Source organism: Micromonospora alfalfae (assembly GCF_022230925.1).
Lineage (GTDB): Bacteria > Actinomycetota > Actinomycetes > Mycobacteriales > Micromonosporaceae > Micromonospora > Micromonospora alfalfae.
On record NZ_JAKKFH010000012.1, the window covers coordinates 55,469 to 232,044 of the forward strand.

Sequence of the window (176,576 nt, forward strand, 5' to 3'; positions counted from 1 at the left end):
CGCTGGGGCTACCCGTCGCGCTGCTACTGCCCGTCGCGCTCGTGCTGGCCTTCGGCGTGGTCGTCGGAGACGCGCTGGTCGGCGCGTTGGTCGGTGCCGAGGGCGCTGTCGACGGAGTGTTGCTCGGGGTGTTCGACGGCTTCGGCGTCTTGCTGACGGATGGGGTGGGCGTCGGGGTGGTCGTCAGCGTCGGTGTGGGCGTGGGCGTCGGCTTGGTGGTCTTCGTGGGCGTCGGCGTGGGCGTCGGCTTGGTGGTCTTCGTGGGCGACGGGGTGGGCGTCGGCTTCGGGGTCGAGACCGGCGGGGTCGGGTTGGTCACGACCGGCGCCGGCACCGCGCCGATCACCCGGGTGGCGGCGTACAGCCGGGACCAGCGGACGACGGAGATCTTGACGACGTCGCCAGTGGTGGGTGCCTGCACCATCTTGCCGTTGCCGATGTACATGCCGACGTGGTGGATCGTCGTCCAGCTGCTGCCCGAGGCGAAGAAGAGCAGGTCGCCGGGGAGCAGCGCGCTCTGCGGAACGGTGCGCCCCCGGGTGGCGGCGTACTGGTCGCGGGAGACCCGGGGCAGGTCGAAGTAGTCGGCGCCGGGGGACCGGTACGCCGCCCACATCAGGCCGGAGCAGTCGAACTGGTTCGGCCCCTCCTCGGACCACTTGTACGGGTCGCCGAGCTGGGCGAGCGCGTACCGGACCGCTGCCAGTGCCCGGGGGTGCGCGGCCATGCCGCTGATGCTCTGGTTGGAAACGTAGCCGGCGCCGATCTGCTGCTCGGCGGCTTCCTGCTGACGTTCGATCTCGATCAGCGCGGCGGCGTTGTCCCGGCGCAGCTTGAGCAGGCTCGCCTCGGCGGTGCGGAGCGCCGTCTCACCGGTGGTGAACTCCGCCTCGGCGGCGACGAGCAGATTCTTGGCGTCGGCGTGCTTCTGGTACGCGGCCTGCTCGCCGGCGCGGGCCCGGGACAGCTCCCCGGCCACCCCTGTGGTGCCGCCGTCGACCTTCTCGCCCCGGGTGATCGCCTGGAGGCGGCTGAGCCCACGGATGTCCTGGGCGAGTTCGCCCGGCGGCAGCGCGGCGGCGGCCTTGACGGCCTCGGCGGCGGCGGTGTCGGCCGTCTGCTGGGCCCGGAGCAGGGTGTCCTGCGCGGTCGCCAGCGCCTTGCCGGCCGCGTCGAGCTGCGCCTGGGCGTCGACGCGTTTCTGCCGCCTCACCAGCAGCTCCTCGCCGAGCGCCCCGACCTGGGCCTCCCCGGCGGAGATCGCGGTGGCCAGCGGACCGTTGCCGATGTTGACCACCGGAGGAACGGTCACGCCGGCGACCGGCGCGCCGCCGGGCAGCTGAAGCGAGCCGGTGACCGCCGGGCGCGAACCGGTGTCCGGCACCGTGGTCGGCACGCCGGGCTCCGCGTACGCGGGGGTGGCCAGCACGGCCGCGGCGATCGCGCCGAGCAGGGCGGCCCAGAGCTTCGGACGCAGGACCGGCGAGATCACCGGGCTCCGTCGTCGCTGCCGTCGCCCGCGCCCGCTGTAGATCATGCCGCTCCCCGTCCAACCGCTCGTCGCCGCGCTCGGTGGGCGCGACCGCCGGGACGGTACCAGTGTGTGTGTTCCGCCCCACCTTGTTACTACCGCACCGCGCCACTCATGTCGATGCGTTGCCGGGTTACGGGAGGCTGAGAGTCTGGTGAAGTGGGTCGCTGCCGGCGACCGTGCCGCCGGGCCCGTCGGCACCGCGACGTACGCTCGATCCGGACCGCAGGTGGAAGGGACGTGCCATGGACGCCGGACTCAAGCGTGAGCTCGAAGCGAAGGTGTACGCCGGTGAGCGGCTGACCCGGGAGGACGGGGTCGCCCTCTACGAGAGCGACGACCTGACCTGGCTGGGACGGCTGGCGCACCACAAGCGCACCGAGCTGAACGGCGAGCGGGTGATGTTCAACGTCAACCGGCACCTCAACCTGACCAACGTCTGTTCGGCGTCCTGTGCGTACTGCTCGTTCCAGCGCAAGCCGGGCGAGAAGGACGCGTACACGATGCGCATCGACGAGGCGGTCCGCAAGGCCAAGGAGATGGAGGACGAGCAGCTCACCGAGTTGCACATCGTCAACGGCTTGCACCCCACGCTGCCCTGGCGTTACTACCCGAAGGTGCTGCGCGAGCTGAAGGCGGCGCTGCCGAACGTGAAGCTCAAGTGCTTCACGGCGACCGAGGTGCAGTGGTTCGAGAAGATCAGCGGCCTGAGCGCCGACGAGATCCTCGACGAGCTGATGGACGCCGGTCTGGAGTCGCTGACCGGTGGTGGCGCGGAGATCTTCGACTGGGAGGTCCGGCAGCACATCGTCGACCACGCCTGCCACTGGGAAGACTGGTCGCGCATCCACGCCCTGGCGCACAGCAAGGGCATGAAGACCCCGGCGACGATGCTGTACGGCCACATCGAGGAGCCCCGGCACCGCGTCGACCACGTGCTGCGGCTGCGCGAGTTGCAGGACGAGACCGGCGGCTTCGCTGTCTTCATTCCGCTGCGCTACCAGCACGACTTCGTCGACTCGGCGGACGGCAAGATCCGCAACCGGATCCAGGCGCGCACCACGATGGCCTCGCCGGCCGAGTCGCTGAAGACGTTCGCCGTCTCCCGGCTGCTCTTCGACAACGTGCCGCACCTGAAGAACTTCTGGGTGATGCACGGGCTGTCGGTGGCCCAGCTCTCGTTGAACTTCGGCGTGGACGACCTGGACGGCTCCGTCGTCGAATACAAGATCACCCACGACGCCGACTCGTACGGCACCCCGAACACGATGCACCGGGACGACCTGCTGCACCTGATCTGGGACGCCGGCTTCCAGCCCGTCGAGCGGGACACCCGCTACAACGTGGTCCGGGAGTACGACAAGGCCCCGTCGCTGGCCGAGCGGCGTGCCGAGCCGCAGCAGGTCTGGGCCTGAGTCACCACGTACCCTCGCAGTCGATGACCGAGCAACGAGGACCTGAGCAGCAGAGCGGGTTTCCCCGCCGGGACGCCGAGGGCCGCATCCGTACCCTGGGCGATCTGCTCGGGGTGTGCCTGGCCGGCCTGGTCATCGGCGTGCTCGCGTTGGTGTTGTTCGACTGGGCGTTCGCCTCGATCGGCGCCGGCGACTTCGGGCACACGAATGGTTGGCTGGCGGTGATCCTGCCCGCCTGGCTGTTCTGGGACGACTTCCGGGCCTGGGAGTTCGGCGCGGCCCGGGTGGTGGCGGCGGTGGTCGCCGCTGCCGTCGGGGTGTTCGCCGGGCTGCTGATCGCCGGTCTGGGCGCGGGGTTGCCGCCGTTGCTCTCCGGCGCGTTGGCGGCGGGGGCGTTCACAGTGGCGTACGCGGCCCTCTGGTTCCCGGGTGTCCGCTGGCTGGCCCGCCGGACCGGCTGACCACGACCGCCCGCCGGGCGGCTCGACCCTTCCGCCGGCAGTGGCGGGCGACGGAGAGAACGGAGTGGTGCAGGTGAGCGCCGCGCTCAAGTACACGCTGGGCCGGATCGGGCTGTTCGTCGCCGTGCTGGCCGGCCTCTGGCTGATCGACATGAACGTGTTCCTGAAGCTGATGCTGGCGCTGGTGTTCTCCGCTGCGCTCTCCTTCTTCCTGCTGCGTGGTTGGCGGGACGAGATGGCCGGGGAGATCGCCGAAGCGGCCGAGCGTCGCCGCACCGAGAAGGAACGCCTCCGCTCCGCCCTGGCCGGCGAAGACCAAACCCCCACCCCCACCCCTGACCCTCCCACCCAGGCCCCCGACTCCCCGCGTTGATCATGAAGTTATTGCCACGACACGCCGAGTAGTCGGGCAATAACTTCATGATCAACGGCGCTGGGCTGGTGGGCTACCAGTTGGTGGAGCCGGGGACCTTGGGCCAGGGCTTGGCGGTGGGCTTGATCAGGTACGCGATGCCGCCGGAGCCGCCGGAAACACCACCGCTGGCGTTGGTGCGCTTGGTGCGCAGCCAGATCTGCTCGAACTGCTCACGCTTGTAGACGTTGCGCACCACGTCGTTGCTGGACGAGGCCGGGTCGTTGACGATCACGTCGCCGTCGGCGGTGAAGCCGACCACCACGAAGAGGTGCCCGGAGGTGCCGTAGTTCGCCCCGTCCAGCTCACTGGCGAGGAAGGACTGGCTGGTCACGACGGGGATGCCGGCGGCGATGAAGCGCTCAACCTCGTCCAGTGAGTGCAGCCGGGTCACCCGACCCTCCAGCCCAGGGAAGCTGGCCGCGTACGCGGTGTTGAACGGCCAGTTGCCCGCGCCGTCGTACGCGTAGTCGTAGGTCATCCGGGCGGCGTGGTTGACGGTCGGGTCGGGGTAGGTCGGGTCCACCCAGGAGGTGTCGGCCGCCGACGGTTTGCGTCCCCAGTACTCGACCACCATCTCCGTCGAGGTGGGTGAGCACCATGCCTCGCCGCCGCCGTCGTACTCGGGGTAGTGCCCGGAGTGCACGTTCTGCGAGTAGCGCGGCACCGGCAGCTCCCGGCCCCAGGCGATGTGCCCGGCGCTCGGGGTCACTGTGAACCGGTCCGGCACCGTGGAGCTCATCGCGCCCAGCATCCGGACCACCGGGGCGGCGCTCTGCCCGGGTGCGCGGTAGAGGGTCAGCTTGAGCTGGTACGACCGCAGCAGCACCCCGGCGGTGGCGTCGTCGATGCTGAAGGTGTCGGTCCAGATCGTCGACCAGGGGTCGCCCTGCCGGTTGACGCTGGTCCGCTTGATGTCGGTGTCGCCGGACGCCCAGCGACCCAGGACGTACCACGGGGTCTGGTCGCCGCTGGTGTAGCTGCCCTGCATCTCCACCTGGATCCAGGTGCCGGCGGGGGTCTCCGCGTTCCAGGAGGCGATCAGCTCGGTGGCGTCGAACCCGATCCGGGTCACCGGCGAGGTCCAGGTGCCGTACTCCCAGGTGCGGGTGGCGCCGGTGTGCGGGTCCGCGTACTCGGTGGTGCCGGCCGGGCTTGCCAGTGTGATGCCCGCTCGGGCGCCGGGCACGACGCGGGTGCCGGCCCGGCTGCCCCGGTGCCAGTCGGCGGGCCCGGACCAGTCCTGGTAGGTGATCTGCTCGTCGTGGGCGGGGGCGGGCGGGTGGGCCGCCAGCGCGGGCGCGGCGCTGGTGAGCAGGGCGAGCGTGGTGACGCCGGCGAGGGCGGCCGCGCGCAGGCGGGATCTGGCCATGGGTGCTCCGCGGTGTCGAGGGGGCATCGTCGCTGGTCAGTTTTCCGCTTGGAGGGAAGTTTCGCCAGATGTTGACAGATGGAAAATCATTGCCGCCATGATGATCCGCCTGGGATGGCCAACGCAGCGATCAATATTGATATGACCATGTGACAGGTGGTGAAGTGTCCTTCACCGAGCGGGATCTCCCGCCCATCGAGGAGGTAGTCCATGGCCCTCCGCACGCCCACCCCCCTCCGCCGTGTCCTGGTGCTCGCTGTCGTCACCGGGCTGGGCATCGTCACCGTCGCCGCCGGCCCGGTCACCGCCGGCCCGACCGCCGCCCGACCGGCACCGGACCGCACCGCTGAGCAGGTCGCCGCCGGCTACCGGGTGCTCGGGCCCCGGACCCTCGCCGACCGCAACGCGGTGGCCCGCACCGGAGCCGCCATCGACTACTCCGAACACGGCGTGCTGCACATCTCGGCCACCGCCGCCGAGGCCGCCGCGATCGGCAAGCTCGGCTTCCGGCTGGAACCGCTCGCCCCGCCGCCCAACGCCGAGCGCGGCGCCGGCGACTTCGGCGCGCTGGCCTTCCCGCCGGCCGACTCGAACTACCACGACTACGCGGAACTGACAGCCGTCGTGAACCAGGTCGTCGCGGACCATCCGGCGATCGCCCGCAAGATCAGCATCGGTTCGTCGTACGAGGGCCGCGACCTGATGGCGGTGAAGATCTCCGACAACGTCGGCACCGACGAGAACGAGCCGGAGATCCTGTTCAACTCCCAGCAGCACGCCCGCGAGCACCTGACCGTCGAGATGGCGATCTACCTGCTGAACCTCTTCACCGACGGCTACGGCAGCGACTCCCGGATCACCAACATCGTCAACGGCCGGGAGCTCTGGATCGTGCCGACTGTCAACCCGGACGGCAGCGAGTACGACATCGCCACCGGGTCGTACCGGTCCTGGCGCAAGAACCGGCAACCCAACAGTGGCTCGTCCAACGTCGGCACCGACCTGAACCGCAACTGGTCCTACAACTGGGGATGCTGCGGCGGCTCGTCCGGCAGCACCTCGTCGGAGACCTACCGGGGGCCGTCGGCGTTCTCCGCGCCGGAGACGCAGGCGCTGCGCAACTTCGTCAACGGCCGGGTGGTCGGCGGTGTGCAGCAGATCAAGGCGAACATCGACTTCCACACGTACTCGCAGCTGGTGCTCTGGCCCTACGGCTACACCACGGCGAACACCGCGACCGGGATGAACGCGGACCAGTACAACACCTTCGCCACCATCGGTCAGCAGATGGCCGCAACCAACGGCTACACGCCGGAACAGTCCAGCGATCTCTACATCACCGACGGAGACAGCCTCGACTGGATGTGGGCCACCCACAACATCTGGGCGTACACGTTCGAGATGTACCCGGGCTCGTCCGGTGGCGGCGGCTTCTACCCGCCCGACGAGGTGATCCCGGCGCAGACCTCGCGTAACCGCGAGGCGGTGCTGATCCTCAGCGAGTACGCCGACTGCCCGTACCGGGCCATCGGCAAGCAGTCGCAGTACTGCGGCGGCGGTGGCGGCACCACTGTCTGGTCGGACACCTTCGAGACCGCCACCGGCTGGACCATCAACCCGGCCGGCACCGACACCGCCACGGTTGGCGCGTTCGAGCGGGGCGCCGCCCAGGCGACCACGTCCTCCGGGGCCAAGCAGCTCACCCCGTACGCCGGGTCCAACGACCTGGTCACCGGCCGGCTCGCCGGCTCGGCGGCCGGTGACTACGACCTGGACGGCGGCGTGACCAGCGCCCGGTCACCGGCGGTGACCCTGCCGTCCTCCGGCACGCTGACCCTCTCGCTCGCCTGGTACCTGGCGCACGGCTCGAACGCGTCGTCGGCGGACTACCTGCGGGTGAGCGTGGTGCACAACGGCGGCACCACAGCGCTGCTCACCCAGGCCGGCGCGGCCAGCAACCGCAACGGGAGTTGGGCGGTCGCCAACCTCAACCTCACCCCGTACGCCGGCCAGTCGGTCCGCGTGCTCGTCGAGGCGGCGGACGCGTCCGGAGCCAGCCTCGTGGAGGCGGCTGTGGACAACGTCACCATCACGTCCTCCTGATCGGGTGGGGCCCCGTCCCGCCCCGGCGGGGCCCCACCACCCGCTCGGAAACCTCTGGATCTCGGACATAAGCCTCCCCCGCCCGGTGTGGTGCGGGTGTCCGAGGCATCGACGGCCACCGACCGGCCCTTGATCGATCCGACATCTCCTGGCGGTGCGCTACCGTCTTACCGACCAGTCCGCAGCGAAGCCGGTGCTCATCCCGGCGCTGTCCCGCAACTGTGATGCCCCACCGCCAGGTGGGGACGAGCCAGGTCGCCTACGGATCGGTCGCGAAACGCGCTCTCGAGGAAGGGCGCCTCGTGGGCGGGCGTCGAAAGTCCCTGTCGGCGAAGCACCACACTCCTCGACCGACAGGAGGCCCCCATGAACAGACGTACCCCTCGGCTCTTCGCGGCGACACTCGCGGTCACCGCGCTCGCCCTCGGCGCCTGCGCCGACAAGGCCGACGACCAGCCGAACGCCGGCACCGCAGCCGCCGCCTACCCGGTCACCGTCGGCGCGCTCACCCTCGACAAGCGCCCTGAGAAGATCGTCGTGCTGTCGCCCTCCGCCACCGAGATGCTCTTCGCGATCGGTGCCGGTCCGCAGGTGACAGCCGTCGACGACCAGTCGAACTACCCGGCCGACGTGCCCAAGACCGACCTCTCCGCCTTCCAGCCGAACGCCGAGGCGATCGCCGGTAGGAACCCCGACCTCGTGGTGCTCTCCGACGACCGCAACAAGATCGTCGAGCAGCTCGGCAAGCTGAAGATCCCGGTGTACCAGACCCCGGCGGCGACCACGCTCGACGACTCGTACCGGCAGATCACCGAGCTGGGCACGCTGACCGGGCACGCCGACCAGGCCACCGACGTCGCCACCCGGATGAAGGACGACATCGCCAAGCTGGTCAAGGACCTGCCGCAGCGCACCGAGAAGCTCACCTACTTCCACGAGCTGGGCCCGGAGCTGTACAGCGCCACCAGCAAGACCTTCATCGGCTCGCTCTACAGCCAGGCCGGCCTGACGAACATCGCCGACCCGGCCGACGCGGACGGTAAGAACTTCGGCTACCCGCAGCTGTCCCAGGAGTTCATCGTCAAGGCCGACCCGGACTTCGTCTTCCTGGCCGATGCCAAGTGCTGTCAGCAGAGCGCCGACACGGTCAAGGCACGCAGCGGCTGGGCCGGCCTCACCGCCGTGAAGAACAACCAGGTCGTCGCCCTCAACGATGACATCGCCTCCCGCTGGGGCCCACGGGTCGTGGACCTGCTCCGGGTCATCATCGACGCGGTCGCCAAGGTGCCCGCATGACCGTCGTCAGTCAGTGACCGGGCCGCGACAGGTGTCCGATCCGGCACCAACCGGTCGATTGGCCGAGCCGCCGCCGACAGCCCCGCGGGCCGAGCCACGTTCCGGGGCCCGGCCCGCCGGGCTGCCGTCCGGGGCCCGGCCCGCCGGGCTGCGCATGCGGTGGTTGGTCGCGGGGTTGGTCGCGGTGCTCGTCGCGCTCGTCGTCGGGGTGTCGCTCGGCCCGGTGAGCCTGCCCCCGGGCAGCGTCGCCGCCGAGCTGCTCAACCTGTTTCCCGGGGTGCACCTCGACAGTGGGCTGACCGAGCGGGAGATCGCGATCGTCACCGAGCTGCGCCTGCCCCGGGTGGTGCTGGGCCTGCTCGTCGGCGGTCTGCTCGCCCTCGCCGGTGGTTGCTACCAGGGCGTGTTCCGCAACCCGCTGGCCGACCCGTACCTGCTCGGTGTGGCTGCCGGCGCCGGCCTCGCGGTCACCGCGGCGATCGCCCTCGGCGGCGCCGGCCAGCAGGGCACGCTCTCCGGGCTGCCGATGACCATCCCGCTGGCCGCGTTCGCCGGTTCGCTGCTCGCCGTCACGATGACCTACGTGCTCGGCGCGGCCGGGGGGCGACGCGGGTCACCGGCCATGCTGATCCTGGCCGGGGTGGCGGTCTCCGCGTTCCTCTCCGCCGGGCAGACGTACCTTCTGCAACGACACGCCGACACCATCCAGCCGGTCTACTCCTGGTTGCTCGGCCGGCTGGCCACCGCCGGTTGGCACGACGTGCTGCTGGTGCTGCCGTACGCCGTGCTCACCACAGTGGTGGTGCTGCTGCACCGCCGCGAACTGGACGTCCTCGCGGTCGGCGACGACGAGGCGAGAAGTCTGGGCCTGCACCCGCAGCGCACCCGATACCTGTTGATCGCCGCTGCCTCGCTGGGCACCGCGGCGGCGGTCTCCGCCACCGGCCTGATCGGTTTCGTCGGCATCATCGTGCCGCACACCGTCCGGCTGCTCGCCGGGTCCAGCTACCGGGTGATCCTGCCGATGTCACTGCTGTTCGGCGGCGCGTTCCTGGCGCTGACCGATGTGGTGGCCCGCACCGTCGCCGCACCGTCCGAGCTGCCGATCGGGGTGGTGACCGCCCTGCTGGGCGGCCCGTTCTTCGTCCTCGTGCTGCGGACCGCCCGGCGAGTGCTCACGTGAGCCGCGAACCCGCCGCCGGTGCGGCGGCCGTCGAGGTGCGCGGGCTGCACGTAGCCCTCGGTGGCACGCCGATCCTGACCGGCGTCGATCTCACCGTCGCGGCCGGCGAATGGGTCACCGTGATCGGCCCGAACGGCGCCGGCAAATCCACACTGTTGCGCGCCGTCGGCGGCCTGCTGCCCGCGCCGAGGGCGATCACCCTCTTCGGTACGCCGAGTGCCGCGCTGCGCCGTCGGGACCGCGCCCGAATAGTGGCCACTGTGGCACAGTCGCCGGTGGTGCCGCCCGGCATGTCGGTGCTGGACTACGTGCTGCTCGGCCGCACCCCGTACATCCCGACCCTGGGCCGGGAGTCCACCGCCGACGTCGACGCCGTGCACGAGGTGCTGGGGCGGTTGGACCTCGCCGGCTTCCACCGTCGCGAACTGGCCACCCTCTCCGGCGGCGAACGGCAGCGGGTGTTCCTCGCCCGCGCGCTCGCCCAGGGCGCGACGCTGCTGCTGCTCGACGAGCCGACCAGCGCGCTCGACATCGGCCACCAGCAGGACGTGCTCGAAGTCGTCGACCAGCTACGCCGGGAGCACGGCCTCACCGTCCTGGCCACCATGCACGACCTCTCCCTGGCCGGTGAGTACGCCGACCGGATGGTGATGCTCGCCGCCGGTCAGGTGGTGGCCGCCGGAACTCCGTCCGAGGTGTTGACCGAGGACCTGCTCGCCACCCACTACCGGGCCAGCGTCCGGGTGGTCCCCGGGGCCCACGGCCCGTTGGTGGTCCCCGTCCGCCCCGCCCGCCCCTGAGCCCCGCTGCTGACGTGGCCAGGGTCGGGGCGCGCGACGGGTTCGTCAGGGTCCCAGGTCGATGACGGAGAAGAGGGCGCCCTGGGGGTCGCGCAGGGCGGCGAAGCGGCCCGCCGGGATGTCGCGGGGCGGGACCAGGATCGTTCCGCCCAGCTCGGAGGCGCGGGCCGCGGCGGCGTCCGCGTCGGCCACCGCGAAGTACACCGTCCAGTACGCGGGCAGGTCGGCCGGGAAGTCGTCGGCCAGCGGCGGCATCATCCCGGCGACGATCTGCGTCCCGAGCCGCCACCCGGTGTACGTCATCGCGCCCACCGCCTGGTCGTCGGGCTGCCAGCCGAACACCAGCTCGTAGAAGACCTTCGCGCCCTCGGGGTCGGGGGTGACCAGCTCGTTCCAGCTCATCGCGCCCGGCACGTTGAACACCTCGGCACCGGCCATGGCCAGCGGCTGCCAGACGCTGAACGTGGCGCCGGCCGGGTCGGCGAAGACCGCCATCCAACCCCTGTCGAAGACCTCGAACGGGGGTACGACGACCTGCCCGCCGGCCCGTTCGACCCGGCCGGCGACCAGTTCGGCGTCGTCGGTGGCGAGGTACGTGGACCAGATCGGGACCTGGTCCGGGATCGCTGGCGGGCCGGCGCCGGCCACCGGCTTGCCGTCGAGCAGGAAGACCGTGTAGCCGCCCGCCTCGGGCTCCGGGGTGACCTGGCCGGTCCACCCGAACAGCTCCGGGTAGAAGCGCCGCGCGTCGGTCAGGTCCGGGGTGGCCAGGTCGGCCCAGCAGGGCGTACCCGGCGGGACGGTGCTCACGTCAAGACCCCTCTCGGCCCGGGCGGCCACGGCGGCCCCCTGCCGGAATCCTGGCACCGTCCCGCCGCGGCTCGGGGCGGAAACGGACGAATCGTCAGCTGAACCGGCGACCCTCGTCCCGCCGGTACGCCCAACCGGCGAGCGCGGCGAGCAGCACCACCCAGACACCGAGCATGATCATCGCCATCGGCTCCACGTCGTAGTCGGCCACCGCCGCCCACATCAGTTCGGCAGCGCCCCGGGTGGGCAGGTACGGCGCGATCGTCTCGATGAACCCGGGCGCGTCGCCCGGCGCGGAGAGTAGGCCGCCGCCGAACGCCAGCGGCAGGAAGATCAGCTGTGCCACCACGATCGCCGCCTTGCTCGGCAGCAGGTAGCCGATGGCGAGCCCCATCAGCGTGAACGGCACCGAGATGACTGCCACGGTGCAGAGAGCCAACAGGAACGCTGCCGGGGTGACCTGGGCCGCGGTCAGCGTCGCGCCGATCACCACGACCGGGATCAGCGAGAGGTAGGTCAGCGCCAGGCCGGCCAGCACCCGGCCGGCGAACCGCGGCGCCGGCCCGGTCGGCAGGGTCCGGGTGTACGGGTTCCAGGGCTGGTCGCGGTCCTCGGCGACACCGACGCCGTACTGGAAGATGTTGGCGCTCATCACCGAGAAGGTGACCATCGACGCGGTGGCGTAGGTGGCGCCGACCGGGTCGTCACCGGCGAACGGCACCACGAAGAAGATCATGGAGGCGGCCGGAAAGAAGGCGCTGCCGAAGACGGCCACCGGGATCCGGATGATCTCCAGGAGTTGGTAGCGGGCGTGGACCAGGGCGAGCTGCACTGTCGCCTCCTCAGACTGTGGTGGGTCGGCCGCCGGCAGCGGCGGTGGTGGGCCGGCCGGTGTCGGCTGGCACGTCTGCGCTGGTGATGGCGAGGAACGCCTCCTCCAGCGAGGTCGGCCGTACCTCCAGGTCGGTGAACGGGGTCCGGGCCGTGACCAGCGCTCGGACCAGCTCGTCGGCGTCGGTGGTGAGCAGGTGCAACCGACCGTCGACCCGTTCGGTGCGGACCACCCCCGGCAGGTCGGGCAGGTCGTCGGCGACCAGGCTGACCCGGCGTACGCCCACGATGCCGCGCACCGCGTCCACCGTGTCGTCGGCGAGCACCCGGCCCTGCCCGATGACCACCACCCGGTGGGCGAGCGCCTCCACCTCCTCCAGGTAGTGGCTGCTCAACAGCACTGTGCCGCCGTCGTCGTGGAACGCCCTGATCGCGTCCCACAGGGTGTGCCGGGCGGCCACGTCCAGGCCCGTGGTTGGTTCGTCGAGCAGCACCAGGCGGGGTCGGCCGACGAACGCCAACGCCACCGCCAACCGGCGGCGTTGGCCGCCGGAGAGCCCACCGGTCTGCCGTCGGGCCAGGTCGGCGAGGCCGAAGCGGTCGAGCAGCTCCGCCCGGGGCACCGGGTCGGGGTAGTGCGCGGAGACGAAGTCGACGACCTCGCCGACGCGCAGCGTGCTGGGTGGGCCGGTCTCCTGCATCGTGACCCCGATGTGTCGCCGGCTCGCCGCGTCGCGGGGGTCTCCGCCGAACAGCTCGACCCGCCCCGAGCTGGGGCGGCGTAGCCCCACCAGCAGTTTCATCAGGGTGCTCTTGCCGGCGCCGTTCGGCCCGAGCAGGCCGACCAGTTCACCGGCCCGGACCTCAAGGTCGACACGGTCGAGGGCGAGGACGTCGCCGTACCGGCGGCTGGCCTGTTCGGCGCGGGCGAGGGTCATGGCTGCTCCTTCGACTGGGCGGGGTCGAGCAGGGCGCGGATCGATTCGGTGTACTCCTCGAACGCCAGCCGACCTCGCCGGCTGAGCCCGACCAGGGTCGCCGGGGTGCGTCCACGATGGGTCTTGCTGATCTCCACATAGCCGGCGTCCTCGAGCTTGCGCAGGTGCACCGAGAGGTTGCCGGCGGTCATCGCGAGCAGCTCCTGCAAGCGGGGGAACGCGATCTTGTCGCCGACGTTGAGAGCGGAGAGGCTGGCCACCACCCGCAGCCGGGCCTGCGCGTGGATGACCGGATCCAGCTCGGTCACGGCTGCTGTCGCTGTCGCTGTCGCCGCCGGGCGAGCGCGCCGGCCACCAGTATTCCGCCGCCGCCGGCCACCGCCACGACGAGCGGGTGCCAACCCGGCCCGGCGATCGCCCCGATCACGTTGATCACGCTGATCCAGACGCCCAGCCGGAACAGGTCCTGGTCCAGCCAGACCGCCCCGCCCGCCATGTGCAGCGCGCCGGTCAGCCCGACGGCGGTCGCCGACCAGAGCAGCGCCGCCAGGTCGTGCGGCAGGTGCTCGGAGATCCGGCCCAGCCCCGCGTAGACGCTCACCGAGCCGAGGGCCCAGGCGTACCCGTACCAGCGTCCACGCTGGGCGGACTCGCCGGTCACCTGGCCGTAGGCCCGTACGCTGACCACCGCCTGGATCGCCCCGGCGCTGGCGAGCAGGACGAAGAGGACTGTCAGCGGCAGCCAGCTCGGCAGTGGGACCAGCGCCCGATCGCCGGGGGAGAACCGCAGGAAGAACAGCCCGAAACCGACCAGCCAGGCGACACCCCATGGCCAGTAGAGCAGGCGGGCGTCGGGGTCGAGCCGGCGTGCCGTCGCCGACCGTTGGTGCTGGATCAGCCGCAGCGCTGCCGCGGCGTCGGTGGGTGGTGAATCATCGTCGAGGTCCACGCAAACTACTTTACGATACAAAGTCGAGCTGGGTGGCCCCGCCAGCACCGGCCAGGACCCCCGATCTCGGCGAGCAGTGCCTATGGTGGGGAGTCGCGGCGACTGATCCGTCGCACAGCCCACAGGGGAGGGTCCGTGTCAAGCCCGAGCAATGAGCTGGAGGTCCAGCCGGAGGCCCTGACGGCGTTCGCCGCGGGGTCCAAGGATCGGGCGGCCCGCTTTCGCGAGCTGCACCGCGCCTTCGGCGACGGCCACGTGCCCCGGCACGCCTTCGGAGTGATGCCGGCGTCCTTCAGCCTCGCGGCGACGTACGCCGAGCAGTTCGAGGCGTGCCTTCAGGGGCTCGCCGACGGTGCCGAGATGATGGCGGACATCGCCGAAGGGCTCACCGACACCGCCGCCGCCTACACCGGCACCGACGCGGCGAACACCGACCTGTTCGTGCCCGGCCGCCCGCCCGCTCCCGACGTCATCGCGCCCGGCCCCTGGTCGGGTGGCGCCGCCACTCCGAGCGGGTCGGTGCCCGCGTGAGCACCGAGGCGTTGCAGCGAAACAAGACCTACTTCGAGCAGATCGTCTCGGGCACACCCGAACCCTTCAAGCCGCTCTCCAACGCGGTGCTCTGGCCGTTCGAGCAACTGCTGGAGCTGGTCGCTGGCGAACCGGACGACCTGATGCGGGCTGCGCAGCTCTGCCTGGACACCGGTGCGGCGGTGCGGGAGATCGCCGGTGACCAGATCGCCGACCGGGCCCGGTTGCGCGGCGCCTGGACCGGCGACGCCGCCGACAGCTTCCATGCCTCGATGGAATCGGTGGAGGCGGCGATCGAGGAGCTCGCCCAAGGGCTCGACGGCACCAAGGAGGTGCTGGTCGAGGCGGCGAACGCGGCGGTGGACGCGTTCAATCTGCTGGTCGAGCTGATCCTTGAGTTCCTGCTCTGGTTCCTCACCGAGGTGATCATCGCGGCGGTGGCCGCGGCGCTGAGCGCCGGCGTCTCGCTGGCCGCCACCGTGGTTCGGGTGCTGGCCCGGCTGGCCACCACTGTTGGTCGGATGGTCAAGATCGTCGCCCGGTTCGCCGAGGTGCTCACCCGCCTCGCCGCCCGGCTGGGCAAGGTCGCCGGGCAGCTCCGCAAGTACGCGGACACCGTCATGGAGCTCAAGCAGCGCAAGAAGCAGTACAAGCTGCTCAGCAAAGGCGGCTGGACAGCCGAGGGGCGCGCCTTCCAGGTCGAGAAGCTCAAGACCCTGTTTCCCGGCAAGTTCGTCATCAATCAGGTCTCGCCGGTCAACATCCCCGGCTTTGGCGGCGCTCTGCTGGACACCGGCGTGGGCCTGCACGACATCTCCGACGGTCACAAGGACCGCAACTACCTGGTGGACGGCACGTACAGCGAGGACCTGGGCCCGTACACAGCGGGTGTGCAGAATGTCTTCGACTCCATCGTGAACTGAGAGGCAGCCATGACCTTCCCCGCCCTGGACCGTATCGAGGCGCTGGCTCGCAACCTGGACGGATGGCAGCGGCAACTCGCCGACCGGATGGCGGAGTTGGAGCAGACCAGCGCCGAGGGTGTCAGCGACTCCGGCCTGGTGCGGGTCACCGCCGCCGCCGACGGCAAGATCGTCTCCACGGAGCTGAACGCACGGGCGATGCGACTGGATTCGTACAGCCTGGCCGAGGAGTTCACCGCAGCCGCCAACCGGGCGCAGGAGGCCGCTGCGGCCCAGGTCCGGGAGTTGGTCGGTGAGGTCATCGGCGCGCCGGGCGCCGGTCCGCGCCAGCCCGGCGACCACGAGGGGCGCTGATGACGGCCGACGAGAGCCAGGCACGGTACGTCGAGGGGATCGCCCGGCTGCTGGCCGCCGACGAGCGGGTGCGCGCGGTGGCCCAGGTCCGAGTGGGCGGCGGGCTGACCCCGGCACCGCCCTCCCAGCCGTCGGCCCCAACCGCCACTGGTGGGCCGGGCTTCCTGGGTGTCCTGCTCAACGTGCTGTCACCGAACATCACCTTCGGCCGGGCCGACAATGCCGTCGACTGGCTCTTCTTCGGTGTCGGCGGTCGAGGCGAACCGGACTCCCAGGCATCGGTCCTGCACCAGGCCCTGACCGTGGCGGCGAAGGGCCCCGGCCTCCGGAACCTCGTACTGGGGGTCACCGACCAGCGGCTGCTGCTCGGCGCGACAGCACCCGTCGGGCTGCTCTCCAGCTCGGCGGCAGACGAACAGGCGCAGGCCGACATCGAACTGCTCGGGTCCGTCCCGCGCGCCACCGTCGCCGCCAGAGTCGGCAGGTACCGGTTGAACTGGAAGCGGCTGCGGATCGACTTCGCCGACGGGTCGTGGCTGTCGTTCCACGTGCCGCTGGCCGACTCCAGCCGCCCGCTGCGGGAGGTCGCGGCGGCCCTGTCAGCCGGCTGACCCGCCGACCCTGTCAGCCGGCTGACCCGCCGACGAGCGGCGCGGGCAGCGGCGCAACGTGCAGAACCGCCAGCCGGGACACCGCCCGGGTGAGCACCACGTACAACCGGTGCAGCCCGCGCGGCTCGGCCGCGACGATCGCCGCCGGCTCGACCACCACCACATGGTCGTACTCAAGGCCCTTCACCAGTGTCGCCGGCACCACTGTGACCCGCTCCGCGGCCGCCACGTCGTCGGCGGTCGCGGTTTCCACACCGGCCGCGGCCAACGCCGCGCGCAGGCCGTCGACCGCGTCGTCAGCGGCGATCACACCGACCGAGCCGTCGTGCGCGAGCGCCGCGCGCACCTCGGCCACCGTCGCCGCGGTCAGGTCGGTCACCGTACGCACGTCCAGGCCGCCGTCATGCCGCAGCGACTCGGCCGGCGGTACGTCCACCGCGAGCGCCGGGAGCAGCAGGTTCGCGAACGCGACGACTGCGGCGGGCACCCGGAAACCGATCGTCAACGGCACCACCACCGCGTCCGGCTTGCCCAGGTGGGCGAGGGATTCCCTCCAGTCCGTCGCCGCCCACGGCGCGGTGCCCTGGGCCAGGTCACCGAGGAGCGTGACCGAGCCGTGCTCGCTGCGCCGGGCGATGGCCCGACACTGCATCGGGGAGAGGTCCTGCGCCTCGTCCACCACCACGTGCCCGAACCCGGAGAGCCGTTCCAACAGCCCGGTCGCCTCGTCGATCAGCACCGCGTCGGCAGCTGTCCAACGGGTCGCCTTCGGCGTACGGGGCGGCTTCGCCCAGATCAACTGCGCCTGCTCGGCGTCGCTGAGCAGCCCGTCCGCCGCTGCGGCGAGCCGGTCCGGATCGGAGAACAGGCTGTGCATCAGCCCTTCCGGGGTGAGCGCCGGCCAGACCGCGTCCAGGAAGTCGAGCACCGGCCGGCAGCGGCTCATCCGGCGCAGCCAGGCATCGCTGGGCGACTCCGCACGCCGCGCCTCGGCCTGCCGTTGCAGCAGACTCACCACCCGCGCCTGGACGCGTTCCCGACCCGTGCCGTACGGCAGCCCCTCCCGGCGGGTCTCCTCGACGATCCGGTGCAACGGCTCCACCCCGATCCGCCAGCGGAACGAACCGTCCGACACGGTGATCGACTCGGTAGGGGTGCCGATCTGCGCCTGCACCGCGTGCCGCAACACGCTCGCCATCCGTACGTCGTGTTTGAGCGCTGCCACCGCCGGCGCCTCAACCGCCCGGACCGACACCCGGGTGATCAACTCTTCCACAGTGGCCTGTTCGACCTCGACCTCACCGAGCGCCGGCAGCACCGCCGCGATGTACGACAGGAACGCCCGATTCGGCCCGACGATCAGCACACCCGCCCGCCGCAACCGCTCCCGATGCAGATAGAGCAGGTACGCCGCCCGGTGCAGACCCACCGCGGTCTTCCCCGTACCCGGCGCGCCCTGCACACAGATCGAGTCGGCGAGGTCAGCCCGGACCAGCTCGTCCTGCTCCGGCTGAATCGTCGCGACGATGTCCCGCATCGGCCCGACGCGTGGACGCTCGATCTCGGCGGTGAGGATCCGACTGGTCGTACCGAGCTCCTCGCCCCGATCCAACCGCTCATCCTCGAAGCTGGTCAGCACACCATTGCTGAACCCGAACCGCCGCCGAACCGCCACCCCCTGCGGATCCCGCACACTGGCCCGGTAGAACGAGCGGGAGACCGGTGCCCGCCAGTCCAGCACCAACGGCTCGCCACGCTCATCAGTGACATGCCGCCGCCCCACGTGATACCGCCGACCGTGATGATCGCCGCTGGTGTCGGGCGCGGTCGGGTCGCTGGCGGGCCCGCCCGCAGTGGTCCCGTCGCCCCTGATCCTGCTGTCGGTGGTCCTGCCCTCGACGGTGCTGTTGTCGGTGCTCCCGTTGTTGGTGGTCCCGTTGTCAGTGGTGCTGTTGTTCGGGGCGCCGCCGAAGTCGAGGCGGCCAAAGAAGAGCGGAGTGGTCGGGTCGTCGGCCAGCTCGGCGACCCGGCGGGCCAGGGTGCGGCCGAGCGTCTCGGCCGCGTACGCGTCGCCGGCCACCTGGTCACCGGTGGCGAAGAGCGACTCGGCCCGCTCCCGCATCCGAGCCAGCGCCGCCCGCGAGGTGGTGAGGTGTGCGCGTTCGGCGGCCAGGTCCGCGTCGAGGTCGGTTTCGGTGCTGAGCTGGGTGTCGAGGTCAAGTGCGGGCATGCTGACGTCCCATCGGTCACATCTGCTGCGCGCTCGCGTGTCCGGGGGCGGATGGCCGGCCGCCCGGCGCGAAGACGTCCGTTCCGGTGCAGCTCACCTCGGCCGTCAAGCGGGCTGCAACCCTACGCCCCCCAACCCGACGTATCCAGCGAATTACCGACGCGACCACCTGTCCGAGACGGCGTGTTGCCTGGCCGGCTTGGCTGGGCGATCACGCCCCGCCCGCCCCGCCCCGCCACGCCCCGCGCCGTGCCGTGAGGGCCGCGTCTCCGGTTGATCGACTCGGCTTTCAGGAAGTCGCGGTGTCTGGGCCGGCGAGACACCCCGGTTTCCAGGAAGTCGAGTCGATCACCGGGAGCTGCCCGCTCGCCGTGCCCCGCTTGCCCGTCCGCCGAGGCCGTCCGCCAAGCCCGCGCTGGCCGCGCGGTCGGGCCGCGCTGCGGGGGTGATGGCAGGTTGGGGTGGGCTGGCGGGATCATGGGCGTATGACCGAGGCCCGCTCCGAATCGCGCCGGATGACGATCAGCGACCCCCAGGTGATGCGGGCGATGGCCCATCCGGCCCGGATCGCGATCATGGAGTACCTGAACAGCCGTGAGAGCGGTGGGACTGCCACCGAGTGCGCCGAGATCGTCGGGCTGTCGCCGAGCGCAACCAGTTACCACCTGCGGGCGCTGGCGAAGTTCGGTCTGGTTGAGCAGGCGCCGAGTCGGGGGGACGCGCGCGAGCGGTTGTGGCGTGTGCCGAGTGTGAGTGTGCTGGTCGAGGCGGGTCGTGATGCCGGGCCTGAGGCGCGTGCGGCCGAGCAGGCGCTGGTGGAGGCGCATGCGGTCCGGGCCATGGAGCGGACCCGGGACTGGTTGCGCCGCGCCGGGGACGAGCCGGCCGAGTGGTACGACACGGCCCTGTTCAGCGACACGCTGCTGCTCCTCACCGCCGAGGAGTTGGTCGAGTTGAACGAGGCGGTGCTGGCGCTGCTCCGGCCGTATCACCCGCGGCGGCGGCAGGGTGAACCGCCGGCGGGGGCGCGCACTGTCGCTGTGCAGTACCGGACGGTGCCGCTGGCATAGCCAGGCTTGCATGAAGCAGTTGTGAAGGATTATTTTCGAAGTATGTCCTTCACAACTGACGAGTCGCGCTGGTCCGACGTGTGGCTCGCCGCCGCCGCTCGAGGCACCACGATCTGCGGCGACTTCCTCGCCGCGACCGCCCTGGCGCTGGCGCTACAGGGTGCCGGCGCCGGCGGGCTGGCCGTGTCGGGGCTGCTGCTGGCCGCCACCCTGCCCCTTGTGGTCCTCGCCCCACTCGCGGGCAGACTCGCCGACCGGACTGACAGCCGTACCCTGCTGGTGACCATCGGGTTCGGGCAGGCCGCAATCTGCGCGCTGCTCGCCGTTGTCGAGCATCCGGTCCTGGTGGTGGGGCTCGTCGCCCTGCTGGCCTGCGGGCTCGCGGTCACCCAACCCTGTCTCGCCGCGCTGCTGCCGGCGATGGTCCGTCCGGCCGACCTGCCGCGAGCCAGCGCGATCAGCCAGACCGCTGTCTCGCTCGGTGCGCTCGGAGGCCCGGTGCTGGCCGGCCTGCTGGTGGGACAGTTCGGCACGCGCGTACCGCTGCTCCTCGATGCCGCGACCTACCTGGCGCTCGTGGTCGCGGGCCTGCTGCTGCGGACCCGACGCGGCGGCCGGTCCCGCGCCGCCGTGAGCAGCGAGGCCGCCGCCAGCCCGGCCACGGCGGTGAGCGGCCCGGCCGTTTCGGGCGGCGTGGCAACCCCTGGGGGTACGGAGATCGGCTGGCGACTGCGCCGCGATCCGCTGATGCTCGTCATGGTGGTGAGTACCGCTGTGGTGATCGCGGCGATCGGCGGTATCAACGTGATCGAGGTCTTCTTCATCAGGGAGACGTTGGAGGGTTCGGCGACCACGTACGGCCTGGTCAGTGCCGCGTGGATGGCCGGCATGCTGCCGGGAACCTGGCTCGCCGTACGACTTGCCAGACGGCTTGACGACGACGGCGCGTTGGTACGGGGAGTGCTTGCCACTCTGGCCGTGTGCAGCCTGATGGTGTTGCTGGCGTCGATGGTTCCCGCGGCGGGTGTGCTGGTGCCGCTCTGGCTGGTGGGTGGTGCCGCCAACGGTGGCGAGAACGTCTTCGCCAACCTGCTCACCGCTCGGCGGGTACCGGAGGCGATGCGCGCCCGGGCGTACGCCAGCTACGGCGCGGCGGTGCAGGGCGGCTCGATGGCGGGCTTTCTGATCGGCGGGGCGTTGCTCGCTGTCGTTCCGCCTCGGCCGCTGATCGCCGGTGTCGGTGTGGTCGGGCTGCTGGTGGTGCTGGTCTTCGTGCCGTTCGTGACCGGGGCGGCACGACGGTCGTCAAGTGCGGGCTTGGCCACTCCGGGCCGACCCGCCGAGCCGGAGCCAGCCGCCGGGGATACGGTCGGGCCATGGCTGAGCGCATCGCACGCCCGCGGGTCGGGCACATCCAGTTCCTGAACTGCCTGCCGATCTACTGGGGTCTGATGCGCTCCGGTGCACTGCTCGACGTCGACCTGCACAAGGACTCGCCGGACCGGTTGAGCGCGGCGCTGGTCGCCGGCGACCTCGACATCGGCCCGATCACGCTGTTGGAGTATCTGAAGCACGCCGACGAGCTGCTGCTCCTGCCGGACCTGGCGGTGGGCAGCGACGGGCCGGTGCTCTCCGTCAACATGGTCTCCACCCGGCCGCTCGGCGAGCTGGACGGCGCGCGGGTGGCGCTCGGCTCCACCTCGCGGACCGGGGTCATGCTGGCTCAGCTGCTGCTCGCCGAGCAGTACAACGTGCGGCCCGAGTACTTCCGCTGCCCGCCGGATCTGACCCAGATGCTGTTGGAGGCCGACGCCGCCGTGCTGATCGGGGACGTGGCGCTGCGGGCGTACTACGAGGCGCCGCGGAAGGGCCTCACTGTCACCGACCTCGGGCAGGCGTGGCGGGAGTGGACGGGGCTGCCGATGGTCTTTGCCGTCTGGGCGGTCCGCCGCGACTTCGCCGCCGCCCATCCGGGCCTGGTGAAGGAGGTGCACGAGGCCTTCCTGCGCTCGCGGGATCTCTGCCTGGCGGAGTTGGACCAGGTCGCCGAGGCGGCTGCCCGCTGGGAGACCTTCGACGCGGAGACGCTTGCCACGTACTTCCGAACCCTCGACTTCTCCCTCGGCGACCGACAGGTCGCCGGGCTGCGCGAGTGGGCTCGGCGGGCCGCCGCCATCGGCGAGGCCCCGGCGCTGCCGGACGGCGGCCCGGAGTTCTTCGCCGGCTGACCGCTGCCAAGCGGGCCCGGCGAAGCGCCGAGCCGCCAGACCTCGGTTCGCAGCCCTCGGGTCGGTGCGGCCGGCGTCAGCCTGAGCGACTCAGGTGCCGGGGCGCAGGAGCGCCTCGGTGATCTTCTCGCAGTTCTTCATGCCGTAGTCGTAGCCCATGTTGATCGGGTACTTGACCATCACGCCCATCGTCCAGGTGTCGCCGATGGCCAGGCAGTTGATGTGCATCTCCTGCTCCCTGGTCCGGTCGATCCACCCGTTCTTGATGGCGATCTTCTTCTGCTCGGCAGCCGGGAAGGCTTTGCGGATGCCGAAGTCACCGGCACCGCGAACCAGTTTCATCTCGTTGAGCAGCCACTTGGTCCACTTCGGCCCGGCGGCGGTGCCGGTGACGATGCAGTTGCCCATCCGGGCGGTGTCCCGGGGGGAGAGCGCCGTCCGGCTCCAGCCGCCGTCGGGGGCGACACTGCTGTCGGTCAGTTTGCACATGGAGATGAGCCGCTTGATCGAGGCGTCCCGGTCGACCTGGTTGTAGAACTGTTCGGCCCGGGTGTTGTCGCTGTCCCGGATGATCCGCGTCGCGTCGGCGAGCTTCGCGTCGCTCGGCGTCTGGCCGGCATCGGCAGCGCGACGCAGGTAGTCGGCAACGATCCAGGCCTTGATCATCGAGGCGGTCGTGCTGGTCTCGCCCATGTTCTTCGAACCGATGATCTTTCCGGTTCGGCGGTCGAGGACGCTCCAGGAGTACCAGCCCTCGATGTCCAGATCGAGGTTCTTGGCCACGAAGGGCAGCGGCTCCAGCGACGGGCTGGGGCTCGGTGACGGCGAGGACGGCTGGCGGGCGCTGCGGTCGGTGCCGGCGCCGGTGGGGCGGTCGCTGGTGCCGGAGCCCGCGTCACCCCACTTGGCCGCTGCGGACGACTCGAACGGCGACCCGGGTAGTAGCCGCAACGACACCAGGACCAGCCCGACGAGGATGACCGCGACGGCGATCAGCCGAATCGGAGAGGTCTCGCCGCCGCCGCGATCGACCCGACGGTTGCCGGCCATCAGAGCTTCCCGACCGGCTGCTGCGGCACCTTGAGCGCGGCGCCCGGCTGCGGGGTGACCAGCTGGGTGGCCACACTGGCGCAGACCTTCGCGCCGTAGTCCAGACCGGTTCTGATCGGGTAGCGCAGCATCACCGCGAGGCTCCACTTGCTGGTGACGGCGAGGCAGTTGACGTGCCAGTTGCCGTCGCCATAGATCGGGGTCCAGCCGTTCTTGATGCTGACCGGACCCTGGGCGGTGATCGACTTCGGTAGACCGTCGATGATCCCCCAGCGGCCACCACCGTACGAGGCCTTCTGGTCCTTGGCCGCGGTGGTGCCCTTGACCTTGCTCATCTGCTCAAGCACCCACTTGGTCCACTTCGGGCCGGCAGCCTTACCGTCGGCGATGCAGTCGCCGACCCGGACCGCGTCCCGGGGAGACATGCGGGTATAGCTCCAGAAGCCGGTGTACGGCTGCGTGTTGCCGCGCTTGGTGTCGGTCAGCCCGCAGATCTTGATCGCCCGTTGGATCACCGCGTCCGGAACGCTGCTCGACGAGGGCTTGTAGGAGCCACCCGCAGCGGCGTGGACCTTGTTGGCGGCTTTGTCGTTGCTGTCGACGATGGCGAGTCGAGCCGCCTCCTTCATCGCTGCGGGCGGTTCCCTGTCGCCGAGCTGTCGCAGGTAGTCGGAGACGATCCACGCCTTGATCATCGATTCGGTGGAGCTGGTCGCGGTCATGTTCGACGACCCGGAGATCTTGCCCGTCTTGCGATCCATCAGGGCCCATGAGAAGAACTCACCCTTGAAGCTCACCGACACCGGGCCGGCCGCCAGGGTGGGCGGCGGTGGTGGGGTGGGCGCGGGCGCGGCGACGGTCGACGTACCTCCGCCGCCGCCTCCGCCGCTGTCGTCACTGGCGAGTCGGGCGTACGCGGTGGGGACCAGTAGGACGCCGCCGAGCACGACTGCCGTGATGGCGAGCACCAGGGTCACGCGAGATCGCATGAGTGGGTGAACTCCAGGTGTCAGGGCCGGGGGGACCGGCTTGTCGTCGGGACGAATCGGATGCGATCGCCGGGGCCGGGGGAGGTGGCCTCAGTAGATATGTCGATGTCGGCAGCCGATCGGTTGTCCGGCAGAAGTCTACGTCCGGACCGGCGGACCGCCAGGGTTCGACACTAGGCAACCTGCGATAAAGGCGGGCTATGGGGCCGGTATGAGGTTTTTGCAGGGATTCACCTTTGTTTCGTGGCCTAGGTCACGACGAGATGACGGTGTCCAAGTAGCGCAAAGCGCTCATGCGCTCACAGATGGGATGCGCGGATTCCTGTTACACCCCCTGGTGCAACGCGGCGCAAGCTGTAACACTTAGCCTCATGTATGGCAACGACTTCTCCGCCCCGAACGGCGCCACCGACGAGGCATCCGGCGGCCTGCTGGGCGAGGTCGAGGCCGCCGAGGCTGAGCTGCGGGCAGCGGCCGCGCGCGGGCGGCGTGGCGGGCCCGCGCCGGACGAGGACCTGGCGGCGTACTTCGCCGAGGTCGTCGACGCCGAGCAGAAGATCGAGCCCCGCGACTGGATGCCCGACGCGTACCGGCGGACGCTGATCCGGCAGATCGCCCAGCACGCCCACTCCGAGATCATCGGCATGCAGCCGGAGGGCAACTGGATCAGTCGGGCGCCGTCGCTCAAGCGCAAGGCGATCCTGCTGGCCAAGGTGCAGGACGAGGCGGGTCACGGCCTCTACCTCTACGCCGCCGCCGAGACCCTCGGCATCAGCCGCGACGAGCTGGTCCAACTGCTGCTCGACGGCCGCCAGAAGTACAGCTCGATCTTCAACTACCCCACCCTCAGCTGGGCCGACGTTGGCGCCATCGGGTGGTTGGTGGACGGTGCGGCGATCGTCAACCAGGTGCCGCTCTGCCGCTGCTCGTACGGCCCGTACGCCCGCGCGATGATCCGGGTCTGCAAGGAGGAGTCGTTCCACCAGCGGCAGGGCTACGAGATCCTGCACACCCTGGCGCACGGCACCCCCGCCCAGCAGGCGATGGCCCAGGACTCCGTGGACCGTTGGTGGTACCCGTCGCTGGCCATGTTCGGCCCGCCGGACGGCGACTCCACGCACTCCGCCCAGTCGATGGCCTGGAAGATCAAGCGCTTCTCGAACGACGATCTGCGCCAGCGCTTCGTCGACATGTGCGTCCAGCAGGCCGAGATCCTCGGGCTGCGCATCCCCGACGCCGACCTGCGCTGGAACGACGAGCGGCAGGCGTACGACTACACCCAGCCGGACTATGACGAGCTGATGCAGGTGATCTCCGGCGACGGGCCGTGCAACAGGGAGCGGATGGCCCACCGCCGGGCCGCGCACGCCGACGGCGCCTGGGTACGCGAGGCCGCCGCGGCATACGCCGCGAAGCGGGCGGGACAGAAGGAGACGGTGGCCGCGTGAGCGAGCGTAGCGAGCAAGCCAAGCAACCCGGCATGACGAGTCATTCGCCTCTGTGGGAGGTCTTCGTACGGGCCCGGCGTGGGCTGTCGCACACGCACGTCGGCAGCCTGCACGCCCCCGACGCCGAGCTTGCCCTGCGCAACGCCCGCGACCTCTACACCCGCCGCCAGGAGGGTGTGTCGATCTGGGTGGTGCCGGCCGGCGCGATCACCGCGTCCAGCCCGGACGAGAAGGACGCCTTCTTCGACCCGGCCGCCGACAAGGTCTACCGCCATCCCACCTTCTACGAGGTGCCGGACGGGGTGGCCCACCTGTGAACGGGCCCTTCGACTTCACCCTCTCCCTCGCCGACGACGCGTTGATCGCGGCCCAGCGGCTGGCCGAGTGGACCACCCGCGCGCCGGAGATGGAAGAGGACATCGCGCTGGCCAACATCGCCCTCGACCAGCTCGGCGCGGCGCGCCTGCTGCTGTCGTACGCGGGCGAGCTGGAGGGCGCCGGCCGCGACGAGGACGCGCTGGCGTACCTGCGCGACGACCGCGAGTTCCGCAACGTGCTCCTGGTCGAGCTGCCCAACGACGACTTCGCGGTGACGATGGCCAAGCTGTTCTTCCTGGCGGCGTACCAACTGCCGCTGTACACGGCGCTGGCCGGCTGTGCGGACGAGCGGTTGGCCGCGATCGGCGCGAAGGCGCGCAAGGAGTCGGCGTACCACCTGGACCATGGCGCGCTGTGGGTGAAGCGGCTCGGTGACGGCACCGAGGAGTCGCATCGTCGGATGCAGGCGGCCGTCGACCAGGTGTGGCCGTACACCCACGAGTTGTTCGTCGCGGACCCGGCGGCGCCGGTCGACCCGGCCACCCTGCGGCCGGCGTTCGACGAGGTCGTCGGCCCGGTGCTGGCCGAGGCGACGCTCACCCAGCCGGGTGGTGCCTGGGCCCCCGCCGGTGGGCGGGCCGGTGTGCACACCGAGCACCTGGCCTACCTGCTCGCCGAGATGCAGGTGCTGCACCGAGCCCACCCCGGAGCGAAGTGGTGAGCGCGAGGAGCGCGAGCCCCACCATCGCGAACGCCACCGGCAGGGCGAGCGCACGGCAGGCCGCCGCGAGCGTCGTGGACCCGGAGATCCGGGTCATCACCATCGACGAGCTGGGCATCCTGCGCGCGGTCGACGAGGATCCGGCCAGTGGGCGGGTCACCGTCACCATCACCCCGACCTACACCGGCTGCCCGGCGATGGACGTGATCCGGGCCGACATCCGCCGCGCGCTCGCCGCTGCCGGCCACCCGGACGCGGAGGTCCGGACCGTCTACAGCCCACCGTGGAGCACCGACTGGATCTCCGAGGGTGGGCGGGCCAAGCTCGCCGCCGCCGGGATCGCCCCGCCGGCCCCGGTGGGCACCGCCGGCGTCGTGTCGCTGACGCTCGCGGTCCGCTGCCCGCAGTGTGGCTCGCCGGAGACCGAGCAGGTCAGCCGGTTCGGCTCCACCGCCTGCAAGGCACTGTGGCGGTGCCGTTCCTGCTCCGAACCCTTCGACCACCTGAAGGCGCTGTGACTGTCACCATCACCCGCCCGGTTCGCCGCCGGCCGGTTTTCCACCCGTTGTCCGTAGCCGCCGTCGACCGGCTCACCGACGACTCCGTGGCGGTCACCTTCGCCGTACCCGAGGAACTGCGGGAAACCTTCGCGTTCCGCGCGGGCCAGCACCTCACAGTGCGGCGAGCCGCCGAGGACGGCGCCGACGTGCGCCGGTCGTACTCGATCTGCTCCACCCCCGACGACCTGGCCCGGCACGGCCGGTTGCGGATCGGGGTGCGGGAGATCCCCGGCGGCGCGTTCTCGGCGTTCGCCTGCGGGGCGCTGCGCGGCGGCGACACCGTCGAGGTGCTGCCGCCGCTGGGCACCTTCACCACGGCGTTCGCGCCGGACCGGGTGCGGCACTACGGCGCTGTCGTCGCCGGCTCCGGCATCACGCCGGTGCTCGGGCTGGTAGCGACCGCCCTGGCCGTCGAACCGGCCAGCACCTTCACACTGGTGTACGGCAACCGCACGGCGAACACTGTGATGTTCGCCGAGGAGTTGGCCGACCTGAAGGACAGCTACCCGACCCGGTTGCACCTGGTGCACGTCCTCTCCCGGGAACAGGGCGAGTCGCCGCTGCTCTCCGGTCGGATCGACGCCGAGCGGCTGGGCCGGTTGCTGGGCACCATCGTGCCGGGCGACCTGATCGAGGAGTGGTTCCTCTGCGGCCCGTACGGCATGGTGGTCGACGTCCGGGACGTGCTCACCGCACGCGGGCTGCCCGAGTCGGCGGTGCACACCGAGTTGTTCCACGTCGACACGCCGCCGGAGCCGGTCCGTCGACCCGTCGACCAGGCGGGCGCCGGGGCCGAGGTGACCATCGTGCTGGACGGCCGGTCGTCGAGCTTCACGATGGGTCGCGAGGAACGGGTGCTGGACGCCGCGCTCAAGGTGCGGGGCGAGCTGCCGTACGCCTGCAAGGGTGGCGTCTGCTCGACCTGCAAGGCGAAGGTCGTCGACGGCGCTGTCACGATGGCCCGCAACTACGCGTTGGAGCCCGACGAACTGGCCGCCGGCTACGTGCTGACCTGCCAGTCCAGCCCGACCACCGACAAGCTCACCGTCGACTACGACGCATGACGACGCCGAACGACAGGGAGTTCGTCGAGCGGTTCGCCGAGGTCGCCGGGGGACGGCGGCCGACCGGCTACGTGGAGGGGTGGGAGCAGTTCGTCGAGTTCTGCGAGGCGGGCTATCACGACAACCTCGACGAGTACTGGTTCGACCTCAGCGTCCGCGACGCCATCGAACGGGTGCTGACCGACGAACGGCTGTCCGGCTTTCCGCAGATGGGGTGGGTCCGGGAGCGGATCGAGGCGGCGGACGAGCGGTTCCGCGCGGTGCTCTCCGCGCGGCCGATGCCGGGGCGCTCCGAGCAGCCGTGGTGGCAGGCGTACATGCCGGCGTGGGCGGGGCCGGAGTTCGCGGCGGAGCTGCGCGGCACCTACGGCGTCCACGTCGAGGTACGCGAAGACTGACGGCTGTGGGACGTGCCGCACCCGGCGGGGTCCGGCGGTCGAGTCGGGTGGGCCGACGTAGGCTCGGGGTGTGACGGTGAGCCGGGAGATCGACGACATCCTGCAGCGTGGCGCTGACGGCGGGCGGATCACGCCCGAGGAGGCGCTGCTGCTCTACACCGAGGCGCCCTTCCACGCGTTGGGCGAGGCGGCGGACGCGGTGCGTCGGCGGCGCTACCCGGACAACGTCGTCACCTACCTGATCGACCGCAACATCAACTACACGAACGTCTGCGTGACGGCGTGCAAGTTCTGCGCGTTCTACCGGGCGCCCAAGCACACGGAAGGGTGGACCCACCCGACCGAGGAGATCCTGCGCCGCTGCGGCGAGGCGGTCGAGCTGGGCGCCACCCAGGTGATGCTCCAGGGCGGGCACCACCCGGACTACGGCGTGGAGTACTACGAGGAGCTGTTCTCCTCGGTCAAGCAGGCGTACCCGCAGTTGGTCATCCACTCGATCGGCCCCAGCGAGATCCTGCACATGGCCAAGGTCTCCGGGGTGAGCCTGGACGAGGCCATCGCCCGGATCAAGACCGCCGGGCTGGACTCGATCGCCGGCGCCGGCGCGGAGATGCTGCCCGAGCGGCCCCGCAAGGCGATCGCCCCGCTCAAGGAGTCGGGCGAGCGCTGGCTGGAGGTCATGGAGCTGGCCCACCGGCAGGGCATCGAGTCGACCGCCACCATGATGATGGGCACCGGCGAGACGCACGCCGAGCGGATCGAGCACCTGCGCATGATCCGTGACGTGCAGGACCGCACCCGCGGTTTCCGGTCCTTCATTCCGTGGACGTACCAGCCGGAGAACAACCACCTCAAGGGCCGCACCCAGGCGACCACCCTGGAATACCTGCGGCTGGTCGCGGTGGCCCGGCTCTTCTTCGAGACCGTGCCGCACCTGCAGGCGTCCTGGTTGACCACCGGCAAGGACGTCGGGCAGCTCGCGCTGCACATGGGCGTGGACGACCTCGGCTCGATCATGCTGGAGGAGAACGTCATCTCCTCCGCCGGTGCCCGGCACCGCTCCAACCTGCACGAGCTGATCGGCATGATCCGCTCGGCGGACCGGATCCCGGCGCAGCGCGACACCCTCTACAACCGGCTCGCCGTGCACCACACGCCGGCCGACGACCCGACCGATGAGCGGGTGGTCTCGCACTTCTCCTCGATCGCGCTGCCCGGCGGCGGCGCGGGTCGATCCCTGCCCCTGGTGGACGTCAGCTGACTGTCGGCACCCGGCCGTTCGGCTGATAGACGCTCATGCTCCCGCCGGATCACCCCGGCGGTACGGGTGGTCCCCGCCGCCGCAGCGTCAGCCTCTCCGGTGCGGGGCTGGTGGAGATGATCGTCGGCGGCTAGCGTCCCGGCTCATATCCGTCGCCACCATCGACGGAAGAGGCTGTCCTCCATCGGCCCGCTGCGGGTCGTTCATATAACGCACGGCAGTACGGGCGGGATGGGTGACCATCCCGCCCGTACTGTCTGCCCAGCTCGGACCGGACGGATGAAAACGGCTCCGCCTGCTGGCGTGGCAGATCGGCCTCCGATAACGTCCGCTCGTTCCGCAACCATTCTTTCTTCCCTACCCCCGGGGGACTGATGACAGCGTTCCACCGCTCGACGCTGGTACGCGCCAGTGTCGTGGCGCTGCTCGCGGCCGGCGGCATCGCCGCCGTGGCCGCTCCAGTGCTGGCGGCCGAGGAGGCCGACCTGGCCCTGGTGCCGCTCAGCTACAACCTGGCCAAGGGTGTGACGGAGGCCAAGAGCAAGCCGTTCAAGTTCTCGGTCGACAACACCCGGAGCAAGGAAGACGCCAAGGGTGTCAGTTACACAGTGGACACCAGCAAGCTGAAGACGAACAAGGTGCGGGTCGTGGTGCCCGACGGTTGCCGGGTGAACGGCAAGAAGTTCACCTGCCGCCTCGGCGACCTGGCCGCCGGCACCAGCGAGGACTTCGGTATCCCGATCTTCTCCACCGGTGGCAAGGGTGACGCCGGCACTCTGGTGGTCACCATCCGCTCGGCCACCGAGGACCCGAACGAGGACGACAACAAGGTCGAGCACGACATCACCGTCACCGAGCCCGGATACGACCTGACCAGTTGGGTGCAGGACGTCAACGCGAACGTCGTGGTGAACGGCGTCAACGGCGACGACCCCGACCTTCGGCCGGTGCGGCCGGGCGAGACGGTGCCGGTCGACTGGGCGGTCTACAACGACGGCAGCCGCAAGGCCACCGGCCTCGCCTACGTGTTGACCCTCCCGGCGGGCGTCACCTTCGATACCCTGCCGGACACGTGCACCACGCAGACCTTCGGCGTCGCTCAGGCGCTCTGCCAGGACGACGGCGCGGTGATCCGGCCCGGTGACTACTACACCGCGGACATCAAGGTGACAGTCGGCAAGGACGTCACCGAGCCCGTGCTGCGGGTCGGCGAGCTGGTGGCGCACGGCCTGGACGTGGCAGCCGGCAGGCCCGAGGAGCAGCCGCGGCGGGCCAACACCGCCCAGCGGAAGGCTTTCACCGAGATCGACGAGGGCGACAACCAGGCGATCTTCGACGTCTTCGTCGACCTGGCCGTCGACCCGACGCCGACGCCCACGCCCACTGTCACCCCGACCGAGTCGCCGACGCCGACGCCGACTGTCACCCCGACCGAGTCGCCGACGCCGACGCCGACTGTCACGCCGACGGAGTCGCCGACCCCGACGGAGACGCCGACGCCGACGCCGACTGTCACCCCGACCGAGACGCCGACCCCGACGCCGACTGTCACGCCGACGCCGACTGTCACGCCGACCGAGTCGCCGACGCCGACTGTCACCCCGACCGAGACGCCGACGGTCACGCCGACCGAGACGCCGACGGTCACGCCGACGCCGACGCCGACTGTCACGCCGACCGAGACGCCCACCGTCACCCCGACCCCGACCCCGACCCCGACGGAGAAGCCCACGCCGACGCCGACCGCGACGGAGACGCCGACGGCCACGCCGACGCCGATCCCCAGCGGTACGGCGACGCCGGGCACTACCGTCTCGCCGGGTGCCGGTGGTGGCTCCGCCGGTGGTGGCCCGGGCGGTGGCGGCCTGCCGGTGACCGGTGTGCAGGTCGGGCTGATCGGCGGCATCGGCGTGATCATCCTGCTGGTGGGTGGGGCGCTGCTGGTGCTCACCCGTCGCCGCAAGGTGGTCCTGGTCTCGCCGACCGACGAGAAGTCGACCGACTGACACCGGTGCCCTGACCAGCGGCGCGCAGACGAGGCGCGCCAGCGACGGGTGCGATGGCGAGAGGCGTCCTGACCGAGTTGTCACTGACGCGGGCACGACGCGAGGGCGGGGTGGGCGACCACCCCGCCCTTTCGCGTACCGGGTGTGTGCCGCCCACCCAGCGAACGAGGGTTGGCGGGCGGCTGGCAGAGTGAGGGGGTGAGCCGTACCCCGCAGGGCCAGCGCGCCAGTCTGGACAAGCAGCCGCACGAGGTCGCCGCGATGTTCGACGGCGTGGCAGAGCGTTACGACCTGACCAACACGGTGATCTCGCTGGGACAGGATCGTTCCTGGCGGCGGGCCACCCGGGCGGCGCTCGGGCTGCGGCCGGGTGAGCGGGTCCTGGACGTGGGGGCGGGCACCGGCGTTTCGACGCGCGAGCTGGCCCAGTCCGGGGCGTACGCGGTCGGGGTCGACCTGTCGCTGGGCATGCTGCACACCGGTAAGCGGGCCCGGCCCGAGGTGCCGCTGCTGGCGGGGGACGCGCTGCGGCTGCCGTTCGCCGACGCCAGCTTCGACGCGGTGACCATCTCGTTTGCGCTGCGCAACGTCAACGACACCGACGCGGCGCTGCGTGAGTTGGCCCGGGTGACCCGGCCGGGCGGCCGGCTGGTGGTTTGCGAGTTCAGCACCCCGGTCAATCCGGTCTTCCGGACGGTCTACCTGTCGTACCTGATGCGGTCGCTGCCGGCGGTGGCCCGCACTGTGTCGAGCAACCCCGAGGCGTACGTGTATCTCGCCGAGTCGGTAAGGGCCTGGCCGGCGCAGTCCGCGCTGGCCGGCCGGGTGGCGGCGGCCGGGTGGGGGCGCGTGGCGTGGCGCAACCTGACCGGTGGCGTGGTGGCCCTGCACCGGGGGATCCGCGAGTAGCGGGGTACCGCACCCGCCCGGTACGGACATTATTCAGGTTTCGTTAATATCGGTCTTTAGTCCACTTTGCCCGGTACGCTCGATCGCATGACCGGAGCAGACCCGGCGGACCCGGTGGCCGCCACCGACGACGACGCGGCCGAACTCATCTCCCAGTTGCGCGAGTTGGCCGGTGCCGACCCGGTGGAGGTCCGGCAGGTGGTCGCCGAGGTGTTGGCGGCTCTGGATCGGGCGGCGGGTGGGGCGCTCCGCGAGCATCTACCGGAGACAATTCGGGTCGATGCGGGCCTGGACGCCTCCAGCCCGGCGTGACACCTGACCGCTGTGGACGGTGGTGAGCTGTCACATCGGCGAGTTAGGTACCCCTGATCCTGCGCTGGTATGACGCCGGTCATACACTCGTCCCGTCTGGCTTGTGAAGCATTTCACGAGCGTGCGGGAGGAGGCGCGAAATGACCGCGGTGGAACACGATGCCGACGTCATTGTCGTGGGCGCCGGTCCCGGTGGGTCAGCGACCGCGTACCACCTGGCCCGGCACGGCGTACGGGTGCTGTTGTTGGAGAAGACCGAGTTCCCCCGGGAGAAGGTCTGCGGCGACGGGTTGACCCCTCGCGCGGTGCGCCAGCTCGTCCGGATGGGTGTGGACACCTCGCCCGAGGCAGGCTGGCTGCACAACCGCGGTCTGCGGGTCATCGGCGGCGGGGTGCGCCTCGAACTGGACTGGCCGGAGCTGGCCAGCTTCCCCAACTACGGTCTGGTGCGCACGCGCCTGGACTTCGACGACCTGCTCGCCCAGCGGGCGGTGGCCGCCGGCGCGAAACTGCGGACCAGCGTCAACGTGCTGGGCCCGGTGCTCGACGACGATGGCCGCGTCACCGGCGTCGAGGCGGAGGTCGGGCCGGGCAAGGAGCCCACCACCTTCCACGCCCCGCTGGTCGTCGCCGCGGACGGCGTCTCCGGCCGGTTCCCACTCGCGCTCGGGCTGGCCAAGCGGGAGGACCGGCCGATCGGTGTGGCCGTCCGCCGCTACTACCGTTCGCCGGCCAAGCACGAGGACAACTACCTGGAGTCCTGGCTGGAGCTGCGCAGCAAGGACAGCGGTGACAACCTGCTGCCCGGGTACGGCTGGATCTTCGGCCTCGGTGACGGGCGGGTCAACGTCGGGCTCGGCGTGCTCAACTCGTCCTCGGCGTTCGGCAAGACCAACTACCGCCGGCTGCTCACCGACTGGCTCGCCAACACCCCGGAAGACTGGGGGATGACCGACGAGACCAACGCCGACGGCCCGATCCTCGGTGCCGCGTTGCCGATGGGCTTCAACCGGGTGCCCCACTACACCCGGGGCGTGCTGCTGGTCGGTGACTCGGGCGGCATGGTCAACCCGTTCAACGGTGAGGGCATCGCGTACGCGATGGAGTCCGGCGAACTGGCCGCGGAGGTCATGGTCCAGGCCCTCGCCCGCCCGGCCGGCCCGGAACGCGAGCGCGCGCTGCTGGCGTACCCGAACGAGCTGAAGGCGCGGCTCGGCGGCTACTACCGGCTGGGCGGCATCTTCGTGAAACTGATCGGCCGCCCCGAGATCATGCGGATCGCCACCAAACACGGCATGCCGCACCCGACGCTGATGCGTTTCGTGCTCAAGCTGTTGGCCAATCTGACCGACCCGCGCGGCGGGGATGCGATGGATCGGGTCATCAACGCGATGACGAAGGCCGCCCCGGCCGTCTAGGTAGGACGGCATCGGCGCTGGTCACGGCGCCGATGCCGACAAAGATCGACCCCCGCCGACTGCCACTGCGAGGGACGTGAATAGTGTGATTTTCGTCAAGCACCGAGGGCAGGGAAGGACGAGCAGGAGAAAACGATGTCGCTCTCGCCTTACGCACCGATCATCGGGCTGTTCGCCCTCGCCGCGGCGTTCTCGCTGTTTTCCGTTGGCGCCGCCCGCTTCGCCGGTCCCCGTCGCTACAACAAGGCCAAACTCGAGGCTTACGAGTGCGGCATCGAGCCCAGCCCGCAGCCGGTCGGCGGCGGGCGGTTCCCGATCAAGTTCTACCTGACGGCGATGCTCTTCATCGTCTTCGACATCGAGATCATCTTCCTCTACCCCTGGGCGGTCTCGTTCGACGCTCTGCCGATCTTCGGCTTCGTGGAGATGGTCCTGTTCATCGTCGCGGTCTTCGTTGCGTACGCCTATGTGTGGCGGCGCGGCGGCCTGGACTGGGACTGAGGAAGGAACGTCAGATGGGCATCGAGGAGAAGCTTCCCGCCGGCGTCCTGCTCACCTCGGTGGAGAAGCTGGTCAACTGGTCTCGGAAGTCGTCCGTGTGGGGCGCGACCTTCGGCCTGGCCTGCTGCGCCATCGAGATGATGGCCGCCGGTGGTCCGCACTACGACATGGGCCGCTGGGGCATGGAGGTCTTCCGGGCGTCCCCCCGGCAGGCCGATTTGATGATCGTGGCCGGCCGGGTGAGTCAGAAGATGGCACCGGTGCTGCGCCAGATCTACGACCAGATGGCCGAGCCGCGCTGGGTGCTCTCGATGGGCGTCTGCGCCAGCAGCGGCGGCATGTTCAACAACTACGCGATCGTGCAGGGCGTCGACCACGTGGTGCCGGTCGACATGTACCTGCCCGGCTGCCCGCCCCGGCCGGAGATGCTCATCGACGCGATCCTCAAGCTCCGCGAGAAGATCATGTATGAGCCGCTGGGCCCGAACGGCCGCAAGATGCTCGCGGCCCGCCAGGAGCGCGGTGACGTTCCGATCGTGCCCTACGGCTCGATGCCCTCCTCGTACCGCAGCGACAAGTCCCGGCGCGCCGAGTGGACCCGGGCGGTCCGTGAGGGCCGCGAGGAGCAGCTGCGCATCGAGAACTGGATGAACGCTCAGAACCACCTCCACCCGCAGGTAGGCCCGAAATGACGTCACCCACGGACAAGCCAAACGACGGCGGAGTACCGCTGCCGGTGGTGCCGGCCGGCGCCACCAGTGGTGCCCCCGCCGAGTTCCCGCCGGCCAGCCCGGCCGGTCGCGGGATGTTCGGCAACCAGGGCACCGGCGACGTGTCCGGCTACGGCGGCCTGGTCCGCCAGCGCCAGCCCATCGAGGAGGCGTCCCGGCCGTACGGGGGCTACTTCGACGAGGTACGCGACGCGCTGGAGGAGGCGTACCCGGCCTTCAACGACGCGATCGAGAAGGTTGTCGTCGACCGGGGTGAGCTGACCCTGCACGTACGCCCGGAGCGGATCGCCGAGGTGTGCCAGGTGATGCGGGACGACCTGGCGCTGCGGTTCGAGTTGTGCTCCTCGGTGTCCGGTGCGGACTACCTGGGCGCCGACGAGCGCCGGTTGCACGTGGTCTACCTGCTCACCTCGATGACGTACCGGCGGCGGGTCCGGCTGGAGGCCGCGGTCTCCGTCGAGGCCCCGCACCTGCCCAGCGTGACCGCCATCTACCCGACGGCGGACTGGCAGGAGCGCGAGGCGTACGACATGTTCGGCATCGTCTTCGACGGCCACCCCAACCTGACCCGGATCCTCATGCCGGACGACTGGGAGGGCCACCCGCAGCGGAAGGACTACCCGCTCGGCGGCGTCCCCGTCGAGTACAAGGGCGCGGAGATCCAGCCGCCGAACGAGCGGAGGTCGTACCAGTGAGCGCGAGGAGTGCAGCGGAGCGGAGCCCCGCAGTCGGGATCGGAGGGCCGGCACTGTGACGACGTCGAACTACGCCAGCGAGCGCGAAACCGACGAGGGTCGGGTCTTCACCGTCACCGGTGGGGACTGGGACACGATCGTCTCGGGCACCGACCCGATCAACGACGAGCGGATCGTGGTCAACATGGGTCCGCAGCACCCGTCCACGCACGGGGTGCTGCGGCTGGTCCTGGAGCTGGAGGGCGAGACGGTCCGCGAGGCCCGTTCGGTCATCGGCTACCTGCACACCGGCATCGAGAAGAACCTCGAATACCGCAACTGGGTCCAGGGCTCGACGTTCGTGACCCGGATGGACTACCTCGCCCCGATCTTCAACGAGACGGCGTACGCCCTCGCTGTCGAGAAGCTGCTCGGCATCACCGACGACATCACCGAGCGGGCCACCACCATCCGCGTGCTGATGATGGAGCTCAACCGGATCTCGTCGCACCTGGTCTGGCTGGCCACCACCGGCATGGAGCTGGGCGCGATCTCGATCATGCTGTACGGCTTCCGCGAGCGGGAGTACATCCTCGACATCTTCGAGACCATCACCGGCCTGCGGATGAACCACGCGTACGTGCGGCCGGGCGGTGTGGCACAGGACGTGCCGGACGACGCGATCGTCAAGATCCGCGAGTTCCTGAAGATGATGCCGAAGAAGCTCAAGGAGTACGAGGACCTCCTCTCCGGCCAGCCGATCTGGACCGAGCGGACGAAGAACGTGGCGGTGCTTGACGTCACCGGTTGCGTGGCGCTCGGCATCACCGGCCCGGTGCTGCGCTCCGCCGGCCTCGCCTGGGACCTGCGCAAGACCATGCCGTACTGCGGCTACGAGACGTACGAGTTCGACGTGCCGACCCACCCCGACGGTGACGTGTGGGGTCGCTACCAGGTCCGGCTCGCCGAGATCCGGGAGTCGATGAAGCTGGTCGAGCAGGCACTGGACCGGCTTCGTCCGGGCCCGGTGATGGTCGCCGACCGCAAGATCGCCTGGCCGGCGCAGCTCGCCATCGGCGTGGACGGCATGGGCAACTCGCTGGAGCACGTCGCGAAGATCATGGGTCAGTCGATGGAGTCGCTGATCCACCACTTCAAGCTGGTGACCGAGGGCTTCCGGGTCCCGCCCGGCCAGGTGTACGTCGCCATCGAGGCGCCCCGCGGCGAGCTGGGCGTCCACGCGGTCTCCGACGGTGGCACCCGGCCCTACCGGGTGCACTACCGGGAGCCGAGCTTCGTCAACCTGCAGGCCCTCCCGGCGATGGCCGAGGGCGGTCTGATCGCCGACGTGATCGCCGGCGGCGCCTCGTTGGACCCGGTGATGGGCGGGTGTGACAGGTGAGCGCGAGGAGTGAGCTTGCGAGCCCCAGCCGCACGCGCGAGGAGCGAGCGAAGCGAGCCCCGCAGTCGCGGGCAGAGGGCAGCCCAGTCGCGAACGGAAGGCGGCTCTGATGACGACGACTTTCACTGACGAGACCCGGGAGCGGGCGCGCGACATCATCGCCCGTTACCCGGCGGACCGGTCCCGCTCGGCGTTGCTGCCGCTGCTGCACCTGGTCCAGGCCGAGGAGGGGTACGTCTCCCCGGCCGGGGTCGCGTTCTGCGCCGAGGTGCTGGGGCTGAACAAGGCCCAGGTCGGCGCGGTGGCCACCTTCTACACGATGTACAAGCGCAAGCCGACCGGTGACTTCCTGGTCAGCGTCTGCACCAACACGATGTGCAACGTGCTCGGTGGCCAGGAGGTCTACGACACCCTCGCCGAGCACCTGGGCGTCGGGCACGACGAGACCACGGCGGACGGCACGATCACGCTGGAGCACGCCGAGTGCCTGGCGGCCTGCGACTACGGCCCGGTGATGACCGTCAACTACGACTTCTTCGACGGTGTGGACGCCTCCACCGCTGTCGGTGTGGTCGACGAGTTGCGGGCCGGCGGTCGGCCGATGCCGACCCGGGGTGCCCGGCTCTGCACGCTCAAGGAGATGGCGGTGCAGCTCGCCGGTTTCGCCGACGAGCGCGACGGTGCGGTCGCCGACGGCGGGCCGGGTGAGCCCACCCTGCGCGGGCTGCGGTTGGCCCAGCAGCACGGCGTCTCGGTGCCGGGCTTCGACCCGAACACCCCGATCCGCAGCAAGGCCGAGGCCGACAAGGCCGCCGCCGAGGCGAAAGCGAAGGCGGAGGCCGCCAAGCCGGCGCCCGTCGAGGCCAGCGCGGCCCCGGTCAAGGGCAGCGACGGGGCGTCCGCCCCGACGGGGGCGGCCGCAGTCGCCGAGCCCGCGAAGCCGGCAGGAGCCACTGAGCCGGCGAAGCCGGCAGACGCCACCGGCAGCACCACGCGGGACGTCAAGGCACCGGACGACAAGTCGCCGCAGGTGCGTACCGCCGAGACCCGGCAGCCGGACGCGGGCACGGCAGCGCCGGACGCCAGTGGCACGAAGGTCCCGACGGACGCCACCGGCACCGCGCCCGAGGCTGGCGACGCACGGGCGGCCGAGGCCGCCGGCGTGGCGGCCAACCCGCCGGCCGGCGACGGCAAGCCCGCCGGCGACGAGGCCGGGGCGCAGGAGCGCAACCTCACCGAAGCGAAGGCTGGGACGGACGCCGACGGCGCCGGACCGGCGGACGCGAACGAAACGGGGGCCCAGAAGTGACCACTCCCCGCCCGGAGACGCTGGCCAAGCTGACGCCGGTGCTGACCAAGCGCTGGCTGTCGCCGGACGCCTGGCGCATCGGCACGTACGAGCAGTTGGACGGCTACGCCGCGCTGCGCAAGGCGCTCAAGGCCCACCCGGACGACCTGATCCAGCTGATCAAGGATTCCGGGCTGCGGGGCCGAGGCGGCGCCGGCTTCCCCACCGGCCTCAAGTGGGGCTTCATTCCGCAGGGCGACGGCAAGCCGCACTACCTGGTGGTCAACGCCGACGAGGGCGAGCCGGGCACCTGCAAGGACCTGCCGCTGATGACCCACGACCCGCACGCGCTGGTCGAGGGCGTCATCATCGCGTCGTACGCGATCCGGGCCGCCCGCGCCTACATCTACATCCGGGGCGAGGCGGTGCACGCCGCGCGTCGGCTGCGCAACGCGGTCCAGGAGGCGTACGACAAGGGTTACCTGGGCCGGAACATCCTGCGCAGCGGCTACGACCTGGAGCTGGTGGTGCACTCCGGCGCCGGGGCGTACATCTGCGGCGAGGAGACGGCGCTGCTTGACTCGCTGGAGGGGTTCCGGGGTCAGCCCCGGCTGCGCCCGCCGTTCCCGGCCACCCACGGCCTGTACGCGAGCCCGACTGTGGTGAACAACGTCGGCACCATCGCCAGCGTGCCGCCGATCGTGCTCGGTGGGGCCGACTGGTGGAAGAGCATGGGCACCGAGAAGTCCTCCGGGCCGATGATCTACTCGCTCTCCGGCCGGGTCGTCAACCCGGGCCAGTACGAGTGCTCGATGGGTGTCACGCTGCGCGAGCTGCTGGAGCTGGCCGGTGGCATGCAGCCCGGCCACAACCTGCGGTTCTGGACCCCGGGCGGCTCGTCCACCCCGCTGCTCGCCGCCGAGCACCTGGACGTGCCACTGGACTTCGAGGGGGTGGCGGCGGCCGGCTCGATCCTGGGCACCACTGCCACGCAGATCTTCTCCGACCAGGACTGCCCGGTCTACGCGACGTACCGGTGGTTGGAGTTCTACCACCACGAGTCGTGCGGCAAGTGCACCCCGTGCCGTGAGGGCAACTACTGGATGGTCCGGGTCTACCGGCGGATCCTCGCCGGTCAGGGCACCCACGAAGACCTGGACACCCTGCTGGACACCTGCGACAACATCCTCGGCCGCTCGTTCTGCGGCCTGGGTGACGGCGCGACCAGCTCGGTGACCTCCTCGCTGCAGTACTTCAAGCAGGACTACCTCGACTACATCGAGGGTCGGACCGCACCCAAGCTGTCGGAGAAGACCCTGGTAGGGGCGCACTGATGAGCGCGAGGAATGAGCTTGCGAGTCCCGCAGTCGCGAATGGAAGGCGACTCTGATGACCGACGTAGCCAAGCAGACCGAGACCGTCACCCTCACCATCGACGGCGTCGAGGTCACCGCCCCCAAGGGGACGCTGCTGATCCGGGTCGCCGAGCAGATGGGCACCGAGATCCCCCGGTTCTGCGACCACCCGCTGCTGGCCCCGGCCGGCGCGTGCCGGCAGTGCCTGGTCGAGGTGGAGGGGCAGCGCAAGCCGGTCGCCTCCTGCACCCAGACCGTCGCCGACGGCATGGTCGTGCGTACCCAGATCACCTCCCCGGTCGCCAAGAAGGCGCAGGAGGGGGTGATGGAGCTGCTGCTGCTCAACCACCCGCTGGACTGCCCGATGTGTGACAAGGGCGGCGAGTGCCCGCTCCAGAACCAGGCGATGTCCACCGGCCGCACCGACTCGCGCTTCCACGAGCACAAGCGGGAGTACGAGAAGCCGATGGCGATCAGCAGCCAGGTGCTGCTGGACCGCGAGCGTTGCGTGCTCTGCCAGCGGTGCACCCGGTTCTCCGAGGAGATCGCCGGCGACAAGTTCATCGACCTGATGGGCCGGTCGTCCGCCGAGGAGATCAACATCTACCGGGACGACGCGTACGGCGAAGAGGGTGACGCCGGCGACGTCCCGTTCAACTCCTACTTCTCCGGCAACACGGTGCAGATCTGCCCGGTGGGTGCGCTGACCGGTGCCCAGTACCGCTTCCGCGCCCGCCCGTTCGACCTGGTCTCCAGCCCGAGCGTCTGCGAGCACTGCTCGGCGGGCTGCGGGCAGCGCACCGACTGGCGGCGCGGCAAGGTGCTGCGCCGGCTGGCCGGCGACGAGCCGCAGGTCAACGAGGAGTGGAACTGCGACAAGGGTCGCTGGGGCTTCCAGTACACCCGGGCCGCCGACCGGCTGACCACTCCGCTGGTCCGCGACGAGCACACCGGTGAGCTGCGCGAGGCGTCCTGGAGCGAGGCGCTCACCGTCGCCGCCGAGGGGCTGCACATCGCTCGGGAGAGCGGGCAGGGCACTGCCGTGCTCACCGGCGGTCGGCTGACAGTCGAGGACGCGTACGCCTACGCCAAGTTCGCCCGGGTCGCGTTGAACACCAACGACATCGACTTCCGGGCCCGGCCGGTCTCCCGCGAGGAGGCCGACTTCCTGGCCAGCTCGGTCGCCGGGGTCACCGACGTCACCTACACCGACGTGGAGAACGCGCCAGCGGTGGTGCTGGTGGGCCTGGAGCCCGAGGAGGAGTGCCCGATCCTCTTCCTGCGGCTGCGCAAGGCGTACCTGAAGAAGACCCTTACGGTGTACGCGCTGGCGCCCTTCGCCACCCGCGGCCTGGAGAAGCTCGGTGCCAAGCTGGCCCGGGTGGTGCCGGGCGAGGAGGCCAGCGTGCTCGCCGAGCACGCCACCGTCAGCGAGGCGCTGAGCGCACCGGGCGCGATCCTGATCGTCGGCGAGCGGTTGGCCTCCGTGCCGGGTGGGCTCTCCGCCGCTGCCGACGTGGCCCGGCGTACCGGCGCGAAGCTGGCCTGGGTGCCGCGGCGCGCGGGTGACCGCGGCGCGGTGGACGCCGGCTGCCTGCCCAACCTGCTCCCCGGTGGACGCCTGGTGACCGAGCCGGCCGCCAGGGCCGAGCTGGGTGAGGCGTGGGACATCCCGGCCGGGGTGATCCCGAGCCAGGCCGGTCGGGACACCGACGGCATCCTGACCGCGGCCGCCAACGGGCAGCTCGGCGCACTGGTCGTCGGCGGTGTCGACCCGGCCGACCTGGCCGACCCGCGCCTGGCCGAGTCCGCCCTGGACGCGGTGCCGTTCCTGGTCAGCCTCGAACTGCGCGCCAGCGCGGTGACCCGGCGGGCGAACGTGGTCCTGCCGGTCGCCCCGGTGGCCGAGAAGGCCGGAAGCTTCCTGGACTGGGAGGGCCGGCTGCGCCCGTTCGAGGCGGTGCTGAACACCGCAGCGATGACCGACGGCCGGGTGCTCGACGCGCTGGCCGCCCTGCTCGACGTGCGCCTCGGCACGGCCGATGTGCTGAGCGTGCGTCGTGAGCTGGGCACGCTGCCGGCGACGCGGATGTCCCGCCCGTCCGCGCCGTCTGTCGCACCGGGCCGGGTGCCGCAGCCGAACGCCGGGGAGGCCGTGCTGGCCACCTGGCACCAGCTGGTGGACCTCGGCACCCTGACCGAGGGCGACGAGAACCTCGCCGGGACCGCCCGTCCGCCGGTGGTCCGGCTGGGTAAGGGCACCGCCGAGGCGCTCGGTGTGGTCGACGGTGACGCGGTCACTGTCGGCACCGACCGCGGGGCGCTGACCCTGCCGGCGGAACTCACCGAGATGCCGGACGGCGTGGTCTGGCTGCCGACCAACTCACCCGGCTCGACCGTGCGGCGCAGCCTCGGGGCGACGTCCGGCGCGGTCGTCCGGATCTCCGTTCCCGCACCGAGTACGGCCATCCCGGCCGGACGCGTGGCGGCCGACGAGACCGGTCTCCCGGGTCCGCTCCTCAACTCCGGGGGTAACCAGTGAGCGCGAGGAGTGAACGAGCGCAGCGAGTGAGCCCCGCAGTCGCGAACGAAAGGTGGGCACTGTGAGTCCCCTCCTCGCCCAGGATCCGACGCTGGCCGACTTCGGCCGGGATCCGTGGTGGTTGGTTCTCGGCAAGATTGTCTTCGCGTTCGCCTTCGGTCTGCTGGCCACCCTGCTCGGCGTCTGGTTCGAGCGGCGCGTGGTGGGTTACATGCAGGTGCGGCCCGGCCCCAACCAGGTCGGCCCGTTCGGCCTGCTGCAGACCCTCGCCGACGGCCTGAAGATGGCCTTCAAGGAGGACATCCTCCCGAAGGCGGCCGACAAGGTCGTCTACTTCTTCGCCCCGACCATCTCGGTGATCTGCGCGGTCACCGCCCTGTCGGTGGTGCCGTTCGGCCCGATGGTGAGCATCTTCGGTCACCACACGCCGTTGCAGGTCACCGATGTGCCGGTGGCGGTGCTGCTGCTGCTCGCCTGCTCCTCGATGGGTGTCTACGGCATCGTGCTGGGTGGCTGGGCCTCCGGCTCGACGTACCCGCTGCTGGGTGGTCTCCGGTCGAGCGCCCAGATGATCTCCTACGAGGTCGCCATGGGGCTCAGCATCGTGGCGGTCTTCATGACCGCCGGCACGATGAGCACCAGCGGGATCGTCGCCGCTCAGGGCGACGGCACCCAGCTGACCGTCTTCGGCCAGACCATCCCGGCGCCGGGCTGGTACGCGATCCTGCTGCTGCCGAGCTTCATCATCTTCTTCATCGCCACGGTGGGTGAGACCAACCGGGCGCCGTTCGACCTGCCCGAGGCTGAGTCCGAGCTGGTCGCCGGCTTCATGACCGAGTACAGCTCGCTGAAGTTCGCGCTCTTCATGCTCAGCGAGTACGTCGCGATGGTGACCATGTCCGCGGTCACCACCACGCTGTTCCTGGGCGGATGGCGAGCACCCTGGCCGATCACCATCTGGGAGGGCGCCAACTCCGGTTGGTGGCCGATGCTCTGGTTCTTCGGCAAGGTGATCGCGCTGGTCTTCGTCTTCGTGTGGTTGCGTGGCACGCTGCCCCGGCTGCGGTACGACCAGTTCATGCGGCTCGGCTGGAAGGTGCTGCTGCCGATCAACCTGGTCTGGATCCTGGTCCTGTCGGGCCTGCGCTCCATCGAGGACTGGGACACCCGCGGCAAGGTGATCGCCGTCGGCATCCCGGCCGGCATCCTGCTGATCGCCACGATCTTCTGGCCCAGCCGGCGCCCGAAGCCGAAGCCGACGACGCAGGAACAGGTCGACAACCGGCCGCACGGGAGCTTCCCGCTGCCACCGATGGATCTTCAGGTACCACCGAGCCCGCGCATCACGCGCGTGGTCGCCGAGCGGGAGCCGGCCAACATCGTTGCCGGCTCGGACTCCAGGGAGGTGTGACGTGGGCGCGATCACCGGAACGTTCAAGGGATTCGGTGTCACCTTCTCGCACATGTTCAGGAAGGTCGTCACGACCGACTACCCGTTCAAGCCGCCGGTGTCGGCGCCGCGCTACCACGGGCGGCACATCCTCAACCGGCACCCGGACGGCCTGGAGAAGTGCATCGGCTGCGAGCTGTGCGCCTGGGCCTGCCCGGCGGACGCGATCTACGTCGAGGGTGGCGACAACACCGACGAGCAGCGCTTCTCGCCGGGTGAGCGGTACGCCAGCATCTACCAGATCAACTACGCCCGCTGCATCTTCTGCGGGCTGTGCATCGAGGCCTGCCCGACCCGGTCGCTCACCATGAGCAACGAGTACGAGTTGGCGCGGGACAACCGGCAGGACCTGATCTTCACCAAGGAGCAGTTGCTCGCGCCGTTGCTGGAGGGCATGGAGCAGCCTCCGCACCCGATGCGGCTGGGTGACAGCGAGAAGGACTACTACGTCGGCGCGCTGGACAACCCGGGCACCTCAGCCGGTGCGGAGACGTCCCCGATGGGCCCCGGCCGCTACAAGGTCGAGGAGCACCCCGGCGTGACGTTCCCGGGCGCCGAGCAGGCCGCCCAGCGCGTGGCGGCCGGCAAGGGAGAGGAAGCATGACCACGTCTACGGTGCTCGCCGCCGCGGGTTCGGTCTCCACCGGCGAGGCGGTCACCTTCTGGATCCTCGCCCCGCTCGCGCTGATCGGCGGGATCGGGATGGTGGCCGCGCGCAACGCCGTGCACTCGGCGCTGTGGCTGGTGCTGACCATGCTCTGCCTGGGCGTGTTCTACGTCCTCCAAGCCGGTCCGTTCATCGGCATGGTGCAGATCATCGTCTACACCGGCGCGATCATGATGCTCTTCCTCTTCGTCCTGATGCTGGTCGGTCGGGACTCCACGGACTCGCTGATCGAGACGCTGCGCGGCCAGCGGGTCGCCGCGATCGTGCTCGGCCTGGGCTTCGCCGGCCTGGTCGGCACCGGGCTCTACCAGGCGCTGGACCGGACCAACACGGTCGGTCTGGAGCAGGTCAACGCCGAGGGGAACGTGCAGGGCATCGCCCGGCTGCTGTTCACCAAGTACGTCTTCGCGTTCGAGCTGACCTCGGCGCTGCTGATCACCGCGGCGGTCGGTGCCATGGTGCTGGCCCACGTCGAGCGGCGTAAGCAGGACAAGATCGACCAGGTGTCGACAATGAAGGCACGCTTCGCCCCGGGTAACTACCCCGGCCCGAAGCCGGGCCCCGGCGTCTTCGCGACCTCCTCCTCGGTGGCCACCCCGGCCCGGCTGCCCGACGGCCGCCTGACCGACCGCAGCACTCCGGCGATCCTTCCGCAGCGCGAGCTGACCGCCGAGGAGACCTCGCTGAAGGGGACGGACAAATAATGGAGACGTTCTTCTCGGTCGAGCCGACCTACTACCTCGTGCTCGCCGCGGTGCTGTTCACCATCGGCGCCGCCGGGGTGCTGGTCCGGCGCAACGCGCTCGTGCTGTTCATGTGCGTGGAGCTGATGCTCAACGCGGCCAACCTGACTCTGGTCACCTTCAGCCGGATCAACGGTGACCTCAACGGCCAGATCATGGCGTTCTTCGTGATGGTGGTGGCGGCGGCCGAGGTCGTGGTCGGGCTCGCGATCATCATGTCCATCTTCCGGACGCGACGCTCGGCGAGTGTCGACGACGCCAACCTGCTGAAGTACTGAGGGGTCCACCGGTGGAAGAGACTGTGGAATACGCCCAGGCCACGGGGCTACTCGGGGGCGTTTGGCTGCTGGTGGCGATCCCGCTGGTCAGCGCGGCCATCCTGCTGCTGCTCGGCCGCCGGGCCGACCGCTGGGGGCACTGGTTGGGCGTCGCCGCCATCGGCGCCGCGTTCGTGCTCGGCCTGAGCTTCTTCTTCCAGCTGCGTGGCCTGGAGAACAAGTCGGTCGAGCTGAGCCTCTGGGACTTCATCGCTGTCGGTGATCTGCGCGTCGACTTCGGCCTGCTCTTCGACCCGCTGGCCGCGGTCTTCGTCCTGCTGATCACCGGGGTGGGTTTCCTGATCCACCTGTACGCGGTGGAGTACATGTCGCACGACGCGGGCCGTCGTCGGTTCTTCGCGTACTTCAACCTGTTCGTCGCGGCGATGCTGCTGCTGGTGCTCGGCAACAACTACGTGATGCTGTACTTCGGCTGGGAGGGCGTCGGTCTGGCGTCGTACCTGCTGATCTCCTTCTGGACCGACCGGCCGAGCGCGGCCACCGCCGGCAAGAAGGCGTTCCTGATGAACCGCGTCGGCGACGCCGGCCTGGCCATCGGCATCTTCATCATGTTCGCCACAGTGGGCACCACCCAGTACGACGAGGTGTTCAACGGTGTCGGCGCGCTGACCGGCACCACGGTGCTGGTCCTCGGCCTGTTGCTGCTGCTCGGGGCGGCCGGCAAGTCCGGTCAGTTCCCGCTCCAGGCATGGTTGCCGGACGCGATGGAGGGCCCGACCCCGGTGTCGGCGCTCATCCACGCCGCCACGATGGTCACCGCTGGTGTCTACCTGATCGCCCGGTCCAACCCGATCTTCTCGGCCAACTCGACGCTGCAACTCGTGGTGGTCAGCGTCGGCGCGCTCACCCTGCTGATCGGCTGCATAATCGGCGCGGCCAAGGACGACATCAAGCGGGTGCTGGCCTGGTCGACGGTGAGCCAGATCGGTTACATGTTCCTCGGTGTCGGCCTCGGCGGCGCGGCCTACGCGCTGGCCATCGTGCACCTGCTGGCGCACGGTTTCTTCAAGGCCAACATGTTCCTCGGCGCCGGCTCGGTCATGCACGGAATGAAGGACCAGGTCGACATCCGCCGCTTCGGTGGACTGTCCAAGTACATGAAGATCACCTGGTTGACCTTCATGATGGGCTGGCTGGCCATCATCGGCATGTTCCCCTTCTCCGGCTTCTTCTCGAAGGAGCCGATCATCGTGGCCGCCTTCGAGCGGGAGGACTGGACCGCCTGGCTCTTCGGCGGTGCGGCACTGCTCGGCGCCGGGCTCACCGCGTTCTACATGACGCGGCTGTTCGTGCTCACGTTCCACGGGCCGCAGCGGTGGACCGAGGACATCGAGCACCCGCACGAGTCGCCGAAGCTGATGACCATCCCGCTGATCCTGCTGGCCGTCGGGTCGGTCGGCGCCGGCTTCCTGCTCGCCACGTCCGTTCCGGACTGGCTGACGGAGACCGCCGGGCTGGGCGGCGAGCACGCGGAGCACGCGGCGGTCCTCTCGCACACCGTGATCACCATCCTGTCGCTGCTGGTGACAGTGCTCGGTGCCGGGCTAGCCTGGTTCCTCTTCCGGGCCGGCACGGCCACCGTGCCGCAGCCGGCCGGGGTGCTGGTCACCGCCGCCCGGCGCAACCTCTACACCGACACGGTCAACGAGGCGGTCTTCGAGAAGCCGGGCATCTTCCTCACCCGGGCGCTGGTGTACCTCGACAACCGGGGCATCGACGGGCTCGTCAACGGGCTCGCCGCCGCGGTCGGCGGGGGCTCGGGCCGCCTCCGCCGGATGCAGACCGGCTTTGTCCGCTCGTACGCCACCTCGATCCTGGCCGGTGCGCTGCTGGTGATGGCGGCGTTCCTGGCGGTGCAGGCGGGGTGGTTGGCGTGATCGACCTCAATACGCCCGCCCCCGCCGGCGGACCACGCATCCACGACGGAGGTAAGGCCGCATAATGTCCAACTTCCCGTTCCTCTCGGTGCTCACCGTGGCGCCGCTGGTGGGCGCCCTGGTGGTGGCCTTCCTGCCGCGCCACCGCCCGGAGCTGGCAAAGCAGGTGGCGTTCGCCTGGTCGCTGCTCGTGCTGGTGCTCTCGGTGGTGATGTGGGTCAGCTTCAAGGCCGGCGGCCAGCGGTTCCAGTTCCACGAGTCGTACTCGTGGATTCCGAACTGGGGGGTCAGCTTCACCTTCGCGGCCGACGGCATCGCGCTGGTGATGCTGATGCTGATCGCGGTGCTGGTGCCGCTGGTGATCCTGGCGTCCTGGCACGACGCCGAGTCGTCGAAGCGGTCGGTGCCCGTCTACTTCGCGCTGCTGCTGGTCCTCGAGTGCACGATGATCGGCGTCTTCGCGGCCGCCGACGTGTTCCTGTTCTACGTGTTCTTCGAGGTCATGCTGGTGCCGATGTACTTCCTCATCGGCAGCTACGGCGGCCACCAGCGGCAGTACGCGGCGGTGAAGTTCTTCCTCTACTCGCTCGTCGGCGGTCTGTTCATGCTGGCCGCGGTGATCGGCCTGTGGGTGGTCGGCGGAAAGACCTTCGACTGGCAGGCGCTGTCGCAGGTCGACATCAGCACCGGCACCGAGCGGTGGCTGTTCCTCGGCTTCTTCCTCGCGTTCGCCATCAAGGCGCCGTTCTTCCCGTTCCACACCTGGTTGCCCGACGCCGGTGGCGCTGCCCCGGCGGGCGCGGCGGCGCTGCTGGTCGGCGTGCTGGACAAGGTCGGCACGTTTGGCATCCTGCGCTACTGCCTGCCGCTGTTCCCCGAGGCGTCGAAGTGGTTCGCGCCGTGGGCGCTGGCCCTGGGCGTGATCGGCATCGTCTACGCCGCGCTGCTGGCGGTCGGCCAGAACGACCTCAAGCGGCTGGTGTCGTACACCTCGATCGCGCACTTCGGCTTCATCGGCGTGGGCATCTTCGCCTTCACCACCCAGGCCGGCACCGGCGCGGTGCTCTACATGCTCAACCACGGGCTGGCCACCGGCCTGCTCTTCCTGGTGGTGGGCATGCTGATCTCCCGGCGGGGCTCGTCGCTGATCAGCGACTTCGGTGGCGCCGGCAAGCTGGTCCCGTTGCTCGCCGGGGTGCTCTTCTTCGCCGGTCTCGCCTCGCTAGCGCTGCCCGGCACGGCGCCGTTCATCTCCGAGTTCCTGGTGCTGATCGGCACCTTCACTGTGAACAAGCCGGTAGCGGTCATCGCCACGCTCGGCATCATCCTGGCCGCCGCGTACGTGCTGTGGATGGTGCAGCGCACCACCCAGGGCACCCTCAACCCGGCGCTGACCGAGGTCGACGGCATGCGCCGCGACCTCAACCTGCGCGAGAAGGTGGTCGTCGCCCCGCTGATCGCGCTGATCGTGCTGCTCGGCTTCTTCCCCAAGCCGGTCACTGACGTGATCAACCCCGCCGTCCAGGCGACAATGGACGACATCGGCAGAACCGACCCGGCGCCGTCCGTGGGCGGCACCGTCCAGGAGGCGGCTCGGTGAGCGCGAGGAGTGAGCTTGCGAGCCCCGCAGTCGCGAACGAAAGGTCGGCACCGTGACCGAGTTGAAGCTGCCGTCGATCGACTACGCGGCGATCTCTCCGATCCTGATCATGCTGGGTACGGCGTTGCTCGGCGTGCTGGTCGAGGCCCTGGTGCCTCGTCGCTGGCGGCACGTGGTGCAGTTGACGCTGGCGCTGCTCGCGGTGCTCGCGGCACTGACCATGGTGGTCCTCAGCGCCGATGAGCGGATCATCACCGCGGGCCAGGCGCTCGCGATCGACGGGCCGACGCTCTTCCTCCAGGGCGCGATCCTGGTGCTGGCCGCGATGGCGCTGCTGCTGATCGGTGACCGCTCGGTCGAGCGGGGCGGGGCGTTCGTCGCCCAGGCCGCGGTGACCGCGGAGTCGGCCGACGACCGGCGGCAGGCCGAGGGGCGCAACGGCCTCACCGAGGTCTACCCGCTGACCACGTTCGCTATCGGCGGCATGCTGATCTTCGTGGCGGCGAACGACCTGCTGACCATGTTCATCGCACTCGAGGTCTTCTCCCTGCCGCTCTACCTGCTCTGCGCGCTGGCCCGTCGTCGGCGTCTGCTGAGCCAGGAGGCGGCGATGAAGTACTTCCTGCTCGGCGCGTACGCCTCGGCGTTCTTCCTGTTCGGTGTGGCCCTGATCTACGGCTTCACCGCCGGCATCCCGGGTCGCCCGTCCGGCGTCGACTTCGCCACCATCCACGCGGCGGTGGGCGAGTCGCCGGCCAGCCCGGTGCTGCTCTTCGCCGGCATGGCGCTGCTCGCCATCGGTCTGCTCTTCAAGGCCGCGGCGGCCCCGTTCCACGTCTGGACCCCGGACGTCTACCAGGGCGCTCCGACCCCGGTCACCGGGTTCATGGCGGCCTGCACCAAGGTCGCCGCGTTCGGTGCCCTGCTGCGCGTCTTCCAGGTCGCGTTCGCCGACGCCAACTGGGACTTCACGCCGGTCCTGGGCGCGGTGGCGGTGCTGACCATGCTGGTGGGTGCGGTGCTCGCGGTCACCCAGACCGACATCAAGCGGCTGCTCGCGTACTCCTCGATCGCCAACGCCGGCTACCTGCTGGTCGGTGTGTTGGCGCCGAGCCGCGACGGGCTGGCCGGCACGATGTTCTACCTGGTCGCGTACGGCTTCTCGGTGCTCGCCGCGTTCGCCGTGGTGACGTTGGTACGCGACGACGACGGCGAGGCCACCCACCTGTCCCGCTGGGCCGGGCTGGGCCGTCGGTCGCCGTTCTTCGCCGCGCTGTTCACGTTCATCCTGCTCGCCTTCGCCGGTATTCCGCTGACCAGCGGCTTCACCAGCAAGTTCGCCATCTTCGGGCCGGCGCTGGAGGGTGGCCAGGCCTGGCTGGTGATCGCCGGTGTGCTGACCAGCATGATTCTCGCGTTCCCGTACCTGCGGGTCGTGGTGATGATGTGGCTCTCCGAGCCGGGCGAGTCGACCCCGACCGTCACGGTGCCCGGTGGGCTCACCTCCGCCGCGCTGATGATCGGTGTGCTGGCGACCCTGGTGTTGGGTGTCGCACCGGCGCCGCTGCTCGATCTGGCTGCCGGAGCCGCCGAATTTGTTCGATGACCGAAGGATCGATCACCGGGGGTCGGCGCGTGTTCACGTGCCGGCCCCCGGTGCGTATCCCCGGGCCGGAGCAGGTCGAACGGGTGTGGCATGGTTGATAGCGTGGTGAAACCGGCGGGCGAGCGTTCAGGTGCCTCCGGCTCCGGCGGTCGGCGGGGTCGGGCGAGCACGAGTCAGTTCGGCGCGCTTGGCCTCCATCTCGCCGATCCCCGTGTCGAGGCGTCAGTGCTGGGGCTTCTGGACACGGTCGAGGTCGAGTTGCGGGCCAGCGTGTCCAGTGCCGACCCGTTCGTCACCGAGGCCGCCCGGCACCTCGTCGAGGCCGGCGGTAAGCGGTTCCGGCCGTTGCTGGTGGCGCTCGGCGCCCAGTTCGGTGACCCGACCGGTGCGCAGGTGGTCCCGGCCGCAGTGGTGATGGAGCTCACTCACCTCGCGACCCTCTACCACGACGACGTGATGGACGAGGCCGCCGTCCGTCGGGGCGCGCCGAGCGCGAACTCCCGGTGGACCAACTCGGTCGCCATCCTGGTCGGCGACTACCTCTTCGCCCGCGCGGCGGACATCGCCGCCGACCTGGGCACCGAGGCGGTCCGGTTGCAGGCGCGCACCTTCGCCCGGCTGGTGCACGGCCAGATCGCGGAGACGGTCGGGCCGCGCGCCGACGACGACCCGGTGGCCCACTACCTGCACGTGATCGCCGAGAAGACCGGCTCGCTGATCGCCACGTCCGCCCGGTTCGGCGGCATGTTCGGTGGCGCCGCCCCGGAGTACGTGGAGGCCCTCGCTGGGTACGGCGAGACGATCGGTGTCGCCTTCCAGCTCTCCGACGACCTGCTGGACATCGCCTCCGAGTCGGTGCAGTCGGGCAAGACCCCCGGCACCGACCTGCGCGAGGGTGTCCCAACCCTGCCGGTGCTCTACGCCCGCGAGGCGGACGACTCCGACGCGTCGTCGGTGCGGTTGCGGGAGATCCTGGCGACCGGCCCGCTGACCGACGACGTGCTGCACGCCGAGGCGTTGGGGCTGCTGCGGGAGAGCCCGGCGCTCAAGCGGGCCCGGGAGACGGTGCGCAGCTACGCCGAGGAGGCCCGCGCGCAGCTCGCCCCGCTGCCGCACGGCCCGTCCCGCAGCGCACTTGAGTCGCTCTGCGACTACATCGCCGACCGCACCAGCTGATCCACGCCCCGGCCCGCCGCGGCGGCGGCGCGGGTCAACAGTCGGCTGCCGACGAGCATGAGTGCGGCGGCGAGCAGCATCGCCACGGCCGCGATGGCCCACATCGCCGGGTAGCCGAGGTGCGCGGCGAGTGGGCCCAGGCTCAGCGGGCCGAGACAGCCGCCCGCGTACACCCCGGTCTGCGTGATCGACGTGGCGGCGGCCGGTGACTGCGGGTGGAGCCGGACCACCGCGAAGTTCATCAGCCCGGGCCAGGCCCAGCCCAGACCGAAGCCGAGCACCACGCCGACCACCAACGGCACCGGGCCGGTCAACGCGAGCAGGCCCAACCCGACCGCGCCGACGAGCAGCATCGCGGCGATGACTGCGACGTGGCCGGTGTCGCGGCGGTCGGCCAACCAGCCGACGCCCACACGAGCCGCCACGCAGACCGCGCTGCCCAGGGTCAGGGTGAGGCCGGCGAGACCCGGCGACAGACCCCGGGCCGCTGCGGAGTCCACCAGGAAGGTGCCCAACGAGTTGGCCGCGCCCGAGGCCAACGTCGCCGCCGCGCCGACCACCACCAGCGCTGCCGTCGCCCGCCCGGCGCGCCCGGCTCCGGCCCGCCGAGCGGGATTGGGCAACTGCCGGGGTACGGCGGCCAGCGTCGTCAGCGCGGCCACGGCGGCGGCCACGAACGCCCAGCGCCACCCGGCGGTGAGCGCGATGGTGGGCACCGCAACCCCGGCCAGCAGGGTGGAGACCGGGATGGCGGCCTGCTTGACACCGAACGACAGTCCCTGCCGCCGGGCCGGAACGTGCTGGGCCAGCGCGGCGTTGCTGGCCAACTGGCCGAGCGCGTTCGCGGCGGCGCTGAGGGCCAGCAGGCCCACCAGCACCGGATACGACCGGGCGAAGGCGGCCACGGCGAGCATCGATCCAGCGGCCAGCAGAATGCCGCAGCGGGCCACCAGAGCCGGACCGTACCGCTCGACCAGCCGCCCGGAGGGCACCGAGGCCAGCGCGCTGACCCCGAAGTAGACGGAGACGGCCAGGCCCAGGCCGGCCGGCGAGAAGCCGAGGTCCGTGCCCATCTGCACGGCGAGACCGCCGAGCAGGAAGACGGGGAGTACGCAGGCCACCGTGGTGACGACTGCGCCGGCGCTGGCCCGGACCGGACGGGGTCGGGCAACGGCCGGATCGGGGGTGTTGGAGGTGTCGGTCATCGTTCGGCAAACCTACGCGAGCCCCGCTCACAGCACTCCTGGTGACCGGCGGGGCACAAGCTGTGGATGGTGATCTGGCATCCTCGACCCGAACAGGCATTTCGCACCGGGCCTGTTTTTCATATGGTGTAAGTCCCCGGCGGCGGAGGTGGTTGTGCGCGACCCCTTGGCAGAACCTTCGGACCTGATTCGCAGCGTGTCCCGAGCGCTACGGGTGCTGGAGTCGGTCGGTCGCGCCCCGAAGGGCCTGACCGTCAAGCAGATCGCCCGGCGCTGCGAGCTGACCGTGGCCACCACCTACCACCTGGTCCGCACCCTCGCCTACGAGGGCTACGTGATCCGTCGCGAGGACGGCACGTACATAGTGGGGTTGGAGGTGGCCGACCGGTACCGGGAGCTGGTGACGGCGTTCCGAGGCCCGCCGGCGGTCGGTGAGACGCTGCGGCGGGCCGCCGTGGACACCGGCTACAGCCACTACCTCGGCCGGTTCGTCGGCGGTCAGGTGGCCCTCACCGCTGTCGCCGAGGGGCACCGCTCGCCCTACCTGGAGGATCTGGTCCCCGGCTTCGACGAGGGGGCGCACGCCACAGCGCTCGGCAAGTCGTTGCTCGCCACCCTGACGACCGACCAGCGCTACCGCTACCTGCGCGAGTACGGCATGCGCCCGTTCACCTCCGCCACGCTGACCACCACCGAGAGTTTCGAGGCCGACCTGGCGGCCGGCGACCGGCGCGGCATGCAACTGGAGATGGGGCAGTTCCGCCAGGGGGTGGCCTGCGCCGCGGTGCTCGTCGCGCCGGACAAGGACATGGAACGCCGCGTCGTGCTGGCCTGCGCGTTGCCGGCCAGCGAGATGATGACCTCCGCCCGGGTGGTACGCGCCAAGCTGCTCACAGTGGCCCGCGGCGTGGCCGACGGCATCGCCACCGACAACTGACCGCCGAGAGGCCCTCTCCCGGGCTGGGAGAGGGCCTCTCGGGGCGGTCGAGCGCCGGACCGCCGGAGCAACGTCAGCGACCCACCGGGCGGCGTGTGCAACGTCAGCGGCCGTTTCGCCGCGGGTGCTGTGTCAGCTGCCCACCGGGCCGCCGTCGAGGCGCCAGGTGACCACCACGCCCGGCTTGGCGTAGTCACCGTCCGGCCAGTTCGAGGCCGGGTTCTCCACCGAGGCCCCGGTGATCTCGCCCGGGTGCTGCACGGCGACGAAGACCGAGCGGTTGTCTTCGGTGATGAACGGGCCGCAGGTCTCCGCGCCGAGCGGCACTGTGAGGAACTGCTTGAGGTGACCCCGCTCCGGACCCTCCACGGCGGTGGCGAACAGGCCGTCGTTGCTGCCCAGCGCATTGCCGTCGGTGGAGATCCAGAGGTTGCCGGTGGCGTCGAAGGCGACGTTGTCCGGGCAGGAGATCGGGGAGACCTTGGTCTTGTCGTACCCGGCGAAGAAGGTCGACGGGTCGGTCGGGTCGCCGCAGACGATCGGCAGCGACCAGGCGAAGGTCTCCGAGGTGTTGTCGTTGCGGTCCTCGACCAGCTCCAGGATCTGCCCGTGCTTGTTGGCGGTGCGGGGGTTGGCCTCGTCGGCCTTCGGGTTGCTGCCGACGCCCCGGTTGGTGTTGTTGGTCAGCGCCACGTACACCTTGCCGGTGAGCAGGCTCGGCTCGACGTCCTCGGGGCGGTCCATCTTGGTCGCGCCGACCTTGTCACCGGCGAGCCGGGTGAAGGTGAGCACGTCAGCGGCGGTCATCCCGTCGACGAACGACCGGTTGCCGCTGACCAGCCTGATCCAGCGACCCCGACCGTTGAACGCGCCGTCGGTGGGGAGCTTGCCGGTGCCGTCGATCTCGGCGGCGCTGCTCTGGTCGAGCTTCGCCACGTAGAGCGTGCCGGACTCCAGCAGGGTGAGGTTGTGCTTCCGGGCAGCCCAGGAGTTGCCAGCCATGAACTTCTTGTCCGAGACGAACTTGTAGAGGTAGTCGAACCGCTCGTCGTCGCCCATGTACGCGACCACGTGGCCGTCCTTCGCGACGATCACGTTGGCGCCTTCGTGCTTGAACCGGCCCATCGCGGTGTGCTTGCGCGGGCGGCTCTCCGGGTCGAACGGGTCGATCTCGACGACCCAGCCGAACCGGTGCGCCTCGTTGGGGTGCTTCGCCAGGTCGAAGCGCTCGTCCGCGCGCTCCCACCTGCGGCTGCCGCTGGGGTAGCGGCTTGCGGTGCTGATGCCGTAACGGTCCAGCTTCGGCTTCAGCTCGGCCGGGACGGCGTCGGCGCCGACGAAGTACTGGTTGAAGTTCTCCTCGCCGGAGAGCACAGTGCCCCACGGGGTCACGCCACCGGCGCAGTTGTTCAGAGTGCCGACGACGGTGCGGCCCCTGGGGTCGGCGGCGGTCTTCAGCCAGGCCGAGCCGGCGGCCGGGCCGGTCAGGTCGAACTTGGTGCTCAGGGCGGTGACCCGCCGGTTGTACGGCCGCGGGCCCTTGCCGACCGGCTTCCACTGCCCGGTGCCCGCGACCCGCTCAAGCTCCACCACCGACATGCCGTGCGCGGCCATGGCGGTGCGCAGCTGCTCCACCGAGAGCCCGTCCAGGCCGGGGAAGCCCGGGAACATCAGGTCCTCGTTCGTGTACTCGTGGTTGACCACGAGCAGCGCCCGCTTGCCCTGCTTGTCCAGCGGCAGCACGCCCACGAAGTCGTTGTTGTAACCGAACTGCTTCGACTGCGCGGCGGCGGTCTGGTGGTGCAGGTTGAACTCCGGCGCGCCCGGCAGCACCGGGTCGCCCCACTTGATCACCACGGCGTGGTCGTAGCCGTTCGGCACGACCAGGGTGTCCAGCTTGTTCGGTGGGATCGGCTTGAAGGTCAGCGCGCCGCTGCCGACCCCGGTGCCGGGACGACCGAACCCGAGGTTCTCCGGGACGTCCGGGGCGGTCGGGGTGGCCATGGCCGGGGCCGCCCCGGCGAGCGCGCCGGCTGCCGCGCCGCCGAAACCGAGCACCAGCGCGCCGACCGCGCCGGCCCGGACCACGCCACGCCGCGACACCTCGGCCTTCACCACGTCACCGAAGTACGCGTTGTCGGAGGTGTTCGGTACCGGGTGGTCACAGGCGTTTCCGCACCGGTACAGGCAGGTCATGGCATCACGGGTGCCATGGCGGGTGCCGTTCAACAGGGGGAGCAGCCGGGGGCGGTCGCTCATGGGGGAGGCCTCCAGAGAAGTCGGTGGAACGACAGGCGGCGTACCAGCCGGACGCTAGGAGGACGTGGTGAGCGCTCGTCGGCCGCGATGTGAACCAGGCGTGAACACCTTCGTCGATGGCAACCGACACGCAACCGGTCTGACCTCGGGCTGAACCGATCGGCGTGACAGCACGTATTCCCGAGCGGACGCACCGCCGGACGCGCGCCGGAAGCGAGGGAGACCGCCATCAGCGACCACGACGCCCAACTGCTGCGCGCGCTGCACGACGAGCACGCGGAGGCGCTGTACGCCCACGCCCTGCGGCTGGTCAACGGGGACCGGCAGCGGGCCGAGGACCTGGTGCAGGAGACGCTCCTGCGGGCCTGGCGACATCCGGAGTCACTAGACCCGAATCGCGGATCGGTGCGGTCCTGGCTGTTCACCACCGCCCGCAACCTTGCCATCGACGCCTGGCGGCGGCGATCCACCCGGGTCGGCGAGGTGTTCACCGACGACCTGCCCGAACCGCCCGACGTGATCGACGAGGCTGAACGGGCGGTGGAGGCGTGGACCGTCGCCGAGGCCCTGAACCGGCTCAGCCCGACCCACCGGGAGGTGCTGGTCGAGTGTTTCTACCAGGGGCGGTCGGTTGCCGAAGCGGCGTCCCGCCTGGGCGTACCGCCAGGGACCGTGAAATCCCGCACCCACTACGCGCTGCGGTCTCTACGGTTGGTCCTGGCCGAGATGGGGGTGACGGGATGACCCGGTGCGAGTTCGCGTACGACGACGGCGCGTACGTGCTGGGCGCCCTGGCCCCCGCCGAGCGGGCGGCCTACGAGCGGCACCTCGGCGGTTGCGCCTCGTGTCGGGAGGCGGTCGCCGAGATCGCCGTCCTACCCGGGTTGCTCGGGCGCCTCGACCCGGCGGGGTTGGAGCAGATCCTGCCGCCGCCGGCCCCGCCCCGGGTGCCCGCGTTACTCGACGAGGCCCGCCAGCGCCGTCGTCGGGAACGCGCCGCGGACCGGCGACGGTACGCACTGACCACACTGGCCGCCGCCGGACTGGCGCTGCTGGTCGGGGTGGGCACCGCCGTGGCGCTGCCTCGACCGGTCGGCCCGCCCGGCAACCCGGCCCCGCAGGTGTCGATGGTGGCCATGCGACCGGTGGCCGCCGCCGGGCCGGTGCACGCCGACCTCGGGCTGACCGGCACCAAGTGGGGCACCGAGGTGAAAATGCGGTGCGGGTACGACGCGCGGGCGAGCTACGGCAAGGCGTACCCGTTCCGGCTGGTGGCGCGCGGTCCGAACGGCGCCACCGAGCAGATCGGCTCCTGGCTGGCGGCACCCGGCGACGACCTCAGCTTCACCGGCGCGACGAGGTTCACCGACGCCGAACTGGTCAGCGTGGAGCTGCAAAAAGCCGACGGCACGCCCCTACTGACCTACGCCGTCCCCTAACCCCGGTGCGCCCCACCCGGTCCTCTGCGATCTTGCACTTTCTGCCCTGGCAAAAGGGGCATGGCAGGCGTATCGACGACCGAAACTGCAAGATCGCGGGGTCAGGGGGTGGGGAGAGGGGCGGGGACGTTGGTGGGTTGGTGGGACTGGCGGGTGCGGCGGGAGGTTCGGACGGCGTCGGCGGTGAAGACGATCAGGGCCAGCCAGACCAACGCGAAGCCGGCCAGCCGGGCCGGCGGCATCGGCTCGTGGAAGATCAGCACCCCGCAGCCGAGCTGAAGGATCGGCGCCAGGTACTGGACCATGCCGAGGCTGCTCAGGGGCAGCCGGTTGGCAGCCCCGGCGAACAACAGCAGCGGAATCGCCGTGGCAGCGCCGGCCAGCACCAGCAGCGCGGTGTGCCCGGCCGAGACGTGCCCGAAGGTCAGGTCGGCCTTCGCCGTCAGCCAGCCCAGGTAACCCAGCGCCGGCAACGCCAGCACCGCCGACTCGACGAACAGCCCCTCCGCCGCCGGCAGCCCGAGCCGCTTCTTCACCAGGCCGTAGCCGGCGAAGCTGAACGCCAGGGTCAACGCCAGCCAGGGCAGCCGGCCGTAGTCCACAGCGAGCACCGCCACCGCCGACGCGCCGATCCCCAGCGCCACCCACTGCGCCGGGCGTAGCCGCTCCCGCAGCACCGTCACCCCGAGCAGCACCACGACCAGCGGGTTGATGAAGTAGCCGAGCGCTGTCTCCACCACCCGGTCGGAGTTGACCCCGTAGATGTAGGTGCCCCAGTTGACAGCGATCAGCGCGGCGGCGGCGACGATCCCCGCCACCGCCCAGGGGCGGCGCAGTAGCGCCCGCAGGAAGCCGACGTTGCGCAGCGCCGCCAGCAGCAGGGCCACGAAGAGCACCGACCAGACGATCCGGTGGGCCAGGATCTCCAGCGGGCCGGCGGGTCGCAGCAGCTTCAGGTAGAGCGGAAAGAAACCCCAGAGCAGGTACGCGCCGAGGCCGTAGAGGTATCCCAGGCGGAGTGGCGTCACGCTTCCACCGTAAGGGGCGTAGTGCTGCTTTGTTCCTTTCCGGTGATCGGGGTCACCGGGGGTCGTCGGTCCAGCTGCATCCACCGCTGCGGCGCGTCCAGCGGGGTGAAGCCCACCCCCGCGTACACCTGGTGCGCGTCGTTGGTGCAGAGCAGGATCCGGCGTACGCCCAGCTCGGCCAGGTGGTCGCGGACCGCGCCGGCCAGCCATCCGCCCAGCCCGCGACCCCGGGCGGGCCGGTCGACGTACACATCGCAGAGCCAGGCGAAGGTGGCACCGTCCGTGACGACCCGGGCCACAGCGACCTGGCGGCCGTCCTCCGGCCGGTAGATGCCGAACGGAAGTGAGCCGGCGAACGACCGCTCGATGGTCTCCCGGTCTCGTCCGAGAGCCCAGTACGCGTCGGTGGACAACCAGTGGTGCACCAGATCCAGGTCGATCCGCGCCGGATCGGTGCTGAGCAGGTGGCCGTCGGGGCAGGTCAGCGAGAACATACAGCGACGCTAACCGCCGAGGTGGGCAGTCCGGCCGCCACATTCCCGAACTCTGGTCATCGGCCCGCCGGGGCCCCGACCGAGGTCGGAGCCCCGGACGGACCGGGTCGGTGCTGGCTGGTCGGCGGTCAGTCCCGGTCGAGGACCGCGCCGAGGATCCAGGTCACGATGCTCACGAAGAGCGCGCCGAGCACAGCCGCCGGCCAGAAACCGTCCACCGAGAACGGCAGCCCGGCCTGGTCGGCGATCCAGCTGGTGAGCAGGAAGAGCAGCCCGTTCACCACCAGGGCGATGAGACCCAGGGTCAGCAGGTAGAAGCCACAACCGACGGTCTTGATGATCGGCTGGAGAACCGCGTTGACCACGCCGAAGATCACCGCCACCAGGAGCAGCGTGGTCACCGTCTCGGTGGCCGAGTTCGAATCCAGGGAGATGCCCGGGATGAGGAGCGTGGCCAGCCAGAAAGCGAGAGCTGTGCTGGCCAGCCGAATCAGCAGACCCTTCAGAAAACCCATGGCGGGGATCGTGCCACGGACACCGCACCGACGTAACCCGCCGGCTGGCCGTCCCGGTGGATCAGCCGCGCGTCGGCGGCCCGATCAGTTGCGCCTCGATCGGAGTGGGGGAGAGCAGTGCCCAGCGCAGCGCCCGCCGGTTGACCACCGCCACCATGTCCTCCCGGATCCGGGTCAGCCACTCGGCCGAGCCGCCCAGCCCCAGCGCGGCTCCGGCCAGGGTGGCCTCGGCGGAGGACAGTGGCTGAAGCAACGCCAGGTCGGCGCGGCTCAACGCGTCCACATCGGCCGGGGTCAGCTCGTCGCGTACCACAAGCGTGGCCCGCCACGGCGGGCCCGGCGCGGCCTCGGCAGCCACCGGCCCGGCGTCGACGATCAGAAGCAACGGACGCAGCGCGGTGCCCACCCCGTCGGCGACCGCCCGACCGGGAGGGAGCAGCGGGATCGTGCCGCCCGGCGCGCCAACCCCTCGGATGAACGGTTCCCAGGCGCGTGGCCGGGCGGTCTGCACCACCACCAGGGCGCCGAGTGCCAGGGCGCGCAGGGCCACCAGCTGGGCCGCCCGTACCCCGCCGACCAGCAGGACGCGGGTGCTCTCCGGCCGGAACAGTCGCACGGTTACGGCGCGGCCGTGCCGGTTGGTGCCGACCATCATTCCCGCGTCGCCCACTGACAGCTCCCAGTCGTCCACGGCCGGGCCGGGTCGCGCCCCGGCCGCCGGTGGGCGGGGCTGCGCCCCGGGCGCCGCCAGCGCCAACGGCAGCGTGGCGGCCAGCCCGCTCAGGTGGGCGCCGTCGAGTCGTCGTAGCTTTCCGCCAAGGTCGGTCACCAGGCGGACCAGCGCCTCGCTGGCAGCCGCCAACTCGGCCGTCGTCCCGGCGGCCAGGCGTACGGTCAGCTCCGTCGGCACTCCGCCGGCCGCCGCCGGACCCGACGACGTCGACATCGTCGGCGACGGGCCTGAGCAGATCGACACCGTCGTGGCCGTCGCCGGCAGCGCGAGCAGGCGGGGCACCAGCCGACGTCCAGCCACAGCGCCCGCGTCGGGCCAGTGGAGCAGGCGGAAGGTGGCCTGGACGAGAGTGCCGGACCGGATCGCCGGCCAGGACTCCCGGACCGGCTCGCCCTCGTGGTGGGCCAGCTCACCCAGGACGCGCAGCGCCGCCGGCACCCCGAGCGGCCGCGCGGCCAACGGCCCGAGCCGGCGGACGATCCGGCGGACCGTGCCGGAGAGGACCCGGCGCAGGTCCTCCTCGGACCAACCGTTCATCCGCAGCACCCGGACCGCCACCACCGCCCGCTCGCGCCCGGCGAGCCGCCCGTCGGTGAGCTGCCGGTACGACGTGCCGACAGTGCCACCGGCGCTCGGCACCGGCGCCGGCGCACCGGCGAGCAGCAGTTGGACCAGCAGCGGGGGTTGGTCCGGACCGGTCGGGGGGAGCAACGCGGCCGGGGCGGGGATCGCCTGGGACACGTCGCCCAGCAGGTCGCCGGGGTCGCCGAGCTCCAGGAGCGCGACCATGCCGGTGGTGTCCTCCAGGACGGCCGCCGGCCCGCCGGTCAACTCGGTCGAGCGGACCACGGTGCCCGGGGCGACCAGGTCGAGCAGTTCGGCCGCGTCGGCCGGCCCGGTCAACCCCCGCCGACGGCTGAGGTGCCCGATGGCGATGCCCAGCCACTCGAACAGCCACCGCCCCCGCACCGGCACCCAGGCGGCGGCCACCAGCAGCACGGCCACCAGCACGGCCGCCGCGACGACCGGTGCGGGTCGGCCGAGGGCGACGAGCACGAGCGCCGCAGCGACCTGTGCGGTGACCAGTTGGCCGGCTCGCACTCCGGCAGCCGCACGACGGCTGAGGGCGACCCAGTGGGCCGTCGACGAACGGCGACGGGGGGTGCGCTGATCGGCAGGCCCCGGACTGCGGTCGGTGGATCGGCCGGGCCCGCCCAACAGTGGGAAGGCACCTGCCTCGGACCCGACCGGGGTCGGTGGGTGCGGCCCTCCGGTGGTGATCGCCGGCACCGTGCCTCCTCGACCAGTGGGGACCGGGTCGGGCGGCCGTCCGCCCTCCGGCGGCCCGTCACGCGCCGCGACGTGGCTGCGGCACATCGTAAGCGACCGATGGCCGCCTCGGTTGTCCACAGGGGAAGCCGGCGGGGTAGCAGAACCGCTACGAGGTCGCTACCGTCAGCCACGAAGTCCTTCGCTGACCCGGGTCTCAGTGCTCGACGACCGGGCCAAGCGACGACGCGTCGCCCCGGGGGGTGGGCGCGTCGACGGCCAGGTGCGATCCGAGAGACGAGGTGACGTCCGGATGTCCCAAACCAAGGCAGAAGCAGCTGTGATGCAGCAGACTGCCGCGAAGTTCGAGCAGGTGGACCAGTCGTTGCAGTCCATGCTGACCGGCCTGCTGGCCGAGCTGGAGGTGTTGCAGCAGGCCTGGCGTGGCGCTGGTGGCCGGTCGTTCGAGCAGGTCAAGCAGCAGTGGTCACAGGACCAGGCGGCGCTGCACCGCGCGCTGCGCGAGACCGCCGGTGCGATCCGCACCGCCGGTCGGCAGTACCACGCGTCCGACGACGAGGTGGCCAGCCGGGTGGCCGGCACCAACCGCGGCGGCATCCAGTTGCCGCTCTGATCCCGCTGGGGAGGGAATCCGATGGACCATGGTGTGCTGGTCGTCAACTTCGCCGCGCTGCAGCAGGCCGGCGCTGACATTCAGAAGGCGTTGAACACCCTCGACGCGCAACTCGGCCAACTCGAACGCGACGCCGCCCCGCTGGTGGCGAGCTGGACGGGCGACGCGCGGCAGGCCTACGAGCAGCGGCAGGCGCGGTGGCGTTCGGCCTCGCAGGACCTGCAGGGGATGTTGCGTGACATCAGGTTGGCGGTGAACGACTCCGCCACCGACTACCTGGACACCGAGAAGAAGAACACCGGGCTGTTCCAGTGAGCGATGTGGGCCGGGAGCGCTGACCGTGTCCGGGCCAGCGCCCCGCCCGCAGCCGGTCCACGGTCAGGGCTGCATGCGGGCGGGCTCAGGCCGCACGTCGGCGGCCTCAGGCCGTGCGCAGGTGGGCTCAGGCCGGGCCGGCCGGGCGCCAGCGTCGACGGGCGCCCCGGGGCGCCAGCAGGGCGAGCAGCGCCACTGTGACCGCTGTTATGCCGGCCACCGCGCTGATCAGCAGGGCTCGGTCCCGTGCGGCGGCCCGACGGGCCTGGCGGGCGAGCTGCGTCGGGTCGGCCCGATCGTCGGCGAGAGCGGCGACCGGCCGTGCGCCGGCCGCACGGCCGCCACTGGTCTCGGTGACCGCCCGGTAGGGGTTCAACACTCCGGCGCCGTACCCGCCGCCCCGGCCCGCGCCCGGAGCTGGATCGGCGGTGGCGATGATCCGCTCCGCCACCTGGGCGGCGGTCAGCTCCGGCCGGTATTCCCGCAGCAACGCGGCGGTGGCGGCCACGAAGGGCGCCGCGTAGCTGGTGCCTTCGACCCGATGGTGGCCGGCACCGGGCGCGGCGGTCAGCACCTCGCTGCCCGGAGCCACGAGGTCGACGTACGGGCCGGTCTGCGAGAACGTCGCCCGCCCGCCGTCCGCCCCGATCGCACCCACGCCGAGCACCCCGTCGTAGCCGGCGGGGAACGGTCGGGGGTCCCCGCTGTCGTGCAGGTTGCCGGCGGCGGCCACCAGCACCACGTCCCGGTCGACCGCGTACCGCACTGCCGAACGGACCTCAGGGTCGTCCGCGTACAGCACCACGGACAGGTTCACCACGTCGGCGTCATTGTCGACGGCCCACCGGATGGCCCGGGCGAACTCGTCGGCGCTGACCGTACGCCCCGACTCCCGCCCCTGCACCACCTGCTGCTCACTCACCCGCACCGGCAGGATTCGGGCACCCGGTGCCAGGCCGCGGAACGCGACGTCAGGGCGGGGTGCCGCGGCGATGATGCTCGCCACACCGGTGCCGTGCCCGGCGCAGTCCCGACCGCCGTCCCCGCCGGGGTCGAGCAGGTCGATGCCGGCCAGCACCCGCCCAGCCAGCTGCGGGTGCACCCGATCCACCCCGGAGTCGACCACCGCGACTGTCACCCCGGCACCGGTGGCCAGGGGCGCGAGCCGCGCCGGGTCGTACCGTTGCTGTGGCCAGGGCCTGGCCGCGACCGGCCGGACGGGGGCGAGTGCTGTCGCGCAGGCCGGCGCCGCCCGGAGCCCGGCGGTGGCGGCGACTGTCGGAAGGGCCGGTACGGTCAACAGGCCGACGGTCAGACCTGCGAGGACCGGGCGCGCGATCGATTGGGACATCGACACCCTCCGTATCGTATCGGCTCCGGAACGGGATGTTATCGCCTCCTCCGGTCCCCGGCTGGCCGCCGCCGGCCAGCCATTGTGATCTTGGTACCACCTTGTAGGTTGTACGCGATACCTGTGGCCTGTTCTCGGAAGGGGAGGTGGCCGTGACCGCATGGGAGCCGGCCACGGAGGCCGAGGTGGCGATGCGCGACGCGCTGCGCGCCAACGACCAGGAGCTCTACTTCCGGCTCCTGTCCCGCACCGATGTGCTGCTGCCGGTCTCCGCGCCGACGCAGCCCGGCCAGCCACCCGCCGGATGGGGCACCTGGACCACCGGCGGCCGGACCCACGTCCTGGCCTTCACCTCCGCCGCCGCCCTGCGAGCCTGCCTCGGCGATCACGCCGGCAGCAACCGACGCATCCCCTTCGCCGATCTCGCGGCCAGCTGGCCCAACCACGAGTGGTGGCTCGCCGTCAATCCGGGTCTGCCGGTCGAGGGTTACCTGCCGGCGTGGTTCGTGTCGCAGCTGTCCCGAGGCGACGTGCGACTGCCCGGCCGTGCCATGGGTGCCCGCGCCCGCCTGGAGCGGGCCGAGACGTTGGCGCGCACCCGGCCCGGCGCGCCACTGCGGGACGCCGCCCCAGCCGCCGGATCGCCCCCCGTGACGGGGGCGGCCCCGTCCGCGCCCGAGAGCGTTCCGCTCGCACCCCGAAGGCCCGCGCGTAGCCCAGGCCCTCGGGTGGGTGCCCCGCCGGTGCCGGGTCCGGCGCCCCGGCCACCCGCCTCCGCTGAGCCGCCGGTGTCGGGTTGGGCACCCCGGCCACCCGCTTCCGCTGAGCCGCCGCGCCGACCTGGCGAGGAGGACCTGCCCGCCGCCGGTCAGCGGCACCCGACCGAACCGCCCCGGCCCGCCCCGGGCAACGGAGCACTGCCCCGCACCGGCCGGCCGTCCCGGTTCACCCCGTTGGCGACCGCCGGCCCCACCGCCGACCAGGCCGTGCCGGGCGTGGGCTGGCCGACAGGGACCCGGCCGGGCGACGTCGACGGCCCCGCCCCGGGTAACGGCAACGGTGGCCCCCAGGCCGCCCCTCGGCGCTCCTTCTTCGACCCCAGCCCGGCCCGCGACCCGGCCGCGAGCGGAGGACGCCCCGGTGACCGGGCGGCCCCGCCGACCCGGTTCGGGCGAGGCAGCCAGCCCTTCCCTCGCCGCCGCCCAGCCGACGCGCCGGCCGACGAGACCGCGACGCGGGCCTTTCCGATGGCGGCGGACCCGGCCGCCACCCAACCGATACGACGGCCGGAGGGCGGCCTCGGCGCGTCCCGTGGGATGGACGCGCCGCCATCCGGCGAGGAGATCACCCAGCCGCTGCCGCCGCGCCGGCACAACCCGCTGGCCGAGGAGCCCACCCGCGCGTTCCGGGTGACCGGTGAGCCTCCCCTGACCGGTGCGCGTGGGCGGCCGTCGGCGGAGGAGACGCAGGCGATTCCTCAGGACCGGCCGGGCCGGTTCGAGCCGACGGAGGATCTGCCGGTGTCCGTCGCGGAACCGGTCTCCGGGCCGCCCGCGCCGCGCCGCGGCTTCACGCCCATCGTCATCGAGGGCACCATCATCGAGTCCCGCGACCTCACCGACCCGATCGAGAGCAGCGCGCCGGTCGACGCGCCCCGGCGGCCCAGCCCCGCCGAGGCCGCCCCGCCGTTCGGTTCGACGTCCCCCGGTCCGGGCCTGTTCGGCCCGTCGTCGCCCAGCCCCGCCGAGGCCGCCCCGCCACCGTACGGCTCGACGTCCTCCGACCCGGGCCTGTTCGGTCCGTCGTCCTTCGGTTCCAGCCCATCCGGGCCCGCGTCGTTCAGCCCCGGTCAGTCCGCCCCGGGCCCGTCCGCCCCGCATCCCGTGACTCCGACGGAGGTCGGCGCCGTCGGCGGTGGCCTGGGCGATCCGCGCATCGACGACAGTGGCGACGCCCCGCACCGTGACGACCGCGCCAACAGTGCTGTCTCGTCGACCGGACCGGCCGTTACGGACCAGGCCGGCGGCGCGAGCGTGATCGCTGACGACGGTCCGCACCCGCCGGCCGACGAGCCGCCGCCGGTCGAGTTCGAGCCGGCCAACACGGTCGAGGAGGACCTGCTCAGCGCCGCCGGGTCGGGCAGCACCGACACGTTCCTGTCCACCCTGCTGCTGGCCCGGGTGCTACTGCCGGCGGCACCGGACTCGGTGCGGGGGAGCCGCCCCGGGGATCCCGGCTTCGTCTGGCGTACCGGGCAGCTCGACGGCGAGACGTACGTGGTGGTCTACACGTCGTCGGAGCGCCTTGCCGACCATGTCGAGGGGGACGTCGACACGGTCCGGGTGAAGTTCGCCCAACTGATCCGGCGCTGGCCCGACGAGGACTGGTCGTTCGCCGTCAACCCGGGCACGCCGGTGGGTGCCAAGTTGCCGGGCGAGCAGATCGTCGCGTTGGCCAACTGGGCTGCCGAGGTGGGGCTCGGGGACGACCTGGAAGTGGACCAGGCGGAAGCGCCGGCCGTTGCCGAACCCGCCGCCCGTCCCCGGTACGCCCCCGCAGCGGTCGACCCGACCCGGCCGACGGTCATGCAGAAGGCGATCGCCCCCAGCCAGCTCGCGTACTACCTGGATCGTGGGTACGACCGGGTGTCCGGGTTCGTGCACCGGGCCGGTGAGCTGTCCCACCTGACCACACCGGCTCAGCTGCACGACGCGCTGGGCCTCAGCTACCCCGGCTCGCCGTTCGCACCGGACGCCGAGGAGATCTACGTGCTGCGCTGGCCGGCGCACCGGCCGAGCCTCTACCGCATCCCGTACGGCGGTCAGAACGAGCCGGCGATGCGGGCCATGGAGGGCTGGGTCATCGAACGCCCGCCGTTCCGGGGCAACGGCTTCGCCCCGGGTGAGAGCAGCGACGTGGTGGCGGAGTTCAAGGTGGACAGCGCGCGGCTGCCGCACGGCGCCCAACTCTGGCGCATCGGCGCGGACGGCAGCGAGCGGGTGGTCGCGGAGCTGGACACCGACTCGGTCACCTGGCGACGGGTCGGGGAGGCGTGATGCGCGACGGTTACGTGGCCCGTTGGCAGGGCCGGGAGTACCAGGCCAGCCCGGATGGCGACGACATCCGCCTCTACCAGCCCGAGCCGGGCGAGGGTTTCGAGGAGGTCCGCGCGGGCCGCTACGTCCGGGTGCTGCCGGCGAGCGAGATCGAGGACCTGGCGTACGTGCGGACCACCTGCACCTGGAAGGGGCAGCCGTTCATAGTGCTCGGCGAGCACGACGCCTGGCTGCGGGTGGAGTACACAGGTGGCCGGTGGCCGGTGGCCGAGGCGATGCGGCTGGAGGTCTTCGACTTCGGCGTCTACCAGGGCTGGGCGCCCGCTGCCGAGGTCACCGACCTGCGGGAGCAGCGGGTCTGACCGGTCAGGTCTTCGCCCACCGCAGGATTTCGCCGAGCACCAACTCCGGTGCCTCCAGGTGCGGGAAGTGCCCCACCCCGTCGAGCAGTCGCCACTCGTAGGGGGCGACGACGTACCGGCCGGAACCCAGGGCGGTGCGGGGCAGGGAGGCGGTGTCCAGGGCGCCGTGCAGTTGCAGCGTCGGGGTGGACAGTGGCTTCTGCATCAGACGGACGAACCGGTAGCCGTGCAGTCGCAGCAGCGAGCGGAACGCCCACCGGTAACCCTCCAGCGCGCAGAACGCGGCCTGCGGGATGCACATCGCCTCCCGGCACCGCTCGGCGTACGCCTCGAAGTCCGGCCCGGCCACCCACTGTGGGCCGCCCCAGCGGCGCACGATCTCGCCGACGGCCGCCGCGCCATCGCGGGTCAGGACGTGCTCGTAGCGGGGTAGCTGGAACTTCAACGCCGGAGTGGAGGCGGTGAACTGCCCGCGCGGGTCGGCGAAGATGGCGGCGCGCAGTCGCAGCGGGTGCGGTGCCCCCAGCACCACGAGTCGGCGGACCAGTGACGGGTGGAACGAGGCCACCGTCCAGGCCACCATGCCACCGAGGCCGCTGCCGACGATCGTCGCGGACCGTTCACCGAGCGCGCGGATCAGCCCGGCGATGTCGGCGGCGAGGGTGTAGCCGTCGTACCCCCGGGGTGGTTTGTCGCTGGCCCCGTAGCCGCGCAGGTCGACGGCGACCGCCCGGAAGCCGGCGTCGGCGACCGCCGGCAGCATCTGGTGCCAGGCCCACCAGTGCTCCGGGAAGCCGTGCAGGAACAGCACCATCGGCCCGGTGCCGCCCTCGACCACGTGGAACCGGCTGCCGTTGGCGCCGACGAAACGGTGCGTCCACGGCCCCTCGGTGAGGACACAGGACTCGTCGACGGCCCCGCCGCGCTGGTCGGTCATGGCAGACAGCCTAGGACCCGGTTGCCGCAGGCGACCCTGGCGGTCGCGTTGAACAGGGGAAAGCCCCGGGTTGCCCCGGACCGGGACCAGGGGAACCGGCTCGACCAACTCGGTCCGGGCCACCGGGGAGGTGGCGCAGAAAGGGCGACGCCCGGGCAGGTGACCTGCCCGGGCGTCGCTGGTTGGTGCGGGATCAGTGGTCAGCTGATCCGGATCTTCATCGAGGTGCCGTCCTGCTCCAGAACCTTGATCTTGACACCGGTCGCGGGGAGCTTGACGCCGTGGTTCGGCAGCTCCTCGTAGAAGTACTTCTTGGTGTCGTCGAACAGCGGCTCAGCGGCCTGGCCACGGATGTACTGCGGCTGGCTGTTGAGGTGCAGGGTGAACGAGTCGGCCTTGTTCAGGCTGAACGGCGCGTCGTACATCTGGACGCGGGCCCGCCACGGTGCCCCGGTCAGGTTGTAGATCGGGCGCGGGTGCGCGTCGATGTACAGGTTGCGACCCTCACCGGGGTGACCACCCGGGTTGGTCGGGGAGGCCGGGGCGGTGTTGTTGTCGGAGAACCGGGTGTTCCAGTACGAGATGAGCAGGCCCTCCTGGTACGCGTAGTGGTCCACCCAGTCCGGGCGGGTGTTCGCGTAGCCGAAGAAGTACGGGCCGGTTTTCAGGTACTTGTCGTACGAGACGTACGACCGGTTGCCGGCGATGTAGAAGTTGTCGAACAGTTGGGTGTAGGTCGCCCCGACCACCTCGAACTTCTCCAGGTTCCAGCCGGCGTCGGTCTCGGCGCCGTCGCTGAACACGGTCTGGCCGTCGGCGGTCACTGTGATCGCGTCACCGAAGAAGCCGCCCTCGGAGACGCCACCGTCGGTGACGTAGTGCAGGCGGACCTGCGCCGACTTGCCGGCGACCGAGGTCAGCGGGATGTTGATGTCCGCCCAGGCGCCGTTGCTGCTGCCGGCGAGGGCCGGGCGACCGGCACCGTCCACGCCGATCGGCTTGCCGTTGACAGTGCCGTCCAGGTCGGTCCAGGACTGACCGCCGTCTGTCGACGCCTCGAAGTAGAGGTAGTCGTAACCCGCTTCGATGCTGTACTTGCCCTTGAGCGACAGCGCCGCCGCGGACTTGCCGGTGAGGTCGAACGTCCTCGTCATCTTGCTGTCGAGGTTGTCGTCGTTACCGGAGAAGTACTGCTTGGAGCCTTCGAACGGCGGACCGTAGTTGAAGGTGTATTCCCTCTGGGGCAGCACGACCACGACGGCCTGTGCTTCCTTCGAGTTGTATTCCTGTGGGCCGAGCTTCAGCGTCTGCTTCTGCCCCGCCGCGACCACCTCGTAGTCGAGCCAACCGAGCTGGAACTTGTTCCACGCGCCGAGGTCGCCGCCACGGTCGCCGATGCCGGCGTCGTTCTTGGCGCCGAGCCGGCTCTGGGCCATCAGGGTCCAGTGCTCGTTGCTGTTGTCCGCGGGGCCGTAGTCGTCCGGCAGGCCCAGGTCGTGGCCGTACTCGTGGTAGAAGACGCTGCGGCCGCCGTTCTCCGGCTGGATCGTGTAGTCGCGGATCCAGATGCCGGTGTTGCCGATCTGGGTGCCGCCGATCGGGAAGTTCGGCGGGCCCACGGGCGAGCTGTTGAACGCCGACCAACGGTGGCTCCAGATCGCGTCCTCACCCTGCTGCGGGTCACCGTCGGCCTGGTCGCCGCCGGAGTGGACGATCTGGAAGTGGTCGATGTAGCCGTCCGACTCGTTGAAGTCGCCGTCACCGTCGTAGTCGAAACGGTCCCACTGGTCGAAGGACTTCATCTCGGCGGCGATCTGGGCGTCCGTCCGGCCCTTGGCCTTCTGGTCGGCGACCCACTGGTTGGCGGCGTCGCGGATCAGCGCCCAGGTGTTCGAGCAGACGTTGTCGGCGCAGACGGCGGGGTCGTTGGCCGGGTCGTCCGAGTCGTCCGCGATCGGGTCGTCGGAGCGCCCGTAGCGGGCCTCGTTGTACTTGACCTTGACCCAGTCGGTCACCTCACCGTCGACGGTGTAGCGACCCGAGGACTGTGCCTCGTAGTACTGCTTGAGCGACTCGTCGCCCGGGTTGGTGCCGAAGTAGAGCTGGCGGAAGTGCTCCGGGCTGAAGTCCGGCTGCCAGATGGTGGAGTTGTCCACGGCCCGGTTGGGCTCGGGGATCTTGTTGTGCAACGGACCGTCGAACGTCGCCGGTCCGGCGATGTCCGGGTTCATGTCCTTGTCCGGGAAGGACGGGTGCCGCTCGTCACCGAACTCGGCCAGAATCACGAAGATCTTGTCGGTCCGCTCACGCTTGAGCTCGACGTACTGATCCCTGGTCTCCTGGCCGCCGCCGGCGGCGGAGCGCGCCTTGGCGTTGGTGCCCGTCTTGCCGACCTGGCCGACCTTGACGACAGTGCTGCCGTTGCGCTCGATCGGCTTGCTGCGCCCGCTCAGCACGTCGGCGAGACCCTGCTCACGCAGCTCGCGGCGCTTGTCCTCGAGCTTGTCGGGGAGCTCATCCTTCAGTGCCTGTGGTTCGGCAGCGGCCGGTGCTGCTGCCGGCAGTTTGGGCTGAGGCGCCGCCGAGGCGGACGGGCCGAAAGCCAGGCCTGTCGCCGTCAGTGAGAGCCCGAGCAGACCCACTGCGACTTTGCGCACGTGGTACCTCCGGTGTGAGGGAACCGGCCCAACGGGGGTACGGGCCGGTGGGAGATCGATCCCACTAGTGGGACCATTGGTGAACATAGTTACTGGCGGGACGGGTGGGAAGACGAACGCGTCGATTTGTTGCAAGATTTTGTTGGGAACGCTTTTCACCGTCACACCCCGCCGGTTCATCAGTCACGCTGACCAGCGTGGACCCGGACGCGAACGTATACAACGACATTTTTCGATCAAGCTGATCGCACATACGACAGTGGGGCCGGCAGCGTCTCCGCCACCGGCCCCACAGTCAGTTGTCGATCCGCGAAACAGTTACTTCTTCGCCGGGGTCACGTAGATCATGGCCGACGAGTTGTCCCCGGCAGCCTTCTTGATCGTCAGCGAGACGCCGTAGTTCACGCCCTGGTCGCCGGGGTTACCGGTGCCCAGCACGATCGCGCCGCCGCCCAGGGTCACGCCGTAGAACTCCGGCGCGGGGCTGCCGTCCGGGTTGGTGACCCGGGTGGTGTACGGCGCGTTGTTGCGCGACGGCAGGACCACCGACGCGTCGTTGTCCCGGGCGTAGGCAGCGCCGTCGCGCATCTCGATGCCCGGGTAGTAGCCCTTGGCGTCGGTGAACGCCTTCACCGGCGGCAGTCCCTTGAACTTCGTGCAGTAGGCGCTGTACGGCTCGTCGGCCGCCTCCAGGCACTCGGTGAACGGGTACGTCCGCTGCAACGTGAAGGCCGCGTTCGACGACTGCGGGCGGCTCGGCAGGTTGTCCGTCACCGACGGGTCCTTCACTGCCGCCTCACCGGTGCGCCGCAACGGGTCGAAGTGCGAGTCGACGATGAGCAACCCGCCCTTCGCGCCGTAGCTGGGCAGCGCGGTCATCTGCCCGGTGACGTGGTTGACGTCGCCCAGCGCGGTGTCCCGGTACCAGACCAGCATGCCCGGCGCGTTGTAGGAGATCCGGTCGACCTTCCACGCCTCGTGCGAGTAGATGGTGTCGTAGGCGTACTTCAGGCCCTTGTCGAAGCCGTCGAAGTTGCGCCACTCCGCCAGGTAGAACTGGGCGTGCACCTCGGTGCCGCTGGAGACCTTCCAGCCCCCACCGGTGGTGTCGACGAAGGTGCCGCCGGTTGCCGTCCAGCCGTTGGCGCCGCCCTCGACGTCGTCACTCCAGGTGGTGGCGCCGCCGCCGGTGACCGAGAAGTCGTCGACGAACCAGTTGCGCTCCTCGAACGCCTCGTCGGTGGCCTGGCGCAGCCGCAGCTGGACCGTCGTACCGGCGTACGCCGACAGGTCGACGTAGTCGTGCCGCCAGCCGTCGGTGCTGCCGGTCAGGCCGTACTTCTTGCCGCCGAAGTCGTTCATGCGGCCGTTCGGGTCCGGGTAGCCGTCCGGCGTGGTGACCACCGTGCCGCCCTCGTCGTACACCTTCTGCTCGGTCCAGGTCGTACCGCCGTCGGTGGAGAGCTCGACGAACCCGTAGTCCCAGTCCTCCTCGATGATGTAGTTGTTCCACATCCAGAACTTCGAGTCGGCCGCCGCGGGCACGTCGACCGAGCGGCTCAGCTTGACGTCGGCCCACTCCTGGTCGTTGTTGCTGTGCCACATCTTGGTGCCGCTGTGCGGGGTGGCCAGCGTCGTCACCTTGTCCGGCAGGTCGACCTTGATGCCGTCCTCGGAGTCGATAGGGGTGCGCGACGTCTGGCCGAGCTTCACCTCGCGCGGGTTCGACCCGGGGCGGATGGTCAGCGGGTCGGCCCAACCGAGCACCCACTTGTCCCAGATGCCCATGTGCGTCGGCAGCGCCTGGAAGATCTCACCAGAGTGCGAGCCCGAGGCCATCAGGTCCCAGAAGTCCACGTCGGAGTCGGCGTTGCCGGACGTGTCGTAGAGGTCCGGCAAGCCCAGGTCGTGGCCGAACTCGTGGGCGAAGACGCCGACGCCGGCGTCCTCCGGCTGCACGATGTAGTTCGACGCCTTCAGGTTGGTGCCCGGGATGGTGTAACCACCGGCGACAGTGGAGGAGTGCGCCCACACGGCGTACACGCCCTCGGCGCCACCGCCACGGGACTTGCCCTGACCGGCGTGCACCAGCACCAGGTGGTCGATCACGCCGTCCGGCTCGAAGACGTTGCCGTCACCGTCACGGTCGGCCTGGTCCTCGATGTCGTAGTCGGCCCACGGGAAGTTCGGGTCCTTCGCGACGAGCGCGTCGATCGCGTCGGTCGCCAGGCGGCCCGCGCCGGCCGGGTTGTCCGGGTGGCCGTTCATCGACTGCTCACGGCCGGGAACCCACGCGCCGGTCTCGTCCTGGAAGCAGCGGTTGGCCGCGTACCAGCCCTCCGAGTGCGGCACCGTGATCCACGGGCTGGACTGCCCGTCCACCGTGTACGCGTTCTTGGACATCTCCAGGTACATGTTGTGCATGGTGCGGCCGGACAGGTCGATGCCCTTCTTGCCGTCCGGGCCCTTCAGGTCGGTGCGGACCCGCTCGGTGATGCCCTTCTTGCTGTAGAGCATCTTGTTGTAGTGCTGCGGCGAGAAGTCCGGCACCCACATCGAGTTGTTGTCCTCGTGGGGCAGGCGCGCCGGGTCTGGGATCTTGTTGTGCTTCGGGCCGTTCTGGACGGTGCCGGGGACGCAGGTGCGGTCCTCGAACACCGTCTTGGGGACCATCACGCCGGTGAAGTCGTCGTTGGCCTTGTCGTTGAACTCGACAAGCAGCGTCAGCAGCTTGGCCGTCTGGGTGGTCGGCGCCTTCTTGAACTTGCGGGGGTTCTGACCCGTCTTCAGCGACTTGGCCTCGTCCTTGGCCAGCTGCCGTGCGGTCACCGGGTTGCCCCGGGCGTGCTTGCGGTCGAACGCGCGCGCGGACTCCGCGGCAGGGGTGTAGATGCCACCCTTGCCCTTCACCTCACGGCCGGTGGTGTCCGGCTGCACCTCGGGCTCGGCGTAGTTGATGTAGTGCTCGTCGGCGCCGATCACCGCCTGGGGGGTGCCGGACGGCGACTGGGCCGCCGCGCTGCCACTCACGGTCAGTGACGTGGCCGCGAGGGCGATGGCGGGCAGCGCGACGAGTAGTCGTCGCCGCGCCCTGGACTGCGGTTTGTGGTTCATGCCGCTCCGTTTCTCGGGCATGGGGAGGAGGACGTTGGCGTGGCCGACCATCGAAGCGATGTGTGTCGAACTCTTCCAACCTGCGTGAACCTAAAGCACAACTGGCCGAAAGGACAGAGGTGATCTACGCCTGTGCCCGTTCAGCTTCTCCAGACTCCCCCGACCGACCGATGTGACAGCGGTGAGCCGGCGCGGACCGTGCCCGTAAGACATGACGGAGGGTGGCGGTCCGCACGGACCGCCACCCTCCAATGAGTACGCCTACCGTCAGTCCTCGTCGGACTTCGTACCGCTCATCCCCGAAGAGATCAGGTCCATCACCGAGGAGTCCTGCAACGTGGTCACGTCGCCCAGCGACCGGTTCTCCGCCACGTCCCGCAGCAGCCGGCGCATGATCTTGCCGGAGCGGGTCTTCGGCAGCTCCGGCACCAGCATGATCTGCCGCGGCTTGGCGATCGGGCCCAGCGTCTTCGACACGTGGTTGCGCAGGTCGGCGATGAGCTGCTCGCCCGCCTCGCCAGCGATGTCAGTGCTGCCGCGCGGAATGGCGAACGCGACGATCGCCTGACCGGTGGTCGGGTCGGTCGCGCCGACGACAGCCGCCTCGGCCACCGACGGATGCGACACCAACGCCGACTCCACCTCGGTGGTCGAGATGTTGTGCCCGGACACCAGCATCACGTCGTCCACCCGGCCGAGCAGCCAGATGTGCCCGTCGTCGTCCTTCTTCGCACCGTCGCCGGCGAAGTACATGCCCTGGAAACGTGACCAGTACGTGTCGATGAACCTGTCGTCGTCACCCCAGATGGTGCGCAGCATCGACGGCCACGGCTCGCGCAGCACCAGATAGCCGCCACCGCCGTTCGGCACCGACTGGCCCTGGTCGTCCACCACGTCGGCCACGATGCCCGGCAGCGGCGTCATCGCCGAACCCGGCTTGGCCGCGGTCACCCCCGGCAACGGCGAGATCATGATGGCGCCCGTCTCGGTCTGCCACCAGGTGTCCACCACCGGCAGCTCGCCCCGGCCGACGTGCTGCCGGTACCACATCCAGGCCTCCGGGTTGATCGGCTCGCCGACGCTGCCCAACAGGCGCAGCGACGACAGGTCGAAGCCCGCCGGGATGTCGTCGCCCCACTTCATCATCGTTCGGATCAGGGTGGGAGCGGTGTACAGGATGCTCACCCCGTACTTGTCGATGATCTCCCAGAACCGGCCCTTGTGCGGCGTGTCCGGGGTGCCCTCGTACATCACCTGCGTGGCGCCGTTGGAGAGCGGGCCGTACACGATGTAGGAGTGCCCGGTGACCCAGCCGATGTCGGCAGTGCACCAGTAGACGTCCGTCTCCGGCTTCAGGTCGAACACGGCATGCGTCGTGTACGAAGCCTGGGTGAGGTAGCCGCCGGTGGTGTGCAGGATGCCCTTCGGGCGGGCCGTGGTGCCGCTGGTGTACAGGATGAACAGCGGGTGCTCGGCGTCGAACGGCTGCGCGGTGTGCTCGGCCGACGCGGTCTCCACCGTCTCGTGCCACCAGTGGTCCTTCTCCGACCACGCCACGTCCTCGCCGGTGCGGCGCACCACGAGCACGTGCTCCACCGACGGGGAGTTCGCCACCGCCTCGTCCACAGTGGGCTTCAACGCCGACGGCTTGCCCCGCCGGTAACCACCATCAGCGGTGATCACCACCTTGGCGCTGGCGTCCTGGATCCGGTTGCTCAACGAGTCGGCGGAGAAGCCACCAAAGACCACACTGTGCGCGGCCCCGATCCGGGCGCACGCCAACATGGCCACCGCCGCCTCCGGGATCATCGGCAGGTAGATCGCCACCCGGTCGCCGGCGGTCACCCCCAGGTCGGTGAGCGCGTTCGCCGCCCGGCAGGTCAGCTCGTGCAGGTCCGCGTACGTGATGGTGCGGGTGTCGCCCGGCTCGCCCTCCCAGTGGATCGCGACCTTGTCGCCCCGGCCCGCCTCGACGTGCCGGTCCAGGCAGTTGTACGCGACGTTGAGCTGCCCACCCACGAACCACTTCGCGAACGGCGGGTTCGACCAGTCGAGCACCTCATCCCACTTCTTCGACCAGGCCAGCCGATCCGCCTGCTTCGCCCAGAAGGCCAGCCGGTCGGCCTCAGCCTCGGCGTACGCATCGATGGTGACGTTGGCGTGCGCGGCGAGTTCGGCCGGCGGGGGGAACTGGCGCGTCTCGTTCAGCAGATTGGCCAATGCCTCGCTCATGCCGTGACTCCTCATCCTCGGGGTGACCTGGGTCTCGATGGCACGAGGGTAGTCGCGGGGCATGCAACCGGCCACGGCTGCCCACTGCGTCGCGCCGAGTGGCCCCCGCCGCGCGCCCGGCGGCCCGTCCCTGCGCGGAGTGCCTCGATCGACACGAGCCGTGCCGGCGTGCGTGGGCCCGAGTGCCTTGATCGACACGGGTTCACGGAAATCGCGGTGTCCGCCTGACCTGGACACCGCGATTTCCATGAACCCGTGTCGATCTTGCCGAGACTGCCGCGCCGGGTCGGGAGGTGCCGTGCCGGTCGGGTGGTCCGGGTCGCGTTGCGGGCGGGTGCGGCCCGCCGCGCCGGACCGGGTCGTTAGCGTGGCGGGGTGACCACCGACCCGCTCGCGCCCCTGCTCGCGCTCGCCGACATCGCCGCCGCCGTCGAGCAGGCCCGCGCGCGGTTCGACCAGGCGCTCGGGCACCGGGCGCTGCGCCGGCACGGTGGACAGGTCGCCGCCGAGGTCAGCCTCCGTTCCGCGGTGGCCAGTGCGGCCCTTGAGGGGGCCGGGCACGAGCGTGAGGCGGTCCGGGCCGGCACCGTCACCGACCCGGTGCTCCAGGGGGCGCTGCGGGTCGCCGGAGCACTGCCGGGCCTGAGTGAGCTGTGGCCGAAGGCGCCCCGCCAGGCGCTCGCGAAACTGCACGTGCTCGCCGCACGGGACCTGGTGTCGGAAGCCGAGCTGGGCCGTCCGGTCGCGGACCCGGTGGTCGCCACCCGGCTGGACGGGCTGGCCGGCCTCGTCGCCGGCGGCACGAAGGTCTCCCCGTTGGTGCTCGCCGCTGTCGTACACGGGGAGTTGCTGAACCTGCGCCCCTTCGCCGGGCCGTCCGGCGTGGTGGCCCGCGGGGCGGCCCGGCTGGTGCTGCTCGCCAGCGGCCTCGACCCGCGTGGCCTGCTCCCCGTCGACGTGGGGCACCGCGAGCGGGAGCCCGAGTACGTCGGCGCGGCCGGTGCCTTCGCCACCGGCACCCCGGACGGGCTGCGCTCCTGGCTACGCCACTACATGGCCGCCGTCGAGGTCGGCACCGACCAGCTCACCGCCATCGGAGACGAGATCCTCGCCGCCGCCTGAGCGGCGATCGGTTCCGGCCCGTCCTCGCGGTGTCGATCATGGAGTTGTGGTGCCCCGCAAAAGGTGCCAATTGGCCGAAGGCGCCCACCACAAGCCCATGATCGACCTGGACGGGGTGGGGCCGGGTGGTCAGGCGGTGGTGGCTGCTCGGGTTCGGCGGTGGCGGCCGTACCAGGCGATGCCGATGGCCACGCCCACCCCGACCCCCAGGGCCGCGGCGGCCACCGGAACCGCAGGACGTTCCCGCAGCCGCCGGCCCAGCGGGATCGGGTGCCGGAACTCCAGCACCGGCCACGCGTTCTCCGACGCCAGCTTGCGCAGCTGCCGGTCCGGGTTGACCACACTCGGGTGGCCGACGCACTCCAGCAACGGGCGATCGCTGTACGAGTCGGAGTAGGCGTACGAATCAGCCAGGTCGTAGTCCCGGGCGGCGGCCAACTCGCTGACCGCCTCAACCTTGCTCGGGCCGGCCGCGTAGAACTCGACCTCGCCGCTGTACCGGCCGTCCCGCACCGTCATCCGGGTGGCGATCACGTCGGTCACCCCGAGCAGCTCGCCGATCGGCCGGACCATCTCCTCACCGGACGCCGACACCAGCACCACGTCCCGCCCGGCCGCCTGGTGCTCCTCGATCAGGGCGGCGGCCTCGGCGTACACGTAGGGGTTGATCAGCTCGTGCAGCGTCTCCGCGACGATCTGGCGGACCTGCTCCACCTGCCAGCCCTTGCAGAGCGCAGCCAGGTAGTCCCGTGTTCGGGCCATGGTCTGCTCGTCGGTGCCGCCCAGCCGGAACATCAGCTGCGCGTACGCCGACTTGACCACGTCACGCCGGGTGATCAGCCCATCCCGGTAGAACGGCCGACCGAACGCCAGGGCGCTCGACTTGGCGATGACGGTCTTGTCCAGATCGAAGAAAGCGGCACTTCGGCCCACGGCGCGAAAGTCTAGCCGGATGGTCTATCGTCGGCGGGTGCCCGGGGTCATGCCACCCCTCAGACCTGCGGGCTCTCCGCTCCGCGTGATCACGCTCACACTCTGCGAGGAGATTTTCGCAGTGAGTGGAGGCAGCACCACTCGACGTGACGGGCCCGCTCAGGCAGACTTGTCCGTACGACGAGCTTTCACATCCTCGAAACAGGCAGACCCTCAGCGGTTGCACCCCCCGTGACCGCTGAGTTGGTTCGGCTCGACCCCCCCGGAGCCGAACCTCCGACGACCCCCGTCTCCCCCCGACGGGGGTCGTCCCTTTCTGCTGGAAACGCTCCACCACAGCTCACAAGTCGTCCTCCGGCCCGTCCAGACCGTCCAGGGACAGCGTTTCTACGGCCAGAGGCAGCAAAGGGGCAGCAGAGCCATCGAACGCCTCCAGGACGCGGGCGGCGTAGTCGTCCGGGGTGTGGGTGTACCGGTTGAGCGTCGTGGATGCCTGCTCGTGGCCCATGACCCGCTGCACCAGGTTGATCGGGACGCCGTCGGTGACCAGCCAGGTGGCGTAGGCGTGCCGCAGATCGTGGAACCGCATCCCGCCAGCAGCCTTGGCCGCGACGCAGGCGACAGCCTCCCGTTCAGTGGTGAACTCGGCCGATCACTCGATGCCCTCCCGATCGGGCCACGAAGCGCGGAACCGGTGTGGGCCGGTGTTGGCGACCCGGCCGAGCAGCCCGGCGCGGACCAGCGAGGGCAGCCAGATCCGGCGGCGGAAGTTCGACCGGCGCAGCGGGCGCCCTACCCGGTCGTGGAAGACGAGCGTGCGCGGGTCCGGGTCGTCGGCGGCGTCCAAGCCGTCGCCAGCCCTTTCACAAGTCATCGTGAAGCAGTGCCTTTGCGAGCCTCACAGTGTCAACCAAGGCCGTACGGATCCCGAGCAGCTATCGCCTCAGCCTCCGACAACCCAAAGCGGCTGGCGACCCGACGCCGCATCCGGACTTGGGCGCGCGATCGTGGCCGGAACTTCGGCTCCCGCGAGCACCCGCAGGCCTCGAACCCCTCGTAGCGCAGTCCCGCCCCGAGGACTGCCGCAACCGCGGCCCACCCGGAGTCATTGCGCCGACGGGGGGCCGCGAAGTCGTGTCCAGCAAAGACCATCGGCTGTCGACACGACGTGCATGGGTGCTTCGCGCCGTCCCAGGCGTACTTGTGACTACGACGGCACGATACGCACACGTAGTGGACCTTGTAGGTGGTCTCGGCGTACCGGCACATGTCCGCATGTTAGCGGCTTGTCGGGGTGCGGCGGGGAAAGCTGTCGACAGCACCGGTGACAGCAACGGGCCGGGACGAGGGCAGCCAGTAGGCGCCGGACGCGGACAGTCGTCCGAGGTCCCGAACGCAGATGAATCCAGGCGGGCGGAGCGCACAGAGCCTGCAAGCGAGGCGTCAGGCAGCGAGGCAGCAAGAAGGCAGCGCGAGCCTCGATGCGGGTCGACCCGGAACGTGAACCGACGACGCTCGGCCCGTGCTCGTCGACGAGGGCCGCCATCAGTTGGCAGTGACCGGCAACTTGTGTCCGTTTCCCCCGACGGGGGTCGTCCCTTTCTGCTGGAAACGCTCCATCGCGGGAGCGCCCCCGCGAAGGCGGTGCTGCTCGGACGGGATCCCTCCACCTTGTCGCGGACCGTGCGATCGACGCGTGGCGTGTAATTTGCCAAGCGGGACGAGCTGGGGAGGGAACAGGTGGCTGCTGGCGGTTTCTCGTCGAAGCGCTTGGCTCGGCTGCAAGGGCTGCTTGAGCGCCACGTCGAGTCCGGCTTCGTCCCGGGCGTGGTGGTCGTCCTGGCCCGGCACGGCGAGGTGCACATCGAGGCGACGGGTCAGCTCGCGTTCGAGGGCCCAGGGGCGCAGACGCCGATGGCGGCCGACACGATCTGTCGCCTGGGCTCGATGTCGAAGCCGATCGTCGCCGCGTGTGCGATGACCCTCGTCGAGGACTGCACAGTCCGCCTCGATGACCCGGTCGACGATCTCCTGCCGGAGTTGGCGGACATGACGGTGCTCGCCGATCCGCACGGTCCGCTGGACGACACCGTCAGGGCGGAACGCCCGATAACGCTGCGGGACGTCCTGGACGGCACCCTTGGCACCGGCATGGTCCCCGCCGAGCCGGGAACCGTGCCGATCGCCGACGCGCTGGACGCACTCGAGTATCGGTCGCCGGACGAGTGGATCGGCCAGCTCGGTGCCCTTCCGCTCGTGCACCAGCCAGGTGAGCGCTGGATGTACGACACCGCCGCCAACGTGACAGGTGTGCTCATCGCCCGGGCCACCGGCATGTCCTTCGGCGACGCCATCCGTGAGCGGGTCTGCAAGCCACTGGGAATGGCCGACACCGCCTTCAACGTGGGTAGCGAGAGCATCGACCGGTTCGCGACGGCGTACGAGCAGGACAACGCCGCCACCGGCGAGCCGGTTGTCGAAGACGCCCCCGACGGGCGGTTCAGTCGACAGCGGATGTTCGAGTCCGGTGGCGGCGGTCTCGTCTCGACCGCCCAGGACTACCTCGCCTTCGCCTCGGCTCTGCTCGCTGGCGGCGCCCACGGCGGCGAGCGGGTGCTGTCGCGGCCGGCGGTGTCGTTGATGACGAGCGACCAGTTGACCCCGAGGCAGAAGGCCGTCTCCGGGTTCTGGCCCGGCTACTTCGACGCCATCGGCTGGGGTTTCGGAATGTCGGTCCGGACCCGCCGTACGCACCTCGGGCCCTCGGTCGGCAGTTACGGATGGCCCGGCTTCTACGGCACCGCCTGGTACAACGATCCCGCCGAGGACCTGACGACGATCGTGTTCATGCAGCGGGCGCACGCGGGCGACCAGCGGCTGCCGATGTGGCAGGACTTCTGGACCACCGTCTACCAGGCGATCGACGACTGACCGCAACGCTCGTTCTCCCGGTGGGCGGCACCCGCCCTCGGCCGCGCGGTAATCCTCTGGTCCTCAGCGACACAAGCCACTGTGAGAGTCGCCGAGGCAATGGGGGTTCGGGTGGGTCCACCGAATACGCGGGACGAGGGCTGGTTCACCAGTCTCTACGCCACCGAGTACGAGCACATAGTGCGATACGGCCTGCGCCGGCTCGCTGACCGGGATGCCTCGGCGGAACTTGCCCAGGAGGTCTTCGTCGTCGCCTGGCGTCGCCGCGCCGAGGTGCCGGAGCGCAGCCTTCCCTGGTTGTACGGGGTGGCCCGGCGCCTCCTCGCCAACCACTGGCGGTCGCGGCGGGCCGCACCGGACCTCCTCCCGATCACCGAAGTCGACCTCGAGCGACTGGCCGGATCGTCGGGTGCCGACACGGGCGTCGGGGTCGCCGACATCTGGACCGCCCTGGCCACCCTCAACGACCTCGACCAGGAAATCCTCCGGCTGGTCGGCTGGGAGGAGCTGACGGTGTCCGAGGCGGCCAAGGTTCTCGGTTGCACCGGGGCGACCGCCGCAGTGCGCCTGCATCGCGCCCGCCGTCGTCTTGCCGAAGCGATGTCGGCCCGGCTCGCGCAGACCCGACGTCGACCGGTGTTGGCGACCATTCGAGAGGATCTGTGATGTTCGGAGCAGTGCGCACCCGTACTCTTCTGGGCCCGGCCGACCCGGCCCGGAACGTCGCCGTCGAGCCGCCGCTGGTCTCGGCGCGCGAACTGATCGACCGCGCCGACGCTACCGAAACGGTCGCCGGGCGTCGTCGCGTACGTCCGACCAGGCGGCTGGTCCTGACGGCCGGGACGCTGGCGGTCGCGGCCGGTGCCGTGGCGGTGCTCCAGCCGTTCGGTGCGGCCACACCGGACACCCCGGGGTCGGCGACGGGCACGGTACTCGTGCCGGTCGCGTACCAGTTCGACGCGGATCCGCCGGCCGCCGGTCCGCAGCTACGCATGCTTGCCGACAAGATCAAAGATGCGGCGTACGACCACCAGCGCGGACGCTACATGTACCACCACACGAAGGTGTGGGGCGATCCGGTGATGACCTCCGCCGACGGTCGCCACCTCGTCGCCTTCGTCGGCGAGACGAAGGTCTGGCAGGCCGCCGACGGGACCGGTAGCCAGGTCAACACCCAACTCGAGCCGCAGTACCCCGATCAGGAGTCACGGACCTACTGGCAGCGCAGACTCGATTCGCAGCCAGCGGCCGGCAGCACCCCCGCTCCCAACAGGTATCCGCTGCCGCCCATGGACCTCAGCCCACCGACGGCTGTCCCGTCCGAGCTGCGGGAACTGTTGAAGGTTGAGTACGGCCCCGCCGCGGCGAGCAAGGAGGTCAGCACGCTCTATGGCCGGTACGTCCTACCGCGTGCGACCCGTGCGGCGGTCCTGCGGGTGCTCGCCGACGTGCCCGGCTTCCGCTGGCGGGGGCAGGTCACGGACCGCGCCGGCCGACATGGAGTCGCCGTCACCTTCGACGACAGCGAACACGACGCGCAATCTCTTCTGGTCTTCGATCCGAGGACGGGCGAACTGCTCGCTCACGAGCGGTTGACGTTGTCGCCCGTGCGGATCAGCTCGTACCAGGTGATCCTCGACGCCGCCTGGACCGACCGGGTCGGCTGATCGCCGACGCTCGGGGCCGCTCCTTCCGGGAGCGGCCCCGCTGTCCTTTTCCACAGCGGCAGTAGCTGCGGAGTTGCCCGCGCTCGTAGCAGATCAACTGTTCGAGTGGGGGTTTTCCACAGCCCACCAGGTTGTCCACAGGCGACGACATCGGGACGGCTCGTGGGGCGGATTCCGAGCAGGGTCGGCGGCATACCAGAGCCCGACCGCTGGAGGCCGCGATGCCACCCCGTACCACGGTTCCGCCGATCCGCCGGCTCCCGCTTGTCGTCACCGGCGACGACGATCTGCTCGATGATGTGCTCCGGCTCGCCGCCGTCGGCGGGACCGAGGTGGAGCTCGCCCGCGATCCAGCGGCCGCCCGTACCCGGTGGCTTCCCGCGCCCCTGGTGCTGCTCGGTGCCGATCAGGCGCAGGCCTGCCTCCGCGCCCGGTTGCCGCAACGACCACGGCTGGTGCTGCTCGGCCGGGCTGGTCAGCTCGACCCCGGCTGGCAGATCGCCGAGCTGATCGGGGCCGAGCACGTCGCCACGCTGCCGGCTGCGGAGCCGTGGCTGGTGGATCGGTTCGCCGAACACGACCCGGACCGCCCGGTCGGCGTCGGCGCCAGGGTCGTCGCGGTCTTCGGTGGTCGGGGCGGTGCGGGCGCGAGTGTGCTCGCCGGTGGTCTTGCGGTGACCGCCGCCCGGGCCCGGCTGCGCACCCTCCTGGTCGACGCCGACCCGCTCGGTGGTGGCCTCGACCTCGTGCTGGGCTGGGAGCAGTTGGAAGGCCTACGCTGGCCGTCCCTCACCAGCGCCGACGGGCGGGTGGACGCCCCGGCGCTGGTGCAGGCCCTGCCCAGCCGGGGTGATCTCGTGGTGCTCTCCTGGGACCGCGGCGAGATGCTGGCGTTACCGGCGACGGCCATGGCGGCGACAGTCGACGCGGCCCGGCGCGGGCGGGACTTCGTGGTGATCGACCTACCCCGACAGCTGGACGACGCGGCAGTGGTGGCGCTGCAAGCCGCCGACCAGGCGTTCGTCGTCGTGCCGGCCGAGTTGCGTGCCACCGCTGCGGCCACTCGGGTGGTGGCCGCTGCCGCCCCGCACTGCGCTGCGCTCGCTGTGGTGGTGCGCGGGCCTGCACCGGGGCGGTTGCGGGCGTCCGAGGTGGCACGCGCGTTGGGTCTCCCACTGGCCGGCACGCTGCGCCCCGAGCCGGGGCTCTGCCGTGGGCTGGAGCGGGGCGAGGCGCCGGCAGCCGGGGGCAAGGGCCCACTGGCCGCCCTCTGCCAACGGATCGTCAGCGACCTCACCGGCGTGCCCGCTGCGGGTGCGGCATGACCGCCGGGCCGGAGGACGGCACCCTCGCCGCCCGGGTGCGGCAGCGGATCGCCGCCGCCACCACCCCGGTCACCGCGGCGGCCATCGTCTCCGCGGTACGGGCCGAGCCCGCCGCCGCAGTGCTCGGTGACACCGCCATGCTGCGGATCGCCGACCGGGTGCGCGACGACCTCGTGGGCGCCGGGCCGTTGGCGTCGCTGCTCGCCGACCCGGAGGTCACCGACGTCCTCGTCAACGGCGCCCGGGTCTGGGTCGACCGAGGGTCGGGGCTGCACCAGGTCGCCGTCCCGGTGGGCTCGGTGGAGGACGTCCGCCGGTTGGCGCAGCGGCTGATCGCCAGCGCGGGGCGGCGGCTCGACGACGGCTCCCCGTACGCGGACGCGCGGCTTCCCGACGGCACCCGAATGCACGCCGTGCTGCCGCCGGTGGCGACCGACGGTCCCTACCTGTCGCTGCGAACCTTCCGGCACCGGCCGTTCACCCTCGACGAGTTGGTGCGCCAGGGCACCGTGCCGCGACCGCTGGCACCACTGCTCGCCGCAGTCGTCGCGGCCCGACTGGCGTACCTGGTGACCGGGGGCACCGGGTCGGGCAAGACGACACTGCTCAACACCCTGCTGGGGATGGTGCCGGCCACCGAACGGATCGTGCTGGTGGAGGACGCCGCCGAGCTGCGTCCGGGGCATCCGCACGTGGTGGGGCTCCAGGCACGTACCGCCAATGTGGAGGGCACGGGCGTGGTCAGCCTGGCGGACCTGGTCCGGCAGGCGTTGCGGATGCGCCCGGACCGGCTGGTGGTCGGGGAGTGCCGGGGCGGTGAGGTGGTCGACCTGCTGGCCGCGCTCAACACCGGCCATGACGGGGGTGCCGGCACCCTGCACGCCAACACACCGTCGGACGTGCCGGCCCGGTTGGAGGCCCTGGGCATGTTGGGTGGGCTGCCCCGCGCCGCGCTGCACGCCCAGGTGGCCGCCGCGTTGCAGGTGCTGTTCCAGGTGCGACGCGGCGACCGTGGTCGGGTCCTGGAGTCGGTCTGCCTGCTGCTGCCCGAGGGGCCCGATCGGATGGTGACAGTGGTGCCCGCCTGGGTACGCGGCAGTGGGCTCGGTCTCGCCGCCCGTGCCCTCGGAGCGCTGCTGCGCCAGCGTGGGGTGGCGGTCCCGCCCATCCTCAGCGAGCCCTGGCCCGGATCGGCGGGTCCGGCATGACCACCGAGACGATTCTGGTGGCGGCGCTGCTCCTGGTCGCCGCCGCCCTGGTGGCGTGGCCCGTGCAGAGCATTCGGGCCCGTCGACGTCGCGTGCTGGCACCGGGACGGAGGGGCGGCGGCGCCGATCCGGATGACGCCCTGGTGCGGTGGATCAGGGAGCTCGGTCGCACGCCGGACGGGCCGGTCGACGGCGCTGGCGCCGCCCCGACCAACGGCCATCCGGTCGGCATCGCGTTCGAGTCGGCACCTACCGCGGGTGCCAACGGAAGACGGACGGCACTCGGTTGGCCCGACCGGGACGTCACAGGCAGCCCGAGGTGGCCGGGAGCGGCAGGCGGGTTCACGCGTCCGGAGGGCCCGACGCGCCCGCCGGCCCGCAGGGATCTCCGACGCCCGACCGGCACCACCCGCCCCGAACTGGCCCCCACCATGCTCGACGCCGAACAATGGCCTGGCACCTCGGCGGCCACGACCACGATCGGCGTCAACGGTGTGGACGTGACCGGTCGGAACCACGTCGCCGGTCCGGCAACCGCAGACGGGCACGGCGACCTGGACGCTTGCTGTCGGGGCGCGTCCGCCGGGGCGGCGTCCGACGGGTGCGCGATCGCCGATTGCCGCGCTCACGGGCGCGTCGGCGCGACCGCCGGAAGGCGAGGTACGCCTGCGTCGTTGCGCATCTCGCGATCGACGGCCCGCGTGCTGCCGGTGGCCGGTCTGCTCGGCGGCGGTGTGGGTGCCGTGGTCGGGGGTCCGGTGGCCGCTGTCGCGATGGCCGGGTACGGCACGCTGGCCGTGCGCGCCGCGCTGCGTTGGCGAGTGAACCGGAGCGCCGAGCGGGACAGGCGACGTGGGCTGGACCAGCTCTGCGGCCTCGCGGCGGACCTGCGGGCCGGTCTGCCCGTGCCGCACGCGTTCGATGTCGCGGACCTTGAACGTGGCAGGGCGGACCGCCTACATCAGTTGACCTCGGCGGCGGTGCGATTGGCCGACCGGACCGGCGCGCCGCTGGCGGAGCTCGTCGAGCGGATCGAGGCGGACGCCCGGGCGACCGACAGGGGCCTGGCCGCAGCGGCAGCCCAGGCGGCGGGTGCGCGGGCCACGGCCTGGCTACTCGCGGCGCTGCCGATTGGCGGGATCGGGCTCGGGTACGGGATCGGCGTCGACCCCGTGGCGGTGCTCCTGCACAGCACCGTCGGTGGAGCCTGCGCTGTCGTCGCGGTCGCCCTGCAGATCGTGGGCCTCCTCTGGGCAGAACGGCTGGGCGCGACACCGGGGCGGGCCGGATGACGGCCCGGAACCCGGCCGGCCACCTCAGCTCGGCGGGCCAGCCCAGCTCAGCCGGTCAGCCCAGCTCGGCGGGTCAACTCAGGGCAGCGGGCCTGCCCAGCCCGGCGGGCCCGCCCAGCTCGACCAGTCGGCGACGGCCGGACGTGATCCGGCTCGTGGCGGTGTTGGCCGGGCTTGCCGTGGCCATCGTCGTCGAGGGTTGGCTCGGGCTGCTCGGCGCTTTCCCGGCCGCGTTCCTGCTCGATGTCCTGCTGCGGCGGATCGAGTCGCCCGCCGTGCGTAGGCGGCGGCAGCAGGAGGCTGCTGACCTGCCGCTCGCCGCCGACCTGCTGGCGGCGGCGATGCGGGCGGGCGCGCCGGTGGATCGCTCGGTGCTGGCCGTCGCCGAGGCACTGGACGGGCCGCTCGCCGGCCGGTTGGCCCGGGTTGGCCGCACGCTGCTGCTTGGTGGTGGCCCAGCGGAGGCATGGTCCGCGCTGAACGGCGTGCCCGGCGCTGAGCGCCTGACCGCAGCGGCGTTGCGCTCGGCAAACAGTGGTGCCGCCCTGGCCGGCGCACTGACCCGGCTCGCCGACGACCTGCGCGCCGACCGGGCCACCGCCGCCGAGGCATCGGCCCGTCGGGCGGGCGTGCTCATCGTCCTGCCGCTGGGGCTCTGCTTCCTGCCGGCGTTCATTCTCGCCGGCCTCGTGCCGGTGATCGTCGCCGTTCTCGGCGATGTGCTCTGACCCATCGAGAAGGGAAACAGTCATGCGCAAACTCATCGCTCGCCTGCGCGGCGATGCCGGAATGAACACGGCCGAGTACGCCGTGGGCACCCTCGCCGCGGTCGCCTTCGCCGGGATCCTGTTGAAGGTGCTGACCTCCGGCAACGTCCAGTCGGCGCTGACCGCCGTCATCGACCGGGCACTGAAGTGATCGGGCGCCGGCAGGCCGGCCGGGTCCCGGGGTCTGAGGTCGCCGCACGCACGTTCGTCGGCAGCCGGACATTGCGTCTCGTCGGCGGGGTATCCGGCGACGAGCGGAGATTCGTCCGGGCATCCGGCGGTGGTGAGAGGGAATTCCGCGCCGACGCAGACCGAGGGTCCTTCACCGCCGAATTGGCGGCCGGCCTGCCGGCGCTGCTTCTACTCCTGCTCGCCGGTCTGACCGCAGTCAACGCCGTCAGCACCAGGGCTAGTTGCCTACACGCGGCCCGGGAGGCGGCGCTGGCCGCCGCTCGGGACGAGGCGGACAACAGCGGCGGTGGATACGCGGCACCGTCGGGCGCGGAAGTGTCGGTGTCGATTGACGGGGGTCGCGCGCAGGCGACGGTTCGGGCACCCGTGCGTGCGCTGGGCGGCCGACTGCCGCGGATCACAGTGGTCGCCACCGCCGTCGCGGCACTCGAACCCCGCGGCGGAGAGGGAATGCCGTGATGCCGTGTCCTGACAACGAGCGGGGTGGGGCGACCGTAATCCTGCTGGCAGTGGGGTTGGTGTTCGTGCTGATGGGTACGTTCGGCGCTGCTGTCGCCGGTGCTGCGATGGCGGCTCAGCGGGCGGCGGTAGCCGCCGACCTGGGGGCGTTGGCCGGGGCCGCCAAGGCGCTCGATGGCGAGGCGGCGGCGTGCGCGTCAGCTGTGGACATCGCTGTTCGCAACGGCGCGCGGCTGGTCGGCTGTCGTCTCGACGGGCTGGACCTGCTGGTGACCACCGAGGTGACTGTCACGCCACTGCCCGGCCTGACCCGGGTCGCGGCGTCGACGGCCCGTGCCGGGCCGGTGCGGGGGTGAGTGGTCGGCCCAGTGGGCGCTACGACGAAGCCAGTGGGGCCACGACGAAGCCAGTGGGGCCACGACGAAGCCAGTGGGGCCACGACGAAGCCAGTGGGCGCTACGACGAAGCGAGAGCCTCGGCGATCATTCGGTGCCCTTGGGCCTCGAACGACTCGTCGCCCACGCGGTAGGCCCAGGCTGCGGTGCCGATCGCCTCGCGGACTCGGGTGCGGTGCCAGGCGGGCGTCCGGCGCGGATCGGCCCCGTACCCGTCGAGGAACGCGCTCTCAAGCTGCGAGTCGCGGCGGAAGTCCTGGACCGACAGCCGGGTGAAGTCCGTGTAGGCGGGGCGCATCGCGGCGCGACCGAAGTCGATGATGCTGACGGTGCCGTTGTGGACGAGCCAGTTCCGGGGCTGCCAGTCTCCGTGGGTCGGCACGAGCAGCGCTGCCGGCGTGGGCCAACTGCCTATCTCGGCGCGCAGCCGGTGCACAGTGCTCGAAGCGATTCGGTGCGCTCCGTCGAGCCAGGTGAGCGACTTTCGGTTCTCCCGCTTCTCGTAGCCGTCGTCAGTGATGCGGGTCTGCGCGTGGAGCAGTGCGAGCAGTTCGCCCGCCTCCCGGTAGGTCGCGGGAGCATTGGCGTGTTCACTGCCCAGCACCAGCTCACCCGGCAGGTATCTCGTGACGAGTAGTTTCGCCGCCGCGTCGCCATGCTCCATGATCGGCGCGCGGCCCAGCCTGGTCCACGGGCTCAGCCAGTTGAGGTGGGCGTGGAGTTCGCGTTCGACGTGATGGTCATCGTCGCCGCCGGCTTTGACGATGAATAGTGACCCGGCGTACGCCATCTCCAGGACAGTGGTCTGCACCAGGCCCCAGCTGTGATCCCGCTCGACCTCGGCACCGGGAAGCCATTTCTCCAACAGGGCCAGCTGCCGCACGGAGAGATTGGCGAGTCCAGGGCCCATGGCGGGAATCCTAGAAGAGGGAGGACCCGAGCCGAGCCAGCCGCAGCGGGCCCGTGAACCCGTGCCGTGCCACGGCAGGGCAGGGCGCGGGCAGCGGCAGGGCGCGGGAAGGGCAGGGAGCGGGCGCAGGGCGAGGGCGCAGGGCGAGGGCGCAGGGCGAGGGCGCAGGGCGAGGGAGCGGGGCAGCGGCAGCTTGCCGGCCGGGGCACGGGCAGCGGAGGCCCAGGCCCCGGCCAGCGGGCAAACGGGGGGGTGAGGCCGGGTGTGTCAGCGGGCCTGGAGCGCGTCGAGGGCGACGGCCATCGCGATGACCAGGCGGCGGTCGATCTGCGGGTTCTGCACCTCGACGACGTACTTGTCGCGCAGGCCCCACTTCTTGACCACGGTGAAGACCGGCTGGCCGCCCGCGGTGAAGTCGAAGTGGTACGGCAGCCAGGACAGCGAGTCGACGAATCGACGCAGCAGTGCCACCGGCATGCTGCGCTCCTGGCCCGTCACCTGCGGCAGGCCGGCCTGCTCGACGTGCCAGGTGGAGCGCAGCAGCGACTGGGCGAAGTCCTTGCGGAACAGGCCGATCGGGTTGCCGGCCGCGTCGGTGACGTCGTACGTGGCGCCGAGGTCGATGCGCTGGCGGGCCTTGAAGCCGAGCAGGGGCTGCTGCTTGGAGTCATCCGTGTAGATGGTCACCTGCTCCTTGAAGGCGAGCCGCTTCTGCTGCGCGAACGCCAGCAGCTCACCCTCGGTGCCGTCGGGGGCGACCGCCCGGACCTCGTACTGGTTGACCATCATGCGCAGTCGCTGGCGGATGTGGAACTGGTGCTGGCCCTGCAAGTTGTCGAGCTGCATGTGCACTCCTCTGGGGGTTGGTGCGCCGGAGTCTCGCACAGCCCGACAACCGTCGCGCCCCCTGCTGTCCATGATCAGTTGCGGCTGGGTAGCCGTCGAGCCCGTTGGACGACTACCCAGCACGGAGTGATCACCGGTGCCCTTGCAGGATCACTCCCGGCGACCTCAGCGACTGTCGACGGAGGTCACGGTCCGCAGCGACCAGGTGTTGAGCACCTGGTGAATGCCGCGCAGCCGCTCGTTGATCTGTTCCAGCCGTTCCGCCTGGGCCAGGGCGGCCAACGCCGACCCCAGCGCGATCTGCTGGTCGAGGGTGAGATTGTCCTGGTCGATGGTGTAGAGCAGGTCGACGGTCTCGGCGATGGTGTCGGCCACAGCTTCTCCTCGGGCACGGGGGGCGATCAGCAACATGGGCATCGATGGAAGCGCTCCCACATCATTGTGCCCCGTGCCATGCCGATTCATGCAAGCCGCTCAGTCCGGCAGGTTCGTCAACACCACGTCGAGCACCCGGATCGCGTCCGGCTTGGAGAGGGGATTGTTGCCGTTGCCGCATTTCGGTGACTGCACGCAGGACGGGCATCCGGTCTCGCAGCCGCACTCGGCTATCGCGTCCCGGGTGGCCCGCAGCCACGCCGACGCCGTCCCGTACGCCCGCTCGGCGAACCCGGCGCCACCCGGATGCCCGTCGTAGACGAAGACGGTCGGCGCCTCGGTGTCCGGGTGCACGGCGGTGGAGAGCCCGCCGATGTCCCACCGGTCGCAGGTCGCCATCAGCGGCAGCAGGCCGATCGCGGCGTGTTCGGCGGCGTGCAGCGCACCCGGCACGTCGGCCGGCTGGACCCCGGCGGCGGCCAGCGACTGCGGTGACAGGGTGAACCAGACCGCCACAGTGCGCAGCTCCCGGGTGGGCAGGTCCAGCGGCCGGGTGTCGATCACCTCCCCGGTGGCGATTCGCCGCCGCTGGTACGACACCACCTGGCTTGTCACATCCACCTCGCCGAGGAACATGCCGACCGGCCCGGCGTCCACGTAGGAGCGCACCGACACCACTGACAGGTCGGTGACGTCGCGGGCGTGGGTGGACCAGTCCGGTTCCTCGGCGCGTACCAGCGCGCAACCGTCGACCAGGTCGAGCTGGTCGACCACGTACGAGACGCCCTGGTGCAGATAGACGGCGCCGGAGTGCAGCAGGAAGTGCGACGAGCCGCCGTCGACAGTGCCGAGCAGTCGGCCGGTCGACGACTCCACCACGGCGACCGGAGCGCCGCCCTCGCCGCGCAGGTCCACCTCGGGCCGCTCCCGGTGCCGCCAGTACCAACCGGTGGGCCGCTGCCGCAGCGCCCCGGCCGCGACCAACTGGTCGACCGCCTCCTTCGCCCCCTCGCCGAAGAGCGCCAGGTCGGCCGGGGTGAGCGGTGCCTCCACCGCGGCGCAGGCCAGTTGCGGCGCCAGCACGTACGGGTTGGCCGGGTCGAGCACCGTCGCCTCCACCGGCGCGCCGAAGATCGCCTCCGGGTGGTGCACCAGGTAGGTGTCCAGTGGGTCGTCCCGGGCCACCAGCACCGCGAGGGCCTCCTGCCCGGAACGCCCGGCGCGGCCCGCCTGCTGCCACAGCGACGCCCTGGTGCCCGGGTAGCCGCAGATCAGCACCGCGTCGAGCCCGACCAGGTCCACGCCCAGCTCCAGCGCGTTGGTGGAGGCCAGGCCGAGCAGGTCGCCGTGCAGCAGGGCCCGTTCCAGCTCGCGTCGCTCCTCCCGCAGGTAACCGCCCCGGTAGGCGGCCACCCGGTCGCCGAGCCCCGGAACGGCGTCGTCCAGCGCTCGACGCGCGTTGGCGGCCACCACCTCGGCACCCTTGCGGGAGCGGACGAACGCGAGGGTGCGTACCCCCTCGGCGACAGTGTCGGCGAGCAGGTCCGCGGTCTCGCGCAGCGCCGACCGACGGACCTGGTGAAGTTCGTCGTGCTCGCCGGTCGCCTGCGGCGGCACCGGCGAAGCGGCCGACGAGTCGGGTGGCAGCAGCGGCGGTTCCCAGAGCGCGAAGGTCACCCCGCCACGGGGGGAGGTGTCCTCGGTGACCGCTGTCACCGGCAGGCCGGTCAGCCGTCCGGCCGCGGTGGCCGGGTCGCCGGAGGTGGCCGAGGCGAGCACGAACACCGGGGTGGCCCCGAACCTGGCGCACTGCCGACGCAGCCGACGCAGCACGTGCGCGACGTGCGAGCCGAACACGCCCCGGTAGGTGTGGCACTCGTCGATCACCACGTACGCGAGTCGGCGCAGGAAGCCGGACCACTGGGCGTGCCCGGGCAGGATGCCGTGGTGCAGCATGTCCGGGTTGGTCAGCACGAACCGGGAGTGCCGCCGGATCCACTCCCGCTCGGTGCGCGGAGTGTCCCCGTCGTAGCAGGCGGGGCGTATGCCCTCCAGCTCCAGCGCGGCGACGGCGCGCAACTGGTCCGCGGCGAGCGCCTTGGTCGGCGCCAGGTAGAGCAATGTGGCCCGGGGATCGGCGAGCAGTGTGGCAAGGGCGGGCAGTTGGTACGCCAGTGACTTGCCGGACGCGGTGCCGGTGGCGACGACCACGTGCTGGCCCTCGTACGCAAGGTTGGCCGCCTGGGCCTGGTGCTGCCAGGGCGCGACCACGCCGCGTCCTGTGAACGCCGCGCGCAACTCCGCAGGTGCCCACGACGGCCACGGCGCGGGCACACCGGCGCGGGCCGGCACCCGCTCGACGTGGGTGACCGGGTCGGCGGCACCCCGGGCGCGTAGCCGGCGCAGCAGGTCGGCCGGCGCTGGCCCAGGGCCGGGACCAGCGGATACGGTGGCCGCGGACGACGACTCCAGGTCGTGGCGCGGCGTGCCGCGCGCGGAGCTGAAGTCGTTGGAGGTCACGCCCTGCACTCTCGCACTGGTGTTCGGAGATGAAAAGTCGGACACCGGGGTAAGGGGAAGCCTCCGCTGGCGTCCGCAGGCCGTCCCGGCGGTAGTGGTTAGATGCCCACGAGAGTTTACGGCTCTGGCGAGGAGGACCGATGGAGCTGTCACTGGCGACCCGCACCGTGGGCGAGCACACGGTGCTCGAGGTCGGTGGTGAGGTGGACGTCTACACCGCGCCCCGGCTCCGTGAGCGACTCCTCGAACTGATCGACGGTGGCGCCCGTCACGTGGTGGTCGACCTCGGTCGGGTGGACTTCCTCGACTCCACCGGGCTGGGCGTGCTGGTCGGCGCGCTCAAGCGGCTCCGCTCGACCAGCGGTTCGTTCGCGCTGGTCTGCGACAAGGAACCGCTGCTCAAGATCTTCCGGATCACCGCGCTGGACCAGGTGTTTCCGCTGCACCCGACGGTCGACGCGGCGATCAGCGCTGACTCGGCGGGCGCCGGCGCGTGATGGCCACAGTCAAGCTCTCCTTCTCGCCCGCTCCGGTGCACGTGCGCACCGCCCGCCTGGTCGGCGTCGCCGTCGCCCGGCGGGCCGGGGTGCGGGAGGAACTGCTGGACGAGGTGCGCCTGGCCATCGGTGAGGCGTGCACGCGCGCGGTGGCCCTGCACCGGCAGTACGGCCTGGCCGACCCGGTGCTGGTGGAGATGTCCGACGGTGGCTCGTACGCCGTGCGGGTGGTGGACCGGGCGCCGATCGAGGCGGGTATCGGTCTGACCGCGCTGCCACCGGACGAGCTGGCCAACGAGTCGCTGACCGATGAGGCGCTGACCACCGGCGTCGGCTTCGCACTGCTCGCCGGTTTCGTCGAGGATCTCCAGGTGCGCCCGGTCGACGAGGGCATCGGCACCGAGGTACGGATGGTGTGGCCGGTCGGCCGCTGACCAGTTTCGCTGCGTAGGCCGCGTCCCCTGCTGGGGATGCGGCCTTCTTTGCATGGATGGGGCCCTATATCAGATTTCGTTTCATAACACAGCGACGAAGATCATCGCGACACGGTGCCACCTGGGTGTGACCTCCAACACTGCGGAGGGCTACAGTACCCGGGTTGTCAGCAAGTGACCTATCCCGCAGCCAGCGGGTATGGGTGTTCATCGCTGGTCCGCTGGTGGGTTGGCGCGCGCTTGCGAGTCCGCATCCAGGCGTCGGTCAGTGCGTCTCCACTCACCGGCGCGATTGTTCGGTAACAGGAGGACACAGATGTCCGAGACCTTGGCCGCCGACGGCGGCGGGCTTTCCCTTACCGGAAGCAATGTCACCTACGTCGTCATCGCCGCGGTTGTCGCGCTGGTGGCACTCGGTTTCGCTGCCGCCCTGACAAAAACGGTGCTGGCCGCTGGTAAGGGCACCGAAAAAATGCAGGAGATCTCGGGGGCGGTCCAGGAGGGCGCCTCGGCCTACCTGCTCCGGCAATTCCGCACCCTGGCGATCTTCGTCGTCATCGCCGTCGTGCTGCTCTTCCTGCTTCCGGTGCACGACACCGATGGCAGTGAACTCGCTGTGAAGATCGGCCGCTCACTGTTCTTCGTGGTGGGCGCCCTGTTCAGCGCGTTCATCGGCGGCGCCGGCATGTGGCTGGCCACCAGGGCCAACCTGCGCGTGGCCGCCGCCGCGAGGGAGCGGGCAGGCGGCCGCGAGGCGGCCATGAAGATCGCGTTCCGAACCGGGGGGGTCGTCGGCTTCTTCACCGTCGGCCTCGGCCTCTTCGGTGCCGCGCTGGTCGTCCTGCTCTACCGGGGTGACGCGCCGACGGTGCTGGAGGGCTTCGGCTTCGGCGCCGCGCTGCTCGCGATGTTCATGCGGGTCGGCGGTGGCATCTTCACCAAGGCCGCCGACGTCGGGGCCGACCTGGTCGGCAAGGTCGAGCAGGGCATCCCCGAGGATGACCCACGCAACGCCGCCACCATCGCCGACAACGTGGGCGACAACGTCGGTGACTGCGCCGGCATGGCCGCCGACCTGTTCGAGTCGTACGCGGTGACGCTGGTCGCCGCGCTGATCCTCGGCCGCGCCGCGTTCGGCGAGGAGGGCCTGGTCTTCCCGCTGATCATCTCCACCATCGGCGTGCTGATCGCGATCGTCGGTGTCTTCATCACCCGGCTGCGCGCCTCCGACCGTAACGCCCTGACCGCGATCAACCGGGCCTTCTACCTGTCGGCGGTGCTCTCCGCTGTGCTGGTGGCGATCGCCGCCTACGCGTACCTGCCGGCGACCTTCGGCGAGTTCGACAGCGGGCTCACCGACGCGCCCGGCAACCCCCGGCTGGTCGCCATCGGCGCGGTGGTCATCGGCATCGTGCTGGCCGCCGCGATCCAGGCGCTGACCGGCTACTTCACCGAGACCAACCGGCGCCCGGTGCAGGACATCGGCAAGAGCTCGCAGACCGGTGCGGCGACGGTGATCCTGGCCGGCATCAGCATCGGCCTGGAGTCGGCTGTCTACTCGGCCCTGCTGATCGGCGCCGGCGTCTTCGGGGCGTTCCTGCTCGGCGGCAGCTCCATCACGCTGTCGCTGTTCGCTGTGGCGTTGGCCGGCACCGGCCTGCTCACCACCGTCGGCGTGATCGTCGCGATGGACACCTTCGGGCCGATCTCCGACAACGCGCAGGGCATCGCCGAGATGTCCGGTGACCTCGACGAGCACGGCGCTCGCACGCTGACCGAGCTGGACGCGGTCGGCAACACCACCAAGGCGATCACCAAGGGCATCGCGATCGCCACGGCGGTGCTCGCCGCGACCGCGCTGTTCGGCTCGTACACCGACTCGCTCCGCAGCGCGTACGCGACGGCTGGCGTGGGCGACGTCGGGACGGAGATCCTCAACTCGCTGAACGTGGCGAACCCGCGCAACCTGGTCGGCCTGATCATCGGCGCGGCGGTGGTCTTCCTCTTCTCCGGGCTGGCCATCAACGCGGTGTCCCGCTCGGCCGGTGCCGTGGTGATGGAGGTCCGCCGGCAGTTCCGTGAGCTGCCCGGCATCATGGACGGCACCCAGCGCCCGGAGTACGGCAAGGTCGTCGACATCTGCACCAGGGACGCACAGCGCGAGCTGATGACCCCCGGCCTGCTCGCCATCCTGGCGCCGATCGCTGTCGGCTTCGGCCTCGGGCCCGGCGCGCTCGCTGCGTACCTGGCTGGTGCGATCGGTGCCGGCACCCTGATGGCGGTGTTCCTGTCCAACTCCGGTGGGGCCTGGGACAACGCCAAGAAGCTGGTCGAGGACGGCGCGTACGGGGGCAAGGGCTCCGAGGCGCACGCCGCCACTGTCATCGGCGACACCGTCGGTGACCCGTTCAAGGACACCGCCGGCCCGGCGATCAACCCGCTGATCAAGGTGATGAACCTGGTCTCGCTGCTGATCGCGCCCGCGGTGGTGGCCTGGAGCGTGGGCGACGACCGCAACGTCGGCCTGCGGGTCGGCATCGCGCTGGTCGCGACGCTGATCATCGTGGCGTCGGTGGTGTTCAGCAAGCGCAAGGGCATCGCGATGTCCGACTCGGACGTCGATGGCAACACCGGCGCGGGCAGCACCGATCACCGCCCGGAGACGGTCAACGCCTGATCCAGGAACGGCCCGATGCCACACCTGGCCAAAGGCCGTACGCTGCAACGCATGCGTACGTGCCGGGCGTCTGCCGCCGGAAAGTTCACGGTGGTCCTGGCCACGATCGTCGTCCTGGCCGGCTGCGGCGGGGGTCCCAGCCCACGGGCCTGGGCGGCCTCGGTCTGCGGTGCCCTCACCCCGTGGCGCTCCGAGATCAACAAGCTGACCAGCAGCACTGACGAGCAGATGACCGCGCAGACCACGCCGGCGCAGGCCAAGGAGAACCTGGTGCGGCTCTTCGATGGGGCGGAGCAGGCCAGCGAGGCCGCGCGCCGCAAGGTGGAGAAGGCGGGCATCCCGGAGGCGGAGAACGGTGAGGCCATCTCCGCCGGATTCCGTGGCTCCCTGGGAAAGATGCGGGACGCGTACGGTCGTGCCCGGGACACCATCGACGGCCTGGCCACCGGCGAGCCGACAGTCTTCTACGACGGGGTGCGGGCCGCCGTGGAGACCCTCAACAAGGAGTACGACGCCAGCGCGCTGGACACCAGCAAGCTCAACTCCGAGGAGTTGAAACAGGCATTCGACGAGGTGCCGGAGTGTCGCTGAGCGGGCTCGGTGACACCGGGAAGGCACAGCCGCCCCCGGCGCTGTTTCCCGCGCCCGAGTCCGACACGCCCACTCCCGGGCGACGCCGCCGCGGCGTGCCGCAGGCCGGCCCGGCGCAGCACGGCTCCTCCCAGCAGGGTGACGATGCGGGCCGGCAACTTGTCTTCTTCGGCGCGGACGCGGCCGAACCGACAGTCGCCGACCTGGCCGGGTTGCTCGCCGGGCCGGGTGAGGTGGTCCGGATGGGCGGCACCGCCCGGCTCTCGGTGCAGGTGGACGCCGCCTGGCGGGTGCACGTGCTCGTCGCCGAGCTGGCGTCGCGTGGGCTGGCGGCCAGTTGGGAGCCGACCGAGGGCGCGCGACACGCCGTTCGTACCTCGTACACCCGGGTCTTGAAGCCGCTCGCGGCCGCCTGGCTGCACGGTACGACGAAACGCCCGCCGCACGCGTTCCACCTGACCGGTCGACGGTTGCGGCTGTGGCTCGCCGCCGCCGGGACGGCGGAGCCTCCGGACTGCTTCCTGTTGCGGCTGGGCGCCGACGACCAGGAGTGTTGGGAGTCGATCGGCGTGGCGCTCGCCTCGGCGGGGCTGGCCGGAACGCTGCTCGGCCCGGGTGAGGGCGGCCCGGCGTACCGGATCACCGGCCGCCGCCGACTCTCCCGGCTGGCCGAGCTGGTCGGCGCGCCGCCGCCCGCAGCCCCAACCAACACCTGGCCAACCTGACCCCCGGGTCGATCATGGAGTTGCGGTGGGGGACGTATTGCTCCTCCGGGGTTAAAACGCCCACCACAAGTCCATGATCGACGCGATTGGGCGGTGCCGGCCGGGTGTCCGGTGCCGGACAGCGGGCGGGTCGATCCAGGCGGAAAACGGGCGGGTCGGGTCTCGGTGGTGGGTCCGCCATCGTCACAGTGACCCGCCTCGAGCCCTACCCACGGTGTACGGTGGCGCCGTCCGGCAGTGCTGAGCGCGGTGGGGCGGCGTCGACCGCCGCGTCGAAGCGTTTTGCGGCCCGCGAAACCCGAAACGCGGGCGGCGCGTTACGTTGGACATCCGGACCGCCGGTGCGACGGCGGGGTCGAAAGCGGTCGCTGTCCGGGCGCCGGCAGACCACGAGCAGGAGTGAGGTCGGGGAGAGACGTGCCGAGCAACGCTGGAACCACCCGTCTGGTCATCGTCGAGTCACCGGCGAAGGCCAAGACGATCTCGGGCTACCTTGGCCCGGGGTACGTCGTGGAGGCCAGCTTCGGTCACGTCCGCGACCTGCCGCGCAACGCCGCCGACGTGCCGGCCAAGTACAAGAAGGAACCCTGGGCCCGGCTCGGGGTGGACGTCGACAACGGCTTCCAGGCGCTCTACGTCGTCTCCGCCGACCGTAAGCAGCAGATCAGCAAGCTGGTGAAGCTGGCCAAGGAAGTCGACGAGATCTTCCTGGCGACGGATGAGGACCGCGAGGGCGAGGCGATCGCCTGGCACCTGGTCGAGACGCTCAAGCCCAAGGTCCCGGTCAAGCGGATGGTCTTCCACGAGATCACCAAGCCGGCGATCCAGGCGGCGGTGGCCAACCCCCGGGAGATCGACCGCGATCTGGTCGATGCCCAGGAGGCGCGCCGGATCCTCGACCGGCTGTACGGCTACGAGGTCTCCCCGGTGCTGTGGAAGAAGGTCATGCCGCGGCTCTCGGCAGGCCGGGTGCAGTCCGTGGCGACCCGCATCGTGGTCGAGCGGGAGCGGCAGCGGATGGCCTTCCGCACCGCCGAGTACTGGGACATCCTGGCCACCCTCGCCGTGGCGAACGCCGGTGAGGGGCCGCGAAACTTCAACGCCACACTGATCGCGTTGAACGGTGACCGGATCGCCACCGGTAAGGACTTCGAGCCGACCACCGGTCGGGTTCGGGCCGGCGCCGGGGTGGTGCACCTCGACGAGAGCGGCGCCCGTGGCTTGGCGGCCCGGCTCGACGGACGGCCGTTCACCGTCACCCGGGTCGAGGAGAAGCCCTACCGCCGTCGCCCGTACGCGCCGTTCATCACCTCGACCCTCCAGCAGGAGGCGGCCCGCAAGCTGCGCCTGTCCTCGCAGCAGACGATGCGCACCGCGCAGCGCCTGTACGAGAACGGCTACATCACCTATATGCGTACCGACTCGGTCAACCTGTCGGAGACCGCCATCTCGGCGGCCCGCCGACAGATCGTCGAGCTGTACGGCGAGCGCAGCGTTCCGCCGGAGCCGCGCCGCTACACCGGCAAGGTGAAGAACGCGCAGGAGGCGCACGAGGCGATCCGCCCGGCGGGGGACAACTTCCGTACCCCGGGCGAGGTGGCCAAGGAGCTGTCCGCCGAGGAGTTCAAGCTCTACGAGCTGATCTGGCGGCGCACCATCGCCTCGCAGATGACCGACGCGGTCGGCTCCAGCGTGTCGGTGCGCATCCGGGCGGTCTCCACCTCGCAGGAGGAAGCCGACTTCGGCGCGACCGGCAAGACCATCACCGACCCGGGCTTCCTGCGCGCCTACGTCGAGTCGAGCGACGACGAGAACGCCGAGGCCGAGGACGCCGAGCGTCGGCTGCCCACCCTGGTCAAGGATCAGCCGTTGACCGCCGACGAGCTGGCCGCGCAGGGTCACCACACCCAGCCGCCGTCGCGCTACACCGAAGCGTCGCTGGTCAAGGCCCTGGAAGAGCTGGGCATCGGCCGCCCGTCCACCTACGCGTCGATCATGCAGACGATCCAGGACCGGGGGTACGTCACCAAGCGCGGCCAGGCGATGATCCCGACGTTCCTGGCCTTCGCGGTGATCGGGCTGATGGAGCGGCACTACCCACGCCTCATCGACTACGACTTCACGGCCACGATGGAGAACGAGCTGGACGAGATCGCCGGCGGTGACCACGCTGCTGTCGACTTCCTCACGGCGTTCTACTTCGGCAGCTCCAACGGTGCCGGCGACCAGGACATCGCCCGTTCCGGCGGGCTCAAGAAGCTGGTCACCGAGAACCTCAGCGACATCGACGCCCGCAGCGTCAACTCCATCCCGCTCTTCACCGACGACGACGGCCGCGAGGTCGTCGTGCGGGTCGGCCGCTACGGGCCGTACCTGCAACGGGAGTTGCCCGGTGGCGAGCAGCCGGCACCGGCCGCCGAGGGCGAGGAGGGCGGCTCCCAGGGTGACCGGGCGCCGATCCCCGAGGGCCTGGCCCCGGACGAGCTGACCCCGGAGAAGGTGCACGAGCTGTTCCTGGGCGGCAGCGGCGAGCGCAAGCTCGGCGACGACCCCGGCACCGGCGAGCCGATCGTGCTCAAGTCCGGCCGGTTCGGCCCGTACGTGTCAAGCGGCGAGCGGAAGTCGTCGCTGCTGCGGACGCAGACGCCGGACTCGCTGACCCTGGAGGAGGCGCTCAAGCTGCTCAGCCTTCCCCGGCTGATCGGTGTCGCGCCGGACGGCGTCGAGGTCTTCGCCAACAACGGCCGCTACGGCCCGTACGTCAAGCAGGGCGAGGAGTTCCGTTCGCTGGACTCCGAGGACAAGATGTTCACCGTCACGCTGGACGAGGCGCTGGCTCTGCTGGCCGCCCCGAAGGCGCGTGGACGGCGAGCCGCGGCGCCGCCCCTGCGCGAGATGGGCGTGGACCCGGCGACCGAGAAGCCGATGGTGATCAAGGACGGCCGGTTCGGCCCGTACGTGACCGACGGTGAGTTCAACGCGTCGCTGCGGCGCGGGCAGACGCCGGAGGCGCTGACCATCGAGGAAGCGTCCGAGATGTTGGCCGAGAAGCGGGCGAAGGGTCCGGCGCCGCGGAAGAAGGCGGCGGCGAAGAAGGCGCCAGCGAAGAAGGCGACTGCCACGAAGAAGACGGCCGCCGCCAGCAAGTCCACCGCCGCGAAGAAGACCACCACTGCCAAGGCGACGGCGGCGAAGAAGGCTCCGGCGAAGAAGGCCGCCCCGCGCAAGGCAGCTACCAGCACCGAGTAACTCCCGTCCGGGCCGCTCTGATCCGTGACGCGGCGCTCCAGATCTTGGACAGTTTCCGTCTTCTCTGAACGGAAACTGTCCAAGATCTACGGCTGTGGTCGTGGTCCAGGTGTTTCCGATCACGCTGAGGTGGTGCCGCTCGTCGCTTCGCCGGTACCGCCGTACCGCTTGGTCATGCCGATCTGCGAGCTGTGCCCGCCGAGGTTGAGATGATCCGCAAGAGGCGGGCGGGCGGCGAGAAGCGGGCTGCCGTTCTCGACGCCGTGGCCGCCGTGCTGGCGACCCGTGGCTACGAGAACACCCGCTTCATCGACGTGTCAGCGGCCGGCGGGGTGGCGATCAGCACCCTCCAGACCTACTTCGGCTCCCGCGAAGACATGATCATCGAGGCCATGCAGGTCTTCACCGACCGGGAGGTGGAGGCCCTGCGAGCGGTGTCCGCCGCCGAGGCCGATCCGTGGCGACGACTCGTCGCGCTGGTGGACCGGAGCCTGCACAACTCGGAGAGCACAAGGCAGGTCCTGGTCGAGTTCTGGCGCTCCGCGATGCGCGACGACGAACTCCGCGACTACAGCGCCACTGTGCAGCAGCGCTACCGGGAGCCCTTCCTGGCCGCCGTCCGGGAGGGCGCCGCCCGGGGGGCGTTCACGCCGGCCCACGATGCCGAGGCGGTGACGGATCTCCTGCTCGCCGCGCTGGCCGGTCTGATCGTCTCGCGGGTTCAGCACCATCCCACGCCGGCGCCAGCGAACTTCCGCGACGTCCTGCTGACCCAGCTCAGACTGATGCTGGGTGTCAGCGACTCCGAAACCACACCCGAACGGATCGAGGCACGATGACCACCGTCGAGATCACCCGGTTCCGCGTCCCCGCCGAGCGCGCGGAGGATCTGCTGGCCGCGCGGCCGGCGATGCTGCGCGACTTCGAGGCCGATCGCGCCGGCTTCCTCGGCGCACGGCTGATCCGGCTGGGCGCGGACGAGTGGCTGGACATCGTCTTCTGGGCTTCGTCCGAGGACCACGCCGAATCCCGCCGCCGGGGCGCGAACCGGCCCGGCATCCAGACGTTCTTCTCCCTGATCGACTCGGTGATCAGCGCCGAGGAGGGCACGACGACCGACGTGGTGGGTGCGTGATGCGCGCCGCGTGGTACGACAGGCAGGGCCCGGCACGCGGCGATCTGCGTTACCCCATCGCCGCCCGTCTTCCGCTGGCGGAGATCGCACACGCGCACGAGTTGGCCGAACACAGCTCGGCCAGCGGCCGGGTCGTCCTGGACATCTGAAGGGCCCGAAACGACCATGATCTGGACAGCCGGCTTCCGGACCCACGTTCTGGTCCACTTCGGTATCAACGACCTCGGTCTGCCGGCCATGTTGGGCGAGCCGGCAGTCACCGCCGACGCCCTCGTCGAGGGCTTCCGCGAGCTGGCCGACCGCGCCCACGGCGCCGGTCTGCGGATCGTCGCCGCCACCATCGGCCCCTTCGCGGGCGGTGGCCCGGAGATCAGCACACCGGCAGGCCTCGCCACCCGACGCGAGGTGAACGACTGGATCCGTACTACTGACGCCTTCGACGCCGTCTTCGACGTGGCGAGCGCTGTCGCGGACCCGCACGCCCCCGACCACATCCACCCGGCGCTGGACAGCGGCGACGGCATGCACCTGAACGACAGGGGCGCGGAGGCGATGGCCGACGCGGTGAACCTGGACGACCTGGCGCTCTAGCGCTGGTCACCGCGACGGCGTGCGCCGACGGAGCCGTCAGACCCCGAGCACGTGGTTCAGGTGGGGGTTGGTGAAGACGCGGTGCGGGTCGAGCCGGTCGCGGACGGCCTGGAAGTCCGCGAAGCGGGGGTACGCGGTGGCCAGCGAGGCGGCGTCGCGGTAGTGCAGTTTGCCCCAGTGCGGGCGACCGCCCAACCCGGCGGCCACCTGCTCGAAGGCAGTGAAGTACGGCTCGTACGGCATACCGACGTACTGGTGCACGGCGATGTAGGCGTTGTCCCGGCCGTAGCCGTGCGACAGCCAGATGTCGTCGGCGGCGGTGAACCGCACCTCCACCGGGAAGAGCACCTTGAACGGCAGGCCGTCCACGATCCGCTGGAGCGCGGCGAGCGCCTCCGGCAACGCCTCGCGGGGCAGGCCGTACTCCATCTCCACGAAGCGGACCCGGCGCGGGGTGCAGAAGACCCGGTCGGAGCGGCCGGTGTACTGGCGTTCGGTGAGGGCGCGGGCGGAGACGGCGCTGATCCCCGGTGCCAGCGCGGGCACGGCCCGGCCGAGTCGGCAGGCGCCGGCGAAGACCCGGTTGGACAGGAAGTCGTCGTCCATCCAGCCGCGCCAGCGGGACAGCGGCCGGTCGTTGGCCGGTACCCGGTCGTTGGCCTTGACCTGGACCCGCGACGTGTACGGGAACCAGTAGAACTCGACGTGGTCGTGCCGGCCGATCAGCTCGGGCAGTTCGCCGAGCACGTCGGCCAGCTCGGCCGGTCGTTCGTGGGCGCGCAGGACGAAGGCGTCAACGCACCGCAGGGTGACCTCCACCAGGACGCCGAGCGCGCCGAGTGACACTCGGGCGGCGGCGAGGACGTCGGGATGCTCGTCGGCGGAGCAGCGCAGCACCTCGCCGGTGCCGGTGACCAGAGTGATCGCCTCGACGAAGGTGGAGAGGCACCCGTAGCCGGCTCCGGTGCCGTGGGTGCCGGTGGAGATCGCCCCGGCGACGGTCTGCGCGTCGATGTCGCCGAGGTTGGGCAGCGCGAGGCCGTGCCGGGCGAGCAGGCCGTTGAGCGTGTGCAGGGTCATGCCCGCCGGCACTGTGACCAGTCGGTGGGCGACGTCCACGCTGACCATGGTGTCCAGCTCGGACAGGTCCATCCGACGGTCGTCGGCGAGTGCGACGGCGGTGAACGAATGGCCGCTGCCCGTCACCCGGATCCGAGCGCCGTCGGCGGCGGCAGATCTGACGGCTTCTACGACGTCGGTCGGCGAGCCGGGGCGCAGGATCGCGCTGGCGCTGCCACGCTGGTTCCCGGCCCAGTTGGACCATCCAGCCCCGAGCGGTGCGGTGCGGACCATGCGCACTCCTCATTCATGAATATGAACTGACTTCATATCAGGAACGTTCTAGCTGGTAAATACCGCAATTGCGATCCGCTCGTTGTACCGGTAGTCACGGACTCGTGACGTGGAGATATGTTCATCCGTCGAAGGGGGGTGGCGCAGAGTGTCCACACCAGCCGCCACGACCGGGCCGCTGCGCCGCGTACCGGTGCAAGGTCGAAGTGTCGCGCGGGTACAGCGCATGTTGGATGCCTGCGCCGAACTCGTCGACGAGGTGGGGTACGAGGGGCTGACCACCACCCTGCTCGCCGAGCGGGCCGAGGTGGCGATCGGGTCGGTCTACCAGTTCTTTCCGGACAAGCGGGCGATTGTGCAGGCGTTGACCCTGCGGACCATGGAGTCCTACCTCCAGCGCCTCGACGAGAGGTTCGCCTCCGACGAGATGACCCACTGGTGGGACGGCGTCGACGCGGGCATCGACGAGTACATCACCATGCACCGCACCGTCCCGGGCTTCCGTACCCTGCACTTCGGCGACGTGGTCGACCTGCACCTGCTCGACGAGCAGCGGGACAACAACGGCGTGATTGCCGACCAGTTGGCCCGGGTGCTCACCGAGCGTTTCGGGCTCACCGACGTGCCCAAGCTGCGCTTCGTGCTGGAGATCGCGGTCGAGGCGGCGGACGCGCTGATCAAGCTCGCGTTCCGCCGGAAGTCCGAGGGCGACGAGCGGGTGCTGCTGGAGGCGAAGGCGCTGATCCGGGAGTACCTGCACCGTCAGGTCGACGGCCCGGACAACGGCCGGTCCCCCGTCGGCAAGCAGGCCGAGGCGCCCCAACCCGCCTGAGTCGGCGCGGCGGGCGGGCCTCGGCCGGCGGTGGGGGCGGCTGCCCGGTCTCAGAGGAAGGCCTGCCCCTCACCCCGGTAGGTGGGCACGGTCGCCACTACCGCGTCCCCCTCGATCAGGTGCAGCTCGTTGACCCGTTCACACAGCTCACCTGCCTTGGCGTGCCGGAACCACACCCGGTCGCCGACGCTCAGCCCGGCCGCCGCCGCTCCGGACAGCGGGGTCTGCACCTCGCCGGCGCCCTCGGTGCCGACCAGCTTCAGCCCCGCCGGTAGCCACGGCCGGGGCAGTCGACTGTCGGCGGCCGGGCCGGAGGCGATCCAACCACCGCCGAGCACCGTCGCCAGCTCCGGCGTCGGTCGACGGACCACAGCGCAGGCGAAGAACGCCGCAGGGGTGGGACGCCAGGCGCGGTACGCGTCGAACAGTGTCGGCCCGTACAGGCCCGATCCCGCGGTGATCTCGGTTACCGCGGGATCGGCGCTGGTCGCGGCCACGCTGCCAGTGCCGCCGCCGTTGACGAACTCCAGGTCGGCGTGCGCGCGTACCGCGGCGACCGCTGCGCCACGGCGGGCCAGCAACTCGCGGTACGACCCGCGCTGGGCCAGCCTGATCGCGCCGGCCAGCAGTGTCTTGCCCGGCGGCGCATCGCCCAGGCCGGCGATCTGCGCCTCGTACGACATGAGCCCGACCAGCCGGAAGCCGGGCCGACCGGCGACGGCTGCGGCGAGCGCGCCGGCTGCCCGCGCGCTGTGCACCGGTGAGCGGCGGACGCCGACGTGCACCCGGCCGCGCAGCGGTCGCCAGGAGGCGTCCAGATCCAGGCAGAGCCGTAGCTCGGCGCGCTGCCCCGGGGCCTCGATCGCGTCGATGAGGTCGAGTTGGCCGGTGCCGTCGATCATCAGGGTGATGGCGGCGGCGAGCGTCGGGTCGGCGCCCAGCTCGGCGAGGGCGGCCCGGTCCGCGCTCGGGTACGCGACCAGCACGTCGTCGCTGACGCCGGCGCGGACCAGCCAGATCGCCTCGGGCACTGTGAACGCCATCACGCCATGCCAGCCCGGCCGCGCGAGCGCTCGACTGATCAACTCGCGGCTGCGGACCGACTTGCTGGCGAGGCGGACCGGTTTTCCGGCGGCGCGATCGGCCAGGGCGGCCGAATTGGCGTCGAAGGCGGTGAGGTCGACCACCGCGTACGGGGGGTCGAGGTGGGCAGTCGCCCGATCCAGGCGCTCGCGAAGTTTGTCGCTTTCGATGGCCACGTGTGCACGCTAACTGTCCGACGGAGAATGCGAAATACCCTCGCGTACGTCCGGGCTGCGGCCGGTACCTCCGGCGGCCTAGGCTCAGCGAGCAGGAGAATGTCGCCCGGGGGGTGGCCCCCACCGGGTCTAGAGTGTTGCACCGGAGGTGCCCAGCGATGGGCCGGCACGTGGAGGTACGGCCATCGAAAGCCAGAACAGCGGCGAGTCGCCCGGCGTGTCGCGCCCGGGTGACCAGTCGGGCAACGCCGCCACGCAGCCCAACGGCGGCCAGGCTGATCCGTCCGGTTATGCCGCGATCCGGTCCGTGCTGCGCATCCGGCCGTTCCGACGGCTCTGGATCGTGCTCGGCGCGGCCTCCTTCGGCGACTGGCTCGGCTTGCTGGCCACCGCACTCTTCGCCGCCTCGCAGGTGCAGGGCAGCACCGCCCAGGGCGCCGCGTTCGGCGGGGTGACCGCCATCCGGCTGCTCCCCGCGCTGGTGCTCGGCCCGGTGGCCGGCGTCTTCGCCGACCGGTTCGACAGGCGCTGGACGATGGTCATCTGCGACCTGCTGCGCTTCGTGCTCTTCGCCTCCATTCCGCTCTACGCCCTCAGCGGCGCCGCGGGTGGCCTGGTGGTCGGCTGGGCGCTGATCGCCACCTTCCTGATCGAGTCGCTCACCCTGCTCTGGATCCCGGCCAAGGAGGCCGCGGTCCCGAACCTGATCCCCCGGGCCCGGCTGGAAGCGGCCAACCAGCTCACCCTGATCACCACCTACGGCCTCACCCCCGTCGCCGCCGCCATCGGCCTCGCCGTGCTCGACCGTGGCGTCCGTGGTGCCGTCGGCGGCGACCTGCCCTCCTGGGCCGAGCCGGCCCAGCTCGCGCTCTGGTTCAACTCCTTCTCCCGGCTGGCCACGGCGCTGGTGGTGGCGTTCGGGATCAAGGAGATCAGTGAGGCGCAGCGCGGTGAGGCGGAGCGTGTCGAGCAGAGCATGTTCCGGCAGTTCTCCGAGGGCTGGAAGTACATCGGCCAGACCCCGCTGGTCCGCGGCCTGGTGCTGGGCATCTTCGGCGCGTTCGCCGGCGGCGGCATAGTGGTCGGCACCGCCAAGTTCTTCGCCAACTCGCTGGGCGCGGGCGACGCGGCGTTCTCACTGCTCTTCGGCGCGATCTTCGTCGGTCTGGCGCTCGGCATCGGGCTCGGCCCGATGGTCGTCAAGGAGATGTCCCGACGCCGCTGGTTCGGCATGAGCATCGTGCTGGCCAGCGCCGCGGTGATGACCCTCGCCTTCGCCATCCACCTGTCCATGGCGATCGTCGGCGCGGTGCTGGTCGGCGCCGGTGCCGGGATGGCCTTCCTGGCCGGCACCACGCTGCTGGGCGGCGAGGTGGCCGACGAGGTGCGCGGCCGGGTCTTCGCCGTGGTGCAGATCGGCACCCGGCTGGTGCTGATCCTGGCCATCGGCCTGAGCAGCGTGTTGGTCGGTGTCGGCGGCTCCCGCAAGCTGGAGATCGCCGACCTCGGCATCTCCGTCTCCTCCACCCGACTGCTGCTGCTCGCAGCCGGTGCCGCCGGCATCTTCGCCGGGATCAGCGCGTTCGGCCAGATGGACGACAAGAAGGGCGTCCCGGTCCTCGCCGACCTGTGGGGCTCCATCCGGGGCCGTCCGCTGATGCCCGCCGAGCCGTTCGTCTCCGCCGGGCTCTTCGTGGTCTTCGAGGGCGGCGAGGGCGCGGGGAAGTCCACCCAGCTCACCGCGCTCTCCGAGCGGCTGCGCGGGCACGGCCGAGAGGTGGTGGTCACCCGCGAGCCGGGGGCCACCGGCGTCGGCCGGCGAATCCGGTCGCTGGTGCTGGACACCTCCGGCGACGACGCGCCCTCCCCCCGGGCCGAGGCGCTGCTCTACGCCGCCGACCGGGCGCACCACGTGGCCACCGTCGTCCGGCCCGCGCTGGTTCGGGGCGGCGTGGTGATCAGTGACAGGTACGTCGACTCGTCCCTGGCGTACCAGGGCGCCGGCCGCACACTGCCCGTCGACGAGGTCTCCTGGCTCTCCTCCTGGGCCACCGGTGGGCTCAAGCCCGACCTGGTGGTGCTGCTGGACGTCGAACCGCGCACCGGCCTGTCCCGGGTGGCCTCCCGCAACACCGGCACCGACCGGCTGGAGGCCGAGTCGGTCGCCTTCCACGAGCGCGTCCGGTACGCGTTCCTCGACCTCGCCGCCGCCGACCCGAAGCGCTACCTGGTGCTCGACGCCTCCCGGCCGGCCGACGAGATCACCGGGCTGGTGGTCCGGCGGGTCGAGGAGATGCTCGGCAAGCCGGGCGGCATCGTGCACCCGCGGCCGGCGCAGGGCCCGGACACCTCGGTGCAACCTGAGTTATCCGACGCGGAGCTGGTGACGATGGAGCACAAGACCTGATGCCGGACGTCTTCGCCGACCTGGTCGGTCAGGACGAGGCGGTGGTCGAGCTGCGGCGCGCAGCCGCCGCGGCAGCCGCCGTGCTGCGCGCTGGCGCCGCCGCGCTGGTCGCGGCCGGCCCGGCCAGCGGTGACGGGTCCGCTGCCGACGACGCAGTGAGCGGCGGGCTGGACCCGTCCGCCGGGATGACGCACGCGTGGATCTTCACAGGGCCACCCGGCTCCGGCCGTTCGGTCGCCGCACGGGCGTTCGCCGCCGCACTCCAGTGCGTGCACGGCACCGGCTGCGGTGAGTGCCCCGGCTGCCACACCACAATGGGCGGCACCAACGCCGACGTGCGGATGGTGGTGCCGGAAGGGCTCTCCATCGGCGTCGGCGAGATGCGCGCGCTGGTGCTCCGCGCGGCCAGCACCCCGTCCGGCGGGCGCTGGCAGGTGGTGGTCATCGAGGACGCCGACCGGCTCACCGAGGCCGCCGGCAACGCGCTGCTCAAGGCGATCGAGGAACCCCCGCCGCGGACGGTCTTCCTGCTCTGCGCCCCGTCCACCCACCCGGACGACATCTCGGTGACCATCAGGTCGCGCTGCCGGGTCGTACCCCTGCGGCAGCCGCCGGCCGAGGCGGTGGCCGAGGTGCTGGTTCGCCGGGACGGCATCGCCCCCGACGTGGCGCAGTGGGCGGCGGCGGCCGCGCAGGGTCACGTGGGTCGGGCCCGCCGGCTGGCCCGCGACCCGGAGGCCCGCAAACGACGCGAGGCGGTGCTCGCGGTGCCCCGCCGGTTGACCGGTGTCGGCGCGGCGTTCGACGCGGCGTCCGCGCTGATCGAGGCGGCCGAGGCGGAGGCCGAGGCGTCGGTCACCGAGGCCGACACCACCGAGCGGGCGGCACTGGAGACCGCGCTCGGCGCGGGCGGCACCGGCCGGGGCGCGGCCGGCGCCATGCGGGGCGCTGCCGGGCAGCTCAAGGAGCTGGAGAAGCGGCAGAAGTCCCGGGCCACCCGGGCCCAGCGGGACGCACTGGACCGGGCGCTGGTCGACCTCGCGGGCTTCTACCGGGACGCGCTCACCATGGCGCTGCGCGCACCCGTCGCCCCGGTGCACACCGACACTGCCACGCTGGCCGGCGCCGGCGCGCAGAAGTGGGACGCCGAGGGGTCGCTGCGCCGGTTGGAGGCCGTGCTCGCCTGCCGTGCGGCGATCGAGGCGAACGTCAAGCCGCGGATCGCGGTCGAGGCGATGATGCTCGCCCTCTGGAAGGGCTGACCCGCACTTCCGGCCGTTGTCCACAGGCATCGACAGGCCCGATTGCGGTGCGGTACGGTCCCTGTGCCGTGGTGACGGTGGCACCACACTGAGTGATGGATCACCCGGGAGGAGTCGGCCGATGCCGCGGGGGGAGATCGACGAAGCCTGGATCGAGGAGGCGGTGCGACGCTACCGCCGGATCGAGTCCCTCCAGGCCGAGTTCGACCAGGCGGTGTCGACCGTCGAGGTGACCGTCCGCTCGCCGGACGGCCTGGTCGAGGTGGTGGTCACCGCCGGTGGACGGATCACCGACGTCCGGTTCCTCGGGCCGCTGCACACCCGCAGCCCGCGCGACGTTGCCGGTTCCGTGCAGGCCGCGGTCACCGCAGCGGCCGACGCCGCCGAATGGGCCCGGGAAAAGCTGCACAACGAGACGTTCGCCGCCTACCGACCGCTCGCGGGGGCCTGAGATGGACACGCTGCGCGCGCTCTCCGCCCGACTCGACGAGGCGAGCGCCACGCTCACCCTCGTTTCGCACACCGTCACCGCCAGCGATCCGGCTCAGGCCGCGTTCGGCGCCGACGCACCGGGCCGGCCGGGCGAGATCGGTCGGGCGCTGCACAGGCAGTGGACGACCGCCACCGACGACCGGGCTCGGGAGGCCCGCGCCGCCGCCGGTCGACTGGCCGCCGCCGCGGCGGCCGTGCGGGAAGCCGCCGACCGCTACGCCGAGGTCGACAGGGCGGCCCGCCGCCGGCTCACCGGGGAACCGTGATGGACGCGCTGGACCGGCTCGCCGAGCCCGGCCTCGACCTGCTCCGCCGGGTGGACAGACTGATCGCGGCCGGTGTCCCCGAGGGGCACCGGGTCTGGCCGCTGCTGCGCCGCATGCAGGTGCTGCCGGGCGACGCGGTTCGCAGCTTCCTCGACCTGCACCCGGCGCCGCTCGCCAGCGCCGGCCACGCGGTGCGCCGGCTCGTCCGGGGGTACGACGACGTCTCCGCCGCGCTCACCGACTCGGTGCTCTGGTCCGGTCCGGCCGCCACGGCGTACGGGCACCAGCGGGCGGCGCTGCTACGCCACCTCGACGAGGGGCCGGACAGCCTGGTCGGGCGACTCGAGTCCACAGCCGGATACGCCGACGCCCTCGCCGACTGGGTGGAGGGCAGCCGTCTCGCGCTGGCCCGCACATTGGCCGACGTGCTCCGCTCGGCCGAAGCGGTCGCCGTGGTCGCCGCCACCGCCACCGGTGCGTCGACGCGCCCCGGGCCGGTCGGGCCGGGTGTGGCCGACGCGGCCGAGATCGCCGCACGGGTGCTGGCAGTGCTCTGCGTCGCGTACGACGGTGCGGAGACCCTGCTGCGTCAGTGGGCGCCGAGCCTGGCCGAAACCGCGTGGCGTCCGCCGACGGACGGGCGTCCCCGCTACGACCAGCCCACCCGGGTCGGCTGGTAACCGGGCCCGGCCGTGGCCGCGTTGCCTCGGACAGGCCACGGCGTCGCTCGCGGGCGCCTGACCTGAAGCCGGCGCCCACGGCGACGCCGTGGTCTTCCCCCTGCACCCCCCGCAGGTCTGCCTCCACTCAACGCCGCCGAGGCACGTCTTGTCTCCTGCCCGGCCCCGGATTCAACCGTCCGGGCGAGCAGCAACGGCACGACGGGACGCCCGGCAATAGGTCGAGTCGACGGTCATGAATGGCAGCGGGGCGTAGCCGGCCGGTGCGCCTTGTGCCGTGACCCGTCGTAGGGTGGGGGGATGGGCATGCTCTGCGCGGTCAGCTTCAACCGGTACGGGCGGCTCTACTACCTCGACCCGGGCGAGTTGCGCCCGCAGGTGGGCGACCGGGTGCTGGTGCCCACCGATGACGGGCCCGAGGTGGCGGAGTGCGTGTGGGCCGCGCAGTGGGTGACCGAGGAGACCGACGGCTTCCCCCGCCTGGTCGGGCTGGCCGGCGACGACGACCTCCGCCGGGACGAGGCGTTACGTCGGCGCAAGGCCGAGGCGAAGGTGGCAGCGAAACGGCTGATCCGCTCGCACGGCCTGCCGATGAAGGTGGTGGCGGTCGACCATGTGCTCGGCTCCGCCGAGAGCGGCGGTGAGCGCAGCACCGTCTACTTCACCGCCCCGCACCGGGTGGACTTCCGGTCCCTGGTCCGCGACCTGGGCGCGACCCTGCACTGTCGGGTGGAACTGCGCCAGCTCTCCGCCCGCGACTCCGCGCGGGTGCAGGGCGGCATCGGCTCCTGCGGTCGGGACCTGTGCTGCGCCACGTTCCTCACCGACTTCGAGCCGGTGACCATCCGGATGGCGAAGGACCAGGACCTACCGCTCAACCCGCTGCGCATCTCCGGCGCCTGCGGGCGGCTGATGTGCTGCCTCAAGTACGAGCACCCGCTGTACCAGCGCTTTCAGGAGACCGCCCCGGCGGTCGGCAGTCGGGTCTCCACCCCCGAGGGTGACGGCCGGGTCGTCGGCCACAGCGTCCCCCGCGACGCGGTGACCGTCCGCCTGGACGCCGACGGCTCCCGCTGCTCCTGCTCCCGAGCCTCCGTCTGCGCCCCCCGCCAAGCCCACGACCAGCACTACACCCCCTAACCCCGCCCCGCCGGCCCCTCGGGTCCGCCGGCCCCCCCGGGTCCGCCAGTCCCGCGTTGATCATGAAGTTATTGCCATGCCGGACGGCGTGTCGGCGCAATAACTTCATGATCAACGGAGCGGGGTGGGGCGGGGGTGGGGTGGGGTGGGGGTTAGTGCAGGACTGTGGGGGGTTCGGTTAGGTGGGGGGTCAGGGGGCGCTTGGGGATCAGCCAGCTCTGGGTGGGGGACTGGTCGGGGTTCACCTGCCAGTCGCGGGAGACCCGGTCCACCCCCAGCGGGTAGATGGTCAACGTGCCGTCAGTGTCGATGCGCAGTCGCAGGAACGACTTGGAATCCTCGATGCCCTGGCCGGCGAAGAGTTCATTGACGTTCACTCCGAAGGAGCCCGCCACCAGCAGGTACGCCGCTACCAGCTGGCTGGCGACCAGACCGATCACCGGGCCGTAGAGCACCGCCGCGGCGACCGCCGGCAGTGGCCACGGCCAGTCGTAGAACGGCAGCGCCAACCAGACCCAGGTGCCGGCCGCCCCTAGCGCCACCTGCGCGACGCCGTGGCCGACGCCGAGGATCCAGTGCCGCGCGTGACGTTTGCCGCTCGCGCTCGGCGGCTTGGCGAACAGGGCCGCCGCGATCACCGTCACGAGCACCATCACCACCAGCGGGACGCTGAACAGCCGCTGGTTGGTGCTGTCGGCCCAGTTCGCCGTCGCACCGGCCATGGCAAGCATCAGCAGGGTGTGCAGGGTGCCGAGCAACGTGGTGAAGCCGGGATTGCGCAACGGCAACCGGGGGAAGATGCCCCAGCCGTAGCGGCGCGACCGCGCGGCGTCCGGGTAACGGGCCACCAGGTCGTACGGCTGGGCGGAGCTGGCCTTGCGGGTCAGCGTGTCCCGCGGTGGCACCTCGATGCGCTCCGGCAGCTTGTGGGTGGGATAGAGGTACGCGCCGCCCCCACCGCAGGTGATCAACTGCCGGTCCGGCCCCGAGTAGCGGGCGTAGTGGTGCAGGTCCCCGGAGAGCAACAGTCGGACCCGCGCCCCGGTCGGGTCGATGATCGTGCGGATGAAGTAGTCGATCGAGTCGTACGCCGTGGGGTTGTCGGCGGCCTTGACCCAGGTCGGCGCCGGCGCCGCGATGATCACCTTGGACTCCGGCCCGAGTCGCTTGGCCACCTCGTCGAAGTAGGCCAGCTGCGGGTCGTCCAGGTACGAGCCGGACTGGTCGTCAACGCCGAGCAACCACCAACCGGCCGGCAACTCCACGGCGAAGTACGACCGGGACTGCCCGGTGCCCCAGCCCGCGAAGTTGCGGTCCCGGGAGCGGACGAACAACCGCAGGAAAGCGGTGAGGCCGTCGTACCAGTCGTGGTTGCCCGGCACCGCGAAGAGCGTGGGCTTCTCGGCCGGCGTCACCGGCAGGGCAGCCTGGTAGGGACCCTTGCACCGGTCCTCGTACGCGGCGTAGGCCGCCGACGGGTACACCTGGTCGCCGCCCATCACCAGGGTCTGCGCCCGGGGCAGGCGGTGCCCGTCGACGGTCAGCTCGGGCTGCGCCAGCAGGTACGCCACCGAGTAGGTGGCGTTGAAGCCGTCACCCAGGTCGGCCACGTAGTCGAGCCACAGCCCGCCGTCCGGCCCAACCTGGCGGAAGACGCCGTCGCCGAACGCGTTCTGCAACTCACGCTTGTCGAGGTACGCCCCGAAGAGCACCGCCAGCAGCGTCCGGATGCCGGTGCTGATCAGCAGAAACGGCGCCAGCCACGGCACCGGCTTGCGCGGCGTGAAGCCCAACTCCAGCGGATCGGTGCTGCGCGGCCGATGGGCGACGCGTTCACCGGCTGGCGCGCGGTCAGAGCGTTCGGTCGTCTCGTCCTGACGTTCGGGGTGGTCGCGTTCGTCGCTCACCCGCCGCAGCGTAGTCCCGCACCCGATCATCCGCTGTCCGGTAAGCGTCCAGATGACGGCCGATGTCCGGTTGGTGCTGGCCGGCGCGGCGGGGGTATCCCGTTCGGTCGGTACCGCCGGGGTGCCGTACACTTGCTGATCGTTGCCGCCTTAGCTCAGTCGGCTAGAGCGACGCACTCGTAATGCGTAGGTCGACGGTTCGATTCCGTCAGGCGGCTCCACGGAAAGGCCCAGGTCACCGGCTTGATCGCCGATCATGACCTGGGCCTTTTGCTTGCCCTCGCTGGGCCGAGCCGTCAAGGGGTCTCCGGTGGAGAGAGTCGGCACGCAATTGTGCGGGGCGCCTACGCGGCATTGCCCTTTCGTGGAGTCGACATGCATCGAACGTGCCGCTCGGGGGCGACACGTGGCGACAGCAGGCGAGGTGTTGGCCGAGCTGAGCGGTACGGGATGACAGTCGACGGCAGCAGACGATGCGCCGCACCCGCGTTCACACCGAAGAGGCCTGAGGGGCTAGTTCGGGCCGCTGGGCCGTCGAATGAACTGTCGATCGCGGGCGCTGACCGAAGCCGTTGGGCCGGCCGCTCGGAGGACGACATCGAGGACCAGGTCCGGGTCCGCTACGTAGGCACCACTTGCCCACGCGGCATTTGCCTCGATCACGGCCCAGTAGCCGTCGACCAGTCCTACGTCTACGACGATGGCGGAAGGCAGCGTGTGCCCATATCCGGCGAGGAGGTCGGTGCCGAAGGCTAGCGCGTCGGTCGACGGAGGGCCGAGGTGCAACCGGCCGTGCGCGGCGTACTGGCTGCCTGCGTAGACCACACCGTCGAGCAGGTGTAGCCGGTACTCGGCGGTGAAGTCGACGATGTCGCTGACGAGCACTGGAGCTCGTCGGTCGACAGCATCCGGGCCGGGCAGGCGCGAGCCGTCGGTGTAGATCATCGCCGGGATGTTCTTGTCGTTGGGCGACTTGATGAACGCCGGCCGACGGAGTTCGTAGGCCTCGCCGATTGGGACCAGGATGATCTCCCGGCGGGTAAATTCACGGGGAAGCCCGGTCAGCCAGCCAGGTTCAGCCTCCAAGGGCGCAATCCCGAGCAGCGGTGCGACGACGTCGGCGAAGCTTGGTCCCGCATGAAGGTGATCAGCACACAACCCAGCGGGTACCTCGAACGTGGGGAGCTGGACGGTGCCTAGTCCGCGGCGGTGAGCCGCGTCGCGCAAGGTCTGAGCCGAGGCTGTCAGGCGCGGCGGCAGGACAAGTGTCACGACCGATGATCCTGCCCCAACACACCGCCACCGTTACAGCGGTTATCAGGCGTTCCGTGACGGAACACGGGTGGCTTTCGACAGCAACGGCGACAGCGACGGGCCGGGACGAGGACAGCCGCCGGCCGCCGGACACGGACAGTCGTCCGAGGTCGGGGATCCGGACGGACTCCGCCAGACGAAGCGCCTAGAACTTGTAAGCGAGAAGTCGATGACTGGCCGGTCAGGCCGCTTGCAGCCGCCGTGCGATGTCGATGAGAGCGGTAAAGGTGTCCCGGTCTGAGTCGGTCGGAAGTGGAAGCGGCGTGGCGACCTGGTGGTGACGACGGAGGTAGTCCGCTGCGGCGGCGGTTACCCCGCCTGCCCCCCAACCCTGGGCCTGATCCTCGGTGAAGTACTGCTGTAGGGCTTCAACGGCCCCAGGGCCGTTTAGGACGACGGCTGCTGTCGTGAGCGACGGCGCATCGAGGGAACCCCGCGATGTGGCTAGGGCCTGGAGGACTGCCGCGCATACGTCAGGACCGCCAACCCTTATGGCGTACCAGGCACCCATGACGCGTGGACGCCAACTGTCCTGCAGGAGTGCGATCACGTCGGCTGGGGATGCGTCTCCGCTCAGCTCCGCCAGGGCCGGAATCAGGGGAGGCCCGTACCTGAGGGCGTTGGTCCCCATCATGTCGAGGTAGAACGGTACGACGTAGCGGTCAATCAGTTCGTCCGTACTCCGTTGATCCACCCTCGCAACATAGCGGCGGGGTTTTGCCAGGTAGGCAGATATAGGCCACTTGATCGTGATGCGTAGGTCGACGGTTCGATTCCGTCAGGCGGCTCCAGACGTAAGGCCCAGACCAGCAGGAATGCCGGTCAGGGCCTTCGCTCATCTAGGTAGGCCTGAACCGTCTTCCCGTCGGCCGACGATGATTCCGCCGAGCCGGCTCTCCGCCGAAGTGACGGTGGTCTGCGAGTCGACGGTGAACCCGTGCTGACGCAGCCACGCCGCCACCTGGGCTGGCTGTCGACGATGGACGTGCACGTTCATCGGGTGGCCGCCGTACCCCTCTGTCTTGAGCGTCGTCTCGTCGCCCACGTGGAACCCGAGCAGCAGGGGACCGCCGGGCCGGACCACCCGCCGGAAGTGCGCGAACACGGCGTCGATGTCGTCGTCGGGGATGTGGATGAGGGAGTACCAGGCGACCAGGCCGGCCACCGAGCCGTCGGGCAGATCGAGGTCGGTCATCGAGCCGACCTCGAACCTCAGCTCGGGGTGATCACGGCGGGCCACCTCGATCATCCCGGGCGAGAGGTCGATCCCGAAGGCGTCGACGCCGAGCGTGTGCAGGTGGGCGGTGATGCGACCAGTCCCGCAGCCCACGTCCGCGACCGGCCCGCCGCCGGCTGCCCGTACGAGATCGGCGAACGACGTCAGCGCGGCTCGTTCGTGCGGTGCCTGGGCCAACAGGTCGCGGACCAGGCGGGCGTAGCTGACCGCGACAGTGTCGTAGGAGGTGCGGGTCTCCGGCAGCCAGTCGTCTGTGGTCACCACGCCAACGCTAGTTGAGCGACACACTGATGGCTGGCCATGCCGAGCCGACACTTTGGAGGCGTCCACCCATGACTTCCGCACCGGTGATCGTGAGTCTGCCGATAGCCGACCGCGCCACCTCCTACCGCTTCTACCGCGACGGCCTCGGCCTCGACGCCGTGGGCGAGTTGGCCGACGACGGCATCCCGGAGCCGTTGCAGTTCGTGGTCAACGACGGGCTGCGGCTGATGCTCATCCCGGTCGGCGGCTTCGGGTGGGTGATCGGCCGACACGAGGTTGCCCCGAAGGGCCAGAGCGAGTGCCTGCTCAACCTCGGTGTCGCTTCGTCTACCGACGCGGACAGGGTCGTCGGCCGGGCCCGCGCGGCCGGCGCCGAGATCATCACCGAGCCGGCGGAGCAACCCTGGGGGTACGCGGGGGTCTTCGCCGACCCGGACGGTCACCTGTGGATGGTGTCCGCCGATCCGAAGTCCTGAAAGCGTCGGTGCCGGTGGTTACGGTCCGACGGTGACAGTGACCACCGACACCCCTCAGACGCTTCCCACCCCCGCCGACGAGGCCCGGCTGTGGGCGCTCATCGAGTCGGCCTGGGCGGAGCTGGGCGCCGAACCTCTGGCCCTGCGTCAGGCCCTCGTCGAGCGCGACCCCACCGATGACGACGGCGACGACGATGACGGGCCGTCCTACGCGATCGACGCCTGGCTTGACGCCTTCCTGGATCGTCTCGGGCAGTTGACCGTCGAGCTGAGCGGGCAGGAGCTGACCGACCTCGACCGGGTGGTGGAGCGCAAGCTGCACGACATCGATCGGGAGGACATCCACGAGGTGACCGACGGGTCGGACGACGGCTTCCTCTACGCCCGAGGTTTCATAGTGGCCCTGGGACGGGCGTACTACGAAGCGGTCCGCGCCAACCCCGCGATGGCGCTGCTCGACGCCGACTGCGAGGGCATGTGTTATCTCTTCGCGCACCTGCACAACGACAGGTTCGGTTCGTGGCCGGAGACCGGCTCCGGGATATCCCGGGAGTCGTTCGGCAACCCGGCCGGCTGGTCGGACTGGCGTGGGGACGAGCCGGGTCCCTCGCGCCCGGCCGAGGGGCAGCCGTCTCGGCCGGGCGGCGCAACTCAGGCGTAGATCTTCGTGGCGTACTCCGGGCCGTAGTACCGTTCCAGATCTTCGAGGCTCTCCGGAAGGGCTTCGACCTCCTTGATCAGGCGGGCCCGGGACGGGAGCACGTCGGGCTGCCAGGTCTCCGGCCGCCACAACGCGGACCGCAGGAACGCCTTCGCGCAGTGGTAGAAGATCTGTTCGATCTCCACCACCACGGCGAGGACCGGCCGGTGCCCCTTGACGACCATGTCGTCGAACCAGGGGGCGTCACTGACCAGGCGGGCCCGCCCGTTGATCCGCAGCGTGTCGGTCCGCCCGGGGATGAGGAAGAGCAACCCGACGTGCGGGTTGTCGAGGATGTTGCGGTAGCCGTCGGCCCGCTTGTTGCCGGGCCGCTCGGGCAGCGCGATGGTCGCGTCGTCCAGCACCAGGGCGAACCCGGCCGGGTCGCCCTTGGGCGAGACGTCGCAGCTGCCGTCCGCGCCGGCGGTGGCCATCAGGCAGAACGGCGAGGCGCCGAGCCACTCGCGGTCCCGTTCGTGCAGGCGGGTGCGTTCCTTGTTGGCGGCTCGCGCGTGCGGTACGCCGAGCAGCTCGCGCAACTCCTCGTGCGAGGTGATCTCCACCGTCACGTTGATCCTCCCTCAGCCGTTGACCCGGTGGTGGGCACCACCGTCGTCAGCCTAGGCCGCTTGACCAGCGCGAGGTTTGTGCCTGGTTGCCGGGGGTACGGCCTCACCCGACGCGCTCGCCGCAGGAGACCGTTCCGCAGCACGCCGACCAGTGGAGGCCGGGAGATGGAGAGCCGACTCAAGGTACTGGGTCATCCAGTCCATCCGATGCTGGTGATGTTCCCGGTCGCGTTGCTGGCCACCGCGGTGCTGTTCGACGTGGTGGACACCGTCGGCGGTCCCGACTTCCTCGGCGAGGTCGCGTACTGGAACATCACAGTCGGCCTGATCGGCGGCCTGCTCGCCGCGGCGGCCGGCTCGTTCGACCTGCTGGCCATCCCGACCGGCACCCGCGCCAAGCGGGTGGGTCTGCTGCACGCCGGCGCCAACGTCGCGGTGATCCTGCTCTTCGCCGCAGTGTGGGCGGTGCGGCTCAACGCGGATTCCCGGGCCGCCGGCGGGGCACTGGTCGCCATCGAGGTGGTGGCGCTGGCGATTCTCGGCATCAGCGCCTGGCTCGGTGGCGAGTTGGTCGACCGGCTCGGTGTGGGCGTGGACAGCGACGCCGGCCTGGACGCGCCCAGTTCACTTCGGCCGCCGACGGCCACCCAGCGGATCGGAGAGGTGTGATGAGCGAGCAGCAGTTCGGCGGCTTCGGCCGGGGGTGGCGCGGCAGCCGGCAGCAGGGCTGGGACCCGATGGGGGAGTTGCAGTCGCTGCGCTCCGAGTTGAGTCGCCTGGTCGGTGGTCGCGGTGGGGGGTCCGACGTCGAGTTGACCGAGACCTCGGACGGCTGGGAGGTCGTCGTCCGGCTGCCCGGAGTGGCGCCGGAGGAGGTGGCCGTCGAGTTGGACGACCGCGAGTTGTGCGTGCGGGCCCGCTCGGAGGCCGAGGTCAACGCCGACCAGGGCATTCCCGGCGGCTTCGAGACGCGCGGCTTCGAATACCGGGTCACCCTGCCGGCGCGGGTCGACCCGGACACCATCGACGCGGTGATGGACCACGGCCTGCTCCGGGTCCGGCTGCCACGGGCGACCCGGCCCGCACCGCGCACCATCACCGTCGGCCGCACCGGGCCGCGCTCCGGCGACCTCTCCACGGGTACGCCGATGCCAGCCGATCCCGCCGCGGACCGGGAGCTGCACCGCCCGGACACCGCCGGCGAGATCGACCGGCCGTAGCGGGCCGGGTGGTCACCCCGTCCGTGCTCGGCCCGACCGCCGAGCGCCTTCCCCACGTGCGGCGGATCGCCGTGCTGCGCGCCAACGCGCTCGGTGATTTCATCTTCGCCCTGCCGGCGCTTGACGCGCTGCGCGGCGCGTACCCCGCGGCGGAGATCGTGCTGCTCGGCGCGCCGTGGCACGCGAAGCTCTGGCGCGACCGGCCCGGCCCGGTGGACCGGGTGCTGGTGGTGCCGCCGGCAGCCGGGATCCGTACGCCGGAGCCGGGCGAGCCGGAGTCGTCGATGGACGGCTTCGTGGCTGCCGCCGCCGGTGCGGAATTCGACCTGGCGGTGCAGATCCACGGCGGGGGTGCCAACTCCAACCCGCTGATCAGTCGGCTCGGCGCCCGGTTGACAGTGGGCCTGCGCGCCGACGACGCGCCGCCGCTGGACCGGTGGCTGCGCTACGTCTACTACCAGCACGAGGTGATCCGCTACCTGGAGGTGGTGGCGCTGGCGGGAGCGCCGGCCACCACCATCACGCCGACGCTGGCGGTGACCGCCGCCGACCGGGCCGAGGCCGCCCAGGTGCTCGGCCCGGCCAGCCGTCCCCGGGTGGCGTTGCATCCGGGTGCCACCGACACCCGCCGCCGCTGGCCCGCCGAGCGCTTCGCCGAGGTGGCCCGTGCGCTGCACGAGGACGGCTACGAGGTGCTGGTCACCGGCACACCCTCCGAGCAGGAGGTGGTGGACCGGGTCGTCGCTGCGGCGCAGGTGCCGGTGCGCCCACAGGTGGGCACGCTCAGCCTGGGTGGGCTGGTCGGCTGCTACGCCGACTGCGCGTTGGTCGTCTCGAACGACACCGGCCCGCTGCACCTGGCCGCCGCTGTGGGCGCGCCCACCGTGGGCATCTTCTGGGTCGGCAACCTGATCAACGGGGCCAGCCCGCTGCGGGGCCGGCACCGGCCGATCAGTTCGTGGACGGTGCACTGCCCGGTCTGCGGTGTCGACTGCACACCGGGCATCTATCCGCACCGGCCCGGCGACGGTGACTGCCCGCACCGGGACTCGTTCGTGACCGACGTACCGGTGATCGAGGTGCTGGAAGCCGCCCGGGAGTTGCTCACCCCGTAGGTCAGGCCGGCTGCGGGGTGTCCTCGTCGGCGAGGACGACCTCCCACGCCTCCACGTCCCGGTCGGTGACGGTGGTGGGGGACTCCAGGTGGTACGCGCCGCTGGGCAGGATGCCAGCGCCGCCGTAGCGGGACAACACGGCGAGTTGCGCGGCCACGTCCTCCCCCTGGTGCTTCTCCTGCACCCGACGCCAGAAGTCGAAGCCGCCGGCGTCGACGAGCTTGGCCCGGTCGTAGAGCACGCACCCGCCGATCCAGGAGACCTTGTACGCCCGCCACGCGCCCGGCGGCAGCGCCAACTGCTCGGTGATGTGCAGCAGATTCGCGGCCGAGTGGATCCGGGCCCGGTTCCACTGCGGGGTGTCGGGTCGGATCCGCTCCGGTGTGGGCGGGCCGACCCACTCCTCGTAGTGGCAGTGCGATTCCGGCCGTACGTCGTCGGTGTACGAGAGCCCGTGCACGCCGTTGCCGACGAACCCGCAGCCCAGCTCACCGATCGCGGTGACCAGTCGGTGCAGCGCACCCGGTTCCAGCCAGATGTCGTCGTCGAGGCTGAGGACGTACCGGGCGGCCGAGGCGGCGAGCAGGTACGCCCGGTGTTCGGCCAACCCCCGTCGGGGCAGCCGGCGGGTCAGCAGCACCGGGTGGCCCCGGTGGCGCAGCGCCCGGACCATGGTGGCAGCTGCCGGATGCGTGTACGCCGGATCCCCGTCGGACTGGTCGCTGACGACCACGCCGAAGCCGGGTACCCCGTCCTGGGTGGCGAGCCCGCCCAGTGTGACGGCCAGCTCGGCGGGCCGGTTCCGGGTCGGAATCAGCACGTCCACCAGCCGGTCGGCGCGGAACTCCTCCGGGGTGCCGAGGTCCAGGGGGCGGTTCACGACGCCTGGGTGCGGGTGCGCAGCGACGGGTCGGGCTCCCGGTCGTCGAGGTGTGGCGACGGGTCCTGGCTGTGCGACCGGATCCGCTCGATGATCGCGGAGGTGGACCGGTCCGGCACGTACCCCAGGGTGCGCACCTGGCCGCCCAGCCGGCGCACCAGCGGCGCCTCCGGCACCAGCTCCGGCGGATAGTCGCCGCCCTTGACGTACACGTCCGGTCGGACCGCCTCGATCAGCGCGGCCGGTGAGTCCTCCTCGAAGACCACCACGTGGTCCACGCAGGCGAGCGCGGCGAGCAGGGCACCCCGGTCCTCGACCGGGTTGACCGGCCGGTCCGGCCCCTTCAGCCGTCGTACGCTTCCGTCCGAGTTGACCGCCACGATGAGCAGGTCGCCCAACGCGCGGGCCTGCTCCAGGTAGCGCACATGCCCGCGATGCAGCACGTCGAAGCAGCCGTTTGTGAAGACCACCGACCGTCCCGCCTCGCGGTACTCGGCGACGATCGCGTCCAACTCGTCGCCGCCGACCAGCGCGGGGTGGCTCGTGGTGTCGGTCGGCTGGTCCAACGCGGCGAGCAGGTCGTCACGTCGGCACACGCAGGTGCCGGTGTCCGAGACGGTGATGGTGGCAGCGAGTTGGGCGAGCTGGGCGGCGGTGGGCAGGGGCGCGTCGGCGGCCAGGGCCAACGTCATCGCCGCCAGGTACGCGTCGCCGGCACCCACCGCGTGGCTCGCCGGCACCGGGGTGCTGTGGCTGCGTCGTGGCTCCCCGTCGGCGCCGCCGACCACAGCACCCTCGGTGTCCAGGGTCACCGCGACCACGTCGGCACCGGTGTGCGCACGCAGTTCGGCAAGCCGCGACTGGGCCAGGATCGCCCGGTCGACGCCCTCTCCGGCCCGGGTGTTCACTGTGACGCCGGTGCCGGTGACGCTGAGCCCGTCACCGGTGAGGGCCACCCGTCCCTCGCCCGGGGTCGGCTCACCGACCGGTCCCGGGCGGTCGACCCGGGCCAGCTCGGCGGCGGTGTCGTCGGCGCGTACCGCCCCCGGTGCCGCGCCGACTGTCATCTCGGACGGTCCGTCGACCGGGTCCCCGCCCGGGTGTTCCAGGTGCAGTTCGGTCCCGCCGGTCGGTCGGGTCGTACCGCCCGCGCGGGCCAACAGCCGGGTCGCCTCGGCGAAGCTGGGGGTGACCACCGTCGGCGCGAGGCCCCGCCAGTCGGCCAGGTCGTGGGCGTCCAGCGCGACTGTGGCGTACCGCTGGCGGTTCTCGACCAGCCACGCGCGGACCGGCGCGGGCAGCGCGCCCAGGCCGTAGTCGCAAACCACCAGTGCCGGGGCCTCCCCACCTGCGGCGGCACGCAACTCCTCGGTGGCGCAGCTCAGGGCGATGAGCAGCCGGGTCACCCCCTCGTGGTCCAGCGCGTCCTCCGGGTCGCCGGAGTCCTCACGCAGCAGGATCTGGTTGCCGGCCAACATTCGCCGCTTGACCGGGGTGGGTCGCCCGGGCTGGTTGACGGTGCGGTCCCAGACGCTCGCGCGGTCCAGGCAGTCGTGCAGTTCGTCACCGGCGACGTCGGCGCCGACCGGTGCCACCAGCACCGCCCGACCGCCCAGGGCCGCGACGTTGACTGCGGTGTTCGCGGCCCCACCGGCGGCGGAGATCCGCCGGCGCAGGGTGAGAACCGGGGCGGGCGCCTCCCGGCAGAGCCGGTCGGAGTCGGCGAACCGCCATTCGTCCAACATGGCGTCACCGACGATCAGTACTGGGCGTCCGAGCCAGCTCTCCACGACGGTGGCGAACCGGCGCTGCTCCGCTGCTGCTCCTGCCATGCCTCCCCGGGTCCCCAGCGGCCTGGCGGGCAAACCTGCGCGCAGACCGGCCCCGCCGCTGCTCAGGCGGTCTTTCGGCGGCCCCTGACCGGTCCTCGCCGGTCCGAACCTGTCCGCCCTGTTTCGGGTGTTCGAGGGCGGGAAGGGAAATGAGGTACCCCCGGAAAGGAGATGTACCGAGATGGCAGCGACATTGCAGGGCAAGCGGATCGCCTTCCTGGCCGCCGACGGCGTCGAGGAGGTCGAGTACGTCCAACCACGCGAGGCGGTCGAGAACGCTGGCGCGACGGCCGAGCTGGTCTCGCTGAAGGCCGGTTCCATCCAGTCCTTCAACCACCTGGACCACTCCAGGACGTACGACGTGGACGTGACGGTCGACAAGGCCGACGTCGCCGGTTACGACGCGTTGGTGCTGCCCGGAGGGGTGGCGAACCCGGACTTCCTGCGGGGCGACCCGGACGCGGTGCGGTTCGTGAAGGCGTTCTTCGACGCGGGCAAGCCCGTCGGGGTGATCTGTCACGGCCCGTGGACGCTGATCGAGGCGGACGTGGTGCGGGGCCGGCGGATCACCTCCTGGCCGACCCTGCGTACCGACCTGACCAACGCCGGAGCCACCTGGGTGGACGAGGAGTGCGTCACCGACGGCAACCTGACCAGCAGCCGCAAACCCGACGACCTCCCCGCCTTCTGCGCAGCAATCACCAAAACCTTCACCACCCCCTAACCCCACCCCCCTCGGTTGATCATGAAGTTATTGCCCCTCGGCGCGGCGTGTCGTGGCAATAACTTCATGATCAACCCGGGTGGAGCGGGTGGGGTGGGGGTGGGGTTTTTTGCTGGGTCGGCGCATGTTCTGCGGCTCGCGGGATAGAAGGGCACATGACCACCGAAGCCTCAGATGCGCCGGTGCTGAACCGTCAGCAGATCCGGCTGCTCATGTTGGGCCTGATGACCGGCATGCTGCTGGCCGCACTCGACCAGACCATCGTTGGTACGGCGCTGCCAACCATCGTGGGCGAGCTGGGCGGGATCAACCACTACTCCTGGGTGGTCACCGCGTACCTGCTCGCCTCGACCGCGTCGACGCCGCTCTACGGCAAGATGGCCGACCTGTACGGGCGTCGGCCGGTCTTCCTCTTCTCGATCGGCACGTTCCTGGTCGGGTCGTTGCTGGCCGGGCTGTCGCAGAACATGACCCAGCTGATCGTCACCCGGGGTATCCAGGGTCTCGGCGCCGGTGGTCTGCTGACGCTCGCGTTCACCATCATCTCGGATGTGGTGTCACCGCGGGAACGTGGTCGGTACCAGGGCCTGTTCGGCGCGGTCTTCGGGATCTCGTCGGTCGCCGGGCCGCTGGTGGGCGGTTACTTCGCGGAGACCGACTGGCGGTGGATCTTCTACATCAACGTGCCGCTGGCGATCCTGGCCATCGTCGTCTGCTACCACGTGATGCGGTTGATCCCGTTCGAACGTCGGGACCATTCGATCGACTGGCTCGGTGCCGGCCTGCTGGTGGCCGGGGTGAGTTCCCTGCTGCTCGCGCTGAGCTGGGGCGGCAACGAGTACGCCTGGGGCTCCGGCGTGATCATCGGGCTCTTCGTGGCCGGTGTGGTGCTGGGGGTGCTCTTCGTCCTCCAGGAGGCCCGGGTGGCCGAGCCGATCCTGCCGCTGCGGCTGTTCCGGAGCGCCACCTTCGCGTTGGCCAACTCGGCACTGCTCATCATCGGTCTGGTGATGTTCGGTTCGATCATCTTCATCCCGCTGTACCTGCAGATCGTGAAGGGCGCCTCGCCGACCCGAAGCGGTCTGCTGATGCTGCCGATGATGGCCGGCATCATCATCACCTCGATCCTGACCGGTCGTGCGATGACCCGGATCGGCCGCTACAAGTGGTTCCCGGTGGCCGGTTCGGTGACCCTCCTGGTCGGCATGTTCCTCTTCACCCAGTTGGAGGTGGCCACCTCGCTGTGGGTGGCGTTCGGGTACATGGTGGTGATCGGCGTCGGGCTGGGCCTGTGTATGCAGTCGCTGATCCTGGCGGTACAGAACGCGGTGTCGGTACGCGACCTGGGTGCCGGCACCTCGTCGGCGACCTTCTTCCGGTCGCTGGGCGGTTCGTTCGGGGTGGCGATCCTCGGCACGGTGCTCTCGTCCCGGCTGACCGGCGGGCTCGCCGACCGGTTGCCCGGCGCGATCGCGCAGCTCCCGCCGCAGGAGCAGGCCGCTGTCGCGGCGAGTGGCGGCACCAACATCTCGATCAACGACCCGGCTACCATCCTGGCCCTGCCGGGGCCGGTGCGTGCGGCCATCCAGGGCGCCTTCGTCGACGCGCTGGACATGGTCTTCCTGACCGCCGGCCTGATCGCGATCGTGGCGGTGGTGGTCACCCTGACACTGCCCAACACGCAGCTGCGGGGCGCCGGCCCGCAGGGTGCCACAGGTGGCGCCGACCCGCTCGGCGGGGAGGCCCCGGCTCCGGGCGGCAAGCCGTTGACCCGCGAGTCGAAGGAGGAGGCCGCCGCCGACATGGAGGCCAAGTCCCAGACGATGATCTGAGCGTCTCGACACCGACCGCCCCGGACCGCTCCGGGGCGGTCGGTGTCAGCCGTGCCCTAGGTGGTCAGGCGGGGCGGCGGTAGGCGCCGTACCACCAGGTCGCGGCCAACTCCCGGGCGGCTGCCGCGTCGGTCTCGGGGTCGGCCGAGGTCGTGCTGACGTGGTCGGCCAGGAAGCGGTCGCCGCCGACCACTATCAGCCGGCTGGCCGCTGTCACGTCCAGGTCGGCGGGGGTACGCCCGGCCTGCTGCTCGACCCGGAGCGCGTCCACGGTGCGGGCCACGAACTGCTCCAGCCCGGCCGCCCAGTACTCCCGGACCGCCTCGTCGTACGCGGCGACCTCGCTGACCGCTGCGAGCACCGGGGCGTACGTCCGGTATATCCGGATCACGTCGGCGAAGACCTCGGTCAGCCGCGCGAGCGGGTCGCCGGGGCCGCCCGGGTCCCAGTCGCCGGTGCGGTCGAACGAACTCTCCCGCATGGTGCCGGCGAGACGCATGAGCAGCTCAGTCTTGTCCCGGAAGTGGGTGTAGAAGGTCGACCGGGCCACGCCGGCCTCGGCGGCGATCCGCTGCACGCCGAGGTCGGTGAAGCGGATTCCCTCCTTCAGGAGCCGTTCGGTGGCCGCCAGCACCCGCGCTTCGACTGCCGCGCGTCCGTCGGGGTTGCGCGGGCGGCGGCGGGTGATCGAGGGCATAGCCGGAATCCTAGGTGGCTGGGGGTCGGGTGGGCGACGTACGCTCGTTGCCGGACACAGTGTCCGACATAGTGACCACGGAGTGCCTGACCTCGGCCTCCGACCCACCACGAGGAGCGACACACGTGAAGTACCGACTGCTGGGCACCACCGGGGTGTACGTCTCGGAGATCTCGCTCGGCGCGATGACCTTCGGCGGTAGCGGGCACCCTCTCTGGGGCACCCTCGGTGGGCTGGCGCTGCCCGAGGTGCAGCGGCTGGTGGACACCGCGCTGGACGCGGGCGTCAACTTCGTCGACACCGCGGACGGCTACAGCGACGGCGAGAGCGAGGAACTGCTCGGCAAGGCGCTCGGCAAGCGGCGTCGCGACGTCGTACTGGCGACGAAGGTGCACTCCCGGACGGGCCCTGGCCCGAACGACGTCGGCACCTCCCGGCTGCACATCATGCAGAACCTGGAGGACAGCCTGCGCCGACTGGGCACCGATCACATCGACCTGTACCAGATCCACAACTTCGACCAGATCACCCCCATGGAGGAGATGCTGCGCGCGCTCGACGACGCGGTCCGGCAGGGCAAGGTCCGCTACATCGGCGCCGCCAACTTCGCCGCGTGGCAGATCTCCAAGGCGCTGGGTATCTCCGCCCGGGAGAAGTTGGCCGGGTTCGTCTCGGTGCAGGAGTACTACTCGCTGCTGGGCCGGGACGTGGAGCGCGACGTGGTGCCGATGGCGCTCAACGAGGGTGTCGGGCTGACCGTCTGGAGCCCGCTCGCCGGTGGTTTCCTGTCCGGCAAGGTCAGCCGGGACGGTGCCGTCGCCGACAGTGGCGCGCGCAGCGCCCAGCCCGGGTACGCCAGCTTCACCCCGTTCGACCCGGAGCACGCCTTCGGAGTGGTCGACGTGCTCAAAGGCGTCGCCGAGCGGCACGAGGTTAGCCCGGCCCGGGTGGCCGTCGCCTGGCTGCTGTCCCGACCGGCGGTGACCAGCGTGATCGTCGGTGCCCGCAAGCACGAGCAGTTGGTCGACAACATCGCCGCCTCGGATCTCACGCTGACCGAGCAGGACCTCACCGAGCTGGACGAGGCCACCAAGCTGCCCGTGGCGTACCCGAACTGGATCCAGGAGGGGTTCTTCGCCGGGATGCGCTACCCGCAGTAACGCGGCCCGGCCGACCTACTTGAGGATGAGCCGGTTCGTCTGCTCGAAGACGTCCAGGTCGGCAAGGGTCTCGATGACCGAGGTGGAGAGTGGGGCGGGAAACCGGTCGCGGGCGAAGAAGCCGGCGTCGGTGGTCTCGTCGGTGACCCGGGCCAACTGCCCGTCCCACTCCTCCACCTTGAACGCCGTCGTGAACACCTGGTACGTGTGGCCGTACATGTTGGTGCTCGTCCGGTCCGGCCCGGTGTAGAGCGCGAACGCGCAGACCCGCAGCGCGCGCAGCCCGGTCTCCTCGCGGACCTCGCGTACCGCGCAGTCGGCGATCGACTCGCCCAGCTCCATCGCGCCGGCCGGCATGGCCCACTGGCCGTTGTCCGAGCGTTTGATCAGCAGAATGCGTCCGGCGTCGTCGTTGACCACGGCACGGGCGCCGACGAACATCAGCGTCCGGTCCCCGGCGAGCGCGCGCAACTGCCCCACGTATGAGTCGGCCCAGGAGATGCTCACCTGCGACAACTTACGGGGGTTCCCAACGTGTGACCGCCGACACTAGCTTGTTACCCATGCGTAGCACGATGATGGACGCCCCTCTGCAGATCTCCCGGATCCTCGACCACGGTGCGCTGGTGCACGGCACGGCCGAGGTGGTCACCTGGACGGGTGCCGAACCCCGCCGGATGACGTACGCCGAGGTGGGCCGGACCGCCGCCCGGCTGGCGCACGGGCTGCGCGACGAGTGCGGGGTGACCGGCGACGAGCGGGTCGCGACCTTCATGTGGAACAACAACGAGCACCTGGTCGCCTACTTCGCGGTGCCGAGCATGGGCGCGGTGCTGCACACGCTGAACATCCGGCTCTTTCCCGACCAGGTCGTCTACATCGCCAACCACGCCGAGGACCGGGTGGTCCTCGTCGACAGCACGCTCATCCCGTTGCTGGCCCGGGTGATCGGTGAGCTGACCACTGTGCGGCACGTCGTGGTGGTCGGCGGCGGCGACCCGGCTCCGCTGGTGGCGGCGGCCGGCGACCGGATCACCGTTCACCACTGGGACGCGTTGCTCGCCGACCGGCCCGAGGTGTACGACTGGCCCGAGGTGGACGAGCGCGACGCCGCCGCGCTCTGCTACACCTCGGGCACCACAGGCAACCCGAAGGGTGTGGCCTACTCGCACCGGTCGATCTACCTGCACTCGTTGCAGGTCTGCATGCCGGAGGGGTTCGGCCTCGGCCCGACCGACCGCGAGTTGGCCATCGTGCCGATGTTCCACGCCATGTCCTGGGGCCTGCCCTACGCGGCCTTCCTCTCCGGCGCGTCGCTGATCATGCCGGACCGGTTCCTCCAGGCCGCGCCGATCGCCGAGATGATCGCCGCCGAGCGGCCCACCCTGGCCGGCGCGGTGCCGACCATCTGGACCGACCTGCTGGCCTACCTGGACACCCACGACGTGGACACCTCCTCGCTCGGTGAGGTGATCGTCGGCGGTTCGGCGTGCCCGCCGGCGCTGATGCACGCGTTCGACGAGCGGCACGGAATCGACGTCATCCACGCCTGGGGGATGACCGAGATGTCCCCGCTGGGGTCGGTCTCACGTCCACCCGCCGGTGCGACCGGTGAGCAGGCGTGGCGTTACCGCTACACCCAGGGGAGGGTGCCGGCGGGCGTGCAGGCGCGGATCGTCGGCCCGTCGGGTGACCCGATGCCCACCGACGGCACGGCAGTGGGCGAGCTGGAGGTCCGAGGGCCGTGGGTGACCGCCCGGTACGTCGGTGACGACGCCCCGGACGAGGAGAAGTTCCGCGACGGCTGGCTGCGCACCGGCGACGTGGGCACCCTCTCGCCGGACGGGTACATCAACCTGACCGACCGCGCCAAGGACGTGATCAAGTCCGGTGGTGAGTGGATTTCGTCGGTGGAGTTGGAGAACGCGCTGATGGCCCACCCGGCGGTGCTGGAGGCGTGCGTGGTGGGGGTCCCGGACGAGCGGTGGGACGAACGTCCGCTGGCCACTGTGGTGCTCCGGGAGGGCGCTTCGGTGACCGCCGAGGAGTTGCGGGACTTCCTGGCCGGGTCGGTGGCGCGCTGGCAGTTGCCCGAGCGTTGGGCGTTCATCGACACGGTGCCGAAGACGAGTGTCGGCAAGTTCGACAAGAAGGTCGTCCGTTCGCGGTACGCCGAGGGCGAGCTGAGTGTCCGGGAGCTGACAGCCCCGTAACGTTTTCCCCGGCACTGTCGCCTGTTAAGGCGGGAGTACTCCTGAAACCCTCCCCAGGGGCGGCCCCGGCGTTCGCACCGCGCCGGGGCCGCCCGCTCCACGCGGGGTGACCCGCACCGTCATTGTTGCGAAAATTGTTCGCTTCTGTCCTGCTGACGGGGAAATCGGGTTGCCGGCGACCCGATCAGGCGTCGCTGGTGTTGATGAGCACCTTGCCCACCGTCGAGTCCTCCACCGCCTGGTGCGCCGCGGCCGCCTCCGCCAACGGGTAGTAGTGCAGCGGCAGGCCAGCGTCCGCGCCGACCCGGATGCCACCCTGGCTGGCCGCCGCCGCCACGTCCTTCACGCCCGGCGCCTTGGCCGCCTTCGGCTCCGTGTAGACCAGGACGAACTGCCAGCGGGCGTTCGGCGCCATCATCGCCCGGATCGGGATGGTCACCTCGTCCCCGCCGTTGTCGGCGTACATGCAGACCGCGCCGCCGTGCCGCAGCACCCGGGCGTCGACAGCGGCGTTGCGGGCGGGGGAGACCTCAACGATCGTGTGGACCCCGTCGGGGGCGATCTTGTGGACCTCCTCGACCACGTCCTGCTCCCGATAGTTGATCACGAAGGAGGCGCCGGCCGAGGCAGCGAGCTGAGCCTTCTCCGCGCTGCTCACAGTGGCGATCACAGTGGCGTCGGCCCAGCGGGCGAGCTGGATCGCGGCGTTGCCGACAGCGCCAGCACCGCCCTGCACCAGCACAGTGTGATCCGCCAGCGCCCCGGCCCGCAGCGTGTCCGGCATGAACTCGCCAGCGGTCAGACAGCGGTGCGCGGTGAGGAACGGGATGCCCAGGGCCGCGCCCAGCTCGAACGGAGCGGCGCCGAGACGTACCGCCTGCCGAACCGGCACCAGCGTGTACTCCGCCGTCGTGCCCCACTGTCGCTGCCAGGCGGCCTCCCAGACCCACACCCGCTCACCGATCAGGTCGGGGTCGACCCCCTCGCCGACCGCCTCGACCAACCCCGCGCCGTCCTGCCCGGGGATCTGCCATCCGTTCGGCGGGGCGTTACGGCGGGACTTCCAGTCGGTCGGGTTGACCCCGGAGACCGCCATCCGCACCAGGACTTCGCCCGCGCCCGGCTCCGGCACCGGCCGGTCGACCAGTTGTAGCACCGAACTGTCGCCGTTGCGCTCGTACACGATGGCCTTCATCAGTGGTCTCTACCCGGCTCGGCCCGGGTCAACCCAGCTCGTCCACCAGCTCCGGCGTCAGCTCACCGATCGCGTTCAACGTCACCGCCGCCAGCCCGGCGGCGTCCGGGTCGAGCGGGTACGAGCCGTGCGGCACCGCCACCACCCGCATCCCCGCCGCCGCGGCGGAGCGCACCCCGTTGGACGAGTCCTCCACTGCCGCGCACCGGTCCGGGTCGACGCCGAGGCGCTGCGCCACGCTCAGGTACACGTCGGGTGCCGGCTTGCCCCGCTCGGTCTGCTCGGTGGAGAGGGTGGCGCCGAACGCGTCGGTCAGGCCGGTCGCCGCCAGCGCCGCCTCGATCAGCCGGGTCGGCGACGAACTGGCCAACCCGAGCGGCCACCGCGCGGCCAGCCGGCGAACGACCTGGTCGGCGCCGTCGATGAGGGGTACGTGGTCCCGGTAGCGTCGGGTCATCTCCTCGACCACCTCGACGGCGACCTGCTCGGCGGTGCGGTCGACGCCCAGCTCCCCGCTGAGGTAGTGGGCCCACTCGCCGGTGCTCATCCCCATGAGTCGGCGTTGCGTGTCCGGCTGCCACGTCCCGCCGTGCGCCGCCACGTACGCCCGGCGGACCTCCTCCCACACCGGTTCGGAATCCACGATCACGCCGTCCAGGTCGAAGACCACCGCATCAGTCACGGGCCCATCCTGCCCGACTCGCGGGTGCCCGGTCAGCCGGGCAACGCGGGCAGACCGAGCGGGCTGCCCTCGGGGAGCAGGGCATGGCCGGACCGGGCGATCGGCTCCAGCAGCTCCCGGAGCCGGTCCGTGTCGTGGGCGCCGAGCGCCTGCCACGGGTGCGCGGCGGCCCGGTCGGTGGCGTCCTCGATGGCCTGGAACTCGGCGCGGGCGTGGTCGGTGGCCGCGCCGTCACCGGTCAGCCAGCCCCGCTCGGTGAGCCGCCCGCGGGCGGCGTGCCACTGCTCCTCGGACCAGCCCCGGCCCAGCAGGTACTGCGGCGGCGAACCGTCCAGCGCGACCCGCCCGGTCAGCGTCTCCACCGGGTCCAGGCCGGCGGCCACCAGCGCCGCCACGTGCCCGTCCCCCCGGTGCTCGCGCAGCGTGGTGGCGGCCTGCCACAGCCGCGCCAGCGGGTATTCGCCGGCCGGGAGGGCCGCGTTGGCCGCGCCGAGCACCCGGCCGGCGGTCTGCGCCGCCGCCGCGGCCCGCTCCAGCAGGTCGGCGGCCTCCACCAGGTGCGACTCGGGTAGCTCGTAGGTCAGCTCGGCGAGCGCCTGCACGGCACCGGTCAGACGGGCGCGCAGCGCCTCCGGCGGGGTGGCCAACCGCCACACCGCCGGCAGCGCGCGGGCCACCATCGGCGGCGCGAAGTTGAAGAAGGCGGCGACCACCGGGGCCGCCTCGGTGGCCCCCAGCGGCGCGGCCCGGCCGGCGAAGTAACCGCGCCAGTAGCCGCGCAGCCCGACCGCCTCGTACGCGGCCCGGGCCCGGGGGTGCAGGTAGGTGACGGTGTGCACCGGCTCGAAGTACGCCCACATCGACCGGGCGGTCCGCCCAGGCTCGTCCAGCGCCGTCACATGCACCTCCGCGTCCCCGTTCCGGATGCTCACCCCGGGCGGCGAACCGCCCGGGGTGACGCCGAACCTACTGCCGCTGGGTGACGGGCCGGAAGCCCCATGTGAACAACTCCATCGCGTCCCGGCGACAACCGGGACGACCCGGACAGGTCACTGGGCGGCGATCACGTCCACCACGAAGCGCAGCGGACCGGTGGGACGTCCACCGGCGGCGGCCTCGTCGTTGCCGTACGCCAGCTCGCCCGGGATGTCGAGCTGCACCCGGCTGCCCACAGTCACTCCGACCAGGCCCTGGTCCCAGCCGGGGATGACCTGACCGACGCCGATCGGGAAGGTGGCCGGCTGCCCGCCCTTCCAGGAGGAGTCGAACTCCTTGCCGTCCTTGTAGAACACCCCAACGTAGTTGGTGGTGATGTTCTGGCCCTTCTGCACGGCCGGGCCCTTGCCCTTGATCAGCGGGGTGACCGTGAGCTTCTTGAGGTCGCCAGTGCCCGGCGTCACCGTCGGCTTGGTCTTCAGTGCCGGATCGGCGTCGGCGGGCAGCTGCGGCGCGGGCGGCGCGCCGGCCTCGTCGGGGGCCGGGGCGGAGGCGGACGGGGTCGAGTCGGCCTGGGTCTTCGGCTTGTCGTCACCCCCGCCGATCGTCACGAAGACGCCGATCAGCACCCCGACCACGGCGACGGCGGCGAGGCCGCTGGCCCACGCGTTGCGCTTGCGCCTCGCGTCGGCGGCCTTCTTCGCCGCCAACTGGGCGGCCAGGCGGCGCCCCGACTTGGTTGCCGGGCTCTGGTCCGGGCCCGTCTGCTGCGTCCGCTCGCTCACGTCGTCGACTCCCTGCTGCGAAGTGTGGCCGGCACCCGGTGCCGGGGGGAAAGCCGACGCACACGGTACCCGCACCGCGGCCTACCGTGCCCGCCGCCGACGCCTCGGATCGCCCAGCGCGACAGTTCCGGGGCGTTCCTGGGCGGTTATTCCGGGACGACCATGAAGTCGGTCACGAACGACGTGATCCGTCCGTCGGCGGTACGGCCGATCCAGGTGCCGTAGCAGCCGTCGCCCCAACCGGTGGTCACGGTGACGACGTTGGCGCCGCTGGCCTCGTCCAGGACAGCGGTGATCAGCCCCGGGACCGGGGACGAGGGCAGCTCGTCGGGGATGAAGACATCCTCGACCCGGTCGTAGTCCCAGCCTTCCAGGACACTGAGCGCTGTCGGGTCGGCGAGGGTGCCGGTGCCAGCGTCCACCCCGTACCCGAAGTAGTCGTCCGCACCGAGCGTGGCGACGTCCTGGTCGCCCGCGACCGCCGGTTCCCAGCTAATGGTCGGCTCGTCGGAGACGACCAGCTGAAACGCGGCCACCCGCCGGTCCACCTCGGCGTTCTCCCGGAGCACCACTGCCACCCAGGCGCGGGCGGCGTACCGGCCCGGCGGGACCGTGACAGTGAACGGCTCGCCCTCCGGGCAGACCAGCGGGTCACACCCGACCACCTGGCCGGTGGGCAGCACGACGTCGCCCGCCGGGTGAACCTCGATCAGGTACCCGCCGTGCTGGTCGGTGTAGCGGGCGCCGGGCGTCAGTAACCGGTCCAGATCAGGGGTGTACGGCATGGGGGCTCCTCCGGTCGCCAGCGGCCGGCGGAGCGTACCCGGCGAGGCGGACACCGCCGCCGCTGCCGTACGGTCAGGCGCTCTTGCGGGGTGCTGTCTTGCGCGCGGCGGTCTTCTTCGCCGGCTCCGCCTTCTTCGCGGGGGTCTTCTTGGCGGCGGTCTTCTTCGCCGGCTCGGCCGCCTTCTTCTCGGCGGTCTTCTTCGCCGCTGTCTTCTTCGCGGGCGCCTTGGCCGCCTTCTTCTCGGCTGCCTTCTGCGCGGACCGCGCCGACGAGATGGGCGTCGGCTCGCCGTCGCCACCACCGCGGGCGGGCTGCTCGCCGCGAGCCGCCTTGGCGCGTTCCACCGAGGCCTTCAACGCGGCCATCAGGTCCACCGCCGCGGCCGGGGCCTCCTCGACCTCCTCCGGCTGGACGACCTCCCGACCCTCCACCTTGGCGTCGATGACCTCCTGCAACGCGGCCCGGTAGTCGTCGGTGAAGACGTCCGGCTCGAACTCGCCGGTCATCGAGTCGATCAGTGAGCTGGCCATGGCAAGCTCCGGCGGGCGCACCTTGAGGTCCTCGTCGAGGAAACCGAAGTCCGGGGTACGGATCTCGTCCGGCCAGAGCATTGTGTTGAGCAGCAGCACACCCTCGCGGACCCGCAGCGTGGCCAGCTGCTCCCGCTGGCGCAGCGCCACCTTGACGATGGCCACCCGCTCCGAGTCGGTCAGCGCGTCGCGCAGCAGCACGTACGGCTTGGTCGCCGCGCCCTCCGGCTCAAGGAAGTACGCCTTGTTGTAGAGGATCGGGTCCACCTGTTCGGCTGGCACGAACTCCAGCACGTCGATGGCACGGGAACTGGTCAGCGGCAGGTCGGCGAAGTCCTCGTCGGTGAGGATCACCATTTCGCCGCCGCCGATGTCGTAGCCCTTGGCGATGTCGTCGTAGGTGACCTCTTCGCCGCAGACCGAGCAGGTGCGCTTGTAGCGGATCCGGCCGCCGTCCTCGCGATGCACCTGGTGGAACCGAATGTCCTTCTCCTCGGTCGCGGAGTAGAGCTTCACCCCGATCGAGACGAGCCCGAACGACACGGCTCCCTTCCAGATGGCACGCATCCTGCGCTCCCTTCCCCGGTATCGACCATGCTCGCATCCGAAAGAACCGGACGCGAGGTGTTCGGGCTGCTACTACAGTCGGGTCGTGCCCGGCGCGCCGCTCAAGCCGATGCTCGCGATGACCGGGCCGCTCCCGGCGGGTGACGGCTGGGCGTACGAGTTCAAGTGGGACGGCGTCCGCGCCCTGGCCGACATCTCAGGTGGCGGTCAGCACCTTTATGCCCGTTCCGGCGTGGAGATCACCGCCGCGTACCCGGAGTTGGCCACCCTGCCCGAGCAGGTCGACGACGCGCTGCTCGACGGTGAGGTGGTGCTGCTCGGCCAGGGCGGGCAACCGTCGTTCACAGCGCTGGCCGAGCGGATGCACGTCCGGGACCGGGCCAAGGCCGCCCGGCTGGCAGCTGTCATGCCGGTGACGTACATGATCTTCGACCTGCTCCGGCTGAACGGCGACGACCTGACCGGCTGGCCGTACGAGCGCCGCCGGGAGGCGCTGGACGCGCTCGCGCTCGGTGGCCTCCGGTGGGCGGTGCCGCCGATGTTCGCCGACGGGCCGGCCACCTACGAGGCGGCCGGTGAGCACGGCCTGGAGGGGGTGATGGCCAAGCGGGTCGGGGCCGTCTACCGCCCGGGGGTGCGCTCGCCGGACTGGGTGAAGGTCAAGCTGGAGGTGACCGGCGACTTCGTCATCGGCGGTTGGCGACCGGGCGCGCGCCGGATCGGCGGGCTGCTGGTCGGGGTGCCCGGCCCGGACGGCCGACTGATCTACCGGGGTCGGGTCGGCGGCGGGATCGGCGCGGCCATCGAGCGGCAGCTCCTCGCCGAGCTGGAGCCGCTGCGCTCCGGCGTGTCACCGTTCGCGCCGGGGATGCCACGCGAGGATGCGCGGGGCGCCATCTGGGTAACACCCCAGGTGGTGGTGGAGGTGAAGTACGGCCAGCGCACCCCCGACGGCCGGCTGCGCTTCCCCCGGGTGCTGCGGTTGCGCCCGGACAAGCCTCCGGAGGAGGTCGACGATGCCGGCTGAGCGGCTACGGGTGGACGTCGAAGGTCGCGCGCTGGAGTTGTCCAACCTGGACAAGGTGCTCTACCCGGCGGCCGGGTTCACCAAGGGTGAGGTGATCGACTACTACACCCGGATCTCCCCGGTGCTGCTGCCGCACCTGCGGGACCGACCGGTCACCCGGATCCGCTTCCCGAACGGGGTGGACGACAAGTCGTTCTTCGAGAAGAACACGCCGGCCGCGACCCCGGACTGGGTGCGGGTGGAGAACCTGCCGGCACCCGGGTCGACGAAGGGCCGGGAGACCATCGACTACGTGGTCGCCGACGACCTGCCCACCCTGGTCTGGCTGGCCAACCTGGCGGCGTTGGAGCTGCACACACCGCAGTGGAAGGTGGGCGAACACCCGGACATGATGGTCGTCGACCTGGACCCGGGCCCGCCGGCCGGGCTCGCCGAGTGTTGCCCGGTGGCGGTCCTGATGCGCGACCGCCTCGCCGACGACGGCATCGAGTCGTACCCGAAGACGTCCGGCAAGAAGGGCATGCAGCTCTGCTGCCCGATCGCCGGCACCCAGTCGTCCGACGTCGTCTCCGACTACGCCCGGCGGATCGCCCAGGAGTTGGAGAAGGCCCACCCGAAGCTGATCGTGTCGAAGATGGCGAAGAACCTCCGACCGGGCAAGGTCTTCATCGACTGGAGCCAGAACAACGCGGCGAAGACCACAGTGGCGCCGTACTCGCTGCGGGCCCAGTCGGTGCCGTCGGTGTCGACGCCACTGACCTGGGACGAGGTCGAGGCCGGCGCGCGCGGCCGGAAGCCGGCCGTCCGCCAGTTCACCGCCGCCGAGGTCCTGACCCGGGTCGAGGAGTACGACGACCTGCTCGGCCCGCTGCTCGACGGCGGTCCGGAACTCCCCTCGGCCTGACAACCTTCGGTGACCCCGCGGCGTGTAAGGCGCGTGACCGACCAACAGAAACCACTGTCCGCGGCGGACCGGTCCTACGTCGCGTTCGTCGAGGTGGCGTGGCAGCGACATATCCGGCTGGCCATGCTGCTCAGCGGCGACCGGTGGCGGGCCGAGGAACTGCTCCAGGACAGCCTGGTCAAGGTCTACGAGCGGTGGCGGCGGCTGTCCCGGCTCGGTGACCCGCACGCCTACCTGCGCCGGGCCCTGGTCAACAACCACACGTCGGCGTGGCGGCGGCGTCGCCGGGAGAGCCTCTTCGCGGACGTCCCCGACCGGGCCGCCGCGGCCGACGGCGTCGGCCCGGACGCCGTCGTGCTGCGCCGGGCGCTGATGTCACTGCCGGCCAAACAGCGAGCGGTGGTGGTGCTCCGCCACTACGAGGACCTGAGCGAGCGCGAGGTCGCCCAGGTGCTGGGTTGCTCGCTCGGCACCGTCAAGAGCCAGAACGCCCGCGCACTGGGCAAACTGCGCCACCTCCTTGAGGAATCCTTCGACTCGGTAAGCAGGTGATAGTCATGAACAACATCGATGACCGTCTCGCCCATCGGCTGCACGACATCGTCGACGGTGAGACGGACTCCGTACCCCCGGTGGGTGCGCTGATCGAGCGCGGCCGACGGGCCCGGCGGCGCCGGACCACCGCGCTCGTCGGTAGCACGTGCGCGCTGCTGGCGCTGGGCGTCGGCACCGCGCTGACCGTCCCGACGAACTCCCCGGCGGGCCGCTCCGACGTCACCACCCAGGCCGCGCCGCCGGAGCCGGCCTCGCCGGCGATGCGGCTGGTCTCGGCCGCCGCCGCCAGCGAGAACATCAGCTACCGGATGCGGCTGACCAACTCGGGCCGGGACGGGCTGACCTACGAGGGCGCGTTCGACCCGAAAACCGCTACCGGCTACGTCCGCGCGCCGCAGGACGACTCGGTCATGACCGAACTGCTGATCAACGGCACCAGGTACCAGGGCGGCGAACGCCCGCTGGGCCCGCTGCCGGCTGACAAGGGCCCGGGCGAGGCGTACGGCCGGTACGGGCAGTACCCGGGCACGTACGACCGGCTCTCCCTGCACGGCGACGGGAACGACGTGCTGGGTTCCGCCGAGCCCGACCCGGCTGCCCTGTTCGCGGCGTTGAAGCGGCAGAACGCGACAGTCACCGAGAATCCGGACGGCTCGCTGCACTTCAGCTATGCCGAGAGCGGCAGGGACGGGTCGAGCAACACGACCGGTGACGTCACGCTGGACCGCGACGGTCGGATCGCGACTGTGGCGCTCACCTTCACCTGGCAGTCGACGGCGAAGGGCCGTCTCGACACGGGGACGTCCAACTCGACCCTCGAACTGTTCGACTACGGCACCGCAGTGACTGTCGAACGCCCGACCGACGTCGTGATGGTCAAGGAGTAGGAACCGCGCGGCCCGGCGTCCACGCCTGTGGACGCCGGGCCTTGCCGGCTGCCGGATCAGCGGCGGCCGAAAACCTTGCGGCTGTCGCCGAGACGCAGCAGCACCGTCTTACCGGTGGTGGCCAACGGGATCAGCTCGCGGCGACGGGAACAGTCGGCGAGGCACGGCGCAGCCGCCACCAGGCGCCGCCGATCAGGGCGACAGTGACGACGGTGACCGCGACGTCGCCGGCCAGGGCCGCGGCCGGGCTCGCCGGGGAGTATGGCGGCACCAGGTACGCGAACGCGGCGGCCATGACCAGGCCCGCGGTGCCGGCAACAAGCACGTGCCGCTGCTCCCAGCCGTTCTGGGACGACCAGTACGCGACAAGCCCTCCGGCGACGACGGAGAGCGAAAGCGCGATGATCATCCCCGGCCAGCCGGGCGTCAGGTCGGAGCCGAGGCGGACGAGGACGAGGGGTAGACCGACCCAGAGTGGGTGCGGTGCCCGACGGGCCCGGCGCGGGCGAGGGTGACGCCAGCGGGGCAGCACTGCGACAGCGACCAGGGCGAGGACCACCACGGCGGCGAAGGCCAGTTGGAGCGGGCTGGCCAGGAAGCCCTTCCGGCCGCTGCTGTCGGAGAAGATCAACAGGCTGCCGAGCAGGTAGAGCACGCCCACCACGGCGAGACCGGGCCAGCCCAGCCAGGGCCGTAGCCGCCGTTCCGGCCCGAGGAACGACTCGATGAGCACTATCGGCGCGCAGATCGTCAGCAAGATGTGGTTGCCCACGTAGTCGAACGCCTGCCGGAGGCTGAAGTCGAGCCCCGGCACCAGCGTCGCCTCGGCGGCGGCCCGGGTGTCGGCGTACTGGGTGTCGTCGAGGAAGTCGCTGTTGAACAACGACTGGTCGACCAGCCCGGCCTGGAGCACGCCGAACGCGGCGGCGAGCAGCACTATCGTCGGCCAACCCGCGCCGAAGCGGCGGGCGGTCTCCCGGATCAGGAGCGCCGCGCCGCCGTACATCGGGCCCAGGAAGATCAGCACCGGGAGGAAGTCGTCGATGGCGAAGCCACCCCACGAGCACTCGGCCGCCCAGGGCGCGAGCAGCAGCAACGCGATCACCGGCAGGAGCCGCCGGCGCAACGGCAGGCGGCCAGCGTCGGCGGGGTGGTCGGCGGCGGGATGGTCGGCGGTGACGGGGTCGGGTCCGGTCGGCATCGGCGCTCCTCGGCGGCGTCTCGGGGATCGTTCCCCGCACACTGCGCGAGCCACCCGGTCACCCGATACGGCCATCGGCCGACGACCGGTGCGACCAAAGTCGTTGAGTACTGTGATGCCGACGTCGACCCGGGGAGCGTGGAGATGCAGCCAACCGTCACGGCCAACCTGGCGGCCCGGCCCGTCGAGGCCGAGCGTCCGCTGCTCAGCTACCGCGACGAGGCGACCGGCGAGCGCGTCGACCTGACGGCACAGCAGGTCGGCCAGTGGGCGGCCCGCAGCGCGAGCCTGCTGCGGGACGGCTGCCGGCTCGGCCCCGGCAGCCGCGTAGCGGTCCTGCTGCCGCCGCACTGGCGTACCGCCGCTGTGTTGTTGGGCGCCTGGGCCTCGGGCCTGGCGGTGTCGTTCCGACCGCGCGCCACGGCGGGCCTGGCGGTGCTCGAACCGGGCGGCGACCGGCCGTTCGACGCGGTCTTCGTGACGCCGGAGCGGCAGGACGACTGGCTGGAGGACGTGCCGGACGCGCCGCACCGCTATCTCGTCGGCACCGGGCCGGGGCGGCTGGACGACGTGCCGTTGGGCTGGTTGGACTGGTCCGCCGAGGTGCTCCGGCACGGCGACGGCACGCCCGACCACACTGCCATCCACCCGTCGGACCCGGCCACCGCTGACGGCACCACCTACGGTCAGTGGGGCGCGCTCGCCCAGGAGTTCGCCACGATGCTGGACCTGCACGCCGGCGACCGCCTACTGGTTGACGCCGCCGAGACCGAGCAGCCGCTGAAGTGGTTGCTCGCGCCACTCTCGGCCGGCGCGTCAGTGGTGATCAGCGCCAACCTCGACCCGGCGCGGCGGGACGCGGTAATCGTCGCCGAACAGGTGACCCGCGTCCTCTGAACCCCGCCGGAGCGGCCCAAACAGCGCTGGCCGATCCGGTTCCGTTACATCGCCATCTGCCCTGCTCAGAGGGTCTTTTGTCGATGCCGTCGGCGTGTTCTCATACCCGAACAGCGACGTCATCGACACCGCACCGTCTCCCTCATCGAAAGGTGCACCGATGCGCAGAAGACCGACCTTCCGACTGGCGGTCCTCACCGCCACCGCCGCGACGATCCTGGCGTCCGGCGGTGCCTCCGGGGCGCTCGCCACGGCCGCGCCAGCGACCGCCTCCCCGTCAGTCACCGCGTGTGAGCCGGGCACCGACGCGCACAGCGCGGCCCGGGTGGCCGAGGGCGCCGCCGCCCAGGAGCCGGCGCTGTACGCCACGAACGAAGCCAAGGCCTACGGCGTGATCAAAGACGCGCCGCGGCTGCCGAACGGCAGCGTCACGGTGCCGACGGTCTTCCACATGATCTCCGACCATCCGCTCACAGCAGCCGAGACGACCAGGTGGAACACCCTGATCGCCGCGCAGATGGCGGTGCTCAACGACTCGTTCGCGGGCCGTACGGCCGGAGACGCCTCGAACACGCCGTTCCGGTTCTCGCTCGTCGACACGACGTGGACGGTGAACAGCGCCTGGTACACGGTAGTGCCGGGCAAGAGCGAGCGGGACATGAAGAAGGCGCTGTACACCGGCGACTCGGAAACCCTCAACGTGTACGCGGCCAACATCGGCGACGGGCTGCTCGGCTGGGCGTACTTCCCGAAGGGTTACAACAACGGGCGCGGCTACATCGACGGCGTGGTGATGCTCGACGAGTCGATGCCTGGTGGTACGGCCGGCAAGTACGCCCTGGGCGACACGCTGACGCACGAGGTCGGGCACTGGCTGATGCTGGAGCACACCTTCGCGCACGGCTGCTCCGCTTCCGGCGACTTCGTGGCGGACACCCCGCGTGAGGCGGCGCCGCAGTTCGACTGCCCGGTGGGCGCGGACTCCTGCGCTGCGCCCGGGCTCGACCCGATCCACAACTTCATGGACTACACGGAGGACTCCTGCATGAACATGTTCACGGCCGGGCAGGCCGACCGGATGAGCGACGCCTGGATGGCGTTCCGGGCCGGCGGCGCCGGATAGCCCACTGGCGGTCGGGGTCGGCGGTTCGCTCTGCGGCGAACCGCCGACCCCTCTCGCTTCACCCTTCCGGTGGAGCCCGCTCGTTCCTTCGATCCTCACGTTTCGCCTGCTCCTACGCTTCGCCGAAGGTATCTGGCACGTTCATCGGCAGGGCGGGGGACACATGGCGTCGGGGCGTACACGTCGGACACTGGTGTCGGTGGTGGCCGGTGGACTGTTCGCTCTCGGCGTGGTCGCGCCCGGCCCAGCGGCGGCACCGCTGCCCCGGGCGGCCCAGGCCGACGGCCCTACCGTTCCCGAACCACGCGAGCCGCGCCCACCGCTGCTCCCCGCGGACTTTCAGGGCACCGGCCGGTACATCGTGCGGGACCTCGGCATCGACGTGCCGTTCTCCTGGCAGGGCCGCGACGGCAACAGCCAGATGACCGCCGGTGGCCCGGACCACCCGATCTGGTTCACGAACCTGATCTTCGAGAACACGCTCTACACACTCACCTACAGGTGGCCGAACATTCCGCTGTTCCCGCCCCGCGCGTGCAGCAAGGTGCCGGGGTTCTTCAACCGGCAGATCTTCAACGACAAGCTGAAGACCGCCCGCTACGTGGGGCCGGAGGTCCTGCAGGGTGAGAAGGACCGGCACGTGGACCACTGGCGGGTCGGGGTGGTCGGCGGCTCCACAGTGCCCGGGGAGTTCTTCCGGTTCCCGCTCGCGCTCGGCGACATCTACGTCGACCAGCACGACCCGAGTCGGTGGCGGCAGGTGTTGCAGTTCGGCCTGCAGAACCTCTTCGACCCGGAGCTGGACGAATGGTTCACCATGGACACCTTCGAGCACCGCCCCGGCGAGGTCACCCTCCCCGACCGCTGCCCACCCCCCACGTCCTGACCCATCCACTGCGTTGATCAAGAGGTTTGCGTCATCGATCGGCCCGATGATGACGCAAACCTCTTGATCAACAAGGGCAGGGCCAGAGTGGGGCCGGGTGGGGTTGGGTCTGGTTACAGGGCGAACAGCAGGGCGGCGTTCAGGAGTACGACCATGGCGGTGGCGAAGTGGATGCCGAAGGCGACGGCCTTCGTGCCGCCGTTGCGCAGCACGATGAGGGTGTCGCCCAGCGGAACGACCGCGACGACAAGCATGTACCACGCCACCGCCTCGGCAGTGGTGAAGGCGATCAGGGCGAGCCCGAGCAGCCCGAACGTGAGGTCCTTCAGTCCTTTGACGGTCAGGTAGGCGGGGTCGCCGTCCGGCTTGGCCGGTACGCCGTACCCGGCGGCTGCGGCCTGCGGCACCAGCAGGAACCGCGCACCGATGAAGGCGACGAAGAGGCTGAGTACGACGGCGAGCCCGTAGGCGAGGGGTGCCAGCATGGGTCTACTCCAATTCCTAGCGCTGCTAGATATGAGAGCGACGCTAGCAGAGCATCGACAGCTTCGCTAGCGGTGCTAGGGTTGCTCTCATGTCGACTCAGGCACGCCGCGAGCGCGAGCGGGCGGAACGGGAACGCGCCATCATCGCCGCTGCCCGCGACCTCGCCCTCGCGGAAGGCTGGGACGCGGTGACCACCCGGCGGCTCGCCGCCGAGATCGAATACAGCCAGCCCGTCCTCTACAGCCACTTCAAGGGCAAGGACGCCATCATGGCGGCGGTCGCCGTCGAGGGCTTCGCCGAACTGGCAACCGCGCTGGTGTCCGCCCGCGCCTCCGCGGCAGACCCACGACAGGCGGTCGCCGACGTCGCGGCGGCGTACGTCACGTTCGCCGAGCAGCGCCCAGCGCTCTATGACGCGATGTTCACCCTCGCCGTGGACTTGCCGTTCGCCAGCCAGACTGTCCCGACCGACCTGGCCCGGGGCTTCGCCGAGCTGGCCGAGACGGTGCGCCCGTTCGCCGGTGGCGGCGACCTGGAGACGCTCACCGAGACGTTCTGGAGCGGCCTGCACGGACTGGTCACGCTGATGCGCAGCGGCCGACTCCGCCGCCCCGGCCACGACCGCCGGCTGACGGTGCTGGTGGACCGCTTCTCCCGGTGAGCGCGCTCGCCGTCAGGGCCCAGGCGCACCCTGGGCCTACCGACGATTGGGCCGCAGCGGGTGCCGGGCGCAGGGCGCGAGGTGGTCGACCGGCAGGGGGCACCGCGCGCCGCCGGGCAGTGGTCGATCACAGAAGACCCAGTGTCGTACGCCCTGCTGGTCCTCCGCCGAGACGGTGACCCCGCCCGGCTCGACCAGCGCACTGAGTCGCACCAACACCCGAGCGGCGGTACGCGCGAAGATCCGGGCGCGCAGCAAATCCGGCGCGCTGATCGGCAGGTGGATCACCCAACGCCCGCTCATCGGTGGTGGCACCGTTCGAGAAGCTGACGGGGCTGCGGCAGATCGTCCCGCCTTCTCGTCGCACGTGGCTCCTCGCGCCGCCTCGGCAGCCGACGGAACAGGTTGCGCACGGTGACCGCCCTTCGTCGGATGCATCGGCGTGCAGGGGCGGCCTCCGCCGGTTGCGGTCGACGGAGACCGCCCCGCCCTGCGGCCGTCCGGGGGATACGGCGGCAGACCGCGCCGGGGGAGCGCGGCGGGTGAGGTCTCGGCGGCGATGCGAGACCAGTACGAGAGGCGCCAACCGACCGCAGCAGCACCGCATCACCGAGAGCGACGCTACCGATACTGAGTCACCTATGTCAAGGACGTCTCCGAGTCATCTACCCACCTATGTCACTCGCGCTACATACGTTGCCTGCGTCGAAGCGGCTGATCAATACTGGGCGAGCCAACCGACTGCAAGGGGCTCCACGTGCCTATCCCGCCCACTATGGACGAACTGCTCGACGACCTCCTGAAGAAGATCAAGAGCGGGGCCTATTCGCCTGGGTCCCAGCTCCCGTCCGGGCGCGTATTGGCAGACGAGTACGACGTCTCACAGTCCACGATCAGTCGGGCGGTGGCGAAGCTGCGGAAGCAGGGCGTGCTCGTTGGCCGTCCGGGGCGCGGAGTCTTCGTCGCGGAGTCCGCCAAGCGCTGACGCTCGTTGACCGCCGGGTCGTGCTCTACGAGGCCGCCGACCCGGAGTCGCCCGCGGCCCACCGCGCACTCGGACGCCCGATCCGTCCAGGACGGCCGACGGCCGATTCGTCGACGACGGTGGCTGGCCGATTCGTCCAGGACAGTCGACGGTCGATTCGTCTACGACATCAGGTCCATAGCGAGCACAAGAGACGCGGCGTCCCCGCTCGGCCGTGCCCCGCTCGCCCCTGCTCGCCCCGCGCCCCGTGCTCGCCCGCGCCTGCGACGCGCTGATCGACTCGGTCTTCAGGAAATCGGGGCATTGAGCTGCCCCGGACACCGCGACTTCCTGAAAACCGAGTCGATCAAGGCCATGCGTGCGTCAGTCGACAGTGGGCAGCTTCGGGCCGAGGACGTCGTCGGCGTCGACGATCGTGTACGCGTACCCCTGCTCGGCGAGGAAGCGCTGCCGGTGCGCTGCGTACTCCGTGTCGATCGTGTCCCGGGACACCACCGTGTAGAAGTGCGCCTGCCGGCCGTCGGCCTTCGGCCGGAGCACACGACCCAGCCGCTGCGCCTCCTCCTGGCGTGACCCGAACGTCCCGGACACCTGGATCGCCACCGCCGCCTCGGGCAGGTCGATGGAGAAGTTGCCGACCTTCGAGATGACCAAGGTCCGCAACGAACCGGACCGGAACGCGTCGAACAGCCGCTCCCGCTCCTTGTTCGTGGTCGAACCCTGGATGATCGGCGCGTCCAGGTATTCCCCGAGCTGGTGCAACTGGTCGATGTACGCGCCGATCACCAGCACCTGGTCGTCCGGGTGCCGCTCGACGAGCGCCTTGACCACCGGCAGCTTGGTGCGGGCGGTCGCCGCCATCCGGTAGCGCTCCTCCGCCTCCGCCGTCGCGTAGGACATCCGCTCCGCGTCGGTGAGGGTCACCCGGACCTCGGTGCACTCGGCCGGGGCGATCCAGCCCTGCGACTCGATGTCCTTCCACGGCGCGTCGTACCGCTTCGGCCCGATCAGGCTGAACACGTCACCCTCGCGGCCGTCCTCGCGTACCAGGGTCGCCGTGAGGCCCAGCCGGCGGCGAGCCTGGAGGTCCGCGGTGAACCGGAAGATCGGCGCGGGCAGCAGGTGCACCTCGTCGTAGACGACCAGGCCCCAGTCGCGGGCCCCGAAGAGGTCCAGGTGGGTGAACGCGCCGCCGCGCCGCGAGGTGAGCACCTGGTACGTGGCGATGGTGACCGGGCGGATCTCCTTGCGCTCGCCGGAGTACTCGCCGATCTCCTCCTCGGTCAGGGAGGTGCGGGCGATCAGCTCCCGCTTCCACTGCCGGCCGGCGACAGTATTGGTGACCAGGATCAGGGTGGTCGCCTTCGCCTCGGCCATCGCCGCCGCGCCGACCAGGGTCTTGCCGGCGCCGCAGGGCAGCACCACCACCCCCGACCCGCCGGCCCAGAACGCCTCCACGGCCTCCCGCTGGTACGAGCGCAGCGTCCACGGCTTGCGCCCGTCCTTGCCGGCCTCGGCCAGCTCGATCGGGTGCGCCTCACCGTCGACGTAACCGGCCAGGTCCTCCGCCGGCCAGCCCAGCTTGAGCAGCGCCTGCTTGAGCCGGCCACGCTCGGACGGGTGCACCCGGATGGTGTCGTCGTCGATCTTGTCGCCGAGCATTCCGGCGAGCTTCTTGCTCTTCGCCACCTCGATCAGCACCAGCCGGTCCAGTGCGCGCAGCACCAGCCCGTACGCCGGGTCGTTGGCGAGCTGAAGCCGGCCGTACCGGTCCATCGTCTCGGCCACGTCCACCAGCAGGGCGTGCGGCACCGGGTAGCGGGAGTACTTGAGCAGCGAATCCACGACGCCCTCGGCGTCGTGCCCCGCCGCGCGGGCGTTCCACAGGCCCAGCGGGGTCAGCCGGTAGGTGTGCACGTGCTCCGGCGAGCGTTCCAGCTCCGCGAACGGCGCGATCGCCATCCGGCAGGCCTGCGCGTCGGGGTGGTCGATCTCCAGCAGCAGGGTCTTGTCCGACTGCACGATCAGTGGTCCACCGCTCACGCCAGCGTCCTCTCCTCGGTTGGCCGACCGGCCGGAACGGGTCGCATACCCGCTGCTGGCCGACCATCCAGTGTTGCACGATGCGGGACTGCGGAAGAAAGATGCTCACCGGGCGCAACCGTGATGGCACTCACGAACGTCTAGTAAAGGGACGACTGTCTGGGGAGGGCCCATGAAGCATGTTCGGATCGCCTCCCGGCTGGTTGCCCTCGTGGTGGTCGTGCTGGTCGGCGCGGGAGCGTGCGCGTTCGATCCGCAGTCCGGCGGGAGTGGTGGCGGGGGAGCCGCCCCGGCCGGTGCGGCGGAACAGGCAACGGGGGCGGGCGACACGTCCGGACCCGACCAGCACGGCCGACCCACACCGGCCGCGCCCACAACGAAGCCCTCCCGGAAACCCACCCCAACGCCGACCCGCGCGGCACCCACCACGACCCCCGGCACCGGTACGCCGACAGTCGCCGGCTGCCCCCAGGGGCAGCACCAGCGTGCGGTGGAGACCCACCTGGCCCGGTTGGGTGGGTTCGGGGCGGTGACAGTGGACGGCCGGCAGTCCGCCGCCGACTGCGCGGCGATCAAGAAGTTCCAGAAGAGGTACGGCATTCGCCCCGTCGAGGGTCGCGCCGGACCAACCACCCTCGACGTGGCCCAGCGCCTCGCCACCACCGACACGACCCGCTGCAAGGCCGGCACCGGCACCACGTTCTGCGTGGACCTGACCCGGCAGACCGTCTGGGCGCTTCGCGGCGGCAAGGTGATCATGGCACCGACGGTGACCCGCACCGGCATGTCCGGCTACCGCACCCCGGCCGGCACGTACGCAGTCAACTACCGGAACCCGAAGGAATGGTCGAACCCGTACGAGGTGTGGCTGCCGTACTGGCAGCACTTCACCCAGGGGATGGGCTTCCACGAGACCACCACCTACCTGCACGAAAAGTCGATCGGCTCGCACGGGTGCGTCAACCTCCTGCACGCCGACGCCGTCCGGATGTGGGAGCTCGGCAAGGTCGGCACCCGGGTGGTGCTGATCGGCCGACGCCCCGGCACCTGAGTGCCGCCGAGCGAATCGCGGCGATAACCCCCTGTCCGACCGGACCAACGAGTGTCACCCTTGGAGTCCAGGGCCGGACCGGGCGGGGAGGCTGGGCATGACGGTCGACCGTGACGTGATCGCGGAGCACGAGCACGCACCACCCGACGAGGTGTCCCGAGCGACTGTGATCGCGTACGCCGTCGCGGCGACGCTCCTCCTCGGGTGGTTCCTCTTCGGCTGGCTGGTGCTCCAGCAGGGCTTCGTCGACTCGGTCGGGGAATCCGCGGGCGCCGGCTTCGCGCTGCTGCTGATCATCTCGGTGGTCGGCACCGTACGCCGCAGCCGCCGCTGACCGACGGCGCCCGCGCGGTGCCGCCGTCGGTCAGTCCGCCACCACCGCCGCGGTGATCCGGTGCAGCGCGAACGTGTGCAGCATCTCGGTCCGTTCGTCCTCGGCCCGCAGATAGCCGGCACCGATCGAGACCGGCTTGAGCAGGCGTGACGCCGTCGCCCCGTGCGCGTCGACGTAACCGACCCAGACCAGCGCCTTGTCCCGGACCGCCTGCTGGAGCACCGCCAGGGCCTCGCTGTGGGTGTGCGCCGGCACCGGGCCGCCGCCCAGCCCTGGCGCACCGCCGCGTACCACCGCCGGTGCCCGTCGGGCGGCCCGCGCCGCCGCGTCGCCTCGCCGGATGTGCTCCACCACGCCGAGCAGCCGGGGCATGGGCAGCTTCGGGGCGGCCAGCGGGTCGATCGTCCTGGTGGTCACCGACACCCGGGGCGGGGCCCGCCGGATTCGCGGCCGGGTCAGCACCGTGCTGCCGGTGCCGTCCTCCTGCACCGGGGCGTACCCCGCGTCGCGCAGCGCGCCCAGCAGCCGACCAACCTGGTACTGCGTACACAGCACCGTCGGCGCGAGCCGGCGCAGCGCCAACGACTCCAACCGCCGGTCGGCCAACACCTCGCTGATCAGCGTCTCGTCGTCGCTGCGCAGGTACGCCCCGGCCAGGCCGACCCGCAGCCCGCCGTGCTTACGGGCCACGTCGTCGATCAGGTAGGTGAGCCCCTGTGGCACCGGGGTACGTGACCGACGCCGGAACACGTCGTGCAGGTCGTCGGCCGTGTAGCCGGAATCCAGGGCCCGCCGCACGCTCGCCGTGGTGACACGGTGCACACTGGCCCCGCCGGCCGATTCGAGTTCGGTCATCGCCTCCAACTCGACGGCGAGCGCCGGTTCGGGTGGGCCGGGCACCACCACTGTCAGGTCGGCCTGCACCAGGAAGTGGTCGACCGGTGCGGGCAGCAACGCGTCCAGCGCCCGTGCGGCACCGGACGGCTCGCCGCTCTCGACGTCGGCGTGCACGCCCAGCGGGTCGTCACCCCGCTCGTCGGTCGACGTCAGGTCCCCCAGCAGCAGCCGACCGTACGAGGTGAGCGCCCCCAGCCCTGTCACGCCCAACTGTGCGGCCTCGGCCAGCACCTCCCGGTGGGCGGCGTCCCGGCCCCGGCTACGACGCGGGGCCCGCCAGTCCAGCAGCTCCTGCACCTCCTGCGGGGTGGGTGCCGTCGCCGGCTCCAGATCGGCGAGTACGCCGAGCACCGCCCGTCGGGTGGCCGGCACTCCGGCCCGCTCGGCCTCGGCGGAGAGCGCAGTGATCGGCCGGTCCCGGTCGTCACGGCGGCCCACCAGCCCCACCTGCCGGGTCATGGTCAGCCACGCTCGGGCGAGCTGCTCCCACCGTTGGGCCAGCGAGGCGGCCCGCCACACCTCGTACCCACCGGTCGGCAGCACCTGCTGATCCGCCCCGTACCGGCCGGTGGTCGCACCGGGCATCTCCAGCTCACCGAGGAGCCCCGCCGCGTACGCCACCTCCAGCAGCAGCGCCGTGGTGGGTTCGTCCAGCCCGCCGGTACGTGCCAATCGCCGCAGGTCCCGTACACCGATGCCACCCGAACGCAGCACCGGCGCGGGCTCGTCGGCGAGCTGCTCCAGCAGCCCTTCGGTGTTTCGGACCACATCCATGGTCTGGCCGGCCCCGGCCGAGTCGACAGCTTTCGGCTCGCGCGGCGCGGCGGCCACCGGCGGTGGGCTGGTACGCAGCGGCCCGAGGGGGCCGCTGTCGCGGCGCAGCAGCAGGCCGACCTCGCGGGGCAGCTCCACAGTTCCGCTGGCCGTGGACGAGCCTGTCGTCGCCGGGACCAGCAGTCGGTTGTCGACGAGCCACCGCACCGGGGAGCCGGTCGGGGCGCCCCCGTTGGTCGGGTCGGTGAGGACCGGGTCCGCCGCGCCGAGCGGGGGCGCCTGCAACGCCCCCGGCGGCACGCTGCCCACCGGCGGGCCGGCCGCCAACCGGTCCAGGATCGCCCGGGCCGAGGGTGGGGCGGCGAGCACCGTCCGTCGGAGCTTCGCCGGGTCCGCGCAGAGCGCGGCAGTGCGCGGGTCCAGCTCCGCGGCTGGTCGGCCGAGCCCAGCGGGGTACGGGGAGACCTCGTCGACGGCGGGCAGCACCTGGAGCGCGTGCTCCGGGCCGTACAGCAGGAATAGCGCACGCAGTCGGCCCACGGCGGCCCGGACGGCCGTCGGAGCCGGCGGTTGCGGCCCGGAGGTCGCCATCGCGAGCACGGTGTCGGTGGCGGTGGTGGCGTCGTCCGGATTCCGGGTGAGCCGGGCGGCGTCGAGGATCTGGAGGGTGAACTGGTCCAGACCGTCCAGCGCGCGGGCCACGGAGACCCGGGACTGGGCCCGGATGGCCAGGGCGGAGACGTCGGCCGGCACGGGCACGACGAGGTCGGGCCGCAGCTGGAGGAGCGCGGCCAGTGACTCGTCGGGCAGCGACCGCAGGTGGTCGGCGAGTGAGGTGGTCATCGTCTTTCCACGCTAGCCCGGCACCGGGCTTCCGCGCCCCTCGGACGTCCGGTCGACCGGGAGTAGCCGGTACGTTTCTCGACATGCCCGCACTGACCGTCGGATTCGACCTCGACATGACCCTGGTGGACTCCCGCCCCGGCATCGCCGCGACGTACCGGGCGTTGACCGCGAGGACCGGTGTGCCGGTCGATGCCGAACTGGCGGTGTCCCGGCTCGGGCCGCCGCTGCGTACCGAGATCGCGCACTGGTTCCCGCCGGAGCAGGTCGAGTCGGCCGTGCGGGTGTATCGCGAGCTCTACCCGGCGTACGCGATCACCCCGACGCTCCTGCTGCCCGGCGCGCGGGAGGCCGTCGAGGCGATCCGTGCGCGGGGTGGCCGGGTGCTGGTCGTCACATCCAAGATCGGTCGGCTGGCCCGGTTGCACCTGGACCACCTCGGTCTCACTGTCGACGAGTTGGCCGGCGACCTGTTCGCCGAGCAGAAGGCGACAGCCCTGCGGGAGCACGGCGCCACCCACTACGTCGGTGACCATGTCGCGGACATGGTGGCGGCGGCGGCGGCCGGGGTGCCCGGCATCGCTGTGGCGACCGGCCCGTGCTCCGCCGATGAGCTGCGCGCGGCCGGGGCGGAAGTGGTGCTGGAGGAGCTCACCGAATTCCCAGCGGCGCTCGACGGGATGATCCAGCTAGCCTTGGAGCAGTAGCGGCTCAAGTGAAGCAGGGGTTTTCAGGTGCCTACGGGTCGAGTGAAGTGGTACGACACGGCCAAGGGATACGGCTTCGTCACGAGTGACGAGGGCGGCGACGTGTTCCTGCCCAAGGGGGCGCTGCCGGCGGGTGTCACCGACCTCAAGGGTGGCCAGCGGGTCGACTTCAGCGTGGTGGACAGCCGCCGGGGCGCGCAGGCCATGGGGGTCAAGCTGCTGGACGCGCCGCCGTCGATGGCAGAGCTACGTCGTCGGCCGGCCGAGGAGCTGCACGGCCTGGTCGAAGACATGATCAAGGTGCTGGAGGCGAAGGTCCAGCCGGACCTGCGCCGGGGTCGGTACCCGGACAGGAAGGCCGCGCAGAAGATCGCTCAGCTGGTCCACGCGGTGGCCCGCGAGCTGGAGGTCTGAGGCACCAGGCCAGCGGTGGCGGCCCGGTCGAGCAGTGCCGCCACCGCGGCGAAACCGGCCTCGCCCAGGTCCGCTGTGAACTCGTTGACGTAAAGGCCGATGTGCCGGTCGACCACGTCGAGCTCCATCTCCTGGGCGTGCGCCAGCACGTACTCCCGGCTGGCCGCCGGGTCCGCCCAGGCCTGCCGGACCGACTCGCGGACCCAGCCGGCCGCGGCCTCCGGGTCGACCGCCCCGCGTCGGGCCAGGATCGCGCCGAGGGGGATGGGCAGACCGGTGTCGGCCTCCCACCATTCGCCGAGGTCGACAAGGGCGCTCAGGCCGTGCCGGTGGTAGGTGAACCGGGCCTCGTGGATGACCAGCCCAGCGTCGTAGCGCCCAGCCGCCACGCCCGGCATGATCTCGTGGAACGGAACCACCTCGATCCGGGCCGGTGGCCGCCCGGCCGACCAGAGCCGGAACAGCAGGTACGCGGTGGTCCGGTCACCCGGCACCGCCACCGTCGCACCGGTCAGGTCGGTGCGGTCCGGCCCGCCGTCACTGTCGCCCCGGGTGAGCACCAGCGGACCGCAACCGCGACCGAGGGCGCCGCCGCAGGGCAGCAGGTGGTAGTCGTCGAGCAGCCACGGCAGCGCCGCGAAGCTCACCTTCACCAGGTCGAACGCGCCCCGCTCGGCCGCCGTGTTCGTGACGTCCACGTCGGCGTACGTCACCTCGACCGGCGGCGCGCCGGGCACCTGCCCGTGCACCAGCGCGTGGAAGACGAACGTGTCGTTGGGGCAGGGCGAGATAGCCAGGGAGAGCGCCACACCCTCACGGTAGCCCCGCCCTCCGCCCGGGGTCGGTGCCCACCCCACGACTGTGATCCGCAGCGGTGTTCCGAGTCGGAGCGAGGCGGCGGCACGAACCCGGCGGAAGCCTCGCCGGGTGGAAGGGACGCGTGGGAACGACCGACCCGGCCGGGTCCAGCACCTGCCCAGGTCTCCCTTTGGAGCTGATGCCACAAACGAATCGCCCGGCGTCGGCGATCGTGGGTCTGAAACCGGACACGCTGCGTACCTGGGAGCATGGGTCGGGCGGTGATGTCGCAGACGGTTCAGCTCCAAAGGGGCTCGCGGGAGTAGGTCGTCCACCGAGCGGAGCGGTTGTCCACAGCGTTATCCACAGCCCGACGCGGGGGTGTTGATCGCGCACTGACCAGCCGGGACCATCGGCCTGTGACCGAGGCGAGTGACAACACCGACGAGGCCGGCGGAGCCGATCTCGGGCAGGCGCTCCGTGCGTCGCGTCGACGGGCCGATCTGAGTCAGCGACAGTTGGCCGAGAAGTCCGGGGTGCCTCAGCCGACGCTGGCCCGGATCGAGTCGGGGCGGGCAAGCGATCCCCGATACCGGACAGTGGAACGCCTCGTGCAGGCAGCGGGTGGGCAGCTGGCCATCGGCGTCCCGGCATCCATCTCCGGCTTCGCCGAGCCCGTGCCGGTTCCGCACGACGACATGCGGGACGAGGCAGGCCGCCGATACCCGGCTCACCTGGACGTGTGGCCGGTCCACGAACCTCGGGACTGGCCCGGCGCCTGGTGGGCGGAGTGGTACCGGTTGCCTCCCGAGCGGTATCCACTTCCGCTGCCAACGGCCGCGTACGAGCTGAACCGGCGCTATCGCGACAACCGACGGTGGGGTGCCGAGGTGCAACGGACCGCCGGGGGCTGCGGCACCGAACTGCTACTGGCGTGCGGCTTCGAGATCGAGGGGCGCCGTCCGGCCGCACTGCGCCTGGGCCCTCCGGGCAAGCGCTGGTTCCTCTGAGCCTCGGCTGAGTCAGCGCAGTGCCGGGGCCGCCGCGGTCAGGGCGGCGAGGGCTTCGCGCAGCCGCCACGCGTCCCGGTCGCGGGGGCCGATCGGGTTGGAGATGGTGCGCAGCTCGGCGAAGGGCACCCCGGCCTGCGCCGCGGCGACCGCCACGCCATACCCCTCCATGGCTTCGGCGACCGCCTCCGGATGCCTCCGGCGCAGCTCGTCGGTGCTGGCCGTGGTGCCGGTGACGGTGCTGACAGTGAGCACCGGCCCGGCCGTGGCCGTCGGGAGGGCGGCTCGCAGTGCCGCCAGCAGGCCCGGGTCCGCCGGCACCCTGCTGCCCGCACCGAGCAGCGCGGGCGGCATGCCCAGCTCGTCCACCGGGATGAAGCCGTCGGGCGACTCCGCGCCCAGGTCCGCAGCGATGCTGGCGGTGCCGAGCACCGTGTCGCCGACCTCGGCCCGCCCGGTGAAGCCGCCGGCCACGCCGGCGCTGACCACCGCACGGTACGGGCGGCCGGCGGCCTCTGCCAGCGCCAGCAGCCGGGCCGTGGCGGCACCGGCGACGGCCGGACCCACACCGATCGGGGTGACTGTCACCGTGGGGTCGGTCAGCCCGGCGCGGACCGCGTCCGCCTCGGCTGGAACCGCCGTCACCACCAGCAGACCGGTCACGGGACTGAGCCGGGGGACTCCCGGCGGGTTTCGTCGTCGGCCCCGCCACCCGGGCCGCCAACGGCCGACGACGGGCGGTAGATGTGGTAGCCCGGCGGGGTGAGGCTCGGGTCGTCGTACTGCGGCGAGCTGGTCTGGGCCGGCGCCGGTGAGGTTGGTGTGGGGTCCCCGGGCTCGTCCGCCGGCTCGTCCTCGGTCAGTTCGTCGTCACCGAGCGGTCGGCCGGCCAGCTTCTCGCCGCGCAGCCGGGCGGCGGCCAGCACACCCCGGATCGCGGCCAGTACGCCGACCCCGGCGGCCACGGCGATGCCCATCCGGCCATCGAACGGCACCAGCCCGAGCCCGCCGCCGGCCACGAAGGCGAGCATCAACACCGTCTCGGAGTGGGCGAAGGAACTGGCCCGCAACCGTTCCGGGATGCGCTCCTGGATCGAGGCGTCCACCGCCAGCTTCGCTACCCCGCTGGCCAGCGCGGCGACCAGGCAGAGCAGGGCGACCATCAGCAGCGAGAACTGGATGACGGCGAGCACCGCCACCCCGGCCACGATGATCATGCTGCTGGACTGGATGGCGGTCGGCCGGTGGATGCGTAGTCGGGTGCCGATGGCGGTGGCCAGGAAGGTGCCGACCGCCAGCGCGCCGCCGACCACGCCCAACGCCCACTCGGCCCCCAGATCCCGGTCGAACACCACTGTGGTCAGGTCGCCCTTCTTGATCGCGAAGGCGAGGAAGAGCAGCAGGAAGCCGTAGAGCGCGCGTAGCGTCGCCGCGCCGATCAGGGTGGCGATCACCAGCCGGCCGGACGGTCGGCCCCGGCCCAGCGGCCGGTCGCCACGGCGGCGGCCCAGCGCACGCAGTGGCCGGGGGACCCGCTCCGGTGGCTCCGAGTCGGCCTTCGGCGGTAGCCGCAGGGAGATCACCATGCCGACCAGGAAGATCACCGACGCGACCCTCAGCGGCCACTGCGGCCCGAACCAGAACGCGGCCAACCCGATCGGCGCCACCAGCGCACCCGCGACAGTGCCGTAGACGCTGGCCCGGGCACCCACCTGGGACAGGCCGAGCCCCTCCGGCAGCAACCGGGGCACCGCCGCGGAACGGGCCACGCCGTACGCCCGGGAGAGCGCGAGCACCCCGAACGCGGCCGGGTAGAGCCCGAAGCCGTGGATGTAGTCGGAGATCAACCAGGCCAGGAAGGCGCGGCCGAGCATCGTCGCCGCCAGGGCGTACCGCCGGCCGTGCCGGAAGTGATCCAGCAGCGGGCCCACCACCGGGGCGAGCATCGCGAACGGCACCATGGTGACCAGCAGGTAGAGCGCCACCTTGCTGCGGGCCTCGCCGAGCGGCACGTTGAAGAAGATCGTGCCGGCCAGACCGATGGCGATCAGGGTGTCACCGGCGCAGGAGAGCGCGTGCAGGTCGAACAGGCGAACCATGCCGACCTCGCCGCCGGCGCCCCGGGCGCGGGCCCGACCGGCCCGGCGGGTCACCCAGCGGCCGCTGCCCACCGAACCGCGCAACAGCAGACGGATGGCGCGAATGCTGGTGCCGACGGTCCGCCCGAGGACGGATCGCCCGGAGCGGGAGTACGACGGCATGTGCACCATCCTCGCCCATCTGATCCGGGTACGCCGCACCACCGCTGGGAAAGGTTCCCCGGGAGTCCCTGTCACCCCTGCGAGGCGCATGGGGAACAATGGTCGGGTGACCAGGCCCGCCTCCACCCGTGCCGCCCGTCTCGACCAGGTCTGCGCCGCCGCCGTCGAGGTGGCCCGCGCCGGCATCACCGAGGTGGACGCCGACGATGTCGGCGACCACCTGCAGGTCGTTGCCGAGGGCGACCGGCTGGTCACCCACTACTTCGAATGTCGCCTCGCCGGCTACAACGGCTGGCGCTGGGCGGTCACCGTCACCCGGGTGCCGCGCAGCAAGACGGTGACCATCTGCGAGACGGTGTTGCTGCCCGGCCCGGACGCGCTGCTCGCACCCGGTTGGCTGCCCTGGCAGGAGCGGCTCAAGCCGGGCGACCTGGGGCCGGGTGACCTGCTCCCGACCTCGCCCGACGACGATCGGCTGGTCCCCGGTTACCTGCTCTCCGACGACCCGGCGGTCGAGGAGACGGCATGGGAGTTGGGCCTCGGGCGCGCCCGCGTGCTCTCCCGGGAGGGCCGCATCGACACGGCGCAGCGCTGGTACGAAGGTGACCACGGCCCCGCCGCGGCCATCTCGTCCGCCGCTCCGTCCGCCGCCCGCTGCGGCACCTGCGGCTTCTACCTGCCGCTGGCCGGTGCGATGCGGCAGGCATTCGGGGCGTGCGGCAACTTCTACGCCCCCGACGACGGTCGGGTGGTGAGCGCCGACCACGGCTGCGGCGCCCACTCCGAGACGTTGATCGAGGCGGCCGAGACCGCTGTCGACGAGCTGCCCACGGTGTACGACGACAGCGCGGTGGAGGCCATGTCGGTCAGCCGGGCGCCGGGCTCGGTGGAGGCGGCTGAGCCGGCGGAGCCGTACGGGCACTCCTGATCGTCCGCGCCGGAGTGCTCCGGCGCGGAGGTCGGCTCACCTCGCGCGGCGGCGTCGGCGGTTGGCGTCGTGCCGCATCATCACGGCGAGGCCCGGGAAACCCCACAGGAAACCGGCGAGGCAGGTCCAGAGCCAGTTCTGGTGACCATGGTCGGTCAGCCAACCCCTGAAGAAGATCAGCAGGACCAGTCCGGCGACCGCCCACGCGATCAGCCCGGCGAGGGCGAACGGCACCATCGGCGGATCCAGTGGTGCGGGCCGCGGTGGCTGCTCGTTCGGCATTCGGCAAGCGTACGGGATCTACTTCCCCTGCCCACCGACGATCTGGGACGATGCGCGCGACAACTGGAAGATCACCTGCGAGGACCTGATGGCCGTAGCGCCGCCCGAGAACGGCACACCTCCCAACCCCGCTCATCCGCGTAACGGTTTCGACCGGTTCTTCGAGATCTCCGCCCGTGGCTCGACGTTGAGCCGTGAGGTACGCGGTGGCCTGGCGACCTTCTTCACGATGGCGTACATCGTGGTGCTCAACCCGCTGATCCTGGGCGGCGCCGTCGACGGTGACGGCAAGAGCCTTCCGATTCCCGCGTTGGCTGCCGCGACCGCGCTGGTCGCCGGCCTGATGACCATCCTGATGGGTGTGGTCGGCCGGTTCCCGCTGGCGCTCGCCGCCGGTCTGGGTGTCAACGCCCTGGTGGCGTACGAGATCGCCCCCGAGATGACCTGGGCAGACGCGATGGGTCTGGTGGTGATCGAGGGTCTGATCATCGCGGTGCTGGTGCTGACCGGTCTGCGGACCGCTGTGTTCCGCTCGGTGCCGACCCAGATGAAGAGCGCGATCGGGGTCGGCATCGGTCTGTTCCTGACCATCATCGGCCTGGTGGACGCCGGCTTCGTCCGGCGCATCCCGGATGATGCCAACACCACCGTTCCAGTCGGCCTGGGCATCGGCGGCAAGCTGGTGAGCTGGCCGATGCTGGTCTTCGTGGTGGGCCTGCTGATCACGCTGGTGCTGGTGGTCCGTCGGGTGAAGGGCGCGATCCTGATCGGCATCCTCGCCTCGACGGTGCTCGCGGTGATCGTGGAGGCCATCGGCAACATCGGCCCGTCGTTCGTCAACGGTCAGCCCAACCCGAAGGGCTGGTCGCTGAACGTGCCGGAGCTGCCGAAGTCGGTGGTCGACCTGCCGGACCTGTCGCTGCTCGGCAAGTTCAACGTGCTGGACTCGTGGGGCCGGGCCGGTTGGCTGGTCGTGCTGATGTTCATCTTCACGCTGCTGATCACGGACTTCTTCGACACCATGGGCACCATGGTCGCGGTAGGCCAGGAGGGCGGCCTGCTCGACGAGCAGGGCACTCCGCCGAAGGCCAAGGAGATCCTGCTTGTCGACTCGATCGCGGCGGCGGCCGGCGGTGCGGCCAGCACCTCCAGCAACACGTCGTACATCGAGAGCGCTGCCGGTGTCGCGGAGGGTGCGCGGACCGGGGTGGCCAACCTGGTCACCGGCGTGCTCTTCCTGCTCGCGATGTTCCTGGCGCCGCTGGTGGTGATCGTGCCGTTCGAGGCGGCGTCGACGGCCCTGGTGGTGGTCGGGTTCCTGATGATGACAGCGGTGCGGACGATCGACTGGTCCGACTACGAGATCGCCATTCCGGCGTTCCTCACCATCGTGCTGATGCCGTTCACCTACTCGATCTCCAACGGGATCGGCGCTGGTCTGATCACCTTCGTGGTGGTCAAGCTGGCGCGGGGCAAGGCCCGGGAGATCCACCCGTTGCTGTACGGGGTGGCAGTGCTCTTCGTGCTGTACTTCCTGCGTGGGCCGATCGAGTCAGTGGTGCTCTGAGCCACGTCCGGGCGGGGAGTCGATCGTGACTCCCCGCCCGTACCATCTGAATCCCCTCGTGAGCCTGGTCATAACGGATGTCGTTAGCCATGCTCATTAGTTAAGCTAACTACTGTGACGGAGCGGACGGTGACGGCGGAACGCGTGCCACCGGCGCAGCTGGCTCCCCAGCTGCGTGATGCGATCACCCGACTCAACCGGCGGGTCCGACAGGCCCGGCCGGTCGGCGACCTCACGGTCACCCAGGTCTCCGCGCTCACCAGCCTGCGGCTGGCGGGCGCGATGACGCCCCGGGAACTGGCCGACGTGGAGCGGGTGCAGCCGCCGACGATGACCAAGATCGTCGGGAAGTTGGAGGACCGCGGCCTCGTGCGGCGGACACCCCATCCGACCGACGGGCGGCAGGTCATCCTCGCGGCGACCGAAGGAGGGCAGGCCGTGCTCGACCAGTTCGAGCGGGCCCGCGACGAATGGCTGGCCCACCGGCTGGCCGCGCTCGACGAGGACGAACGGGAGACCCTGCAGAGGGCCGCCGAGATTCTTCAGCAGCTCGCTCGCGCCTGAGCCGCACCCGCGCCACCGGGTCCGTGCCGTCACGTGTCGATGACGCGTACGTCCGGAGGAGGCGCACCAAGAGTGCAGGCGAAGCTGAGCACGATGTTCCAGTCCCTACAGGTCCGCAACTACCGCCTCTTCGCATCCGGGCAGCTGATCAAGTTGATCGGCGTCTGGATGATGTTCATCGCCCAGGACTGGCTCGTCCTCGAGCTCTCCAACAACTCGGCGACCGCGCTCGGTGTGGTCACCGCCTGCCAGTTCACCCCGGTGCTCCTGCTCACCCTGCTCTCCGGCCGGCTCGCCGACCGGTACGACAAGCGGGTGCTGCTCTTCGCCGCCAACGCCTTCTGGAGCCTGCTGGCACTCGGCATGGCGATGCTGGTCCTCACCGACCTGGTGCAGCTCTGGCACGTCTTCGCCTTCGCCGCGCTGCTCGGCACCGCCAACGCCGTGGAGACCCCGGTCCGGCAGGCGTTCGTCTCCGAACTGGTCGGCACGCCGCTGCTGCCCAACGCGCTGTCGCTGAACGCCGCCGTGTTCAACTCCGCCCGGATCGTCGGACCGGCCGTGGCCGGCCTGGCCATCGCCGCGTTCGACGTCGGCCCGGTCTTCCTCTTCACCGCCCTCAGTTCGGTCGCGCCCCTGGTCAACGTCGTCCGGATGCGTACGACCGAGCTGCACCGCGACGCCCTGCTGCCCCGCGACGAGCGGGCGTCCGCCCGGGTCGTCGACGGCCTGCGGTACGTGTGGCGCCGCCCCGACCTGCTGCTGCCGATGGCGATCATGTCGGTGGTCGGCATGTCGCTGTTCAACTTCCAGCTGACCCTGGCCGCGTTGGCGAAGACGGTCTTCCACACCGGCGCCGCCTCCTTCGGTCTGTTCAGCACGGCGCTGGCCGTCGGCGCGCTCGGCGGCGCGCTCAGCGGCACCGGTCGCCGTAGCCGCCCGTCGGTGTGGCTGGTGCTCGGCGCGGCGATCGCCTGCGCCAGCTTCGGCACCCTGGTCGGCCTCTCCACCGCGTACTGGCTGGTGGTGGCGCTCTTGGTGCCGACCGGCTTCTGCATGGTCTTCTTCGCCCAGGCCGCCAACCAGCGGATCCAGATGGGCGTCGACGCGGCCTTCCGGGGACGGGTGATGGCCCTGTGGGTGCTGGTGTTCCTGGGCACCAACCCGGTCGGCGCGCCGCTGATCGGCTGGGTCGCGGAGCACTACGGTGCCGGTGCCAGCATCTGGATGGGTGGGCTCATCTCGCTGGCCGCCGCGCTGATCGCGCTCACCTGGCAGTTGCGCCACTCCGGTGCCCGGCTGCGTTTCCGGGTGCTGCCGATGCCTCGTTTCTACGTCACCTCCACCGACTGCTGAGGTTTACCACCGACGCCGGCCGCGTCCGGTTGCGCGGATGCGGCCAAACCGCTGGCGAGGTGGCACGGTGGGGCTTAGCGTCGATGGGTGGGAGTCGGACGCGCGCTGATGCTGGCCCTGGCGTTCCTCGCCGTGGCCACTCTGCCGGCGGCGTTCGCCCTGATCTTCTGCTACGACGAGATCGTCGACCGGGTGGTCTGCGGCTGGTCCGAGTGGCGTGAGCGCCGACGGGAGAAGCGCACGATCGCCAAGCTCGACCGTGCCATCGAGGCCGACGCCCTGACCCGGGACATCGACCTCAGCGAGTTCGACAGCGTTGACCGCCGGCCGCTGGAGCAGCTCGCCGCCGACCTGCGCCGTCTCGGCGGTCAGCGGGTCGGCGGCGGCGGTCGCTCGATGGTCTGGCACAGCGCGTTGCTCCAGGCGTACGACGACAGGCTTCGCCTCGCCTGCCGTGCCCTCGGCATCGCCGAGCACCTCGCCGAGCTGGAGGGCGTCGATCAGGAGATCGAGCGGGTCCGGGTGGAGGGCGTGCTGCACGCCGCCGGGCTGGCCCTTCCGGCGGCTCGGGCCGGGCTTCGGCAGCGGCACCGCTGAGCGGCCGCACGTTGTGCGACTCTTCGTGGCGCTCCGCCCCTGGTGGTCGCATCGGGTCTGCTGCTGGTGCGCAGCCGCCTCAGCGGCGGACCGTGTTACGAGCGGATCGCCGCCTGGTCGCCGTGACCCGGCGGCACGTCGCTGATCGCTGTGGAAGGCCTGCTGCGGAGAACCTCGCGGGCCTGGTCGGCGGCGCGGGTGATGCTCTCGCTGATGAAGTCGAGGAAGCGGGCGATGTTCTCCAGGCGGGCGGCGGCGGGGGTGTGCGCGCCGAGGAGGGCGACGCCCTGGCGTGCGATCACGACGAGATGGTCGTTGGCCCGAGCGCTGGCGATCGTCGCCTGGTAGAAGAGCTCGTCGTCGACGACGTAGCGGTCGCGTCGGCGTTCGTCGCGTTCGCGGCGGACGAGGCTCTGGCTCTCCAGGAAGGTGATCGCCTTGGAGATCGACGCCGGGCTGACCTGGAGGCGTTGGGCGAGCTCGGACGCGGTGAGGCTGCCCGAGTCGGTGAGGAACAGTCTGGTCAACACCCGGGCCCCCATCCTGTTCAGACCGGAGGCCATGAGGACGGCGGTGAACGCCTCCTCGTAGTCGGCCACGGCCTGGGCGTCGCGTCCGTCTGATCGACGGGCCGCCTCGGCCCCACGGGAGGGGACGGGCTTGCGCCGGTGGGCGCGGCGCTCCGTCGCGTGGTGGGCCAGATCGGCGCGGTAGCCGGTGGGCCCGCCGTTGCGCATCACCTCACGCGTGACGGTCGAGGTGGGACGGTCGAGGCGTCGGGCGATCTCGGCGTAGGGGAGGCTGTCGGCCAGCCCCAGCGCGATCTGCTGGCGTTCCTGCTGGCTGAGTCTGCCTCCCGGCATCGCGATCTCCCTCGTGGTCCCCGTGGGGCAGCGGCCCCCGACGCCGTCACCATAGCGTTAACCCACACATCAATGCAACGAAAGCGATGGTCGTTGTTGCATTAGATTCAGGCTCGTTGCAACAATCTCACGAGATCTAGCAGCGAAAACGCCGATCTGCTGCAACAAGCTTGTTGCGTAATCCGGAAAGCAACGTAGCGTTTCCCATATCAGAAACAAAACGCGAACCTGGGAGAGCACGATGCAGACGTTCGACACACCCGCCCCCATCTCCGCCGTCCTGGACATCCCCGCCGGACGCATCCAACTCATCGCGGCAGACCGCGCCGACACCACAGTCGAGATCCTCCCGGCCGACCCCGCCAAGAGCAGCGACACGAGGGCCGCCGAGCAGACCACCGTCGCCTACGCCGACGGCGTCCTGCGAATCACCACCGCACGTCCCGCCAACAAGCTCTTCGGCCCCTCCGGCTCCCTCGAGGTCACCGTCCGGGTGCCCGCCGACTCCCACATCGAGGGCAGGGCCGCCAGCGCCGAACTTCGGGGCGTCGGCCGCCTCGGCGACGTCGCCTTCGACGGGGCGTACCGGAACATCAAGATTGACGAGGCCGCGAGTGTTCGCCTCACCGCGATCGACGGCGACGTCGAGGTCGGCCGACTCAACGGCCCCGCCGAGATCAGCACCGCCCGGGGTGACGTCACCGTCGCCGAGGCCATCCGTGGCACCGTCGTCCTCCGTACCCAGTCCGGCGACATCTCGGTCGCGGCGGCGGCCGGCGTCTCGGCCGCCCTGGACGCCGGCACCGGCCACGGCCGCGTCAGCAACGCCCTCAAGAACGACGGCACCGTCGAGCTGGACATCCACGCCAGCACCCTGCACGGCGACATCAACGCCCGCAGCCTCTGAAAAGGACGGATCGAGATGACTGACAACCCCTCAACCAACTCCCCGTGGACCGGCATGGTGCCAGTCGACGACACGGCCCTGGCCGTCACCGACACCGGTGGCCCCGGCATCCCGGTGGTCTACCTCAACGGTCAGTTCGCCACCCAGGGCTACTGGCGGCGGGTCATCGCCGAGCTGGGCACCGAATTCCGGCACATCACCTACGACGAGCGGGCTCGCGGCAGGAAGTCGAAGCGCTCAGCCGACTACTCGTTCGAAGCGGCTGTCCGGGACGTCGACGCCGTTCTCGCCGCCCGGGGGGTGGCCCAGGCGCTGCTGGTGGGCTGGTCCTACGGAGCGGTGGTCGGGGCGCACTGGGCCAACCGGAACCCGGAGCGTGCCCTGGGCGCGGTCCTGGTCGACGGCGCGTTCCCGCACGACTGGCTCGACGAGGCCATGGCGCAACGGATCCGCAAGATGTTCCGACGGATGAACCTGTTCATGCCGCTGCTCCGCCCGACCGGCCTGACCCCACGGATGAATGCCGACCAGATGGCGGACAGCAACATCGAACTGGGCGAACTCTCCCGCGAGCGGGAACTGGGCCCGGTGCTGGACGCCATCAGCGTCCCGGTGCGGTACGTCGTCGCCTCGGGAACGTCCCTCGGAAGTCGCGGGGACGAACAGGAGCAGATCCGCGCCAGCCTCGACGCGGTGACCGCCCGCAACCCGCACATCACCATCGGAGCGAAGGTCGCCAGCAACCACGGTGCGATCCTCAAGAAGGACTTCCGCGCCGTCGCCGAGGCCGTACGCGGGGTCGCCGCCGCTGACCACGAAGACGCCCGAGACGTTCGGTGAGGTCAGGACGCGCGCGTTGACGGGTGACGCACCGTCACCCGTCAACGCGAAGCGTCAGGAAGATTCGCGGGCGGCCGGGCCGCTGCCGAAGAGCACGTCGTCCCAGCTCGGCAGCCGCTTGCGCGGCTTGCCGTTGGCGTCGGTGGACTCGCCGCCGGCGGCCGCCGCAGCGCCCGTCCGGCGGGGCCGCAGCACCGCCAGCGACGGCACGGCCGGCACCTCCTTGGGCGCGTCCGAATCGTCGTCGAACGCCGAACCCTGGCCACCGCCGAGCAGCGCGGCGGCACCCCCACCGACCGGCCGCTGCCGAGGCGCGTCCGAACCGGCCAGGGCAGCCGGGGTACGCGGCTCCAGCCCGCGACCCGACGAGGCGCCGAGCGGGCGGTCCAGGGAGGCGAGCAGGGCGTCACGGCCGGCCCGGATCGGATCGCGGCCAGGGCGCGGGTGCTCGGACGCCGCCGGCAACCCGTGCCCGCCACGACTCGGCTCACCACGCGACGGACTGGGCAGAGCGTGCCCGCCCCGCTCGGGCGCCGGCTCCTGGCCGAGGATCGGCGTGGGCCGCTCGGCACACAGGTACTGCGCCATGTCGTCGTGCGGCGTAACCACCTGCCGGGCCTTGTCCATGTCCCAGATGGCCTGCGCGGTGGCCTTGCCGGACGGCCAGGTGGCGATGATCCGCCAGGTGCCGTCGTCGCGCCGGTACGCGTCCCAGGAGATCTTCTCGGTGTCGATGCCGTGCTGGCTCAGCCGGCCGTTGACCACCTCGGCGAGCGGGGTCGGCTTCTCCGCGCCCTTGAGGCGGGTGCGGCGGGCGTGCTGGGCGAGCATCGCCCGTTCCTGCAACACCGGGCCGGCGTAGCGCAGCACCCGGTCGACGGGCACACCGGCGATCCGGGCGACGTCCTCAGCGGACTCACCGGAGCGGATGCGGGCCTGGATGTCCCGGGGGGACAGTGAGGGAATCGGGTCGACGGTGCTCGGTGCCACCGCGAGCGGCGGGGCACCCGGCTCGGGGTGCATCACACCGGCGATGCGTTCATCGATCGGCAGGGCGAGGAGGCGCCCAACCTCGTCGGCGAGCACCAGAGCCTGGCCGTCCTCGGAGAGGGCGACGAAGCGTACTGGGCGCATAACGTTGCCTCCGTCCCGCTTCGCTGGCCGCACACCACGAGTCGGCCACCCAGGCGTCTCGGACCACCGTACGCGCATCTGCCTCGGGGTGGGGGAAGCGACACCCCGCATGTCGTGACTGAGCTGCGGCGATGATCACGGTCGGTGTCCGTGGAGGCCCCGACGGACACCGACCGTGACCGAACGTCAGAGTCGCTCGACCACGTAGTCGATGGACGCGGTGAGCGCCTCGACATCGGCCGGCTCGACGGCCGGGAACAGCGCCACCCGCAGTTGGTTGCGACCGAGCTTGCGGTAGGGCTCAGTGTCAACGATGCCGTTGGCGCGCAGCGCCTTGGCGATCGCCGTGGCATCCACCCCGTCGGCGAAGTCGATGGTGGCTACCACGTTGGAACGCAGCGCCGGGTCGGTGACGAACGGGGTGGCCACGCTGGACCGCTCGGCCCAGCCGTACACAGCGGCGGCGCTCTCGGCGGTGCGCTTCGCCGCCCAGGACAGGCCGCCCTGCGCGTTCATCCAGTCGGTCTGCTCGGCGGCCAGGAAGATGGTGGCCAGCGCCGGGGTGTTGTAGGTCTGCTCCAACCGCGAGTTGTCGATCGCCGTGACCAGGTCGAGGAAGGCGGGGATGTAGCGCCCGGACGCCTTGATCTCGGCGGCCCGGTCCAGTGCGGCCGGGGACATCAGGGCCAGCCAGAGACCGCCGTCGGAGCCGAAGCACTTCTGCGGGGCGAAGTAGTAGACGTCGGTCTCACCGACGTTGACCTCCAGGCCACCCGCGCCGGAGGTCGCGTCGACCAGCAGCAGCGCGCCCTCGTCGGCACCGGCCACCCGGCTGATCGGGACCGCCACACCGGTCGAGGTCTCGTTCTGCGGCGTCGCGTACGCGTCCACGCCGGACTCGGCGACCAGGGTCGGCGCGCTGCCCGCGTCGGCCTTGCGGACGGTCGGCTCACCGAGGAACGGGGCGTCCTTGACCGACTTGGCGAACTTCGCGCCGAACTCGCCGAAGCTGGCGAACTGGGCCCGGTCACGAATCAGGCCGAAGGTGGCGACCTCCCAGAACGCTGTGGTGCCGCCGTTGCCGATGACCACCTCGTAGCCCTCGGGCAGCGAGAAGAACTCGGCGATGCCGGAGCGAAGCCGGGCCACCTGGTCACGGACCGTCTTCTGCCGGTGCGAGGTGCCGAGGTAGCTGGTCGCGACCTCGGCGAGAGCGGACACCGCCGCCGGGCGGACCTTGGACGGGCCGCAGCCGAAACGTCCATCGGCGGGCTTGACTTCATCGGGAATCCGGATGATCGGTGCGTCAGCCACGGTCTTGAAGATCCTTCCGCAAGGGCGAGGGCGGGCCCGGCGACACTGCCGGCCCTCATCCTCGCACCCGGACCGGACGGCGATGGGCGGGGTCCCGGCGGTCGGTCTGAGTCCTTCGCCACAGTCGGCTCCGATAACCGACGACATGACCACTCTTCGACCCGCGACGTCGACAAGGGCCCCTCCTCGACGTCCAGCGTCGGGGAGGGGCCCTTGCCTACCAGCTCAGACGCCGTGCGGGATGGCCGCCCAGCCCTCGACGTCGGACGGCTTGCGGGTCTCCGGGCCCATGTAGAGCGCGGACGGGCGGACCAGCCGCTGCAGACGCTTCTGCTCCAGGATGTGCGCGCTCCAGCCGCCCATCCGCGCGCAGGTGAACATCGAGGTGAACATGTGCGCCGGCACCTCGGCGAAGTCCAGCACCACGGCCGACCAGAACTCGACGTTGGTGGCCAGCACCCGGTCCGGGCGGCGGGCCTGAAGCTCGGCGAGGGCGGCCTTCTCCAGCGCCTCGGCGATCTCGAAGCGCGGCGCGCCCAGCTCCTTGGCCGTACGCCGGAGCACTCGGGCGCGCGGGTCCTCGGCACGGTAGACGCGGTGGCCGAAGCCCATCAACCGCTCACCGCGGTCGAGGACGCCCTTGACGTAGCCCTCCGCGTCGCCGCTGCGCTCCACCGCCTCCAGCATGCTGAGCACCCGGGACGGGGCGCCGCCGTGCAGCGGGCCGGAGAGGGCGCCGATGCCCGACGAGATGCAGGCGGCCGCGTCCGCCCCGGTGGAGGCGACGATGCGGGCGGTGAAGGTGGACGCGTTGAGGCCGTGCTCGGCGGCCGAGATGAAGTACGCGTCGACTGCCTTGACGTGCCGCGGGTCGGGCTCGCCGCGCCAGCGCTTCATGAACCGCTCGACGATGGTCTGCGCCTTGTCGATCTCCTTCTGCGGCACCGCCGGCAGGCCGAGGCCGCGGGCGGACTGGGCGACGAAGGAGAGCGCGGTCACCGAGACCCGGGCGAGATCCTCACGGGCCTGCTCATCGGAGATGTCCAGCAGTTGGTTGAGACCCCAGTACGGGGCCAGCATGGCGACCGCGGACTGCACGTCGACGCGGATGTCACCGGAGTGCACCGGCACCGGGAACGGCTCCGCCGGCGGCAGGCCCGGCCCGAACCGGCCGTCGACCAGCAGTGCCCACACGTTGCCGAACGACACCTGGCCGATCAGATCCTCGATGTCGACTCCGCGATAGCGCAGCGCACCGCCCTCACGGTCAGGTTCGGCGATCTCGGTCTCGAAGGCGACGACGCCCTCCAGCCCGGGTTTGAAATCGGCCATGTCGCTCTCCTGGATCTGGTCGGTGCGCCCGATCGCTCATCCGGCCCGATCGGCCGAGCGCCTTAGGCGACCCTCAGGGATGTGTTCGCAACATACTGCCTGCTGAGTAAGGGATACGCGACCCGCTGCGACTGTGCTGCACGCGACATCCCCGGACGCGCATTCTCCGTCCGGCTCAGTGAGACTGGGCGGGGCGGGCTGGTCAGCGCGGAAGGGCGCTGGCGGGGCCCCCGAGAAGGAGTGGGGACGTGACGGGCGACACACCCGCCCCGGCCGCGATGCGTAACGAGTACGCCGCGGACCTGGGCCTGACCGAGGCTGACCTGGCCGCCGACTGGCACACCCAGTTCGACAGCTGGTTCGCCGACGCGGTGGCCTTCGGGCTACCCGAACCCAACGCCATGGTGGTGGGCACCGCCGACTCGGCCGGCCGGCCGAGCGGGCGGACGGTGCTGCTGAAGGGGTACGACCCGGAGGGCTTCGTCTTCTTCACCAACCACCTGTCGCGCAAGGGCGTCGAGGCGACCGCCAACCCGTACGCCAGCCTGGTCTTTCCGTGGTTTCCCATGCAGCGTCAGGTGGTGGTCGCCGGACGTGTCGCGCCCGTCGACAGCGCCACGACCGACGCGTACTTCGCCAGCCGGCCGCGCGGCTCCCAACTGGGCGCCTGGGCCAGCCCGCAGTCGCAGGTGGTGTCGGGTCGGGCGGCGTTGGAGCAGCGGTACCGGGAGGCGGTCGAGCGGTTCGCCGACCAGGCCGAGATCCCGACCCCGCCGCACTGGGGAGGGCTCCGGGTCCAACCCGACTCGGTGGAGTTCTGGCAGGGCCGGGCCGGGCGGTTGCACGACCGGCTCCGCTTCCGTCGCCCCGACGAGGGTGACTGGATCGTCGAGCGGTTGGCGCCGTGACGGGTGTGCGGGAGACCCGGCCGCGCGCAGCGCGCCGCTGGGCGATCGACGTACGTCCGCTGCGGGTTCCGGCGTACCGCCGGCTCTGGCTCGGCAACACGGTGGCGATGTTCGGCTTCCAGTTCACCGCCGTAGCGGTGCCGGTGGAGATGTACGCGCTGACCCGGGACTCGTTCTGGGTGGGCCTGCTGGGGATTGCTGCCTTCGTACCGTTGCTGGTCTTCGGGCTCTGGGGCGGCGCGGTCGCCGACGCCCGCGACCGGCGTGCGGTGCTGCTCGGCGGCTCATTGTTGCTTTGGGCATCCACTCTCGGGCTGCTGCTCCAGGCGCTGTTGAACGTGGGCAGCCCGGTGCTGCTGCTGGCGTTGATGGCGGTGCAGTCGGTCGCCTTCGCGATCAGCTCGCCGGCGCGCAGCGCCATGCTGCCCCGGCTGGTGCCGGAAGACCTGGTGGTGTCCGCCTCCACCCTGAACTACACGACCTTCACCGCCGCTTCGGTCGCCGGCCCGCTCGCCGCCGGCCTGATCCTCGCCGCCTCGCCGGACACCACTGTGGTCCTGCCGATCGCCTACGGGCTGGACGCGGTGCTGTTCACCGCGATGCTCTGGGCCGCGCTGCGGCTACCCTCGCTCCCGCCCGAGCCCACCGCCGACGGTCAGGCCCGGCGGGCCGGCCTGGCCAGCGTCATCGACGGCTTTCGCTACCTGGCCACCACCCCGGTTCTGCTGCTGTCCTTCGGGGTGGACCTGATCGCGATGATCCTCGCCATGCCACGGGCCCTCTTCCCGGAGATCGCCCACGAGCGGTTCGGCGGCGGTGGCGCGGTCGGTCTGCTCTACAGCGCCATCGCGATCGGCTCGATGATCGGAGGGCTGACCTCCGGCTGGATCGGCCGGATCCGCCGGCAGGGGCTCGGCCTGGTGCTCGCGGTGGTCGGCTGGGGACTGGCGATCGCCGTAGCCGGGTTGGCCCACCAACTCTGGTTGATGGTCGTGCTGCTCGCCGTGGCCGGCGCCGCCGACCTGATCAGCGCGGTGCTGCGTCAGTCGATGCTGCTGGTCTACGCACCGGACCGGATGCGCGGCCGGCTCCAGGGCGTGAACACGGTGGTGGTGGCGGGTGGCCCACGCCTGGGCGACCTGCGCGCCGGCACCATGGCCGCCGGGTTCGGTGGCGGGGTGGCCTGGGTGGCCGGTGGGCTCGCCTCCGCGGTGCTCGTGGTGGTGCTCGCCGTCGCGTTCCCGGCGCTGCTGCGCTACCGGGCGGCGACGGCGTCGAGCGGCGACCGGACCTGACCGGTTAGGGTCGCCGGCATGGAAAGCCCCGATCCGCGCCCGTTCTCCGGCGCCCAGTGGACCATCTCCGCCGCCGGTCACGAGGCCGTCATCGTGGAGGTCGGCGGTGGGCTCCGGACGTACCGGCACGACGGCGTCGACCTGCTCGACGGGTACCAGACCGACGAGGTCTGCCCCGGTTGCACAGGGCAGGTGCTGGCACCCTGGCCGAACCGGATCCGCGATGGTCGCTACTCGTTCGACGGGCGGACACACCAGCTTTCGCTGACCGAGCCGGAGCGGCACGTGGCCATCCACGGGCTGGTCAACTGGGTGCCGTGGCAGTTGCTGGAGCAGTCGGCCGACGCCGTGACCGTCGGCTACGACCTGCCGCCGCAGCCCGGCTACCCGTGGCCGCTGCGGCTGCGCAGCCGGTGGAGCGTCGACGCGGACGGGCTGCGCGCCGAGCACGAGGTGACGAACATCGGCGGGGAACTGGCCCCGTTCGGCTTCTCCGTGCACCCGTACCTGCAACTGCCGGGCGTCGCGGTGGACGACCTGGTGCTGCGGCTGCCCACCCGGAGCCGGGTGCTGGTGGACGGTCGGCTGCTGCCGGTGGGGGTGACCCCGGTGGCCGGCACCGAGTACGACTGGACCAGCCCCCGCCGGATCGGTGCGGCGGTGCTGGACTCCTGCTTCGGCGAGGTGATCCGGGACGCCGACGGTGGTTCGTCGGTGAGCCTTGCCGCGCCGGACGGTTCGGCCGCCGTGAGCATCTGGGCGGACGCCGAGTTCGGCTGGTGGCAGGTGTTCACCGGGGACGCCCTCACCGGCGAACGGCACCGCCGCTCGGTGGCGGTCGAGCCGATGACCTGCCCGCCGGACGCGTTCCGGTCGGGCAAGGACCTGCTCACCCTCAAGCCCGGCACCACCTGGCGAGGTGCCTGGGGCATCCGCCCCGGCGCCTGATGGAGTTCGCCGAGGTCGTCCGCCGACGGCGGATGGTGCGCAACTACGACCCGGACCGCCCGGTCCCGCCCGACGTGGTGGACCGGTTGCTCGACCACGCGGTCCGCGCGCCGTCGGCCGGCTTCGCCCAGGGCTGGGGCTTCCTGGTGTTGGAGGAACTGGCCGATCGGGACCGGTTCTGGGCCGCCACCACCCCCGCTGGCGGTGGGCGGGAGCGCTGGCTCGCGGGCATGCGCCGGGCACCCCTGATCGTGGTGCCGCACGCCAACGAGTCGGCCTACCTACGGCGGTACGCGGAGCCGGACAAGGGCTGGACGGATCAGTCCACGGACCGGTGGCCGGTGCCGTACTGGCACGTGGATGCCGGATTCGCGGCGTTGCTGATGTTGCTCACCGCCGTGGACGAGGGGCTGGGGGCGTGCTTCTTCGGCATTCCACCGCAACGGCTCGCCGCCTACCGGGACGCGTTCGGCGTGCCGGCCGAGTACCAACCCATCGGTGCCGTCACAATCGGTTACCGTGCGACCGACCATCGGTCACCATCGTTGCGCCGTGGACGTCGCCCGATGGACGAGGTGGTGCGACGCGGGCGGTGGAACTGACGCGGACGTCCCGTTCGTCCGGTTGAGGATCGGACGAGCGATAGCGAAACTGACATCAGGGAGCAGAACGTAGCGTGCGCTGGCCGGCTAGGCTGGCACGGTCATCGGTGCCGCGCCGCGCGGTGCCCGCCGCGGCCCGGCTCGGCGCCGTCGGTCGGCCCGGCCACGGGGAGGGGAGCGTGCCGTCGTGATCTTCAGAGCGGTCCGGGACGGGCGTCCCTATCCGGAGCACAATCTGACGCTCAAGCAGTGGGCGGAGATCCCGCCCAGGCCACTGCGCCTGGATCAGATGATCACCACCAAGCGCGAGTTGGCGCTGGACAAACTCCTCGCCGAGGATTCCACCTTCTACGGTGACCTCTTCCCGCACGTCGTGCAGTGGAACGGCGGGCTCTACCTGGAGGACGGGCTACACCGGGCGCTGCGCGCCGCCCTCCAGCAGCGCAACCAGATCCACGCGCGGGTGCTGGTGCTCTCCGAGCCCATCGAGTGACGAGCCCTTCTTTCCCCCGCTGAACCTTCGTTAGGGTGGCGTCCATGACCGGTGCGCTGGACCTGCTCGACCTGGACCCGTCGCTCAGCGAGGAGGAGCGGCAGATCCGCGACGTCGTCCGCCAACTCGTCGACGACCGGGTGCGACCCCACGTCGCCGACTGGTACGAGGACGGCAAGGTGCCCGCCCGGGAACTGGCCCGCGAGTTCGGCAAGCTCGGCCTTCTCGGCATGCACCTGACCGGCTACGGCTGCGCCGGCGCCTCCGCCGTCGCCTACGGACTGGCCTGCCAGGAGCTGGAAGCCGGCGACTCCGGCCTCCGCTCCCTGGTCTCCGTGCAGGGATCGCTCGCCATGTACGCCATCTGGCGCTACGGCAGCGAGGAGCAGAAGCAACGCTGGCTGCCGTCGATGGCCACCGGTGAGGCGATCGGCTGCTTCGGCCTGACCGAGCCGGATCACGGCTCCGACCCCGCCTCGATGGCCACCCGGGCCCGCCGTGACGGCGACGACTGGGTGCTCACCGGCGGGAAGATGTGGATCACCAACGCCCCGATCGCGGACGTCGCGGTGATCTGGGCGCGCACCGACGAGGGCGTACGGGGTTTCGCCGTACCCACTGACACTCCCGGCGTCACCACCCGGGAGATCCGCCGCAAGATGTCGCTGCGCGCGTCGGTGACCGGCGAGATCGTGCTCGACGACGTCCGGCTCCCGGCCGACGCCCAACTGCCCGAGGCGGTCGGGCTCAAGGCACCGCTGAGCTGCCTCACCGAGGCCCGCTACGGCATCGTCTGGGGCGCGGTCGGCGCCGCCCGCGACTGCCTGGAAACCACACTTGCGTACGCGAGCAGCCGCACCCAGTTCGGTCGCCCACTGGCCGGCTTCCAACTCACCCAGGCGAAGCTCGCCGACATGGCCGTCGAACTGGTGAAGGGGCAACTGCTCGCGCTTCACCTGGGCCGGCTCGCCGACGCCCAACGGCTGCGGCCCGAGCAGGTCAGCGTGGGCAAGCTGAACAACGTGCGGGAGGCCCTGGCCATCGCCCGGCAGTGCCGCACCATCCTCGGCGCCAACGGCGTCTCCGGTGAGTACCCGATCATGCGGCACGCCAACAACCTGGAGAGCGTGCTGACCTACGAGGGCACCTCCGAGATCCACCAACTGGTCATCGGGCAGCGACTCACCGGGCTCTCCGCGTTCGCCTGACCTGCTCGTTTGTCACTTCCTGGCGCTCGCCGAGCGACTGTCGTATCGGGGCCGTACCGTCATTGACAGACGACGTGTCTGACGAGGACGGTGAGCGTGATGGCCCGCGACGCTGGCAGCAACGAGCCCACGAGAGAGTTCCCCGGTTACCCGACCGGTGACGATCTCAAGGCGCGGTCGACCGCGACACCCGAGTGGACCGCTGACACACCGGGTGCCCCCGGTGGGCCTGGTGGTCCCGCTGGTCCTGATGGGTCCGATGGGCCCGGTGGCCCGCCGAGCGGTGGCGACGCCCCCGGCGGTGGCGGTGGGGCCGCCCGCGGCCTGCTCCTGCTGCTCGGCGCCGCCGCGCTGGCAGTGGTCGTGCTGCTCGGCATTCAGGCGACCGGGATCCTCCCGGAGTTCCGCAACCCGTTCGCCAAGGAACAGACCGACCGCAGTCAGCCACCACTGCTGAAGTCGATCCAGGACCTCAGCCGATACGTGGCCGCGGAAGGCAACTTCCAGGTCGTGGTCGACACGCAGAACGACCGGCGCAACGTCCCAGACTTCCTGCTCAACGAGCGCACCCTGTTCGTCGGGGCCGGCAGCGTCGAGGCGTACGTCGACTTCACCAAGATCGGTGAGGGTGCCGTCGTCCAGTCCGCCGACGGCAAGTCCGTCGAGATCAAGCTGCCCGCGCCGCAGCTCGGCGAGACCAACCTCGACATGGAGAAGAGCTACGTCTTCGCCGAGCAGCGCGGCCTGCTCAACCGGCTCGGTGACCTGGTCGGCAACGACCCCAACCGGCAGCAGCAGGTCTACAAGCTCGCCGAGGACCGGATCACCGCCGCCGCCCGGGACAGCGGGCTCTCCGCCCGAGCCGAGGAGAACACCCGCAAGATGCTGGAAGGGCTGCTCCGGTCCCTCGGCTACCAGCAGATCACGGTCACCTACATAGCCCCCTGACCTGCCCCTCGGTACCCCGAAGCGCCCGCCCCGACGTCCGTCGGAGCGGGCGCTTTCCGTCTGGCCCCCGCAGTTGGGCGGCCGCCTGAAGGTCCAACCCCGGGGGTGGTCCCGGCGCGGTCGCGGCGGTCGCGGGTGGGTCCCGGGCGGTCCCGGCTGGTCTCGGCGCGGTCGCGGGTGGGCTCGGCGGTCTCGGGATGGTCCCGGCGGTGCCGGGCAGTCCCGGCTGGTCCCGGGTGGTCCCGGGTGGGCTCGGCGCGGTCCCGGCGGTCGCGGGCAGTCCGGGTGGTCCCGGCGGTCGCTTGCAGTCCCGGGTGGTCCCGGGTGGGCTCGGCGCGGTCCCGGCGGTCGCTTGCAGTCCCGGCTGGTCCCGGGCGGTCCCGGCGGTCCCGGGCGGTCCCGGCGGTCCCGGCGGTCCCGGCGGTCCCGGCGGTCCCGGCGGTCCCGGCGGTCCCGGCGGTCCCGGCGGTCCCGGCGGTCCCGGCGGGCCCGTCGCGCCCCGGGGGGCGCTGGACGGTCCGGGGGGTCTCGGCCCGACGCCGCGGCCGTGGGAGGTCCCGGCGCGTCCCCCGTCAGCACCGGGCGTGGGCGTGGATGCTGGTG

General features: G+C 71.1%; 168 protein-coding genes, 1 tRNA gene and 2 pseudogenes (1 of these 171 cut by a window edge). 113 read left to right on the forward strand and 58 right to left on the reverse strand.

The genetic code is table 11. The features are described from left to right. Window positions 1–1,537 carry the 5' portion of a C40 family peptidase gene (locus tag MED01_RS12630; RefSeq protein ID WP_238668711.1) on the reverse strand. The gene continues 11 nt to the left of window position 1, outside the view, so 1,537 of the gene's 1,548 nt are visible here — the first part of the coding sequence; the start codon lies at window positions 1,535–1,537; its stop codon lies off the left edge, out of view. A gap of 239 nt (window positions 1,538–1,776) precedes the next feature. On the opposite strand from MED01_RS12630, the gene mqnE reads away from it, so the two are divergent. From mqnE to MED01_RS12645, 3 genes are all read left to right on the forward strand, one after another. After that, a complete protein-coding gene (gene mqnE / locus MED01_RS12635) occupies window positions 1,777–2,946 on the forward strand; it encodes an aminofutalosine synthase MqnE (protein WP_091395685.1) in 1,170 nt (389 codons plus the stop codon). Between the two features lie 23 nt (window positions 2,947–2,969). Next, the gene (locus MED01_RS12640; RefSeq protein WP_091395682.1) at window positions 2,970–3,407 is read left to right on the forward strand and encodes a hypothetical protein; all 438 of its coding nucleotides are present in this window, start codon (window positions 2,970–2,972) and stop codon (window positions 3,405–3,407) included. A 73-nt stretch (window positions 3,408–3,480) separates the two neighbouring features. Then, entirely contained in the window at window positions 3,481–3,780 is a 300-nt protein-coding gene (locus MED01_RS12645) for a DUF4229 domain-containing protein (protein WP_238668712.1), read from the forward strand. A 73-nt stretch (window positions 3,781–3,853) separates the two neighbouring features. On the opposite strand, the gene MED01_RS12650 is transcribed toward MED01_RS12645, so the two are convergent. Beyond that, window positions 3,854–5,191, reverse strand: a complete 1,338-nt coding sequence (locus tag MED01_RS12650; RefSeq protein WP_238668713.1) for a C39 family peptidase — start codon at window positions 5,189–5,191, stop codon at window positions 3,854–3,856. A gap of 210 nt (window positions 5,192–5,401) precedes the next feature. On the opposite strand from MED01_RS12650, the gene MED01_RS12655 reads away from it, so the two are divergent. From MED01_RS12655 to MED01_RS12670, 4 genes are all read left to right on the forward strand, one after another. Then, window positions 5,402–7,294 (forward strand): M14 family metallopeptidase, encoded by a 1,893-nt coding sequence (locus tag MED01_RS12655; protein WP_238668714.1) that lies wholly within the window; start codon window positions 5,402–5,404, stop codon window positions 7,292–7,294. Window positions 7,295–7,660: 366 nt separating this feature from the next. Next, window positions 7,661–8,590 (forward strand): ABC transporter substrate-binding protein, encoded by a 930-nt coding sequence (locus MED01_RS12660; RefSeq protein WP_238668715.1) that lies wholly within the window; start codon window positions 7,661–7,663, stop codon window positions 8,588–8,590. Window positions 8,591–8,744: 154 nt separating this feature from the next. Continuing rightward, window positions 8,745–9,773: a FecCD family ABC transporter permease gene (locus MED01_RS12665; protein WP_238668903.1), complete on the forward strand. Its 1,029-nt coding sequence runs from the start codon at window positions 8,745–8,747 to the stop codon at window positions 9,771–9,773. Beyond that, window positions 9,770–10,573, forward strand: a complete 804-nt coding sequence (locus tag MED01_RS12670; RefSeq protein ID WP_238668716.1) for an ABC transporter ATP-binding protein — start codon at window positions 9,770–9,772, stop codon at window positions 10,571–10,573. Before MED01_RS12665 ends, MED01_RS12670 begins: the two co-directional genes overlap by 4 nt. Window positions 10,574–10,618: 45 nt before the next feature. Here the strand turns inward: MED01_RS12670 and MED01_RS12675 are convergent, their stop codons facing one another. From MED01_RS12675 to MED01_RS12695, 5 genes are all read right to left on the reverse strand, one after another. After that, window positions 10,619–11,383 carry a VOC family protein gene (locus MED01_RS12675; protein WP_238668717.1) on the reverse strand — a complete coding sequence of 255 codons (765 nt, stop codon included), beginning with the start codon at window positions 11,381–11,383 and terminating at the stop codon, window positions 10,619–10,621. 94 nt (window positions 11,384–11,477) lie between these two features. After that, a complete protein-coding gene (locus tag MED01_RS12680) occupies window positions 11,478–12,215 on the reverse strand; it encodes an ABC transporter permease (protein ID WP_238668718.1) in 738 nt (245 codons plus the stop codon). Between the two features lie 10 nt (window positions 12,216–12,225). Continuing rightward, entirely contained in the window at window positions 12,226–13,152 is a 927-nt protein-coding gene (locus MED01_RS12685) for an ABC transporter ATP-binding protein (protein WP_238668719.1), read from the reverse strand. After that, a complete protein-coding gene (locus MED01_RS12690) occupies window positions 13,149–13,460 on the reverse strand; it encodes a transcriptional regulator (RefSeq protein ID WP_238668720.1) in 312 nt (103 codons plus the stop codon). Before MED01_RS12690 ends, MED01_RS12685 begins: the two co-directional genes overlap by 4 nt. After that, a complete protein-coding gene (locus MED01_RS12695) occupies window positions 13,457–14,101 on the reverse strand; it encodes a transporter (protein ID WP_238668721.1) in 645 nt (214 codons plus the stop codon). The genes MED01_RS12690 and MED01_RS12695 overlap by 4 nt, the downstream gene beginning before the upstream one ends. Window positions 14,102–14,236: 135 nt before the next feature. On the opposite strand from MED01_RS12695, the gene MED01_RS12700 reads away from it, so the two are divergent. Genes MED01_RS12700 through MED01_RS12715 form a run of 4 tightly spaced genes read left to right on the forward strand, consistent with a single transcriptional unit; the run spans window position 14,237 to window position 16,520 of the window. Beyond that, window positions 14,237–14,632, forward strand: coding sequence for a type VII secretion target (locus tag MED01_RS12700; protein WP_238668722.1), 396 nt, complete (start codon window positions 14,237–14,239; stop codon window positions 14,630–14,632). Beyond that, the gene (locus MED01_RS12705; protein ID WP_238668723.1) at window positions 14,629–15,555 is read left to right on the forward strand and encodes a WXG100 family type VII secretion target; all 927 of its coding nucleotides are present in this window, start codon (window positions 14,629–14,631) and stop codon (window positions 15,553–15,555) included. The genes MED01_RS12700 and MED01_RS12705 overlap by 4 nt, the downstream gene beginning before the upstream one ends. Window positions 15,556–15,564: 9 nt before the next feature. After that, complete coding sequence (locus MED01_RS12710; RefSeq protein ID WP_238668724.1) at window positions 15,565–15,909, forward strand: YbaB/EbfC family nucleoid-associated protein; 345 nt, start codon at window positions 15,565–15,567, stop codon at window positions 15,907–15,909. Further along, window positions 15,909–16,520: a hypothetical protein gene (locus tag MED01_RS12715; protein ID WP_238668725.1), complete on the forward strand. Its 612-nt coding sequence runs from the start codon at window positions 15,909–15,911 to the stop codon at window positions 16,518–16,520. Before MED01_RS12710 ends, MED01_RS12715 begins: the two co-directional genes overlap by 1 nt. 13 nt (window positions 16,521–16,533) lie before the next feature. On the opposite strand, the gene MED01_RS12720 is transcribed toward MED01_RS12715, so the two are convergent. Next, window positions 16,534–18,750 (reverse strand): HelD family protein, encoded by a 2,217-nt coding sequence (locus MED01_RS12720; RefSeq protein ID WP_238668726.1) that lies wholly within the window; start codon window positions 18,748–18,750, stop codon window positions 16,534–16,536. A 485-nt stretch (window positions 18,751–19,235) separates the two neighbouring features. On the opposite strand from MED01_RS12720, the gene MED01_RS12725 reads away from it, so the two are divergent. The 3 genes from MED01_RS12725 to MED01_RS12735 are packed head-to-tail and all read left to right on the forward strand — an operon-like array spanning window position 19,236 to window position 22,048. Continuing rightward, window positions 19,236–19,820, forward strand: coding sequence for a winged helix-turn-helix domain-containing protein (locus tag MED01_RS12725; RefSeq protein ID WP_238668727.1), 585 nt, complete (start codon window positions 19,236–19,238; stop codon window positions 19,818–19,820). A 42-nt stretch (window positions 19,821–19,862) separates the two neighbouring features. Continuing rightward, on the forward strand, window positions 19,863–21,245 hold the full coding sequence (locus tag MED01_RS12730; protein ID WP_238668728.1) for an MFS transporter: 1,383 nt from the start codon (window positions 19,863–19,865) through the stop codon (window positions 21,243–21,245). Continuing rightward, window positions 21,197–22,048 carry a menaquinone biosynthetic enzyme MqnA/MqnD family protein gene (locus MED01_RS12735; RefSeq protein ID WP_238668729.1) on the forward strand — a complete coding sequence of 284 codons (852 nt, stop codon included), beginning with the start codon at window positions 21,197–21,199 and terminating at the stop codon, window positions 22,046–22,048. The genes MED01_RS12730 and MED01_RS12735 overlap by 49 nt, the downstream gene beginning before the upstream one ends. A gap of 90 nt (window positions 22,049–22,138) precedes the next feature. Here the strand turns inward: MED01_RS12735 and MED01_RS12740 are convergent, their stop codons facing one another. Together MED01_RS12740 and MED01_RS12745 are read right to left on the reverse strand one after the other, a co-directional pair. After that, on the reverse strand, window positions 22,139–23,098 hold the full coding sequence (locus MED01_RS12740; protein WP_238668730.1) for a serine hydrolase: 960 nt from the start codon (window positions 23,096–23,098) through the stop codon (window positions 22,139–22,141). Further along, window positions 23,098–24,087: a hypothetical protein gene (locus MED01_RS12745; RefSeq protein WP_238668731.1), complete on the reverse strand. Its 990-nt coding sequence runs from the start codon at window positions 24,085–24,087 to the stop codon at window positions 23,098–23,100. The genes MED01_RS12740 and MED01_RS12745 overlap by 1 nt, the downstream gene beginning before the upstream one ends. A gap of 371 nt (window positions 24,088–24,458) precedes the next feature. Here MED01_RS12745 and paaA point away from each other — a divergent pair, with 371 nt between their 5' ends. The 26 genes and pseudogenes from paaA to MED01_RS12875 all read left to right on the forward strand — a co-directional run bounded on the left by paaA (window position 24,459) and on the right by MED01_RS12875 (window position 52,452). Next, a complete protein-coding gene (gene paaA / locus MED01_RS12750) occupies window positions 24,459–25,535 on the forward strand; it encodes a 1,2-phenylacetyl-CoA epoxidase subunit PaaA (RefSeq protein ID WP_238668732.1) in 1,077 nt (358 codons plus the stop codon). Then, window positions 25,532–25,852, forward strand: coding sequence for a 1,2-phenylacetyl-CoA epoxidase subunit PaaB (gene paaB, locus MED01_RS12755; protein ID WP_372493655.1), 321 nt, complete (start codon window positions 25,532–25,534; stop codon window positions 25,850–25,852). Before paaA ends, paaB begins: the two co-directional genes overlap by 4 nt. Further along, window positions 25,849–26,574, forward strand: a complete 726-nt coding sequence (gene paaC / locus MED01_RS12760; protein WP_238668733.1) for a 1,2-phenylacetyl-CoA epoxidase subunit PaaC — start codon at window positions 25,849–25,851, stop codon at window positions 26,572–26,574. The genes paaB and paaC overlap by 4 nt, the downstream gene beginning before the upstream one ends. A gap of 23 nt (window positions 26,575–26,597) precedes the next feature. Then, the gene (paaD, locus tag MED01_RS12765) at window positions 26,598–27,092 is read left to right on the forward strand and encodes a 1,2-phenylacetyl-CoA epoxidase subunit PaaD (RefSeq protein ID WP_238668905.1); all 495 of its coding nucleotides are present in this window, start codon (window positions 26,598–26,600) and stop codon (window positions 27,090–27,092) included. Beyond that, a complete protein-coding gene (paaE, locus tag MED01_RS12770; protein WP_238668735.1) occupies window positions 27,089–28,198 on the forward strand; it encodes a 1,2-phenylacetyl-CoA epoxidase subunit PaaE in 1,110 nt (369 codons plus the stop codon). The genes paaD and paaE overlap by 4 nt, the downstream gene beginning before the upstream one ends. Beyond that, the gene (locus tag MED01_RS12775; protein WP_238668736.1) at window positions 28,195–28,596 is read left to right on the forward strand and encodes a hypothetical protein; all 402 of its coding nucleotides are present in this window, start codon (window positions 28,195–28,197) and stop codon (window positions 28,594–28,596) included. The genes paaE and MED01_RS12775 overlap by 4 nt, the downstream gene beginning before the upstream one ends. A gap of 70 nt (window positions 28,597–28,666) precedes the next feature. Further along, window positions 28,667–29,857, forward strand: a complete 1,191-nt coding sequence (gene mqnC / locus MED01_RS12780) for a cyclic dehypoxanthinyl futalosine synthase (RefSeq protein WP_238668738.1) — start codon at window positions 28,667–28,669, stop codon at window positions 29,855–29,857. A 374-nt stretch (window positions 29,858–30,231) separates the two neighbouring features. Then, window positions 30,232–31,287, forward strand: a pseudogene (locus MED01_RS36335) (cell wall anchor protein); the annotation flags it as partial. 774 nt (window positions 31,288–32,061) lie between these two features. After that, window positions 32,062–32,772, forward strand: a complete 711-nt coding sequence (locus MED01_RS12790) for a demethylmenaquinone methyltransferase (RefSeq protein WP_196920656.1) — start codon at window positions 32,062–32,064, stop codon at window positions 32,770–32,772. Between the two features lie 87 nt (window positions 32,773–32,859). Continuing rightward, entirely contained in the window at window positions 32,860–33,084 is a 225-nt protein-coding gene (locus MED01_RS12795) for a hypothetical protein (protein WP_091395588.1), read from the forward strand. Window positions 33,085–33,224: 140 nt separating this feature from the next. Beyond that, window positions 33,225–34,502: a geranylgeranyl reductase family protein gene (locus tag MED01_RS12800; protein WP_238668741.1), complete on the forward strand. Its 1,278-nt coding sequence runs from the start codon at window positions 33,225–33,227 to the stop codon at window positions 34,500–34,502. Window positions 34,503–34,637: 135 nt separating this feature from the next. Next, window positions 34,638–35,003 (forward strand): NADH-quinone oxidoreductase subunit A, encoded by a 366-nt coding sequence (locus MED01_RS12805; protein ID WP_007454588.1) that lies wholly within the window; start codon window positions 34,638–34,640, stop codon window positions 35,001–35,003. A 14-nt stretch (window positions 35,004–35,017) separates the two neighbouring features. Continuing rightward, on the forward strand, window positions 35,018–35,695 hold the full coding sequence (locus tag MED01_RS12810; protein WP_238668742.1) for a NuoB/complex I 20 kDa subunit family protein: 678 nt from the start codon (window positions 35,018–35,020) through the stop codon (window positions 35,693–35,695). Beyond that, complete coding sequence (locus MED01_RS12815; RefSeq protein ID WP_112620361.1) at window positions 35,692–36,429, forward strand: NADH-quinone oxidoreductase subunit C; 738 nt, start codon at window positions 35,692–35,694, stop codon at window positions 36,427–36,429. The genes MED01_RS12810 and MED01_RS12815 overlap by 4 nt, the downstream gene beginning before the upstream one ends. Before the next feature lie 55 nt (window positions 36,430–36,484). Further along, window positions 36,485–37,810, forward strand: a complete 1,326-nt coding sequence (locus tag MED01_RS12820) for an NADH-quinone oxidoreductase subunit D (RefSeq protein WP_238668744.1) — start codon at window positions 36,485–36,487, stop codon at window positions 37,808–37,810. Window positions 37,811–37,919: 109 nt separating this feature from the next. After that, a pseudogene (gene nuoE / locus MED01_RS36340) lies at window positions 37,920–38,777 on the forward strand (NADH-quinone oxidoreductase subunit NuoE); the annotation flags it as partial. Between the two features lie 338 nt (window positions 38,778–39,115). Continuing rightward, complete coding sequence (gene nuoF, locus MED01_RS12830; RefSeq protein ID WP_238668747.1) at window positions 39,116–40,432, forward strand: NADH-quinone oxidoreductase subunit NuoF; 1,317 nt, start codon at window positions 39,116–39,118, stop codon at window positions 40,430–40,432. Window positions 40,433–40,487: 55 nt separating this feature from the next. After that, a complete protein-coding gene (locus MED01_RS12835) occupies window positions 40,488–42,995 on the forward strand; it encodes an NADH-quinone oxidoreductase subunit G (protein WP_238668749.1) in 2,508 nt (835 codons plus the stop codon). 61 nt (window positions 42,996–43,056) lie between these two features. Next, window positions 43,057–44,406 carry an NADH-quinone oxidoreductase subunit NuoH gene (nuoH, locus tag MED01_RS12840; protein WP_238668750.1) on the forward strand — a complete coding sequence of 450 codons (1,350 nt, stop codon included), beginning with the start codon at window positions 43,057–43,059 and terminating at the stop codon, window positions 44,404–44,406. A 1-nt stretch (window position 44,407) separates the two neighbouring features. Beyond that, a complete protein-coding gene (gene nuoI / locus MED01_RS12845; protein ID WP_091395563.1) occupies window positions 44,408–45,049 on the forward strand; it encodes an NADH-quinone oxidoreductase subunit NuoI in 642 nt (213 codons plus the stop codon). Continuing rightward, window positions 45,046–45,816 (forward strand): NADH-quinone oxidoreductase subunit J, encoded by a 771-nt coding sequence (locus MED01_RS12850; RefSeq protein ID WP_238668751.1) that lies wholly within the window; start codon window positions 45,046–45,048, stop codon window positions 45,814–45,816. Before nuoI ends, MED01_RS12850 begins: the two co-directional genes overlap by 4 nt. Beyond that, window positions 45,816–46,133, forward strand: coding sequence for an NADH-quinone oxidoreductase subunit NuoK (gene nuoK, locus MED01_RS12855; protein ID WP_238668753.1), 318 nt, complete (start codon window positions 45,816–45,818; stop codon window positions 46,131–46,133). The genes MED01_RS12850 and nuoK overlap by 1 nt, the downstream gene beginning before the upstream one ends. 11 nt (window positions 46,134–46,144) lie before the next feature. Then, the gene (nuoL, locus tag MED01_RS12860) at window positions 46,145–48,070 is read left to right on the forward strand and encodes an NADH-quinone oxidoreductase subunit L (RefSeq protein WP_238668754.1); all 1,926 of its coding nucleotides are present in this window, start codon (window positions 46,145–46,147) and stop codon (window positions 48,068–48,070) included. A gap of 64 nt (window positions 48,071–48,134) precedes the next feature. Continuing rightward, on the forward strand, window positions 48,135–49,670 hold the full coding sequence (locus tag MED01_RS12865) for an NADH-quinone oxidoreductase subunit M (RefSeq protein ID WP_238668756.1): 1,536 nt from the start codon (window positions 48,135–48,137) through the stop codon (window positions 49,668–49,670). Window positions 49,671–49,722: 52 nt separating this feature from the next. Next, a complete protein-coding gene (nuoN, locus tag MED01_RS12870; RefSeq protein ID WP_238668757.1) occupies window positions 49,723–51,276 on the forward strand; it encodes an NADH-quinone oxidoreductase subunit NuoN in 1,554 nt (517 codons plus the stop codon). 90 nt (window positions 51,277–51,366) lie between these two features. After that, a complete protein-coding gene (locus tag MED01_RS12875; RefSeq protein ID WP_238668759.1) occupies window positions 51,367–52,452 on the forward strand; it encodes a polyprenyl synthetase family protein in 1,086 nt (361 codons plus the stop codon). Here the strand turns inward: MED01_RS12875 and MED01_RS12880 are convergent. After that, window positions 52,428–53,657: an MFS transporter gene (locus tag MED01_RS12880; RefSeq protein ID WP_238668761.1), complete on the reverse strand. Its 1,230-nt coding sequence runs from the start codon at window positions 53,655–53,657 to the stop codon at window positions 52,428–52,430. The two genes, MED01_RS12875 and MED01_RS12880, sit on opposite strands and share 25 nt — an antisense overlap. A gap of 154 nt (window positions 53,658–53,811) precedes the next feature. On the opposite strand from MED01_RS12880, the gene MED01_RS12885 reads away from it, so the two are divergent. Further along, window positions 53,812–54,594: an IclR family transcriptional regulator gene (locus MED01_RS12885; protein ID WP_238668762.1), complete on the forward strand. Its 783-nt coding sequence runs from the start codon at window positions 53,812–53,814 to the stop codon at window positions 54,592–54,594. Window positions 54,595–54,726: 132 nt separating this feature from the next. Here the strand turns inward: MED01_RS12885 and MED01_RS12890 are convergent, their stop codons facing one another. Continuing rightward, window positions 54,727–56,853, reverse strand: coding sequence for a PhoX family protein (locus MED01_RS12890; RefSeq protein WP_238668764.1), 2,127 nt, complete (start codon window positions 56,851–56,853; stop codon window positions 54,727–54,729). 249 nt (window positions 56,854–57,102) lie between these two features. Here MED01_RS12890 and MED01_RS12895 point away from each other — a divergent pair, with 249 nt between their 5' ends. Together MED01_RS12895 and MED01_RS12900 are read left to right on the forward strand one after the other, a co-directional pair. Continuing rightward, entirely contained in the window at window positions 57,103–57,597 is a 495-nt protein-coding gene (locus tag MED01_RS12895; protein ID WP_238668906.1) for a sigma-70 family RNA polymerase sigma factor, read from the forward strand. Next, the gene (locus MED01_RS12900; protein ID WP_238668766.1) at window positions 57,594–58,292 is read left to right on the forward strand and encodes an anti-sigma factor family protein; all 699 of its coding nucleotides are present in this window, start codon (window positions 57,594–57,596) and stop codon (window positions 58,290–58,292) included. The genes MED01_RS12895 and MED01_RS12900 overlap by 4 nt, the downstream gene beginning before the upstream one ends. Window positions 58,293–58,393: 101 nt before the next feature. On the opposite strand, the gene rarD is transcribed toward MED01_RS12900, so the two are convergent. The 4 genes from rarD to eccE all read right to left on the reverse strand — a co-directional run bounded on the left by rarD (window position 58,394) and on the right by eccE (window position 62,439). After that, window positions 58,394–59,320, reverse strand: a complete 927-nt coding sequence (rarD, locus tag MED01_RS12905) for an EamA family transporter RarD (RefSeq protein WP_238668767.1) — start codon at window positions 59,318–59,320, stop codon at window positions 58,394–58,396. After that, the gene (locus MED01_RS12910; RefSeq protein ID WP_238668769.1) at window positions 59,317–59,814 is read right to left on the reverse strand and encodes a GNAT family N-acetyltransferase; all 498 of its coding nucleotides are present in this window, start codon (window positions 59,812–59,814) and stop codon (window positions 59,317–59,319) included. Before MED01_RS12910 ends, rarD begins: the two co-directional genes overlap by 4 nt. Before the next feature lie 128 nt (window positions 59,815–59,942). After that, window positions 59,943–60,329 carry a phage holin family protein gene (locus MED01_RS12915; protein WP_091395522.1) on the reverse strand — a complete coding sequence of 129 codons (387 nt, stop codon included), beginning with the start codon at window positions 60,327–60,329 and terminating at the stop codon, window positions 59,943–59,945. A 61-nt stretch (window positions 60,330–60,390) separates the two neighbouring features. After that, window positions 60,391–62,439, reverse strand: coding sequence for a type VII secretion protein EccE (gene eccE / locus MED01_RS12920; protein WP_372493656.1), 2,049 nt, complete (start codon window positions 62,437–62,439; stop codon window positions 60,391–60,393). A gap of 205 nt (window positions 62,440–62,644) precedes the next feature. Between eccE and MED01_RS12925 the strand changes: the two genes are divergently transcribed. Both MED01_RS12925 and MED01_RS12930 read left to right on the forward strand, forming a co-directional pair. Continuing rightward, window positions 62,645–62,965 (forward strand): WXG100 family type VII secretion target, encoded by a 321-nt coding sequence (locus MED01_RS12925; RefSeq protein ID WP_091395516.1) that lies wholly within the window; start codon window positions 62,645–62,647, stop codon window positions 62,963–62,965. A gap of 21 nt (window positions 62,966–62,986) precedes the next feature. Then, window positions 62,987–63,280, forward strand: coding sequence for a WXG100 family type VII secretion target (locus MED01_RS12930; RefSeq protein ID WP_238668772.1), 294 nt, complete (start codon window positions 62,987–62,989; stop codon window positions 63,278–63,280). A gap of 127 nt (window positions 63,281–63,407) precedes the next feature. On the opposite strand, the gene mycP is transcribed toward MED01_RS12930, so the two are convergent. Continuing rightward, the gene (gene mycP, locus MED01_RS12935) at window positions 63,408–64,631 is read right to left on the reverse strand and encodes a type VII secretion-associated serine protease mycosin (protein WP_238668773.1); all 1,224 of its coding nucleotides are present in this window, start codon (window positions 64,629–64,631) and stop codon (window positions 63,408–63,410) included. Between the two features lie 152 nt (window positions 64,632–64,783). Between mycP and MED01_RS12940 the strand changes: the two genes are divergently transcribed. Continuing rightward, window positions 64,784–67,687 carry an SseB family protein gene (locus tag MED01_RS12940; protein ID WP_238668774.1) on the forward strand — a complete coding sequence of 968 codons (2,904 nt, stop codon included), beginning with the start codon at window positions 64,784–64,786 and terminating at the stop codon, window positions 67,685–67,687. Beyond that, entirely contained in the window at window positions 67,684–68,049 is a 366-nt protein-coding gene (locus MED01_RS12945; protein ID WP_030334177.1) for a UCP033725 family protein, read from the forward strand. Before MED01_RS12940 ends, MED01_RS12945 begins: the two co-directional genes overlap by 4 nt. Before the next feature lie 4 nt (window positions 68,050–68,053). Here MED01_RS12945 and MED01_RS12950 read toward each other — a convergent pair whose 3' ends face one another. From MED01_RS12950 to acs, 4 genes are all read right to left on the reverse strand, one after another. After that, entirely contained in the window at window positions 68,054–68,986 is a 933-nt protein-coding gene (locus MED01_RS12950) for an alpha/beta fold hydrolase (RefSeq protein WP_238668775.1), read from the reverse strand. Window positions 68,987–69,186: 200 nt separating this feature from the next. Next, a complete protein-coding gene (locus tag MED01_RS12955) occupies window positions 69,187–71,628 on the reverse strand; it encodes an immune inhibitor A domain-containing protein (protein ID WP_238668907.1) in 2,442 nt (813 codons plus the stop codon). 333 nt (window positions 71,629–71,961) lie between these two features. Continuing rightward, window positions 71,962–74,757: an immune inhibitor A domain-containing protein gene (locus MED01_RS12960; protein ID WP_238668776.1), complete on the reverse strand. Its 2,796-nt coding sequence runs from the start codon at window positions 74,755–74,757 to the stop codon at window positions 71,962–71,964. A gap of 267 nt (window positions 74,758–75,024) precedes the next feature. Continuing rightward, window positions 75,025–76,989 carry an acetate--CoA ligase gene (gene acs, locus MED01_RS12965; RefSeq protein ID WP_238668778.1) on the reverse strand — a complete coding sequence of 655 codons (1,965 nt, stop codon included), beginning with the start codon at window positions 76,987–76,989 and terminating at the stop codon, window positions 75,025–75,027. A 375-nt stretch (window positions 76,990–77,364) separates the two neighbouring features. On the opposite strand from acs, the gene MED01_RS12970 reads away from it, so the two are divergent. Then, entirely contained in the window at window positions 77,365–78,111 is a 747-nt protein-coding gene (locus MED01_RS12970) for a Fic family protein (protein ID WP_091395499.1), read from the forward strand. Window positions 78,112–78,240: 129 nt separating this feature from the next. Here the strand turns inward: MED01_RS12970 and MED01_RS12975 are convergent, their stop codons facing one another. The 3 genes from MED01_RS12975 to MED01_RS12985 all read right to left on the reverse strand — a co-directional run bounded on the left by MED01_RS12975 (window position 78,241) and on the right by MED01_RS12985 (window position 79,918). After that, a complete protein-coding gene (locus tag MED01_RS12975; RefSeq protein ID WP_030486293.1) occupies window positions 78,241–79,044 on the reverse strand; it encodes an HAD family hydrolase in 804 nt (267 codons plus the stop codon). Between the two features lie 340 nt (window positions 79,045–79,384). Continuing rightward, window positions 79,385–79,633, reverse strand: a complete 249-nt coding sequence (locus MED01_RS12980) for a tyrosine-type recombinase/integrase (RefSeq protein WP_238668780.1) — start codon at window positions 79,631–79,633, stop codon at window positions 79,385–79,387. Between the two features lie 63 nt (window positions 79,634–79,696). Next, complete coding sequence (locus tag MED01_RS12985) at window positions 79,697–79,918, reverse strand: hypothetical protein (protein WP_238668782.1); 222 nt, start codon at window positions 79,916–79,918, stop codon at window positions 79,697–79,699. Between the two features lie 866 nt (window positions 79,919–80,784). Between MED01_RS12985 and MED01_RS12990 the strand changes: the two genes are divergently transcribed. From MED01_RS12990 to MED01_RS13035, 10 genes are all read left to right on the forward strand, one after another. After that, window positions 80,785–81,975: a serine hydrolase domain-containing protein gene (locus tag MED01_RS12990; RefSeq protein WP_238668784.1), complete on the forward strand. Its 1,191-nt coding sequence runs from the start codon at window positions 80,785–80,787 to the stop codon at window positions 81,973–81,975. Between the two features lie 111 nt (window positions 81,976–82,086). After that, a complete protein-coding gene (locus tag MED01_RS12995) occupies window positions 82,087–82,641 on the forward strand; it encodes an RNA polymerase sigma factor (protein WP_238668785.1) in 555 nt (184 codons plus the stop codon). Then, window positions 82,641–83,642, forward strand: a complete 1,002-nt coding sequence (locus MED01_RS13000) for a CU044_5270 family protein (RefSeq protein ID WP_238668787.1) — start codon at window positions 82,641–82,643, stop codon at window positions 83,640–83,642. Before MED01_RS12995 ends, MED01_RS13000 begins: the two co-directional genes overlap by 1 nt. A 221-nt stretch (window positions 83,643–83,863) precedes the next feature. Continuing rightward, window positions 83,864–84,967: a septum site-determining protein Ssd gene (gene ssd, locus MED01_RS13005; protein WP_238668789.1), complete on the forward strand. Its 1,104-nt coding sequence runs from the start codon at window positions 83,864–83,866 to the stop codon at window positions 84,965–84,967. Beyond that, window positions 84,964–86,175, forward strand: coding sequence for a TadA family conjugal transfer-associated ATPase (locus tag MED01_RS13010; protein WP_238668790.1), 1,212 nt, complete (start codon window positions 84,964–84,966; stop codon window positions 86,173–86,175). Before ssd ends, MED01_RS13010 begins: the two co-directional genes overlap by 4 nt. Then, window positions 86,172–87,467: a type II secretion system F family protein gene (locus tag MED01_RS36085; RefSeq protein WP_308193462.1), complete on the forward strand. Its 1,296-nt coding sequence runs from the start codon at window positions 86,172–86,174 to the stop codon at window positions 87,465–87,467. Before MED01_RS13010 ends, MED01_RS36085 begins: the two co-directional genes overlap by 4 nt. After that, the gene (locus tag MED01_RS13020) at window positions 87,464–88,195 is read left to right on the forward strand and encodes a type II secretion system F family protein (protein ID WP_238668792.1); all 732 of its coding nucleotides are present in this window, start codon (window positions 87,464–87,466) and stop codon (window positions 88,193–88,195) included. Before MED01_RS36085 ends, MED01_RS13020 begins: the two co-directional genes overlap by 4 nt. Before the next feature lie 22 nt (window positions 88,196–88,217). Next, the gene (locus tag MED01_RS13025; RefSeq protein ID WP_081883916.1) at window positions 88,218–88,385 is read left to right on the forward strand and encodes a DUF4244 domain-containing protein; all 168 of its coding nucleotides are present in this window, start codon (window positions 88,218–88,220) and stop codon (window positions 88,383–88,385) included. A gap of 71 nt (window positions 88,386–88,456) precedes the next feature. Continuing rightward, window positions 88,457–88,885, forward strand: coding sequence for a TadE family type IV pilus minor pilin (locus MED01_RS13030; protein WP_274525631.1), 429 nt, complete (start codon window positions 88,457–88,459; stop codon window positions 88,883–88,885). Then, window positions 88,885–89,241 (forward strand): Rv3654c family TadE-like protein, encoded by a 357-nt coding sequence (locus MED01_RS13035; protein ID WP_238668794.1) that lies wholly within the window; start codon window positions 88,885–88,887, stop codon window positions 89,239–89,241. Before MED01_RS13030 ends, MED01_RS13035 begins: the two co-directional genes overlap by 1 nt. 100 nt (window positions 89,242–89,341) lie before the next feature. On the opposite strand, the gene MED01_RS13040 is transcribed toward MED01_RS13035, so the two are convergent. From MED01_RS13040 to sftH, 4 genes are all read right to left on the reverse strand, one after another. Continuing rightward, window positions 89,342–90,190 (reverse strand): phosphotransferase, encoded by an 849-nt coding sequence (locus tag MED01_RS13040; RefSeq protein ID WP_238668795.1) that lies wholly within the window; start codon window positions 90,188–90,190, stop codon window positions 89,342–89,344. 267 nt (window positions 90,191–90,457) lie between these two features. Next, entirely contained in the window at window positions 90,458–91,036 is a 579-nt protein-coding gene (locus tag MED01_RS13050) for an LURP-one-related family protein (RefSeq protein WP_238668797.1), read from the reverse strand. Between the two features lie 165 nt (window positions 91,037–91,201). Continuing rightward, window positions 91,202–91,411, reverse strand: a complete 210-nt coding sequence (locus tag MED01_RS13055; protein ID WP_238668798.1) for a hypothetical protein — start codon at window positions 91,409–91,411, stop codon at window positions 91,202–91,204. A 99-nt stretch (window positions 91,412–91,510) separates the two neighbouring features. Next, on the reverse strand, window positions 91,511–93,883 hold the full coding sequence (sftH, locus tag MED01_RS13060) for a DEAD/DEAH box helicase (RefSeq protein ID WP_274525672.1): 2,373 nt from the start codon (window positions 93,881–93,883) through the stop codon (window positions 91,511–91,513). A 188-nt stretch (window positions 93,884–94,071) separates the two neighbouring features. Here sftH and MED01_RS13065 point away from each other — a divergent pair, with 188 nt between their 5' ends. From MED01_RS13065 to MED01_RS13110, 10 genes are all read left to right on the forward strand, one after another. Beyond that, complete coding sequence (locus tag MED01_RS13065; RefSeq protein ID WP_238668801.1) at window positions 94,072–94,428, forward strand: anti-sigma factor antagonist; 357 nt, start codon at window positions 94,072–94,074, stop codon at window positions 94,426–94,428. Then, window positions 94,425–94,862 (forward strand): ATP-binding protein, encoded by a 438-nt coding sequence (locus tag MED01_RS13070; RefSeq protein ID WP_238668803.1) that lies wholly within the window; start codon window positions 94,425–94,427, stop codon window positions 94,860–94,862. The genes MED01_RS13065 and MED01_RS13070 overlap by 4 nt, the downstream gene beginning before the upstream one ends. A gap of 316 nt (window positions 94,863–95,178) precedes the next feature. Further along, a complete protein-coding gene (locus MED01_RS13075) occupies window positions 95,179–97,539 on the forward strand; it encodes a sodium-translocating pyrophosphatase (protein WP_238668804.1) in 2,361 nt (786 codons plus the stop codon). Window positions 97,540–97,590: 51 nt separating this feature from the next. Then, on the forward strand, window positions 97,591–98,130 hold the full coding sequence (locus tag MED01_RS13080; RefSeq protein ID WP_238668805.1) for a hypothetical protein: 540 nt from the start codon (window positions 97,591–97,593) through the stop codon (window positions 98,128–98,130). Next, the gene (locus MED01_RS13085; RefSeq protein WP_372493657.1) at window positions 98,121–98,855 is read left to right on the forward strand and encodes a hypothetical protein; all 735 of its coding nucleotides are present in this window, start codon (window positions 98,121–98,123) and stop codon (window positions 98,853–98,855) included. Before MED01_RS13080 ends, MED01_RS13085 begins: the two co-directional genes overlap by 10 nt. A gap of 417 nt (window positions 98,856–99,272) precedes the next feature. Then, a complete protein-coding gene (gene topA / locus MED01_RS13090; protein ID WP_238668806.1) occupies window positions 99,273–102,104 on the forward strand; it encodes a type I DNA topoisomerase in 2,832 nt (943 codons plus the stop codon). 209 nt (window positions 102,105–102,313) lie between these two features. Continuing rightward, window positions 102,314–102,943 (forward strand): TetR/AcrR family transcriptional regulator, encoded by a 630-nt coding sequence (locus tag MED01_RS13095; protein ID WP_238668807.1) that lies wholly within the window; start codon window positions 102,314–102,316, stop codon window positions 102,941–102,943. Further along, window positions 102,940–103,239 carry an antibiotic biosynthesis monooxygenase gene (locus MED01_RS13100; protein WP_238668809.1) on the forward strand — a complete coding sequence of 100 codons (300 nt, stop codon included), beginning with the start codon at window positions 102,940–102,942 and terminating at the stop codon, window positions 103,237–103,239. Before MED01_RS13095 ends, MED01_RS13100 begins: the two co-directional genes overlap by 4 nt. Next, complete coding sequence (locus MED01_RS13105; protein ID WP_238668811.1) at window positions 103,239–103,388, forward strand: hypothetical protein; 150 nt, start codon at window positions 103,239–103,241, stop codon at window positions 103,386–103,388. The genes MED01_RS13100 and MED01_RS13105 overlap by 1 nt, the downstream gene beginning before the upstream one ends. 16 nt (window positions 103,389–103,404) lie before the next feature. Further along, entirely contained in the window at window positions 103,405–103,830 is a 426-nt protein-coding gene (locus tag MED01_RS13110) for a GDSL-type esterase/lipase family protein (RefSeq protein WP_238668813.1), read from the forward strand. Window positions 103,831–103,866: 36 nt separating this feature from the next. Here the strand turns inward: MED01_RS13110 and MED01_RS13115 are convergent, their stop codons facing one another. Beyond that, window positions 103,867–105,183: a D-arabinono-1,4-lactone oxidase gene (locus MED01_RS13115; RefSeq protein WP_238668814.1), complete on the reverse strand. Its 1,317-nt coding sequence runs from the start codon at window positions 105,181–105,183 to the stop codon at window positions 103,867–103,869. A 226-nt stretch (window positions 105,184–105,409) separates the two neighbouring features. Here MED01_RS13115 and MED01_RS13120 point away from each other — a divergent pair, with 226 nt between their 5' ends. Then, complete coding sequence (locus MED01_RS13120) at window positions 105,410–106,015, forward strand: TetR/AcrR family transcriptional regulator (protein ID WP_238668816.1); 606 nt, start codon at window positions 105,410–105,412, stop codon at window positions 106,013–106,015. Between the two features lie 50 nt (window positions 106,016–106,065). Here the strand turns inward: MED01_RS13120 and MED01_RS13125 are convergent, their stop codons facing one another. Then, a complete protein-coding gene (locus MED01_RS13125) occupies window positions 106,066–107,274 on the reverse strand; it encodes an amino acid deaminase/aldolase (RefSeq protein ID WP_238668818.1) in 1,209 nt (402 codons plus the stop codon). A gap of 307 nt (window positions 107,275–107,581) precedes the next feature. On the opposite strand from MED01_RS13125, the gene tmk reads away from it, so the two are divergent. The 6 genes from tmk to MED01_RS13155 all read left to right on the forward strand — a co-directional run bounded on the left by tmk (window position 107,582) and on the right by MED01_RS13155 (window position 113,521). Continuing rightward, entirely contained in the window at window positions 107,582–109,681 is a 2,100-nt protein-coding gene (tmk, locus tag MED01_RS13130; RefSeq protein WP_308193466.1) for a dTMP kinase, read from the forward strand. Next, a complete protein-coding gene (locus MED01_RS13135) occupies window positions 109,681–110,943 on the forward strand; it encodes a DNA polymerase III subunit delta' (protein ID WP_238668820.1) in 1,263 nt (420 codons plus the stop codon). The genes tmk and MED01_RS13135 overlap by 1 nt, the downstream gene beginning before the upstream one ends. 121 nt (window positions 110,944–111,064) lie before the next feature. Then, a complete protein-coding gene (locus tag MED01_RS13140; RefSeq protein ID WP_007454690.1) occupies window positions 111,065–111,394 on the forward strand; it encodes a YbaB/EbfC family nucleoid-associated protein in 330 nt (109 codons plus the stop codon). Between the two features lies 1 nt (window position 111,395). Next, on the forward strand, window positions 111,396–111,701 hold the full coding sequence (locus MED01_RS13145) for a hypothetical protein (protein WP_030334249.1): 306 nt from the start codon (window positions 111,396–111,398) through the stop codon (window positions 111,699–111,701). Further along, complete coding sequence (locus tag MED01_RS13150; protein WP_238668821.1) at window positions 111,701–112,381, forward strand: hypothetical protein; 681 nt, start codon at window positions 111,701–111,703, stop codon at window positions 112,379–112,381. The genes MED01_RS13145 and MED01_RS13150 overlap by 1 nt, the downstream gene beginning before the upstream one ends. 300 nt (window positions 112,382–112,681) lie before the next feature. Continuing rightward, the gene (locus tag MED01_RS13155) at window positions 112,682–113,521 is read left to right on the forward strand and encodes a PSP1 domain-containing protein (protein WP_112585777.1); all 840 of its coding nucleotides are present in this window, start codon (window positions 112,682–112,684) and stop codon (window positions 113,519–113,521) included. Between the two features lie 152 nt (window positions 113,522–113,673). On the opposite strand, the gene MED01_RS13160 is transcribed toward MED01_RS13155, so the two are convergent. Further along, complete coding sequence (locus MED01_RS13160; protein WP_238668823.1) at window positions 113,674–115,428, reverse strand: metallophosphoesterase family protein; 1,755 nt, start codon at window positions 115,426–115,428, stop codon at window positions 113,674–113,676. Window positions 115,429–115,572: 144 nt separating this feature from the next. Here MED01_RS13160 and MED01_RS13165 point away from each other — a divergent pair. Then, window positions 115,573–115,649 (forward strand) — tRNA-Thr (locus MED01_RS13165). 292 nt (window positions 115,650–115,941) lie between these two features. Here MED01_RS13165 and MED01_RS13170 read toward each other — a convergent pair. The 3 genes from MED01_RS13170 to MED01_RS13180 all read right to left on the reverse strand — a co-directional run bounded on the left by MED01_RS13170 (window position 115,942) and on the right by MED01_RS13180 (window position 118,240). Further along, window positions 115,942–116,700, reverse strand: coding sequence for an ATP-grasp domain-containing protein (locus MED01_RS13170; RefSeq protein WP_238668825.1), 759 nt, complete (start codon window positions 116,698–116,700; stop codon window positions 115,942–115,944). Between the two features lie 223 nt (window positions 116,701–116,923). Next, the gene (locus MED01_RS13175; RefSeq protein ID WP_238668826.1) at window positions 116,924–117,436 is read right to left on the reverse strand and encodes a DUF6000 family protein; all 513 of its coding nucleotides are present in this window, start codon (window positions 117,434–117,436) and stop codon (window positions 116,924–116,926) included. Window positions 117,437–117,577: 141 nt separating this feature from the next. Then, the gene (locus MED01_RS13180) at window positions 117,578–118,240 is read right to left on the reverse strand and encodes a class I SAM-dependent DNA methyltransferase (RefSeq protein ID WP_238668828.1); all 663 of its coding nucleotides are present in this window, start codon (window positions 118,238–118,240) and stop codon (window positions 117,578–117,580) included. A gap of 71 nt (window positions 118,241–118,311) precedes the next feature. On the opposite strand from MED01_RS13180, the gene MED01_RS13185 reads away from it, so the two are divergent. After that, window positions 118,312–118,719, forward strand: coding sequence for a VOC family protein (locus MED01_RS13185; protein ID WP_238668830.1), 408 nt, complete (start codon window positions 118,312–118,314; stop codon window positions 118,717–118,719). Window positions 118,720–118,750: 31 nt separating this feature from the next. Then, entirely contained in the window at window positions 118,751–119,380 is a 630-nt protein-coding gene (locus tag MED01_RS13190; protein WP_238668831.1) for a DUF4240 domain-containing protein, read from the forward strand. Here the strand turns inward: MED01_RS13190 and MED01_RS13195 are convergent. Further along, window positions 119,371–119,988 carry a pyridoxamine 5'-phosphate oxidase family protein gene (locus tag MED01_RS13195; RefSeq protein ID WP_238668833.1) on the reverse strand — a complete coding sequence of 206 codons (618 nt, stop codon included), beginning with the start codon at window positions 119,986–119,988 and terminating at the stop codon, window positions 119,371–119,373. The genes MED01_RS13190 and MED01_RS13195 overlap by 10 nt on opposite strands. A 165-nt stretch (window positions 119,989–120,153) precedes the next feature. Here MED01_RS13195 and MED01_RS13200 point away from each other — a divergent pair, with 165 nt between their 5' ends. From MED01_RS13200 to MED01_RS13210, 3 genes are read left to right on the forward strand one after another with little or no spacing between them, the layout of a single operon-like run. Then, complete coding sequence (locus MED01_RS13200) at window positions 120,154–120,657, forward strand: DUF2231 domain-containing protein (protein ID WP_196920715.1); 504 nt, start codon at window positions 120,154–120,156, stop codon at window positions 120,655–120,657. Continuing rightward, window positions 120,657–121,208 carry an Hsp20/alpha crystallin family protein gene (locus MED01_RS13205; protein ID WP_238668835.1) on the forward strand — a complete coding sequence of 184 codons (552 nt, stop codon included), beginning with the start codon at window positions 120,657–120,659 and terminating at the stop codon, window positions 121,206–121,208. Before MED01_RS13200 ends, MED01_RS13205 begins: the two co-directional genes overlap by 1 nt. Window positions 121,209–121,216: 8 nt before the next feature. After that, the gene (locus tag MED01_RS13210; protein ID WP_238668837.1) at window positions 121,217–122,323 is read left to right on the forward strand and encodes a glycosyltransferase family 9 protein; all 1,107 of its coding nucleotides are present in this window, start codon (window positions 121,217–121,219) and stop codon (window positions 122,321–122,323) included. A gap of 1 nt (window position 122,324) precedes the next feature. Here MED01_RS13210 and MED01_RS13215 read toward each other — a convergent pair whose 3' ends face one another. Continuing rightward, a complete protein-coding gene (locus MED01_RS13215; protein ID WP_238668838.1) occupies window positions 122,325–123,203 on the reverse strand; it encodes a glycosyltransferase family 2 protein in 879 nt (292 codons plus the stop codon). Next, window positions 123,200–125,035 (reverse strand): D-glycero-beta-D-manno-heptose 1-phosphate adenylyltransferase, encoded by a 1,836-nt coding sequence (gene rfaE2, locus MED01_RS13220; protein WP_238668840.1) that lies wholly within the window; start codon window positions 125,033–125,035, stop codon window positions 123,200–123,202. Before rfaE2 ends, MED01_RS13215 begins: the two co-directional genes overlap by 4 nt. A gap of 181 nt (window positions 125,036–125,216) precedes the next feature. On the opposite strand from rfaE2, the gene MED01_RS13225 reads away from it, so the two are divergent. Then, window positions 125,217–125,759: a type 1 glutamine amidotransferase domain-containing protein gene (locus MED01_RS13225; RefSeq protein WP_238668841.1), complete on the forward strand. Its 543-nt coding sequence runs from the start codon at window positions 125,217–125,219 to the stop codon at window positions 125,757–125,759. A 155-nt stretch (window positions 125,760–125,914) separates the two neighbouring features. Then, window positions 125,915–127,591 carry an MDR family MFS transporter gene (locus MED01_RS13230; protein ID WP_238668843.1) on the forward strand — a complete coding sequence of 559 codons (1,677 nt, stop codon included), beginning with the start codon at window positions 125,915–125,917 and terminating at the stop codon, window positions 127,589–127,591. A gap of 64 nt (window positions 127,592–127,655) precedes the next feature. Here MED01_RS13230 and MED01_RS13235 read toward each other — a convergent pair whose 3' ends face one another. After that, window positions 127,656–128,288: a TetR/AcrR family transcriptional regulator gene (locus tag MED01_RS13235; protein ID WP_238668844.1), complete on the reverse strand. Its 633-nt coding sequence runs from the start codon at window positions 128,286–128,288 to the stop codon at window positions 127,656–127,658. A gap of 125 nt (window positions 128,289–128,413) precedes the next feature. Here MED01_RS13235 and MED01_RS13240 point away from each other — a divergent pair, with 125 nt between their 5' ends. Further along, window positions 128,414–129,448, forward strand: a complete 1,035-nt coding sequence (locus tag MED01_RS13240) for an aldo/keto reductase (RefSeq protein WP_238668846.1) — start codon at window positions 128,414–128,416, stop codon at window positions 129,446–129,448. A gap of 15 nt (window positions 129,449–129,463) precedes the next feature. Here the strand turns inward: MED01_RS13240 and MED01_RS13245 are convergent, their stop codons facing one another. Continuing rightward, window positions 129,464–129,955 carry an NUDIX domain-containing protein gene (locus MED01_RS13245; RefSeq protein ID WP_030334282.1) on the reverse strand — a complete coding sequence of 164 codons (492 nt, stop codon included), beginning with the start codon at window positions 129,953–129,955 and terminating at the stop codon, window positions 129,464–129,466. A 56-nt stretch (window positions 129,956–130,011) separates the two neighbouring features. Here MED01_RS13245 and MED01_RS13250 point away from each other — a divergent pair, with 56 nt between their 5' ends. Then, a complete protein-coding gene (locus tag MED01_RS13250; protein WP_238668847.1) occupies window positions 130,012–131,661 on the forward strand; it encodes a fatty acid--CoA ligase in 1,650 nt (549 codons plus the stop codon). A 184-nt stretch (window positions 131,662–131,845) separates the two neighbouring features. Here MED01_RS13250 and MED01_RS13255 read toward each other — a convergent pair whose 3' ends face one another. The 6 genes from MED01_RS13255 to ku all read right to left on the reverse strand — a co-directional run bounded on the left by MED01_RS13255 (window position 131,846) and on the right by ku (window position 137,143). Beyond that, the gene (locus MED01_RS13255; protein WP_238668849.1) at window positions 131,846–132,856 is read right to left on the reverse strand and encodes an NADPH:quinone reductase; all 1,011 of its coding nucleotides are present in this window, start codon (window positions 132,854–132,856) and stop codon (window positions 131,846–131,848) included. 28 nt (window positions 132,857–132,884) lie between these two features. Then, complete coding sequence (locus tag MED01_RS13260) at window positions 132,885–133,538, reverse strand: HAD family hydrolase (protein WP_238668850.1); 654 nt, start codon at window positions 133,536–133,538, stop codon at window positions 132,885–132,887. A gap of 32 nt (window positions 133,539–133,570) precedes the next feature. Then, window positions 133,571–134,398 carry an SCO6745 family protein gene (locus MED01_RS13265; RefSeq protein ID WP_238668911.1) on the reverse strand — a complete coding sequence of 276 codons (828 nt, stop codon included), beginning with the start codon at window positions 134,396–134,398 and terminating at the stop codon, window positions 133,571–133,573. A 189-nt stretch (window positions 134,399–134,587) separates the two neighbouring features. Beyond that, complete coding sequence (locus MED01_RS13270; protein ID WP_238668851.1) at window positions 134,588–135,259, reverse strand: FKBP-type peptidyl-prolyl cis-trans isomerase; 672 nt, start codon at window positions 135,257–135,259, stop codon at window positions 134,588–134,590. A 146-nt stretch (window positions 135,260–135,405) separates the two neighbouring features. Next, window positions 135,406–136,044 carry a DUF4241 domain-containing protein gene (locus tag MED01_RS13275; RefSeq protein ID WP_238668853.1) on the reverse strand — a complete coding sequence of 213 codons (639 nt, stop codon included), beginning with the start codon at window positions 136,042–136,044 and terminating at the stop codon, window positions 135,406–135,408. A 73-nt stretch (window positions 136,045–136,117) separates the two neighbouring features. Next, window positions 136,118–137,143 (reverse strand): non-homologous end joining protein Ku, encoded by a 1,026-nt coding sequence (gene ku, locus MED01_RS13280; RefSeq protein WP_238668855.1) that lies wholly within the window; start codon window positions 137,141–137,143, stop codon window positions 136,118–136,120. An 85-nt stretch (window positions 137,144–137,228) separates the two neighbouring features. On the opposite strand from ku, the gene ligD (MED01_RS13285) reads away from it, so the two are divergent. From ligD (MED01_RS13285) to MED01_RS13300, 4 genes are read left to right on the forward strand one after another with little or no spacing between them, the layout of a single operon-like run. Then, window positions 137,229–138,170, forward strand: a complete 942-nt coding sequence (ligD, locus tag MED01_RS13285; RefSeq protein ID WP_238668857.1) for a non-homologous end-joining DNA ligase — start codon at window positions 137,229–137,231, stop codon at window positions 138,168–138,170. Continuing rightward, window positions 138,160–139,074 (forward strand): non-homologous end-joining DNA ligase, encoded by a 915-nt coding sequence (gene ligD / locus MED01_RS13290; RefSeq protein ID WP_238668858.1) that lies wholly within the window; start codon window positions 138,160–138,162, stop codon window positions 139,072–139,074. Before ligD (MED01_RS13285) ends, ligD (MED01_RS13290) begins: the two co-directional genes overlap by 11 nt. Window positions 139,075–139,107: 33 nt before the next feature. After that, window positions 139,108–139,626: a SigE family RNA polymerase sigma factor gene (locus tag MED01_RS13295; RefSeq protein WP_238668860.1), complete on the forward strand. Its 519-nt coding sequence runs from the start codon at window positions 139,108–139,110 to the stop codon at window positions 139,624–139,626. A gap of 5 nt (window positions 139,627–139,631) precedes the next feature. Further along, entirely contained in the window at window positions 139,632–140,516 is an 885-nt protein-coding gene (locus MED01_RS13300; protein ID WP_238668861.1) for a hypothetical protein, read from the forward strand. A gap of 130 nt (window positions 140,517–140,646) precedes the next feature. Here the strand turns inward: MED01_RS13300 and MED01_RS13305 are convergent, their stop codons facing one another. Beyond that, window positions 140,647–141,717 (reverse strand): hypothetical protein, encoded by a 1,071-nt coding sequence (locus tag MED01_RS13305; protein ID WP_238668863.1) that lies wholly within the window; start codon window positions 141,715–141,717, stop codon window positions 140,647–140,649. Between the two features lie 144 nt (window positions 141,718–141,861). Here MED01_RS13305 and MED01_RS13310 point away from each other — a divergent pair, with 144 nt between their 5' ends. The 3 genes from MED01_RS13310 (at window position 141,862) to MED01_RS13320 (ending at window position 144,623) form a co-directional block, all read left to right on the forward strand. Then, the gene (locus MED01_RS13310) at window positions 141,862–142,614 is read left to right on the forward strand and encodes a TIGR03089 family protein (protein WP_238668864.1); all 753 of its coding nucleotides are present in this window, start codon (window positions 141,862–141,864) and stop codon (window positions 142,612–142,614) included. A gap of 160 nt (window positions 142,615–142,774) precedes the next feature. Continuing rightward, on the forward strand, window positions 142,775–143,737 hold the full coding sequence (locus tag MED01_RS13315) for a zinc metalloprotease (protein WP_238668866.1): 963 nt from the start codon (window positions 142,775–142,777) through the stop codon (window positions 143,735–143,737). A 199-nt stretch (window positions 143,738–143,936) separates the two neighbouring features. Continuing rightward, window positions 143,937–144,623, forward strand: coding sequence for a hypothetical protein (locus MED01_RS13320; protein ID WP_238668867.1), 687 nt, complete (start codon window positions 143,937–143,939; stop codon window positions 144,621–144,623). 113 nt (window positions 144,624–144,736) lie between these two features. Here MED01_RS13320 and MED01_RS13325 read toward each other — a convergent pair whose 3' ends face one another. Continuing rightward, window positions 144,737–145,108 (reverse strand): DUF4267 domain-containing protein, encoded by a 372-nt coding sequence (locus MED01_RS13325; RefSeq protein WP_238668868.1) that lies wholly within the window; start codon window positions 145,106–145,108, stop codon window positions 144,737–144,739. Window positions 145,109–145,197: 89 nt separating this feature from the next. Here MED01_RS13325 and MED01_RS13330 point away from each other — a divergent pair, with 89 nt between their 5' ends. Next, window positions 145,198–145,770, forward strand: coding sequence for a TetR/AcrR family transcriptional regulator (locus tag MED01_RS13330; RefSeq protein WP_238668870.1), 573 nt, complete (start codon window positions 145,198–145,200; stop codon window positions 145,768–145,770). Between the two features lie 36 nt (window positions 145,771–145,806). Here MED01_RS13330 and MED01_RS13335 read toward each other — a convergent pair whose 3' ends face one another. Beyond that, window positions 145,807–146,073, reverse strand: a complete 267-nt coding sequence (locus MED01_RS13335; RefSeq protein WP_238668872.1) for a hypothetical protein — start codon at window positions 146,071–146,073, stop codon at window positions 145,807–145,809. A gap of 472 nt (window positions 146,074–146,545) precedes the next feature. Here MED01_RS13335 and MED01_RS13340 point away from each other — a divergent pair, with 472 nt between their 5' ends. Continuing rightward, on the forward strand, window positions 146,546–146,755 hold the full coding sequence (locus tag MED01_RS13340; protein WP_238668873.1) for a GntR family transcriptional regulator: 210 nt from the start codon (window positions 146,546–146,548) through the stop codon (window positions 146,753–146,755). A gap of 363 nt (window positions 146,756–147,118) precedes the next feature. Here the strand turns inward: MED01_RS13340 and MED01_RS13345 are convergent, their stop codons facing one another. Continuing rightward, a complete protein-coding gene (locus MED01_RS13345; RefSeq protein WP_238668875.1) occupies window positions 147,119–148,798 on the reverse strand; it encodes a DNA repair helicase XPB in 1,680 nt (559 codons plus the stop codon). Between the two features lie 172 nt (window positions 148,799–148,970). Here MED01_RS13345 and MED01_RS13350 point away from each other — a divergent pair, with 172 nt between their 5' ends. Together MED01_RS13350 and MED01_RS13355 are read left to right on the forward strand one after the other, a co-directional pair. Next, window positions 148,971–149,849, forward strand: coding sequence for a L,D-transpeptidase family protein (locus MED01_RS13350; protein WP_238668876.1), 879 nt, complete (start codon window positions 148,971–148,973; stop codon window positions 149,847–149,849). 97 nt (window positions 149,850–149,946) lie between these two features. Continuing rightward, complete coding sequence (locus tag MED01_RS13355; protein ID WP_091395293.1) at window positions 149,947–150,183, forward strand: hypothetical protein; 237 nt, start codon at window positions 149,947–149,949, stop codon at window positions 150,181–150,183. A 30-nt stretch (window positions 150,184–150,213) separates the two neighbouring features. Here the strand turns inward: MED01_RS13355 and MED01_RS13360 are convergent, their stop codons facing one another. Further along, complete coding sequence (locus MED01_RS13360) at window positions 150,214–152,697, reverse strand: helicase-associated domain-containing protein (RefSeq protein WP_238668878.1); 2,484 nt, start codon at window positions 152,695–152,697, stop codon at window positions 150,214–150,216. 83 nt (window positions 152,698–152,780) lie between these two features. On the opposite strand from MED01_RS13360, the gene MED01_RS13365 reads away from it, so the two are divergent. After that, on the forward strand, window positions 152,781–153,404 hold the full coding sequence (locus tag MED01_RS13365; RefSeq protein WP_238668879.1) for an HAD family hydrolase: 624 nt from the start codon (window positions 152,781–152,783) through the stop codon (window positions 153,402–153,404). Window positions 153,405–153,431: 27 nt separating this feature from the next. Continuing rightward, window positions 153,432–153,818 carry a cold-shock protein gene (locus tag MED01_RS13370; RefSeq protein ID WP_030329652.1) on the forward strand — a complete coding sequence of 129 codons (387 nt, stop codon included), beginning with the start codon at window positions 153,432–153,434 and terminating at the stop codon, window positions 153,816–153,818. Here MED01_RS13370 and MED01_RS13375 read toward each other — a convergent pair. After that, window positions 153,779–154,627 (reverse strand): 1,4-dihydroxy-6-naphtoate synthase, encoded by an 849-nt coding sequence (locus MED01_RS13375; protein WP_238668881.1) that lies wholly within the window; start codon window positions 154,625–154,627, stop codon window positions 153,779–153,781. The two genes, MED01_RS13370 and MED01_RS13375, sit on opposite strands and share 40 nt — an antisense overlap. 408 nt (window positions 154,628–155,035) lie before the next feature. On the opposite strand from MED01_RS13375, the gene MED01_RS13380 reads away from it, so the two are divergent. Beyond that, window positions 155,036–155,626: a helix-turn-helix domain-containing protein gene (locus MED01_RS13380; RefSeq protein ID WP_238668882.1), complete on the forward strand. Its 591-nt coding sequence runs from the start codon at window positions 155,036–155,038 to the stop codon at window positions 155,624–155,626. Between the two features lie 12 nt (window positions 155,627–155,638). Here the strand turns inward: MED01_RS13380 and MED01_RS13385 are convergent, their stop codons facing one another. Together MED01_RS13385 and MED01_RS13390 are read right to left on the reverse strand one after the other, a co-directional pair. Next, the gene (locus MED01_RS13385) at window positions 155,639–156,289 is read right to left on the reverse strand and encodes a futalosine hydrolase (protein ID WP_124859097.1); all 651 of its coding nucleotides are present in this window, start codon (window positions 156,287–156,289) and stop codon (window positions 155,639–155,641) included. Next, window positions 156,286–157,887 (reverse strand): MFS transporter, encoded by a 1,602-nt coding sequence (locus MED01_RS13390; RefSeq protein WP_238668883.1) that lies wholly within the window; start codon window positions 157,885–157,887, stop codon window positions 156,286–156,288. Before MED01_RS13390 ends, MED01_RS13385 begins: the two co-directional genes overlap by 4 nt. 88 nt (window positions 157,888–157,975) lie before the next feature. Between MED01_RS13390 and MED01_RS13395 the strand changes: the two genes are divergently transcribed. Next, a complete protein-coding gene (locus MED01_RS13395) occupies window positions 157,976–158,815 on the forward strand; it encodes a DUF3027 domain-containing protein (protein ID WP_238668884.1) in 840 nt (279 codons plus the stop codon). A 36-nt stretch (window positions 158,816–158,851) separates the two neighbouring features. Here the strand turns inward: MED01_RS13395 and MED01_RS13400 are convergent, their stop codons facing one another. After that, window positions 158,852–159,097, reverse strand: a complete 246-nt coding sequence (locus MED01_RS13400) for a DUF2530 domain-containing protein (RefSeq protein ID WP_091395273.1) — start codon at window positions 159,095–159,097, stop codon at window positions 158,852–158,854. 88 nt (window positions 159,098–159,185) lie between these two features. On the opposite strand from MED01_RS13400, the gene MED01_RS13405 reads away from it, so the two are divergent. The 4 genes from MED01_RS13405 to MED01_RS13420 all read left to right on the forward strand — a co-directional run bounded on the left by MED01_RS13405 (window position 159,186) and on the right by MED01_RS13420 (window position 163,181). After that, window positions 159,186–160,664: an NCS2 family permease gene (locus tag MED01_RS13405; RefSeq protein WP_238668885.1), complete on the forward strand. Its 1,479-nt coding sequence runs from the start codon at window positions 159,186–159,188 to the stop codon at window positions 160,662–160,664. Between the two features lie 114 nt (window positions 160,665–160,778). Then, a complete protein-coding gene (locus MED01_RS13410) occupies window positions 160,779–161,228 on the forward strand; it encodes a MarR family winged helix-turn-helix transcriptional regulator (RefSeq protein ID WP_030486369.1) in 450 nt (149 codons plus the stop codon). 72 nt (window positions 161,229–161,300) lie between these two features. Then, window positions 161,301–162,584 (forward strand): MFS transporter, encoded by a 1,284-nt coding sequence (locus tag MED01_RS13415; RefSeq protein ID WP_238668886.1) that lies wholly within the window; start codon window positions 161,301–161,303, stop codon window positions 162,582–162,584. Window positions 162,585–162,671: 87 nt separating this feature from the next. After that, complete coding sequence (locus tag MED01_RS13420) at window positions 162,672–163,181, forward strand: hypothetical protein (protein ID WP_238668887.1); 510 nt, start codon at window positions 162,672–162,674, stop codon at window positions 163,179–163,181. 95 nt (window positions 163,182–163,276) lie between these two features. Here the strand turns inward: MED01_RS13420 and MED01_RS13425 are convergent, their stop codons facing one another. Further along, window positions 163,277–164,044: a GbsR/MarR family transcriptional regulator gene (locus MED01_RS13425; protein ID WP_238668888.1), complete on the reverse strand. Its 768-nt coding sequence runs from the start codon at window positions 164,042–164,044 to the stop codon at window positions 163,277–163,279. Window positions 164,045–164,285: 241 nt separating this feature from the next. Here MED01_RS13425 and MED01_RS13430 point away from each other — a divergent pair, with 241 nt between their 5' ends. Both MED01_RS13430 and MED01_RS13435 read left to right on the forward strand, forming a co-directional pair. Continuing rightward, window positions 164,286–164,951: a DUF4097 family beta strand repeat-containing protein gene (locus MED01_RS13430; protein WP_238668889.1), complete on the forward strand. Its 666-nt coding sequence runs from the start codon at window positions 164,286–164,288 to the stop codon at window positions 164,949–164,951. A 15-nt stretch (window positions 164,952–164,966) separates the two neighbouring features. Continuing rightward, window positions 164,967–165,791: an alpha/beta fold hydrolase gene (locus MED01_RS13435; protein WP_238668890.1), complete on the forward strand. Its 825-nt coding sequence runs from the start codon at window positions 164,967–164,969 to the stop codon at window positions 165,789–165,791. A 54-nt stretch (window positions 165,792–165,845) separates the two neighbouring features. Here MED01_RS13435 and sepH read toward each other — a convergent pair whose 3' ends face one another. From sepH to MED01_RS13450, 3 genes are all read right to left on the reverse strand, one after another. Beyond that, window positions 165,846–166,925: a septation protein SepH gene (gene sepH / locus MED01_RS13440; RefSeq protein WP_238668891.1), complete on the reverse strand. Its 1,080-nt coding sequence runs from the start codon at window positions 166,923–166,925 to the stop codon at window positions 165,846–165,848. A gap of 186 nt (window positions 166,926–167,111) precedes the next feature. Beyond that, window positions 167,112–168,239, reverse strand: coding sequence for a phosphoserine transaminase (gene serC, locus MED01_RS13445; RefSeq protein WP_238668892.1), 1,128 nt, complete (start codon window positions 168,237–168,239; stop codon window positions 167,112–167,114). Window positions 168,240–168,464: 225 nt separating this feature from the next. Continuing rightward, window positions 168,465–169,571 carry a citrate synthase 2 gene (locus MED01_RS13450; RefSeq protein WP_210782815.1) on the reverse strand — a complete coding sequence of 369 codons (1,107 nt, stop codon included), beginning with the start codon at window positions 169,569–169,571 and terminating at the stop codon, window positions 168,465–168,467. Window positions 169,572–169,849: 278 nt separating this feature from the next. Here MED01_RS13450 and pdxH point away from each other — a divergent pair, with 278 nt between their 5' ends. The 7 genes from pdxH (at window position 169,850) to MED01_RS13485 (ending at window position 175,973) form a co-directional block, all read left to right on the forward strand. Next, on the forward strand, window positions 169,850–170,479 hold the full coding sequence (pdxH, locus tag MED01_RS13455; RefSeq protein ID WP_238668912.1) for a pyridoxamine 5'-phosphate oxidase: 630 nt from the start codon (window positions 169,850–169,852) through the stop codon (window positions 170,477–170,479). Then, entirely contained in the window at window positions 170,476–171,774 is a 1,299-nt protein-coding gene (locus MED01_RS13460; protein WP_238668893.1) for an MFS transporter, read from the forward strand. The genes pdxH and MED01_RS13460 overlap by 4 nt, the downstream gene beginning before the upstream one ends. 18 nt (window positions 171,775–171,792) lie before the next feature. Next, window positions 171,793–172,722: an aldose 1-epimerase family protein gene (locus MED01_RS13465; RefSeq protein WP_238668894.1), complete on the forward strand. Its 930-nt coding sequence runs from the start codon at window positions 171,793–171,795 to the stop codon at window positions 172,720–172,722. Beyond that, complete coding sequence (locus MED01_RS13470) at window positions 172,722–173,324, forward strand: nitroreductase family protein (protein WP_238668895.1); 603 nt, start codon at window positions 172,722–172,724, stop codon at window positions 173,322–173,324. Before MED01_RS13465 ends, MED01_RS13470 begins: the two co-directional genes overlap by 1 nt. Window positions 173,325–173,511: 187 nt before the next feature. After that, window positions 173,512–173,817: a type II toxin-antitoxin system VapB family antitoxin gene (locus MED01_RS13475; protein ID WP_030329612.1), complete on the forward strand. Its 306-nt coding sequence runs from the start codon at window positions 173,512–173,514 to the stop codon at window positions 173,815–173,817. Window positions 173,818–173,861: 44 nt separating this feature from the next. After that, a complete protein-coding gene (locus MED01_RS13480) occupies window positions 173,862–175,025 on the forward strand; it encodes an acyl-CoA dehydrogenase family protein (RefSeq protein ID WP_238668896.1) in 1,164 nt (387 codons plus the stop codon). A gap of 99 nt (window positions 175,026–175,124) precedes the next feature. Then, window positions 175,125–175,973, forward strand: coding sequence for a DUF4230 domain-containing protein (locus MED01_RS13485; RefSeq protein WP_238668897.1), 849 nt, complete (start codon window positions 175,125–175,127; stop codon window positions 175,971–175,973). Window positions 175,974–176,576: the final 603 nt, after the last annotated feature.

What these genes read in the sequence shown, in the direction of transcription:
- mqnE (WP_091395685.1), top strand. Translation starts at nt 1,777, where the DNA reads ATGGACGCCGGACTCAAGCGTGAGCTCGAAGCGAAGGTGTACGCCGGT.
- MED01_RS12640 (WP_091395682.1), top strand. Translation starts at nt 2,970, where the DNA reads ATGACCGAGCAACGAGGACCTGAGCAGCAGAGCGGGTTTCCCCGCCGG.
- MED01_RS12650 (WP_238668713.1), bottom strand. Translation starts at nt 5,191, where the DNA reads ATGGCCAGATCCCGCCTGCGCGCGGCCGCCCTCGCCGGCGTCACCACG.
- MED01_RS12655 (WP_238668714.1), top strand. Translation starts at nt 5,402, where the DNA reads ATGGCCCTCCGCACGCCCACCCCCCTCCGCCGTGTCCTGGTGCTCGCT.
- MED01_RS12660 (WP_238668715.1), top strand. Translation starts at nt 7,661, where the DNA reads ATGAACAGACGTACCCCTCGGCTCTTCGCGGCGACACTCGCGGTCACC.
- MED01_RS12665 (WP_238668903.1), top strand. Translation starts at nt 8,745, where the DNA reads ATGCGGTGGTTGGTCGCGGGGTTGGTCGCGGTGCTCGTCGCGCTCGTC.
- MED01_RS12685 (WP_238668719.1), bottom strand. Translation starts at nt 13,152, where the DNA reads ATGACCCTCGCCCGCGCCGAACAGGCCAGCCGCCGGTACGGCGACGTC.
- MED01_RS12710 (WP_238668724.1), top strand. Translation starts at nt 15,565, where the DNA reads ATGACCTTCCCCGCCCTGGACCGTATCGAGGCGCTGGCTCGCAACCTG.
- MED01_RS12715 (WP_238668725.1), top strand. Translation starts at nt 15,909, where the DNA reads ATGACGGCCGACGAGAGCCAGGCACGGTACGTCGAGGGGATCGCCCGG.
- MED01_RS12720 (WP_238668726.1), bottom strand. Translation starts at nt 18,750, where the DNA reads ATGCCCGCACTTGACCTCGACACCCAGCTCAGCACCGAAACCGACCTC.
- MED01_RS12725 (WP_238668727.1), top strand. Translation starts at nt 19,236, where the DNA reads ATGACCGAGGCCCGCTCCGAATCGCGCCGGATGACGATCAGCGACCCC.
- MED01_RS12730 (WP_238668728.1), top strand. Translation starts at nt 19,863, where the DNA reads ATGTCCTTCACAACTGACGAGTCGCGCTGGTCCGACGTGTGGCTCGCC.
- MED01_RS12735 (WP_238668729.1), top strand. Translation starts at nt 21,197, where the DNA reads ATGGCTGAGCGCATCGCACGCCCGCGGGTCGGGCACATCCAGTTCCTG.
- MED01_RS12740 (WP_238668730.1), bottom strand. Translation starts at nt 23,098, where the DNA reads ATGGCCGGCAACCGTCGGGTCGATCGCGGCGGCGGCGAGACCTCTCCG.
- MED01_RS12745 (WP_238668731.1), bottom strand. Translation starts at nt 24,087, where the DNA reads ATGCGATCTCGCGTGACCCTGGTGCTCGCCATCACGGCAGTCGTGCTC.
- paaA (WP_238668732.1), top strand. Translation starts at nt 24,459, where the DNA reads ATGTATGGCAACGACTTCTCCGCCCCGAACGGCGCCACCGACGAGGCA.
- MED01_RS12775 (WP_238668736.1), top strand. Translation starts at nt 28,195, where the DNA reads ATGACGACGCCGAACGACAGGGAGTTCGTCGAGCGGTTCGCCGAGGTC.
- MED01_RS12795 (WP_091395588.1), top strand. Translation starts at nt 32,860, where the DNA reads ATGACCGGAGCAGACCCGGCGGACCCGGTGGCCGCCACCGACGACGAC.
- MED01_RS12800 (WP_238668741.1), top strand. Translation starts at nt 33,225, where the DNA reads ATGACCGCGGTGGAACACGATGCCGACGTCATTGTCGTGGGCGCCGGT.
- MED01_RS12805 (WP_007454588.1), top strand. Translation starts at nt 34,638, where the DNA reads ATGTCGCTCTCGCCTTACGCACCGATCATCGGGCTGTTCGCCCTCGCC.
- MED01_RS12810 (WP_238668742.1), top strand. Translation starts at nt 35,018, where the DNA reads ATGGGCATCGAGGAGAAGCTTCCCGCCGGCGTCCTGCTCACCTCGGTG.
- MED01_RS12815 (WP_112620361.1), top strand. Translation starts at nt 35,692, where the DNA reads ATGACGTCACCCACGGACAAGCCAAACGACGGCGGAGTACCGCTGCCG.
- MED01_RS12835 (WP_238668749.1), top strand. Translation starts at nt 40,488, where the DNA reads ATGACCGACGTAGCCAAGCAGACCGAGACCGTCACCCTCACCATCGAC.
- MED01_RS12850 (WP_238668751.1), top strand. Translation starts at nt 45,046, where the DNA reads ATGACCACGTCTACGGTGCTCGCCGCCGCGGGTTCGGTCTCCACCGGC.
- nuoK (WP_238668753.1), top strand. Translation starts at nt 45,816, where the DNA reads ATGGAGACGTTCTTCTCGGTCGAGCCGACCTACTACCTCGTGCTCGCC.
- MED01_RS12865 (WP_238668756.1), top strand. Translation starts at nt 48,135, where the DNA reads ATGTCCAACTTCCCGTTCCTCTCGGTGCTCACCGTGGCGCCGCTGGTG.
- MED01_RS12875 (WP_238668759.1), top strand. Translation starts at nt 51,367, where the DNA reads ATGGTTGATAGCGTGGTGAAACCGGCGGGCGAGCGTTCAGGTGCCTCC.
- MED01_RS12880 (WP_238668761.1), bottom strand. Translation starts at nt 53,657, where the DNA reads ATGACCGACACCTCCAACACCCCCGATCCGGCCGTTGCCCGACCCCGT.
- MED01_RS12890 (WP_238668764.1), bottom strand. Translation starts at nt 56,853, where the DNA reads ATGAGCGACCGCCCCCGGCTGCTCCCCCTGTTGAACGGCACCCGCCAT.
- MED01_RS12900 (WP_238668766.1), top strand. Translation starts at nt 57,594, where the DNA reads ATGACCCGGTGCGAGTTCGCGTACGACGACGGCGCGTACGTGCTGGGC.
- MED01_RS12910 (WP_238668769.1), bottom strand. Translation starts at nt 59,814, where the DNA reads ATGTTCTCGCTGACCTGCCCCGACGGCCACCTGCTCAGCACCGATCCG.
- MED01_RS12915 (WP_091395522.1), bottom strand. Translation starts at nt 60,329, where the DNA reads ATGGGTTTTCTGAAGGGTCTGCTGATTCGGCTGGCCAGCACAGCTCTC.
- eccE (WP_372493656.1), bottom strand. Translation starts at nt 62,439, where the DNA reads ATGTGCCGCAGCCACGTCGCGGCGCGTGACGGGCCGCCGGAGGGCGGA.
- MED01_RS12925 (WP_091395516.1), top strand. Translation starts at nt 62,645, where the DNA reads ATGTCCCAAACCAAGGCAGAAGCAGCTGTGATGCAGCAGACTGCCGCG.
- MED01_RS12930 (WP_238668772.1), top strand. Translation starts at nt 62,987, where the DNA reads ATGGACCATGGTGTGCTGGTCGTCAACTTCGCCGCGCTGCAGCAGGCC.
- mycP (WP_238668773.1), bottom strand. Translation starts at nt 64,631, where the DNA reads ATGTCCCAATCGATCGCGCGCCCGGTCCTCGCAGGTCTGACCGTCGGC.
- MED01_RS12950 (WP_238668775.1), bottom strand. Translation starts at nt 68,986, where the DNA reads ATGACCGACCAGCGCGGCGGGGCCGTCGACGAGTCCTGTGTCCTCACC.
- MED01_RS12960 (WP_238668776.1), bottom strand. Translation starts at nt 74,757, where the DNA reads ATGAACCACAAACCGCAGTCCAGGGCGCGGCGACGACTACTCGTCGCG.
- acs (WP_238668778.1), bottom strand. Translation starts at nt 76,989, where the DNA reads ATGAGCGAGGCATTGGCCAATCTGCTGAACGAGACGCGCCAGTTCCCC.
- MED01_RS12980 (WP_238668780.1), bottom strand. Translation starts at nt 79,633, where the DNA reads ATGCGGTTCCACGATCTGCGGCACGCCTACGCCACCTGGCTGGTCACC.
- MED01_RS12985 (WP_238668782.1), bottom strand. Translation starts at nt 79,918, where the DNA reads ATGACTTGTGAAAGGGCTGGCGACGGCTTGGACGCCGCCGACGACCCG.
- MED01_RS13000 (WP_238668787.1), top strand. Translation starts at nt 82,641, where the DNA reads ATGTTCGGAGCAGTGCGCACCCGTACTCTTCTGGGCCCGGCCGACCCG.
- ssd (WP_238668789.1), top strand. Translation starts at nt 83,864, where the DNA reads ATGCCACCCCGTACCACGGTTCCGCCGATCCGCCGGCTCCCGCTTGTC.
- MED01_RS13010 (WP_238668790.1), top strand. Translation starts at nt 84,964, where the DNA reads ATGACCGCCGGGCCGGAGGACGGCACCCTCGCCGCCCGGGTGCGGCAG.
- MED01_RS36085 (WP_308193462.1), top strand. Translation starts at nt 86,172, where the DNA reads ATGACCACCGAGACGATTCTGGTGGCGGCGCTGCTCCTGGTCGCCGCC.
- MED01_RS13020 (WP_238668792.1), top strand. Translation starts at nt 87,464, where the DNA reads ATGACGGCCCGGAACCCGGCCGGCCACCTCAGCTCGGCGGGCCAGCCC.
- MED01_RS13025 (WP_081883916.1), top strand. Translation starts at nt 88,218, where the DNA reads ATGCGCAAACTCATCGCTCGCCTGCGCGGCGATGCCGGAATGAACACG.
- MED01_RS13035 (WP_238668794.1), top strand. Translation starts at nt 88,885, where the DNA reads ATGCCGTGTCCTGACAACGAGCGGGGTGGGGCGACCGTAATCCTGCTG.
- MED01_RS13040 (WP_238668795.1), bottom strand. Translation starts at nt 90,190, where the DNA reads ATGGGCCCTGGACTCGCCAATCTCTCCGTGCGGCAGCTGGCCCTGTTG.
- MED01_RS13050 (WP_238668797.1), bottom strand. Translation starts at nt 91,036, where the DNA reads ATGCAGCTCGACAACTTGCAGGGCCAGCACCAGTTCCACATCCGCCAG.
- MED01_RS13065 (WP_238668801.1), top strand. Translation starts at nt 94,072, where the DNA reads ATGGAGCTGTCACTGGCGACCCGCACCGTGGGCGAGCACACGGTGCTC.
- MED01_RS13075 (WP_238668804.1), top strand. Translation starts at nt 95,179, where the DNA reads ATGTCCGAGACCTTGGCCGCCGACGGCGGCGGGCTTTCCCTTACCGGA.
- MED01_RS13080 (WP_238668805.1), top strand. Translation starts at nt 97,591, where the DNA reads ATGCGTACGTGCCGGGCGTCTGCCGCCGGAAAGTTCACGGTGGTCCTG.
- MED01_RS13095 (WP_238668807.1), top strand. Translation starts at nt 102,314, where the DNA reads ATGATCCGCAAGAGGCGGGCGGGCGGCGAGAAGCGGGCTGCCGTTCTC.
- MED01_RS13100 (WP_238668809.1), top strand. Translation starts at nt 102,940, where the DNA reads ATGACCACCGTCGAGATCACCCGGTTCCGCGTCCCCGCCGAGCGCGCG.
- MED01_RS13105 (WP_238668811.1), top strand. Translation starts at nt 103,239, where the DNA reads ATGCGCGCCGCGTGGTACGACAGGCAGGGCCCGGCACGCGGCGATCTG.
- MED01_RS13110 (WP_238668813.1), top strand. Translation starts at nt 103,405, where the DNA reads ATGATCTGGACAGCCGGCTTCCGGACCCACGTTCTGGTCCACTTCGGT.
- MED01_RS13115 (WP_238668814.1), bottom strand. Translation starts at nt 105,183, where the DNA reads ATGGTCCGCACCGCACCGCTCGGGGCTGGATGGTCCAACTGGGCCGGG.
- MED01_RS13120 (WP_238668816.1), top strand. Translation starts at nt 105,410, where the DNA reads ATGTTGGATGCCTGCGCCGAACTCGTCGACGAGGTGGGGTACGAGGGG.
- MED01_RS13135 (WP_238668820.1), top strand. Translation starts at nt 109,681, where the DNA reads ATGCCGGACGTCTTCGCCGACCTGGTCGGTCAGGACGAGGCGGTGGTC.
- MED01_RS13140 (WP_007454690.1), top strand. Translation starts at nt 111,065, where the DNA reads ATGCCGCGGGGGGAGATCGACGAAGCCTGGATCGAGGAGGCGGTGCGA.
- MED01_RS13145 (WP_030334249.1), top strand. Translation starts at nt 111,396, where the DNA reads ATGGACACGCTGCGCGCGCTCTCCGCCCGACTCGACGAGGCGAGCGCC.
- MED01_RS13150 (WP_238668821.1), top strand. Translation starts at nt 111,701, where the DNA reads ATGGACGCGCTGGACCGGCTCGCCGAGCCCGGCCTCGACCTGCTCCGC.
- MED01_RS13155 (WP_112585777.1), top strand. Translation starts at nt 112,682, where the DNA reads ATGGGCATGCTCTGCGCGGTCAGCTTCAACCGGTACGGGCGGCTCTAC.
- MED01_RS13185 (WP_238668830.1), top strand. Translation starts at nt 118,312, where the DNA reads ATGACTTCCGCACCGGTGATCGTGAGTCTGCCGATAGCCGACCGCGCC.
- MED01_RS13200 (WP_196920715.1), top strand. Translation starts at nt 120,154, where the DNA reads ATGGAGAGCCGACTCAAGGTACTGGGTCATCCAGTCCATCCGATGCTG.
- MED01_RS13205 (WP_238668835.1), top strand. Translation starts at nt 120,657, where the DNA reads ATGAGCGAGCAGCAGTTCGGCGGCTTCGGCCGGGGGTGGCGCGGCAGC.
- rfaE2 (WP_238668840.1), bottom strand. Translation starts at nt 125,035, where the DNA reads ATGGCAGGAGCAGCAGCGGAGCAGCGCCGGTTCGCCACCGTCGTGGAG.
- MED01_RS13225 (WP_238668841.1), top strand. Translation starts at nt 125,217, where the DNA reads ATGGCAGCGACATTGCAGGGCAAGCGGATCGCCTTCCTGGCCGCCGAC.
- MED01_RS13230 (WP_238668843.1), top strand. Translation starts at nt 125,915, where the DNA reads ATGACCACCGAAGCCTCAGATGCGCCGGTGCTGAACCGTCAGCAGATC.
- MED01_RS13235 (WP_238668844.1), bottom strand. Translation starts at nt 128,288, where the DNA reads ATGCCCTCGATCACCCGCCGCCGCCCGCGCAACCCCGACGGACGCGCG.
- MED01_RS13250 (WP_238668847.1), top strand. Translation starts at nt 130,012, where the DNA reads ATGCGTAGCACGATGATGGACGCCCCTCTGCAGATCTCCCGGATCCTC.
- MED01_RS13255 (WP_238668849.1), bottom strand. Translation starts at nt 132,856, where the DNA reads ATGAAGGCCATCGTGTACGAGCGCAACGGCGACAGTTCGGTGCTACAA.
- MED01_RS13265 (WP_238668911.1), bottom strand. Translation starts at nt 134,398, where the DNA reads ATGTGGGCGTACTTCGAGCCGGTGCACACCGTCACCTACCTGCACCCC.
- MED01_RS13275 (WP_238668853.1), bottom strand. Translation starts at nt 136,044, where the DNA reads ATGCCGTACACCCCTGATCTGGACCGGTTACTGACGCCCGGCGCCCGC.
- ku (WP_238668855.1), bottom strand. Translation starts at nt 137,143, where the DNA reads ATGCGTGCCATCTGGAAGGGAGCCGTGTCGTTCGGGCTCGTCTCGATC.
- ligD (WP_238668858.1), top strand. Translation starts at nt 138,160, where the DNA reads ATGCCGGCTGAGCGGCTACGGGTGGACGTCGAAGGTCGCGCGCTGGAG.
- MED01_RS13300 (WP_238668861.1), top strand. Translation starts at nt 139,632, where the DNA reads ATGAACAACATCGATGACCGTCTCGCCCATCGGCTGCACGACATCGTC.
- MED01_RS13305 (WP_238668863.1), bottom strand. Translation starts at nt 141,717, where the DNA reads ATGCCGACCGGACCCGACCCCGTCACCGCCGACCATCCCGCCGCCGAC.
- MED01_RS13310 (WP_238668864.1), top strand. Translation starts at nt 141,862, where the DNA reads ATGCAGCCAACCGTCACGGCCAACCTGGCGGCCCGGCCCGTCGAGGCC.
- MED01_RS13315 (WP_238668866.1), top strand. Translation starts at nt 142,775, where the DNA reads ATGCGCAGAAGACCGACCTTCCGACTGGCGGTCCTCACCGCCACCGCC.
- MED01_RS13325 (WP_238668868.1), bottom strand. Translation starts at nt 145,108, where the DNA reads ATGCTGGCACCCCTCGCCTACGGGCTCGCCGTCGTACTCAGCCTCTTC.
- MED01_RS13330 (WP_238668870.1), top strand. Translation starts at nt 145,198, where the DNA reads ATGTCGACTCAGGCACGCCGCGAGCGCGAGCGGGCGGAACGGGAACGC.
- MED01_RS13335 (WP_238668872.1), bottom strand. Translation starts at nt 146,073, where the DNA reads ATGAGCGGGCGTTGGGTGATCCACCTGCCGATCAGCGCGCCGGATTTG.
- MED01_RS13340 (WP_238668873.1), top strand. Translation starts at nt 146,546, where the DNA reads ATGGACGAACTGCTCGACGACCTCCTGAAGAAGATCAAGAGCGGGGCC.
- MED01_RS13350 (WP_238668876.1), top strand. Translation starts at nt 148,971, where the DNA reads ATGAAGCATGTTCGGATCGCCTCCCGGCTGGTTGCCCTCGTGGTGGTC.
- MED01_RS13355 (WP_091395293.1), top strand. Translation starts at nt 149,947, where the DNA reads ATGACGGTCGACCGTGACGTGATCGCGGAGCACGAGCACGCACCACCC.
- MED01_RS13360 (WP_238668878.1), bottom strand. Translation starts at nt 152,697, where the DNA reads ATGACCACCTCACTCGCCGACCACCTGCGGTCGCTGCCCGACGAGTCA.
- MED01_RS13365 (WP_238668879.1), top strand. Translation starts at nt 152,781, where the DNA reads ATGCCCGCACTGACCGTCGGATTCGACCTCGACATGACCCTGGTGGAC.
- MED01_RS13390 (WP_238668883.1), bottom strand. Translation starts at nt 157,887, where the DNA reads ATGCCGTCGTACTCCCGCTCCGGGCGATCCGTCCTCGGGCGGACCGTC.
- MED01_RS13395 (WP_238668884.1), top strand. Translation starts at nt 157,976, where the DNA reads ATGGGGAACAATGGTCGGGTGACCAGGCCCGCCTCCACCCGTGCCGCC.
- MED01_RS13400 (WP_091395273.1), bottom strand. Translation starts at nt 159,097, where the DNA reads ATGCCGAACGAGCAGCCACCGCGGCCCGCACCACTGGATCCGCCGATG.
- MED01_RS13405 (WP_238668885.1), top strand. Translation starts at nt 159,186, where the DNA reads ATGGCCGTAGCGCCGCCCGAGAACGGCACACCTCCCAACCCCGCTCAT.
- MED01_RS13425 (WP_238668888.1), bottom strand. Translation starts at nt 164,044, where the DNA reads ATGCCGGGAGGCAGACTCAGCCAGCAGGAACGCCAGCAGATCGCGCTG.
- MED01_RS13430 (WP_238668889.1), top strand. Translation starts at nt 164,286, where the DNA reads ATGCAGACGTTCGACACACCCGCCCCCATCTCCGCCGTCCTGGACATC.
- MED01_RS13435 (WP_238668890.1), top strand. Translation starts at nt 164,967, where the DNA reads ATGACTGACAACCCCTCAACCAACTCCCCGTGGACCGGCATGGTGCCA.
- sepH (WP_238668891.1), bottom strand. Translation starts at nt 166,925, where the DNA reads ATGCGCCCAGTACGCTTCGTCGCCCTCTCCGAGGACGGCCAGGCTCTG.
- MED01_RS13450 (WP_210782815.1), bottom strand. Translation starts at nt 169,571, where the DNA reads ATGGCCGATTTCAAACCCGGGCTGGAGGGCGTCGTCGCCTTCGAGACC.
- pdxH (WP_238668912.1), top strand. Translation starts at nt 169,850, where the DNA reads ATGCGTAACGAGTACGCCGCGGACCTGGGCCTGACCGAGGCTGACCTG.
- MED01_RS13465 (WP_238668894.1), top strand. Translation starts at nt 171,793, where the DNA reads ATGGAAAGCCCCGATCCGCGCCCGTTCTCCGGCGCCCAGTGGACCATC.
- MED01_RS13470 (WP_238668895.1), top strand. Translation starts at nt 172,722, where the DNA reads ATGGAGTTCGCCGAGGTCGTCCGCCGACGGCGGATGGTGCGCAACTAC.
- MED01_RS13480 (WP_238668896.1), top strand. Translation starts at nt 173,862, where the DNA reads ATGACCGGTGCGCTGGACCTGCTCGACCTGGACCCGTCGCTCAGCGAG.
- MED01_RS13485 (WP_238668897.1), top strand. Translation starts at nt 175,125, where the DNA reads ATGGCCCGCGACGCTGGCAGCAACGAGCCCACGAGAGAGTTCCCCGGT.